The 229,165-nt window shown below is 67.3% G+C and carries 208 protein-coding genes, 4 tRNA genes and 3 pseudogenes (1 of these 215 running past the window's edge); 139 read left to right on the top strand and 76 right to left on the bottom strand.

What is annotated here, in order from left to right; all coding sequences use genetic code 11:
- Window positions 1-192: 192 nt before the first annotated feature.
- Window positions 193-1,962, bottom strand: coding sequence for an ABC transporter ATP-binding protein (locus ABD210_RS05390; RefSeq protein ID WP_344109426.1), 1,770 nt, complete (start codon window positions 1,960-1,962; stop codon window positions 193-195).
- Between the two features lie 250 nt (window positions 1,963-2,212).
- Between ABD210_RS05390 and ABD210_RS05395 the strand changes: the two genes are divergently transcribed.
- The 4 genes from ABD210_RS05395 to ABD210_RS05410 all read left to right on the top strand — a co-directional run bounded on the left by ABD210_RS05395 (window position 2,213) and on the right by ABD210_RS05410 (window position 5,136).
- Window positions 2,213-3,184 carry a sensor histidine kinase gene (locus tag ABD210_RS05395; protein WP_344109428.1) on the top strand — a complete coding sequence of 324 codons (972 nt, stop codon included), beginning with the start codon at window positions 2,213-2,215 and terminating at the stop codon, window positions 3,182-3,184.
- Complete coding sequence (locus ABD210_RS05400) at window positions 3,181-3,813, top strand: response regulator (protein ID WP_344109430.1); 633 nt, start codon at window positions 3,181-3,183, stop codon at window positions 3,811-3,813. Before ABD210_RS05395 ends, ABD210_RS05400 begins: the two co-directional genes overlap by 4 nt.
- A 166-nt stretch (window positions 3,814-3,979) precedes the next feature.
- The gene (locus ABD210_RS05405) at window positions 3,980-4,315 is read left to right on the top strand and encodes an ArsR/SmtB family transcription factor (protein WP_344109432.1); all 336 of its coding nucleotides are present in this window, start codon (window positions 3,980-3,982) and stop codon (window positions 4,313-4,315) included.
- Complete coding sequence (locus ABD210_RS05410; protein WP_344109434.1) at window positions 4,312-5,136, top strand: VOC family protein; 825 nt, start codon at window positions 4,312-4,314, stop codon at window positions 5,134-5,136. The genes ABD210_RS05405 and ABD210_RS05410 overlap by 4 nt, the downstream gene beginning before the upstream one ends.
- A gap of 478 nt (window positions 5,137-5,614) precedes the next feature.
- Here ABD210_RS05410 and ABD210_RS05415 read toward each other — a convergent pair whose 3' ends face one another.
- Window positions 5,615-6,010 carry a low affinity iron permease family protein gene (locus ABD210_RS05415; protein WP_344109436.1) on the bottom strand — a complete coding sequence of 132 codons (396 nt, stop codon included), beginning with the start codon at window positions 6,008-6,010 and terminating at the stop codon, window positions 5,615-5,617.
- 339 nt (window positions 6,011-6,349) lie between these two features.
- Here ABD210_RS05415 and ABD210_RS05420 point away from each other — a divergent pair, with 339 nt between their 5' ends.
- The 4 genes from ABD210_RS05420 to helR all read left to right on the top strand — a co-directional run bounded on the left by ABD210_RS05420 (window position 6,350) and on the right by helR (window position 11,737).
- Window positions 6,350-7,534, top strand: a complete 1,185-nt coding sequence (locus tag ABD210_RS05420; protein WP_344109438.1) for a hypothetical protein — start codon at window positions 6,350-6,352, stop codon at window positions 7,532-7,534.
- 109 nt (window positions 7,535-7,643) lie between these two features.
- Window positions 7,644-7,913, top strand: a complete 270-nt coding sequence (locus ABD210_RS05425) for a hypothetical protein (protein WP_344109440.1) — start codon at window positions 7,644-7,646, stop codon at window positions 7,911-7,913.
- 439 nt (window positions 7,914-8,352) lie between these two features.
- Window positions 8,353-9,558, top strand: a complete 1,206-nt coding sequence (locus tag ABD210_RS05430) for a glycosyltransferase (protein ID WP_344109442.1) — start codon at window positions 8,353-8,355, stop codon at window positions 9,556-9,558.
- A gap of 1 nt (window position 9,559) precedes the next feature.
- Window positions 9,560-11,737, top strand: coding sequence for an RNA polymerase recycling motor ATPase HelR (gene helR, locus ABD210_RS05435; protein WP_344109444.1), 2,178 nt, complete (start codon window positions 9,560-9,562; stop codon window positions 11,735-11,737).
- Between the two features lie 38 nt (window positions 11,738-11,775).
- Here the strand turns inward: helR and ABD210_RS05440 are convergent, their stop codons facing one another.
- From ABD210_RS05440 to ABD210_RS05455, 4 genes are all read right to left on the bottom strand, one after another.
- Window positions 11,776-12,489, bottom strand: a complete 714-nt coding sequence (locus ABD210_RS05440; RefSeq protein ID WP_344109446.1) for a DUF1345 domain-containing protein — start codon at window positions 12,487-12,489, stop codon at window positions 11,776-11,778.
- Window positions 12,486-13,706 (bottom strand): FAD-dependent oxidoreductase, encoded by a 1,221-nt coding sequence (locus ABD210_RS05445; RefSeq protein ID WP_344109448.1) that lies wholly within the window; start codon window positions 13,704-13,706, stop codon window positions 12,486-12,488. The genes ABD210_RS05440 and ABD210_RS05445 overlap by 4 nt, the downstream gene beginning before the upstream one ends.
- A gap of 88 nt (window positions 13,707-13,794) precedes the next feature.
- A complete protein-coding gene (locus ABD210_RS05450; protein ID WP_344109451.1) occupies window positions 13,795-16,560 on the bottom strand; it encodes an AAA family ATPase in 2,766 nt (921 codons plus the stop codon).
- Window positions 16,561-16,564: 4 nt separating this feature from the next.
- A complete protein-coding gene (locus ABD210_RS05455; protein ID WP_344109453.1) occupies window positions 16,565-17,434 on the bottom strand; it encodes a CPBP family intramembrane glutamic endopeptidase in 870 nt (289 codons plus the stop codon).
- Between the two features lie 952 nt (window positions 17,435-18,386).
- On the opposite strand from ABD210_RS05455, the pseudogene ABD210_RS05460 reads away from it, so the two are divergent.
- The 4 genes and pseudogenes from ABD210_RS05460 (at window position 18,387) to ABD210_RS05475 (ending at window position 22,178) form a co-directional block, all read left to right on the top strand.
- A pseudogene (locus tag ABD210_RS05460) lies at window positions 18,387-19,312 on the top strand (divalent metal cation transporter).
- A gap of 288 nt (window positions 19,313-19,600) precedes the next feature.
- The gene (locus ABD210_RS32400) at window positions 19,601-20,173 is read left to right on the top strand and encodes a DUF1345 domain-containing protein (RefSeq protein WP_425552629.1); all 573 of its coding nucleotides are present in this window, start codon (window positions 19,601-19,603) and stop codon (window positions 20,171-20,173) included.
- 374 nt (window positions 20,174-20,547) lie between these two features.
- Window positions 20,548-20,964, top strand: a complete 417-nt coding sequence (locus tag ABD210_RS05470; RefSeq protein ID WP_344109457.1) for a YciI family protein — start codon at window positions 20,548-20,550, stop codon at window positions 20,962-20,964.
- The gene (locus ABD210_RS05475) at window positions 20,964-22,178 is read left to right on the top strand and encodes an RNA polymerase sigma factor (RefSeq protein WP_344109459.1); all 1,215 of its coding nucleotides are present in this window, start codon (window positions 20,964-20,966) and stop codon (window positions 22,176-22,178) included. Before ABD210_RS05470 ends, ABD210_RS05475 begins: the two co-directional genes overlap by 1 nt.
- Before the next feature lie 174 nt (window positions 22,179-22,352).
- On the opposite strand, the gene ABD210_RS05480 is transcribed toward ABD210_RS05475, so the two are convergent.
- The 3 genes from ABD210_RS05480 to ABD210_RS05490 all read right to left on the bottom strand — a co-directional run bounded on the left by ABD210_RS05480 (window position 22,353) and on the right by ABD210_RS05490 (window position 25,265).
- Window positions 22,353-23,201, bottom strand: a complete 849-nt coding sequence (locus tag ABD210_RS05480) for an AAC(3) family N-acetyltransferase (protein WP_344109461.1) — start codon at window positions 23,199-23,201, stop codon at window positions 22,353-22,355.
- A gap of 262 nt (window positions 23,202-23,463) precedes the next feature.
- Entirely contained in the window at window positions 23,464-23,937 is a 474-nt protein-coding gene (locus ABD210_RS05485; RefSeq protein WP_344109463.1) for a universal stress protein, read from the bottom strand.
- A 536-nt stretch (window positions 23,938-24,473) separates the two neighbouring features.
- Window positions 24,474-25,265 carry a class I SAM-dependent methyltransferase gene (locus ABD210_RS05490; RefSeq protein WP_344109465.1) on the bottom strand — a complete coding sequence of 264 codons (792 nt, stop codon included), beginning with the start codon at window positions 25,263-25,265 and terminating at the stop codon, window positions 24,474-24,476.
- A gap of 414 nt (window positions 25,266-25,679) precedes the next feature.
- On the opposite strand from ABD210_RS05490, the gene ABD210_RS05495 reads away from it, so the two are divergent.
- The 3 genes from ABD210_RS05495 (at window position 25,680) to ABD210_RS05505 (ending at window position 27,936) form a co-directional block, all read left to right on the top strand.
- Window positions 25,680-26,378: a GAF and ANTAR domain-containing protein gene (locus ABD210_RS05495; protein WP_344109467.1), complete on the top strand. Its 699-nt coding sequence runs from the start codon at window positions 25,680-25,682 to the stop codon at window positions 26,376-26,378.
- Window positions 26,379-26,447: 69 nt separating this feature from the next.
- On the top strand, window positions 26,448-27,155 hold the full coding sequence (locus ABD210_RS05500; RefSeq protein WP_344109469.1) for a GAF and ANTAR domain-containing protein: 708 nt from the start codon (window positions 26,448-26,450) through the stop codon (window positions 27,153-27,155).
- A 46-nt stretch (window positions 27,156-27,201) separates the two neighbouring features.
- Complete coding sequence (locus ABD210_RS05505) at window positions 27,202-27,936, top strand: GAF and ANTAR domain-containing protein (protein WP_344109471.1); 735 nt, start codon at window positions 27,202-27,204, stop codon at window positions 27,934-27,936.
- Between the two features lie 78 nt (window positions 27,937-28,014).
- Here the strand turns inward: ABD210_RS05505 and ABD210_RS32405 are convergent, their stop codons facing one another.
- Window positions 28,015-28,368, bottom strand: a complete 354-nt coding sequence (locus tag ABD210_RS32405; protein WP_425552630.1) for a low temperature requirement protein A — start codon at window positions 28,366-28,368, stop codon at window positions 28,015-28,017.
- A 43-nt stretch (window positions 28,369-28,411) separates the two neighbouring features.
- Here ABD210_RS32405 and ABD210_RS05510 point away from each other — a divergent pair, with 43 nt between their 5' ends.
- The 8 genes from ABD210_RS05510 to ABD210_RS05545 all read left to right on the top strand — a co-directional run bounded on the left by ABD210_RS05510 (window position 28,412) and on the right by ABD210_RS05545 (window position 33,837).
- On the top strand, window positions 28,412-28,534 hold the full coding sequence (locus ABD210_RS05510) for a hypothetical protein (RefSeq protein ID WP_344109474.1): 123 nt from the start codon (window positions 28,412-28,414) through the stop codon (window positions 28,532-28,534).
- Between the two features lie 119 nt (window positions 28,535-28,653).
- The gene (locus ABD210_RS05515) at window positions 28,654-29,241 is read left to right on the top strand and encodes a dihydrofolate reductase family protein (RefSeq protein ID WP_344109477.1); all 588 of its coding nucleotides are present in this window, start codon (window positions 28,654-28,656) and stop codon (window positions 29,239-29,241) included.
- A 443-nt stretch (window positions 29,242-29,684) separates the two neighbouring features.
- Window positions 29,685-29,855, top strand: coding sequence for a hypothetical protein (locus ABD210_RS05520; protein ID WP_344109479.1), 171 nt, complete (start codon window positions 29,685-29,687; stop codon window positions 29,853-29,855).
- Between the two features lie 180 nt (window positions 29,856-30,035).
- Window positions 30,036-30,953 (top strand): cation diffusion facilitator family transporter, encoded by a 918-nt coding sequence (locus tag ABD210_RS05525; RefSeq protein ID WP_344109481.1) that lies wholly within the window; start codon window positions 30,036-30,038, stop codon window positions 30,951-30,953.
- A gap of 325 nt (window positions 30,954-31,278) precedes the next feature.
- Entirely contained in the window at window positions 31,279-32,349 is a 1,071-nt protein-coding gene (locus tag ABD210_RS05530; protein WP_344109484.1) for a sodium:calcium antiporter, read from the top strand.
- Between the two features lie 50 nt (window positions 32,350-32,399).
- Window positions 32,400-32,792 carry a vWA domain-containing protein gene (locus tag ABD210_RS05535; protein ID WP_344109486.1) on the top strand — a complete coding sequence of 131 codons (393 nt, stop codon included), beginning with the start codon at window positions 32,400-32,402 and terminating at the stop codon, window positions 32,790-32,792.
- Window positions 32,789-33,622, top strand: coding sequence for a phosphatase PAP2 family protein (locus ABD210_RS05540; protein ID WP_344109488.1), 834 nt, complete (start codon window positions 32,789-32,791; stop codon window positions 33,620-33,622). Before ABD210_RS05535 ends, ABD210_RS05540 begins: the two co-directional genes overlap by 4 nt.
- Window positions 33,622-33,837: a response regulator gene (locus ABD210_RS05545; protein WP_344109490.1), complete on the top strand. Its 216-nt coding sequence runs from the start codon at window positions 33,622-33,624 to the stop codon at window positions 33,835-33,837. Before ABD210_RS05540 ends, ABD210_RS05545 begins: the two co-directional genes overlap by 1 nt.
- 81 nt (window positions 33,838-33,918) lie before the next feature.
- Here ABD210_RS05545 and ABD210_RS05550 read toward each other — a convergent pair whose 3' ends face one another.
- Window positions 33,919-34,413: a winged helix-turn-helix transcriptional regulator gene (locus ABD210_RS05550; protein WP_344109492.1), complete on the bottom strand. Its 495-nt coding sequence runs from the start codon at window positions 34,411-34,413 to the stop codon at window positions 33,919-33,921.
- A 101-nt stretch (window positions 34,414-34,514) separates the two neighbouring features.
- Between ABD210_RS05550 and ABD210_RS05555 the strand changes: the two genes are divergently transcribed.
- The 3 genes from ABD210_RS05555 (at window position 34,515) to ABD210_RS05565 (ending at window position 36,866) form a co-directional block, all read left to right on the top strand.
- Window positions 34,515-35,078, top strand: coding sequence for a dihydrofolate reductase family protein (locus ABD210_RS05555; RefSeq protein ID WP_344109495.1), 564 nt, complete (start codon window positions 34,515-34,517; stop codon window positions 35,076-35,078).
- Complete coding sequence (locus ABD210_RS05560) at window positions 35,078-35,893, top strand: MBL fold metallo-hydrolase (protein ID WP_344109498.1); 816 nt, start codon at window positions 35,078-35,080, stop codon at window positions 35,891-35,893. Before ABD210_RS05555 ends, ABD210_RS05560 begins: the two co-directional genes overlap by 1 nt.
- 235 nt (window positions 35,894-36,128) lie before the next feature.
- Window positions 36,129-36,866, top strand: coding sequence for an alpha/beta fold hydrolase (locus ABD210_RS05565; RefSeq protein ID WP_344109500.1), 738 nt, complete (start codon window positions 36,129-36,131; stop codon window positions 36,864-36,866).
- A gap of 160 nt (window positions 36,867-37,026) precedes the next feature.
- Here ABD210_RS05565 and ABD210_RS05570 read toward each other — a convergent pair whose 3' ends face one another.
- Entirely contained in the window at window positions 37,027-37,632 is a 606-nt protein-coding gene (locus ABD210_RS05570) for a CGNR zinc finger domain-containing protein (protein WP_344109502.1), read from the bottom strand.
- 101 nt (window positions 37,633-37,733) lie between these two features.
- Here ABD210_RS05570 and ABD210_RS05575 point away from each other — a divergent pair, with 101 nt between their 5' ends.
- Together ABD210_RS05575 and ABD210_RS05580 are read left to right on the top strand one after the other, a co-directional pair.
- Window positions 37,734-39,104 carry an MFS transporter gene (locus ABD210_RS05575; RefSeq protein WP_344109504.1) on the top strand — a complete coding sequence of 457 codons (1,371 nt, stop codon included), beginning with the start codon at window positions 37,734-37,736 and terminating at the stop codon, window positions 39,102-39,104.
- A 33-nt stretch (window positions 39,105-39,137) separates the two neighbouring features.
- Entirely contained in the window at window positions 39,138-39,971 is an 834-nt protein-coding gene (locus ABD210_RS05580) for an alpha/beta fold hydrolase (protein WP_344109506.1), read from the top strand.
- A 726-nt stretch (window positions 39,972-40,697) separates the two neighbouring features.
- On the opposite strand, the gene ABD210_RS05585 is transcribed toward ABD210_RS05580, so the two are convergent.
- Complete coding sequence (locus ABD210_RS05585) at window positions 40,698-41,363, bottom strand: response regulator (RefSeq protein ID WP_344109902.1); 666 nt, start codon at window positions 41,361-41,363, stop codon at window positions 40,698-40,700.
- Window positions 41,363-42,544, bottom strand: coding sequence for a sensor histidine kinase (locus ABD210_RS05590; RefSeq protein ID WP_425552631.1), 1,182 nt, complete (start codon window positions 42,542-42,544; stop codon window positions 41,363-41,365). The genes ABD210_RS05585 and ABD210_RS05590 overlap by 1 nt, the downstream gene beginning before the upstream one ends.
- A 141-nt stretch (window positions 42,545-42,685) precedes the next feature.
- On the opposite strand from ABD210_RS05590, the gene ABD210_RS05595 reads away from it, so the two are divergent.
- From ABD210_RS05595 to ABD210_RS05605, 3 genes and pseudogenes are all read left to right on the top strand, one after another.
- Window positions 42,686-43,519, top strand: a complete 834-nt coding sequence (locus ABD210_RS05595) for a hypothetical protein (protein ID WP_344109512.1) — start codon at window positions 42,686-42,688, stop codon at window positions 43,517-43,519.
- Window positions 43,520-44,404: 885 nt separating this feature from the next.
- Window positions 44,405-44,836, top strand: a pseudogene (locus tag ABD210_RS05600) (integrase core domain-containing protein); the annotation flags it as partial.
- Between the two features lie 572 nt (window positions 44,837-45,408).
- Window positions 45,409-46,479, top strand: coding sequence for a sugar ABC transporter substrate-binding protein (locus ABD210_RS05605; protein WP_344109515.1), 1,071 nt, complete (start codon window positions 45,409-45,411; stop codon window positions 46,477-46,479).
- Window positions 46,480-46,542: 63 nt separating this feature from the next.
- On the opposite strand, the gene ABD210_RS05610 is transcribed toward ABD210_RS05605, so the two are convergent.
- Complete coding sequence (locus tag ABD210_RS05610; RefSeq protein WP_344109517.1) at window positions 46,543-48,471, bottom strand: sensor histidine kinase; 1,929 nt, start codon at window positions 48,469-48,471, stop codon at window positions 46,543-46,545.
- Window positions 48,472-48,602: 131 nt separating this feature from the next.
- Between ABD210_RS05610 and ABD210_RS05615 the strand changes: the two genes are divergently transcribed.
- Window positions 48,603-48,776 (top strand): LuxR C-terminal-related transcriptional regulator, encoded by a 174-nt coding sequence (locus ABD210_RS05615; RefSeq protein ID WP_344109519.1) that lies wholly within the window; start codon window positions 48,603-48,605, stop codon window positions 48,774-48,776.
- 722 nt (window positions 48,777-49,498) lie between these two features.
- Here the strand turns inward: ABD210_RS05615 and ABD210_RS05620 are convergent.
- Window positions 49,499-49,575 (bottom strand) — tRNA-Arg (locus tag ABD210_RS05620).
- Window positions 49,576-49,829: 254 nt separating this feature from the next.
- Between ABD210_RS05620 and ABD210_RS05625 the strand changes: the two genes are divergently transcribed.
- From ABD210_RS05625 to ABD210_RS05635, 3 genes are all read left to right on the top strand, one after another.
- Complete coding sequence (locus ABD210_RS05625) at window positions 49,830-51,422, top strand: PrsW family intramembrane metalloprotease (protein ID WP_344109521.1); 1,593 nt, start codon at window positions 49,830-49,832, stop codon at window positions 51,420-51,422.
- Window positions 51,423-51,512: 90 nt separating this feature from the next.
- Window positions 51,513-54,992 carry an AAA family ATPase gene (locus tag ABD210_RS05630; protein ID WP_344109523.1) on the top strand — a complete coding sequence of 1,160 codons (3,480 nt, stop codon included), beginning with the start codon at window positions 51,513-51,515 and terminating at the stop codon, window positions 54,990-54,992.
- Entirely contained in the window at window positions 54,989-56,668 is a 1,680-nt protein-coding gene (locus ABD210_RS05635; RefSeq protein ID WP_344109525.1) for a GTPase, read from the top strand. The genes ABD210_RS05630 and ABD210_RS05635 overlap by 4 nt, the downstream gene beginning before the upstream one ends.
- Window positions 56,669-56,674: 6 nt before the next feature.
- Here the strand turns inward: ABD210_RS05635 and ABD210_RS05640 are convergent, their stop codons facing one another.
- Window positions 56,675-57,292: an SRPBCC family protein gene (locus ABD210_RS05640; protein WP_344109527.1), complete on the bottom strand. Its 618-nt coding sequence runs from the start codon at window positions 57,290-57,292 to the stop codon at window positions 56,675-56,677.
- A 170-nt stretch (window positions 57,293-57,462) separates the two neighbouring features.
- Here ABD210_RS05640 and ABD210_RS05645 point away from each other — a divergent pair, with 170 nt between their 5' ends.
- Both ABD210_RS05645 and ettA read left to right on the top strand, forming a co-directional pair.
- Window positions 57,463-57,999, top strand: a complete 537-nt coding sequence (locus ABD210_RS05645) for a single-stranded DNA-binding protein (protein ID WP_344109529.1) — start codon at window positions 57,463-57,465, stop codon at window positions 57,997-57,999.
- A 185-nt stretch (window positions 58,000-58,184) separates the two neighbouring features.
- Window positions 58,185-59,867: an energy-dependent translational throttle protein EttA gene (ettA, locus tag ABD210_RS05650; RefSeq protein ID WP_344109532.1), complete on the top strand. Its 1,683-nt coding sequence runs from the start codon at window positions 58,185-58,187 to the stop codon at window positions 59,865-59,867.
- Window positions 59,868-60,103: 236 nt separating this feature from the next.
- Here the strand turns inward: ettA and ABD210_RS05655 are convergent, their stop codons facing one another.
- The 6 genes from ABD210_RS05655 to ABD210_RS05680 form a co-directional block, all read right to left on the bottom strand.
- Window positions 60,104-60,781, bottom strand: coding sequence for a response regulator (locus tag ABD210_RS05655; protein ID WP_344109534.1), 678 nt, complete (start codon window positions 60,779-60,781; stop codon window positions 60,104-60,106).
- Entirely contained in the window at window positions 60,778-62,136 is a 1,359-nt protein-coding gene (locus tag ABD210_RS05660; RefSeq protein WP_344109537.1) for a sensor histidine kinase, read from the bottom strand. The genes ABD210_RS05655 and ABD210_RS05660 overlap by 4 nt, the downstream gene beginning before the upstream one ends.
- Window positions 62,137-62,284: 148 nt before the next feature.
- Window positions 62,285-63,133 carry a hypothetical protein gene (locus ABD210_RS05665; RefSeq protein ID WP_344109540.1) on the bottom strand — a complete coding sequence of 283 codons (849 nt, stop codon included), beginning with the start codon at window positions 63,131-63,133 and terminating at the stop codon, window positions 62,285-62,287.
- A complete protein-coding gene (locus ABD210_RS05670) occupies window positions 63,130-64,062 on the bottom strand; it encodes an ABC transporter ATP-binding protein (RefSeq protein WP_344109542.1) in 933 nt (310 codons plus the stop codon). The genes ABD210_RS05665 and ABD210_RS05670 overlap by 4 nt, the downstream gene beginning before the upstream one ends.
- Window positions 64,063-64,214: 152 nt before the next feature.
- The gene (locus tag ABD210_RS05675; protein WP_344109903.1) at window positions 64,215-64,886 is read right to left on the bottom strand and encodes an SGNH/GDSL hydrolase family protein; all 672 of its coding nucleotides are present in this window, start codon (window positions 64,884-64,886) and stop codon (window positions 64,215-64,217) included.
- Entirely contained in the window at window positions 64,883-65,341 is a 459-nt protein-coding gene (locus ABD210_RS05680) for a MarR family winged helix-turn-helix transcriptional regulator (RefSeq protein WP_344109905.1), read from the bottom strand. The genes ABD210_RS05675 and ABD210_RS05680 overlap by 4 nt, the downstream gene beginning before the upstream one ends.
- 141 nt (window positions 65,342-65,482) lie before the next feature.
- On the opposite strand from ABD210_RS05680, the gene ABD210_RS05685 reads away from it, so the two are divergent.
- Window positions 65,483-66,040, top strand: coding sequence for a YceI family protein (locus ABD210_RS05685; protein WP_344109545.1), 558 nt, complete (start codon window positions 65,483-65,485; stop codon window positions 66,038-66,040).
- Between the two features lie 63 nt (window positions 66,041-66,103).
- Here the strand turns inward: ABD210_RS05685 and ABD210_RS05690 are convergent, their stop codons facing one another.
- Window positions 66,104-66,706, bottom strand: coding sequence for a TetR/AcrR family transcriptional regulator (locus ABD210_RS05690; protein WP_344109548.1), 603 nt, complete (start codon window positions 66,704-66,706; stop codon window positions 66,104-66,106).
- A gap of 82 nt (window positions 66,707-66,788) precedes the next feature.
- Here ABD210_RS05690 and ABD210_RS05695 point away from each other — a divergent pair, with 82 nt between their 5' ends.
- Genes ABD210_RS05695 through ABD210_RS05705 form a run of 3 tightly spaced genes read left to right on the top strand, consistent with a single transcriptional unit; the run spans window position 66,789 to window position 69,922 of the window.
- Complete coding sequence (locus tag ABD210_RS05695; RefSeq protein WP_344109550.1) at window positions 66,789-67,934, top strand: acyl-CoA dehydrogenase family protein; 1,146 nt, start codon at window positions 66,789-66,791, stop codon at window positions 67,932-67,934.
- 15 nt (window positions 67,935-67,949) lie between these two features.
- Entirely contained in the window at window positions 67,950-69,167 is a 1,218-nt protein-coding gene (locus tag ABD210_RS05700; protein ID WP_344109552.1) for an acetyl-CoA C-acetyltransferase, read from the top strand.
- Window positions 69,167-69,922: an SDR family oxidoreductase gene (locus ABD210_RS05705; protein ID WP_344109555.1), complete on the top strand. Its 756-nt coding sequence runs from the start codon at window positions 69,167-69,169 to the stop codon at window positions 69,920-69,922. The genes ABD210_RS05700 and ABD210_RS05705 overlap by 1 nt, the downstream gene beginning before the upstream one ends.
- 6 nt (window positions 69,923-69,928) lie before the next feature.
- Here ABD210_RS05705 and ABD210_RS05710 read toward each other — a convergent pair whose 3' ends face one another.
- From ABD210_RS05710 to ABD210_RS05735, 6 genes are all read right to left on the bottom strand, one after another.
- Entirely contained in the window at window positions 69,929-70,315 is a 387-nt protein-coding gene (locus tag ABD210_RS05710) for a VOC family protein (RefSeq protein ID WP_344109557.1), read from the bottom strand.
- A gap of 79 nt (window positions 70,316-70,394) precedes the next feature.
- Window positions 70,395-71,153: a hypothetical protein gene (locus tag ABD210_RS05715; RefSeq protein ID WP_344109559.1), complete on the bottom strand. Its 759-nt coding sequence runs from the start codon at window positions 71,151-71,153 to the stop codon at window positions 70,395-70,397.
- A 49-nt stretch (window positions 71,154-71,202) separates the two neighbouring features.
- Window positions 71,203-71,919, bottom strand: coding sequence for an ABC transporter permease (locus tag ABD210_RS05720; RefSeq protein WP_344109561.1), 717 nt, complete (start codon window positions 71,917-71,919; stop codon window positions 71,203-71,205).
- Window positions 71,919-72,833: an ABC transporter ATP-binding protein gene (locus tag ABD210_RS05725; protein ID WP_344109563.1), complete on the bottom strand. Its 915-nt coding sequence runs from the start codon at window positions 72,831-72,833 to the stop codon at window positions 71,919-71,921. The genes ABD210_RS05720 and ABD210_RS05725 overlap by 1 nt, the downstream gene beginning before the upstream one ends.
- Window positions 72,830-73,723, bottom strand: a complete 894-nt coding sequence (locus ABD210_RS05730; protein WP_344109565.1) for an ABC transporter permease — start codon at window positions 73,721-73,723, stop codon at window positions 72,830-72,832. The genes ABD210_RS05725 and ABD210_RS05730 overlap by 4 nt, the downstream gene beginning before the upstream one ends.
- A complete protein-coding gene (locus ABD210_RS05735) occupies window positions 73,716-74,615 on the bottom strand; it encodes an ABC transporter ATP-binding protein (RefSeq protein WP_344109567.1) in 900 nt (299 codons plus the stop codon). Before ABD210_RS05735 ends, ABD210_RS05730 begins: the two co-directional genes overlap by 8 nt.
- Window positions 74,616-74,786: 171 nt before the next feature.
- Here ABD210_RS05735 and ABD210_RS05740 point away from each other — a divergent pair, with 171 nt between their 5' ends.
- Together ABD210_RS05740 and ABD210_RS05745 are read left to right on the top strand one after the other, a co-directional pair.
- On the top strand, window positions 74,787-75,677 hold the full coding sequence (locus tag ABD210_RS05740) for a GNAT family N-acetyltransferase (protein ID WP_344109570.1): 891 nt from the start codon (window positions 74,787-74,789) through the stop codon (window positions 75,675-75,677).
- A gap of 94 nt (window positions 75,678-75,771) precedes the next feature.
- Entirely contained in the window at window positions 75,772-76,656 is an 885-nt protein-coding gene (locus ABD210_RS05745) for a GNAT family N-acetyltransferase (RefSeq protein WP_344109572.1), read from the top strand.
- 57 nt (window positions 76,657-76,713) lie between these two features.
- Here the strand turns inward: ABD210_RS05745 and ABD210_RS05750 are convergent, their stop codons facing one another.
- Window positions 76,714-77,169, bottom strand: coding sequence for a MaoC family dehydratase (locus tag ABD210_RS05750; protein WP_344109574.1), 456 nt, complete (start codon window positions 77,167-77,169; stop codon window positions 76,714-76,716).
- A gap of 70 nt (window positions 77,170-77,239) precedes the next feature.
- Window positions 77,240-77,998: a 3-oxoacyl-ACP reductase FabG gene (fabG, locus tag ABD210_RS05755; protein WP_344109576.1), complete on the bottom strand. Its 759-nt coding sequence runs from the start codon at window positions 77,996-77,998 to the stop codon at window positions 77,240-77,242.
- Between the two features lie 93 nt (window positions 77,999-78,091).
- On the opposite strand from fabG, the gene ABD210_RS05760 reads away from it, so the two are divergent.
- The 4 genes from ABD210_RS05760 to ABD210_RS05775 are packed head-to-tail and all read left to right on the top strand — an operon-like array spanning window position 78,092 to window position 79,882.
- Entirely contained in the window at window positions 78,092-78,574 is a 483-nt protein-coding gene (locus ABD210_RS05760; protein ID WP_344109579.1) for an acyl-CoA thioesterase, read from the top strand.
- Window positions 78,571-78,993: an acyl-CoA thioesterase gene (locus tag ABD210_RS05765; protein ID WP_344109581.1), complete on the top strand. Its 423-nt coding sequence runs from the start codon at window positions 78,571-78,573 to the stop codon at window positions 78,991-78,993. The genes ABD210_RS05760 and ABD210_RS05765 overlap by 4 nt, the downstream gene beginning before the upstream one ends.
- A gap of 14 nt (window positions 78,994-79,007) precedes the next feature.
- Window positions 79,008-79,427 carry a globin gene (locus ABD210_RS05770; RefSeq protein ID WP_344109583.1) on the top strand — a complete coding sequence of 140 codons (420 nt, stop codon included), beginning with the start codon at window positions 79,008-79,010 and terminating at the stop codon, window positions 79,425-79,427.
- 23 nt (window positions 79,428-79,450) lie between these two features.
- Window positions 79,451-79,882, top strand: a complete 432-nt coding sequence (locus tag ABD210_RS05775) for an OsmC family peroxiredoxin (RefSeq protein WP_344109585.1) — start codon at window positions 79,451-79,453, stop codon at window positions 79,880-79,882.
- Between the two features lie 66 nt (window positions 79,883-79,948).
- On the opposite strand, the gene ABD210_RS05780 is transcribed toward ABD210_RS05775, so the two are convergent.
- Window positions 79,949-80,731, bottom strand: coding sequence for a mechanosensitive ion channel family protein (locus ABD210_RS05780; protein WP_344109587.1), 783 nt, complete (start codon window positions 80,729-80,731; stop codon window positions 79,949-79,951).
- Between the two features lie 92 nt (window positions 80,732-80,823).
- Between ABD210_RS05780 and ABD210_RS05785 the strand changes: the two genes are divergently transcribed.
- The 4 genes from ABD210_RS05785 (at window position 80,824) to ABD210_RS05800 (ending at window position 85,429) form a co-directional block, all read left to right on the top strand.
- Window positions 80,824-81,873 carry a hypothetical protein gene (locus ABD210_RS05785; RefSeq protein ID WP_344109589.1) on the top strand — a complete coding sequence of 350 codons (1,050 nt, stop codon included), beginning with the start codon at window positions 80,824-80,826 and terminating at the stop codon, window positions 81,871-81,873.
- Window positions 81,874-81,924: 51 nt separating this feature from the next.
- The gene (malQ, locus tag ABD210_RS05790) at window positions 81,925-84,042 is read left to right on the top strand and encodes a 4-alpha-glucanotransferase (RefSeq protein ID WP_344109591.1); all 2,118 of its coding nucleotides are present in this window, start codon (window positions 81,925-81,927) and stop codon (window positions 84,040-84,042) included.
- A gap of 122 nt (window positions 84,043-84,164) precedes the next feature.
- Window positions 84,165-84,761, top strand: coding sequence for a lytic polysaccharide monooxygenase auxiliary activity family 9 protein (locus ABD210_RS05795; RefSeq protein ID WP_344109593.1), 597 nt, complete (start codon window positions 84,165-84,167; stop codon window positions 84,759-84,761).
- A gap of 164 nt (window positions 84,762-84,925) precedes the next feature.
- On the top strand, window positions 84,926-85,429 hold the full coding sequence (locus ABD210_RS05800; protein WP_344109595.1) for a hypothetical protein: 504 nt from the start codon (window positions 84,926-84,928) through the stop codon (window positions 85,427-85,429).
- Window positions 85,430-85,615: 186 nt separating this feature from the next.
- On the opposite strand, the gene ABD210_RS05805 is transcribed toward ABD210_RS05800, so the two are convergent.
- Complete coding sequence (locus tag ABD210_RS05805) at window positions 85,616-86,065, bottom strand: YybH family protein (protein WP_344109597.1); 450 nt, start codon at window positions 86,063-86,065, stop codon at window positions 85,616-85,618.
- 179 nt (window positions 86,066-86,244) lie between these two features.
- Here ABD210_RS05805 and ctaJ point away from each other — a divergent pair, with 179 nt between their 5' ends.
- The 3 genes from ctaJ (at window position 86,245) to ABD210_RS05820 (ending at window position 87,796) form a co-directional block, all read left to right on the top strand.
- Window positions 86,245-86,523: an aa3-type cytochrome oxidase subunit CtaJ gene (gene ctaJ / locus ABD210_RS05810; protein WP_344109600.1), complete on the top strand. Its 279-nt coding sequence runs from the start codon at window positions 86,245-86,247 to the stop codon at window positions 86,521-86,523.
- Window positions 86,510-86,908: a DUF5130 family protein gene (locus ABD210_RS05815; RefSeq protein WP_344109602.1), complete on the top strand. Its 399-nt coding sequence runs from the start codon at window positions 86,510-86,512 to the stop codon at window positions 86,906-86,908. The genes ctaJ and ABD210_RS05815 overlap by 14 nt, the downstream gene beginning before the upstream one ends.
- A 318-nt stretch (window positions 86,909-87,226) precedes the next feature.
- Window positions 87,227-87,796, top strand: a complete 570-nt coding sequence (locus ABD210_RS05820; protein WP_344109604.1) for a GNAT family N-acetyltransferase — start codon at window positions 87,227-87,229, stop codon at window positions 87,794-87,796.
- 9 nt (window positions 87,797-87,805) lie between these two features.
- Here ABD210_RS05820 and ABD210_RS05825 read toward each other — a convergent pair whose 3' ends face one another.
- From ABD210_RS05825 to pepN, 3 genes are all read right to left on the bottom strand, one after another.
- Entirely contained in the window at window positions 87,806-88,444 is a 639-nt protein-coding gene (locus ABD210_RS05825; RefSeq protein ID WP_344109606.1) for a hypothetical protein, read from the bottom strand.
- Window positions 88,445-88,753: 309 nt separating this feature from the next.
- Window positions 88,754-89,284 (bottom strand): hypothetical protein, encoded by a 531-nt coding sequence (locus ABD210_RS05830; RefSeq protein WP_344109608.1) that lies wholly within the window; start codon window positions 89,282-89,284, stop codon window positions 88,754-88,756.
- Window positions 89,285-89,289: 5 nt separating this feature from the next.
- Window positions 89,290-91,863 carry an aminopeptidase N gene (gene pepN, locus ABD210_RS05835; RefSeq protein WP_344109610.1) on the bottom strand — a complete coding sequence of 858 codons (2,574 nt, stop codon included), beginning with the start codon at window positions 91,861-91,863 and terminating at the stop codon, window positions 89,290-89,292.
- A 161-nt stretch (window positions 91,864-92,024) separates the two neighbouring features.
- Here pepN and ABD210_RS05840 point away from each other — a divergent pair, with 161 nt between their 5' ends.
- The 6 genes from ABD210_RS05840 (at window position 92,025) to ABD210_RS05865 (ending at window position 97,148) form a co-directional block, all read left to right on the top strand.
- Window positions 92,025-92,636, top strand: a complete 612-nt coding sequence (locus tag ABD210_RS05840) for a mycothiol-dependent nitroreductase Rv2466c family protein (protein ID WP_344109613.1) — start codon at window positions 92,025-92,027, stop codon at window positions 92,634-92,636.
- 125 nt (window positions 92,637-92,761) lie between these two features.
- A complete protein-coding gene (locus ABD210_RS05845; protein ID WP_344109615.1) occupies window positions 92,762-93,877 on the top strand; it encodes a hypothetical protein in 1,116 nt (371 codons plus the stop codon).
- A 20-nt stretch (window positions 93,878-93,897) separates the two neighbouring features.
- Window positions 93,898-94,368 carry a ribose-5-phosphate isomerase gene (locus tag ABD210_RS05850; RefSeq protein ID WP_344109617.1) on the top strand — a complete coding sequence of 157 codons (471 nt, stop codon included), beginning with the start codon at window positions 93,898-93,900 and terminating at the stop codon, window positions 94,366-94,368.
- Between the two features lie 144 nt (window positions 94,369-94,512).
- Window positions 94,513-95,343 carry an Fpg/Nei family DNA glycosylase gene (locus ABD210_RS05855; protein ID WP_344109619.1) on the top strand — a complete coding sequence of 277 codons (831 nt, stop codon included), beginning with the start codon at window positions 94,513-94,515 and terminating at the stop codon, window positions 95,341-95,343.
- Window positions 95,344-95,532: 189 nt separating this feature from the next.
- Entirely contained in the window at window positions 95,533-96,582 is a 1,050-nt protein-coding gene (locus ABD210_RS05860; protein WP_344109621.1) for a PP2C family protein-serine/threonine phosphatase, read from the top strand.
- 104 nt (window positions 96,583-96,686) lie between these two features.
- A complete protein-coding gene (locus tag ABD210_RS05865) occupies window positions 96,687-97,148 on the top strand; it encodes a hypothetical protein (RefSeq protein ID WP_344109623.1) in 462 nt (153 codons plus the stop codon).
- Window positions 97,149-97,178: 30 nt separating this feature from the next.
- Here the strand turns inward: ABD210_RS05865 and ABD210_RS05870 are convergent, their stop codons facing one another.
- On the bottom strand, window positions 97,179-97,646 hold the full coding sequence (locus tag ABD210_RS05870; protein ID WP_344109625.1) for a MarR family winged helix-turn-helix transcriptional regulator: 468 nt from the start codon (window positions 97,644-97,646) through the stop codon (window positions 97,179-97,181).
- A 79-nt stretch (window positions 97,647-97,725) separates the two neighbouring features.
- Between ABD210_RS05870 and ABD210_RS05875 the strand changes: the two genes are divergently transcribed.
- From ABD210_RS05875 to ABD210_RS05900, 6 genes are all read left to right on the top strand, one after another.
- The gene (locus tag ABD210_RS05875) at window positions 97,726-97,905 is read left to right on the top strand and encodes a hypothetical protein (protein ID WP_344109627.1); all 180 of its coding nucleotides are present in this window, start codon (window positions 97,726-97,728) and stop codon (window positions 97,903-97,905) included.
- A 56-nt stretch (window positions 97,906-97,961) separates the two neighbouring features.
- Complete coding sequence (locus ABD210_RS05880) at window positions 97,962-98,399, top strand: nitroreductase family deazaflavin-dependent oxidoreductase (protein WP_344109629.1); 438 nt, start codon at window positions 97,962-97,964, stop codon at window positions 98,397-98,399.
- A 42-nt stretch (window positions 98,400-98,441) separates the two neighbouring features.
- Window positions 98,442-98,879: a nitroreductase family deazaflavin-dependent oxidoreductase gene (locus tag ABD210_RS05885; protein ID WP_344109632.1), complete on the top strand. Its 438-nt coding sequence runs from the start codon at window positions 98,442-98,444 to the stop codon at window positions 98,877-98,879.
- A 125-nt stretch (window positions 98,880-99,004) separates the two neighbouring features.
- Window positions 99,005-99,736, top strand: coding sequence for a CDP-alcohol phosphatidyltransferase family protein (locus ABD210_RS05890; protein ID WP_344109634.1), 732 nt, complete (start codon window positions 99,005-99,007; stop codon window positions 99,734-99,736).
- The gene (locus tag ABD210_RS05895) at window positions 99,737-100,597 is read left to right on the top strand and encodes a DMT family protein (RefSeq protein ID WP_344109636.1); all 861 of its coding nucleotides are present in this window, start codon (window positions 99,737-99,739) and stop codon (window positions 100,595-100,597) included.
- Between the two features lie 200 nt (window positions 100,598-100,797).
- Entirely contained in the window at window positions 100,798-101,766 is a 969-nt protein-coding gene (locus ABD210_RS05900) for an SDR family NAD(P)-dependent oxidoreductase (RefSeq protein WP_344109639.1), read from the top strand.
- On the opposite strand, the gene ABD210_RS05905 is transcribed toward ABD210_RS05900, so the two are convergent.
- The 3 genes from ABD210_RS05905 to ABD210_RS05915 form a co-directional block, all read right to left on the bottom strand.
- Window positions 101,705-102,502 (bottom strand): helix-turn-helix transcriptional regulator, encoded by a 798-nt coding sequence (locus ABD210_RS05905; RefSeq protein WP_344109641.1) that lies wholly within the window; start codon window positions 102,500-102,502, stop codon window positions 101,705-101,707. The two genes, ABD210_RS05900 and ABD210_RS05905, sit on opposite strands and share 62 nt — an antisense overlap.
- Window positions 102,503-102,626: 124 nt before the next feature.
- Window positions 102,627-104,495, bottom strand: a complete 1,869-nt coding sequence (locus ABD210_RS05910) for an ABC transporter ATP-binding protein (RefSeq protein ID WP_344109643.1) — start codon at window positions 104,493-104,495, stop codon at window positions 102,627-102,629.
- On the bottom strand, window positions 104,492-106,156 hold the full coding sequence (locus ABD210_RS05915; RefSeq protein WP_344109645.1) for an ABC transporter ATP-binding protein: 1,665 nt from the start codon (window positions 106,154-106,156) through the stop codon (window positions 104,492-104,494). Before ABD210_RS05915 ends, ABD210_RS05910 begins: the two co-directional genes overlap by 4 nt.
- Before the next feature lie 663 nt (window positions 106,157-106,819).
- Between ABD210_RS05915 and ABD210_RS05920 the strand changes: the two genes are divergently transcribed.
- The 3 genes from ABD210_RS05920 (at window position 106,820) to ABD210_RS05930 (ending at window position 109,923) form a co-directional block, all read left to right on the top strand.
- Window positions 106,820-108,331 (top strand): MFS transporter, encoded by a 1,512-nt coding sequence (locus ABD210_RS05920; protein ID WP_344109647.1) that lies wholly within the window; start codon window positions 106,820-106,822, stop codon window positions 108,329-108,331.
- Between the two features lie 42 nt (window positions 108,332-108,373).
- Window positions 108,374-109,486, top strand: a complete 1,113-nt coding sequence (locus ABD210_RS05925; protein WP_344109649.1) for a mechanosensitive ion channel family protein — start codon at window positions 108,374-108,376, stop codon at window positions 109,484-109,486.
- 149 nt (window positions 109,487-109,635) lie between these two features.
- Window positions 109,636-109,923: a DUF1905 domain-containing protein gene (locus ABD210_RS05930; RefSeq protein ID WP_344109651.1), complete on the top strand. Its 288-nt coding sequence runs from the start codon at window positions 109,636-109,638 to the stop codon at window positions 109,921-109,923.
- 79 nt (window positions 109,924-110,002) lie between these two features.
- On the opposite strand, the gene ABD210_RS05935 is transcribed toward ABD210_RS05930, so the two are convergent.
- Together ABD210_RS05935 and ABD210_RS05940 are read right to left on the bottom strand one after the other, a co-directional pair.
- Window positions 110,003-110,908: a phosphotransferase enzyme family protein gene (locus tag ABD210_RS05935; RefSeq protein WP_344109653.1), complete on the bottom strand. Its 906-nt coding sequence runs from the start codon at window positions 110,906-110,908 to the stop codon at window positions 110,003-110,005.
- A gap of 666 nt (window positions 110,909-111,574) precedes the next feature.
- Window positions 111,575-111,648: transfer RNA gene (locus tag ABD210_RS05940), tRNA-Gly, on the bottom strand.
- A 157-nt stretch (window positions 111,649-111,805) separates the two neighbouring features.
- Between ABD210_RS05940 and ABD210_RS05945 the strand changes: the two genes are divergently transcribed.
- From ABD210_RS05945 to clpX, 5 genes are all read left to right on the top strand, one after another.
- Window positions 111,806-111,878: transfer RNA gene (locus tag ABD210_RS05945), tRNA-Pro, on the top strand.
- A gap of 78 nt (window positions 111,879-111,956) precedes the next feature.
- Window positions 111,957-113,402 carry a trigger factor gene (tig, locus tag ABD210_RS05950; RefSeq protein ID WP_344109655.1) on the top strand — a complete coding sequence of 482 codons (1,446 nt, stop codon included), beginning with the start codon at window positions 111,957-111,959 and terminating at the stop codon, window positions 113,400-113,402.
- A gap of 204 nt (window positions 113,403-113,606) precedes the next feature.
- A complete protein-coding gene (locus ABD210_RS05955; protein ID WP_344109657.1) occupies window positions 113,607-114,230 on the top strand; it encodes a ClpP family protease in 624 nt (207 codons plus the stop codon).
- 28 nt (window positions 114,231-114,258) lie between these two features.
- Window positions 114,259-114,870 (top strand): ATP-dependent Clp protease proteolytic subunit, encoded by a 612-nt coding sequence (locus tag ABD210_RS05960; protein WP_344109659.1) that lies wholly within the window; start codon window positions 114,259-114,261, stop codon window positions 114,868-114,870.
- A gap of 174 nt (window positions 114,871-115,044) precedes the next feature.
- Window positions 115,045-116,340, top strand: coding sequence for an ATP-dependent Clp protease ATP-binding subunit ClpX (gene clpX, locus ABD210_RS05965; RefSeq protein WP_344109661.1), 1,296 nt, complete (start codon window positions 115,045-115,047; stop codon window positions 116,338-116,340).
- A gap of 320 nt (window positions 116,341-116,660) precedes the next feature.
- Here the strand turns inward: clpX and ABD210_RS05970 are convergent, their stop codons facing one another.
- Together ABD210_RS05970 and valS are read right to left on the bottom strand one after the other, a co-directional pair.
- On the bottom strand, window positions 116,661-117,185 hold the full coding sequence (locus ABD210_RS05970; protein ID WP_344109663.1) for a hypothetical protein: 525 nt from the start codon (window positions 117,183-117,185) through the stop codon (window positions 116,661-116,663).
- Between the two features lie 1,327 nt (window positions 117,186-118,512).
- Window positions 118,513-121,053: a valine--tRNA ligase gene (gene valS, locus ABD210_RS05975; RefSeq protein WP_344109665.1), complete on the bottom strand. Its 2,541-nt coding sequence runs from the start codon at window positions 121,051-121,053 to the stop codon at window positions 118,513-118,515.
- A gap of 73 nt (window positions 121,054-121,126) precedes the next feature.
- On the opposite strand from valS, the gene ABD210_RS05980 reads away from it, so the two are divergent.
- From ABD210_RS05980 to ndk, 3 genes are read left to right on the top strand one after another with little or no spacing between them, the layout of a single operon-like run.
- A complete protein-coding gene (locus ABD210_RS05980; RefSeq protein WP_344109668.1) occupies window positions 121,127-122,494 on the top strand; it encodes a bifunctional folylpolyglutamate synthase/dihydrofolate synthase in 1,368 nt (455 codons plus the stop codon).
- On the top strand, window positions 122,491-122,826 hold the full coding sequence (locus tag ABD210_RS05985; RefSeq protein WP_344109671.1) for a DUF4233 domain-containing protein: 336 nt from the start codon (window positions 122,491-122,493) through the stop codon (window positions 122,824-122,826). The genes ABD210_RS05980 and ABD210_RS05985 overlap by 4 nt, the downstream gene beginning before the upstream one ends.
- 58 nt (window positions 122,827-122,884) lie before the next feature.
- Window positions 122,885-123,295: a nucleoside-diphosphate kinase gene (gene ndk, locus ABD210_RS05990; RefSeq protein WP_344109673.1), complete on the top strand. Its 411-nt coding sequence runs from the start codon at window positions 122,885-122,887 to the stop codon at window positions 123,293-123,295.
- Between the two features lie 36 nt (window positions 123,296-123,331).
- Here ndk and ABD210_RS05995 read toward each other — a convergent pair whose 3' ends face one another.
- A complete protein-coding gene (locus tag ABD210_RS05995) occupies window positions 123,332-126,097 on the bottom strand; it encodes an AfsR/SARP family transcriptional regulator (protein ID WP_344109675.1) in 2,766 nt (921 codons plus the stop codon).
- A 514-nt stretch (window positions 126,098-126,611) separates the two neighbouring features.
- On the opposite strand from ABD210_RS05995, the gene mreB reads away from it, so the two are divergent.
- The 8 genes from mreB (at window position 126,612) to ABD210_RS06035 (ending at window position 137,785) form a co-directional block, all read left to right on the top strand.
- Window positions 126,612-127,637 (top strand): rod shape-determining protein, encoded by a 1,026-nt coding sequence (gene mreB / locus ABD210_RS06000; RefSeq protein ID WP_344109677.1) that lies wholly within the window; start codon window positions 126,612-126,614, stop codon window positions 127,635-127,637.
- A gap of 18 nt (window positions 127,638-127,655) precedes the next feature.
- Window positions 127,656-128,576, top strand: a complete 921-nt coding sequence (gene mreC, locus ABD210_RS06005) for a rod shape-determining protein MreC (protein WP_344109680.1) — start codon at window positions 127,656-127,658, stop codon at window positions 128,574-128,576.
- 1 nt (window position 128,577) lies between these two features.
- Entirely contained in the window at window positions 128,578-129,111 is a 534-nt protein-coding gene (mreD, locus tag ABD210_RS06010; RefSeq protein WP_344109683.1) for a rod shape-determining protein MreD, read from the top strand.
- Window positions 129,112-129,124: 13 nt separating this feature from the next.
- Window positions 129,125-131,179 (top strand): penicillin-binding protein 2, encoded by a 2,055-nt coding sequence (mrdA, locus tag ABD210_RS06015; RefSeq protein ID WP_344109685.1) that lies wholly within the window; start codon window positions 129,125-129,127, stop codon window positions 131,177-131,179.
- Window positions 131,176-132,342 carry a rod shape-determining protein RodA gene (rodA, locus tag ABD210_RS06020; RefSeq protein ID WP_344109687.1) on the top strand — a complete coding sequence of 389 codons (1,167 nt, stop codon included), beginning with the start codon at window positions 131,176-131,178 and terminating at the stop codon, window positions 132,340-132,342. The genes mrdA and rodA overlap by 4 nt, the downstream gene beginning before the upstream one ends.
- Before the next feature lie 37 nt (window positions 132,343-132,379).
- A complete protein-coding gene (gene pcaD, locus ABD210_RS06025; RefSeq protein ID WP_344109690.1) occupies window positions 132,380-133,123 on the top strand; it encodes a 3-oxoadipate enol-lactonase in 744 nt (247 codons plus the stop codon).
- A gap of 92 nt (window positions 133,124-133,215) precedes the next feature.
- Window positions 133,216-135,690, top strand: coding sequence for a WD40/YVTN/BNR-like repeat-containing protein (locus tag ABD210_RS06030; protein ID WP_344109692.1), 2,475 nt, complete (start codon window positions 133,216-133,218; stop codon window positions 135,688-135,690).
- Between the two features lie 163 nt (window positions 135,691-135,853).
- Complete coding sequence (locus ABD210_RS06035; protein WP_344109694.1) at window positions 135,854-137,785, top strand: TIGR03960 family B12-binding radical SAM protein; 1,932 nt, start codon at window positions 135,854-135,856, stop codon at window positions 137,783-137,785.
- A 74-nt stretch (window positions 137,786-137,859) separates the two neighbouring features.
- Here ABD210_RS06035 and ABD210_RS06040 read toward each other — a convergent pair whose 3' ends face one another.
- Genes ABD210_RS06040 through ABD210_RS06050 form a run of 3 tightly spaced genes read right to left on the bottom strand, consistent with a single transcriptional unit; the run spans window position 137,860 to window position 141,903 of the window.
- Window positions 137,860-139,185, bottom strand: coding sequence for a M28 family metallopeptidase (locus tag ABD210_RS06040; RefSeq protein ID WP_344109697.1), 1,326 nt, complete (start codon window positions 139,183-139,185; stop codon window positions 137,860-137,862).
- Between the two features lies 1 nt (window position 139,186).
- Entirely contained in the window at window positions 139,187-139,468 is a 282-nt protein-coding gene (locus ABD210_RS06045; RefSeq protein ID WP_344109699.1) for a hypothetical protein, read from the bottom strand.
- Between the two features lie 11 nt (window positions 139,469-139,479).
- Complete coding sequence (locus tag ABD210_RS06050) at window positions 139,480-141,903, bottom strand: DUF8189 domain-containing protein (RefSeq protein ID WP_344109701.1); 2,424 nt, start codon at window positions 141,901-141,903, stop codon at window positions 139,480-139,482.
- A gap of 292 nt (window positions 141,904-142,195) precedes the next feature.
- On the opposite strand from ABD210_RS06050, the gene ABD210_RS06055 reads away from it, so the two are divergent.
- Window positions 142,196-142,744 carry a hypothetical protein gene (locus tag ABD210_RS06055; protein WP_344109703.1) on the top strand — a complete coding sequence of 183 codons (549 nt, stop codon included), beginning with the start codon at window positions 142,196-142,198 and terminating at the stop codon, window positions 142,742-142,744.
- A gap of 683 nt (window positions 142,745-143,427) precedes the next feature.
- Here ABD210_RS06055 and ABD210_RS06060 read toward each other — a convergent pair.
- The 3 genes from ABD210_RS06060 to ABD210_RS06070 form a co-directional block, all read right to left on the bottom strand.
- On the bottom strand, window positions 143,428-144,435 hold the full coding sequence (locus ABD210_RS06060; protein ID WP_344109705.1) for a GNAT family N-acetyltransferase: 1,008 nt from the start codon (window positions 144,433-144,435) through the stop codon (window positions 143,428-143,430).
- Between the two features lie 71 nt (window positions 144,436-144,506).
- Entirely contained in the window at window positions 144,507-145,385 is an 879-nt protein-coding gene (locus tag ABD210_RS06065; protein ID WP_344109707.1) for a prephenate dehydratase, read from the bottom strand.
- 39 nt (window positions 145,386-145,424) lie between these two features.
- On the bottom strand, window positions 145,425-146,228 hold the full coding sequence (locus ABD210_RS06070; RefSeq protein ID WP_344109709.1) for a lysophospholipid acyltransferase family protein: 804 nt from the start codon (window positions 146,226-146,228) through the stop codon (window positions 145,425-145,427).
- A gap of 84 nt (window positions 146,229-146,312) precedes the next feature.
- Here ABD210_RS06070 and ABD210_RS06075 point away from each other — a divergent pair, with 84 nt between their 5' ends.
- From ABD210_RS06075 to proB, 7 genes are all read left to right on the top strand, one after another.
- Window positions 146,313-146,807 (top strand): anthrone oxygenase family protein, encoded by a 495-nt coding sequence (locus ABD210_RS06075; RefSeq protein WP_344109711.1) that lies wholly within the window; start codon window positions 146,313-146,315, stop codon window positions 146,805-146,807.
- Window positions 146,808-146,958: 151 nt separating this feature from the next.
- Window positions 146,959-147,786 carry a TIGR03936 family radical SAM-associated protein gene (locus ABD210_RS06080; RefSeq protein WP_344109713.1) on the top strand — a complete coding sequence of 276 codons (828 nt, stop codon included), beginning with the start codon at window positions 146,959-146,961 and terminating at the stop codon, window positions 147,784-147,786.
- A gap of 144 nt (window positions 147,787-147,930) precedes the next feature.
- On the top strand, window positions 147,931-151,260 hold the full coding sequence (locus ABD210_RS06085) for an Rne/Rng family ribonuclease (protein ID WP_344109715.1): 3,330 nt from the start codon (window positions 147,931-147,933) through the stop codon (window positions 151,258-151,260).
- Window positions 151,261-151,386: 126 nt separating this feature from the next.
- On the top strand, window positions 151,387-151,728 hold the full coding sequence (gene rplU / locus ABD210_RS06090; RefSeq protein WP_344109906.1) for a 50S ribosomal protein L21: 342 nt from the start codon (window positions 151,387-151,389) through the stop codon (window positions 151,726-151,728).
- A 6-nt stretch (window positions 151,729-151,734) separates the two neighbouring features.
- Window positions 151,735-151,995 carry a 50S ribosomal protein L27 gene (rpmA, locus tag ABD210_RS06095; RefSeq protein WP_131349792.1) on the top strand — a complete coding sequence of 87 codons (261 nt, stop codon included), beginning with the start codon at window positions 151,735-151,737 and terminating at the stop codon, window positions 151,993-151,995.
- Between the two features lie 194 nt (window positions 151,996-152,189).
- Entirely contained in the window at window positions 152,190-153,827 is a 1,638-nt protein-coding gene (gene obgE, locus ABD210_RS06100; RefSeq protein ID WP_344109722.1) for a GTPase ObgE, read from the top strand.
- Window positions 153,828-153,840: 13 nt separating this feature from the next.
- Window positions 153,841-154,956, top strand: coding sequence for a glutamate 5-kinase (proB, locus tag ABD210_RS06105; protein WP_344109724.1), 1,116 nt, complete (start codon window positions 153,841-153,843; stop codon window positions 154,954-154,956).
- A gap of 101 nt (window positions 154,957-155,057) precedes the next feature.
- On the opposite strand, the gene ABD210_RS06110 is transcribed toward proB, so the two are convergent.
- The 4 genes and pseudogenes from ABD210_RS06110 to ABD210_RS32410 form a co-directional block, all read right to left on the bottom strand.
- Entirely contained in the window at window positions 155,058-155,453 is a 396-nt protein-coding gene (locus ABD210_RS06110) for a universal stress protein (protein WP_344109726.1), read from the bottom strand.
- Window positions 155,453-157,027 (bottom strand): tripartite tricarboxylate transporter permease, encoded by a 1,575-nt coding sequence (locus ABD210_RS06115; protein WP_344109728.1) that lies wholly within the window; start codon window positions 157,025-157,027, stop codon window positions 155,453-155,455. Before ABD210_RS06115 ends, ABD210_RS06110 begins: the two co-directional genes overlap by 1 nt.
- On the bottom strand, window positions 157,027-157,518 hold the full coding sequence (locus tag ABD210_RS06120; RefSeq protein ID WP_344109730.1) for a tripartite tricarboxylate transporter TctB family protein: 492 nt from the start codon (window positions 157,516-157,518) through the stop codon (window positions 157,027-157,029). Before ABD210_RS06120 ends, ABD210_RS06115 begins: the two co-directional genes overlap by 1 nt.
- Window positions 157,518-158,326: pseudogene (locus ABD210_RS32410) on the bottom strand (Bug family tripartite tricarboxylate transporter substrate binding protein). The gene ABD210_RS06120 and the pseudogene ABD210_RS32410 overlap by 1 nt, the downstream one beginning before the upstream one ends.
- 341 nt (window positions 158,327-158,667) lie before the next feature.
- On the opposite strand from ABD210_RS32410, the gene ABD210_RS06135 reads away from it, so the two are divergent.
- The 4 genes from ABD210_RS06135 (at window position 158,668) to ABD210_RS06150 (ending at window position 162,654) form a co-directional block, all read left to right on the top strand.
- Window positions 158,668-160,293, top strand: coding sequence for a sensor histidine kinase (locus tag ABD210_RS06135; protein ID WP_344109737.1), 1,626 nt, complete (start codon window positions 158,668-158,670; stop codon window positions 160,291-160,293).
- Window positions 160,290-160,970 carry a response regulator transcription factor gene (locus ABD210_RS06140; RefSeq protein ID WP_344109738.1) on the top strand — a complete coding sequence of 227 codons (681 nt, stop codon included), beginning with the start codon at window positions 160,290-160,292 and terminating at the stop codon, window positions 160,968-160,970. Before ABD210_RS06135 ends, ABD210_RS06140 begins: the two co-directional genes overlap by 4 nt.
- A 141-nt stretch (window positions 160,971-161,111) precedes the next feature.
- Window positions 161,112-161,348 carry an aldehyde dehydrogenase family protein gene (locus ABD210_RS06145; RefSeq protein ID WP_344109739.1) on the top strand — a complete coding sequence of 79 codons (237 nt, stop codon included), beginning with the start codon at window positions 161,112-161,114 and terminating at the stop codon, window positions 161,346-161,348.
- A gap of 43 nt (window positions 161,349-161,391) precedes the next feature.
- Complete coding sequence (locus ABD210_RS06150; protein WP_344109741.1) at window positions 161,392-162,654, top strand: glutamate-5-semialdehyde dehydrogenase; 1,263 nt, start codon at window positions 161,392-161,394, stop codon at window positions 162,652-162,654.
- Here ABD210_RS06150 and ABD210_RS06155 read toward each other — a convergent pair.
- Entirely contained in the window at window positions 162,626-163,330 is a 705-nt protein-coding gene (locus tag ABD210_RS06155; protein WP_344109742.1) for a 4'-phosphopantetheinyl transferase family protein, read from the bottom strand. The genes ABD210_RS06150 and ABD210_RS06155 overlap by 29 nt on opposite strands.
- Before the next feature lie 175 nt (window positions 163,331-163,505).
- A complete protein-coding gene (locus ABD210_RS06160; RefSeq protein ID WP_344109744.1) occupies window positions 163,506-163,955 on the bottom strand; it encodes an Lrp/AsnC family transcriptional regulator in 450 nt (149 codons plus the stop codon).
- A gap of 140 nt (window positions 163,956-164,095) precedes the next feature.
- Here ABD210_RS06160 and ABD210_RS06165 point away from each other — a divergent pair, with 140 nt between their 5' ends.
- The 6 genes from ABD210_RS06165 (at window position 164,096) to ABD210_RS06190 (ending at window position 166,293) form a co-directional block, all read left to right on the top strand.
- Window positions 164,096-164,224: a hypothetical protein gene (locus ABD210_RS06165; protein ID WP_344109748.1), complete on the top strand. Its 129-nt coding sequence runs from the start codon at window positions 164,096-164,098 to the stop codon at window positions 164,222-164,224.
- 79 nt (window positions 164,225-164,303) lie between these two features.
- Window positions 164,304-164,453, top strand: a complete 150-nt coding sequence (locus ABD210_RS06170) for a hypothetical protein (RefSeq protein ID WP_344109751.1) — start codon at window positions 164,304-164,306, stop codon at window positions 164,451-164,453.
- 14 nt (window positions 164,454-164,467) lie between these two features.
- On the top strand, window positions 164,468-165,091 hold the full coding sequence (gene nadD, locus ABD210_RS06175) for a nicotinate-nucleotide adenylyltransferase (protein WP_425552633.1): 624 nt from the start codon (window positions 164,468-164,470) through the stop codon (window positions 165,089-165,091).
- 9 nt (window positions 165,092-165,100) lie between these two features.
- Window positions 165,101-165,493 (top strand): ribosome silencing factor, encoded by a 393-nt coding sequence (gene rsfS, locus ABD210_RS06180; protein ID WP_344109756.1) that lies wholly within the window; start codon window positions 165,101-165,103, stop codon window positions 165,491-165,493.
- Entirely contained in the window at window positions 165,490-166,137 is a 648-nt protein-coding gene (locus ABD210_RS06185; RefSeq protein WP_344109759.1) for a histidine phosphatase family protein, read from the top strand. Before rsfS ends, ABD210_RS06185 begins: the two co-directional genes overlap by 4 nt.
- An 83-nt stretch (window positions 166,138-166,220) precedes the next feature.
- Window positions 166,221-166,293 (top strand) — tRNA-Ala (locus tag ABD210_RS06190).
- Between the two features lie 59 nt (window positions 166,294-166,352).
- Here ABD210_RS06190 and ABD210_RS06195 read toward each other — a convergent pair.
- Window positions 166,353-167,048, bottom strand: coding sequence for a site-specific integrase (locus ABD210_RS06195; RefSeq protein WP_344109908.1), 696 nt, complete (start codon window positions 167,046-167,048; stop codon window positions 166,353-166,355).
- A gap of 454 nt (window positions 167,049-167,502) precedes the next feature.
- On the opposite strand from ABD210_RS06195, the gene ABD210_RS06200 reads away from it, so the two are divergent.
- From ABD210_RS06200 to ABD210_RS06210, 3 genes are all read left to right on the top strand, one after another.
- Complete coding sequence (locus ABD210_RS06200) at window positions 167,503-167,985, top strand: Fic family protein (protein WP_344109761.1); 483 nt, start codon at window positions 167,503-167,505, stop codon at window positions 167,983-167,985.
- An 83-nt stretch (window positions 167,986-168,068) separates the two neighbouring features.
- Entirely contained in the window at window positions 168,069-168,674 is a 606-nt protein-coding gene (locus tag ABD210_RS06205) for a hypothetical protein (RefSeq protein WP_344109763.1), read from the top strand.
- A 94-nt stretch (window positions 168,675-168,768) separates the two neighbouring features.
- Complete coding sequence (locus ABD210_RS06210) at window positions 168,769-170,100, top strand: ISL3 family transposase (protein WP_344109765.1); 1,332 nt, start codon at window positions 168,769-168,771, stop codon at window positions 170,098-170,100.
- Window positions 170,101-170,275: 175 nt separating this feature from the next.
- Here ABD210_RS06210 and ABD210_RS06215 read toward each other — a convergent pair whose 3' ends face one another.
- On the bottom strand, window positions 170,276-170,668 hold the full coding sequence (locus ABD210_RS06215) for a hypothetical protein (RefSeq protein WP_344109767.1): 393 nt from the start codon (window positions 170,666-170,668) through the stop codon (window positions 170,276-170,278).
- A 551-nt stretch (window positions 170,669-171,219) separates the two neighbouring features.
- Here ABD210_RS06215 and ABD210_RS06220 point away from each other — a divergent pair.
- Both ABD210_RS06220 and ABD210_RS06225 read left to right on the top strand, forming a co-directional pair.
- Window positions 171,220-171,597, top strand: coding sequence for a hypothetical protein (locus ABD210_RS06220; protein ID WP_344109768.1), 378 nt, complete (start codon window positions 171,220-171,222; stop codon window positions 171,595-171,597).
- A gap of 354 nt (window positions 171,598-171,951) precedes the next feature.
- Window positions 171,952-173,373, top strand: coding sequence for a TIR domain-containing protein (locus ABD210_RS06225; protein ID WP_344109769.1), 1,422 nt, complete (start codon window positions 171,952-171,954; stop codon window positions 173,371-173,373).
- A 316-nt stretch (window positions 173,374-173,689) separates the two neighbouring features.
- Here the strand turns inward: ABD210_RS06225 and ABD210_RS06230 are convergent, their stop codons facing one another.
- The 3 genes from ABD210_RS06230 to ABD210_RS06240 form a co-directional block, all read right to left on the bottom strand.
- Window positions 173,690-174,094, bottom strand: coding sequence for a tyrosine-type recombinase/integrase (locus tag ABD210_RS06230; RefSeq protein ID WP_344109770.1), 405 nt, complete (start codon window positions 174,092-174,094; stop codon window positions 173,690-173,692).
- Window positions 174,095-174,431: 337 nt separating this feature from the next.
- Window positions 174,432-175,499 (bottom strand): aKG-HExxH-type peptide beta-hydroxylase, encoded by a 1,068-nt coding sequence (locus tag ABD210_RS06235; RefSeq protein ID WP_344109772.1) that lies wholly within the window; start codon window positions 175,497-175,499, stop codon window positions 174,432-174,434.
- Between the two features lie 32 nt (window positions 175,500-175,531).
- Window positions 175,532-175,807, bottom strand: a complete 276-nt coding sequence (locus tag ABD210_RS06240; protein WP_344109774.1) for a hypothetical protein — start codon at window positions 175,805-175,807, stop codon at window positions 175,532-175,534.
- A gap of 273 nt (window positions 175,808-176,080) precedes the next feature.
- On the opposite strand from ABD210_RS06240, the gene ABD210_RS06245 reads away from it, so the two are divergent.
- The 3 genes from ABD210_RS06245 to ABD210_RS06255 all read left to right on the top strand — a co-directional run bounded on the left by ABD210_RS06245 (window position 176,081) and on the right by ABD210_RS06255 (window position 178,914).
- Window positions 176,081-176,947 (top strand): GNAT family N-acetyltransferase, encoded by an 867-nt coding sequence (locus tag ABD210_RS06245; RefSeq protein WP_344109777.1) that lies wholly within the window; start codon window positions 176,081-176,083, stop codon window positions 176,945-176,947.
- A 390-nt stretch (window positions 176,948-177,337) separates the two neighbouring features.
- Complete coding sequence (locus tag ABD210_RS06250) at window positions 177,338-178,156, top strand: ABC transporter ATP-binding protein (protein ID WP_344109779.1); 819 nt, start codon at window positions 177,338-177,340, stop codon at window positions 178,154-178,156.
- Window positions 178,153-178,914, top strand: coding sequence for an ABC transporter permease (locus tag ABD210_RS06255; protein WP_344109781.1), 762 nt, complete (start codon window positions 178,153-178,155; stop codon window positions 178,912-178,914). Before ABD210_RS06250 ends, ABD210_RS06255 begins: the two co-directional genes overlap by 4 nt.
- A 160-nt stretch (window positions 178,915-179,074) precedes the next feature.
- On the opposite strand, the gene ABD210_RS06260 is transcribed toward ABD210_RS06255, so the two are convergent.
- The 3 genes from ABD210_RS06260 to ABD210_RS32415 form a co-directional block, all read right to left on the bottom strand.
- Window positions 179,075-182,209 carry an ATP-binding protein gene (locus tag ABD210_RS06260; protein WP_344109783.1) on the bottom strand — a complete coding sequence of 1,045 codons (3,135 nt, stop codon included), beginning with the start codon at window positions 182,207-182,209 and terminating at the stop codon, window positions 179,075-179,077.
- A 283-nt stretch (window positions 182,210-182,492) separates the two neighbouring features.
- Window positions 182,493-183,476, bottom strand: coding sequence for a PLL family lectin (locus ABD210_RS06265; protein ID WP_344109785.1), 984 nt, complete (start codon window positions 183,474-183,476; stop codon window positions 182,493-182,495).
- The gene (locus tag ABD210_RS32415) at window positions 183,476-183,802 is read right to left on the bottom strand and encodes a transposase (RefSeq protein ID WP_425552637.1); all 327 of its coding nucleotides are present in this window, start codon (window positions 183,800-183,802) and stop codon (window positions 183,476-183,478) included. The genes ABD210_RS06265 and ABD210_RS32415 overlap by 1 nt, the downstream gene beginning before the upstream one ends.
- Before the next feature lie 185 nt (window positions 183,803-183,987).
- Here ABD210_RS32415 and ABD210_RS06275 point away from each other — a divergent pair, with 185 nt between their 5' ends.
- Window positions 183,988-184,533, top strand: coding sequence for a hypothetical protein (locus ABD210_RS06275; protein ID WP_344109787.1), 546 nt, complete (start codon window positions 183,988-183,990; stop codon window positions 184,531-184,533).
- 82 nt (window positions 184,534-184,615) lie between these two features.
- Here the strand turns inward: ABD210_RS06275 and sigJ are convergent, their stop codons facing one another.
- The gene (gene sigJ / locus ABD210_RS06280) at window positions 184,616-185,551 is read right to left on the bottom strand and encodes an RNA polymerase sigma factor SigJ (RefSeq protein ID WP_344109790.1); all 936 of its coding nucleotides are present in this window, start codon (window positions 185,549-185,551) and stop codon (window positions 184,616-184,618) included.
- A 184-nt stretch (window positions 185,552-185,735) separates the two neighbouring features.
- On the opposite strand from sigJ, the gene ABD210_RS06285 reads away from it, so the two are divergent.
- From ABD210_RS06285 to katG, 4 genes are all read left to right on the top strand, one after another.
- Complete coding sequence (locus ABD210_RS06285; RefSeq protein WP_344109793.1) at window positions 185,736-186,116, top strand: DoxX family protein; 381 nt, start codon at window positions 185,736-185,738, stop codon at window positions 186,114-186,116.
- A gap of 42 nt (window positions 186,117-186,158) precedes the next feature.
- Entirely contained in the window at window positions 186,159-186,596 is a 438-nt protein-coding gene (locus ABD210_RS06290; RefSeq protein ID WP_344109795.1) for a nuclear transport factor 2 family protein, read from the top strand.
- 132 nt (window positions 186,597-186,728) lie between these two features.
- Window positions 186,729-187,160: a Fur family transcriptional regulator gene (locus tag ABD210_RS06295; protein WP_344109797.1), complete on the top strand. Its 432-nt coding sequence runs from the start codon at window positions 186,729-186,731 to the stop codon at window positions 187,158-187,160.
- A 41-nt stretch (window positions 187,161-187,201) separates the two neighbouring features.
- Window positions 187,202-189,427 carry a catalase/peroxidase HPI gene (katG, locus tag ABD210_RS06300; protein WP_344109799.1) on the top strand — a complete coding sequence of 742 codons (2,226 nt, stop codon included), beginning with the start codon at window positions 187,202-187,204 and terminating at the stop codon, window positions 189,425-189,427.
- A 110-nt stretch (window positions 189,428-189,537) separates the two neighbouring features.
- Here katG and ABD210_RS06305 read toward each other — a convergent pair whose 3' ends face one another.
- Window positions 189,538-189,957 carry an ester cyclase gene (locus ABD210_RS06305; RefSeq protein ID WP_344109802.1) on the bottom strand — a complete coding sequence of 140 codons (420 nt, stop codon included), beginning with the start codon at window positions 189,955-189,957 and terminating at the stop codon, window positions 189,538-189,540.
- 335 nt (window positions 189,958-190,292) lie between these two features.
- On the opposite strand from ABD210_RS06305, the gene ABD210_RS06310 reads away from it, so the two are divergent.
- Window positions 190,293-191,207: an aminoglycoside phosphotransferase family protein gene (locus ABD210_RS06310; protein ID WP_344109805.1), complete on the top strand. Its 915-nt coding sequence runs from the start codon at window positions 190,293-190,295 to the stop codon at window positions 191,205-191,207.
- Between the two features lie 336 nt (window positions 191,208-191,543).
- Here the strand turns inward: ABD210_RS06310 and ABD210_RS06315 are convergent, their stop codons facing one another.
- The 3 genes from ABD210_RS06315 to ABD210_RS06325 form a co-directional block, all read right to left on the bottom strand.
- Complete coding sequence (locus ABD210_RS06315) at window positions 191,544-192,830, bottom strand: sugar ABC transporter permease (protein WP_344109807.1); 1,287 nt, start codon at window positions 192,828-192,830, stop codon at window positions 191,544-191,546.
- Window positions 192,827-193,612 carry an ATP-binding cassette domain-containing protein gene (locus tag ABD210_RS06320; protein ID WP_344109810.1) on the bottom strand — a complete coding sequence of 262 codons (786 nt, stop codon included), beginning with the start codon at window positions 193,610-193,612 and terminating at the stop codon, window positions 192,827-192,829. The genes ABD210_RS06315 and ABD210_RS06320 overlap by 4 nt, the downstream gene beginning before the upstream one ends.
- 70 nt (window positions 193,613-193,682) lie before the next feature.
- Window positions 193,683-194,789, bottom strand: a complete 1,107-nt coding sequence (locus ABD210_RS06325; protein WP_344109812.1) for a sugar ABC transporter substrate-binding protein — start codon at window positions 194,787-194,789, stop codon at window positions 193,683-193,685.
- Between the two features lie 395 nt (window positions 194,790-195,184).
- Here ABD210_RS06325 and ABD210_RS06330 point away from each other — a divergent pair, with 395 nt between their 5' ends.
- The 3 genes from ABD210_RS06330 to ABD210_RS06340 all read left to right on the top strand — a co-directional run bounded on the left by ABD210_RS06330 (window position 195,185) and on the right by ABD210_RS06340 (window position 200,643).
- On the top strand, window positions 195,185-196,828 hold the full coding sequence (locus ABD210_RS06330; protein ID WP_344109814.1) for a phospholipase D-like domain-containing protein: 1,644 nt from the start codon (window positions 195,185-195,187) through the stop codon (window positions 196,826-196,828).
- A 171-nt stretch (window positions 196,829-196,999) separates the two neighbouring features.
- A complete protein-coding gene (locus tag ABD210_RS06335) occupies window positions 197,000-198,436 on the top strand; it encodes a GuaB1 family IMP dehydrogenase-related protein (RefSeq protein ID WP_344109815.1) in 1,437 nt (478 codons plus the stop codon).
- A 512-nt stretch (window positions 198,437-198,948) separates the two neighbouring features.
- Complete coding sequence (locus tag ABD210_RS06340) at window positions 198,949-200,643, top strand: galactose oxidase early set domain-containing protein (protein ID WP_344109817.1); 1,695 nt, start codon at window positions 198,949-198,951, stop codon at window positions 200,641-200,643.
- Here ABD210_RS06340 and ABD210_RS06345 read toward each other — a convergent pair.
- The 3 genes from ABD210_RS06345 to ABD210_RS06355 all read right to left on the bottom strand — a co-directional run bounded on the left by ABD210_RS06345 (window position 200,640) and on the right by ABD210_RS06355 (window position 203,143).
- Entirely contained in the window at window positions 200,640-201,401 is a 762-nt protein-coding gene (locus tag ABD210_RS06345; RefSeq protein WP_344109818.1) for a class I SAM-dependent methyltransferase, read from the bottom strand. The two genes, ABD210_RS06340 and ABD210_RS06345, sit on opposite strands and share 4 nt — an antisense overlap.
- A 226-nt stretch (window positions 201,402-201,627) precedes the next feature.
- The gene (locus ABD210_RS06350) at window positions 201,628-202,656 is read right to left on the bottom strand and encodes an NADPH:quinone reductase (RefSeq protein WP_344109819.1); all 1,029 of its coding nucleotides are present in this window, start codon (window positions 202,654-202,656) and stop codon (window positions 201,628-201,630) included.
- 139 nt (window positions 202,657-202,795) lie between these two features.
- On the bottom strand, window positions 202,796-203,143 hold the full coding sequence (locus ABD210_RS06355; RefSeq protein WP_344109821.1) for a winged helix-turn-helix transcriptional regulator: 348 nt from the start codon (window positions 203,141-203,143) through the stop codon (window positions 202,796-202,798).
- Between the two features lie 67 nt (window positions 203,144-203,210).
- Between ABD210_RS06355 and ABD210_RS06360 the strand changes: the two genes are divergently transcribed.
- Entirely contained in the window at window positions 203,211-204,104 is an 894-nt protein-coding gene (locus tag ABD210_RS06360; RefSeq protein WP_344109822.1) for an LLM class flavin-dependent oxidoreductase, read from the top strand.
- The gene (locus tag ABD210_RS06365; protein ID WP_344109824.1) at window positions 204,097-205,389 is read left to right on the top strand and encodes an FAD-binding oxidoreductase; all 1,293 of its coding nucleotides are present in this window, start codon (window positions 204,097-204,099) and stop codon (window positions 205,387-205,389) included. The genes ABD210_RS06360 and ABD210_RS06365 overlap by 8 nt, the downstream gene beginning before the upstream one ends.
- Window positions 205,390-205,399: 10 nt before the next feature.
- On the opposite strand, the gene ABD210_RS06370 is transcribed toward ABD210_RS06365, so the two are convergent.
- Window positions 205,400-205,618: a DUF6458 family protein gene (locus ABD210_RS06370; protein WP_344109825.1), complete on the bottom strand. Its 219-nt coding sequence runs from the start codon at window positions 205,616-205,618 to the stop codon at window positions 205,400-205,402.
- Window positions 205,619-205,988: 370 nt separating this feature from the next.
- Between ABD210_RS06370 and ABD210_RS06375 the strand changes: the two genes are divergently transcribed.
- Window positions 205,989-206,972, top strand: a complete 984-nt coding sequence (locus ABD210_RS06375; RefSeq protein ID WP_344109827.1) for a TerC/Alx family metal homeostasis membrane protein — start codon at window positions 205,989-205,991, stop codon at window positions 206,970-206,972.
- Here the strand turns inward: ABD210_RS06375 and ABD210_RS06380 are convergent.
- On the bottom strand, window positions 206,969-208,225 hold the full coding sequence (locus ABD210_RS06380) for an MFS transporter (RefSeq protein WP_344109828.1): 1,257 nt from the start codon (window positions 208,223-208,225) through the stop codon (window positions 206,969-206,971). The two genes, ABD210_RS06375 and ABD210_RS06380, sit on opposite strands and share 4 nt — an antisense overlap.
- A gap of 1,817 nt (window positions 208,226-210,042) precedes the next feature.
- On the opposite strand from ABD210_RS06380, the gene ABD210_RS06385 reads away from it, so the two are divergent.
- From ABD210_RS06385 to ABD210_RS06460, 16 genes are all read left to right on the top strand, one after another.
- Window positions 210,043-210,624: a GNAT family N-acetyltransferase gene (locus ABD210_RS06385; protein WP_344109829.1), complete on the top strand. Its 582-nt coding sequence runs from the start codon at window positions 210,043-210,045 to the stop codon at window positions 210,622-210,624.
- A gap of 650 nt (window positions 210,625-211,274) precedes the next feature.
- The gene (locus tag ABD210_RS06390; protein WP_344109830.1) at window positions 211,275-212,273 is read left to right on the top strand and encodes an ABC transporter permease; all 999 of its coding nucleotides are present in this window, start codon (window positions 211,275-211,277) and stop codon (window positions 212,271-212,273) included.
- Between the two features lie 28 nt (window positions 212,274-212,301).
- Window positions 212,302-213,249: a carbohydrate ABC transporter permease gene (locus ABD210_RS06395; RefSeq protein WP_344109831.1), complete on the top strand. Its 948-nt coding sequence runs from the start codon at window positions 212,302-212,304 to the stop codon at window positions 213,247-213,249.
- A gap of 27 nt (window positions 213,250-213,276) precedes the next feature.
- Window positions 213,277-214,944 (top strand): type 2 periplasmic-binding domain-containing protein, encoded by a 1,668-nt coding sequence (locus ABD210_RS06400; RefSeq protein WP_344109832.1) that lies wholly within the window; start codon window positions 213,277-213,279, stop codon window positions 214,942-214,944.
- A gap of 107 nt (window positions 214,945-215,051) precedes the next feature.
- The gene (locus tag ABD210_RS06405; protein ID WP_344109833.1) at window positions 215,052-217,334 is read left to right on the top strand and encodes a glycoside hydrolase family 95 protein; all 2,283 of its coding nucleotides are present in this window, start codon (window positions 215,052-215,054) and stop codon (window positions 217,332-217,334) included.
- 223 nt (window positions 217,335-217,557) lie between these two features.
- On the top strand, window positions 217,558-218,556 hold the full coding sequence (locus ABD210_RS06410) for an endonuclease/exonuclease/phosphatase family protein (RefSeq protein ID WP_344109834.1): 999 nt from the start codon (window positions 217,558-217,560) through the stop codon (window positions 218,554-218,556).
- Between the two features lie 201 nt (window positions 218,557-218,757).
- Window positions 218,758-220,437, top strand: a complete 1,680-nt coding sequence (locus ABD210_RS06415) for a sodium:solute symporter family protein (RefSeq protein WP_344109835.1) — start codon at window positions 218,758-218,760, stop codon at window positions 220,435-220,437.
- A 25-nt stretch (window positions 220,438-220,462) separates the two neighbouring features.
- A complete protein-coding gene (locus ABD210_RS06420) occupies window positions 220,463-220,708 on the top strand; it encodes a hypothetical protein (RefSeq protein ID WP_344109836.1) in 246 nt (81 codons plus the stop codon).
- A 96-nt stretch (window positions 220,709-220,804) separates the two neighbouring features.
- A complete protein-coding gene (locus ABD210_RS06425; RefSeq protein WP_344109837.1) occupies window positions 220,805-221,698 on the top strand; it encodes a hypothetical protein in 894 nt (297 codons plus the stop codon).
- Window positions 221,698-223,473, top strand: a complete 1,776-nt coding sequence (locus ABD210_RS06430; protein WP_344109839.1) for a GMC family oxidoreductase N-terminal domain-containing protein — start codon at window positions 221,698-221,700, stop codon at window positions 223,471-223,473. Before ABD210_RS06425 ends, ABD210_RS06430 begins: the two co-directional genes overlap by 1 nt.
- Window positions 223,474-223,577: 104 nt before the next feature.
- Complete coding sequence (locus tag ABD210_RS06435; protein ID WP_344109840.1) at window positions 223,578-224,345, top strand: phytanoyl-CoA dioxygenase family protein; 768 nt, start codon at window positions 223,578-223,580, stop codon at window positions 224,343-224,345.
- Window positions 224,342-225,238: a helix-turn-helix domain-containing protein gene (locus ABD210_RS06440; RefSeq protein ID WP_344109841.1), complete on the top strand. Its 897-nt coding sequence runs from the start codon at window positions 224,342-224,344 to the stop codon at window positions 225,236-225,238. Before ABD210_RS06435 ends, ABD210_RS06440 begins: the two co-directional genes overlap by 4 nt.
- Before the next feature lie 216 nt (window positions 225,239-225,454).
- Entirely contained in the window at window positions 225,455-226,783 is a 1,329-nt protein-coding gene (locus tag ABD210_RS06445) for a helix-turn-helix domain-containing protein (protein ID WP_344109842.1), read from the top strand.
- Entirely contained in the window at window positions 226,780-228,060 is a 1,281-nt protein-coding gene (locus ABD210_RS06450; protein ID WP_344109843.1) for an ABC transporter substrate-binding protein, read from the top strand. Before ABD210_RS06445 ends, ABD210_RS06450 begins: the two co-directional genes overlap by 4 nt.
- Before the next feature lie 145 nt (window positions 228,061-228,205).
- Window positions 228,206-229,036: a carbohydrate ABC transporter permease gene (locus ABD210_RS06455; RefSeq protein WP_344109844.1), complete on the top strand. Its 831-nt coding sequence runs from the start codon at window positions 228,206-228,208 to the stop codon at window positions 229,034-229,036.
- A protein-coding gene (locus ABD210_RS06460) for a carbohydrate ABC transporter permease (RefSeq protein WP_344109846.1) crosses the window boundary here: on the top strand, window positions 229,033-229,165 show its 5' portion. It continues 704 nt past the right edge of the window; only the first 133 of its 837 coding nucleotides appear in the window; its start codon is at window positions 229,033-229,035; its stop codon lies beyond the right edge, outside the window. The genes ABD210_RS06455 and ABD210_RS06460 overlap by 4 nt, the downstream gene beginning before the upstream one ends.

The raw sequence follows: 229,165 nt of genomic DNA on the forward strand, positions 1-229,165 counted from the left end.
TCTCTCGGCGGCCGACGATTGCCGGATATCAGCACTTGTTGCTGCGGCTCCTGCTGCGGCTACGGCTCCTGCTGTGGCCGCCGTGGCCGCCGTGACCGCCGTGGCCGCCGTGGTGCTTCTTGTGCCGCCGTTTGCGCCCGCCGTCGTCATGTCCGTCACGGTGCATGATCGGTTCGATCCGAGGCATGATGTTCACCCCCCTCCTCTTTTCTCCCTTTGTTTGAGATCTGCAGTGATCTCAGGTTTGCTGGCTCGCGCCGTGGACCCCGGGCGAGCGAGATTGACTACCCGGTCCGCGATGGCGGCCAGGTGCTGGTCATGGGTGACCAGGAGTACGGTGCGGTGTTGGGTGGCGGCCTGGATCGCCTTGACGACCGAGGCGGCGGATCGGGGATCGAGCGATGCGGTCGGCTCGTCCAGCAGTAGCATCGGTGCTGTCGAAACGGCAGCCCGGGCGATGGCGATCCGACGACGCTGACCGCCGGACAGCCGGACGCCGCCCTCCCCCAGCGAGGTGTCGTAGCCGTGGGGCAACCGGCCGATGAACTCGTCCACCTGAGCGGTCCGGCCGGCTTCGAGCACGTCGGCGCGGGTGGCCGCCGGGTTGCCGAAGGCAATGTTCTCCGCAACTGTTGCGTCAAGCAGCCACGGGTCCTGCGGCACATAGGCGAACCGGTTCCGCACGGTCTGCTGGGCGCAGTAGCGCACGTTCACCCCATCGATGAGCACCCGGCCGGTGTTGACCTCGTACAGCCGGAGCAGCAGATGGAGGACGGTGCTCTTGCCGATGCCGCTGGGGCCGATCAGGCAAACGGTCTCGCCCGCGGCGATCCGGAGGTTGAAGTCTTCGAGCACCGGTTGCCCCGGCTCGTAGCGGAACCCGACCTTCTCGAATCGGACGTCCTGGATGAGGGGTGGCGCCGTCCAGGCACCGGGGCGATCGGTGACTGCCTCGTCGCACTCCAGGACGTCCTGCACTCTGGTCGCGCTGGCGCCGGCCTTGGCCAGCACGGCTGACAGCCGGGTCAGCCCGCGGACCGGCGAGTAGAGATCGCGCAGATAGGCGGTCACCACCAGGAGTTGGCCGATGCTCATCGCGCCGGCCAGCACGTGCATCCCGCCGACCACCAGAACCAGTGCGGACCCGATCGCCAGCAGGACGTCGGCCACCGGCGTCCAGCGGGCGTCCACCCTGACCGCGCGCAGTTCGACGTCGAGCACGGCCTGGTTTTGTTTGCCGAACTCGCCGGTGGCGTGATCAGTCCGAGCGAATGCCTGCACGGCGCGGACGTTGCGCAACAAATCGGTCGTCGTACCGGCCAGCCGACCGGATTCGGCCCGGGCGTCCTGCTCCACAGCCCTGATGCGGGCGCGTTGGCGCACAGCCAGCCCGGCCAGCACCGGGACGACTGTCAGGCCGATCAGCAGCAGGCCGGGGTCGAAGGCCAGGAGTAGAACGAGAACGCCGACCAGCATTACCGCGTCGGGCAGGAAGGAGATCGTGATGGCGATGACGCCGTCCAGCACCCGGCCTACGTCAGTCGTGAACCGGGATACCAGTTCACCGCTGCGCATCCGGTCGTGCCACCGCAGTGATCGGGTCATCGCGCGCTCGAACATCGCGGCACGAAGTGATGCGCCGATCCGCTCGGCCGCGCCTTCGGCAGTGCGCACGGTAGCCATTTCGAGCAGGCCATCGACCGTCGTAAGCACGACTGTCGCCCCAGCCGCCAGAATCAGCAACTTCGCCGGTTCCACCCCGGCCAAGAACCCGAGGTGCCCTGACAGCGGCTTGCCTCCGAGTGCGTAGTCCACCGCCAGGGCCAACGGCCAGGGACGCAGCAATGCGACGCCGACCTGCACCACGACGAGGATCGCCCCAGCGGCCAGTGCCGGAGTGTGTGAACGGACACTGGGGCCCGCGACACTGAGACTCAACGGCACCTTCATGCGTTCAACCATTGCGGGGTCATCATTGTTGCGCTATTGCACATTTGGGCTACTACCTGCCCTCGCCCATTTGGGCTAGTACCCGCCGTTTCGGTCGCCGGCTGTGCGGTCAGCGCTACTGCGGATCGAGTTTCGCGCTATTGCGGATGCCCGACACGTCTGGAGTCTGCTTACCCGCGTAGTACAGGCCTATGATCCGAAGGAGGGGGCCACCGGGGGAGTGAAGATGGGGATTCTGGGGGAGTTGTGTCGTAGGGCGCCAGTGGGTCGTGGGTTTTCCGCGATCGCCAGCCTGCTGGTGCGCTTCGCGATCGCGTCACTGGTCGCGCTGACAGTGGCGGTCGCTCCGATCCCTCTGATCGCCCTGCGTGTCGGAGCGGTGGAAGCGGTCGAGGCGACGCGACAGCACACGTTCGCGGCGGTGCGGGCCGTGGTGGAGCCTCGGCTGGATGCCTGGGCTGTCACGGACGGAACCCGGGCCGTCCTGCACAGGTTGAAGGAGCCGTCCGTCGGGGCGCTGCTGGCCATCGAGTTGGCGATGATCCTGACGGCGTGGTGGGCGCTCAGACGGAGCCAGCGTCAGCAGTGCGAGCATGAGCGGTTGCGACGACATGCGGCGCAAGCATGCGACTTGGAACGGCGTCGGCTGGCCGGTGAGCTGCATGACGGAGTGGTGCAGGACCTAGCCGGGATCAATTACGCGCTGGAGCGGCTGCGGATCGGCACTGCGTCCGCTGATCAGCGCGATGAGGTGATCGCGGACAGCGCGTCCCGGCTGCGCGACTCCATCGGAGCACTGCGGACTCTGCTGTTCGACAACTATCCACCGGACCTTGACGAGCTGGGCATCAGTTGTGCGCTGGCAGGGTTGGCCGACGACCTCGAACGAGCCGGTATGGACGTGCAGCTCGAGACCGCGGAGGCAGAATGCTTGCCGCCGGCCGCGACGGCCCTCATTTTCCGAGCCGCCCAGGAGGCCGTCCGGAACGTGGCCACGCACAGTGGCGCCAGCGGCGTGGTCATCAAGGCAGGACGCCGGAACGGGCAAGCGACGCTTGTGGTGCAAGACAACGGGCGGGGGTTCGACGAAGCGCGGCTGCGGGAACGGATCAGCAAGGGGCACTTCGGCCTGCGGGCGACCGGCGACCTGATGTCGGCCTCCGGCGGCATGCTGCAGGTCCTTGCCGCTCCGGGCCGCGGCACCCGAGTGATGGTCGAGGTCCCGGTCGAATGATTCGGGTGCTCATCGTCGATGACCATGAGGTCGTCCGGACCGGGTTGTCGCAGTTGCTCGCCGAGACCGATGATCTCCAGCCGGTCGGGAGCGCGGAGAACGGCGAGCAGGCGGTGGCGATGGCGGCCGAGCTCCACCCGGACGTCGTCCTGATGGACCTCTCGATGCCAGGCACCGACGGAATCGCCGCCACCCGTCGCATCGTCGCGGACAACCCCCACACCCACGTGCTGGTGCTGACCTCGTTCAGCGACCGCTACCGCATCCTGGCCGCGCTGGAGGCCGGCGCCGAGGGATACCTGCTCAAGAACACCGCCACCGAGGCGATCTTCGGCGGCATCCGCCAGCTGGTCCTCGGCGGCTCGCCACTGGATCCGATGGCGGCTCGGATGTTGCTCAACAGCCGACGCGAGCAGCCGGAGGAGATCACCTTCACCACCCGTGAGCAGGAGGTGCTGGAGATGCTCGGTTCCGGCCTCCCCAACAGGGCGATCGCCCGCCGGCTCGGCATCAGCGAGCGTACGGTCAAGGCCCACCTGACCAGCGTCTTCCATCGCCTCGGTGTCGCCGACCGGACCCAGGCTGCCCTCTGGGCCCAACGCCACGATCTCGGCCATCCCAACCAATGATCCCCGCCCGGCTCCACCACATCGTCCAGGTGTAGCGCGCCCTCGGGCTGGCCGCCGATCGGGCCGCGCCGCTGACGCGACGTACGAGGTCACGCCCGTACTACGTGGGCGATTGTCCTGCTTCACGGGGTTGCCAATATTTAACCAGGGATGTAACTATTGGCGCATGGTGGACGACGAGGTGGATCGCTTCTTCGAGGTGCTGGCTGATCCGACCCGGCGGCAGGTGGTGCGGTTGCTGGGGGAGGGACCGCAGCGAGCCGGTCAGCTTGCTGTCGCGACTGGTTCGTCGGCGCCGGCGATGAGCCGGCACCTGCGAATCTTGTTGTCCGCCGAGGTGATCACCGATGAGCGAGTGCCGGACGACGCCAGGCTGCGGGTCTTCCGATTGCGCCAGGAGCCGGTCGTCGCCGTCCAGGCCTGGCTTGACCAGGTCCAGGCGCACTGGCAGGAGCAGTTGGGCGCCTTCAAGAAGCACGTCGAGCGGAAGGAGACATCGTGACCAAGCAGTCAGCGTCCGCATCCGTCGAGGTCGCCGCTGATCCGGCGACGGCGTTCCGGATCTTCACCGACGAGATCGACCTGTGGTGGGTCAGGGGGCCGATCAACTTCTTCGATGCCGCCCGGGCCGTGGGGATGCAGATCGAGCCGGGGGTGGGCGGCAGGATCCTGGAGGTCTACCGGCCCGGCAGCGACACGTCCGACGAGGATGTGCTCGAACTGGGCAAGATCACTGTCTGGGAGCCCGGATCGCGGCTGGCCTACCGCAGCTCGGTGGACGACACCGACACCGAGATCCGCTTCGAGCCCTTCGACGGCGGAACGCGGGTCAGCGTGGAGCAGGCCCTGGTGCAGGGCGGCAAGAAGGCGTTCTACTTCTGGCCGAATGTGATCCCGTGGTTTGCTGCCTGGGCCGCCCGTCGAGAGTCGGCGGAGCGGACACCGCGCGAGCTCGATCGGCTGAACGTCGCCTTGTACTACGAGGATCCCACCGCAGCGGCCCGCTGGCTGCATACGGTGTTCGGCCTGGATTCCTGGGACCGGATCCCCGCGGTCGGCGAACAGCCTTCCTGGATCGAGCTCCACGTAGGTATTTCGGCGATCCTGCTCTTCGAGCTGAAGGAGCGAGCCCCCGAGCCGCGGCCGGTCGACCACGGGGTCTGGATCTACGTCGACGACCTCGACGCGCACTTCGCCCGGAGTTCGGAGAACGGAGCCAAGATCGTCTCCGAGATCCGCCAGCACGGGTACCGCTGTTACGAGGCCGACGACCTCGAAGGACACCGCTGGACCTTCGCGCAGGCCAGACCCACGATGCAGTAAGTCCTGGCAGAGCCGGCGCCTTCCATGCGGCGGCATCTCCGCTCCGTGGAAGCCGCCGCCTGCAGCACGGCCAAGTAATGCAGTGCCTCGACGCAGAAAGACGCCTAGTACGACAGCCGGACTTTGTGATGTTGCAGGGACAGGCCCGGACTGCCAGCACTCACAACCTGCGGGTCCTGGTCGCGAGCAGGCCTACGCACGCTCGGCTGGAGGCTCAGCCGCGGTTGATGAGCGTTGGTGCTCCGGGGCTCACGAACCCGCCGAACCACACCGCCTTTGATCAGCACCCCGACTCGGTGGCCCGCTGCGGTCATGAAGTGGTGGCCTTGAACACCAAACAGGGACCGCGGACACGAAATAACGTGTTCAAGGTCCCGACGACGTGTCCCAGGTCCCCACTGTTGGTCAAGGCCGCACCCCCCAGCCCTCCGCGGCCAGACAGGTGGTCGCTGCCCAGGCCCGCCTCGTTCGCAGCATGTCAATGGCGCTCCTCCAGGCCGATGGCGTCGCGCAGCTTCTTGGTGGCTTCCTCGAGGTCGGGATCGGTGCGGGCCTGCGATGCCATCAGTTCGGCCAGCGCCTCGGCGATCACGTTGAGCTTCTCCTGGGAGGCCTCCTCGGTCCGGCGGGCGGCGTTCTCCAGCAGAACCAGCAGGAGCAGGGTGACGACGCTGGCCACTGTGTGAATCGCCACCTGCCACGCCTTCAGGTCCGCCCAGAGCGGCAGGCTGACCAGCCAGAGAACAACGATGCCGACGCAGAGGAAGAAGAACGGCGCCTGGCTGACCCGCAGGTAGGCCGTCTGCACAAACCGGTCGAACAGCGACCGCCGATCACCCTGGACGCGGGTCTCAGCCGCTTCGCTTCGCTCCATTGCCGGAGCCTAGTGCGGACCCCACCATCCGGACACCTCACGCGCCCGAGCCATCGCTGGCGCTCACGGACCCCCACACCGAGGACACCCGCAAGAGAATCCGCGCCCCGCCAGTTCTGCCCTCTAGCTGCATGCGAATCCTTGGGGTGCCGTAGGGCGAGGCAGCGGAATGACCCACTGCGACGGCCTCTCGCTCGCTCAGCATCTCCTCAGGCGGGCGAGCGGATCGTGGTGGAGCAGGACGCGCGCACCCACCGGTGGCTCCGACGTCCTGGACGGATCCTGTGGCACGACCATGGACGGGGTCGCCGAAATCGACCGCGGTAGGAGGTAGACATCATGAACCCACCGGCCTCGCCGCGCGGTGACGTCACCGCGGCAGCATCTCGCGGCGGCCCGGAGCACGCGGGCCCCCGCCGGCATCGGAAGCCCCGGTTCAAAGGACTGCGGCGGATCGTCGCGCTGCTCCTCGTCGTCGGCCTCATGTGGCTCGGCTGGTCGGTGGGCTCGGCGTTGAGGGCGCCAGGGAACGACAGCGTGGCGGCCAAGCTGGCGGGGTGGGGTCGTGACCACGCCCTCGGTGCCGTCGTGACGTGGTTCGAGGCGGCCCAGTACCAGGCAAGCCCACCGAAGGTCGGCGGAACACCTTCCGTGACGCTCGCGCCCCCCGCCAGCACGCCGAAGTCCCGGCGCACGCCGCTGCCGCCGCCGCTCGGCTCACCCGCGGGCACCCCGCTGAGAGGCGAGGGAGCCTGGCGCGTCCTGGAGCAGGTCCACGGCACTCCGGCGGTTCTCGGGGCCTTCCTGCGACCGGATCGGACGCACACGTCGTACCTCGCCGGGGTCGTCTCGATGAACACCCGCCTCCTGCGGTTCCAGCTGCATCCAGGTGAGAGTGACCCCGGCACCGGGAATTGGGGTACGGCGACGTCGGTCCTGCCGGGGGCACGCAAGGGCCTCATGGCGACCTTCAACGGCGGCTTCAAGATCAACGAGGCCGGCGGCGGGTTCTACCTGAACGGGGTCACTAAAGGCGTCCTCCAGCCGTCAGCCGCATCCTTGGTGTTCCACCGCGACGGTCAGGTGGCGATCGGCGCGTGGGGACGCGACGTCGCGATGGGTCCCGGAGTCGTGGGAGTCCGGCAGAACCTGCGACTGATCGTCGATCACGGCACCGTCCCCGCTGCCGTGGACACCAATGCCGGGAATTCCTGGGGGCGCACCCTCGGGGGAGGGTACTTCGTCTGGCGCTCCGGGGCGGGCCTGACCCGGGACGGGCGCCTGGTCTACGTCTACGGGCCCGCCCTGTCGGCGCGGACCCTCGCCGACCTCCTCCAGCGCGCGGGATGCGTCGAGGGGATGCAACTCGACATCAACCCGGCGTGGATGTCGTTCATGTACTACTCGGCGGGTCCCGACGCGGCCAACCCCGTCCCTCACAAGCTTCTGTCCAACCAGGAGCGGCCGGCCGGCCGCTACTTCAGCCCGTCCAGCCGTGACTTCGTCGCGGCCTTCGCCCGATGAACGAGCCTCTTCCGTCTGGATCTCTCCGGGTGAAGGCGTACGCCGGGGGTGGACGCCATCGCGATCGTTAGGTCCCGTGTGGGGGCGTGAGAGGCGTAACGAGCGGCTGGTGGCGAAGTACGCGCGGAAACGGGCGAAGTACAGCGCCCGGCGGCGTACCCCGCTGGACCAGCTCGACCCGCTGGTCCGCGAACTGGTCCGTATCGGTGCGGACGGTTTCCAGTTCAGCCTGCGCGCCAAGGAGATCGGTAAGCTGCTCGACCATCGCGGTGGCATCGCCGAGATGCGCGCCGCTCACGAGCAGGTGTCCAACTGGCACCCCGACCAGGCCCGAGCGCTGGAGCGGGCATGGGGCGGGATCGGCGACTGGCTGAGTTAGGTCCGGTTGCGCGAGGTTGTGCCTCACGTGCTTGACGCAGGGGTGTGGTCCCTGCAGCCGTACGTCGACAGGTCCTTGCCCCAGCCGGGATGCTTGAGCTCGCCCAGGGCCAACTGAGCCTTCCTGAGTCCTGCGCCTCGGCGACGAACTCCCTGAGAATGGCCGCGCTCTCGACGAGGTCGAAGGCGGACTTGCTGAACGTTCCGCGGCTGCATCCATAGGCCGATGGGAGATCCCCTGGGCCGACGGTCGCGCCGTACGTGGCGTGCCGCCGCTTCGCGAGGGGGTTGTCCATCAAGAGTGAACAAAAAAGGGAAAGGAGAGTATTTACCCCTTTCCACTCTCAACTTATAGCGCGCCGGGGGGCTTGCCGCAAGCCCCTGTTCGTGCCGCAGAATCGTCGGCCGAAGGCAGAACCTACGGGAACGGAAGTCACCAAATGCGTGTGCTGTTGACGACGTATGGGTCGCGCGGGGACGTCGAACCGCTGGTGGGACTCGCGGTGCGGTTGCGGGCACTCGGCGCGGAGGCGCGGGTGTGTGCGCCGCCGGACGAGGACTTCGCGGAACTGTTGGCCCGTGTCGGCGTGCCGCTGGTGCCGATCGGCCGGCCGATGCGCTCGATGGTGCGGCCGTCGTCGTCGGCGGACGTGTCCCGGCGCGTGACCGAGCTGATCGCCACGCAGTTCGACACGGTCGCCGAGGCAGCCGAGGGATGTGATGCGCTCTTGGCGACCGGCATGGCGCATTTCGCCTCGCGGTCGGTGGCCGAGAAGCTGGGCATCCACTATGTGTACGCGACCTTCTGCCCGTTCCTGCTGCCGTCGCCGCACCACGCGCCGCCGCCGGCGCTCCTGCCGGGCCGGCCGTTTCCACCAGAGATGACCGACAACCGGGTGCTGTGGGACCTGAACGCCCAGACCTTCAACGCGCTGCACGGCGAGGCGCTCAACACCCACCGGGCCTCGATCGGTCTGCCGTCGGTGGACGACGTCCGCAACTTCACCTTCACCGACCACCCGTGGCTAGCCACGGACCCGACCCTGGGTCCGTGGCAGGAGACCTCGGACCTCGACGTCGTGCACACCGGTGCGTGGGTCCTGCCGGACGAGCGCCCGCTGCCGGCCGACTTGGTGGCGTTCCTGGACGCCGGCGAACCACCGGTGTATGTCGGCTTCGGCAGCATGCACCGCGTCTCGGAGGACATCGCCCAGGTGGCCATCGAGGCGATCCGCGGGCAGGGCCGCCGCGCACTCGTCGGGCGCGGCTGGGCGGGCCTGGCCCTGATCGACGACCGGGACGACTGTCTCGTCGTCGGCGAGGTCAATCAGCAGCAGCTGTTCGGCCGGGTGGCCGCCGTCGTGCACCACGGCGGCGCGGGCACGACGACCACGGCTGCCCGGGCCGGCGCGCCTCAGGTGGTGGTACCCCAGGCGGGCGACCAGTCCTACTGGGCCACCCGGGTGGCCGACCTGGGCATCGGCGCGGCGCACGACGGTCCGACTCCGACCATCGAGTCCCTGTCAGTCGCGCTCAAGACGACCCTGACCCGCGAGACCCACGCACGAGCAACCGCCGTGGCCGGCACGATCCGAACCGACGGCGCGATGGTGGCAGCGAAGCTGCTGCTCGATCGGAGCCGCTGACGTGAACCCCCTGACTACCAGCGCGTTCGACCTTCCCGACCACCTCACCCCCAAGGCCGACCCGACGCAGATCGCCGGCGATGAGCGGCACTTCGCGGCCATCGCGGAAAGTCTTGAACAGTCGATCGGCGACCTGTCCGACCGTCTCGATGCGGCGCGCAAGGCACCTGGCGGCAGCGGCCAGGAGGCGATGGACCGGGACATGGAGATCCACCGGCTGGCCGCTCGCCTGCGCGCCCTGCGTCGCTTCGGTTTGGATCTGTGTCTCGGACACATCGTCAGCACAGACGACCCCGAGCCCCTGTATGTCGGACGACTTGGCCTCACGGACAGCGCGGGTCGTCGGTTGCTGATCGACTGGCGCTCCCCAGCGGCCGAGCCGTTCTTCGGAGCGACCCACGCCAACCCGATGGGTCTGGCAAGCCGTCGCAGGTATCGCTGGACCCGCGGCCGGATCAGCGACTACTGGGACGAGGTGTTCACCTCGGACGGGTTTGAAAGGCACGCAGCGCTCGACGACCAGTCCGCCTTCATCGCCAGCCTGGGCAGCAACCGGTCGTCCCGGATGCGAGACGTGCTCGGCACCATTCAGGCCGACCAGGACGCCATCATCCGCGCTGGTTCCCGAGGCGCTCTCGTCGTCGACGGCGGTCCGGGTACGGGAAAGACCGTCGTCGCTCTGCACCGCTCCGCCTATCTCCTCTACTCCGACCCTCGACTCGGTCACCGCCGGGGCGGCGTACTGTTCGTCGGTCCTCACCAGCCCTACCTGGCCTACGTCGCCGACGTCCTCCCCAGCCTCGGAGAGGAGGGCGTGCAAACCTGCACCCTGCGGGACCTCGTCCCCGGCGGAGCCGCGGCTCAGCTCGAGACCGACCAGGACGTGGCCCGTCTCAAGTCGTCCGCGGACATGGTGAAGGCGATCGAGCCGGCCGTCAGGCTCTACGAGGAGCCGCCCACCAAGCCGATGACGGTCGAGACCCACTGGTCCGACATCTGGCTCAGCGCCGCCGACTGGGCCGAGGCGTTCGGAGCAGCAGACTCCGGTACTCCGCACAACGAGGCGCGCGACCAGGTCTGGGAGGAATTGCTCACGATCCTGATGGACAAGCACGAAGACGAGTACGAAGACGACGACGTCTCGACCGACCTGCTGCGTAGATCACTGGAGCGGAACGAGGATCTGGTCAGCACTTTCAACAAGGCGTGGCCGCTGATCGAACCGGCAGACCTCGTCGGAGACCTGTGGTCAGTACCCGCCTACCTGCGCATGTGCGCTCCCTGGCTCGAACCCGATGAAATTCAGAAGCTGCAGCGCCGGGACGCCCAGGCCTGGACGGTGTCCGATCTGCCTCTCCTGGACGCGGCAAATCAGCGGCTCGGCGACCCGGGGGCGTCACGACGGAAGCGTCGGCAGAAGGCCGCCGCTGCCGCCGAACGCGAACGCATGGCCGATGTCATCGACAACCTGCTCCAGGCCGAGGACGACAACGAGGGCGCGATGATCCTGCTGCACGGGGAGGATCTGAAGGACGCCCTGGTCGACGAGACAGCACTGCCCAGCGCCGACCCGGACCTGCTCGCCGGCCCGTTCGCGCACATCGTCGTGGACGAGGCTCAGGAACTGACCGACGCGGAGTGGCAGATGTTGCTGCTCCGCTGCCCGTCCCGGAGCTTCACGATCGTCGGGGACCGTGCCCAGGCGAGGCACGGGTTCACGGAGTCGTGGCAGGAACGGCTCGAGCGGATCGGGCTCGACCGGATCAACCTCGCCTCTCTGAGCATCAACTACCGGACGCCGGAAGAGGTCATGGCGGAAGCCGAGCCGGTCATCCGGGCCGTGCTCCCGGACGCCAACGTGCCGACCTCCATCCGCAGCACCGACGTCCCGGTGGTCCACGGATCGACCTCGGAGCTGGGCTCGATCCTCGACACCTGGCTCGCCGCGCACGCCGACGGGATCGCCTGCGTCATAGGCGCCGATGGAATTAAGGACGGCACGTTCAGGGCGACCTCCCGCGTCCGATCGCTGACCCCGGAGCTGTCGAAGGGGCTCGAGTTCGACCTGGTCGTCCTCATCGACCCGGAGGCGTTCGGCGAGGGCATCGAAGGAGCGGTCGACCGCTATGTCGCGATGACCCGAGCGACCCAGCGACTCGTCATCCTCACGAGTTCCTGACGTCGGCCAAGACCTCTTCGAGGGGATGACGGGGGAGATCAACGGATGAGTCCGGCGACCAGGTTGATGGCACCCGCCACGATCACGACCCCGAATACGTACGACAGCACGGCGTGTGCGAGCACGGTCGGCCGTATGCGGCGGTTGCGGACGGTCGTGTCGGACACCTGGTAGGTCATCCCGATGGTGAACGCCACGTAGGCGAAGTCCCGGTAGTCGGGTGGACCTTCGTCGGAGTCGCCGAACACGATGCCGTCCGTGGCGGAGTCGAAGTGCAGGTGCGCGTACCGCAGCGTGTACACCGTGTTGATCACGGCCCAGGACAACACGACCGTGAGGATCGCGTCGGCGATCAGCGCCAGTCGCATTCCGCCGGTCTCGGTCCCGGCGCGTCCGAGGGCGAAACCGACGCCGAACAGGCTGGCCACGCTGGCGCTGAGCAGCAGCACCGGGGCGGAGCGGTGGGTCTCGTCGTCGCGGGTGGCGAAGTCCCGCGTAAGGGATCCTTCGGCACGCCGGATGATCGGCCAGACCGTCGACAGGAATGCGAGCGCGGCGGCGTTCCACCCAGTGGTCGCCGCCAGCTCCCATGGCATGAACGCGAGCATCGCCAGTGCGACCGCCAGGCCGATGCCTGTCACGATGAGGGCGCGCCGCATCGCGGGCGCATGCCAGCCCACGGACCGGTGATACAGAGAGGGCGCGGGGATGGCCGACATCGTCTGAGGCTCGCCGGTACGGGTTGCGGTCATTTCCACAGCCAGCCGATCTTTCTGGCGTTCTCCCTGACCTCCGCGTAGGAGGTGTGGACGCTCTTGGCCTGGCCGACCACGTTCACGCCGAGCGCCATCGTGACAGTTGAGCGCAGGGTGTTGAGCGGATTGTCGAACAGCACGCGTTCGCTGATCCAGGTGACTGCGTCGGACTCCGGTTTCCAGGCGGCGCTGTAACTGGCGGCGGCCTCGGTGAGATCGGTCCCGGCGAGGGCGCCGATGTGGGTGTCGAGCACGGTGGCCGACTCCATCGCGGCGTTGACACCCTGCCCGATCGGCGGGAACGGCGCGGCAGCGTCGCCGAGCAGGACCGCCTTGCCACCGTGCAACTGCGAGCAGGTGGTGCTCAGCCCGACGTGGTAGCTGTGCCGGTCCGCGAAGGCGGCGATCGACAGGTCGCTGGCAAGGTCAAGGATCGGCGGGCAGACCTTGGCTAGGTACTGCCGCGCCTGAGCCGGGGTGGCGAAGTCCGGTGCTTCCTTCGTGCCGACCGCGCAGAACCAGCGCGGGCTGCCCGGCCCGTCGTCGCCCGGCACAGCGCCGGCGACGCAGAAATGCCGGATCGACAGCGCCTGGAGGTACTCCTTGTCGAGCTGGTCGCCGACCTGGTCGAGCTCGATCATGGTCACGTAGTTGGGGATCGACCGGGATTCCACGGTGAAGCCCGCCACCTGCTGCTGCATCGCCTGCCGCACGACCGAACCGGCGCCGTCCGCGCCGATGATCAGGTCGAACCGCCGGGTCACCGGCGGACCATCCTCCTGTTCGGAGGTGAGCGTGCCGCCTTCGACGTCCAGCGCGGTCACCCGGGAACTGAACGCGAAGTCCACGTACTTCTGGTACTGCTCGGCGATCGGTGCCATCAGCGACCGGACGATGTCCCCCCGCGAACCTGTCCAACCCTGTTCCGGCCAGTCGTCCACGACCCGGCCCTGGTACTGGATGCCCTTGAACTGAAGCATCCGCGCGTCGAAGTACGGTGTGACGTCGAGGTGCCGCAGGGCGCGCAGGCCGTGGCCGGTGATGTCGATCGTGTAGGAGCGGTCGGGGTTGAAGCGGGGCGCGGCGTCCGGGTGCACGTCGCGCTCGAAGACGGTGGTCTGGATGCCGCGCCGGGCGAGCGCGATGGCGGCCACCAGGCCGGCCGGTCCGCCGCCGACGATCGCGATTCCTTCGGAGAGAGGTGTTGTCTGCATGGCCACCAGCCTCGCGTCGGGACCCGGCCGGCCGCATCAGCGAGCTCACTGGTGAGTGCCGGTTCCCTCGGGGTAAGTACGCCAGCGATCAATGCAGGTCGAGCGCGGCGAGTTCGGTCCGCGAGCTGACGCCCAGCTTTTGGAACACCTTGCGCAGGTGGTATTCCACGGTCCGGCGGCTGAGGAACAGCTGGGCGGCGATCGCCGGATTGCTGGCGCCCTGACCGGCGAAGCTGGCGATCTGCAGCTCCTGCGGGGTGAGTTCGCTGATAGCGGCGGTGCCGTCGGGCCGGCGGGTGGTCTCGCCGGTGGCACGCAGCTCGGTGCGGGCCCGGTCGGCCCACGGCGTAGTGCCGAGCCGCTCGAACGTCTCCAGCGCGGCGCGCAGGTGGCCCCGGGCCCGGCTGCGGTGGCGCTCCCGGCGCAGCCGCTCGCCGTACCCGAGCTCGATCCGGGCCCGCCAGAACGGCATCGCTCCCGGCGGGAAGAGGCCCAGCGCCTCGTCGAAAGCCGCGTATCCCTCGTCCGGGACTCCCTCCTCGGCGACAAGGCCCTCGCAGTACGCGAGCAGGCCGCGCTGGCCGGGGCCCGCGTGGCGGGACCGTTCGGCGAAGCCGGCAACCACCTCGGCCGCGACGTCCGGGCAACCGGCGCGGACGGCTGCCTCCACCAGGTCCGGTGTGCAGGTCAGGGCGATGAACGGATGGCCCGCGCCGGGTGCGGCCGACGCGATCGAGGTGAACCGTTCGAGCGCCTCGGCCGGCCGCCCGAGACCGAGGTCGAGCAGCGCCAGCGCCCGTGAGGACAGGGCGACAGTCAGGCCCAGCCGGCGCGGGACGGCCTGCGTCAGCGCCTCCTCGGCGTACGCCCGGCAGTCCTCCTCGCGTCCACGCAGCGCGGCGGCCGTGGCCAGGGCGGCCAGGAGGTTGGACGCCGACGGCTCCTGCCCGGTGTCGCGCGCCAGCCGCAGGCCCTCCGACGCCTGCACGACCGCCTCGGTGACGCGGCCGGCCATGGCGTTGCCGAGGGCGGCGAACTCGAGCGCGTAAGGCAGGACGCCGACGGCGCCGAGTTCCCGAGCGCGGGCCACCGCCCGGAGTACCAGCTGCTTGGAGTCGCCGCGTCCGGTGTACAGCCCGGTGGTGGCCGCCCACAGCAGGTAGGCCGGGTCGTCGAAGGTCACCGCAAGGGCGTCCGCCTCGTCGAGCAGTTCAGCTCCGCGCGCCATGTCACCGCGGAACACGCTAGACAGGCCGGTGAGGTAGCACACCGCGAAGCGGGCCCGTTCGTCGCGCTGCGGTGGCACCGCCGCCGCCCGCCGCGCGATGTCGATGAGCCGGCCCGGTTCGCCGGCGTAGGCGGCGGCGTCGGCCGCGGTCAGGAGCATCTCCAGCGCCCGGCCCGGGTCGTGGCCGACCGCGAGCGCCGCACCGCCGACGAGTGTGTCCACCGCCTCGGCGGGCACCCCGGTGCGGAGCTGCAGTTGCCCCCGTAGGTGGGCGATGAGGGCCTGTTCCGGTTCGCTGCGCGCGACCTGCGCGGCCCGCTCGACCAGTGCCTGCGCCCGCCTCGCCTGCCCGGCCAGCCAGGCGTTCTCGGCGGCGGCCGCCAGCCGTCGGCCGCGCGCGTCGTCGTGGGTGCTCAGCTCGGCCGCGCGTTCGAGCGCGGTCGCTGCCGCTGCGGTACCGGACCGGTCGCGGGCCCGGTCGGCCGCCTGTTCCAGCGCGGCTGCGGCTTCCTCGTCCGGCCCGGCACAGGCGGCGGCCCGGTGCCAGGCGCGGCGGTCGGCGACGTCCGGGTCGAGCGCGTCGGCGATCGCCCCGTGTACCGCGTGCCGCTGCAGGAAGCTCATACCCTGATACACCGCGGAGCGCATGAGCGGGTGGCGCAGTTCCACGCACCCGGCGTCGATGCGGGTCAGGTCCGCCTCCTGCGCCATGTCCAGCGACTCCGGGCCTGGCGCGCCGAGCGCCTCGGCCGCGCGCAGCACAGTCGCCAGGTCACCGGTGTCTTCGGCCGCGATCACCTCCAGCAGCACCTGGACAGATTCTGGAAGCCGGCGTACCCGTGCCAGGAACGCGCGCTCCATCCGCGCGCCGATCGGCAGCGCACTCGGCAGTGGAGCGGCGCCGACGAGCTGGTCGGGTTGCAGCGACAGGGTGATCTCCAGCAGCGCCAACGGGTTCCCGCCGGTGCGGCCGACCAGCTCGGCCACCACCTCCGGTGGCAACGGGCCGGAGCGCCGTTCGGCCAGCACCGCCGCGGCTGCATCGCGGTCGAGGCCGGCAAGGCGCAGCTCCGGCAATTCTGGCGCGGCGAACCCCGTCCCCGACGCGCTGTCGTCGTCCCGGGCGGCGAACACCAGCGCGACTCCCTCCGCCCCGAGCCGTCGGCCCACGAACAGCAGCGCGTCCGCCGAGGACTGGTCGACCCACTGCGCGTCGTCGATCAGGCAGACCACCGGCTGGTGCTCGGCGGCGTCGGCCAGCAGGGTGAGAGCGGCGACGGCGACGAGGAACCGGTGGTTGCCACCGGACATGGTTTCGGTGGGCGCCGGTGCCAGGCCGAACGCCGCGCGGACGGCCGTGGCCTGCGGACCTGGCAGTCCGTCCACGCCGTCGCGGACCGGCCACAGCAGTTGGTGCAGCGTGGCGAAGGCGAACTCGGCCTCGGATTCGACGCCGGCCGCCTGCAGCACCCGCATGCCGTTAGCGCGCTCGGCCGAGTAGGCGAGCAGAGCCGACTTCCCGATGCCGGCCTCACCCCGGATCACCAGCGCGTCGCTGTGCCGCTGGCGGACCCGGTCGAGCAGGCCGTCGAGAACCGCCAGCTCACCGGTCCGGCCGTGCAGCACATGGTCAGGATACTGCCGGCCGGGACCCCGGTTGCGATCGCGCCCGCGGCCGCTGTTGTGGCTCTTGCTTCCCGGTCTCCGACCGGGCGCGCACGGTCAGCAGCCAAGCCAGGACGATCACGGCGGCCAACGTGAACACACCGCTCTCGCCGGTGAGGTATGCCGTCCGCAGCGGGTCGACGCTGGCGGCCGCGCCGGCCAGGACGCCCAGGACAGCGTTGAACGTCCCGTGCGCCAGAACCGCCGGCCAGGTGCTGCCGGACCGGTCGCGGAGGTAGCCGTACAGCACGCCGGCACCGGTCAGCACCGCGAGGAACATCGGCACCACGATCAGGCGGTTGCCCACCGGGTTATACGCCGTGGTCAACAGCATGAGCGGCACGTGCCACACACCGTGGAGGAACCCGACGAGGGCCGGCGCGGCCCGGCGGTTGCCCGCGGCCAGCTTCGGCAGCAGATATCCCCGCCAACCGACCTCCTCGGTCAGCGCGAAGCCCGAGCCGATCACGATATTGATCGCGAGGTTGAGCAGCGTGTCGGAGGCGAAGTGCCACGACACCGCACCCACCAGGGTGGCCGCGGCGTAGGAGGCGCCGAGGATCGCGGCCGGCGCCAGCAGCGCCAGCGGCCAGTACCGCCATCCGGCGCGGTGCAAGGCGAGCTGCGCCCAGCCCGCCCGGCGGTACCCGTCGCGGGTGACCACCAGCAGCATCAGCAGCACGCCCGCGGTGGCAGTGAGCATGTTGAGGATCTGCAGCCGGTCGGCGTCGCCTGGCCCGCCCGTGGGGCCGAGCGTCGCCACCAGGATCGCCATGGTGAGGGTGAGCAGGTAGTAGGTCACGCCCTTCTGGCGCTCGGTGAGGGAACTGAACATGCCGACAGCCTCGCCGCCCGGCGCCCGGGCCCGCATCCGTGTGGTCACCTGTCTCGGCCGTCAGCGCGCTCCACCCCCGGCGACCTCGACGCGGGAGGAGACGCCGAGCTAGGACGTTCGAAATCCGGCGTGGTCATCTCGCCGCGGGCGGTTCCGCGAGTGCGGCCTGGTTGACGCTGAGATACCCCCGAAGCGTGAAGTGGCTCCGACGGCGGCCAGTACTCGGCGCATTCATGCACTAGCGCTGGGTACTTGGGCGGCATGTACCAACTGGTTTGGATCTGGCCGCGCGGATTGCTTGCCGGGTTAGGGACCGGGGCCCGCCCTGCTCGCCACCCGTGGTGGGCTGGTTAGCTTGCAAAGCGGGATCGCGGGCGAGCCATGTAGGTCGTGAGAGACCTAGGACGCGTGAGAGGTGCCCTCGGCAACGTCCGAACAACTATCGAGGGGCGTCGCGCTCCTGCGCGCCTCGGTTGCACTGGGGGACGGCTGACCGCGCCTCAGGAATGGTTGCCGTCGGCCACCGTATCGTCGCCGAGCTCTACACCACGCTCGCTCAGTGATCTCCGACTCGCCACGCTCATTCTGGGCGGCTGGCCGCGGTGAAACTTCAACAAAGACAAGACTGGGCACTAGATAGCGCGGCGTGCTGACCATTGGAGGTTGCCATGCGCCACGAGATGGACCGGCTCTTACTGGCCGTAAGTTGTTGCCTCCTACCCCTATCAGTAGCAGGGTGCGCGACGATCCGTCCGTTGCCAGACAGGCTCAAGCGGCACTCGACATGCTGGGGGAGAAGGCCTCGAGGATGAGCTCCTGAACAAGTACCTGCAGATCGCGCTGGGGTGTCATCGCGGCGTTAGGTGGCTTCGTCGACATCGGCGAACTGGTCTTCAACAGCCAGACCGGATCCCTCTTCGGCTACCGCACCCTGTGGGCGGTACCTATCGGCGTGATCGGCTTCACCGTGTTCGCAGAGCTCAGCGGCCGCGTGGCCATCGTGACCAAGAAGGCGAACTTCGACCTGGCGCGTGACCGATACCCGCGATGGTTGTCCACGACAACATTGGTCGCCGGACTGGCGGTATGTCTCATCACCCTGTCGGCCGAACTCGGTGGCCTCGGCCTGGTGATGCATTGCGTCCTTGGATGGAACGAAGGCTTCTTCACCCTCATCGGGCTGGCCCTGCTGGTGGCGGCGAGCTTGCTGCTGCACTTCGCGATGATCAAGAGGGTTTTCGGCTATCTGGGCCTTGGTCTGCTGGTCTACATCATTGCCGCATTGCACCACGGCCGGCTTGGCACGCGATCGGTACGGGGTTCATTCCTTCCGGCGGCAGCGCGCAGTACTGGTACTTCGTGGTCGGCATGATCGCCGCCGGGATGATGCCGTATGGGATCTACTCCTACTCCTCCGGCGGCATCGAGGAGGGCTGGACCGAGGAGCAGCTTCCAGTGAACCGGGCCAACGCCCTGCTCGGATTCCCGCTCGGCGGTCTCATCGCGGTCGCATTGACCGTCGTCGCGGCCCAGCAATTGCTGGCCCTGCAGGTGACTCCACAGCATCTCGGCACGGTTCTCCAGGAGGCGCTGCGCGAGCTCGGCCCGATCGGCTTCTACGCCGCCGTGATCGGTGCCTTCTGTGCCATCGGCGGCGCCACGCTCGACAGTGCCTTCTCCTGTGCCTACACCCTTGCCCAGCACCAGCGCTGGCCGTGGGGCAAGAAGAACGGCCTTCGCCAGGCCAAGCGGTGGACCGCTGCGGTGCTCGGTGCCTTCGGCATCGGCTACGCGATCGTTCAGACGCGCGTCAATCCCGTCGACCTGACCGAGTACGCGGTCATCGCCTCCGCGGTGGCGATGCCGCTGTCGTTCTGACCGATCATCCGCGTGTCCCAGGACCGGCAAATAATGGGCCGCCTTGTCAGCGGTGCCCTCTCCCGACCGCTGGCCTGGCTCTTCTTCGCGGTCATCTGCATAGTCGCGATCGCGGGCCCATCCCCATGCTCCTTACCCACCTGGGGGAGCTCAAATAGACCGGCGGATCCAGTTGGTTGACTGGCGCTATGACGAGAACAGCGAGTTCCGGGCGAGCGGCGAGCGGCGGGCGGCGATCCTGCGAGTAGCCGATGGATATCGGCGACCTCCCACACCAGGCTCGCGACCATGCTGATCACGGGTCTCTGTGCGGCTCTCGTGACGGGATTGGCCGGCGCCTGGGGTTATGCCCCGTTGGCAGGCTGGGATTGTGCGGCGCTCGTGTTCACCGGCTGGGTATGGCTGGCGATAGGTTCGATGGGTTCGTCGGCGACGGCCAGCCGTTCAACGCGGGAAGATCCGGGCCGGGCCGGCGCTGATCTGATCGTGCTGATCGCGGCGGTGGCGAGTCTGGGCGCGGTCGGTCTGGTGCTCATCGGCCAGCGCGGCGCGCCGATCGCTGGTCGCGATCGTGCGCGGCTTGCCGTTGTAGTGGGTAGTGATACCGCACGACGCCCGTGGCACCACCACGTTCGCGGCCAGCCCGGCCACCTCGGCCAGAAAGTCCTCGACTTTCGGTGTGCTCACCAGCAGCGTCTGGAAAGCAGTAAGGATTCCATCGGTGGCGACAGTCATCTCATCTGCACCCATCGGTGCTCCGTCCATGCATCCCGTCCCAATCGCAGGACATGCAGATTGGTCGAAAACCGAGGACGGTCATGCCTTGAGCGGCACAGCTCGAATAGCCGACGGCAATACTGACCGTACGCCGCTTGCCAGCCAGAGGGGGGCGTTCTCGCCTGTCGGCCTCCACTCCCGGACGGTTAGAGGGCTACCCCTACCTCGCCCGTCTTCAGCCAGGTAGCGGAAAGAAATTACTGGCCGCGTCCCGAATGCTTTTCCCAGATCCGTGTGAGCGTTGCCGCATTCCAAAGCGGCGACGTTAAGCTCTCTGATCAGCAAGGCGTCCGCGTCACCCATCGCTCAGGGGCCGGTCTGACGGGCGAAATGCGGGTCGGAGGGATCGGCTGTGTCGCGGCGAGAGATTTCTCAGGGGCCGTGTCGATCCGCAGGCCGCTCGTTCGACCTGTGGGTGCGAGGGTCGAGAGGCGGCCCCGCCGGATGAGGAGAACGCGATGCCGAAGTACATGCTGATCATGCGGGGCACCGATGAGACGAACGCGGCCATGATGGCTTCGATCGACGAGGCGATGGCCGCGACCGGGCGGTTCATCGAGGAGATGATCAAGGCCGGTGTTCTCCTCGCGGCCGAAGGGCTGGACGACCCGGGCCGGGGCGTCGTGGTCGACTTCAGCGGCGAGACCCCGGTGGTCACTGACGGGCCGTACGGAGAGACCAAGGAACTGTTCGGGGGCTACTTCCTGCTCGATGTCGCCTCGAAACAGGAGGCGGTCGAGTGGGCCAAGCGGGTCCCGGCGGTCCCCGGGTCCAAGATCGAGGTCCGACGGGTGGCCGGGAGCGACGAGCTCCCGCAGGACAACGAGCGGATCGTCAAGGAGCGGGCCGGGCGCGAGAGCAACGGCCAGAGCTGATGGATACGGCCGGCGTCGAGGCCGTCTGGCGGATCGAGTCGGCGCGGATCGTCGCCGCGCTGACCCGATTCACCGGCGATTTCGGGCTGGCCGAGGACGCGGCTCAGGAGGCGGTGGCCGAGGCGCTGGTGTCGTGGCCGCTTGCCCCTCCGGCCAATCCGGCCGGATGGCTGATGGCCACGGGCCGGCGGCGGGCGATCGACGCGATCCGCCGCCGGACCGCCCTCCAGGACCGATACGCCCTGCTGGCGGCCGAGCCGGCGGTCGACGAAGAAATCGACCCCGACAAGATCGACGACGATGTCCTGGCGCTGATGTTCGTCAGCTGCCACCCGGTGCTCTCCCCGGAGGCCCGGGTGGCGCTGACCCTGCGCGTGGTCGGCGGCCTGTCCAGCGAGGAGGTCGCCCGCGCGTTCCTCGTACCCGTGCCGACCGTGCAGGCCCGCATCACCCGGGGCAAGAAGACGATCGCGGCGGCCGGGGTGCCGTTCGAGGTGCCGGCGGCCGGCGAGCGCCGGGAACGGCTGGGCGGCGTGCTCAGCGTCCTTTACGTGATCTTCACCGAGGGGTCGACGGCCACGTCGGGCGACCGGCTGCTGCGCCCCGAGGTCGCGTACGAGGCGATCCGGCTGGCCCGCACGCTGGCCGCGCTGCAGCCGGACGAGCCCGAGGTGCACGGCCTGCTCGCGTTGTGCGAGCTGACGGCCGCGCGCTTCCCGGCCCGGACCGGCCCGGACGGTTCGCCGGTCCTGCTCGAGGACCAGGACCGGCGGCTGTGGGACTTCTCGGCGATCCGCCGTGGGTTGGCCGCGCTGGCCAAGGCATCGACTCGCGGCCTCGGCCCCTACGGTCTGCAGGCCGCGATCGCCGCCACCCACGCGTCGGCGCCCTCTGTCGACGCGACCGACTGGGACCGAGTCGTGGTGCTCTACGAAGCGCTCGGCCGGGTCGCGCCCTCGCCGGTGGTCGAACTCAACCGGGCCGTCGCCGTGGCCATGGCCTCGGGTCCGGCGCGAGCCCTGGCCATGGTGGACGAGCTGATCGCCTCGGACCGGCTGCCCGGTTCGCATTTGGTTGCGACTGTACGCGGTGAGCTGCTGGCCCGGCTCGGACGGCGACCGGAAGCTCGCGCCGAGCTGGAGCTGGCGGCCCGGCTGTGCGCCAACCAGCGCGAACGCTCAGTGCTGCTCCGCAAGGCCGCCGCGCTGGGCTAATACACCGCTCGCCGTGACAGCTGCCAGCAGATCAAGGCTGCCACGCGCAGTGACCCGCGAGGCCCGACCCTCGCCGATTGCGAACTTGCGGAGCAGGAATTGGTTCTCGAACTCCGCGCATTCCCCACGGTCGCCGGCCTCAGTTCCTGTCCCGCTTCAGGCCGCCGTCGCAGTTCAGCAGGGGAGGATGGCTAGCCGCTGTTGCAGTGCGGCTTCACACCGGCAGTCTTGGTCCCTGCACAGCATGGCTGCTGGGTCAGTCACGATGAGCCTGCTCGCGCATGCCAGCACATCTTCTACCGCGATCAGTCGAGCGCGACAGTCGCCGATGCGTAGCTCAGTCGTGACCGGCCTCAACTCGGGTTCGATCTCGTCGAACCTGTGGCTCTCGCCTGAGACATTTGGCAGCTCCATCCACGACCCAGGTGCCACCTTGGCGTACCGATAGAACCGCGACCGGCCCAACTGCTGCTCAGCAAGGTGAATCGTCGTATTCGACGTGTGGCCGACGCCGAGGAGCAGTACATGCCCGCGTAGCTCGGCAAGCGCTTCGATCGGTCCGAGCGGCCACTCGAGCCGTTGGGCCTCGATCAACCGTCGCGCATGAGTGCCGATCGCTAGGAAGGAGAACAGAGGGTGTGTACTGCGCTCGTGTGCGAAGCCCAGCCGCATAGTCTCGGCGACACGTCCTAGCCAGCGGTCGACTGGCAGGTCCGGCGTGAAGGGGACTGCGCTCCCAAGCGCCTCATCGAAGGCTGCCCAGGTCTCTGCGTTGAAGTAAGCGTTGTGCGGCCGGACCAGGCCGGGGGGTGCGGCGACCCCGGTGAGGTCCCAAGTGCCGGAGATCATCATCACCGTCCCGCATGTTCCGATCAGGGCCCGGCAGACGGCTTCAGCCCCTCCGTCGACTCGGCCGAATGACCGCAACGACGCGTGCACGAGCACCGACGAGGTCGAGTCCAGGCCCAGCCGAACAAGGCCCTCGGCGATCTCATCCTCTGTAACAACCCCACCCTCATCCATGGCACTGCGATAAGACCATTCCTAGGGATGCGCAGTCCACCACTTTGTCTCTGGCAGCCGAATATTGACCAGCGCGCGGTCAAGTTGGGTTCTAGTCATCGTTGCAACGTGGAGTGGCTCGGTGACGTCAGCCGCGCGTCGATTGCTTGCTAGGCCCGTGCATCATCTCTGGCCTGCGGCATACAGCCATCTATCTCCCCAGCGGCCAAGACGAAACGGTCTGCTCCACCGTCGTGTCCTCACCTGTATCTCAGGAGTACATCTAGCCGCGCAGTGGTTCGTGACCACGGACCACTGCGACAGGGCACGTTGCGTGAAAGACGCAATGCAGGCTGACCGAGCCGAGCAGAACCTCCTCCACGGCGCCATGTCCACGGTTCCCGACGACGAGCAGGTCTGCACGCCCGGAGGCCCTCTCCAGGACCGTCGCGGCGCGGCCCTCCACGACCTTGCACTGGACGGGCACTGGCGGCGTAGCACCGAGGACGGACTTCACGCTGTCCTCGAGAACTCGCTTTGCCTCGGCGCTGAAGTCGACCTCCATCCCCGCCGCTGGTGGAGTCATCCATCCGAACACCTGGGGTGGCTCCCAGGCGATGACGGCCTCCACATCCGAAGCTCTGAGCTCCGCTTCCGGGGTGGCCCAACGCAAGGCCCGCTTGGAGGATTCGGAGCCGTCCACCCCCACGATGATCAGTTCCCGCTCCGCGGCGGCCGGGTCATACGTTTCGCTCATCGGATCCTCGATCCCTCAGCGACAATCCCAAGATTTTACCCCGCTGCTCGGCGTATATCGGGCCTGCACCCGTGGTAGCGGATCGCCTGAACCGCTGCACCGGCCATCGCATCCACGGTTCCTCCTCAGGCCCGCTGCGAGTCGTGCAACGGCAGGTTCCCGAGTCCGGTGTCCTTGGCGCAGCCTCGGCTTTGTAGGCCTCCGACGCCAGGCGCAGTATGACCCGGGACTCGTGGTCGTTCAGGCGAGCATCGCGATTCGCTGCCCCTGGTTCGCCCTAAGACGCTATCCACAACGCAGCACTCGCCTGGCTCGACGCCCTTCCTCAGTGACCCTCTCCAGTCCCGCCAGCCAACGAAACAGAGCGGCAGGGACGGTGGTGCACACTGATGCCATGGGCAACTTGTCGCCCGAACTCGCCGCCGGTCCAGTTGGAGCTCGCCCGAGCAGTGGAACAGCTGCCCGGGCAGACCAGTGGCCTATCTTCGAATGACATTTCGTTGTTCAGGGCCGTCTCGGCCGGCGCCGCGGCTGGGTCAGCCTGGCTTGACCGCAAGCGTCGCAAAATAGTGCGACATGTATTGGCCGGATGCGTTGGATTGGTGCGGTGCTTCTGTGAAGCCGGTGAGGACGAACCCCGCCGCGAGTTGCCCACCGATCTGGTCTGCGAGGGTGTGACTATATTCGAGAGGGGCATCCGCGCCGAACTTCGTGGCGCGTTCCTCGGCGGAGTACTGCGTGACGTCGCTGTAGGGCAGCTTGTGCACGACGACCAGTTCGCCGCGCTCGTCAAGGGCCTCGTGGTCGAACAAGTACACATCAGGGTTGAGGAAGCCGACGAGCAGACTTCCGCCCGGTCGCAGGACGCGGAAGCACTCACGCCACACCGGTGCCAAGTCGGGTACAAATAAGTTCGAGACCGGGTGGAACACAACGTCGAATGATGCGTCGCCGAAGGCGCTGAGGTCGCGCATGTCACCCAGGACGGTGCGCAGCTCGAGTCCGTCGCGCGCCGCCACCATCTGGTCCTGGCCGAGCTGGCGGGGCGAGTTGTCGAACACGGTGACCCGCGCCCCTGCGGCGGCGAGGATCGGACCCTGCTGGCCACCGCCGGAGGCTGGGCACAACACGTTCTTGCCGGTCAGGTCCGCCGGCAGCCAGGAGCGGTCGACTGGCTCACGCCCGATGAGAACAATCGACCAGTCGCCCATGCGGGCGCGCTCGACATCCTCAGCACTCACCGGCCTCGACCACTCATTGCCCTCCTGGACATACTTGTCCCAGGCTGCCCGATTGTGGGCACCGGGGTCGACGACAATGTCCCGCACGTTTAACTCCCTGCTACAGCCAAGCGGACACCAGCGGTACTGACAGTTCGGTGCCGCTAGCCAACACGATCACAGGTGCGGGCTCAACGACCCGGTTGGTGCCTTCGGACGTGGCCGAAGTAGCCGCGTGCCGACCACGCTGCTCGGCCTGCTGAACGCCGCCCAGCTGGGCGTTCGACTTGCTTGTACAGCTGTGGACTTCGGTGGTGCTGTGGGTGCGGATTGGCAGTATGGTTCGAGGTGTCATACACCGCTGAATTTGGGGCGGTGTGTTCGGCTGCCCTAGACCCGGCGGCGCTCCAGCGGAGTGTTCATTTTGCAGGGAGTCGGGCCATGGTTCTCACACGTACTGGAGATCGCCAGCCGCCTGTGGTTGTCGGTTACCTCGGCGGTCCCCGTTCATCGGGGGTAGACATGGTGGCAGGGTTCGCGCAGTTGGCGGTGGAGCTGTACGACGCGTCAGGCATGGCTGAAACGGTGGCTCGGGTGCTGGAGTACGCGGTGGACGCCACCGGGTGCGATTGCGCGGGAGTTGTCCTGGTTCACCGCGAGAAGGGCCTGCAGACAGCCGGTGTCACGGACCAGCGGTTGGCGCACGCTGACAGGCTGCAGTTGCAGTACGGCGAGGGGCCATGTGTACCGGTGAGCAGGGATCACCCCAGTGTCTTGCTCTGCGACACCGTTGTCGACCAGCGGTGGCCACGGTGGAGCCCACGGATAGCCGAGTTCGGGCTGCGCAGCGTGCTCACAGTCCCGCTGTTCACTGCCCGGTCGACCCTGGGCGCGCTGAACCTGTATGCGAACCGCCCTGGCCAGTTCACCACCGTCGACGAGACCACCGCGTGTCTGTTGGCCCGGCACGCCTCGGTCGCGGTCGCAACCGTCCGGGACGCGTCAACTTTGGCGCACGCGGTAGAGGCCGGCACCCTCATCGGCCGGGCTCAGGGCCTGTTGATGGAGCGGTTCGGCATCGACGCCGACCAGGCGTTCGCGGTGCTGCGCCGCTATTCGCAAGACAACAACGTCAAGCTCCGCATCGTCGCCGGCGCGCTGGTCACCACCCGTCGGCTTCCGACCAGTCACCAGCCGGTCAAGCCGACGGATGACCGGTGAGCAGCTGATCGATGGTTTGGCCTCGGTTGGCGATGTGGAGTGGGTGGGCGGTCTGATCAGGTGTCATCGTTGCGGGTTCGGCAGATCCTGGCCGACGTCATGGCCGGCGACCGAGGCGCGCTCCCCGAGCGGCTGTGCCGCTCTTGTGCTGTGGCGATACCGGTCAGCGGAGTCGGATTGGCACTGATGACCCCGGCAGGTCACGGCGGCACCATCGCGGCCACAGACGGGGCAGCTGCGGTGATGGAAGACCTCCAGCAGGCTCTGGGTGAGGGGCCGTGTGTGGATGCCTCCCGGGACCGGCGGCCGGTGCTGCAGTCCGACCTTGCCGTGACAGGGGTTTCGCGGTGGCCGGGCTTCGCCGCCGGCGCACTCGAGGCGGGGATCGCGGCTGTTTTCGCGTTCCCGTTGCAGGTCGGGGCGATCCGGCTGGGAGTGCTCGATCTGTACCGCGACACGACCGGTTCGTTGGACAGGCTCCAGCTGCGCGAGGCGCTGGCATTCGCCGAGGCCGCGACCACGATCTTGTTGCACCTGCAGGACAAGGCCCCGCGGGGCCTGCCGCTGCACCCCCGGCTCGCGGAGACCGTCGAGAGCCGCCGTGAGATTCATGAGGCGACTGGGATGATCACGGTGCAGGCGGCGGTCGGCTTGACGGAGGCGCTCCTCCTACTCCAGGCCCACGCCTACAGCAGTGAACGTCCACTGATCGACGTGGCCAGGGACGTCGTCGCCCGACGGCTTCGCTTCCAGCCCGAAGACGATCATCATGAATAGGCAGCACCCGGTCACGGGTCAGGATTGCGTCAGAGAAGAGATTGCCATGAGCAGGGAGCAGCGGTTGGCTGGCGTGTTCGTCGAGCTCGCGGACACCCTCGTCACCGATTTCGACGTGATCGATTTCCTGCACACGCTGACCGAACGCAGCGTCGAGCTGCTGCAGGCCGACGCGGCCGGCCTGATCCTGGTCGACTCGCGAGGCCAGCTGCAGGTGCTGGCGTCTACCACCGACCAGGCTCGGGTGCTGGAGCTGTTCGAACTGCAGGCCTCCGAGGGGCCCTGTCTGGACTGCTTCGCCACCGGGCAGCCGGTGGTGAACATCGACCTGGCCGAGGTCGAGGCCCGCTGGCCGCGTTTCCAGGCCGCGACCACCGCGGCCGGTTTCCGGTCCGTGCACGCCCTGCCGCTGCGGCTGCGCGGTCAGGTCATCGGCGCGATGAACCTGTTCTGCCGGAACCAGTCCAGCCTCAGCGACGACGACCTCGCGGTGGGCCAGGCCCTGTCGGATGTCGCCACCATCGGGCTGCTGCAGGAACGCACCGTGCGCCACGGCGAGATCGTCGCCGAGCAACTCCAGGCTGCGCTGAACAGCCGCATCCTCATCGAACAGGCCAAAGGAGTACTGGCCGAGCGAACTGGCATCGACGTGGACGCGGCCTTCGCGATGCTGCGCGCCTACGCCCGCCACAACGGACGCAAGCTCAGTACTGTCGCCGCCGCAGTGATCGACGGCTCCCTGGACGCGGCTTTGTCCAAGACCCAGGGGCACGGCAAGTAGTGACGATCTGCTGAGTCTGCCGCCCCAGGCTGTTGTTGTGGCTACCCAGCTTGGACCGTGTCTGTCGTTCCGGATGAGTCAAGTTTGGGTCTGGTTCAGGCGGCGAGGCCTGCTCGGGTGAGGAGGTCGTCGATCGCGGCGTCGTAGGTTCGGCTGGCTGTGTGGATCTCGGATCGGGTGTACAGCCCAGCGCAGGGTCAGGAAGACGCCCACCGGGATGGCGACGGCGTAGCCGACTGCGAGTGGTGATGCCTTCAGATGGTGGCCGGTCTGCTCGACTGCGACCTCGAGGCCGGCGCCGAGGGCTGTCAGGGCCGCGAAGATGCCGTAGTGACCGTAGCCACACAGATAGGACCGGTTGCGGCGGTCGCTGAGAGCCTCGAGAAAAGTAGAGCCACCAGGGCGCGAACAGCACGACGAGGGACGAGACACTGACCCCGCTGATAGTGGCTACCGGCTGCAAGCCGACCTCGTCGTGAGCTGGCCAGAAGTCGAGCGTGAGACAGCCACCCGGATGCTCACGAAGGCAGCGGCGATCTGTCCCTATGCCAAGCTGACCCGCCAGGGCACCCCAACCACGATCAGCCTCGCGCCATAGCTCGGCCATTCGGCTGTCAAAGAGCGAGAAGTTCCTGCTTCGGTGTCGAAATGCCCATGTCATGTCCGACGTAGGGGTGACCCTCAACCACTCCCGACATCCTCCGAAGGAGTTCCACCATGTCGTTCCAGGCTCACCCCGACACCATCGAGAAGAAGACTGGCCAGAGCCCGCGCAAGGTAGTCGCCGGTTACTTCTTGTCTCTCGATGGAGTGGCTGAGGCTCCCGACCGGTTCATCACCGCTTGGGATGACGAAACGGATGCCAGCGGCGCCAATCTCATTGAAACCCAGGACGCGGTCATTCTCGGCCGCCGGAGTTACGACGAATGGGCTGCGTTCTGGCCAGGCAGCGAGATCCAGCCTTTCGCCTCCTTCATCAACGCCGTTCCCAAGTACGTCGCAACGTCGACGCGGCTCGAACGCGAGTGGACCAACTCGCGCGTGATCGACGGCGGGCTGGTCGATTTCGTGCGGGACCTGAAGGAACGGCCGGGCGGCGATATCGGCGTCCACGGCAGCATTTCGGTCACTCGGACGCTGCTTGCTGCCGACGTCGTCGACGAGCTCAGGCTCGTCATCGCGCCGACGATCGTCGGGAGCGGGCAACGACTGTTTGACGGGTTGCCACCCATACAGCTCGAGACGATCCGCAGCACTGCCTCAGCTACTGGCCACCTTCTAGTCGACTATCGCGTGGTCCGCTAGGCGCACTTCGAGCACAGAGGTACCCACTAGCCAGTGCACGCTCATCGGCACCAACCTCGGTGTCGCCCTGGCGCAGGGTTGCGGTAGAGATGCCCTCGTGTTCGACCAGGTCGTTGCCTTCGACACCGAAGGCCTCGGCGTTGCCGCGGCGACCGCGATCAGGCAGGCGTCGAAGGAGTCACCTTCATGCAGAGGTACTTGTCACAGAGCGCGCCTCGGTAACCAGGCCGTGATAGGTACAACTCGCGGCATCCGGAGGGGAGTGTCACCTTGGCTCCTCATCTCCATTCTGTTGTTTGCGTAAGTGACGAAATGAAGGCAGAATCGGACCTTCGAAAGAGAATCTCGTTCCGCGAGACCGCTGGCAGCCGGGGCACTCCATACGGGGCCTGTTGTCCCAGCAGTCCCATGAACCGGAGGGTTCGGAGATGAGCTTGTTCGGCATGTTGAAAGACAAGGCGTCGGAGCTGTTGCAGGGCGCCAGTGGCAAGGTGAGCGAGGTGACTGGTGTCGACCTGCCTCTTGGTGCTGTCGCCGACCTGGCCGGCCAGAGGGTCACTGACACTGCCGCCGGCAGCCTCGGCGAGGCCACCGGCCAGGAGTCTGAGCGGTGACCTGCGGCTAGCCCCGTGGGGACGTCATCTGGCTGCTCTCGCGGCGCAAGAATTCGGACCGGCAGATCGCCAGCGTCCCTTCGTCGGTTGGCCAGATTCCCTGCAACCAGTTGATTTTCGCCGGCTGGGCATCGACGGCCTGCGCCGCGGGAGTGAGCCTTGCCTTGAAGGAGACTGTTCATGCATCCGATAACTTCACCGGGCGCGCCTGATCGCAGGCTGTTCCGGCTGCTGTGGCTGTCGATCGCGGCGGCGCTGGCGACCATCGGCCTGAAGAGCACGGCGTACCTGCTGACCGGGTCGGTCGGTTTGTTGTCGGACGCCGCCGAGTCGCTGGTCAATCTCGTCGCTGCCGTCGTCGCGCTGGGTGCGCTGGCGTGGGCGAGCAAACCGGCCGATGAGGAGCACGCCTTCGGTCACACCAAGGCCGAGTATCTGTCTGCGGGTGCCGAAGGCATGATGATCTTCGTCGCGGCGATCAGCATCGCGGTCACCGCGATCGACCGGCTCATGCACCCGCAGCCGGTGGAGTCGGTGGGGTTCGGGCTGCTGCTGTCGACCGGTGCGTCCGTGATCAACCTCGTGGTCGGTCTGCTGCTGCTCCGCACCGGCCGCGCGCACCGGTCGATCATTCTGGAGGCTGACGGCAAGCACCTCATGACCGACGTGTGGACCTCGGTCGGTGTGATCGTCGGGGTCGCGGCAGTCGCCATCACCGGCTGGCAGCTGCTCGATCCTCTGATCGCATTGGCAGTGGCCGTCAATATCGTCTACACCGGAGTCGGCCTGCTGCGCCGCTCGATCGGCGGACTGATGGACCGCGCGCTACCCGAGCCCGAACAGGCGCAGATCCGCCAGGTGCTCCGGACGCGGGAGAACCCGAGCGTGCAGATCTACGACGTGCGCACCCGCCAGGCCGGCCAGCAGGCCTTCGTCACCGTTCACGCCCGCGTACCCGGCGACTGGACCATCCGGCGCGGGCACGAGCTGGTCCAGCAAATCGCGGCCGACCTACGCAAGGAGCTACCTCACGCGGTCGTCTCGACACACCTTGAGCCTCTCCAGGAGCCAGCTGACCAACACTCCGGCGCCCAGTGACAACATCGGTGGCCGACCGCGAGGCGGTCGGGCGCCGAGCCGCGTTGCTCATCGAGCGGTGGCACTGGCGAGGCTTTATTTCGTTAGTTGCGAAAGTGACGAAATGATGGCAGGCTGGGTGTCACCGAAGGGGAGTAGTCCACAAGCCCGCGCGTCGACACACTGAGGCCTCTGGTCTCCGGCCGCGGCACCCGCGCAGTAACTGCCGGGTGGGCGAGACCTTCGGCCCGTAGACGTCGCTATGCGTCGCGGGCCGAGGTCTGTTTTCAGGCTGCCTCGTCCCCGCGTCGCCTTGAGAGCTGGGGCGATCAATATGTGGCATTTCGTGTTGCTCATCGTGTGTGCGGTGGTCATCTATCTGGCGTGTGAGTGGTTCGTCAACGCGGTGGAATGGCTTGGGCTGCGACTGAAGGTCGGCAAGACCGCGGTCGGGACGATCCTGGCCGCATTCGGTACTGCGCTGCCGGAGTCGGTGGTGACCCTGGTCGCGGTGACCACCGGTGCTACCGCCGAGGCCAAGGACATCGGTGTGGGTGCCGCGATGGGCGGCCCGTTGGCGCTGGGCACGGTCGCGTACGGCGTGACCGGAGCGATGCTGGTCCTGCAACGCCGCAAGAAGCGGGCGATGGTGCTGGCCGCGGCCGGCGGAGGTTCTGCGGACCAGTCACCAGCCGACCAGTCACCGGTCGAGGAGGCATTGTGCAGCGCTGAGGTGACTGCCCGGCTGGCCAAGGACCAGCATTGGTTCCTGGCGATCTTCGTGGTCAAGGTCGCGCTCGGCCTGGTGGCGTTCGCGTTCAAGCCGGCCCTGGGGCTGCTGTTCTTCGCCGCCTACGCAGTGTATTTCTGGCGCGAGATGCGCGGTGGTCCGGACACCAACGAGGCCGGCGAGCACGATCAGGGCGAGGACCTGGCCCCGCTGAAGCTGCAGTCAAAGGCGACGTCGCCGGCGACCTGGGCGGTCGTGACGCAGACCGTGGCCGCGCTGGCAGTCATCTTCGCCGCGTCGCAACTGTTCGTGAAACAGCTCGAGGCCGTCGGCCCGATGATCGGGCTGTCATCAGCGGTGACGGCGTTGCTGCTCGCGCCGATCGCGACCGAACTGCCCGAGATCATGAACGCGATCATCTGGGTCCGCCAGGGCAAGACCGAACTCGCGCTGGCGAACATCTCCGGCGCCATGATGATCCAGGCCACCGTTCCCAGCGGCCTGGGTCTGCTGTTCACCAGCTGGCACTTCGACAACGCACTGCTGTGGTCCGGGCTGGTCACCATGGCGGCGATCGTCTACCTGCTCGCCACCATGCGGGCAGGCAAGCTCAGCGGCGTCCGCCTCGGCACCGCAGCCCTGTTCTACATCGTGTTCGCCATCGGCCTCGTCCCGCTGATCAACTAATGGACTTCGCCGCGCAGGGCCGTCACCTGCCGGGTTCCCGAGACGCCTGCTTGACGGCCCAGCAGCTAACCCATAGGCCCCTTGTCTATCTGGCGGGATTGCGCCGCCGGGCGCAGTACGCCGCTGAAGCGGCCAAGCAACAGAAGATGCCGGTCTACACGATCACCTTGGGGACCGACGCGGGCTCGTTCGAACTCGACGGGATCCGGCAACGGGTCCCGCCGAACCGCGCCGAGATGCGCGAACTGTCCCAGACCACCGGCGGCCAGGCCTACACCGCAGAGTCGGCCGGTGAGCTGAAGGACGTCTACAACGACATCGGCTCCTCGGTCGGCATCGAAACCGTCGACCGCGAGGTCACGGCACGGTTCGCCGGGATAGCGATGCTGCTCGCCGTCGCGGCCGCCGCGGCGACGGCCGCCCTGGGGGTGAGGATCCCGTGAGCGTCGCGGCGACCCGGATGGGCGCACCGACGCCAGCTGTGTCGTTGCCTGATCACCTCACCGGCCCCGTCGTGGTCACCGTGTGGGTCGGCGCTCTCTTCGCGCTGGCTGCTGTCGGCTTGGCTGTGCTGGCGGCTTTCCTGCGGCGCGGCGAGCAATCCTCCGGGCGCCTGGCGCCGGCGACCAATCAATCGGCCCAGACGATGACTCCGGCCTCGATGTGCGGCTGGGCGCCGATCGTCGCCAGCGGGATCATCTTCGCGGTCGTGACCGTTGACCTGGCCGCAGACGGTCCGCTGCGGCACTGGGACCGCGCCGTCATCGCAGCCACCGGCCCGGTCATGTCACCCCCTGACGTGCTGTGGCAAACGCTGGCCGACGGTGGCAGCCCCCCAACACTGGCCGCCGTGCTCATCGCCGCGATCGGCATCCACCTAGTGGGCCGACGGGGTACGCGGCCAGCTGTGCTCGCGGCCGGCTGGGTCGTCGTGGTAGCGGCCACGATCTGGTCGGCCAAGACGGTGATCGGACGCACCCCGCCCTGGAGCCGGGTAGATCTCCTCCACAGCGGTGGCATGTCGTATCCATCCGGCCACTCCACCTCAGCAGCCGCGCTGCTCCTCATCGCGGCGACCCTGGCCACCAGCCCCGGATCGCGGGCCGACCGGATCGTCAGCTGGAGCGCGCCCGTCCTGGCCGCGGTAGTGGCGATCGCCACCGTCCGCCTGCAGTACCACTGGCCCAGCGACGCCATCGCAGGCTGGGCCCTCGGACTCACCCTCGGCCTCGTGGCCCGCCGCTCCATACGTCGTACAACCCGATCGGTCTGATGGACCTGGCCATGCCGCACCTGGACGGGATCGAAGCGACCCGGCGACTGGTCCAGCTCCAGCCACAGATTCGCGTGGTGGCCTGGACGTCCGCGGCCGGCGGTCGACAGGCCGACGCCGCACTGACAGCCGGAGCCGTGTCGGTGATCTACAAGGACGCCGAGCTCGAATCGATCATCCAAGCCATCCGCGTCGCCATCGAGTCAGGCCGCTAACACAGACTGCGGTTCCAAGTAGCTGACCCAACTGCTGCTCGGGAGGGCGTCGCTGGGCAGGCCGTCCACCAAGCTGCCGGGTCACGGTGATGTCGGGTCGGATGCCGCGGCGTAGGCGGCGTCGAGGCGCTCGAGCGGGCCTGAGCCGTCGTGCGGCTTTGGCGGGGCGCCGAGGTGGCGGGCGCGGAGGTCGTCCATAAGCTCCTCGATGAACGCCGGACCCTCATCGCGCATGAGCTGCTGACGGGCCCGGAGCTCGGCGCTGCCCGAGCGCCAGTCGAGGCCCCAGTTGCCCAGGGCGTAGATGATCGGGAGAGTCTGGATGCCGGCTTCCGTGAGGCTGTAGCGAGCGCGTTGCCCCCGCGCTGCGGTGCCGCGGGTGAGGATCCCTGCGTCGACGAGCCGCACGAGGCGGTCGGCGAGGATGTTCGAAGCGATGCCCTCGACCGACCCGGTGAGCAGCGCCCGAAAGTAGCGGCGGTCGCCGAAGATGACATCGCGCAGCACGCGCAACGACCAGCGATCTCCGAGCACCTCGACAGCGGCGTTGATCGGACACCCGGACCGTGGTTCCACGACTCCTCCTTGACAGGTACTTCGCTCCAAATATAGTACTTGCAGAACGCAATCACTATTCGGAAGAGGAGACGATGGGCCACTTCGTATATTCGATGAACGTGTCCCTCGACCTGCGGATCGAGCAGGTTCCTGGGGACAACGGTGCTGGCGAGTGGCTGCGCATCGACGAAGAATTTCACCGCGAGGCCAACGCGCAAGCGCAGGCGCTCGCGCTGATGGTCCAGGGCCGGGTCGTCTACGAGGTCATGGAGGAGTACTGGCCACGAGCGCGCGCGGACGTGTCGCTGCCGGACTACATGCGTGAGTACGGCGAGATCTGGACTGCCAAGCCCAAGGTGCTTGTCTCCCGCACGCGCCGCAGCGCCGATCACAACACCCGGATCATCGGCGGAGACGACGCGATCGAGCAGCTCGCCGCCCTCCGTGCCCAGACCGACGGCACCATCAGTGTCGGTGGCGCGGCGCTCGCTACGCAGCTGCTCCGGGCGGGGCTTCTCGACGAGCTGCTGCTCTGCACCCACCCGGCCATCCTCGGCTTCGGCAGGCCGCTGTTCGACGAATACGACGTGCCGATCGACCTCGATCTGCTTGAGCAGCGATCGTTCGGATCAGGCGTCACGATGCGCCGCTACGCCATCCGCGATGTCAGCGAGGCAAGCTGATGCTGAGGCAGGTCGCGGACGGCGTGCTGATCCACGAGAGCGAGTTCTGCCAGAGCAACGCCGTTGTCGTGCAGGGCCAGGCTGGCGTGTTGCTCATCGACCCCGGGGTGCATGCCGACGAACTTGACTGCCTCGCCAGCGACCTGGCCGACTCCGGCCAGACTGTGGTGGCGGGCTTCTCGACGCATCCTCACTGGGATCACCTCCTCTGGCACTCCGGGCTCGGCTCGCCGCCCCGTCACGCCACCGCGCGCTGCGCGGCCACTGCCAGGGATCGGCTGGCAGGCGGGGTGGATGCGGTCGCAAAGGCCGCCGGCATCCCCGAGCAGGTGCCGCTCGACCTGCTCGGCCTCATCACCGGCCTTCCCGCTGAGACCGCGCGGATTCCGTGGGATGGCCCTCACGTCCGGATTGTCGAGCACCAGGCGCACGCCCCGGGCCATGCGGCGCTGGTGATCGAGGAGCGCGGGGTTCTCGTCGCCGGCGACATGCTTTCGGATGTACTGATCCCGATGCTCGACCTGAACGGCACCGCCGACCCGATCGAGGACTACCTCACCGCGCTGCGGTTGCTCGAGGGCGTGGCAGGCGATGTCGATGTCGTTGTCCCGGGCCACGGGTCCGTCGGCGGAACTGACCAGGTGCACGCACGGATCGACCAAGATCGGGCGTACGTGCGCGCCTTGCGTGACGGCCAGGATCTCAGCGACCCGCGGGTTGGTCCGTCGGCCAAGCGCGGCTGGGAATGGGTGAACAACGTGCACACAGGGCAACTACAACGCCTCGCCCAGCGAAATGATGGCGGAACGACATGAACAGCCTGAACGATCCGCGGTTGTCGCAGGCCCGGCATCGGGCCAGACCAGCCACACCCACCCATTCCGCGGGCTCGCCGGCACAGCTCATTGCCACGCTCGCAGCGATGGTGGCCACCACGAGGTCCGTAAGGGTGACTGCGACATACCAAATACGCTTGGATTGCCGTGGCCCCCGGCACCCCTCACAGGTCTACAGTCGCGACATAGGCAATCCGTCAACATTGGAGCTCTGATGAGAATGGCTGCTGAGTCCCCGACGATCGTCCTGGTCCACGGTGCATGGGCCGACGCGACCGGCTTCGACGCCGAAATCCGTGCCCTGCAGGACCGCGGGTATGCCACCATCGGGTTCGGCAACCCGCTTCGCGACCTTGCTGGCGACGCCGCCTACCTGGCCGAGTTCCTGCGGACCCTGAGCGGTCCGATCGTGCTCGTCGGCCACTCCTACGGCGGCAATGTGATCTCCACCGCCGCCATCGGCAACGAGCAGGTCCAGGCACTCGTCTACCTCAACGGCTGGATGTGCGACGTCGGCGAGAGCCAGCAGCAGCTCCTCGAAAGGTTCGCAGGCAGCCTTGTAGGTCCCTCGATCCGGCCTGTCCCGTTCACCAATCCCGACGGGAGCGAGGGCACCGACCTCTACCTCGCCCCCGAGGCCTTCCAAGAAGCCTTCGCCGCCGACGTCGATCCTGCGAAGGCCGCAGTGATGGCCGCGGCACAGCGGCCCTACGCCGCCGCGGCATTCGCAGCCACGCCGTCGGCCCCGCCAGCGTGGAAGACACTGCCGTGCTGGTATTTGCTCGGCACCGAGGACAAGGCCATCCCGCCGGAGCTGCAGCGATTCATGGCCGAGCGCGCCAACGCGACGATCGTGGAGGTCGCGGCTTCGCACGTCTCGTTCGTGTCCCAGCCCGAGGCCGCGACGCAACTCATCCTGCAGGCCGCCGAAGCGAGAGCCGTCGCCGGCTGACCAGCGCTCCTGCCGGGCCGCTGCGACGACCCGACGATGGCGGTCTCTCACCTCCACTCAAACCACAGCGCCTCACGGCGCACGAAAGCAGCGTTGAACGGCTTCGAGATCACGTTCGACGGACGCATGTCCGCCGGACGCAAGCAGAATCACAGATCAGTTACACCGTTTTCTTGACAGAACCCGCGCGTTTGCGTGCGCGGAATGCCGCGACGCTCTGGCGATGTGCGCAGGTCTGGGAGCAGTAGACCTTGGACGTGTTCTTGGACAGGTCGATGTAGACGGCGCGGCAGGAGTATGCGGTGCACGTGCCCAGCCTGCGTCCGCCGTACTCGCTCAGCATCGCCGCCACGCCAGTCAGTGTCGTGGCGGCCAGCCAGCTCGCGCAGTCCGGCCGGGTGGAGGTGAAGTACCGGTACGGCCACCCGTCCCGGTGGCTCATCCGTGGTGTCGCACCGCTCGCGATCAGGCCGGCGTCGAGGGCGGCGACGGCACGTGCCGGTTCGGTGGCGGCGAACTCGAAGATCACCCGCAGCGTGTCCCGCAGCTCCCTCGTTTCGCGCACCTGTGCCGCGTCCACGTGCCATCGCGCCGCGGGCTCGTCGGCGGCGGAGACGGCTTCGTCGTGAGCTCGCAGGAAGTCCCGCAGGTCCTCCGCGCGTTCCAGGGTGTCCTCGCCCGCCATGGGCAGGAGCGTGTTCGCGAGATCGACGGCAATGTTCAGCGAGAGCAAGGTGTAGTCGTCAAACGGCGTTTGACCTGTCACGCCATCCTCCTCTAATGTGTAATACGCAAAGCTAATTTAGCCTACTACGCCCCAAGTGAGGTCAGCGTATGTCGTGCAGCGCGTCGGAAGCCTCACCTGACATGACCGACCGACGTGCCGGCGCTGGTCCATCGGGGCGCAAGGCGGGATTTCTCTTCGGGTGCCAGGTGCTTCCGCAGTTCGTCGCGATGGGAGCTCCTTCGGTCGCGTTGCCCGCGGTGGGCAGATCGCTCGGACTGCCGTTCGGAGCGACGGCCTGGGTTCTCGCCGGATGGGCGCTGACCTCGGCGCTAGCGATGCCGCTAACCGGCAGGCTGGTGCCGAGGTGGGGCACTCGCCGAATTTTGCTGTTGATGACGGTGATGATGTCCGGTGGGTCGCTCATCGCGGCGTTCGCGCCGTCGTTGCTGATCCTGGTCGCGGGCCGGCTGATCGGCGGCTTCGGTGCAGGCGGCATGATGATCGCGACCTACAGCGCCCTCACCGGGCTTCTAGGGGGCAAAGAGCGGGACCGTGCGCTGGGCACCGTGGCCGCCTGCGGCGGAATGGCCTCGGCCTGCGGCACGATGGTCGGTGGTGTCCTGACGGCGTGGCTCGGCTGGCGCGCCGCGATGGCAGTGCCGGCGTTGGGTTTGCCGCTGCTCGTGTTCACCGCTCGGCTCGCCCCCGCGGGGCAACGGGACACGCCGCGGCAGAAGCTGGACTGGGGCGGCGCCGCGGCCCTTGCGGTGCTCGGCGGAGCGTTCGTGACTTTGCTGCAAGCACGATCCACCGGGCTGTCCCTGCCGGTGATCCTCGCTCTCGTCGTGGCCGCGGTGCTGTCCGCCGCGATCCTTGTGCGACGGTTACGTCGCAGGCCGGACGGGTTCGTTCCTCGCCGGGTGGTCGGCGCGCCGGGTTTCCTGACCAGCGCTGTCGCGGGCCTGGCGATCTTCGGTGGTTATTACGCGCTGTTGTTCGCGGCACCGGCCTTGATCGAAGGAAACACCGGGTGGGGAAGTCTCGAAGTGGGTGCGGTCCTGCTTCCGGCGGCGTTGTGCTCCCTGGTCGCCGCACGGCTGATCCGCCCGTTGACGTCACGGGTGCGTACCTGGCAGATCACCGCGGTGCTTGGCGTGCTGTCGATGACCGGCATGCTGCTGGGGGCGCTCGGCGATCCGGTTTTCGTCGTGGTGGCCCTGGCACTGGCGGTCTGCGGATTCACCGGCGCCCAAGCCGTCCTGTTCGGCCTGGTACCGAGGTTGGTGGCCGATAAGGACAGTGACACCGCTCAGGGCCTGTTCTCTTTCCTGGTCTACGGGGGCAGTTCGATCGGCACCGCGGTTGTCGGTGGCCTGGCTTCGGCCCTGTCGTTGTCCGCCGCGTTGGCCGTGGTCGCCATCCTGCCCGCGGCTGGTGTGGCCGTGAGTGTTCTCGGCCGCCCAGGGGAGGAAACGGTCCGTCAGGCGGAGGCTCGGTCGTCGACCGCCTGAGAACTCAGAGCACTCTTCGAAAAGGAGGAACCCATGGCAACCGCTGTAGTCAACGGCATTCGCATGCACTACCGGCGTATCGGGGAGGGTTCCCCGATTGTGCTGCTGCACGGCTGGCCGCAGACGGGGTACGCCTGGCGTCACGTCGCCGACGACCTGGCCGCCGACCACACCGTGATCGTGCCCGATCTGCGTGGTTACGGCCGCAGTGACAAGCCGGCCGGGGGGATGGACAAAGGCACGATGGCCGCCGACCTTTCCGCGTTGTTGCGCGAACTCGGTTTCGAGCGGATCGCCGTGGCGGGCCACGACCGTGGTGGGCGGGTAGCCCACCGCTGGGCACTCGACCATCCGGCGGAGGTATCCCGGTTGGCGCTGCTCGACATCGCTCCGAAACCCGCCCTCGCCCAGATGAACCGGGAAGACGCCGCACAGAGTTGGCACTGGTGGTTCCATCGTCAGCGGGATCTGCCCGAACTGCTGGTCGGCGCGGACATCCCGGCGTACCTGAACTTCTTCTACCAGAGCATGTCTCACAACCGCGACGCCATCACCCCTGATGCGGTCGACGAGTACGTCCGCGCCTTCTCCCGGCCAGGAGCGCTGCGGTGCGGCTTCGACGACTACCGCGCCGACGTGATCGACGATGTTCGTGACGAGGCGGACGCCGCTGCCGGCCGCAAGCCCGAGATGCCCATGCTCGTGCTGTGGGGAGAGCAGGGTGCCCTGGCCTCGTCCTCGTTACTGTCCAACTGGCAGCGCCACGCGCACGACGTGCGGGGCCAAGCAATCGCCGACAGTGGCCACTTTCTTCCGGAGGAAGCACCTGAAGGTGTCGCACGTGAGCTGCGAGCCTTCTTCGGCTGACTTGCGTCGTTGCAGAGAACTGAAAGGCGTGACCGCTCCGGGTCCTATCTGGATATCGAGTCGTTAGGCCCGGCGGCCGCAGGCACCGGGTGATCGAGGTCCTGCTGCTGCACCGAGTTCATCGGCCTGGACGGCGTCGGTGTCGGGAGGATGACGGCAAGGAGTCTTGTCGCACCTTGGTCCGACACGTACGGGTCATACCGGCTCCGAGAGGATTCGGTGCCGACAGTCTCGTGACGGAGCGGCATCGTTATCCAGGGCGGCTGACGCGATCGAAGCAACGGCCTCAAGCCTGAGGCGGGCGACGTGGGTCGACCGCCTCGCCGCGGTCGTTGGACCATGAGCGACCCGCGAACTAGCTGAACGTCGGTCCATCGGACTGCGCACAGTTCGCCGCGGCGGCAGCCGGTCACCATCACTAGCCCATGGAGAACACTTTAGGTGCATTCAGTCCCAAACCCAGTCCCGGAGGGGACGCGGTGCGGCGCCGAGTTTACGTTTCCCCAGGTCACAACTGGCGCCCCTGACCGAACATCTTGCGAACGTCCAATTTCGATCAGACCTGGACAGGTTGTTCGCCAAGGCTGCCCTTAGTTCGATGGACCGACCTGCGCGCGAGATCGCGGAGACGCGTACCTGCCCCTGGGGGCAGTATGTCTGTTGCCATGAGCAGGTTGGCGAGCGGCGCGGAGTGGACCGCCTCTGTGTACCCACTGGCGTCCCCGCTCACGAGCGACTTGCCGTGATTAGTCCGTGTTCGTATGCGGCGATCGCGGCTTGGGTACGGTCGCGCAGTTCAAGCTTGGCGAGTATTCGTACGACGTGTGTCTTCACCGTGGCCTCGGATACGAACAGCTCATTGGCGATTTCGCTGTTGCTCATGCCGCGTGCCACGACGCGGAGCACGTCCAGCTCGCGCGGCGTGAGCACTGACAAAGCATCCGGCACAGTATTGGGGGCTGGTGGGAGAGGAGCGGAGGCGAAGCGCTGGATCAGGCGTTGGGTGAGCTCCGAGGAGAGCATCGTCTCTCCGGCGTGGACCTCCCGGACTGCGATGGGCAGCAGGCGCGGCGGTGCGGTCTTGAGAAGGAACCCACTTGCTCCGAGACGCAGCGCGTCGAAGACGTACTGGTCCAAATCGAAGGTGGTCACCACAATGACCTTCACCGGCCAGGACGAAGTGGCGAGCAGGTGCCGAATCGCGGTGATGCCGTCCATCCCCGGCATCCGCACATCCATGATGACGACATCCGGGCGCAGGCTTCGAGCCGTGTCCAGGGCCTCCTGTCCGGTGCCGGCCTCTGCCACCACTGAGATATCCGGCTGGGCGTCCAGCATGAGCCGGAGGCCTTCTCGGACAAGGGCCTCGTCGTCGGCCAGCACAACGCGAATCACGAGACGGTCTCGGGGTCGATCGGCAACACGCTGCGGCCACTCGCGGGTGATGTTTCGGAGGCGAGGGGCAGCACCGCCAGCACCCGCCAGCCTGAGCCCACGCGTCCGGCCTGCAAGGTGCCGCCATACAGGCGCACCCGCTCCTGGAGGCCGTGAAGCCCGCGACCCGCTGTCGTCGTGGAATGAGGCCGGGCCGAGACGCCGCCCTCGTCGTCGACCACCACGGTCAGGACGCCAAGGTCTGCCCGGATCCTCACGACGACTGCCGAGCGGGAACCGTGCTTGAGAGCATTGGTCAGGCTTTCTTGCACGACCCGGTAGGCGGCCGTCTGCAGTCCAGGCGGGACGTCCTCGGCAACTGGGGGCGAGTCCAGTTCTGTGAGCAGGCCCGCGGCCCGGACCTCCGCGACGAGGCCGGGCAGGTCCGCCAGTCGCGGCTGGGGCCCGAGTTCAGGATGGTCGGCGCCCAACAGATCGAGCATGCGGCGCAGTTCCGCTGCTGACTGTTCGCCCGTGCGCTGAACAGCATCAAGCAGGGAGGACGCACGGTCTGGGGCAGTGTGGACCAGTTCCTGCGCAGCCCCTGCCTGGACGACCATCACCGCCACTCCATGAGCCACCACGTCGTGCAGTTCGCGGGCCAATCGGCTTCGCTCAACGGCTCGCGCATCAGCCTCCGCGACAGCACGTTCTGAAACCAGCCTGGTAGCCAGGTGCCGCATGATCCGCCCCGCCGCGGCCGCCGCCCCGAAGAGTGCGAGCCCCCAGACGATGTCTCCCGGCGGCTGCCCCGGCGGTGCGGGCACGAAGACGATCGAGACACACATCGACACCAGGACGGCCAACGTACCCAACCATGCCGTCCATCGGCCGCCGTAGGCGTTGACGGCGTGCACCGCGACGAGCCAGGCGATGAGAACCACGAGCCCGTCCGTCTCAACGGGAGGCTGCGAAACCAGCGGTAGCAGAAGCGCGCTCGCGGCACCGCCGACAGCGATGAGGGGCCTCACACGACGCCACGCCAGCGGTGCGGCTGACAGGATCGCCACCGCCGTGCCCATGCCCTGAGGCCCAGGGGCTGTTTGCGTTACCCACACTTCTGTCAGTGCGGCGACGAGCAGTCCGGCCGCGGCCAGCAGGTCGGCGGCAGGGGGTCGTTCAGCACCGCTGAACCGCATACCTGTGAGGGTAGACCTGCCTGCGGCGCTTGGGCGTCAACCTCGCGATGGATGCCGCCGTCCGGAAGGTCGACACCGGCGACCAGAGGTCAACCCCGCGTTCGATGTGACGGTGCTGCACTTACGCCTAGCGTCGCTGGCATGTCTATTTCTAAAGCTGTTCCCCGGACGGCGTCGCGCCGCCGAAAAATCGCCTTTCTCATCGCCGGCGGCCTGGTCGCGCTGGCTCTGCTCACCGCCTCTCCGAACGTTCTTGCCCCCTGGATGGTGGTGAACATCGAAGGCCAGGCGAACCCAGCGGACCTGCGCTGGGACCATGCCCTCGAGGGCGGCGTCGACGTCCTGGTAGTGGTGTGCCTCGTGGCATCGTTGGCTCGGCCAGCTCAGTCGGCGCTGCTGGTGCAATACCTGCTCTGCGCAACAGTGTTGGCAGCGGCGGTAATCGTGCCGTTCAGTGCGCTATTCCTTATTAATGTCGCGCTGCTCCTGCTCGTCCCACTGACCTATCCCTATCGACGTGAACTGTTCTCTCTCAAGTCGCGGCATGGACCGTCGGTCGCGATGCTCGCGGTGGCGGTGGTAGCTGCTGCCGTGCTTCTGCCGATCGCGGTGCAGGCTCTGCGGACCCAGGCGACCCTGCTCCGCGGGCAAGGATCGGACTTCAATGTGTTGGCCACCAACGCGGAGCACCTGATGCTGCTCGCTTTCGCCGGTCTACTAGCTGCGACCCGCCGGCCCGGCTGGCAGGTGATCGCATTCGGGGTGGCTGCGACCTACGCCTACCTCGCCGCCGCTTCGATGCTGCTGCCGAACCAGCCGCACAGCTGGGGCGTGGCCGGCGGTGTGGCGTCGCTCCTGGCAGCAGCAGCCTTCGGGATCGCCGTGACTGCGGCATCACGTCCTGTCGGCCCCGACGCTCACGGATCCCGGACAGGGAGCGCTGACGCGGGGCCGCCTGGCTGGGCACAGCCCTAGGTCGGGTGGCGCGCCCGACAGTGTGCTGGTTCACGACATCCCGGACTCCTGTCTCACGACATGCCGGACTGATGTCTCCAGAGATCCCGGAATGAAGTGCTGCCCGCGCTGAGCTTTGGCGGTCATGACATCGAACAGATTGCTGATCACCGCGATGGTGGTCGAGAACCGTCCTGTCGGTGCAGTCGCTGCCACTTACGGTGTGTCAACCTCGTGGCTCTATGAACTGCTGACCCGCTACCGCTGTGAAGGAGACGCGGTCTTCGAGCCCCGCTCCCGACGGCCCGCCTCCAACCCGAACGCGACGCCCGTAGAGGTTGTGGACCTTATCGCGCGGCTCCGCAAGGAACTGGCCGACCAAGGCCTGGACGCCGGACCGGAGACCATCGCCTGGCACCTGGCCCACCACCACGGCACCCGTGTCCCGGGCCACCGTGGCCCGACACCTCACCGCCCGCGGCATGGTCACCCCAGAACCGAAGAAGCGCCCGAAGTCGTCCTACATCCGGTTCGAAGCCGCGATGCCCAACGAGTGCTGGCAGTCCGACTTCACCCACTACCGACTCGCCCGACCCGACGGCCGACCCGGCGCCGACACCGAGATCCTGACCTGGCTCGACGACTGCTCCCGGTTCGCCCTGCAGACACCGCCCACCACCGGGTCACCGGCTCGATCGTGCTCATCGAGTTCCGCAGAACCGTTGCCACACACGGCATCCCGACCTCCACACTGACCGACAATGGGATGGTGTTCACCACCCGCCTGGCCGGCGGCAAAGGAGGCCGCAACCCGCTCGAGACCGAGCTGCGCCGACTGGGCGTGGACCAAAAAACGGCCGCCCCTGGCACCCCCAGACCCAGGGCAAGGTCGAACGATTCCAGCAGACCATGAAGAAGTGGCTCCGCGCCCAACTCGACCAGCCCGCGACCATAGCCGACCTCCAGACCCTGCTCGACCGCTTCACCCAGGACTACAACCAGCGACGGCCGCACAGATCCTTGGAGCATCGAGCCACGCCGGCCACGATCTACACCAGCCGACCCAAGACCACCCCCGGCGACCGCACCGACGACACCCACGACCGGACCCGCCACGACCGCATCGACAAGTCCGGCAAGATCACCCTGCGCCACGGCGGGACGCTCTACTCCATCGGCATCGGCCGAACCCACGCCCGAACCCGCGTCATCGTCCTAGCCCGAGACCGCGACATCCGCATCATCGACACCGCCACCGGAGAACTCCTCCGCGAACTGGCCCTCGACACAACCCAGCGCTACCAAGGAACCGGCCAACCACCCGGCCCCACCCGCTAAAACCAACGACGGCCGAACCCACATCTATGGGTTCGGCCGTCCGCGATGTCCTGAGACATCACACTGGCGCGCCCGGCAGGATTCGAACCTGCGACCAACGGATTAGAAGGTGGACGGACAGCGTTGGCACGCCTGATATCGCGGAACTCTGACCTACTCCATTGCGCTCGCTGTCGACTCTGGCTGACTTCTATGGCCACAACTGGAGAGAGATTCCCAGCGGTCGGTAGCTGGGCGCAGCTCGGCAATCGTTCCGAGCTGCGGCACGTTGCCCGATTCGGACAGCACATGGACCAAGCTCCTGGTCCGCAGGAACGACGCACCGTGGCGGCGGGAGCGGTCTCCTCCACCCCGCTACGCAGCAGCAGGTCGAACCGCTCCGTCGTCGTCGACCCGCCACAGTGCTGGTAGGCGTGACATCGACACCGTCCGCGTCCGGGACGATGCTGGATGGGATGTTGATAAGCGGACGTCGACGTCTCCCGGGCACCGTGCAGCCGGGGGTCTCGTCACACTGCAACCCCTGCCGAGCTCACTCAGCGGCCGACATGCCGATCGACAAGGAGTTCTCGGTGAATAGTGCAATGACCTTCGCGGTGGCCGCCGTTGCCTCGGTAGCTTTGCTCGCCGGGTGTGCGACGTCCCAGGAGAGCCGGACGAAGCAGTCTTCGAACACGTTGTCGACGCCGTCGACAACGCCGCCGCAGGGCAAGCGACCGGCGTTGAGCACGACGAAGCCCACCAAGCCAGTCAAGATCGCGATCATCGCGATCGAGAACAACCCGTTCTTCGGGCAGGTGAAGACCGGATATGACGCGGTCAAGCCCAAGATCGAAGCCGCCGGCGGTACAGTCGACTGGATCAACGCCGGTACCGAGGTGACGGTCGACAGCGTCGGTGACGCGATCAACGCCGCCGTCGCCGACGGCTACGATGCCATCGCCGCGCTGATGCCCGGTGACGGTATCTGTACCTACGTTCGGAAGGCGAACGCCGAGGGCGTGCTCTTAGCTGCATACAACGGCAATGCGTCCTGCGCCCAGAGCTCAGGTGCTCTCTTCTTCCACGGCCAGGATCTTCGCGCGGCCGGCATGCAGGCGGGGAAGCTGATGTGCACTGCCACGAAGGGCCTGGCCAGCGCGACCAAGCCCGGTGTCATCGGCGTCGAGACCGAGTCGTTCACATTCCAGGCGCTCGAAGAGCGCCGACTTGGGTTCCTTGACGGACTCAAGCAAAACTGCCCGTGGGTGACCCAGTCCGGTGGTGGCGTCGAGTACCAAGAGTCGACCGACCGGGTGGCGTCGGTGACGCGTGACTACATGACCTCCACTAAGAACCTCGTCGGGATCTACGTGACCGGCGGCAATCCTCAGGTCGCGGCCCAGACCGTGGCGTCGGCGGGCAAGACATCGACGGTCAAGGTGATCGGCTTCGACTTCACCGCGGAAAACGTGGCCCAGATCAAGGCCGGCAATATGTACGCAGCTATCGGCCAGGATCCGTACGGCCAGTCCTACGACACCATCGTCTGGCTGTACAACGCGCTGGTCGACAAGCAGAAGCCGTCGCCCGACTACTTCATCCCAACGGCGGCCGTTGTCGGGACCCAGGCCAACATCACCACGGTCTCGGCCGCGACGTAGCCCGTCGTGTCCATCGACACCCGGCTCGCGGTGCGTACCGCCGGCCTTGGCGCCAGCCCACGTTCAGCTCGCTGCTGTCCGGAGCCAGACCTGCAATGTCGTGCCCTCACCCGGTGGGCTGTGCACGGTGATCGTTCCGCCGAGCGCCTCGACCCGGTCGGTGAGCCCGGTCAGCCCGGAGCCGTTGGCCGGATCCGCGCCGCCGATGCCGTCGTCGTGCACGGTCAGCCGCAGGCGGCCGTCCACCACGTCGACCGCAACCCGTATGGCCGTGGGTCGCGCGTGTTTGGCGGCATTGGTCAGCGCCTCTGCGACAACGTAGTAGGCCGCGACCTCGACAGAGTCCGGGAGGCGGCCGTCGAGGGTGATGTCGAGTTCGACCGGGAGCGGCGAGCGGCGGACCAGCGCCTTGAGCGCTAGATCCAGGCCGCCTTTGGCAAGCAACGCCGGGTGAATGCCGCGGGAGATCTCCCGCAGGTCGTCCAGCGCCGCGACCATGCCGTCGGCGATGTTAGCCAGCTCAGTTCTCAGCTGGGACTGCGTGTCGGGGACGCTTGCCAGCGTGTTGCGCACGTCGAGCGCGAGTGAGACGAGCCACTGCTGGGTGCCGTCGTGCAGGTCGCGCTCGATGCGGCGGCGGATGTCGTCGGTGGCCGCCACCATGCGCGCCCGCGACGCCGTGAGGTCGGCCCGCGCCTGGGTGTTGGCGATGGCGGTGCCGACGAGGTCGGTGAAGTCGGCCAGCCGCAGCTCGATGCCCGAAGGCAGCGGCTTGTCCGCCTTGGAGAACGCAACCATCGCGCCCCAGAGCCGCCCCTCCACCGTGATCGGGGCTCCGACGGCCGAACGGACGCCGCTCTTGCGGGCGATCGTGGCGATAGACCCGGGAGCGTCTTCGTACTCGATGCGCGCCGGCCTGCCGCTGCTGCGCACCAGAGCTGCGATGTTCCGCCCATCCAGGGCGATCCTCGTGCCCGCCGGGACGATCGTCGGCTCACCCCAACTGGCCACGCTGGTCGCCGTCCCGTCGGCCTCGTACCGCATCAAGCGCGTGCCGTCGACGTCCAGCAGCCGGCCCACCTCCTCGTTGACCGCGCGGAAGATGTTCTCCGGCGGGGTGCCCTCGGCGACGAGGGTGGCGACCCGGCGCAGGGCGGCCTGCTCTTCAAGCAGATTGGCGAGCTCCGATTGGCTGCGCTGCTGCGCGCTCGCCATGGTGTTGAAAGACTTCTCGAGCACTCCGATCTCGGCGACTCCGGTCGTCGGCATGCGGGTCGACAGATCGCCGCTCGCGAGTCGGTGAGCCATCGCGGACGCCTGGCGGACTGGTCGTACGATCACCCGGCTCAGATAGGTGGCGAAGAAGCCGACCAGCACGCCGGTCCCGCCCAGCCCAGCGATCGCGGCGATCGTCGCCTGGTTGGCGTTTTCACGCGCGCGGTCATCGCGCTCCGCGGCGACTTGCTGCTCGGTCTGCTCCAGCGTGTTGCAGTCCGACCGGATATCGTCGAACTTCACCTTGCCTAACTGCGCCCTTTCCACACTGCGCGCGGCCGGATCGCCGCGTTCCGCCGCCGCTACGAGCGGCCGGAAATAGTCCCGGATGTATGCTTCGCCTTTGATTTTGATCGCCCGTGCTGTTCCTGACACGTGGATCGCAGTCAGCCTCGCGGGCGCCTCGTTCTGTTCCGGAATCGTGGTGAGGTCGACAAGCTCGCTGCTGGCCACTGCAAAACCGGCTTCGCCGGCGTGTGCCGGTTGCAGGAATTGGTCTTCGCCAGTCAGCAAGTAGCCGCGGGTTCCGGTTTCGATATCGACTAGGAGTCGCTCGACCCGATTTGAGGCGGCCAGCACCTCCTGGGAGTGTCGAGCCAACTGAGCCGAGCTCCGCTGATCACGGATCGCCAGCAGCAATACGGCGAATGCGGCGGTAGTCAGCAGCGTGAGCAGCCCGCTGGCGATGATCATGCGGCGAGTCAGGCCGCCGCGCACGGTGGCTTACCTCCTGAGCGGCGCGACATGTGACCACCCCACCGCATGCGGCCAACCGCTCTGTTTGCAGAGGGGCGGGATGCGGGACAGATAACGTGACTTAGCGCCGAGAGGGCCCCTCTGGGAGCCGGATGCGGGTCATCGTCGTGGACGATCATGCGCCCCTGGTGCACGAGCTTGTCTCGGCGCCCCGGGGCGATCCGCTGGCCGTTCTTAGCCCGCGGGAGCGGGAGGTACTTTCTTTGATGGCTGAGGGGCGCTCCAATACAGGCATCGGCCGCCAACTGTGGGTGACCGAGGGCTAACTCGAGAAGCACGTACACGGCATCCTCACCAAGCTGGCGCTGCCCGAGACTGTCGATGATCATCGACAGGTGCTCGCCGTGGTCACAATTCTTGAGGCGCGCTAGCGGCTACCACTGATCCCCAACATTGTCGCAGATCAAGGCATGGATAGCGCTGGCTGACAGAGACGACTTTGCCGGGAATCCGGCCGCTGGGCTGTCCGGGACGAGCTCTTCCACGTTTTCCCACGACTCCTCGGCGCGCACAATCCGCCCGCCACCACCGGCGGGTCACATCAGTACGCCAGCCGCGGCGAGGCTGTTCGGCCGGAGCGTCTCGGGCCCCGGAGCTTGCCGCCAGGGGCGGATTCCCGCCGTGCGCGATGAGTACGGCACGTACTGGTACAAGCAAGAGCACCTTGAGAGTGCGCCGAGCGTGGCTAATCGCGGACGCGAACGATCGAGGCCGAGGTTGTCGACCCCGCATGCCACTCGGTCCATAACCTGTGGCTTGGGTATGCCCGGCGGATCCGGCCTTCAGCGGTATTGAGCACTCGACCTTTCGTCGGGGTGCGCTAGCCAGCCTCACCCCGCGACGTGGTGTCATCCGGCCAGGTGCGCTGCTGACTCAATAGCGCTGATTGGCCCGGTTAGACCGCACTTCGCACCATGAATAGCCCCATGCGGGACCGAGACCTGAGGGGTCGACGAGTGTCGATGTGCGACTGACCTGGGCTTTTGGGTGGCGCGCCCGGCAGGATTCGAACCTGCGACCAACGGATTAGAAGTCCGACGCTCTATCCAGCTGAGCTACGGGCGCATTGCCGGGGGTGAGCCGCGGCACGGATCAGAGTCTCTCAGATGGTGGGCCGATCGCGCTCGTGGGTTCCTTGGTGGGTCGGGCGCGGGAGCGGCCGTCTGGGGCGCCGGCGGGGCGTCCGGAGTACGGAAAGATCGGGAAACCCGGTGTTGCGGGCCGCACGGGGAGTAAGAAGTACAGGGTTGTCGTTCCATCCCGGTAACGCTGCGTGGGCGGTCCTGTGACCGTGAAGGCTCTACAACTAGGCTTCGGGCATGAGTTACCCCTCAGGAGGCCCAGCGCAGTCGCCACAAGCGGCGGCCGGGTCGGCTTACCCGCCCGGTGGCCCGTACCCGCAACCGAACGCACTGGGGACCCATCCGGTCCCCGGGCAGCGACGGAACAAGGGCATCCTGATCGGCATCGTGATCGCGGTCGTGTTCGCGATCGCCGGGTTGCTGATCTTCGGGATCGTGGCGAAGTCGACCGGCTCCGGCGGCTTCGCCTGGGGACTCGTGTTCGCGTTCGTGCCAGTCATCCCTGTGATCGCGCTCTATCTCTGGCTGGACCGCTACGAGCCGGAGCCGGCCAAGTACATCCTCTTCGCGCTCTGCTGGGGTGCGTTCATCGCGACGCTGGCGGCCATCTTCATCAACACCGAGGTGGCGGACCTGCTCAAGGAGTCACAGGGCGGCGGCAACCGGTCCGCGGTGTTCGTGGCGCCGCCGGTGGAGGAGTTCGCGAAGGGCTCCGTGATCCTGCTGCTGGCGCTGGTCCGGCGCAAGGAGTTCGACGGGATCATCGACGGCCTTGTGTACGCCGGCATGGTGGGCGTCGGCTTCGCCTTCACCGAGAACATCCTGTACTACGGGCGCATCTTCCACGAGCTCTCCCAGGAGGCCGGCAGCGACGCGGGTCTGCGCGGCGCATTCGTGCTGTTCGTGATCCGCGGGTTGATCTCCCCGTTCGCCCATCCGCTGTTCACCTCCTTCACCGCGATCGGCATCGGGGTTGCGATCCGGCATCGGAACACGGCGGTTCGGTATCTGGCGCCGATCGTCGGGTACCTGGCTGCGGTGCTTGCGCATGGGCTCTGGAACGGTGGTGCCAGCTGGGCCGGTGGCGGCGGCTTCATCACCGTGTACCTCTTCCTGATGGTGCCGATCTTCATCGGCATGGTGGTCTTCGCCCTGGTGATGCGCTCCCGCGAGGGGCAGATGATCGCGTCCCGGCTGTACGACTACGTGCGCTTCGGCTGGCTGATCCCACAGGACGTGCCGCTGATCGCGACGCTGCGCGGCCGTAAGGCGCTCCGCCAGAACGCCAAGCGGTACGGCGTACAGGCCGAGACCGCGGCGAAGGCGTTCCAGCAGAACGCGACGGAACTTGCTTACCTGCGGGACAAGATCGTCCGCCAGGTGATCGGCCCGGAGGCGCTGGAGACCGAGAAGCGACTGCTCGACGAGCTCCGGGCGCGGCGGGCGAGTGTGCCGTTCCCGCCGATGCCGGCGTTCGCGCAGGCCGTTCCGCGGGTTCCTCCTTCGGTGTACGGCGGTCCTGTCGGTCCGGTGGGCCCGGGTGCTCCCGGTCCGATGCCGGGCGGGCCTGCTCCCATGCCGGGTCCGGGTGGTGCGCCGATCCCGGGTGCGCCGATGCCGGGTGGGCCGATGCCGGGCGGTCCGGTTCAGGGTCCGGGTGGGCCCGTGCCGGGGGGATATCCGCCCGGACAGGGTGGGTACCCGCCGCCCCAGCCTGGGTATCCGTCGGGGCAACCCGGCTACCCAGCGGGCCAGCCCGGTTACCCGCCGGGACCCCCTGGTCCGCAAGGATCGCCGGGAGGATACGGTCCCTATCCACCGTCGCAGTGACATACCGCCCGTCCACGCCGCCAAACGGGATGATGATGACTTTGCTTCAGCGCTGTCCGACCGGGCACTCTGTGCTCGTGGGCGGAAGCCGTGGCTGACACCAGGTCAGCAGCTGGTGAGGGTTCGGAACGCTCCGATGAGCGCAGGGTTCCGGCCCAGGATCAGCCTGCCCAGGAGCTGGCGAAGTTGATTGGCGATTCCGATGCCAAGGGCAAGGGTTTCTGGCGCCGCTTGCGTAAGTCGAAGACAGCAGACCCCAGTACTACGTCTGCCGCGCCCAGTACTACGTCAGCCGAGCCCGCGGCCAAGTCGTCCGAGCCTGCTGAAGAAGCTGCCGAGGGCAAGCAGACGGAGTCCGTTGAGACCACAGCTGCGGCGACGCCGGCTGAGGCGGCGCCGGCCGACGGAGACAAGGTTGCCTCCGAGGACAGGAAGTCGGCTGACGACGAGAGTGTCGCTGCTGCCGACAAGCAGGCCGAGTCGAAGACAACCGACGGCGAAGGTGAACTCGGCAAGGCAGAAGCAAGCAAGTCGACAGATGTCGGGCCGTCAGCCGCCGAGTCTGGGGGCGCCGGGGATGAAACAACTCAGGCTCCCACCGCTGAAGCGGACGCCGGTACGGCTGAGACTGCAGACGAGCCGGGCTCTGAAGAGTCGAGTGCTGACGGTTCGGTTGCGGACGATGCGGCCGAGGTAGAGGCCCAGGGCAACGATGGTGACGTCCAGGTAGAGGCGCAGGGCAACGATGTCGAGTCCGAGGGAGAGCAGCCTGGGGGCGTGGAGGCCGTTGCCGCGGAGGCCGTTGCGGATCAGGCCGCCCCAGGAGAAGAGCCTGCCGCTGCTGAGACTCCGGAGTCCGCTGACGAATCTGCGGGGGAGCCCACCGCCGAACCGGTGCAAGAACATCGCCCGACGGTCGGCGTGGTCTACGAACCCGATGAGTCGACGGACGCTTTCCCGATGGAATACGGCGACATCATCATCGGTCTGCCCAAGCCGCCGGACCCCGACAAGCGCACCAAGCGCGCGCCTGAAACAGCCTCAACCACGGACCCTGCGAACGACCCCGAGTCCGCCGCAGACCGCGGTGAATCGTCCGTGTCCGCCGAGCCGGAGCCCGAGCCGCCCGCAGACGCTGAGCATGCCGCCTCCGAGCATGGCGACTCTGAGCATGCCGGCTCTGAGCATGACGTCTTCGAGCACCCCGCTGAGGCCGAGGCGACGGCGGAAGCTGAACACGCCCCCGAGACCTCCGCTCAGTCAGAGGCCGGGGAGCTCTCCGAGCCCGTCACCGACCAGGGTGTCGAGGCTGCCGGCGACGTTCCCGCGGACCCTGCCGCAGAGGACTCGGTCGACCCGGAAGACGATCAGCCCACCGACGCTGCAACCGAGGGCGCCAACCAGCCCGTCGCCGACCAGAGCGGCGAGTCGACCGGAGACGGTCCGGCCGACACTGTTGCCGAGGATCCCGCAGAGCCGCAAGCCGAAGAAGACGCAGAGCCTGTGGGAGACGCTCCTGCCACCGAGGAAGCTGGCGAGGCTGCTGAGTTGGTTGCGGGCGAGGCTGGCACCGCGGCCGACGAAGGTGCGGAACCCGCTGCCGACGAAGCCCAGTCCGCTGGTGAGGACGACGCCGAGCCAAGTGCAGACGAAGCCGGGCCAAGTGTTGACGCCGCCGAGTCCGGGGCTGAGGAAGCTGCCGAGGCTGGCGCTGGTGCAGCGGCTGTGGCTGGTGCCGCGGACCCGCTTGCTGCGGACGACGCGCAGTCGGATGCTGCGGAACGCGTCAAGGCGGGTACCGGGGAAGGCGTGGAGGGCGCGGACGTAGTACTGACTGAGAGTGAGGCGGCGGAGCAGGCTGCTACTGAGCAGGCTGCCATGGCGCTGATCACCGCGCTGATGCGGCTTCGGGGTGCGCTTGCGAGCAGCAAGTTGCCGATTGATGTCGTGGGTGCCGACGAGGCGCGACAGCAGCAGAAGGAGATGCTCGACCAGCTCGACGACTACATCCTGCCGCGGCTGGTGCAGCTCGAGGCGCCGGTGCTCGCTGTCGTCGGTGGTTCGACCGGCGCCGGCAAGTCCACCCTGGTCAACTCGCTGATCGGGCAGGTCGTCAGCGAGCCCGGCGTACTCCGGCCGACCACCCGGTCGCCGGTACTGATCCACAACCCGGTCGACGCCGAGTGGTTCACCGGCGATCGCGTACTACCCGGCATGGCCCGTTCCAGCGGCGACAAGCCGGGTGGGACGGAGGATCCGGGGCAGATCCGTTTGGTTGCCGCTGACACCGTTCCGCAGGGCCTCGCGATCCTCGATGCGCCGGACATCGATTCGGTCGTCGAGGCGAACCGCGAGCTCGCGACCCAGTTGCTGGCAGCTGCCGACCTCTGGTTGTTCGTGACGACAGCTGCCCGGTACGCCGATGCCGTCCCGTGGGACTTCCTGCAGAGCGCGTCAGACCGCAGTACTGCGGTCGCGGTGGTGCTGGACCGCGCGCCGGCGGACACGATCGACGACATCACCGGGCACCTGGCGCAGATGCTGCTCGAGCGCGGCCTGGGTGATTCGCCGTTGTTCAGCATCAAGGAGACCGTTGTCGACGGCAACGGCATGTTGCCGCCCGAGATAGTTGCCTCGATCAAGGACTGGCTGATCGACCTGGCGGCTGACGCCGAGGCCCGCACGGCCGTAGTACGGCGTACTCTGCACGGCGCCGTCACCGCTATGACGAAGAAGACGCCCGCCTTCGTAACCGCAGTACGGGCCCAGGCCGACACCATCGTGGAACTGAGGTCGAACGCGGAGGCGGCGTACGACCGTGCGGTCAAGGATGTCGCCAAGGCCACGCAGGACGGGACGATGCTGCGCGGCGAGGTTCTCGCGCGCTGGCAGGAGTTCGTCGGCACTGGCGAGCTGCTGAAAGGCCTGCAGACCAACGTCGGGCGCGTCCGTGACAAGGTCAAGGCCGCGGTTGTTGGCAAACCGCCGCCGACCCGGGATCTCAACGATGCCGTCGAGTCCGGCCTCGAGTCGCTGTTGCGCGAGCACGCCGAGGAAGCGGCGGAGCGGGCCGAGGAGTCGTGGCAGTCGTTGGCCGCGGGTCGGCAGTTGCTGGCTTCCGGCGACCGTGACATGGGGCGCATGTCGAAGGAGTTCCCTGCCGCCGCTGCGAAGGCTGTGCGCGACTGGCAGGGCAACGTGCTCGACCTGGTACGCAAGGAAGGCGCAGAGAAGCGGTCCACCGCCCGGATCCTTGCCTACGGCGTCAATGGGCTTGGCCTGGCGCTGATGATCGTCATCTTCGCCAGTACTGCGGGCATCACCGGCGCCGAGGTCGGTGTCGGTGCCGGGACCGCGGTGGTCGGCCAGAAGTTGCTCGAAGCTGTCTTCGGCGACCAGGCGGTCCGCAGCCTGGCACGCAAGGCGCGCGAGGACCTTGACGGTAGGGTTCACGCGTTGATGGATGCCGAATTCGCCCGCTACCTGGCAGTGCTCGACCAGCATCCGGTCGATCCCGACGCACCCAGGCGACTGACGGAGGCCGCGCGCGCGGTGGAGGACTGCACGTGACGGGAATCGTGGATACGGTCAAGGGTCTGGTGAGGGGCTCGACCGATGTCCTGACCAAGATCGAGGCGCTCGAGGATGCCACCGAGGCAGGCCAAGGCCGGCTGGACCCGGTGGTGCTGAGTGAGGCTTCGCAGATCGTGGACCGGGCCGGTCAGCGGCTCAGGATGTCCGGCGACCTGACAGTGGTGGCTCTGGCCGGTGCGACCGGCTCGGGGAAGTCATCGCTGTTCAACGCACTCACCGGTCTCGACCTGGCGGCTATCGGTACGCGCCGCCCGACCAGCTCGATGCCGCTGGCCTGCGTGTGGGGCGAGGAGCCCGCCGGTGAGCTGCTGAACTGGCTGGGGATCCCGCGCCGTCACCAGGTCGCGCACCGAAGCTCGCTGGAAGATGCGCAGTCGGAGGACCTCGACGGGCTCGTCCTGCTCGACCTGCCGGACCACGACTCGACCGAGGTGGAGCACCGGCTGATCGTGGACCGCCTGGTCGAGCTGGTGGATCTGCTGGTGTGGGTGGTGGACCCGCAGAAGTACGCGGATGCCGCATTGCACAACCGCTACATCAAGCCGTTCGCGTCGCACTCGTCCGTGATGGTGTTCGCACTGAACCACGCGGACAAGCTGTCCGAGGAACAGCGCGACAGCTGCGTAGCGGACCTCACCCGCCTGCTGAAGTCGGACGGCCTGAAGTCGCCAACGATTGTGGCCACCTCGGCGGTGAGTGGCGCCGGCCTCAATGACCTGCGCGGCCTGCTGGTCAACCGAGTGAACGCCAAGCGAGCCGCTCGCGAGCGCCTTGCCGCCGACGTGGACCGCGTGGCTGACCGGATGGCAAGCCAATGCGGCAACGCGAAGACGCCAGAGATCGCCAAGTCAGACATCACCGAGCTGGTGGACGCCTTGGCAGACGCCAGCGGAGTCCCTGTCGTCGTGGAGGCCGTACGGCGGTCCTACCTGCAGCGTGCTCGTGCAGCGACGGGCTGGCCCGTCACCAAGTGGCTCGGGCGGTTCAAGCCGGATCCACTGCGGCGGCTGCACCTGGACCAGTTACCCAAGCAACAGAGCAAGGCATTGCGGAAGTCCGCCTCCAACGAGGTGTCGATCGCACGCTCATCGTTGCCCGCGGCAACACCTGTGCAGCGGGCACGGATGGACACAGCGGTCCGGAACATCACCAACAAGGCAGCAGCAGGCTTGTCCCGGCCGTGGGCTGACTCCGTCCGTACGGCGATCCGCCGTCGCGAGGAGACTCTCGGCGATGAGCTGGACCAGGCAGTAGCGCGTACTGACCTCGGCGCGAACACCAACCCGGGTTGGTGGGGCGTGGCTCGCTTCCTGCAGTGGCTGCTTTTCCTTGTAGCGCTGGGCGGAGCGGTGTGGCTCGCAGTCCTTGCGGTGCTTGGCTATCTGCAGCTCAACGATCCGCCGCTGCCCAAGTGGCAGGGGATCCCGATCGCGACGCTCATGCTGATCAGCGGCGCCTTGCTGGGCGTCGTTGTGTCCATCGCCTGCAGGCTGTTCGCGAGCAGCGGAGCCAACCGCCGCGCCCGACTGGTCGCGAAGGCGCTGCGCTCCGAACTGGAGAAGGTGGCCGAGAGCCACGTAGTCGCCCCGGCCCGCGAAGAGCTGGAGGCGTACACCATCTGCCGCGACAAACTAGCGATCGCCCGCCGCTAGCCCGTACTACAGGACGCCGCCGGGGGCGAACTGGGCCAAGGAGGCCTGGGCGGCCGCCATGATCTCCTCCTCCGTGGCTGCGCCTGATTCGCGGACGACCTGGAGCCAGGCGCGGACCGACTGCTCGGAGAACTTCAGCGCCTCGGGGGAGTTCGCCAGCTCCTGCGGGTCGTGTCCCTCTTCGATCTCACCCGCCAGGTAGATGGCGAGGCCGAGCAAGGCGCCGTCCCAGCCGGGACCGACATAGAGGGCGCCGACGGCTCCGCCGGCCATGTCGGCGCTGACGGAGTGCTCCAGCTCGAACTCGGTCGTCTGGTCCGGGCCCGGCGTCAGGCGGACCTCGACCAGGCTGGTCGGCCCACCGAAGGTCACCTTGAAACGCTTCGGCTGCTCGCATTCGAGGATGTCGCCGCCTGCGTTGCCCTCCAGCTGGAAGCTGCCGCCGACCTTCAGTTCGCCGCTGACGGGCAGGAACCACCGACGCAATCGCTCCGGATCGGTGAGCGCGTCCCACACCTCCTCCGGCTCTGCGGGGTAGGTGCGTCGCATCAGCACAATGACCTCCTCGCCGGTCTGGTTGACCTGGCGATGGATCGCGTTGATCTGCTCCAGGATGTCGATCACTGGTCTTCCTCTCGTCGCTGGCTTCGGCCCTAGACTGCCGTCCTTCGCTTATATAAGTCAAGGCTGAGATAGTTATCCCCAGCCCCAGAAGTCGTCCGACGGATCAGCGCGCGCGGCGTGCATCTTCTCTGGTGACAGCACTTCTGCGACTGAAGGGAAGGTGAACGGACATGAGCGTCGGTGAGACCTATCTGACCGTGCAGGGCCGGGTCGGCGGCGACGTCAAGTTCAAGGAGGTGTCGGGCAAGGTGGCCCTGGCCTCCTTCCGCCTCGGCACGACGCCGCGGCAGTTCGACAGGGCCACGGGGGGCTGGACCGACCGGCCGACCGCTTGGTTCACGGTCGAGTGCTGGCGAACGCTCGCCGAGAACGTGAACGACTCCTTGCGGCGAGGGCAGCCGGTGGTGGTGACCGGCCGCCTGAAAACCACGGAGTGGGTCGAGGAGGGAGAGAAGAAGAGCAGGACGGTGATCGACGCGTTCTCGGTCGGCCACGACCTGGCCAGGGGGACGACGACGTTCACCAAGAACCCGCCTCGGCCGCAGTCGGTGGATGGGACGTCGCTGGACGACGAGATGCGGGAGCTGTCCGGCGATGCGGAGACCGGCGATCCGGCTGCCGAGGACAGCCCGTTCACGGCAGAGGAGGTCGCCGCGATGCACGGCGGTGGGTCCGAGCAGCAAGCGCCCGAACGGCAAGCCGCCTGACCCGGCCGGGACCATCTCGCCGATCAGAGGTCCGCACGGTCCCGCTGACTCCTGCCGGGTTCTCAACTCCTCGGTCCACCTCCTTGCCTACATCGCCTTGGCGGCGGTCGCGGCGAGAACCGGCGCCTCTGTCGGGTGAGGCTCCGGTTGGGAGTCGGTGGGGCTCACCGCATAGGCTCTAGGTCATGGCGGAATTCATCTACACCCTTCGCAACGTCCGGAAAGCACACGGCGACAAGGTCGTTCTCGACAACGTCACGCTGAACTTCCTGACCGGCGCGAAGATCGGCGTGGTCGGGCCCAACGGCACCGGTAAGTCCTCGCTGTTCAAGATCATGGCGGGGCTGGACCAGCCCTCGAACGGTGAGGGCCGGCTGGCCGAGGGCGCGACAGTAGGGATCCTGCTGCAGGAGCCCCCGCTGACCGAAGGCAAGACAGTGCTCGAGAACGTCGAGGAAGGGGTCGGTGACACCAAGGCGAAGCTGAACCGCTTCAACGAGATCTCCGCCGAGCTCGCGGACCCCGACGCCGACTACGACACGTTGCTGGCCGAGATGGGTGACCTGCAGACCGAGCTGGATCACCGCAACGCGTGGGATGTCGACGCGCAGCTCGAGCAGGCGATGGACGCGTTGCGCTGCCCGCCGGCCGACGCGCTGGTGGACAACCTGTCCGGTGGTGAGCGCCGGCGGGTGGCACTGTGCAAGCTCCTCCTGCAGCAGCCCGACCTGCTGCTCCTCGACGAGCCCACCAACCACCTGGACGCGGAGTCTGTGCTCTGGCTGGAGCAGCACCTGCAGAAGTACCCGGGTGCCGTCCTGGCGATCACCCACGACCGGTACTTCCTGGACAACGTGGCCGAGTGGATCCTGGAGCTCGACCGCGGGCGCACCTACGGGTATGAGGGCAACTACTCGAAGTACCTGGAGACCAAGCAGGAGCGGCTGGTCGTCGAGGGCCGCAAGGACGCGAAGCGGCAGAAGATCCTGGAGCGTGAGCTCGAGTGGGTCCGGTCCAACGCGAAGGCTCGCCAGACCAAGAGCAAGTCCCGGCTCGCCCGGTACGAGGAGCTCGCGGCCGAGGCCGAGCGCTCGAGGAAGTTGGACATCGACGAGATCAACATCCCGCCGGGCCCGCGACTGGGCAGCACGGTTCTCGAGGTCGACAAGCTCGAGAAGGGCTTCGGTGATCGCAAGCTGATCGACGGCCTGAGTTTCTCGCTGCCGCGAGCCGGCATTGTCGGCGTGGTCGGCCCGAACGGGGTCGGCAAGTCGACCCTGTTCCGGATGATCGTCGGCGAGGAGACTCCCGACAAGGGCACCTTGCGACTCGGCGATACGGTCCGGATCTCGTACGTCGACCAGTCGCGCGGCGGGCTGGACCCGAAGAAGACCGTCTGGCAGATGGTGTCCGACGAGCTCGACTACATCAAGGTCGCGAACTTCGAGATGCCGAGCCGCGCGTACGTGGCGTCGTTCGGGTTCAAGGGACCGGACCAGCAGAAGCCGACCGGCGTGCTGTCCGGTGGTGAGCGGAACCGGCTGAACCTGGCCCTGACGCTGAAGATGGGCGGCAACCTGCTGCTGCTCGACGAGCCGACCAACGACCTGGACGTCGAGACGCTGCAGTCACTGGAAGATGCGCTGCTGGAGTTCCCGGGCTGTGCAGTGGTGATCTCCCACGACCGGTGGTTCCTGGATCGCGTCGCCACCCACATCTTGGCGTGGGAGGGGACCGACGAGGATCCCTCCAAGTGGTTCTGGTTCGAGGGCAACTTCGCTTCCTACGAGGCGAACAAGATCGAGCGCCTCGGCGCCGAAGCCGCCCGCCCCCACCGAGTCACCTACCGCAAACTGACCCGCGACTGATCCACCCCCACACTGATCCACCCGCACACCCCACGGCCACGAGCTGGGTCAGCAGCCTGATCATTGGCCCGGCCAGGGAGAACGGTCAAGCCCGGTCAGCGGCCCGGTCAGCAGCCTGGTCAGTGGCCCGGCCAGGAGAACGGTCAGCACCCCGGTCAGTGGCCGGTCAGTCTCCTGGTCAACCGGCCAGGAGAACGGTCAAGAGCCTGATCACTGGCCCGGTCAGCGGGGTTGGGTCAGCTGGTGGGCGTTGGGTTGGGGTGGGTCAGTTCCAGGTCGTAGGCGAGGATGACCGCTTGGATTCGGTCGCGGGCTCCGATTTTGGAGAGGACCCGGCCTACGTGGGTTTTGACGGTCGACTCCGACAAGGTCAGGCGTTCGGCGATCTCGGCGTTGGTCCAGCCTCGGCCGACGGCGACCAGGATCTCGCGTTCGCGGTCCGTGAGGGTGCTCAGCTTCGGGTTGTCTTGCGGGTGCTGGCTACGGCTGGGGAGATGGTGGACGTAGGCGTCCAGGAGGCGGCGGGTCAGGGCGGGCGCGATGATGGCGTCTCCGGCGGCGACCGCGCGAATTCCGCCGAGGAGCTCTTCGGGGCGGGCGTCCTTGAGCAGGAAGCCGCTGGCTCCGGCGCGTAGTGCGGCGTGGGCGTATTCGTCGAGGTCGAACGTGGTCAAAACGAGCACGCGGGAGCGACCACCGTTCGCGACGATCTGGCGGGTCGCCTCGATGCCGTCCATGCCGGGCATCCGCACATCCATGAGGACCACGTCCGGGCGCAGCTCGGCCGCCTGCCGGACGGCCTCGGAGCCGGTCGCGGCCTCACCAGCCACCTGGGTGTCGGGGACCGACTCGAGCAGCATGCGGAACCCGAACCGCTGCAACGGTTGGTCGTCCACGATGAGCACGGTCGTCACGAAAGACCTCCGAGCGAGCTAGGCAGGGGAGTGAGGCCGGCTGCAGGCGTCGTGAAAGCACCGTCGCGGGAGGGGTGCAGTGCGGTGAGCTCCAGTCCTGTTTGGACTGTCCAGCCGCCGCCGGGGCGGGGGCCTGCCGTAACGGTTCCGCCGTACAGGGCTGCGCGTTCTTTCATGCCGATGATTCCGTGACCGTCCTCAGTTGGTGGTTCCGGCGGGCCGAAGGAGCGTGGGCCCGTGTCCTGGATGCGGATGTCCAGGGTGTGGCCGGCGACGTTCAGGGACACGAGTGCGTCGGTGTCGGGGCCGGCGTGCTTGAGGGAGTTGGTGAGGGCCTCTTGCACGATGCGGTAGGCCGCGAGTTGTACGCCGCGGTCGAGGGTGTCGACGTCGCCGGCCGTGCGATAGGTGATGCTCGGGCCGGCGGCACGGATGCGGCTGCAGAGGGCGTCGATGTCGGCGATGCCTGGCTGCGGGCTGAGTTGAGGCGCGTCGGTGTGCTCGCGTAGCGCGCCCAGCGTGCGCCGGAGTTCGCTCATCGCCTCGCGACCGGTCTCGCTGATCAGCTTGAGAGCTTCGGCGCCTCGGTCGGGGGTGACGCCGGCTGCGTACGCGCCGCCGTCGGCGAGAGTGATCATGACAGACAAGTTGTGGCCGACGATGTCGTGCATCTCTCGTGCGACCCGGGTGCGTTCGCTGGCCGCGGCCAGCCTGCTCCGCTGGTCGCGCTCGATCTCCAGCCGGGCCGCGTGCTCCCGCAGAGCCGCTAGCTGTGAGCGCCTGATGCGTACGACCAGCCCTAGAGCGATGGCTGCCGTCGCGGCGCTGACCAGGAAGAACATCGCCTCTGTCACCGATGCCACGTCGGAGATCCGTACGCCGACCAGACTCAGCGCGCCCACGGTGATGGCGCTGGCGGTGAGGAGTTGGCGCAGCCGTCCATGCAAGGTCAGGCTGTAGAGCGCGACGAGCAGGGCGATGTCCGCGCGCAGGAAAGCCTCCTGCGACCACTGCAGCACGAACACAGTGGCGATGGCGACGAATGCAACGAACGGAGCCCGCCGCCGCAAGATGAGGGGCAGCACCAGGCCGACCTGCAAGGCGAGCGTCTCGGGTAGCGGCAACTGCGCGAAGACGTTGGTCAGCTCGCGCCGATCGCCGCCGTGGACGAGGTCCGGCACGCAGAACAGCAGGAAGACGACCAGTACTACCGCGGTGTCCAGCACCCACGGCCTGGTCCGGTCCGCCTGCCGCAGCCGCTGACCGATCCGGCCGAAGCGGAGGACCAGGGGGTGCGTCCACAGGGGATCCGCGGCGGGCGGATGGCTGGGAAGGCTGACGGTCACAGTGGTCACCTTTCCATTGTGTGCCGCAGCGCCAGCGCGGTACCTGAGTGAGCTAAGTACCGCGCTGGCGGCCAGGAGGGACGGCAGTCTGTGTCAGGTGCTGAGCATCCGACGTCAGGCCGCGCGTCAGGTGCTGAGCATCCGACGCCAGCCTGAGTCAGGCGTCGCTGCGTACCAGTCGCCACGCGGCCGCGCCCACGGCCAGCGCGGTCCAGGCGGCGAAGACCAGGAAGCCGGGCCCAGCCGACAACGTGTGCGCGCCCTGGTGCAGAGCGAACATCGACTCACCGGCGACGCTCGGCAGGTACGGCTGGATGGCGTTGTGCCACGAAGCGGGCAGCAGCGAGATCAGCCCAGGAACCAGCATCAGCGAGGCAACCAGAACCGAGATACCACCCGCCACCGAGCGCAGCAGAGAACCCAAAGCAGCGCCGATCACGCCCACCATGCCGAGGTAGAGAGCCGCGCCCAGCAAGCTACGAACGACCCCGGAGCTAGAGATCGTCAGGGCAGCGGGAGTGCCGGTCAGGATCCCGCTGCCGATCAGGAAGGTCACGAATACACCGACCGCGGCAATCACCAGCGCGACCACACCGAACACCGCCGTCTTGGACCACAGCACCGGCAGCCGGCGCGGTACGGCGGCCAGCGTCGACCGGATCATCCCGGTGGAGTACTCGCCGGCAGTGACCAGCACACCGAGGACGCCCAGCGCCAACTGCGCAAGCGAAACACCGAACAGCGACAGGCTGAGTGCAGTGGCATCGGCGAAATCCGGATCCAGCTGCCGGCCCGACGTGACGCTGGACTTGTACCGCATGGCCGCGATGATGCCGAAGGCAACCAGGAACAACAGGCCCAACCCGAGCGTGATCCAGGTCGAGCGCAGGGACCACAGCTTCGACCACTCCGAGCGCAGCACCCGCCGCCCGGTCACCTTGTACTCCGGACGTGGCACGGCCGGAGTACTGCTCGACGGGGTCCGGGGAGAGGTGAGAACGCTCATGCGGCCGCCCTCCCGGATACCTCGGTGCTGCCGTGATACTCGACCGAATCCCTGGTCAGGTCCATGAACGCTTCCTCCAGTGAGACCGTCTTGGCGGTCAGCTCGAACAGGGCGATCCCGGCCTCGGCGGCCTTCAGCCCGATCGCGCGGGTTGTCAGGCCACTCACCTGCAGCTCCTCCGAGCCGGCCCGACCGATGATCTCGACCCCGGGACCGGCCAGCACCTCGCGCAGCCGGGCCGGGTCGTTGGTTGCCACCGTCACGCTGTCGCCGTTGGCCTGCCGGACCAACTCCTCGACGGTGGTGTCAGCCAGCAGCCGGCCGCGCCCGACGATGATCAGGTGGTCGGCGACCAGCGCCATCTCGCTCATCAGGTGCGACGAGACGAACACGGTCCGCCCGTCGTCAGCCAGACTCGTGAGCAGGTTCCGGATCCACAGCACGCCTTCCGGGTCCAGCCCGTTCACCGGCTCGTCCAGCATCAGGGTGGCCGGGTCGCCCAGCAGTGCGGCCGCGATCCCCAGACGCTGGCCCATGCCGAGGGAGAACGCGCCGGCGCGCTTCTTCGCCACCGACTGCAGACCCGTCAGCTCGATCACCTCCTCCACCCGGCGGCGCGGGATGCCATGGGTGTAGGCCTGCGCCATCAGGTGGTCGAAGGCGGAGCGTCCGGGGTGGATCGACTTCGCCTCCAGCAGTGCGCCGACCTCCTGCAGCGGCGCGGTGTGCTCGGCGTACGGGCGCCCGTTGACGGTGACCGTGCCACTGGTGGGCGCGTCCAGGCCGATGATCATTCGCATAGTGGTGGACTTGCCCGCGCCGTTGGGGCCGAGGAACCCCGTCACGGTGCCCGGTTTGACTGTGAAGTCCAGCCGGTCGACCGCTGTGGTCTCCCCGTAGCGCTTCGTCAGTTGGTGTGCCTCGATCATGCGTCGTCCCTCTATCACGGGAGCCGGGCTTCCCGGCCGCCTCACCAATCCACGCTAGGAACGCCGAAAGCCTCGATCGTGGTACCGCGGACTGATTTGTGCGGCGGTCAGTGGTACCGCGGTACCACCCGTACTACGGAACGCGCGCGGCGTCAGCTGACGGGCGACGTGGACACCGCTTCGATCCACGCGTCGGCAAGGACCCGCTGGCCGGCGTACGTCGGGTGGATGCCGTCCCAGATCCAGTGCGAGGCGGGAGCGCGGCCGGCGGCAGCATCGAGGGCCCGCTGACAGGGGACGAGCGTTGCGTCATGGGCGTCGGCGAGCTCCCGCACTACAGCGGCATAGGTCGCGACTCGGGTGGCCCAGAGCTCCCGGAGAGCAGGCTTGGGACTCGTCGGCAGGTAGAAGGGCTCGCCCAGCACGAGCCGGACCTCAGGCAGTTCGGCCCGCGTCCGCTTCAGCAGTTGGTCATACCCGGACCGAAAGTCCTGCCCGGTCGCATCGCCGGATCTGCCCTCCATCACCTCGGCAACGTCGTTGACCCCGACGAGGATGCTCAGTACGTCGGGTTGGTGGTCCAGCGCATCCCGCTCCCAGCGGGCGGCCAGCTTCGGCACCGTGTCACCGCTGATCCCGCGGTTCACGAACCGCCAGCCGCGCTGTGGATGCCGCGCGGCTGCCTCGGCCGCGATCAGGAACGGGTACGAGTGGCCGAGGATGTGGTTCGGGTCCTCGGTGGGTCCGCGCCCGCCGTGCGTGATCGAGTCGCCCTGGAAAACGACGAGGGTTCCCGCCGGGAACAGGGCGTCGCTGATGCTCAGCGCTGGCCGATGTGCTCGGAGACGGTGTCGAAGACCCGGCCGATGGCGGCGAAGTCCTCGGGGGAGGCCAGGTCGACAAAGTTCTCCCGGACACCCGCGACGTGGAACGGGGCCGCCTGCTGGAGCAGGGTGTAGCCGGCCTCGGTGAGTTCTGCCCAGACCCCGCGCTTGTCGCTCTTGCAGGAGGTACGGCGCACCAGTTCCGCGGCCTCGAGTCGTCCGACCGTGTGGGTCAGGCGGGAGCGGCTCTGGTGCAACCGGTCGGCGATCTCGGCCATCCGGAGTCGCCGGTCGGGCGCCTCGGAGAGCCGGACCAGGATCTCGTAGTCGTTGATACCCAGGCCGAACTGGCGCAGGTCGTCGTCCAGTTTCGCCATCAGGCGCGCAGTGCCCAGCAGGTACGCGCGCCACGCCACCTGCTGCTCGGCGTCCAGCCACCGGGTCCCAGTCGTCATCGTCACGCGTACAGTGTACCGGGAATGTAGTTGACTTTTAAACTGTTCTCTCCTACTGTCATGGTCCTCGGTTGAAATGTTAACTAACTTCTCGCCGATGACTGCGTCGCCCCCACAGAAAAAGCTTGAGAGGACCCCCAGATGAGCGCCACCGCAACGACCACCATTCCCGGCCTGGTCGCCGGCACCTACACCCTTGATGCAGCCCACACCGAGATCGGCTTCACCGTCCGGCACCTGATGACCAAGGTCCGCGGCACCTTCAAGGAGTTCAGCGGCGAGATCGTCGTGACGGACTCGCTGGAGGAGTCCACCGCCACCGTGACCGTCGAGCTGTCGTCGGTCGACACCCGCAGTGAGCAGCGTGACGGCCACCTGCGCTCCGGCGACTTCTTCCATGTGGAGCAGAGCCCGAAGATGACCTTCGCGAGCACCGCGCTCCGGTCCGAGGGCGACGCCTACGTGCTGGTCGGCGACCTGACCATCAAGGACGTCACCAAGCCGATCGAGTTCGCCGTCGAGTTCCTCGGCGTGGACCAGAACGCGTACGGCCAGACCATCATCGGCTTCGAGGCGACCGCCTCGATCAGCCGCAAGGACTGGGGCATCGACTTCAACGTGCCGCTCGAGGGTGGCAAGCTGCTCGTCGGTGACAAGGTCGACATCAGCCTCGACATCCAGGCCGCACTGCAGGCCTGACCGCTTCCGCAGAACGGCCCCGCGCCTCCCGTCAATCGGGATGCGCGGGGCCTTTCGGCATAGCTAGGCGGCGACCATTCGAAGGGCCAGATCCGCATACAACTGGCCGAGCTCCCTGGGCGCGGCCCGTCGTACGGGGTCGTACCAGCGGGCCACATCGATCGACAGCGACAGTACGGCGAGCGTCGTACCGTGCAGGTCGTCTACGGCGAAGGTGCCGTCGCTGACTCCATCGCCCAGCACGTTCTCGACCTTCGCGGAGATCGCCCGCCGGATCGTCGCCACCTCGGCCAGGTGCTCGGGGCTCAGCGCGGCCAGCTCGTACTGAACCACGCGCGCGATCGTGTGGTGCTCGGCGTGCCACGCGGTGAAGGCGGACACCATCCCCCGCAGCCTGTCCGCGGGGGAGTCGCCTGCATCGGCCTCGCTCAGGATCTCCAGTGCCGCGCGGTGCCCGTACAGGCTGATCTCGAACAGCAGGCGTTCCTTCGACGGGTAGTGCACGTAGAGCGCGGCCGGGCTCATCCCGGCGCGCGAGGCGATGTCGCGGGTGGTGGTCGCCTGAAAGCCCCGTTCGGCGAACGCGTCGATGGCGCCGGTGAGCAGCCGGCGGGCGGCGGCCGGCTGGACGTGCTCCCAAACCAGGGGACTGGTGATCGCGGACACGTTGACACCCTGCCCTAGATTGGCCAAGCTAAGCAAGCGCTTAGTGATCTGTCTCAGCGTCGATCAACTCGGAGGGCCAGCGATGCAGCGAATCATCTTCGGCGAGGACCACGACGCGTTCCGGGCCAGCGCCAAGGAGTACGCGGACCGCTCCCTGGTGCCGCGGATGGAGCAGTTTCTCGAGGAGAAGACAATCGACCGGGCCGCCTGGCTGGAGGCCGGCAAGCAGGGCTTCCTCGGTCTGGACGTCCCGGAGGAGTACGGCGGGTCGAGCGTCGGGGACTACCGGTTCAACGCGGTGTTCGCCGAGGAGGTCTCCAAGGTGTCCGCCTCGCTGTCGAGCTGTTTCGGCATCCACTACGACTGCTCCGCGCCGTACCTGGTCGATCTGGGCACCGAGGAGCAGAAGCAGCGGTGGCTGCCGAAGTTCTGCTCCGGCGAGTTGGTCGCCGCGATCGGGATGACCGAGCCGTCCGGCGGCTCCGACCTGGCGGCGCTGAAGACGACCGCGAAGAAGGCCGACGGCGGCTGGGTGGTGAACGGGTCGAAGACCTTCATCACCAACGGCGACATGGCCGATCTCGTCATCACCGCGGCCCGGACCGATCCGTCCAAGGGCGCGAAGGGCATCACCCTGTTCGCGATCGAGGAGGGTATGGAGGGCTTCGCCCGCGGCCGCAAGCTGGACAAGGTCGGTCAGACCGAGTCAGGTACGTCGGAACTGTTCTTCGAAGATGTGTTCGTCCCCGACGAGAACGTGCTGGGCGAGGTCGACCGCGGCTTCATTCACATGATGGAGCGGCTGGCCCAGGAGCGGGTCGGCGCGGCGGTCTCGAACGTCGCGCACGCGGTACAGATCCTGGACGAGACGATCGAGTACGTGAAGCAGCGCAAGGCTTTCGGCCAGCCGGTCGGCTCGTTCCAGTACAACAAGTTCCTGATCGCCGAGCTGGTGACCAAGGCCGAGGTGACCCAGGCGTACGTCGACAACGCGATCGTCGCGCACGACGAGGACCGGTTGTCCGCGGTCGACGCGGCGAAGGCGAAGTGGTGGAGCGCGCACGTGCAGAACGAGATCCTGGACGCGTGCGTCCAGCTGCACGGCGGCTACGGCTACATGAACGAGTACCGGGTGGCGCGTGCCTGGCGGGACGCCCGGGTGACGAAGATCTGGGCCGGTTCGAACGAGATCATGAAGGAACTCATCGGCCGCGATCTGGGCCTGTAGAAGGGGAAGAGCGCAATGCCTGAAGCAGTCATCGTCTCCACCGCGCGGTCGCCGATCGGCCGGGCCTACAAGGGTTCGCTGAAGGACATCCGGCCGGACGACCTGGCCGTCCAGATGATCAAGGCCGCCGTCGAGAAGGCGGGCCTGACCGGGGACCAGATCGAAGACCTCGCGGTCGGGTGTGCCGAGCCGCACGACGAGCACGGCGGCAACCTGGCCCGCCGGATCGCGGTCCAGCTCGGCTGGGACAACACGCCCGCCACCACGGTCAACCGGTTCTGCGCGTCCTCGACGCAGACCGCCCGGATGGCGTTCCACGCGATCAAGGCCGGCGAGGGCGACATCTTCGTCAGCGCGGGCGTCGAGTGCGTCTCGCGGTACAAGAACTTCGACTCCGCCGGGGTCGACGGCAGCTCGGTCAACCCGCTCTTCGCGGACGCGCAGCAGCGCACGCTGAAGTACGCCGAGACCAACGAGACGTGGCACGACCCGCGCGAGGACGGGCTGGTTCCGGACGTCTACATCGCGATGGGCCAGACCGCCGAGAACGTCGCCACCTCGCGCGGGATCAGCCGCGCCGACCAGGACGCGTTCGGCGTACGGTCGCAGAACCTGGCCGAGAAGGCGATCAACAACGGCTTCTTCGCGCGTGAGATCACCCCGGTGACGCTGCCCGACGGCACGGTCGTCAGCAAGGACGACGGCCCGCGCGCCGGTACCACGCTGGAGAAGGTCAGCCAGCTGCAGCCGGTGTTCCGGCCGGACGGCACGGTGACGGCCGGCAACTGCTGCCCGCTGAACGACGGTGCCGCGGCCGTGGTGATCATGAGCGACACCAAGGCCCGCGAGCTCGGCCTCACCCCGCTGGCGCGCATCGTCTCCACCGGTGTCAGCGGCCTGTCGCCGGAGATCATGGGCCTCGGTCCGGTCGAGGCGACCAAGCAGGCCCTGGCCCGCGCCGGGATGAGCATCAACGACATCGACCTGGTCGAGATCAACGAGGCGTTCGCGGTCCAGGTGATCGGCTCGGCCCGCGAGCTCGGCATCGCCGAGGACCGGCTGAACGTGCACGGCGGCGCGATCGCGCTCGGCCACCCGTTCGGTTCCACCGGCGCGCGGATCATGACCACGCTGGTGAACGGCCTGCAGTTCGAGGACAAGCAGTTCGGGCTCGAGACCATGTGCGTCGGCGGTGGCCAGGGCATGGCCGTCATCCTGGAGCGCCTCAGCTGATGAGCGTCAAAGACCGTACGGCGATCGTCACCGGCGCCTCCCGTGGCATCGGCCTGGCGATCGCCCAGCGTCTGGTGGCCGATGGCGCGCGCGTGGTGATCACCGGGCGCACGCAGGAGACCCTGGACCAGGCAGTGGAGTCGCTGGGCGGTCGGGAGAACGCCCTGGCCGTTGTGGGCAAGGCGGCGGACCCCGAGCACCGCACTAGCGTTGTCGCCGCGGCCGTAGCGACGTACGGGTCCATCGACCTGCTGGTGAACAACACGGGCATCAACCCGATCTACGGTTCGCTACTGGACGTCGACCCGGCCGTTGCCGCGAAGATGGTCGACACGAACGTGCTGGCGACCATTGCCTGGGTGAAGGCCTGCCGGGACGCCTGGATGGGCGGGCACGGTGGTGCCGTGGTCAACCTGTCGTCCGTCGCGGGCCTCGCGCCGTCACCCGGCATCGGCTGGTACGGCGCGACGAAGGCGATGCTGTCGCGGGTCACCAGTGAGCTGGCGGTGGAGCTGGCACCGACGATCCGGGTCAACGCGGTCGCACCCGCCGTGGTGAAGACCAAGTTCGCCGGTGCCCTGTACGAAGGCCGCGAGGACAAGGTGGCAGCGTCGTACCCGCTGAAGCGGCTCGGCCGGCCCGAGGACGTCGCGTCGCTCGTCTGGTTCCTGCTGTCCGACGAGGCCTCCTGGATCACCGGCCAGACCATCACCATCGACGGCGGGCTCACTCTCAACGGCGGCATCGCGGGCTGACCGCCTCTAGTCTTCCCCGGCTCCGTAGGGGCGGGTGATGATCTCGAGCATGTGGCCGTCCGGGTCCTCGAAGTACACGCCGCGGCCGCCGTCGTTGTGGTTGATCTGGTCGGGCTGCTGCTTGAACGGGTCGGCCCAGTGCGGCAGTTCGCGGGACGTGATCCGGCCGAAGATCTCGTCGAACTCCGGCTCGCTGATCAGGAACGCGTAGTGCTGCCAGGCGATCTTGCCGTCCCGCTGCTGGAAGTCGAGGCTTACGCCGTTGGAGGTCTGGACCACCTGGAAGGGGCCGTAGACCTCCGGCGCCGGCAGGCCGAGGACCTCCGACAAGAAGGTGGCCGACGCCAGCGGGTCGCGGGCAGCGACGATCGTGTGGTTGAGCTCGGCAGGCATGGTGATTCCGATGCTAACTCCGGGCCGCCGATGACAGCCAGCTGTCAATGGCCGGATCGGCTGTCTCCGGATCGGCTGTCTATGGCCGCCCAGGTACCGCTCGTGCCCGGTCAAGGTGAGGAAGCAAAGCAGCGCCGCCTACTCCCGCGCCCCAGAGCACGGCCGCCCACGACCAGGCCGTGCTGAAGCCGCCTGCCGTCCCTTGGTGTGCGGCGGAAACGATGCCCAGGTACATCGCCGCCACCGCCACTCCGCCCGCGCCGAGCAAGAACTGCCGCGGCCACCACGCGGCGAGGGCGGTCAGGGCGACCAGTGCCAGCGCCAGCGCACCCTGGATCGAGTAGTGGTCGACGCCATTGGTGATGTCGCTGTCCGGGCGGTTCTCGCGATCCGCTGCGAACATCTCGAAGGCGTACGCGATCCATGGTCCGAAGCCCAGCACAGCGAGCACCGTGAGTGGAACGGAGCGTCGTGGCGGTCCGAGTCCGCTCCAGGAGCGCGCCGAGCGAGCGAGCACGATGGACGCGATCTGGACGGCAAGGACGGCTGCGTGAGCTGCTGCCTGCCAGTTCAGTGACAGCGCGGCCGCAATGGCGACCAGGAGGCAGACGACAGTCAGTTGCAGAATCGCGGGGGTGCTGTCAGGGGTGCGGGCCAGGGCGACGAACGGCGCAGCGACGAGGGCGCCGAACAGCAGGCCCCAGCCGGCTTCCAGCATCACCGGCCAGGACGAACTCCAGGTGACTGTCAGGTCGATGATGGCGAAGCCCGGCAGCAGCCATAGCAGCGCATAGAAGATGGCGAGCGAGCGCGCAATGGTTTGGCGACTGTTGCTCACGTCCCCCAGCATGCGTACTCGCCGACCACCCGGCAAGAGTCGGCAGACCCTACTCGGCTGAGGAGAGGGTGAGGGTGCGAAGGCGGGTGATGGCGAGGGTCAGGCCGACCGCGGTGACCGCGACCAGGAGGATGAGGCCGATGGGGAGCTTGACCGCGGACTCCACGTGCGGCGCGTTCGACAGCTTCTCGATCAGGGCCAGCGTCCACTGCTGAACCGACAGCACCCGGGCACCGTCGACGTACTGGCCTATCACGCCTTCCCAGAGCAAGGCGTAGAAGAGGCCGATCGTGACCGCGTTCCCGGAGATCACCGAGAGGGCGATGAAGATCGCGCTGTAGGCGATCCCGGCCACCAACGAACCGATGCCGAAGGCAACAGCCGTGCCCGGGTCGGAGTGGTCGAGCACCAGCCCGGACAACACCATCGGAACCGCGCCGAGGACGAGGATCACGCCGATCGCGACTGCCGCCTTGGTCAGGATGATCGCGGACCTCTTGATCGGTTTGCTGAGCAGATAGACGATCGAGCCGTCGTCGATCTCGGTCGCGATCGCCCCGGTCGCGGCAATCAGTGACACCAGCGGCACGATCACCGCGAGGCCGAACTGCTGCAGCAATGCCGCACTGAAGTCGGACGTGTCGTCAACGGTCAAGGCCAGCAGCACGCACAACGCGAACAGCACGGCCGGCAGGATGAAGAGCAGCAATCCGCGCCGATGCCCGAAGAGCGTGGCCAGCGTCAGCCTGGCGATCGTGCGTACCATCAGCGCCTCCCGACGAGGTAGGAGAAGACGCTCTCGAGGGACTCGTCGGTCGGTGCGACCTCCAGCAGCCGGATCCCGAGCTCACGGGCCAAGGAAGGAACCAGCCGGCTGAAGCGTTCGAAGTCGATCACCTGCACCTGCAGAGCGGACCCGTCGAGGTCGACGCCCGAAGTACAGGGGTCTGAGATCAGGGCGGAAGCCAGTCGGCGGTCGTCGCTGGAGCGCAGCCGGTAGAGCACCGGGCGGTCGGTCATCAGCGTGCGGATCGCGCGGTAGTCGCCCGAGGCGGCGTGCCGGCCGGACACCACCACCTCGATGTGGGTCGCGACCTGCTGCACCTCCTCCAGGATGTGCGAGCTGAACAGCACGGTCCGGCCGTCCGCGCCCATCTTCCGGAGCAGGTCCATCAGGTGCAGCCGCTGTCGCGGGTCCATCCCGTTGAACGGCTCGTCCAGCAGCAGCACCGACGGCTCATGCACGAGCGCCGCGGCCATCTTGATCCGCTGCTTCATGCCTTTGGAGTACGTCGAGATGCGGCGCCCGGCTGATTCCTCCATCGCGACGGTGGCGATCGCGGCCGCCGCGGCGTGTCCTGGGCTCGGCAGTCCTTGCAGTTCTGCGTTCGCCACCACGAACTGGCGGCCGGTCAACGTGTCGTACACGGCTTCCGTCTCCGGGACCAGCCCGATCTGCCGGTAGGCGCCCTCGTTGCGCCAGACCGGGACCCCGTCGAGCGTGACGGCTCCGACCGAGGGCGGCAGGAATCCGGCCATCATCGTGATCAGGGTGGACTTGCCGGCTCCGTTCGGGCCGAGGAGACCGGTGACACCCGGGCCGATCGTCATCGAGACGTCGTTGACCGCGACCACGTTGCCGTACCAGCGGGAGACCTTCTCGATCCGGATCACGCTCATCCGCGCGCCACCTTCGCGTAGCGCGCGTTGACGCCCCAGACGCAGACCGCGACGAGGAGAACGTAGACCGCGGCGAACACCAGCCCCTGCTGGGTCGTAGGCGTCCAGTCGCCGCCACTGTGCAGCAGGAACCGCTGCAGCACGTCCACGAGAGTGAACGGTGAGCCGAGGTTGGCATAGCGGGCGGCGGTGCTGGTCATGGTCTGGTTGCTGTCCAGGATCGCGACAGTGGTGACCACAGCGGTGAAGGACACGATCAGTACTGCGATGATCGCGGCGACGGCGAATCCCCGGCGCGGGGTGGCCGCGGCGATCAACCCGCCGATGGCGGCCAGCAGGATCGCCAGCAGCAGGGCGGCTGCCAACCCGGTGAGGAACTGTTTGCTCATGGCAACGAAGTTGTACTTCGCCAGCAGCGCCCCGACATACAGGATGAACAGCGGTACGCCGGTCAGGATCATCAGGGCGCCGACCAGCGCGGTGAGCTTCGCCAGCGCATAGTCGGTCCGCCGCGGTGGCCGCGCGAGGTAGAGCACGATCGAGCGGTAGCGCAGGTCGCGGGAGAACAGTTGCGGCGCCTGCGAGGCGAGGTACAGCGCGATCACCGGCTGCAGCAGGAAGAGGTATTCGACCGGCTTGATCGGTGGTTTGTCGAACTGCATGGCGGTCTCGATGCCGACGATGACCGCCACCGGGACGACCATCACCGCCAGCAGCAGGATCGGCATCACCTTCGACTTGCCGGACCGGCCGAGGCCGTAGGCGTGCCGCAGGCTGCTCGCCATCAGCGCCCGGGTGATCGCGAACCGGCCGAGCCGGGGCCCGTCGTAGTGCCGGTAACCGATGTCGTGGATGACACCTGCGCCGGGCGGGCGCAACTGGTCAGACACTGAAGACCTCTTCCAGCCGGTGTCGGTGCGGCTCCACCCGGACCAGCCCGAGCCCGAGCTCGGCAACGGTGTCGCGGACCAGGTCATAGGTCTCGTCGCCGGTGATCTCGACCAGCACCAGCGGCCCGTCGGGTCTGGCTCTCGCGCCCGACCGGGTCAGTGCAGCGCCCAGCCGGTCGCGTCCGCTCAGGTCGCGGACCTCGACGGCCAGTACGCCGGTCTCGCCTGTCAGCGCCGCCTTCGACTCCGAACGGAGCAGACGTCCGCCGTCCAGCACGACGATGTGGTCGCAGACGTGTTCCAGCTCGCCCAGCAGGTGCGAGGTGATCAGGACGGGGATGCCGAACTCGGTGCCGATCCGGCGGACCAGCGCGAGCATCTCGTCACGGCCGGCGGGATCCAGACCATTCGTCGGCTCGTCCAGGAGAACCAGCTTCGGGTCGTGCGTCAGTGCCTGGGCCAGCTTGACCCGCTGCTTCATGCCGGTGGAGTAGCCGCCCATCGGGCGGTAGCGAGCTTCGTCCAGGCCGACGTGCCGCAGTACGTCGGCGGCTCGTTCGCGGGCCGCGGTCGCGGGCAGTCCCGACATCTGGCCGAGGTGCACGACGAACTCGGTCGCGGACACGTCGGGCGGCAGACAATCGTGCTCGGGCATGTAGCCGACGAGGGCCCGGACCGCCTCGCCGCCGGTGACCACGTCGTGTCCCAGCACGATGGCACTTCCGGCGGTCGGGGCGATCAGTCCGAGCAAGATCTTCAGCAGGGTCGACTTGCCGGCACCATTGGCTCCGACCAGTCCGGTCACGCCGGACCCCACCTCGACGGTCAGCTCGTCCAGGGCCGTCACACGCGGGTATCGCTTCGTCAGCGATGCGGTCGCGATCACGGGCACCGGCCAACCTTAAGGCCCACCAGCCTCCCGACAGAATCACAGCGACCGCACAGCTGTTGCGATCACGTCCCAACTCTCGGCCCGGCTTCTTTCATGGCGACTTCCGCACACTTTCAACCGCGCGGATTATTGCGTGGCGACGGCGGTCGGCCGGCCGTTATCGTCCGCAGCATGGAGATCAGGCCGGCGGTACCCGATGACGCCGAGGCCGTCGCCGCCGTGCGCCGCGAGACCTTCCGCTACAAGGTGCTCTCGCCTGCGGCCGCCCGGTACATGATCAGCGTGCACTCCCCGGGAGAGCGGTTCCTCGGGCTGGTTGCGGAGGATGACGGCAAGGTTGTCGGCTGGGGATCGGCCGGTCTGAACGTGTGGACCAGTGATCAGGGGCAGGCCGGCATCTCGCTCTACGTGCACCCCGAGCATCGCCGGCGGGGCATCGGGGGAGCGCTCTCCGATCGGTTGCACCAGCGCCTGCAGGAGATCGGCGCCGTCCGGGTGCGGACCTTCGTTCAGCCCGAGGGGCTCGACTTCGCCAAGCGCCGTGGGTACGACGGGTCGCGGCTGATGCACTACTCGGGACTGGACCCGCGGGTGCTCCCGGACCAGCCGGCCACGCCCGAGGGAATCGAGCTGGTCACGCTGGACCAGCTGCAACCACGCCAGCTCTATCTCGCCGACTCGGTGGCGTCGCTGGACGAGCCGAGTGACTCGCCGCTGGACGCGATGGACTACGACGAGTGGTTGCAGGAGATCTGGAACGCGCCGGGACCCGACAGGTCACTCGGTGTCGCCGGGATGGCCGGGGACGAGGTCGCGTGTTTCACCGCGATCGAGACCGACGGCGACCGCGCGTGGTCCGGGATGACCGGAACGATCCCCGCGTACCGCGGCAGAGGCCTCGCCAAGCTGGTGAAATCCGTGGCTCTGCGGCGCTGCGCGGAGGCCGGCATCACCAGCGCGTTCACGTCGAACGATGATGAGAACGGTCCGATGCTTGCCGTCAACAACTGGCTCGGTTACCGCCGCGTCCAGACCGAGACGGGCCTCTTGCGCACGTTGTGAGGGGCTGGCCCGGAGCCACACCGATGTGGTCAGCTTGACCTGACATTGCCCCTGGCAAGGGTTATGTTCCCCAGAACTCGGTGAAGGAGTTCCCATGGAGATCAGGCCTGCCGACCTGAACGATGCCGAGGGCGCTGTCGCCCTGTACGACGGCGTCGCGCCGTACCTCGTCGTCACCACCACTCAACTACGCAGCCGTCTGGGCACAGCCGCCAAACCGGGCGAAGGCACCTTCGCCGCGGTCGATAACGGCGAGGTGGTCGGCTGGGCCAGCGCCGGGCTGATCCCGGGCTCCGATCCGCTCGACGGCCAGTTCCGGGTGCTCGTGCACCCGGACCACCGGGGCAAGGGCATCGGGACGAAGTTGCTGGAAGCCGTCCACGAGGACCTGCGGTCGGCGGGAGCGACCAGCGCGCGAGTCTTCGCCGAACCCTCCACTGCCGACTGGGCGGCGCGGTGGGGTTACGTCCAGACCCGGCTGGTGCACTACGCGGGGATCGACCCGAGCCGGGCGCCCGCGATTCCTCCGGTGCCGCACTGGCTTCGGCTCGTACCGCTGGACGAGCTGGATCCGCGAGCCGTCTACGCCGCGGACGACGTTGCCCAGCGCACCAAACCGGGCGACGCCAAGATCACCTCACGGCCCTACGAGGACTGGCTCTCCGGCGTCTGGGAGTCGCCCGGTCTGGTGCTGGACCTGAGCGTCGCGGCCGTGGACGACGACCGGGTGGTCGGGTTCACGCTGGGTAACGGGGACCACCACAAGATCTGGTCGCAGATGACCGCGACGATGCCGGAACACCGCGGCCGCGGTATCGCCAAGCTGGTGAAATGCGCCGCCCTGCACCTGGCCGCGGACGCCGGGGTGAAGGGCGCGTACACCGCGAACTACGACGGCAACGAGCCGATGCTCGCCGTCAACACCTGGCTCGGCTATCACCGCACCGCCACCCACGCCGTACTCATCTGCCCGCTCTGAACGCTTACGTCCGAGGAACCGGGGGTCCTGCCCAACGGTTGTTCGGACGCAAGGGGATCAACGCACCAGCAGTACTACGGTTTCGGCTACGCAGGCGGGTTTGGTGGAGTTCTCGAGCTCGATGACCCACTGGAGGGAGACCTGGACGCCGGCCGGGGTTTCCTGGGCGCCGGCGATCGACGCGCCGGCACGGACCCGGCTGCCCACCGGGACCGGGGCGGGGAAGCGGACCTTGTTGACGCCGTAGTTCAGCTTCGCCGTGACGCCGTTCACCGAGAACAGCTCCTCGCCGAACCGGGCGATCAGGCTCAGCGTGAGGTAGCCGTGCGCGATCGTCCCGCCGTACGGGCCTTTGGTCGCGCGGTCGACGTCGACGTGGATCCACTGGTGGTCCCCGGTCGCCTCGGCGAACTGGTTCACCTGCTCCTGGGTGATCTCGAGCCACTCGGTCTCACCCAGCTGGGTGCCGACCGCATGGACGACCTCGTCGACCCCGGTGAAGGTTTGCGCCATGTCTCCTCTTGAAGAGTTGTTGCGTCCGAACACCCGCGGGGCAGGCCCCGCACCTCTTCGGACGCAAGGGTCAGTTGCGGGGGCCGCCGGCGACGTACAGGACCTGGCCGGAGACGAAGCCGGCCTCCTCGCTGCAGAAGAACGACGCGGCGGCGGCGATGTCCGCCGGCTTGCCGGTGCGGTTGACCGGGATGGTCGCGGCGGTGGCCTTCTTGAACTCCTCGAAGTCGACGCCGACCCGGGCCGCGGTGGCCGCCGTCATGTCGGTCTCGATGAAACCCGGCGCGATCGCGTTCGAGGTGACGCCGAACTTGCCCAGCTCGATCGCCAGCGTCTTGGCCAGGCCCTGCAGACCGGCCTTCGCGGAGGCGTAGTTGGCCTGGCCCCGGTTGCCCAGCGCCGAGGTGGACGACATGAACACCAGTCGCCCGTAGCCCGCGTCGACCATGTGCGCCTGGCAGGCCTTCGACATCAGGAAGCTGCCGCGCAGGTGCACCGACATCACGGTGTCCCAGTCGTCCTCGGACATCTTGAAGAGCAGGTTGTCGCGCAGTACGCCGGCGTTGTTGACCAGGATCGTCGGCGCGCCGAGCTCGGCGACCACCCGCTCGACCGCGGCGGCGACCTGGTCGGACTTGCTCACGTCGCAACCGACCGCGACAGCCTTGCCGCCCGCGGCGGCGATCGCCTCGACGGTGCCCGCGCAGGCCGCCTCGTCCAGGTCGAGGACCGCGACCGCGTTCCCGTCGGCGGCCAGCCGCTGCGCCACGGCCGCGCCGATTCCCCGGGCTGCCCCGGTCACGATCGCCACCCGCTGCTGGTCGCTCATCCGCCGAACTCCTTCACTAGCTGTCATGGTCCGGGATGCACATTACCCACGCCTGCCCCGCCGGCGCTGTGGCCCGGATGGGATGATCGCCGTGTGCATGATCACAGCGATGATCCCAGCGCTGATCCCAGCGATGATCACCGGGAGACTCGCCGGGAGGCTCACAACCGACACGTCTATCACTGCCCGCTCCGCTGGGGTGACATGGACGCGCTCGGTCACGTGAACAACGGCCGGTACGTCGACTACCTGCAGGACGCCCGGGTGGATTTCCTGTTCCGGACCGCCAAGGAGTTGGGCGCGGACGACCTGGAGACGGGCCTGCTCGTCGCCCGGCACGAGGTGCAGTACCGCGCGCCGCTGGTCTTCCGGCCCGAGCCGGTCCGGATCGAGCTGTGGATCAGTGAGATCAGGGCGGCGTCGTTCACCGTCGACTACGAGATCCTCGACATCGAACCGCGCCGCACGTACGTCGAGGCGCGGACCCGGCTGGTTCCGTTCGACTTCGCCGCCGACCGGTTGCGCCGGATCAGCCCGGTCGAGCGCGAGGCGCTGTCGAAGTTGGTGGGATCGTGACCTTCACCCATCCCGTGCTCGTCCGCTGGTCGGACATCGACTCCTACGACCACGTGAACAACGTCCGGTACTTCGACTACCTGCAGGAGGCCCGGATCCTGTTCCTGACCGAGGTGGTCGGCACCGAGTCTCGCGACTACTTCAGCGACTTCCCTTGCGTGCTGGTCAGCCAGACCGTGGACTACCTGCGCCCGATCCTGCTGCGGCATCCCCCGTACGACGTCGACGTCTGGGTCGAGGCGGTCGGCACCACCTCGTACACGCTGGGTTCGCGCATCGTCGATCGCGGCGGCGACGCCGATATCGTCTACGCGAAGGCGGTGTCCGTGATCGTCGCGGTGGACGGCGAGACACAGGCCAAGCGGCCGCTGAGCCAGACCGAGCGGGATGCCCTCGTCCGGCACGTTTCGGCGACTTGAGAGACTGGTGAGCGATGAGTGAGCCACAGAGTTTCTACGACGCCGTAGGCGGGGCCGAGACGTTCCACCGGCTGATCGCGGCGTTCTACCGCGGCGTGGCCGCCGACCCGGAACTGCGCGCGCTGTACCCCGAGGAGGATCTCGGGCCGGCCGAGGTGCGCTTCCGGATGTTCCTCGAGCAGTACTGGGGCGGCCCGCGGACCTATTCGGAGCAGCGCGGTCACCCGAGGCTGCGGATGCGCCACATGCCGTTTGCCGTCACTCCGCGCGCACGGGACCGCTGGCTGGGACACATGCGCGACGCACTGGACGAGATCAAGCTGGACCCCGACCGGGACCAGGAGATCTGGACGTACATGGTCGCGGCCGCGCACAGCATGGTCAACACCGATGAACCGCAGTACCCGGGCGCGATCGACGTGTCCGGCAACTGAACTCACAGGGAGACACAACGAGCATGGCCGCTATCCGTACTGCCAAGGCCCACTGGGAAGGTTCACTGCTGGAGGGGGCCGGTCAGGTCAACCTCGAATCGTCGGGCCTCGGCACCTTCGACGTGACCTGGGCTGCGCGCTCCCAGGACAAAGCCAACGGCAAGACCAGCCCGGAGGAGCTGATCGCGGCCGCTCACTCGACCTGCTTCTCGATGGCGTTGTCGAACGCGCTGGCCGGCGCCGACCACGCGCCGGAGGCGATCGACACCACCGCCGACGTGACGTTCGTGCCGGGTCAGGGCATCACCGGCATCAAGCTGTCGGTGACCGGCAAGGTCCCCGGCCTGACCGCGGACGAGTTCGCCCAGTTCGCCGAGGACGCCAAGAAGAACTGTCCGGTGTCCCAGGCCCTGACCGGCACCACGATCACCCTGGACGTCAACTTCACCGCCTGACAGCGTCCCGCAGTACTGCGAACCGGCGCCGGCCTCCTCCCACAGCGGGGGAGTCCGGCGCCTTCGTCATTCCTTGCGGCCCTGGCCCTCGGCGGCGTGGTCCTGCTCGGCGGCCTCGGTGGCGCTGCCGACGCCGCTGGACGACGAAACGGGGGCTGCGGGGTCGCGGGTGGTGAGGTTGCCGATGCGGAGCACCTCGCCGTTGCGGACGTACCAGGTGGTGCCGTCCTCGCCGCGCAGCTGGGTGACCCGCAGGCCGACCGCCTCGACCACGCCGGTGGCCTTCTCCATGTCGATCAGGTCGCCAACGCCGTACTGGTCCTCGAAGATCATGAAGATCCCGGCCAGGAAGTCCTTCACCAGCGTCTGGGCGCCGAAGCCGAGCGCCACGCCGATGATGCTCGCCGAGGCGATCACCGGCAGGATGTTGAAGCCGAGTTCGGCCAGCACCATCACCACGAGGACGGCGGACAGGATGATCGTGACCGTGCTGGACAACAGCGAGGCGATGGTCTCCGCGCGCTGGGTCCGGCGCTCGCTCATCAGTGTCTGCTCGACGAACTCCTGACCGCGCTTCGACCTCGACAGCACGCTGGACTTCGCCAGCACGCCGGCCACGGCGCCGTTGCCGGTGCGGCGGGCGAACCGGCGGATCGCCTTGTGCAGCAGCCAGCGGAGCACAAAGAATGCGACCACCAGCCCGAGGATCCGGGCCGGGACCACAATGATCTGGTCGGTCACCTCCAGCTTGCCGTCATTGCCGATCCGGAAGAACGTCGGGAGGCCCTGCGACACGAAAAACGGGGGGTGACTGATCAAGGACACGGGGTAACTGAGCAGAATAGGCATCTCGCCGTCCTACTGTAGTGAACGCCACCGAACTCATCACCGCCAGGATGGGCGCAGTCTTGACCCGCGTCGTTGGAGGAGGAGAGACGGTCATGCCGAGCCGGCTGGATGACGAGCTGCGCAGGCTGGTGAGCGCGGGAGTGCTTCGCCAGTACCAGGCCGACGCCCTGCGCTCCGCCGCCGCTGCCGACGCCGCTCAGCCCACGCCGACTCCGTACGGCTCCTCTCCCTACGGCTCCCCTCAGCACGGCTCGGGCGCCCCTGCACCGGCCGTGACCGAGCCGCCCGGTCCGAAAACGCCGCGGACGCCGCCGACCGCGACTCATTCCTCGGCGTTGATGGAGGTGCTCGGCTACATCGGCGGCGCACTCCTGCTGGGCGCCGTGGCGCTTCTCACAATCGCGAACTGGGGCGAGATGGGCAGGGCTGCCCGGATCACCACCGGTGGAAGTGCGGCCGTCATCCTGCTCGGCGCCGCGGTGGTCCTCGCGCTGCTGCGCCGCCAGGAACAGCTGAGCTCGGCGCTGGCCTCGCTCGGCTGCTGCGTCGCCGGTTTCGCCACGTACGTCGCTGTCGAGGGCATAGCAGGTCGGGTGGCCGGGGTGGGGGTAGCGCTGGTTCTGGCGATCCTCGGTGTGTGGTGGCTGGCGGGATCATCGTTGCTAGTGGCAACGTTCGCGATCCTGGCCGTCGGCGTCCTGGTGCTCACCGCGGACGTGCTCACACCCGAGGACGGCACCGCTACGAACACCGCCGGACTGGCAGCGACCGGGTTCATCCTGGTGGCGTTCGTGATGGCGATGCTGGGGTTGGTCCGCGATCAGGTGACCGCCTGGTCACTCGCCGGCGCCGCCATGTTCAGCTCGTCCATCTGCTGGCTCGTGCAGGAGCGCGGCGAGGTGATGGCGCTCGCCGTCGGTACTGCGGGGCCGGCCGCGCTGCTGGTCGCCTACAGCCGCCGCCACCACTCGGCGTACGCGGTGGTCGGTTGCTCGATCCTGCTCGTCATCTGGCCCATCGCCCTCTATCAGCTGACCGACAACCTGGCCGGTGTGGCGATCGGCCTGGTCACAGCCAGCGCGGCTCTGCTGCTGGCCGTTCTCCTGCTGGGTCGCCGCCAGCGGCGAACCACTGAGGCCTGAGACGCGCGCGGCATTGGGCTGGTTGGCCCTGGATGCGGCAGACTCGCTCGCGTGACTGCTCCCACTGCGGCCCTTGTCGAGCTAGCCGTTGCGCATGGAGTGGCGACCGAGTACTGGGACTGGCAGGGCAAGCACGTGCAGGTCTCCAGCGAGGTGGTGGCCGCTGTCCTCGCCGCGCTCGGGGTCGACGCCTCCACGCCCGCCCGGGCCGCCGATGCCCTGGCGGAGCACCGCCAGGCCCGCTGGCGCCGGGTGCTCCCTGCCACTGTCGTCATGCGCGCGGGCTGGACGCCGTGGTTCGCAGTACACCTGCCGCACGGTTCCGCTGCCGAGGTCTGGCTGGATCTGGAGGATGGCGGCCAGCGCCGGGACATCCCGCAGCAGAACAAGTGGGTCGAGCCCGAGTGGATCGACGGCATACAGGTCGGTGAGGCGACTTACCAACTGCCAGGGGACCTGCCGCTGGGCTATCACCGGCTGTGTGCGCGGATCGGCACCAACCCGGAGATCTCCGTCGGCACGGTGATCGTCACCCCGCAGAAGCTGGAGCCGCAGAACCTGCGGCGGACCTGGGGCTGGGTCCTGCAGCTGTACTCCGTTCGCTCGCGCCGCTCCTGGGGGATCGGCGACCTGCACGACCTTGCGGATCTGGCCGCCTGGTCCGCCAATGACCTCGGCGCCGGGTTCGTCCTGGTGAACCCGCTGCACGCCGCGGAGACCGCCGGGCGGATGGAACCCTCGCCGTACCTGCCGGCTTCTCGTCGTTTCGGGAACCCGCTGTACCTGCGGATCGAGGACATCGAGGAGTACGGCGACCTCGCCCCGGCCGAGCGTGATCGGGTGCGAACGCTGTCCCTGCAGACCCGGGCATTGAGCGAGGACGCGACCGCGCTGGACCGGGACACCGTGTGGGCCGCCAAGCGGGAGGCCCTGCAGTTGCTCTTCGGCGTCCGCCCGTCCATCGGACGGATCGCGGAGTACGGCGCGTACTGCGACCGCGAGGGGCAGGGGCTGACCGACTTCGCCACCTGGGCGGCGATCTCCGACCTGCACGGTCCAGAGTGGAGCAAGTGGCCCGAAGAGCTGCGCGACCCCTCATCCGGGCCGGTTGTTGCCTTCCGCAACGAAAACCCGGACGCGGTGGAGTTCCACTGCTGGCTGCAGTGGCAGCTCGACGAGCAGTTGGCGCGGACCCAGGCGCGGGCCAAGAGCGCGGGCATGTCGCTGGGCATCCTGCATGACCTCGCGGTCGGGGTGCACCCGGACGGCGCGGACGCCTGGGCGCTGCAGCGGGTGCTGGCCGCCGGGATCCACGTGGGTGCGCCGCCGGATGCGTTCAACCAGCAGGGGCAGGACTGGTCCCAGCCACCGTGGCGGCCGGATGCGTTGGCCGATGCCGGCTACGCGCCGTGGCGTGACCTCGTGCGCGGGGTGATCCGGCACGGCGGAGGGCTGCGGATCGACCACATCCTGGGGATGTTCCGGCTCTGGTGGGTGACCTCCACGGAGTCCCCGACCGAGGGCACGTATGTCCGGTACGACCATGAGGCGCTGATCGGCATCCTCGTGCTCGAGGCAACCCGCGCCGGCATCGTCGTGGTGGGGGAGGACCTGGGCACGGTCGAGCCGTGGGTGCGGGACTACCTCAAGGAGCGCGGCGTGCTCGGCACTTCGGTGCTCTGGTTCGAGCGCGACGCCGACGGCAGGCCGCTGCCACCCGAGAGATGGCGGGAGCTCTGCCTGGCCACGGTGACGACGCACGACCTGCCTCCGACCGCGGGATACCTGGCGGGCGACCACGTGGACCTGCGGGATCGCCTGGGCCTGCTGACCCGGCCAGTGGCTGAGGAACTCGCTGTCGATGAAGCAGAGCGGGATTCCTGGCTCAACGCGCTGCGTGAGCGACACCTGTTGGGCAACGCCGACGGGGATGTCGAGCGCATCGTCGAAGCCCTGCACCGCTATGTGGCACACACCCCGGCGAAGCTGGTCGGAGTCGCCTTGACCGACGCGGTGGGCGAACGTCGTACCCAGAACCAGCCCGGGACCACCGACGAATATCCGAACTGGCGGATCCCGCTCGGCGGACCGGACGGCCTGCCGATCCTGATCGAGGATCTGCCGAACAACCAACGCCTTCGAAGGCTCATCGGCACGCTCTCGATCTAGCTTTCTGTAAACATCTGCTCACAACCGGTTGACAATAGATTCGAACGGTTGTTATCTATTGCACGAAGGTGCCTTCCTTTCCCCACCGCCCCCCTTGTCCGGGAATCAGAAGGAGTGTCCGCATGGTGCGAGCACGCAAGTTCAGCATGGCCGGAATCGCCGTCGGTGCACTCGCGCTGACGGTCTCGACCTCGATCCCGCTGGCCTACGGTCACGGGTACACGACCGCGTCGATCAGTCGCGCCAAGCACTGCGCGAACGGCACCGTGCAGAACTGTGGCCAGATCCAGTGGGAGCCGCAGAGCACCGAGGGCCCGAAGGGGTTCCCTGGTGCCGGCCCGGCCGACGGCAAGCTTTGTTCTGCCGGCCTGTCCCAGTTCGCCCAGTTGGACGACCAACGCGGCGGCGCCTGGCCGACCACGCAGTTGACCTCCGGCGCGAACTACACGTTCAGCTGGCACTTGACCGCGGCGCACGCGACTACGGACTTCAAGTACTACATCACCAAGCAGGGCTGGAATCAGAACGCCCCGCTGACCCGCTCGGCGCTCGAGTTGACGCCGTTCCTGACCGTGCCGATGAACGGCGGCCGCCCCGCCGGCGACATCTCCCACACCGGTCGCGTTCCGACCCGGACTGGGCGGCACATGATCCTAGCCGTCTGGACCATCGCGGACACGGCGAACGCCTTCTACCAATGCTCGGACGTGCGTTTCTGATTCCAGTGCGCACCGACCGAGCATTCGTGGTCGGGGAGCCGGGCCGACTGCCCTCGGCCCGGCTCCCGTAGTTCTTTTTCTCCCTCAGTGCACGTTTCGTCAATAACTTCCCTGGGAATGGCACTTCTTGAAACCTTCCGCCCCGAGTTTCAAGGAGTGTCCCCATGAAATCTCTTGTCCGCCGCGTCGCCGTCCCGCTGGTCGCCGTGATCGTCGGGTTGCTGCCCGGCGTGATCGCGGTCGAGCAGGCGTCCGCCGTCACCAAGATGACCCACTCGCAGGCGACCGCGATCTTCCAGGCGGCCGGCATCACCTGGTCGTCCAGCGGCAACTGCTCCGACTGGAACGTCTCCACCTGCACGTCGTTCACCAACATCAACGACAGCACCGTGTACGGCGTACGGACCCTCAAGCAGGCGAGCGGTTGCGCCGTGAACATCACCGGCGGCACCGAGGTGGGTCACGCCAGCGGCACTTACAGCCATCGCAACGGCTACAAGGTCGACATCTCGAAGTACACCTGCGTCGGCAACTACATCCACAACAACTTCACCCGCATCGCCAACCGCGGCGACGGAGCGGCCCAGTGGCAGGCCGCCTCCGGCAACATCTACGCCGACGAAGGCAGCCACTGGGACATCACCTACTACAACTGCGGCGGCTGCTGACCCAACCGCTCACCGCGCCCGCCCCGGGACCAGTTCCTGGGGCGGGCGCGGTACGTGCGGCCAGCCGCGCGCTCCTCGGGTCTTTCGGGGAGGGCCTCTAACCAGCTCCAACCACGAACTCGCTACCGAGGGAGAACCCGCCAGCGGACCGAGGTACCGACTACCGGCCCGGATCCCGGGCGTACGTCAGTTGGCAGGCAGGGCGTCTCGGGCAGCGCCGGTTGTGCTGCGGAAGTCCTCGGGCGGCGAGTCGCCGTGGCGGTGGACTATGCGCCAGACGCCGTCCTCGCGGCGATACACGTGGGTGACCCGCAGAGAGTACGTTCTGGGGACACCTTCCACGGAGGCGGTCGTATGCTCGAAGCCGACCGTGTAGGCGAGGTCGCCACTAACCCCCGCAGCGACGAGCTCGAACTCGTAGGACGTGCAGTGGGAGAACCATGACGCGACCATGCCGAACGTGCGCTCAAGGTCGGGCCAGCCGGTTTCGCAGGGCACCACGGCTCCGAACAGGCTCACCGGATCATTGCGGGACCACAGGGCCAGCCTCGGTGCGACATCGCCGTCGTGGATAGCCCTCTCCGCCGCGACCTGTGACGGCAACATCTGATCCAGGAACAGCTCCAGTTCGGTCATGACGAGCTCCTTCCACCACTACGGTCTTCGCCAGTGTGCGCGTCGTGGCGTCCCGGAGAGATGGAACCGGTACCCGTGGTCGCCGGGAAACTGCCCGGGACGAACGGGAAGACCTGCTGCCGACCGGAATGCAGGGGACCGCGACTGGGCTCGTCGGCGTACCGGATAGGCTTCGGATCGTGATCTCTCAGCTCTCCGGCCACACCTTGCTGGTGTTCGTCGGCATCCCCGCTCTGGTTGTCGCGGTGGTGGCGCTGCTCGTCTTCGCGTCCTCGATCGCGAGCGGCCCGCGCTATCGTCCGGGCCTGTCCTGGTGGGCTCCGCCGGTCTGGATCGGCGGCCCGAGCAACACCAAGCCGGACCCGGCCAAGCTGCCCGAGCTCCCGGCCGGCAAGACCCCCGCGACCGCCGGCACCGGCGTCGCCCGCACGACCGGAGGCGCAAGTGCCAGCTGGTGACGCATTCACCCCCGACCAGCTCTACGACATCGAGAAAGCGGTCCGGCACGCCGAAGAAGCATCCGGCCTGCACTTCTCGGTGTACGTCGGTGGCGCTGACGAGGAGACCCGCCCCTTCGCGCTCGAGTTGCTGAACGAGCTGGACGACCCGGACCACAGTGTCCTCGTGTACGTCGACCCGGCCGGCCGCCGCCTGGAGATCGTCACCGGCGCAGACGCCAGGCGCCAGCTCACGGACACGGCCGCAGGTCTCGCCGCCCTCACCATGCAGACGTCCTTCGCGGCAGGCGACCTCACCGGCGGTCTCGTCACCGGCGTCCAGCAACTAGGCGAGCACGCCCACCAGGCCCCCCTTCTCCACGCCAACGAACCCCACAAGCAGTAAGTCGCCCCGCCTTCGCCCACCCACGCCGGGCTCGCCTTGGGCTGCGCCAGGCCGAGCTTGCGGACGGGCTACCCACTGAGATTGCGGGTTGCCGCATCAAACTCGTGGGGGGCAACCCACCATTTCAGTGCGTAACCCCCTGCCTGCCGCTGCCGCAACGCGATGGACCGCGAGTACGGCGGAACCGGGCGGATGAGCTGAGGAGGATCCAGGGGGCCGCGGCCACCTGCAGCCGGCGTATGGGCGTACCGCGCGTACCGGCGTACGGAGAGGCGGTAGAAATGCGCGGGGGAGTGTCGGTGTGGGAGGTGCAGGGGCGTGAGGTTGGAGCCTGCGCGGGTTGAGGTCGACGAACTCGTGTTGCGGCCGTTCGTCGCGGAGGATGAAGCCGCGGTGGCGGTGGCGATGGGGGATCCGGACGTTCTGCGGTGGACCGCGGGCAATGCCGTCATCCGGACGCCGGCGGAGAAGCGGGCGTCGAAGTGGCTCGAGTCTCGGATCGACGGGTGGGCCCGTGGGAACGCGGTGTTCGCTGTCGCGGATGCCGCCACGGATCAGGTGCTCGGGTCGGTGACGCTTCGCGACGTGAACCGGGTGCCGGATCAGGCGGTGGTCGGGTACTGGGTCAGTCCGGCGGCGCGAGGGCGGGGGGTTGCTGCTCGCGCGCTGGATGCAACGGCGCGATGGGCGTTCACGCCGACGGCCCAAGGTGGACTCGGGCTGCACAGGTTGTCGCTGGATCATGCCTTGGTGAACGAGGCGTCATGCCGGGTCGCGACGCGGGCCGGGTTCCTGCTGGAAGGGACCATGCGGGACTACTTCGTCGAACTCGACGGCGGGCGGCACGACTCGCATCTGCACGCGAGGCTCGCGAGCGACAGGCCGTAGAACTCAACCTCAGGCGCGGGCCGTGGCGGGCTCGTAGGTGGGGCAGACCGGTTGGCGGCCGTAGGCCTTCTGGGTCTTGGGGGACGAGCACACGTCGATGGCCGCGGCTGACGACGAGGTCGGGCCGAGGTACACGATCCAGGTGGCGAGGATCGGTTCGAGGCTGCTGTTCGCCAACCCGGGGTACTGCCCGTTCGCCAGCATCGCCTTCGCGGGAACGCCCGCGGCGATCAGCTTGGCGGCCAGGTTCTTGGCGAGTACGCCGGCATCCATGCCCACGTCCGCCGGGTAGGTGTCGAGCACGGCGATCCACTGGCCGCGCCGGAAGGTGGGCGACTCGGGTCCGGTGTTCGGCGTCGCCGGTGTGGCCGGCTTGGCGGCATTCGGGTTGCGGTCGGCTTTGCTCGCATCGACCGACGGCGCGGGGTTCTCGCTCGGGGCCACCGACGGCGTGGTCACCTGCGGCAAGCCTTCGGTGCGCAGGCGGTCGTCGGTCGTCGGGGTCGAGTTGCCGTTGGTGAGGATGAACGCGAAGGCGGCCACCATCGCGGCGCTCGCGACGACGGCGGCACCGATGGCGCTGTGCGATCTGTTGGGTTTCTTCCTGGCGGCCCGGCCGGGCGGCTTCCGGTGATCCAGGTGTGTCACGACAAAGGCCCTCCCCGGCTTCCCTTTGGCATCGATATCCCGGTCAGCTTAATGCCCGTCAAGCGAATAAGTGAGTACTCCTCAGGCGCCAGAAATCTCCTTGCCAGGCAGGGATAGCGGGACGCAGCCGGGCCAATACGGTACGCCGTGGAACAGTCGTTTGAATATCGCCGACAGCGTTCGTGGTGGCACTGTGCGGCGATGGTGCTGATTTCCCGTTATTAAAACAATTCAGCCACTACTTCACGGCGGCGAGGAGAATCGAGAATCTGGACTGCGCGATCGCGACGTACGAGGCGCTGCTGTCGGTCAGGTGCCGGAGGGGATGCCGTCCGCGGCCGGCTGCGGGCGGGTGTCGAGGGCATCGTCGAGCCAGGAGGCGACGTCGACCTCGGCGTTCAGGATGTGATTCACGTACGACGCCCGCTCGTGGCTGAGGACTTCCAGCTCCCAGATACAGGGCGCCGCGCCGATCGGAGCCGGGCGGAGGTCGTCCACGTCGAAGCCGCTGAAAATGCTCAGCCGCGACTGGAAGTCCTTCGCCCAGCTCTGCACGACCAGGTACACCCCGTCGTCGCCGAGGTGCAGCACCACGACGCCTAGGCCGACCCCGCCCATCGCGTCGTCGAACTCGAGCTGCCGGCTCGCGGCGCTCCGGGCCAGCGCGACCATGCCGTCGTCCCAGGCCCGCCCGCGGGCGGTGATCACATACGGCTTCACCAAGCGGTTCGAATAACGCCACGGCATCAACGGCGTGATCGGCCGAGGCCGGTAAGCCTCAGCCAATCCCGTCAACGCGACAGCGGCGGCACCAGCCAGTGCGGGGTCAGGGGAAGCCACCCGCACTAGCTTGCAGCGTCGCGTCGCTGTGCGTCCAGTGCACGGATCAGGTCGGCGCGCGCTTCTCCGACATAGCGGAGGGTGGGGGCGTCGACCGACTCGGCCTCAGTGTCGAGCCAGCCGGTGAGGGCTTCCAGGGTGGAGTCCTCCGGCAGGTTGCGCGGTGAGAGGTAGACGAGCACGTTCTCACCCATCGAGGAACCGAGCCGCGTGTAGACGTCCTTGGCCGCGTTCAGGTACTTGCCGACGTACGGGCGGAGCAGATCCTCCTGGCCCGGCTGCTGGAAGCCGATGATGGTGCGGAACTGCGTCTCGTTCGGGGTGTCGTCGGACTCCACCGCGATCCGCCAGGCCTCGGCCTTCGCCTCGGCGCTCGGCCGGGCGGCGCGCGCCTGGGCGGCCCGCTCCTGTCCGGTGATGGTGGTGTCGCGGGTCAGCTCGTCCTCGATCTCGTCGGCGTCGATCCGGCCGAGCCGCGCGAGCGCCACGATCAGCGTCCAGCGCAGGTCGGTGTCGACCACCAGCCCGGGCGGCAGGTCCTCGCCGTCCAGCCACTTGGCCAGCCGGTCGGCGCCGGCGGCGGAGAAGACGCCGGCGATGTAGGCCCGTGCGAACGCGAGCTGGTGGTCGCTACCGGGCTCGGCGTCGGCGAGGAGCTCGGCCAGCGTCTGCTCGTACTGCGCCCGCAGCTCGGCGCGATGCTCCGGAGCCGCGTAGCTGTTGATCGCGGTGGTCGCCTGGCCGAGCAACGAGCGGACACCCGTCAGGTCGGTCTCGGCGCGGATGCCCTTCAGCACGATCCCGACGTACTGGCTGGCCGGCATCTCGGCATCCCGGGTCATGTCCCAGGCCGCACCCCAGACGAGGGCCCTGGGCAACGATTCCTTCAGCTGGTCGATCGAGTCGACCAGGGTGGCGAGGGACCGCTCGTCGAGCCGGATCTTGGCGTAGGTGAGGTCGTCGTCGTTCAGCAGCACCAGGTCGGGCTGCCCGGCGCCGACCAGCTCGGCCAGCTCGGTACGCGGGCCGTCGATGTCCACCTCGAACCGCTCGGTGCGGACCAGGCCCTCGTCGGTCTTGCGGTACAGCCCGACGGCCAGCCGGTGCGGCCGGAGCGTCGGGAAGGCGGCGGCCGCGGTCTGCTCGATCGCGAACGTCTTGAACGCGCCGGCCTCGTCGACGGTGAAGTCGGCGCGGAGCGTGTTCACCCCGGCCGTGCGCAACCAGCGCTCGGTCCAGTCGTCCAGGTCCCGCCCGGATGCCTTCTCCAGCGGCTTTAGCAGGTCCACCAGCTCGGTGTTGCCGAACGCGTGGTCGGCGAAGTACTCCTTCAACGCGCTGATGAAGGTGTCCTCACCGACGAACGCGACCAGCTGGCGCAGGGTGGACGCGCCCTTGGCGTAGGTGATGCCGTCGAAGTTCACCTCGACCGCGTGGAAGTCGACCATGTCCGCGGCGATCGGGTGGGTCGAGGGCAGCTGGTCCTGCCGGTAGGCCCACGTCTTGCGGGCGTTGCAGAAGGTGGTCCAGGCGTCGGCGTACTTGGTCGTCGCGACTGCCTGCGCCCAGTGGCTGGCCCACTCGGCGAACGACTCGTTCAGCCAAAGGTCGTCCCACCACCTCATCGTCACCAGGTCGCCGAACCACATGTGCGCGAGCTCGTGCAACACGGTGTTCGCGCGGCTCTCCAGCTCCGCGTGGGTGGTGCGGCTGCGGAAGATGTACTCGTCCCGCAGCGTGACGCAGGCCGCGTTCTCCATCGCGCCCATGTTGTACTCCGGCACGAAGGCCTGGTCGTACTTGTGGAACGGGTACGGCGTACCGAAGGCCTTCTCGAAGAGCTCGAAGCCCTGCTTGGTCACCTCGAACAGGTCGTCGGCGTCCAGCGCGTCCTTGAGCGACGGGCGGCACAGCAGCGACAGCGGGTAGCTCCCGTTCGGACCCTCGTAGGTGTCGGTGACGACGTGGTACGGCCCCGCGACGACGGCGGTGATGTAGGTCGATATCGGCTCGGTCGGCGCGAACTCCCAGCGGGCCAGGTCCTCGCCGTTCTCACCCTTGTACGGCGTGGGCTCGGGCGTCGGCGCGTTCGAGATCACCACCCAGCGGGCGGGTGCGAACACGGTGAAGGTGAACGGTGCCTTGAGGTCCGGCTGCTCGAAGGTGGTGAAGACCCGGCGGGCGTCCGGGACCTCGAACTGGGTGTAGAGGTAGGTCTCCTTGTCGGCCGGGTCGACCGACCGGTGCAGTCCCTCGCCGGTGCGCGAGTAGATGCAGTCGGCGACCACCCGCAGCTCGTTGCGCTCGGCCAGGTCCTCCAGCTGGATCCGCGCCCCGTCGTACACGGTGTCCGGATCGAGCGACCGGCCGTTCAGGGTCACCTCACGCACGGTCGCCGCGATCAGGTCGGCGAAGGTGCTCGCGCCCGGCTCGGCGCCGAAGGTGGCAGTGGTGGTCGACGCGAAGGTCGCGGCGCCGGCGGCGGCTGTGGTCAGGTCGAGCTCGATCGCGTAGCTCACGTCACTGATCAGGCCGGCACGGGTACGCGCCTCGTCGCGCGTGAGGTTGGTTCCAGGCATGTCGGCATCCTATGCACCTGAGCGTTCGCTTGCCCGAGGGTTTCCCCGCGACTTGGGCAACGGTTGCGAAAGCGTTTCCATCGCCTGGCGGCCGATCTCGTAGCGTGAGAAGGAAACGCCCGGCCGTGACCGAGTTGGTTGTATTTTGTACGATCGAACCCATGACCGCCACTGCAGATTTCTGGTTCGATCCGGCCTGCCCCTGGGCCTGGATGACGTCTCGCTGGATGCTCGAGGTCGAGCAGGTGCGCGACGTGAAGACGACCTGGCATGTGATGAGCCTCGCCGTCCTGAACGCCGGCCGGGACGAGCTCTCGGACGAGTACAAGGCGGCCCTGAAGAAGTTGTGGGGTCCCGTCCGGGTGCTGATCGCCGCCGAGCAGGCGCACGGCAACGAGGTGCTGCTCCCGCTCTACACCGCGCTCGGCAAGCGCATCCACGTCGAGGGCCGCGGTATCGGCGACGGCGACGAGGTGATCGCCGAGGCGCTCGAGGAGGTCGGCCTGCCCGCAGCGCTGATCGAGGCGGCGCACAGCGACAGGTACGACGACGCCCTGAAGAAGTCCCACCACGCGGGGATGGACCAGGTCGGCATGGAGGTCGGTACGCCGGTCATCTCCGTCGAGGGCGTCGCCTTCTTCGGCCCGGTGGTGACTCCGGCACCGAAGGGCGAGGCGGCCGGCAAGCTGTGGGACGGGGTCCGGCTGGTGGCCGGCACCGAGGGCTTCTTCGAGCTGAAGCGGACCCGCGATCGCGGGCCGGCCTTCGACTGATCAATTGAGCGACTGATCAATCGAGAGACTGATCTTTCGAGCTGTCGTACAGGGGTTGAACGTTCCAGCACCTCGCGTGAAGGTTACTCACCAAGTCATCCCTCTCTCGGTGAGTAGGTTCCAGCGTGAAGCTTCTGCGTAGTGGTCTGTCCGCGGTTCTGGCCGGTTCGAGCGTGATCTGGTTGACGGCGGCGGTCAGTCCGACCGGGTCTGCGGCAACGACGACGGCGGCGGCCGACGCAGTGGTCGTTCCGCCCGGGGTGACTGCGGGCGTCGCGGTGTTCGACCGGCAGACGGGTCAGTTCACCGAGCAGCTGAATCCGGATCTGCAGTTCCGGTCCGCGTCCGTGGTGAAGCTGCTGATCGTGCTGGACTTCCTCTGGAACCGCGGGCCGTCATACGAGATCCCCGCGGCCGACAAGACTCGGCTGGATGTGATGCTGCGCAGCAGCGACGACGACGCGGCGAGCTATTACTGGGAGCAGCTCGGTGGAGGCAAGATCATCGACCGAATGGTGCCGCGGCTCGGCCTGACGCACACCGCTCGTCCACCGGCGACCCATCCAGGCTTCTGGGGATACGTCGCACTGACTGCGGGCGACACCGTCCGGATCTACCGTTACCTGCTGGACCAAGCCCCGGCGCCGGTCCGCGACTACGTGCTGGGCAATCTGCATCAGGCGACCCGCTACGGCACCGACGGGTTCGACCAGTACTTCGGGATCGCGTCGGTGTTCGACCCGGCTTTCAGCATCAAGCAGGGCTGGTCCGGCTTCAGCAGTTCGACCTCGGCGCGAGCCAAGCCGAAGACGGATGCGGTGGACCTCACCAGCGAGGCGCTGCACACCACCGGCACCGTCGGCGCGGGTGACCGCACCATCGTCGCCGTGTACACCTTGCACCCGGACGGTACGGCGTACGGGAAGGCCTACACCGACCTGACCCGGCTGACCCGAACCCTGACTGTTCCCGGTGGTGCGCGCACTCCCGGCAGTTGGCTGACGACCAGTGGCTCGGGCGTTCGCGTACGGACTGGGCCGACCACAGCCGGCGCAGTACTGGGCACGCTGCCCTCTGGAGTTGACGTACTGGTCAGCTGCCAGAAGAAGGGGCAGCTCATCGATGCACCGCCCCGGTCCAGCGATTGGTGGGCCTACCTGCCGAAGTACGGCGGCTACGTCACCAACGTGTATGTCGGGTCTGGTGCACCAAAGCTCCCCGGCGTCCCCGACTGTCAGTAGTTAGTGACAGACTTCAGGCCATGCGAGTGCACATCGGCTCCGACCACGCCGGCTTCGAACTGAAGAATCATCTGGTCCAGCACCTGAAGGCTGCCGGGCACGACATCGTCGACCACGGCCCGGCCGTCTACGATGCGGTCGACGACTACCCGCCGTACTGCCTGCGGACGGCGGTGGCCGTCGTGCAGGACAAGGGCAGTCTCGGCATCGTGATCGGTGGGTCCGGCAACGGCGAGCAGATCGCCGCGAACAAGGTCAAGGGAGTCCGGGCCGCGCTGGCCTGGAGCACCGAGACCGCCGAGCTCAGCCGTCTGCACAACGACGCGAACGTGGTCAGCATCGGCGCGCGGATGCACAGCGAGGACGAGGCGGTCGGGTTCGTGGACACGTTCCTGGCCACTGAGTACTCGGGCGAGGAACGACACACCCGCCGGATCGAGATGCTGGCGGCCTACGAGGCCACCGGCGAGCTGCCGCCCTTACCGTCCTGAGCTTTCTTCTTGGCCGCCTCGATATTCTCCGGGCGCGGCCTCGAGACGTCCCTGGCGCGCATGGACCGGCCGATGCCGACAACCGCCGGGGTCGGCGGGCCGCCCCTGCCTTTAGCTCCTGAAGTCACACCCATAAGAGGAATCATGCCCGAAGGTCACACCCTGCACCGATTGGCGAACGACGTCTGGGACGCCTTCGGCGGTCGTCCGGTACAGGCGTCGAGCCCGCAGGGCCGGTTCGTCGAAGGCGCCGCGTTGCTGAACGGGCATGTGCTGCGCCAGACCGAGGCGCACGGCAAACACTTCCTCGCCGACTTCGAGGGCGCCGGGTGGTTGCACATCCACCTCGGCCTGATCGGCAAGGTCGACTTCGGTGAAGCACCTGCGCCCGAGCCCGTCGGCCAGGTGCGACTCCGCCTGCAGAACGCCACGGCGTACGCCGAGCTGCGCGGGGCCACCGTCTGCGAGGTGCTGACGGACGGCGAGCGCGAGGCGTTGATCGCGCGACTCGGGCCGGATCCGTTGCGCGACGACGCCGATCCGGAGCTCGCCTGGAAGCGGATCCACCGCAGCAAGCTGCCGATCGGGCAGTTGCTGATGGACCAGGAGGTGCTCAGCGGCGTCGGCAACGTGTACCGCGCCGAGGTGCTCTTCCGGGCCAAGCTGCACCCGATGACGCCCGGCAACCTGGTGAAGAAGCGCGAGTGGCAAGGCATGTGGAGCGACCTGCTCGAGCTGATGAAGTACGGCGTCGAAACAGGCCGGATCGACACGGTCACCGACGATCACACTCCCGAGGCGATGGGACGAGATCCGCGCCAGGATGACCACGGCGGCGAGGTCTACGTCTATCGTCGACAGGGGCAGCGGTGTCACGTCTGCAACTCGGTGATCCGGACCGAGATCCTGGCGGGACGGAACCTGTTCTGGTGCCCCAGATGCCAACGGACCGGACTGACCCGAAAGAAGTTGTGACAAGTTGATGCGCGGACCGGGTGGTGCCGTTATCTTCGACTCACCATGAGGAGCGGCGGGGATTTCGCTGGCTTGCGACGGGCTCGCCGATCGGCGCGCTCGGCGGTTCGGCACGCGCGCAGATCCCACCGGCTGACCTTCGTCGGTCTGCTGGCTCTGATATTCACTCTGGGTGCCGCCGCGAGGGCGATGCCCTCCGTCATACCCACCGCGGCCCTGATTATTCCTCTGCTCATCGGCGGACTGCTGCTGAGGTTCCGCCCATTGGTCGCGCTCACGGTGATCACCCTGCTGACCGGCTCGTACGTCGTGTCCGACTGGAACACGGAACGACCGGCGACAGGGTTCGTGGTGGCGCTGGGCGCTGCGGCGTGGATCGTGCTCGCCGGCGCGAAGGTGCGCAGCAGCCTGGGAGTGCAGGGCACTCGCGGTGAGACGATGCTGATCGAGCTGCGCACCACCCTCACCGCCCAGGGCGAGCTGCCCAGGTTGCCGAGCGGCTGGAGGGCGGAGATGGCGATCAGGCCCGCTGGCGGAGCGTCGTTCTCCGGCGACTTCGTGGTGTCGACGACCCGAGGCGATGAGGTTCTCGAGGTCGCACTGGTCGATGTGTCAGGCAAGGGAATCGATGCCGGAACGCGCGCGCTGCTGCTCTCCGGTGCCTTCGGCGGGTTGCTCGGGGTGGTGCCGATCGAGGAGTTCCTGCCGGCCGCCAACCACTATCTGCGCAGGCAGGACTGGGACGACGATTTCGCGACCGTCGTGCATGTCGCGGTCAACCTCACCACCGGGGATTTCGAAGTACGCACCGCTGGGCATCCGCCCGCGATCCTGTTCGACTCCTGGTCCGGGCGCTGGCAGACACGTGACGCCGATGGGCCGCTGCTGGGGCTGATGGAGGCGCCTGAGTTCGAGGTGAATCGCGGGCTGTTGAAGCAGGGCGACGCGCTGTTCCTCTACAGCGACGGCATGGTCGAGACCCCGCGCCGCGACATCGGACTCGGCACGGACCGGCTGGCCGGGCACGCAGAACGCCTTGTGGCACAGGGATTCAAGGGCGCGGCCGATGAGCTCGTGGAGGAGATCGGCGGGCCGGGCGACGACTCCGCCATCGTGCTGATCCACCGCCAGATGCACCCCTCCGAGCTGGTCGTTCCCAGCTGTCAGGCTCAGCCCACCCACCGCCGCCTCCGGTCGGCGCTGATGCGCTCGCTCGGAACGGCCGGCCACGCTCATTGAGCCGCGCGGCTGATCAGCCTGATCCGCTGCTTCACCCGCTTCGGCCGCGCGTCGGAGCCGGCTGTCCGGCGAGTCGGACCGTGGCTGGCGTAGCGTGCTCGGTCGTGACGATCGATGGGGTGGACGAGTCCGACCGCAGTGCGCCTGATGTCTCCTTCGAAGAGTTGCTGGCGATGATGCCGGCGGCGCTGCGGGACGTCTTTCCCCAGACCCGCTGGCAGCTCGGCAAGCTCTGGGCGCTGGACCTGCGGGTCGAACCGGTTGAGGTCGTCGATCTGCTCTGGATGTTCGACCTGCCCCTGTGGCAGCTGAACGGCGAGCGCTTCAAGGTGACACCGAACCAGGTCGCGGCCACCCCGATGAACTTCCGCCCGCACTACGAGCGGGTGATGCGAGCCGACCTCGACTTCCCGATCCACCTGGTCGCCTACCGCGGCCGCCTCGTCGTCCTCGACGGCATCCACCGCTTGCTCAAGGCCCACTTCCTGCGCCGCCGCTGGATCGAAGCCAAGATCGCCACCGCAGCCCAACTCCGACAATGCGCCGCCCCGACCAGCCTGAACTGACCGTCAGCTCGGACGATGAAGAACTTCAGGTCATCGGGATCGCTGGTCTGGCGAGGTCGTTGCGGCGGCTATGACGCTGGTGAGGTTCTTGTGGAGGGTTTCCAGCTCGGGGAGGGTCATGCCGAGGCGGTCGATGATGGCAGGTGGGATCTTCAGGGCCTCGGTTCGCAGGGACTGGCCGGCTTCGGTGAGGGTGACGGCCAGGGAGCGTTCGTCGTGGGGGTCGCGGCGGCGGGTGACGTAGCCGCTGGACTCCAGGCGCTTGAGCAAGGGGGAGAGGGTGCCGGGGTCGAGCTGGAGCAGGCCGCTGAGCTGCTTCACCGACAGGGGTGATTCCTCCCACAGCGCCAGCATCACCAGATACTGCGGATGGGTGAGCCCCAGCGGCTCCAGCAGCGGTCGGTACAGCGCGATCACGCTGCGGGATGCGACCGCCAGCGCGAAGCAGACCTGGCGGTCCAGCGCCAGCAGGTCCACGTCTTCGGACGGTCCGGGCATTTTCTCCTTCGGTCGGCGTTGACTAGAGTATCAATTGGTACACAAATCATTGCCATACCAAACGTCTTGAGAGGGCGCGATGAGCAAGAAGAATGACGGACTCGGTCTGCTGTATCGGATCAAGTGGCGCATGACCTGGCTGCTGCTGCACGTCGCCGGCCCCGCCGACCTGCCGGACCATGCGGATCCCCGCCGTCGGATGGAACGCGAGCGCGCCGCCCGGGTAGCTCGCGCCAACGCCCGCAAGACCGCCGCCTGATCCACCCGACACGCGGGAGCTGGCTTGAGATGACGTGTCAACCTATACTTGGTGACATGTCATCAGAAACGGAGTACGCCCCCAGTCCGATGTCATTCGTGGCGGACATGGTGGAGAAGATCGAACAAGCCGGAACGACCTCGGTCATCGAGCAGGGCAAGGGTGTCGTGCTCCTGACCATGCGAGGGGCCAAGAGCGGCAAGATCCGCAAGGTGCCGTTGATGCGCGTCGAGCACGACGGCGTGTACGCCGTGGTGGCGTCGCTCGGCGGCGCTCCCAAGCACCCGGTGTGGTACTACAACCTCAAGGCCGACCCGCGCCTGCAACTGCAGGACGGCGACGTCACCGGGGACTTCGTCGCCCGCGAACTCGAGGGTGACGAGCGCAAGCTGTGGTGGGACCGCTCGGTCGAGGCCTGGCCTGACTATGCGGAGTACCAGACCAAGACGGAACGCGTGCTTCCCGTCTTCGTACTGGAACCGGTCAGCAACTGAGCCGGGCTGCCTTGATGACATGTCACCGGTAGGCTTGGTGACATGTCATCTGATAACGACTACGCCCCGAGTCCGACCGAGTGGGTCCGCAACGCGGTGGAGAAGATCGGTAGCTCCGGTACAACCGAGGTGGCCGGCTGGAACGGCATGGGTGTTGTGCTCATGACCATGCGCGGTGCCAAGTCCGGCAAGATCCGGAAGGTCCCGGTGATGCGCGTCGAGCACGACGGCGTGTACGCCGCGGTTGCCTCGCTCGGCGGCGCGCCGAAGAACCCGGTCTGGTACTACAACCTCAAGGCCGACCCCACGGTCCAACTGCAGGACGGCGAGACCACCCGCGAGTACGTCGCCCGCGAGATCGAGGGCGAGGAGTACGAGCTGTGGTGGAAGCGGTCTGTCGCGGCGTACCCGGACTACGCGGACTACCAGAAGAAGACCGACCGGGTGATCCCGATCTTCCTCCTCGAGCCGGCTCGGTAAGAGCGTCTTCAAACAACGGCAGGTGGTGGCAGGAGGCGCACCAGGTTTGTGAGACGCTGGCGGCGGTTAGTCCGACGCGTTGCGTCGACCGAGTTCTGGGAGTCCTCCTGACCACACACGACGCGGTGCGGGAACCGTTCGTCGGGTCGACGCGGCTGCGTCTGGCCGGACTTGCACTGCATGCCTATACCGCGAGCGGAACGGTGCTCGCGCTGCTGATCGTGATCGCGGCCATCGACGGCAACGCCGTCCGGGCGCTCTGGCTCGGCCTGGCCGCGCTGGTGATCGACGGCACCGACGGGATGCTCGCGCGCCGGCTGCGGGTGAAGGAAACCATCCCGTGGTTCGACGGGGCGATGCTCGACAACATCGTCGACTACCTGACCTACGCGTTCGCGCCGATCGTGCTGCTGTGGACCGGCGACTACCTGCCGCACGGCGCGTACGGCGCAGTACTGGCCGCGTTGCCGTTGCTTGCTTCCAGCTACCAGTTCTGCCGGGTCGACGCGAAGACCGACGACCACTTCTTCCTGGGCTTCCCGAGCTACTGGAACGTGGTCGCCTTCTACGTCGTGGTGCTCAGTCTCAGCCCGACGGCGACCGGCATCATCCTCTTGGTCTGCTCGATCCTGGTGTTCGTGCCAGTGAAGTACGTGTACCCGTCGCGGACCAAGGCGTTCCGGTCGATGAACCTGCTGACCACCGCGATCTGGCTCGCGGCGTACGCCGTGCTGCTGGCCCAGATGCCGCACCCGAACCCGCTTGTCGTCGCGGTCTCGCTGGCCTACCTCGTGTACTACGGCGGGCTGAGCCTCTACCTCACGTTCTGGGTGCCTCGGCGAGTGAAGGCAGTCTGAGTGGTACTAGGTCTAGGTGCGGCGCTCGGGGCCGCGGTGCTCTTCGGCATCGCCGCGATCCTGCAGGCGGTCGGCTCCCGCAAAGTGCCGACCGGTTCGGAGCTCGACCTGCGGCGGCTGGTCAGCTTCGTCGGCGCACTACTCCACCAGCCCGCGTTCCTGGGTGCACTGGTGCTCAACCTCGCCGGGTTCGGGCTGCACTTCGTCGCGTTGAGGTTGCTGCCGCTCTACCTGGCGCAGGCCGGGATCGCCGCCAGCCTGGTCGTCACCGCCCTGCTGGCCACGCGGCTCATGAGTGACCAGTTGAGCGCGATCGAGTGGTCGGCGGTGATCGGCGTCTGCGTCGGGCTCGGGTTGCTCGCGATCTCGGCCGGTGACGCCGGAAACAGCACGGTGCACCACGGACTGACGGTCGGCCTGATCATCGGACTGATCTGCATCGCTGTCCTCGGCGGGCTCGCGAGCCGTTCGAAGCACCCGATGGCGACCGCGCTGCTCGGCGTGCTGGCCGGACTCGGGTACGCCGGGGTCGCGATCTCGGCCAGGTTGCTGCAGGACGGCTCGATCGGCGAGCTCCTCGGCAGCCCCACGACCTACACGTTGCCCGTCAGCGGTGCGCTCGCCTTCATCCTCTACTCGCTCGCGTTGCAGCGTGGCTCGGTGACGCTGGCAACCACCCCGATGATCGCCCTGCAGACGGTCACGCCGGCCGCGGTCGGAGTACTGGTCCTCGGCGACGAAGTACGACCAGGCTGGTACGCCGGGGCGCTCGGTGGGTTCGTGCTGACCGCGATCGGCGCGCTGATCCTGGTCCGCTTCGAATCCGTGAAGGACGAGTCCGAACCGGCGAACGCCGCCTAGTGCGTGTACGGCGTGAGCACGGCCAGCTGGTGACAACGACCAATAGTTCTCGATGGTCAACGCCGTCAACCTGCCAGCCAACGTACCGGCCCCTTCCGACAAACCTCAGCCGGCGGCCTTCAGGTAGCTGACTGGTCCTCCCGGTCCCAGTGTCAGCGGGGTTCTGGCTGGGCAGAGCCCCAGATGGAAGCGTGGCCGCCATGGACATCACCCCCTTTGGCTTCACCTCAACGACTGCCGACGTACTGAAGGGTGTCGACCTCAGCGGCAAGCGCGCACTCGTCACGGGAGCCGGCAACGGTCTGGGTGCGGAGACTGCTCGGGCGTTGGCGAGCGCCGGTGCCGAGGTCACCCTGGCGGTACGGCGCCCCGAGGCCGGGGCAGCCGTCGTACGGTCGATCCGGGAGTCGACCGGCAACGACGCCGTCCACCTGACTGCGCTCGATCTCGCCGACCAGGCGTCGGTCCGGGCGCTGGTGGACGGCTGGACCGGGCCGCTGCACGTCCTGGTCAACAACGCCGGGATCATGGCGGTCCCCGAGCTGCAGCGCACTCCTGAAGGCTGGGAGCTGCAGTTCGCCACCAACTTCCTCGGGCACTACGCGCTGACTGTCGGCCTGCATGACGCACTGGCGAGCGCGGGCGGCGCGAGGATCGTCTCGGTCAGCTCGATCGGCCACCAGATGTCACCCGTGGTCTTCGACGATCTGCACTATCGGTTCCGCCCGTACGACTCGTGGACCGCCTACGGCCAGTCTAAGACGGCCGACGTACTCCTCGCGGTCGAAGCCACCCGCCGGTGGTCCGGGGACAAGATCGTCGCCAACTCGCTCAACCCCGGCGCGATCGCCACCGGCCTGCAGAAGCACACCGGCGGGCTGCGGACCCCCGAGGAGTTCCGCAAGACCGTCGAGCAGGGCGCGGCGACCTCCGTCCTGCTCGCCGCTTCTCCTTTCGTCGAAGGAATCGGAGGCCGGTACTTCGAGAACTGCAACGAGTCAGACGTGGTTCAGGAACGCACCACGACTCTCGGCAGCGCCGGCGGAGTCGCGCCCTATGCCCTCGATGAGGCCAACGCTCGACGCCTGTGGGAAGTCGCCGCAGAACTCATTGGACGGCAAGCTTCCGCAGGGCGTCCTCGGAGCCAGGTTCGGGCTGAAACACGATGAGGCGTTGACCGCCGCGCCCGTCGACCTGGAACTTCTCGTACGACAGGTCCAGGCGGCCCACTGTCGGATGGTTGAGCTGGACCACGTCGTGCCCCTGCGGATGAACGTCGTGGCGTTGCCACAGTTCGACGAACTCGGGGCTCTGCTCGGTCAGCTCGCTGACGAGTTCAGCGACCCGAGGATCGTCCGGGCTGGTCGCGGCCCGGACACCGGCGACGACGCGCTCCGCCATCGACCGCCAGTCGACATACAGGTCGCGCAGCGATAGGTCGAGGAATGCCGCCCGCAGCCCGTTGGTGCCAGGTGTGTAGACGTGGGAGATCGCCAGCGCGACAGCGTTCGAGGCGAGCACCGTCATGTCTGGCGCCTGCACGTGGGCGGGATTCGCCGACCAGGACTCGATCAGCCGCTGCAGACTTGGCGAGACTTCGTCGTACTGCGGTGCGCGGGCCGGGCGCATCGGAGGATAGGCGAGCTGGTGGAGGTATGTCGTCCCGGCCTCGTCGAGCCGGAGCGCCCGCGCCAAGGCGTCGAGGATCTCGGGGGAGGGGTGGCTGTCGCGACCCTGCTCGAGCCGCAGGTAGTAGTCGGCGCTGATTCGGGCGAGCAGTGCGAGCTCCTCCCGCCGAAGGCCAGGAACCCGGCGGAAGGCGGTCGAGGTCAGGCCCACCTCCTGCGGAGTGATCAGGCCGCGACGTGCCCGGAGAAAGGCGCCCAGCGCATTCTTCTCGCTCACACGGATCATCCTACGGACGCCAAGTCAGGCGGCCCCGGAAAAGACAGGCTCTCGGGACAGGCGGCGCCGGAACAGACAGCCGCCCGAGATCAGGAGATCCCGGGCGGCCGTTCGGTACTGCGGATCAGGCGAGCGAGTCCTCCCAGGCCTGGTGGAGGTCGGCGTAGTTGCCGCCGCTGGTGATGAGGTCGCTGGGGGCGCCGTCCTCGATCACCTGGCCGTACTCCAGCACGATCACCCGGTCCGCGGTCTCCACCGTGGACAGACGGTGGGCGATCACGATGGCGGTCCGGTCGTCCAGGATGGTCCGCAGCGCGCGCTGGATCAGCCGCTCGCTGGGGATGTCGAGGCTCGAGGTCGCCTCGTCCAGGATCAGCACGGCCGGGTCCGCCAGGAAGGCCCGGGCGAACGCGACCAGTTGCCGCTGCCCCGCGGACAACCGGCTGCCGCGCTTCTCGACGGAGGTCTCGTACCCGTTCGGCAGGGCGATGATGAAGTCGTGCGCGCCGATCACCTTGGCCGCTTCCACGATCTCGTCCATGGTGGCGTCCGGCTTGCCGAACCGGATGTTGTCGGCCACCGTGCCGGTGAAGAGGAAGTTCTCCTGCGTCACCATGACCACCCGCTCGCGCAGGTCGTCCTCGGTCAGGTCGCGCAGGTCGATCCCGTCCAGCAGCAGGTGCCCGCCGGTCGGGTCGTAGAACCTCGCCACCAGTTTGGCGATGGTCGTCTTGCCGGCCCCGGTCGTCCCGACCAGGGCCAGCGTCTGCCCGGCCGGTACGTCGAGATCCAGCCCAGGCAGGACGGGCACGCCGTCGACGTACTGGAACTGCACATTGCGCAGCTCGAGGTGTCCCCGCGCCTTGGCAGGCCGGGCCGGCTCGATCGGCTCGGCGACATCGGGCTTCTCGTTCAGCACGCCGGAGAGCTTCTCCAGCGCGGCACTCGCGGACAGGAAGGTGTTGTAGAACTGCGAGATGTCCTGCAGCGGCTCGAAGAACTGCCGCAGGTAGAGCAGGAACGCCGTCAGCACGCCCACCGTGACGTGCCCGTGGTAGGCCTGCCAGCCGCCGTACGCCAGGATCGCGACGATGGTGATGTTGCCGACGCCCTTGATCGACGGCATGAAGATCGCGTTGATCCGGAACGACTCGAGGTTGGCCTCGCGGTACTTGTCGTTGACGCCGTGGAAGATCTCCTCGTTGCGCGGCTCCCGGCGGAACGCCTGGACGGCGCGGATGCCGGTCATCGACTCGACGAAGTGCACGATCACCAGTACTACGGCCTCGCGCGTCCGCCGGTAGACGACCGCCGACCGGCGACGAAACCAGGCCGTCAGCAGGAACAGCGCCGGGAACGACACCAGGGCCAGCAGGCCGAGCTTGACGTCCAGCGTCAGCAGCAGGATCGCCGTACCGAACAGCGTGAGCATGGCCGTCACCAGGCCGTCGAAGCCGGTCTCCAGCATCTCGTCGATGACGTCGACGTCCGACGTCAGCCGGGAGATCACGCGCCCCGACGTGTACTTGTCGTGGAACGACGGGCTGAGCCGCTGGAAGTGGTCGAACACCCGTCGGCGCAGGCCCAGCAGGATCGTCTGACCGAGCCGCCCGGAACGCATCAGAAAGATCTGCCGCGCTCCCGCCTGGATCAGCGCCGAGGCGAGCACTATCAGGACAATGGTGACGAGGGTCTTGCTGCCCTCACCCGCGAGGATCGGCGGGATGCCCTTGTCGATGCCGAGGTGGACCAGGTACGGCACCGACAACCGGGCCGCGTTCTCCACCACGACGATCACGACGAGCAGCCAGATCATCTTCTTGTAGGGCCGCAGCAGTTCGCCGAGCAACTTGCGCGACTGGTCCTTCAGCCGCAGCGTCGTTGCCCTCGACAACTCGTCGTTGCCTTCCTCGGCGTAACCGCGCCAGGAATCCTCCTGCCGGTCGGATCGCTCGGCCGGGGACTGTTGAGGTGTCTGCTGGGTCGTCGTCATGCGTGCACCTCCTCCTCTTCAGCCGCGAGCAACTGCCGGTACGCCGGGACGGTGGCGAGTAGTTCCGTGTGCGTCCCGACCGCGATGATCGTGCCGTCCTGCAGCAGGGCGACCTGATCGGCCAGCATCACCGTCGACGCCCGGTGGGCCACCACGATGCCGGTGGTCTCGGCGAGCACGTTGCGCAGCGCCTCCTCGACCAGAGCCTCGGTGTGGACGTCGAGCGCGGACAGGGTGTCGTCGAGCACCAGGACGGCCGGCCTGGCCAGCACCGCACGGGCCAGTGCCAGTCGTTGCCGCTGGCCGCCGGACAGCGACATCCCCTGTTCGCCGACCCGGGTGTCCAGACCCCACGGCAGATCGTTCGCGAAGGTCGCCTGGGCAATCTGCAGGGCCTGCTGCACGTCCGCCTCGGACGCGTCGGGCCGGCCCAGCGTGATGTTCTCCCGGGCACTCATCGAGAACAAGGTGGGGTCGTCGAACGCCGACGCCACCGCGCTGCGTAGCGACCGGAGGGTGAGATCCCGGACGTCGTGCCCGTCGATCGTGATCCGCCCACCGGTCACGTCGTACAGCCGGGGGACCAACGAGGTGAGCGTGGTCTTGCCCGACCCGGTGGCCCCGACCAGGGCCAGCGTCGTGCCGGGTGCCAGGTCGAGGTTGATGTCGCGCAGGACGTCCGCCGAGTCCGGGCTGAACCGGAAGCTGACGTGCTCGAACCGCAGGTGCCCCTGCGGCCTGACCAGCTCGTCCGGACCGTCGGTGATGGTGGACTCGGTGTCGAGGATCTCGCTGATCCGGTCCGCCGACGTCATCGCTTCCTGCGCCATCGCGAGGATGGCGCCGAGCGACTCCACCGGCCAGATGAGTGACAGCATCAGCGTGATGAACGCGACCAGCGTGCCGAGCGAGATGGCGTCCCGGCCGACGGCGAGCGCGCCGAGCAGCAGCACGATCACCAGCGTCAGGTTCGGGATCACCTCCAGGAAGGTCCAGAACCGCGACGCCAGCCGGACCTTGTCCACCGACGTCTCGTAGAGCTTCACCGCGCCGTCGTCGAACTGCTTCTTCACGTGCTCGCGGCGACCGAACGCCTTGATCACCCGGAAGCCGACCGCCGACTCCTCGATCCGGGTGGCCAGGTCGCCCTGCTGGTCCTGTACGCGGCGGGAGATCGCCAGGTACTTCCTCTCGAACTTCAGCGACACCACGATGATCGGTGCCGCGGCCACCACGACGACGATGCCGAGTGGCCAGTAGAGCCGGAGGAGCAAGGTGGTGACGACCACCAGTTGCAACACGTTGATCACCAGGAACAGCAGGCCGAAGCCCATGAACCGGCGGATGGTGGACAGGTCGGCGGTGACCCTGGAAAGCAGCTGACCACTCTGCCAGCGGCTGTGAAACTCCATCGGCAGCGCCTGCAACCGGACGTACAGGTCGTGACGGAGGGTGGCTTCGAGGTCGCTGACGGCTCGTGACTGGGCCCAGCGGCGGATCCAGACGAGCAGGACCTCACTGATGCTGAGGCCGAGGGCCAGCAGGCCCAGCGGGAGGAGCAGATCGATCTCGCGACGGGTGACCGGTCCATCGATGATCGCTCGGGTGACGAGGGGAACGGTGAGGCTGACGCCGACGCCGAGGACGGCGCTGGTGAACATCGTCAGCAGTCGCCAGCGGTGTGGGCGGAGGTACGGGCGGAGTCGCCAGAGATTCTGGCTCCGCCGGTGGTCACGTCTGGAAGGGGCAGCAATCGACGGCGCTTGGACAGGTTGCTCTGAGGGCATCTGGAGGGGCGCACTTCCCAACATGCTCGGCACGGGATTGGGTTGCGACCGGAAAACGGCGCACTTTCCAGTATCGCTCAGTAGGTAAGCGCTTGTCGTCCGATTTCCATTCCCCGGTGCTGAATTACCACTTCTTGCAATGGCTGTACGGCCCTGTCGCGCGGTGACCGGGGTCACGTCCATCACGAGTCGTAATAAGTACTACGACGGCGATCGGCCGACGAAATCCGGATGACCGGGCCGCCCGACGTACGCCACCTCCTCGCCTCTGCGGAACCTCCGCACAACCACCTGTTTGCGGGATGTTCGCGAGACCACCGGTTGCGAGGCTTGGGCAACCGTCGCTTCCCGTTGTGGGAGCCGGAGGCAGCCAGGCCGATGCGGTGACCTCACCTGGCTGAAACGGGAGACCGACCATGGCCGTCGGCGGTCTCGGCGACAAGCTGCGCCCAGGTGGAGGCGGGCAGTTCTCGTGAGCCTTCGGATGGAGCGATTGCGGTGACCACATCGGGAGGGGTCAGGCCGATACGGTCCACAGTGCCTGCTCGGCTCGATCGGCTGCCGTGGAGTGGATTCCACTGGAAAGTGGTCATCGCGCTCGGCATCACCTGGGTGCTTGACGGCGTGGAGATCACGGTCGCCGGCACGATCGCCGATCGGCTCCGCGACCAGGCGATGCTGGGGCTGAGCTCGTCGGAGGTGGGCCTCGGCGCGAGCCTGTATCTGCTGGGTGAGGTGGCAGGTGCCCTCTCCTTCGGCCGGCTGACCGACAAGGTCGGCCGACGGAAGCTCTTCCTGCTGACGCTGGGCGTGTACCTCATCGGCAACGCGCTGACCGCGTTCTCGATGAACTTCGTGTTCTTCGCGGTGACCCGGTTCATCGCCGGCACCGGCATCGGCGGTGAGTACACCGCGATCAACTCCGCGATCGACGAACTCATCCCCGCGTCGTACCGCGGCCGCACGGATCTCGCCATCAACGGCACGTACTGGCTGGGCGCGATGATCGGCGCGGGCGCGAACTTCCTCTTCCTGAACGAGGCCTACTTCGGTGCCGACCTCGGCTGGCGCATCGCTTTGATGATCGGGCCCGTGATCGGCATCCTGATCTGGCCGCTGCGGCGGCACCTCCCGGAGAGCCCGAGGTGGCTGCTCACCCACGGCCGTGCTGAAGAGGCGGATCGCATCGTCGCCGAGATCGAGCGGGACGTCGCATCGAAGGGCGTCGCGCTGGAGCCCGTCGGCGACGACCACGCGATCGAGCTCAGCCCGCGCGGCACGATTCCGTACCGTGAGATCCTCGCCGTGGTACTGCGGGACTACCGCCGGCGCTCGCTGGTCGGCTTCAGCCTGATGGCGACGCAGGCCTTCCTCTACAACGCGATCTTCTTCACCTATGCGCTGATCCTGGCCGACTTCTACGGCATCCCGGCGGACAAGGTGCCGTACTTCATCTTCCCGTTCGCCGTCGGCAACCTGCTCGGCCCGCTGCTGCTCGGTCGGTACTTCGACACGATCGGCCGGCGGATCATGGTCGGCAGCACCTACTCCCTGTCCGCGGTGCTGCTCTTCGTGACCGGCTGGCTGTTCAACGAAGACGCCCTGACCGCCACTACCCAGACCATCCTGTGGTGCGTCATCTTCTTCTTCGCCTCGGCCGCCGCGTCCTCGGCGTACCTCACTGTCAGCGAGATCTTCCCGGTCGAGATCCGGGCCCAGGCGATCGCACTCTTCTTCGCCCTGTCGGTGCTCGCAGGCGGCGTGATCGCGCCTTGGCTGTTCGCGACCCTGATCGGCGACGGCAGCGACCGCGGCCGCGTCTTCCTCGGCTATGCGGTGGGCTCGAGCCTGATGTTGATCGGCGGCCTCCTCGAGTTCGCCTGGGGCGTCAATGCCGAACGCCAATCGCTGGAGGCCATCGCCACACCTTTGTCCGTCCGCGCGGTGATAGCCGGCGCGGAGAGCGGCCTCACCGGCGGCCTGACGGCACACGTACGCCGTGGGCTGCCGCCTGGCGAGCGCGTATCGGGACAGGCACGCCGGGAGTGACCTCACGAAAGCCCAACTGAAACCCGCACCGAGGGGTGGAGTATGCAGCGATTCGTCCAGCCGGCGCTGTCCATTGTCATCGCGGTCGCCGTCGCCTGGCTGGTCGCCTTCACGGTCGAAATCCTGGTCCGCCGAGAGCAGGCCCGTTCCACCCCGCCCGTGTGGGTGTCCCTGCAGCGGCGGTGCAGGGCCTCCTTCCGGACCACTCTCACCCTTGCCGCGATCCTGATCGCCTTGCCTTCCGCGGGATTCAACGGCCCGGTCGTGGAGGTCATCCGCGAGGTTCTGGTCCTCGCCCTGATCGCCGCGATCGTGTGGCTGCTCGTTCAGCTGATCCGTGTGGGCGAGGACGTAGCCCTCTCGCGCATCAACGTCGATGTCAGTGACAACCGGCGGGCCCGCAAGATCCGGACCCAGGTCGTGCTACTCCGCCGGGTGATGGCCGTGGTCCTGGTGCTCATCGGCGCGGCCGCGGCAGCGATGACGATCCCTTCGGTGCGGGCCTTCGGCGCGAGCTTCCTTGTCTCGGCCGGCGTGCTCAGTGTGGTGGTAGGTCTGGCCGCGCAGGCGACGCTGTCCAACCTGCTGGCCGGGATCCAGATCGCCTTCACCGACCCGATCCGGATCGACGACGTCGTCGTGGTCAACGACGAATGGGGTCATATCGACGAGATCACCCTGACGTACGTCGTGGTCCGCACCTGGGACAACCGTCGGCTCATCCTGCCGATCTCGTGGTTCACCACCAACGTCTTCCAGAACTGGACCCGCCACGAGGCCAGGGTGCTCGGCAGCGTCATCCTGCACGTCGACTTCACCGTGCCGATCGACGAACTCCGCGCCGAGATGTACCGCCTCGTGCAGGAATCACCACTGTGGGACGGCCGCGACTGGGTGCTGCAGGTAGTGGACACCACGCCGACGACGATGGTCCTCCGCGGCCTGGTCAGCTCGGCCGACGCCCCCAGCAACTGGGACCTGCGCTGCGACATCCGCGAAAAGCTCCTGATCTACCTCCGAGAGCATTACCCCCACACCCTCCCCAAGCTCCGAGCAGACCTCTCAGACGGCCACCAGCCGAGGCAATTCGGCGACAACAGCTCCGCCCCCGACGGAACGCCCCGGTCAACCACCCCGTCCCGCCCAGCCGAGTGACGCTCTCTCAAGGCCGCAGTCTTGCTGAGACCGCGATCGCGTCCAGGTCCTCCCATTCCTGGACGCGCAACTGGAAGGGCGTCCGGGGCTCACTCACCCGCCCGAGATTATCCAGTCGCCAGGAACTGGTTGGCTTCTATCCTGAGCGGATGGACTTGGAGTTCAGCGGCGAGGTGTGGTTCTGGAAGGGTCCGGCTCCCTGGTACTTCGTGACCGTGCCGGAGGACGAGTGCGGTGAGCTGGAGGCCACTTCCGCCTTCGTCTCCTACGGCTGGGGCATGATCCCGGTCGCCGCGCAGATCGGCGAAACCGAGTGGACGACCTCGCTCTTCCCGAAAGACGGTCAGTACATCGTCCCGGTCAAGGCATGGGTCCGAAAGGCCGAAGGCCTCGACGTAGGCGACACCGTGAGAGTCCGCCTAGCCGTCGATAGCTGAGCCGTCACTGCTGACGACGAGGAGGAGAACCCGTTGAGTCGGCAGACGGGTCACCGATCAGGGGGCCGGGTCTCGCCGGTCAACCGGACCCGCTAGCCAGCCAGGCCCGTGCTCGGGAGGCATGGTGATCGAGGTATTCGCGGGGGAGTGGGCCTTCCGCGGTCGCTAGCGAGAGGTTCAGCTGGTGTAGACCCCTTGCGACGATGAGACCTCTCATGACCGCTTGCGGAACATCTGGCCAGGTGCGGACCTCCGAATACCCGTCTCGGAATGATTGCGTCAGGCCGTCGCGGTCGTGGTGCCGACCGAAGGAGGCGAGGGCGAAGGAGATGTCTTGCTCCGCGAAGCCGACGACCATGTCTTGAAAGTCGATCGGCACCGGCCCTACGCCCGGGGCTTCGATGACGTTGGCCGGCGTGAGGTCGCCGTGTAGTAGATGCGGCGAGCCCGCAGGCCGGCGCCGCCAGAGATCATCGATCACCAGCTGGACGCTGTCTCTCGCCTCGATGAGGACCTTGCCGTGCTCGGGAACGTCTCCCAACTGGTCGGGCAGCCGCCAGTAGAGCACCCTGTCTGCGCGCAGTACCCCGTCAGCGCGACGAGCAGCGGCGTGCTCGTGTAGGCGTGCCATCAGTTGCCCCAGCTTGCGGGCCCGGGGCGGAGCTAGTCGCGTACGCATCGAGCGGCCGCGTATCCAGGTGAACAGCACGCAGGTGCGCGCTCGGCCTTCGGGATCGTCTACGAGAACCATCGGTTCACCCAACGAGGTCTCTACGACCTCAGGCACCGCCAGCCCGTCGTTGTACAAGCTGCGCTGCCACGCCGCCTCGGCCTGAGCCGTGCCGGTGGCGTGTATCTGCAGCGGCGGGCCAATGCGGAGGGCATAGGTGCCATCCGCTCCTTCAATGCGGTAGACCGTATTGAAGGAGCGCGCCACTCGGGTGACCCGTCGCGCTTCGACGGGGAAGAACCGCAACGCGATCATCGCGAGCTTCCGCTCCTCGGTGAGGCTTGCCTCAAACAGAACGCCCAGCCCCCTCAACGTGTTTCGTCGGCATGTGCGGACGAATGGCCCTGCCCATAGTTCCCTAGGTCTGGGTCGCGATCGTGCGAAAGAGGCACCAGGTCGGAGGATGTTGAACCTGATCGGGGCTTTGCTGCGTGAGCGGGTGACGAGAATCGAAAGCACGAGGCCAGTTGGAAGATCGGTTCACAGCCAACCCTGCGGGTCCTGGTCGCGAGCTGGCCTACGCACGCTCGGCTGGAGGCAATCAGTCGCGGTTGATGAGCGTTGGCGATGCGGGGCTCACGAACCCGCCGAAACCACGCGGCCATTGATCAGCACCCGACTCGGTGGCGCGCAGCGGTCATGAAGTGGTGGCCTTGAACACCAAACAGGGACCGCGGACAGGAAATAACGTGTTCAAGGCCCCGACTACCTGTCCCAGGACCCCACTCTTGGTCAGGGCCGCACCCACCCAGCCCTCCGCGGCCCCCTGCCGAAAGGCATCATCACGAACTACGGCTGCCGTACTAGCGTCGAAGAGTGGTGCCTCGACTCGCGAGCCAATTGCACGCGGCCTGATCGGCGGTGGGAAGGCGAAAGGCCCAGGTCGAGGGTAAGGTGCCTCTGACCTGGGCCTTTGTGGTGTGGAGCGGGTGACGAGAATCGAACTCGCGTAGCCAGTTTGGAAGACTGGGGCTCTACCATTGAGCTACACCCGCAGGTGCTGTCGAGCAGCGCCGCACATGATTCCACATCGGTGGTGCCGGGTGCCAACTCGGTTCCGCAGATGAGCGCCGCTGCGGCCTCCCCCGGAGTGGGCGGGGTGGGTCGGGGCGCGAGCACTGGTCTGCGTCCACTAGACTCATGCGGTCACTGCGGGGCGTAGCGTAGTGGCTAGCGCGCCTGCTTTGGGAGCAGGAGACCGCAGGTTCGAGTCCTGTCGCCCCGACAAACCCCTGCAGCACATTGCAGCGTGGCCCTGTGCGGTCACGGCTGTGAACGTCACCGATCAAGGAGAACCGCCACCGTGAAGAGCACCGTCGAGTCCGTGAGCCCGACCAAGGTCCGGCTCATCGTCGAGGTGCCGTTCGAGGAGCTCAAGCCGAGCCTCGACGCGGCGTACCAGAGCATTGCCTCGCAGATCGTCGTCCCGGGCTTCCGCAAGGGCAAGGTTCCCCCGCAGGTCATCGACCAGCGGGTCGGTCGCGGCCCGGTTCTCGAAGAGGCCATCAACGACGCGCTGCCCAAGCTGTACTCGCAGGCCGTCCAGGACAACAAGGTCAAGGCGATCGGCCGGCCCGAGGTCGACGTGACCGAGTTCAACGACAAGGAGAGCCTGCAGTTCTCCGCCGAGGTCGAGGTGCGTCCCGAGATCACGCTGCCTGACCTGGAAGGCATCGAGGCCGCCGTCGAGGACATCGCGATCAGCGACGACGAGGTGACCGAGCAGATCGAGGCGCTGCGGCAGCGGTTCGGTTCGCTGAACCCGGTCGAGCGCGCTGTGCAGGACAAGGACTTCATCACCATCGACCTGTCCGCGACCAAGGACGGCGAGAAGATCGAGGAGGCGCAGGCCACCGGCCTGTCGTACCAGGTCGGCAGCGGGCAACTGCTGGACGGACTGGACGAGGCCGTGATCGGCCTGTCCGCCGACGAGTCCGCCACCTTCACCACTCAGCTGGTGGGTGGCGAGCTCCAGGGCCAGGACGTCCAGGTCGAGGTCAAGGTGACCGCGGTCAAGGAGCAGGAACTGCCGGAGTACGACGACGACTTCGCGCAGACGGCGTCGGAGTTCGACACGGCCGAGGAGCTCACCGCCGACGTGCGGAGCCGGCTGGAGCGCGGCAAGCGCCTCGAGCAGGCCGGTGACGCCCGCGACGCGGTGCTCGAGAAGATCCTGACCATGGTCGACGTGCCGGTGCCCGAGGGCCTGCTGACCGATGAGTTGGCCGCCCGCCGGGAGAACCTCGAGCAGCAGCTCGGCTACTCCGGGATGACCTTCGCGCAGTACCTCGAGGGCGACGAGTCGACCGAAGAAGAGTTCGACGAGGACCTGAGGAAGCGTTCCGAGGACGCGATCAAGGCCCAGTTCGTGCTCGACCTGGTCGCCGAGCAGCAGGAACTGAGCGTCAACGACCAGGAGCTGACCGAGCACATCGTCCGGCACGCGCAGCGCTCGGGCGTCAGCCCGGACCAGTTCGCCCAGCACGCGGTCGAGAACAACCTGGTGCCGAGCCTGGTGTCCGAGGTCGTCCGCGGCAAGGCGCTCGCGCACCTGGTCGAGAATGCCAGGGTCACCGACGCCTCCGGCAACGAGGTCGAGCTGAAGACCCTGCAGCCGGACGGCACCTACGCCGACCCCGAGGCCGCTGAGGCTGAGGCTGACGCCCAGAGCCCGGCCACCGCCGACGAGACCCCGGCCGACGAGGCCCAGGCCGACGAGGCCCAGGCCGACGAGCCCGCGAAGGCCTGACCACGAAGCACCGCCGACGGCCCGGATCCCAGCGGATCCGGGCCGTCGCCGTGTCCCGGCAGGTCAGTTCGCTGCCAGTTGAAGCGGGGCAGTGAGATTCGCGGGGCTGTCCGGTCATTCGCTGACAGCAGACACAGTGCGCCGTGAGCGAACACCTGCCCACCGGCCTTAGGTCTGTCGCCGCCGACCAGTAATGTCGGCTTCGTGAACGAGACACTTGCAGCCAGCCCCACCGCCGCGGGCGGCAACGGATCCGGCGGACTCGACGACCACATCTACCAGCGCCTGCTGAGCAACCGGATCATCTTCTTGGGGTCCGAGGTTCGCGACGACAACGCGAATGCGATCTGCGCTCAGATGCTGCTCCTCAACGCCGAGGACCCCAACAAGGACATCTGGCTGTACATCAACTCGCCGGGTGGTTCGGTTGACTCGGGCATGGCGATCTACGACACCATGCAGTGGATCTCCAACGACGTCGCCACCGTCGGGATGGGCCTCGCCGCATCGATGGGGCAGTTCCTGCTCTGCGCCGGCGCGAAGGACAAGCGGTTCGCCCTCCCGCACGCGCGCATCATGATGCACCAGCCCTCCGGCGGCATGGGTGGAACGGCTTCCGACATCAAGATCCAGGCCGAGCAGTCGCTGCACATCAAGGCGCAGCTCTTCCGCCTGATCGCCGAGCACACCGGTCAGCCGCTCGAGCAGGTCGAGAACGACGCCGACCGCGACCGCTGGTTCACCGCGGAGCAGGCGAAGGACTACGGCTTCATCGACCACGTGGTGGCCAGCGCGGCTCAGCTGAGCAGCGGCAGCCCCAACTCCTGATCTCCCACTCCGTAGTAAGGAAACGAGCATGAACTACTTCATCCCGCAGTGGGAGGAGCGCACGTCTTACGGCATGCGCCGGATCGACCCCTACACGAAGTTGTTCGAGGACCGGATCATCTTCCTCGGCACCCCGATCACGGACGAGATCGCGAACGCCGTGATGGCGCAGTTGCTGTGCCTGCAGGCGATGGACTCCGACCGTGATATCAGCATCTACATCAACTCGCCCGGTGGTTCGTTCACAGCGCTGACCGCGATCTACGACACCATCCGCTACATCAAGCCGGACGTGCAGACCGTTTGCCTGGGCCAGGCAGCCTCGGCCGCCGCTGTCCTGCTGGCAGCCGGTACGCCGGGCAAGCGGCTGGCGCTCCCGAACAGCCGGATCATCATCCACCAGCCGGCCACCGAGGGCACCTACGGTCAGTCCAGCGACATCGAGATCCAGGCGAACGAGATCCTGCGGCTCCGCGCGCTGCTGGAGCAGATGATCGCCGAGGCCAGCGGCAAGCCGCTCGAGGAGGTCTCCCGTGACATCGAGCGGGACAAGTTCCTCACCTCCGAGCAGGCGATCGAGTACGGCTTGATCGACGACATTCTGCAGAGCCTCAAGACCCCGGTTCCGGCCGGCGTCTGACCGCTCCATCCGTTTCGGCGGTGCTGTCAAGGGGGTCCGGCGTTCGCCACCGGCGTAGTCACAACGCGGCGGTGAGCGCAGCGTTTCGGCCCTCGGCGCGGTACCGTCGAAACGGCAGCGGGGCCCTGGCGGCCCACGGTCCGGTTCGACTGCTCAGAGAAGGGATCTGTCCCGGTGGCACGCATAGGTGACGGCGGTGACCTGCTCAAATGCTCGTTCTGCGGTAAGAGCCAGAAGCAGGTCAAGAAGCTCATCGCCGGTCCCGGCGTCTACATCTGCGACGAATGCATCGATCTCTGCAACGAGATCATCGAGGAGGAGCTGAACGAGGGCTCCGAGGTCGGACTCACGGAGCTGCCCAAGCCCCGCGAGATCTACGACTTCCTCAATGCCTACGTCGTCGGACAGGACGTGGCGAAGAAGGCGCTCGCGGTTGCGGTCTACAACCACTACAAGCGGGTCCGCGACGGTCAGGCCTCCTCGAGCGCCGGCCGGCACGCCAAGGACGAGGCAGTCGAGTTGGCGAAGTCCAACATCCTGCTGATCGGCCCGACGGGCTGCGGCAAGACGTACTTGGCCCAGACGCTCGCCCGGATGCTGAACGTACCGTTCGCGATCGCCGACGCCACCGCGCTCACCGAGGCGGGTTATGTCGGTGAGGACGTCGAGAACATCCTGCTGAAGCTGATCCAGGCCGCGGACTACGACGTCAAGAAGGCCGAGACGGGCATCATCTACATCGACGAGGTCGACAAGATCGCCCGCAAGAGCGAGAACCCGTCGATCACCCGCGACGTCTCCGGCGAGGGCGTTCAGCAAGCCCTGTTGAAGATCCTGGAAGGTACGACGGCCAGCGTCCCGCCGCAGGGCGGCCGCAAGCACCCGCACCAGGAGTTCATCCAGATCGACACCACCAACGTGCTCTTCATCGTCGGTGGCGCGTTCGCCGGGCTGGACCACATGGTCGAGCAGCGCGTCGGCAAGAAGACGCTCGGCTTCAACGCCAAGCGAGAGACGGAGAAGCCGCGCGAGGTCGGCGGCTACTCCGACGTGATGCCGGAGGACCTGCTCAAGTTCGGCCTGATCCCCGAGTTCATCGGTCGGCTCCCGGTCATCACCACCGTGTCCCCGCTGGACCGGGACGCGCTGATCAAGATCCTGTCGGAGCCGAAGAACGCGCTGGTCAAGCAGTACAGGCGGCTTTTCGAGATCGACAACGTCGAGCTGGAGTTCAGCGACGACGCGATCGAGGCGATCGCAGACCAGGCGCTGCTGCGCGGCACCGGTGCCCGCGGGCTGCGGGCCATCATGGAGGAGGTGCTCCTCAACGTGATGTACGAGGTGCCCAGCCGTGAAGACGTCGCCAAGGTCGTCGTCACCGGCGAGGTCGTGCTGGAGAACGTGAACCCGACGCTGATCCCGCGCGACCAGATGGAGCGCAAGCGCGAAAGGCGCGAGAAGACCGCCTGACTCACTCTTCCGAGGAGGCCGGTGTCCGCTGCAAGGCGGAACACCGGCCTCCTTCTCTGTGGCAAAGGGACAGGCCGGCGCGCCGCGACCGTTGCCGCTGGCAAGCTCGCCAACCGATTGTGGAATGGAGCCGGCGCAAGGAGGAGTACACGTCACTCGGAAGCAGCCTGCAGCCCTGCATGGAGGCGCGACAGACCGGCCGCCCGCTTGCGTATCCCGGGTACGCCCATGCTCGTGTTCGGCACCAAGCACGACCCGGCGACGCCGTACCAGGCAACCCGCCTGCGCCTGTCGGCTCCGCCCGCATAGTGCGGTGTGGGCTACTTCATCGCGTCGAAAGCCTGGTCGGAGACTGGGCCGACCTCTTGGACGCTGACGCCGACGTTGGCCGCCTGGGCGATCACTGTCAGAGTGTTGGAGCTGCGATAGCACTGGGTCTGCTGCTTGTCCGTCGAGGCGACGCAGGTGGACTTGCCGACGGTTTTGACCTGATCCGGTGTCGCGCCGGAGTCCTTGATCGTCTTGTTGATGTCGACCTTGCCGCGCAGGGCGATCAGGACGAACATCCGCTTGCCGTCGATATTTCCGTAGGCCTCGACCGTCGCCTGCTTGCCGTTGTTGATCCGGCTCAGCGCATCACGCGTCTGGTCGAGTTCCAGCTGACTGCGAATAGCCGGATCCGTGATCCGATCGAGTCCCGCCAACTTCGCCGGCGGCGTGATCCCACGAGCCGTATTCAACCGATTCATCGGCCCGAGCCCCGCGAAATACCCAAGGCCGGCCAACACCAACAACACCACCACAACGGCCCCCACCGTCACCCACGGATTTCTCCGCAAGCTCACCCTCTTCTTCTTCCCTGCCGGCCCCGTCCCAGTGCCCACCCCAACTCCACCACCCGGACCTGCCGGCGGACCCGCCGCTGTGCCTGCACCCGGACCTTCCGGCGTACCCGCCGCTGTGCCCGCGCCTGCACCTACGCCGCGACCTGCCGCTAGACCCGCCGCTGTGCCCGCGCCCGCACCTACGCCGCGACCCGCCGCTTTGCCCGCGCCCGCTCCTACGCCTGAACCTCCCGGGGTCGACGCTGCAGCACCTGCTGCCGAGCCGCCAGCCGCTGCCTTCCCAACTGGGCCGAGGCCGGTGATCGGAGCGGTCGGCGTAGTGGGGGTGGTTGGGTCAAGTGGACCGGTGCCAGCGCCACCAGCAGGCGGAGTGCCTCCCACGGCTGGGCGGTCACCCGTGGCCGGCTTAGCCCCGCCAGCGGGTGTGCTGCCGCCAGCGGGCGTGCTGCCGCCACGGGCTGACGTCGGGCCGGTTGTTGGCCAGGTGTGTCCAGTCGCCTTGGGGCTTGCCGCACGCGGAGCCGTCGGGCCGGTTGTTGGCCAGGTGTGTCCCGTCGCCCTGGGGCTTGCCGCACTGGGAGCCGTGGGACTGCCAGGGGTCGGTTGACTGCTGGGTGCAGTTTCGCCGGGCGTTTCCGACGCGGGCGCCGACGCAGGCGGTGTTGCTGGAGTGGTGCCGCTACCCGTGGCCGCGCTCGAAGGCTCTTTGCCACCGGCTGCTGAACTGCCGGTGGGTGAGTTCCCCGCAGCTTGGCTACCGCTGGCCGAAGAAGACGCAGGCGAGCTGGGCGTCGAGGCCTCAGGTCCAGCGGAGGCTTGGGCCGGACGGACGGGGGTTTGAGGGGGGAGTGGGGTTTGCGCGGGTAGCGGTGTCTGCTTTGGCATCGGGGTCTGTGCGGGCAGCGAGGTGGACTTGGCCGGGGCGGTGATGGGCTCCGGCTTGTCCGACTCTTCCGTCGCGCCCGTGGAAGGACCAACCTCCGCAGACCCCAGGTCGCCGGAGGCCGGGCCTGAAGCGGTGTCCTCGGGGGCGGGGGTGGCTTTGGTGGGGCCGCCGCGGGGGGTTTTGGGGCCGGGGGTGTCCGCTGGGGCGACCTCCGGGGTGGCGTCGGTCGCCGGGGTGGGGCGGTCCGCCGGGTCCGGGGTGGTGGGGTCGCTCATCAGGCATGCTCCTCGGGACAGAGTCACGTTCTCGCCGGGGTTGCTCCGATCGTTCCACATCGGGACAACCGGTTCCGCAGCGTAGCCGCTCGCTTCGTAGCAGTAGCGCCCGCCTCCGAAGAAGAAGCGAGCGCTACCAGTCTCTACAGCGGCACGAGCCGGACGGTCAGAGGGTCGCGCTGACCGAGACCTCGCCGGACTCGTCGGGAGTCCAGACAATGCCGCCCACGATCCGGCCTGCCGCGCGCAGGTCGCCCTCGGCTTGCTCGGCCAGGGCCAACCGGGCCGCCGGGCCGGTGACCTCGACCTTGGAGACTTCGGTCTTCATCGAGACCTGTTCCTTCGACTTGGCGCCGCGGATCCCCGCGAGGACCTCGGCGACCGCGTCGAGAACCCCGGGGTCATGCTCCGTGGAGGCGACATCGACCTCGGCGACCGGCCAGCTGGTCAGGTGGATCGAGCCCTCCTGCCACCAGGACCAGACCTCTTCGGTCGCGAACGGCAGGTACGGCGCGAGCAGGCGCAGCTGGACCGACAGGGCGACGGCCAGGGCGGCCTTCGCCGAGGTGGCACCCGCCTCGCCATGGCCGCCGTACGCGCGCTCCTTCACCAGCTCCACGTAGTCGTCGCAGAACGTCCAGAAGAACCGCTCGACGTTCTCCAGCGCACCGGTGTAGTCGTAGCGCTCGAAGGCCGCGGTGGCGTCGCCGATGACGGACCGGAGCTGCTGCAGCATCGCGAGGTCGACGGCCTCGGTCACAGCCGAGGCGTCAACGGTCGTCGCGCCGAAGCTCAGCACGAACTTGGACGCGTTCAGCACCTTGATCGCCAACCGCCGGCCGACCTTCATCTGCGACTCGTCGAACGGCGAGTCCAGCCCTGGCCGGGCCATAGCGGCGCGCCAGCGCACCGCGTCGGAGCCGAACTTGTTCAGGATGTCGTCGGGTAGCGCCGCGTTGCCCTTGGACTTGCTGAACTTCTTCCGGTCGGGGTCGACGACGAATCCCGAGATCATCGAGCGCTCCCACGGCAGCGTGCCGTGCTCGAAATACGAGCGGACGACCCGGGAGAACAGCCAGGTCCGGATGATGTCGTGCGCGTGCGTGTTCAGGTCCATCGGGAACGTCCGGGCGAACAGGTCCGGGTCACGCTCCCAGCCGGTGACGATCTGCGGCGTGAGCGAGGAGGTGGCCCAGGTGTCCATCACGTCCGGGTCGGCCTGGAAGCCGCCCGGCTTGCCGCGCTGCGACTCGTCGTACCCGCTGGGGACCTGCGAGGTCGGGTCGATCGGCAGCTCTTCCTCGCGCGGCATCAACGGGTGCTCGTAGTCCGGCTCGCCGTCCTCGCCGATCGGATACCAGACCGGGAAGGGCACGCCGAAGAAGCGCTGCCGGGAGATCAGCCAGTCGCCGTTCAGCCCTTCGACCCAGTTCTGGTAGCGGTGCCGCATGTGCTCCGGCACCCACTTCTCTTCCTTGCCCAGCTCGACGAAGGTGTTCCGGAGCTCCTCGTCGCGGCCGCCGTTCTTGATGTACCACTGCCGGGTGGAGACGATCTCGAGCGGCTTGTCGCCCTTCTCGTAGAAGTTCGCCATCCGCTGGGTCGGCCTCGGCTCGCCGTCGAGGTCGCCGCTCTCGCGCAGCTTCTGAACGATCAACTCGCGTGCGCTGAAGACGGTCTTGCCCGCCAGGTCGGCGTACAGCTCCGAGCCTTCGAGCCACTCGGGGGTGTCGCGGAGCATCCGGCCGTCGCGGCCGATCACCGTGCGGACCGGCAGTTGCAGCTCGCGCCACCAGATCACGTCGGTGAGGTCGCCGAAGGTGCAGACCATCGCGATACCCGTGCCCTTGTCCGGCTCTGCCAGCGAGTGTGCGAGAACCGGCACCTCGACGTCGAACAGCGGCGTGCGGACCGTAGTACCGAACAGGGCCTGGTAGCGCTCGTCGTCCGGATGGGCGATCAGCGCGACGCACGCGGGGATCAGCTCGGGCCGGGTGGTCTCGATGTAGATCGGGCCGTCGGCGCCGTGGAAGGCGATCCGGTGGAAGGCACCGGGGTAGTCACGGGCCTCCAGCTCGGCCTGCGCGACCGCGGTCTGGAAGGTGACGTCCCAAAGGGTCGGCGCCTCCGACAGATAGGCCTCGCCACGGGCGAAGTTGCGCAGGAAGGCGCGCTGCGAGGTGCGGCGCGAGTCCTCGGAAATGGTCGTGTAGAGGTAGTTCCAGTCCACGCTGAGGCCGACCTGGCGCCACATCCGCTCGAAGGCCTGCTCGTCGATGTGGGTGAGCTCGCCGCACAGCTCGACGAAGTTCTGCCGGCTGATCGGGATCTGCTTCTTCGGGTCCGGCTTCTCCGGAGGCGTGAAGTCAGGGTCGTACGGCAGCGTCGGGTCGCAGCGGACGCCGTAGTAGTTCTGCACCCGCCGCTCGGTGGGCAGACCATTGTCGTCCCAGCCGATCGGGTAGAAGACCTTCTTGCCCCGCATCCGCTGGAACCGCGCGATCAGGTCCGTGTGGGTGTAGCTGAAGATGTGGCCGACGTGGAGCTTGCCCGACACCGTCGGCGGCGGGGTGTCGATCGAGTAGACATCAGCCCGCTCGGCCGTCCGGTCGAACGCATACGTGTCCTGCTCCTTCCATACCGCAGCCCACTTCTCCTCGAGACCTTCGAGGGTGGGCTTGTCAGGAACACGGGACGTTTCGTTCATGCGTTCAATCCTAGTGGTTGTCAAGGGGTGCTTCCGACCGGTTATCCACACCCCTCTCTAGACTGAGGTCCTGATGAGCGACCTCTCCTATGCCGAGGTATCGGCGCGGCTCCAGGCAAGATGGCCTGAGCACAAGATCTCACCCACGCTGGATCGGGTCCGGCGGCTGGTCGAGCTGCTCGGCGATCCGCAGAAGGCCTATCCGGTCATCCACCTGACCGGGACCAACGGCAAGACCTCGACGGCCCGGATGGTCGACTCATTGCTGCGCGAGGCCGGTCTTCGCACCGGCAGGTTCACCAGCCCGCACCTGGAGACCGTCCGCGAGCGGATCACCCTGAACGGCGAGCCGATCAGCGAGGAGCGCTTCACCGAGGCGTACGCCGAGATCGAGCCCTACCTCGACGTGGTGGATGCCGAGAACGAGCATCCGCTGTCGTTCTTCGAGGTGATGACCGGGATGGCGTTCGCGGTGTTCGCCGACGCCCCGGTCGACGTGGCCGTGATCGAGGTGGGGCTCGGCGGCACCTGGGACTCCACGAACGTCGCCGACGGCACGGTCTCGGTGATCACCCCGGTCGCGGTCGACCACGCGCACATCCTCGGCGCCGATCCGGTCACGATCGCCCGGGACAAGGCGGGAATCATCAAGCCGGGCGGCATCGCGGTGATGTCCCAGCAGAGCGTCGAGGTCTTCGACGTGCTGCAGCGCCGGGCCGCCGAGGTGGTGGCGCAGGTCGCCCGCGAGGGGATCGAGTTCGGCATCACCAGCAGGTCGGTCGCGGTCGGCGGTCAGCTGATCTCGCTCCAGGGCCTCGGCGGTCAGTACGACGAGATCTTCCTGCCGTTGCACGGTGAATACCAGGCGCACAATGCGGCCACGGCGCTCGCGGCAGTCGAAGCCCTCCTCGGCGCCACCGCGCAGACCGAGGGTCAACGGGTCACCAGGGAGCTTGTCGAGGCCGGATTCGCCGAGGTCACCAGCCCCGGCCGGATGGAGGTGGTGCGGACCAGCCCGACCATCATCGTCGACGCCGCGCACAACCCGCACGGCGCCGAGGCGACTGCCGCCACCGTGACCGAGGCGTTCGCCTTCAACCCGCTGATCGGCGTACTCGGGTGCATGAAGGACAAGGACGTGTACGGCGTACTCGAGGCGTACGAGCCGATCATGGAGACGGTCGTCTGCACCCGCAACTCCTTCGAGCGGTCGATGCCGGCCGAGGAGCTCGGCGAGATCGCGGCCGAGATCTTCGGCGAGGACCGGGTGCTGGTCCGGCCCAAGCTGATCGACGCGATCGACGACGCGATCCGGCTGGCCGAGGAGAACGCGATCGCGATGGGCACCGGCGGCGTCCTCATCACCGGCAGCGTGATCACCGCCGGCGAGGCCCGCACCCTGCTGGTCCGGCGGCCGCGGGCGGACGAGGGCACCAAATGAGATCCCTCGCATCCATCGTGCTCGGCTTCGAGGCGCTCGTGCTGGCCCTCGTCACCCCGGTGATGATCTCGGTGGCAGGAGTCAAAGCCAGTACTGCGGTGCCGCTGTGCCTCGGCCTCGCCGTGCTCAGCGTCGTAGCGGCCGGACTCCTGCGGAACCAGGTCGGCTACATCCTCGGCTGGGTCATCCAGGTCGCTGCCGTCGGCCTCGGCTTCGTCGTACCGGCGATGTTCGTCCTCGGCCTCGCCTTCGCCGCGTTCTGGGTGATGGCCTACGTCCTCGGCAGGCGGATCGACGAAGCCAAGGCAGCACAGCAACCCCAGGCCGGTTAGGCTCAGCGGCCCAGAGTCGAACAGAGCCGAACAGAGTCGAAACAGAGAGAGTAGAGATATGTCGCAGCGCACCCTCGTCCTGCTGAAGCCCGACACGGTACGCCGTGGCCTGATCGGCGAGGTCCTCGCCCGCTTCGAGGTCAAGGGGCTCAGCATCGTCGCGATGGACCTGCGCACGATCGACGCTGAACTGGCCGACCAGCACTACGCCGAGCACGTCGAGAAGGCGTTCTACCCGCCGCTGCGCGAGTTCGTCACCAGCGGCCCGCTCGTGGCGCTGGTGCTCGAGGGTGACGAGGCGGTCGAGGTGGTCCGCGCCCTGAACGGCGCGACCGACGGTCGCAAGGCGGCGCCCGGCACGATCCGCGGCGACCTCTCCCTGTCCAATCGCGAGAACCTCGTGCACGGCTCCGACTCGCCGGAGTCCGCCTCCCGCGAGATCAAGATCTGGTTCCCCGACCTGCCGTAGGGCCCGTCGCGCCGTGGCGCCCTCGGGCGGAGGGCGTCACGAGCCGATCGAGCGGAGTTTGTCGTCGAGGGTTTCGGCGTCGGGGTGGTTCAGCTCCAGGAGCAGGTCCAGTGATGCCTGCCAGTAGCCGCCGGCCGCTTCCTGGTCGCCTAGCTCGTGCTCGACATCGCCGAGGCTCTGCAGCATCAGCGCCTGGTAGTAGAGGTCGTTGAGCTCCTGGTAGAGCGACAGCGCCTCCCGATAGCAGCGAGCCGCCTCGGCATGGTCGCCGAGGCCCCGGTTGGCGTAGCCCAAGTGGTCCCAGGTCGCGGCCTCACCCAGCTTGTGGTCGACCTCCTGGTACAGCTGCTGCGCCTGCAGGCAGTACGCCACTGCCTGGTCGTATTCCCCGAACGTCGAAGCGTGCAGCCATCCCAGCGAGTTCAGTGCGAGCGCCTGGCCGGTCCGATGCCCGCTGGCCTTGAACAACTCCGAGGCGATCAGGTCGTGCTCGTACGACTCCTTCAGCCGCTCCTGGTGAGCCAGCACGAACGCCACGACCCGCTGACACCACGCCTGCGCCACCTGATCACCTGCCTGTACTGCGAGGTCCAGAGCCGTCTGTGACTCCACCAGAGCCTCGTCGAGCCGACTCTGCCGAGTCAGGGCGTGTGCGCGGTATCGGTGAGCCATCACCTGGCCCGGCATGTCCCCGGACCGCTCGCAGCACTCCACGGCCGTCTGCATCACGTCCACCCAGGTGTTCCACAGCCCACGCCGCTCGAAGAACCCGGTGATCGTCCGTGCGAGGTGGGTTGCGTGCCCGTCGAAGCCGTTCCGCGCGGCGTGCTCGATCAGCACCACCAGATTCGGGTGCTCCACCTCGAACCAGTCGAACGCCTCCTGGTAACCCCCGAAGCTCTGCACGTTGGTCGTACCGCAGAGTTCAGGCAGTACGTCGGGGTCGCGATGCGGGCGCAACCACTGGTCGCCCGCGTCCGCAGTACGGAGGTAGTGGTCGAGCAATCGCCACAGGGCGAGGCGGCATTCGTCTTCCTTGTCGACGGCTCTGGCTAGTTCTGCGGCGTAGACGCGCAGGAGATCGTGCGAGGTGTACCGCTCGGGTGCGAGCTGGTTGACCAGGTGCGCTCGTTCCAGCTCGGCAAGAGCGGGCCTGACACGATCGGGCGTAGTACCGGCCAGGGCAGCAGCTGCAGCGACGGGCAGGTCGGGCCCTGGGTGTAGGCCGGACAGCCGGAAGACCCTGGCGGAGGAGCTCGTCGCCAACTGGTAGGACCACGAGAACACACCCCGCAGGTCTGTCAGCTGGTCCTCACCGGCGAACGCATCCAAGCCCTGTCTGGTACGGCGCAGGTCCAGCGCCACGGCCTCGAGTGACCACGCGGGATGCGCCGCCGCGTGGGCTGCCACCAGCGACAGCGCGAGTGGTAGCCGAGCCGCGAGCGACACGAGCTCCTCGGCCGCCGCAGGTTCGGCCTCGAGCCGTCCGGCACCAAGGGCGCCGACCAGCAGCGAGTAAGCCTGGTCCCAGTCCATCAGGTCGAGCGACACCGGATGGGCGCCCTCTCCGGCCAGCAACCCCGGCAGCCTGCTCCTACTGGTCACCAGTACGCGACAGCCGCCACCCCCGGGCAGCAGGGGCCGGACCTGCGCCGCACTGCGGGCGTTGTCGAGCACGATCAGGGCGCGCCGCTCCGCCAGCAGCGTTCGGTAGAGCGCAGCCTGAGCCGCAACCCCGAACGGAACCCGCCCGGGCGCTGTCTGCAATGCATCCAGGAACCCCCGTACTGCGTCCTCGGGCGCGACCAAGTCACCCGATGGGTCAAAGCCGCGCAGGTTCACATACAGCTGACCGTCGGGGAACTCGGCAGCAACCCGCTCGCCCCAAGCCACTGCCAGCGCGGTCTTGCCCACCCCGGCGGTCCCCGAGATCACAGCGATCGACGCGGTAGGGCCGATCGACCCCAGCAGGACCTGATCGAGCTCGGCAAGCTCCTTCGTCCGCCCGACGAAGCTCCGCCCTCCAGTGGGCAGCTGGTGAGGGATCACCTCGCGTGAGGTTCGTACTGCGGCTGCGCGGGCGTCCGTGGCCAGTACTGCCTGATGCAGTCGACGTAGAGCGGGCCCGGGATCGAGGCCTAGCTCATCAGCCAGCCGCCGGGAGGCTTCGCTGTAGGTGGCAAGTGCATCTGCGGGACGTCCGGCCCGGATCTGCGCCTGCATCAGCAATGCCCAGAGCGGCTCCCGCAGTGGATGCCGCCTGGTCAGGCCGCTGAGCTCGGACGTCACCTGGGCGTGCTCGCCGAGTTCGATCCGCGACGCGAGCAGTAGCTCCGTCGCGTGCAGGCGTTCCTCGGCCAGCACCGGTACAGCGTCACGGATCAGGGCCCCACCCGTCAGACCCGCCAACGGCTCACCCCGCCACAGGCCGAGGGCTTCACTCAGCAGTCGTGCACGTTCCGAGGGCTCGGTGACCGCCATGCTCGACGAGACCAACGCACGGAACCGGGTCAGATCGACCTGCTCGGGGGCGACGGTGATGACATAGCCCGCGGGCTCGGTGCTGATGATCGCCTGGCCGAGCAGGCTCCGCAGTCGGGAGACATAGGTCTGCAGCGTGGATCGGGGCCGAGCGGGGAGGTCGGCCTCCCACAGGGTGTCGACCAGTTCCTGGGCCGCGACCGGGCGGTTGGGCCGCAGCAGGAGAGCGGCCAGCAGGACCCGCAGCCTGTTCGCGGCCAGGTCGATCCGCCGGTCGGAGTCACCGCGGACCTCGACCGGGCCGAGCAGCCGGAATTCCATGCTCGCCATTGTGGCGGTGATCGGGCCGCAGCGGTGGGGATCGGGCAAAACTCGCAGAGCCGGTAGGGGGCCGGTGAAAGGGCCGTGAAAGCGGTCTGAAGGCGCCTGCAGTCATGCTCGGGCGGCGGGCACCTCACCAGCCCGCCGCACCTTCGGGGAGGGGCGCTCGCCCGTCGGAGGGAGGGGCGAGATCTGGGGGCGGGTGGTGCCGCCGGCGTCAAACCCCGGCGGCACCACCCGAACCAGACGGTTCACTCAGCCGGCCGCGGCAACAGGCAGCCGCCGGTGGTCTGGTACTGCGGGTATCGGTTGAACCACGCGAGCCTGGAAGCGAACGCACCACCGGCGTGTCCGGATGCCGGATGGTCGGCAGGGGTGAGCGCGTCGGATGGTGATCGGACAGATACGATGCGTGCCGGGCGGCGGTGGTGGTTCGGACGTGTCGGTCCCGGAGCGGCGGACCTCGCCCGCTTAGCCTGAGAACTCCGGACGCGAGCAGCGGGAGGCCGCCGAAATGGCGAACAGCATGCTCGGCCGCGACATGGCGGTCGACCTGGGCACGGCCAACACTCTCGTCTACGTCCGCGGTCGCGGTGTGGTCCTGAACGAGCCCTCGGTCGTCGCGACCAGGACCGACGAACCGCGCGAGGCCGTTGCCTTCGGCCACGAGGCGAAGAAGATGATCGGCCGGACGCCGGGCAACATCACCGCGATCCGGCCGCTCAAGGACGGCGTGATCGCCGACTTCGACGCCGCCGAGCAGATGCTGCGGTACTTCATCCAGCGGGTGCACCGCCGCCGGTACTTCGCGAAGCCGCGGATCGTCGTCTGCGTGCCGTCCGGGATCACCGCGGTCGAGCAGCGCGCGGTCCGCGACGCCGGCTACATGGCCGGGGCCCGCAAGGTCTACATCATCGAGGAGCCGATGGCCGCCGCGCTCGGCTCGAACCTCGAGGTCCGCGACGCCACCGGCAACATGGTGGTCGACATCGGCGGTGGCACCACCGAGGTGGCGGTGATCTCGTTCGGCGGCATCGTCACCAGCCAGTCGATCCGGGTGGCCGGCGACGCGATCGACAAGGCCGTCGTGAACTACTGCAAGAAGGAGTACTCGCTGATGCTCGGCGAGGCCACCTCCGAGCAGATCAAGATGACCATCGGCTCGGCCTTCCCGACCACGGACGGGCCCGACTCCGAGATCCGCGGCCGGGACATGGTTTCCGGCCTGCCGCGGACCGTGAAGGTGTCCTCGTCGAGCATTCGGCAGGCGATCGAGGAGCCGATCACCGCGATCGTGGACGCGGTCAAGGCGACCCTGGACAAGACGCCGCCCGAGCTGGCCGGCGACATCGTCGACCGTGGCATCGTGCTGACCGGCGGCGGCGCGCTGTTGAAGGGCATGGACGAGCGGCTCCGGCACGAGACCGGCATCCCGATCCACGTCGCCGACAACCCGCTGGACGCGGTCGTGCTCGGCGCCGGCAAGTGCGTCGACAACATCGAGACGCTGAACCGCATCCTCGTCACCGACCGCCGCTGAACCTGGCTCGGGAGACCCATGCTCAAAGACCTCGGTACCCCCGCCAAGGGCCTGGTCCGCTCCGCCGGAATGCCGCCGCAGATCCGCCGCCGCCGGGCCATCCTTGCGCTGGTGATCCTGGCCTCGTTCACGCTGATCGTGCTCGACGCGCGCCGCTCGGCCGGCTCTCCGGTCGAGCCGTTGCGGCAGGCGGCCGCGTCGGTGTTCGGCCCGCTCGAGTCGGGCGCGACCTCGGCCCGGCAGCCTGTGGACAACCTCCGGGACCGCTTCGCCGTAGTGGATAAGCTCAAGGCCGAGAACGAGAAACTCAAAGCAGAGAACGAAAAACTCAACAATGAGCTCCAGACCACGGACTACGCCCGCAACCGTGCGGCCGAGCTGGACGGGCTGCTGAAGGTCGCCCCTGCCTACAAGGTCACCCCGGCCCGGGTGATCGGGATCGGCAGTGCGCAGAGCTTCAACCAGACGGTCACGATCGACGCCGGCACGGCCGACGGCGTCCGGCCGGACATGACCGTGCTGAACGGCGACGGCCTGCTCGGCCGGGTGGTCCGGGCGACCGAGGCGACCGCGACCGTGCTGCTGATCGGCGACCGGAACTCGACGGTCGGTGGCCGCCTCAACTCCACGATGGCGCTCGGGTTCGTCTCCGGCCGGGGCGAGGTCGCCGGCACCCTCGACTACAAGCTGGTCGATCTCAAGGCCCGGCCGAAGCCGGGGGACCGGATCGTCACCTGGGGATCGTCGGGCAACGCGCCCTACGTGCCCGGGGTCCCGATCGGTGTGGTCACCTCCGTCACGCCCAACCAGGGCACCCTGGGCTCGACCGCCGTGGTGAAACCGTTCGTCGACCCCAGCAGGATCGACACGGTCGGGGTGGTGACGGGTCCGCCCGCGCGGGCGCCACGGACCACGGTCTCACCGGAGAAGGGACGCTGACATGCCCGCGCTTCGGATCGGTCTGGCCGCGCTGTTCCTGATGATCGCCGTCACCGTGCAGACGTCGATGCTGCCGCAGCTGGCGGTCGCCGGGGTGACGTGCGACCTGGTGATGATCGTGGTGGTCGCACTCGCGCTGTCCCGCGGCCCGGAGTGGGGAGCGATCGCGGGATTCGGCGGAGGCCTGTTGCTCGATGTGGTTCCGCCCGCGGATCACACCGCGGGTCGATGGGCTCTCGCGCTGGCTCTGGCCGGCTATGTCGCCGGCCTGATCAGGCGCGAGACCTCAGCCGGTCCGCTGGGACCACTCGGGGTCGCGCTCACCGTCGTGCTGTCTGCTGCGCTGTCACTGCTCGTGTACTCCGCCACGGGGTCGCTGCTGCACGATCCCGCCGTCGACTGGGGCGAGTTCGGCGTCCGCCTCGGCATCGCCGCCGGGTACGACGTGGTCGGCGCGATCGTGGTGATCCCCTTGGTGATGTGGGTGATGCGCCGGGTGGTTCCGGCCCGTGAGCGGCGGCGGGTGCTGCCTTGAGGCGGGTGCTGCGATGAGCTTCGACAGCTTCAACCCGGCTCCGCTGAAGCCGCGATTGCGCCTGTTCGTGATCCAGGTGCTGGTCTTCTCGCTGATGTTCACCCTGCTGGCCCGCCTGTGGTACATGCAGGTGATGTCGTCCGACGACTACTCGCAGGCAGCGACCCAGAACCACACCCGCGAGGTGCTCGTCCCGGCGCCGCGCGGCACGATCGTCGACTCGGCAGGCCGGACACTCGTGGGGAACAGGGTGTCCCTGGTGATCACCGTCGACCGGTCGGTGCTGGCCAAGCTCCCGGACGATCAGCAGAAGGCGGTGCTCGCCCGGCTTGCGAAGGTGCTCGGCCAGAAACCGGCCGACCTGACCGCCCGCACCATGCTCTGCGGTGAACCCGGGGCGTCGAAACCACCCGCCTGCTGGAACGGCACGCCGTACCAGCCGATCCCGGTCGCGAAGGACGTCAGCGAGCAGATCGCGATCGAGGTGATGGAGCGCCGCGAGGACTTCCCGGGCGTGGCGGCGGAATCCACCCCGCTCCGCGCCTACCCCGCGCCGTACGGGGTGAACGCCGCGCACATCCTCGGCTACCTGTCGCCGATCACCACGGGCGAGCTGGACGCTCTCGACAAGGCCGGGCAGGACTCGGTCCCGCACCGATCGGACCTGGTCGGCCGGGCCGGGGTCGAGCGGACGTACGACGCGATGCTGCGTGGGACGCCCGGCGTCAAGAACGTCATCGTGGACGCGGTCGGGTACACCACCGGCCTCCAGAAGCAGACCGCGCCGGTGCCGGGATCGACCCTGATGACGAGCATCGACGCGCGGATCCAGGCCTCGGTGGAGCAGCAGTTGCGCGGGGCAATCATGACCGCCCGCAAGCAGTACGACAAGATCACCCGGCGCAACTACGTCGCAGACTCCGGTGCGGCCGTGGTGATGGACACCAAGACCGGCCAGATCGTCGCGATGGCGAGCTACCCCAGCTACGACCCGGGCGTCTGGGTCGGTGGCATCTCGCAACGCGAACTGGACGCGCTCTACTCACCCCAGTCCGGTACTCCGCTGCTGTCGCGGGCGTTGCAGGCCCAGCTGGCGCCCGGTTCGACGTTCAAGCCGATCACCACCGCGGCCGCGATGGCCAACGGCTACAGCACGAAGACCCGACTGGACTGCTCGCCGAACTTCGTGGTCGGCAACCGCAAGTTCAAGAACTACGAGTCCGCCTCCTACGGGATGATCGGCTTCGACCAGGCGCTCGCGCTGTCCTGCGACACCTTCTTCTACCGGATCGCGTACGACCTGTGGCTCAAGGAGGGCGGCAACTCCGGCGATCTCAACGCCCGCGACCCGCTGGTGGAGATGGCGCAGAAGTTCGGCCTCGGCCGGCCGACCGGGATCGACCTGCCCGGCGAGACCGGCGGCCGGATCGCCGACCGGAAGTGGAAGAAGGAGTACTACGACGCGCAGAAGGACTACTACTGCAAGCTCGCGGACAGCCCGCCGGCCGGAACGTCGAGCTTCCTCAAGCAGTTCTCCCGCGAGTTCTGCGCCGACGGCTACCGCTACCGCGCGGGTGACGCGGTCAACTTCGCGATCGGCCAGGGCGACACCACGCTGACTCCGTTGCAGCTGGCAACGGTCTACTCGGCGCTGTCGAACGGCGGCATCCTCTGGGAGCCCCACGTGGCGAAGAAGGTGATCGGGCCGAACGGCAAGGCGAAGGCGGTCCCGGCCAAGATCTCCGCCCGGCTGCCGGTGCCCCCGAGCACCCTGAAGTACATCGACAAGTCGCTGAAGGAGACCACCAGAACCGGTACTGCGGCCTGGAAGTTCGTGGGCTTCCCCCTTGACCAGGTGCCGGTGCGCGCCAAGACGGGAACCGCCGAGGTCTACGGCAAGCAGACGACGTCCTGGCTCGCGTCGTACACGGATCGGTATGCCGTGGTGATGATGATCAGCCAGGCCGGCACGGGTTCGGGCGCCTCCGGAACGGCCGTGCGGCACATCTACGAGACGCTCTACAACATCAAGCCCCCCGCACCGCCGGCGAAGAAGGCCAAACCATGAGCCTCCTGACCCCGATCCGCCCGTCCTGGTCTCGCGTCGACCGCAGATCTGCTTTGTGGCAGGCGGACTGGGTCCTGGTCTTCGGCGTGCTCGCCCTGTCGGCGATCGGCGCGCTGCTGATCTGGTCAGCGACCTACCGGCGGACCTCACTCACCGACGGCAACCAGCACGCGTTCATGGTCAGGCACGCACTGAACTTCGCCATCGGCCTGGTGCTCGCGATCGGCGCCGCCGTCACCGACCACCGCCGCGTGCGCCTCCTCGCCCCCTTCCTGTATGTCGCGTCGGTGCTCGGGTTGGTCCTCGTGCTGGTGCCAGGGGTCGGCGCGGTGATCAATGGGTCGCGCTCGTGGATCCAGCTGCCCTGGATGTCGATCCAGCCCAGCGAGTTCGCCAAGCTCGCGGTGATCGTCGGGATGGCGTTGCTGATCGCCGAGAAGGGCGAGACGAACCACCGCGACGTTCGCACGATCGACATCGCCCAGGCGATCGCGGTGGCCGCAGTACCGGTTGTGCTGGTGATGCTGCAGCCGGACCTCGGCACGGTGATGGTGCTCGGCTCGATCGTGTTCGGCATCATCGCGGTCTCGGGCGTACCGAAGCGCTGGATGCTCGGCATCGTCACCGCCGCCACCGTGATCGCGGTGCTGGCGATCCAGCTGAACGTGCTGAAGAAGTATCAGCTGGCCCGATTCACCGCCTTCGCCGATCCGTCGCAGGACCCGCAGGGCATCGGCTACAACGTGAACCAGGCCCGGATCGCGATCGGCAACGGCGGCGTCTTCGGCCAGGGGTTGTTCCACGGGTCGCAGACGCAGAACGCGTTCGTGCCCGAGCAGCACACCGACTTCGTCTTCACCGTGGCGGGCGAGGAGCTCGGCCTGATCGGGGCCGGCGCGATCATCTGCCTGTTCATGCTGATCCTCTGGCGCGGCCTCCGCATCGCGGTCAACGCGCGCGACGCGTTCGGCCGGCTGATCGCCACCGGAATCGTCTGCTGGTTCGGGTTCCAGGCCTTCGAGAACATCGGCATGACGCTCGGCATCATGCCCGTCACCGGCCTCCCGCTGCCCTTCGTCTCCTACGGCGGCTCCTCCATGTTCGCCGGCCTGCTGGCAGTCGGCCTGCTCCAGAACATCCACCTCCGCTCGCACCGGATGTGACTCCGCTCGGGCTGACAACCTCCGTAGGGTGGGCTTCATGCGACTCGATTACCAGATGACCGGTCCTGAGGATGCGCCTGTCGTGCTGCTCGGCTCGTCCCTCGGTACGACGCGTGAGATGTGGGCGCCCCAGCTTGAACCGCTGTCCGAACGGTTCCGGGTGATTGCCTTCGACCATCGTGGCCATGGCGGTTCGGAGGTCCCGCCCGGGCCCTACTCGATCGAAGACCTCGGCGGGGATGTCGTGGAGCTGCTCAACTCGCTGTTGGTTGAGCGGGCGTCGTACGTCGGGATCTCGCTGGGCGGAGCGGTCGGTCTCTGGCTGGCGGAGAACGCGCCGGACCGCTTCCACCGGTTCGTCCTGATGTGCCCACCGGCCTATCCCGCGGCGGGCGCGCAGGTGTGGACCGATCGTGCCGCGCAAGTCCGTGCCGAAGGCACCCAATCGATCGTCGACGCCACCCTCGGCCGGTGGTTCCTGCCGGAGTTCAAGGACATCGAGCCGGTTCGCGAGCAACTCCTCAACACCTCCGACGAGGGCTACGCCTCCTGTTGCGAGGCGCTCGGCGCGATGGACCTGCGCGACGAACTCGCCGAGATCACGGCGCCCGTGCTGCTGATCACGGCCGAATCCGACACGTCGATCCCGCCGGAGACCGTGGTGCCACTGGCCTCGCAGATCCCGGGCGCGCAGCTCGAAATCATCGAGAACGCCGCTCACCTCGTCAGCTACTCCCACCCCGAGGTGATAAACCACCTGCTGCTGGCCCATCTGAGTTAATCGTTTCCGCTCGCGCAGCCGGGGGTAGAAGCAGACCTGGGCGTGAGGCACCGGGGGTTCTGCCTGCCCATCTCATCGGTTGACGAGCGGAGATGGTGGTCGTGATGGGGCTGAGCGAGCGAGCGGCTCGACGGGCGCGGATCATCGGTGCGGGCGCCTTGGTAGTGGTGCTGGCGGCGGCGGGACTGGTTGGCGCCAGTGCGCGGGACAACTGCGGGATGGCCCAGACGCCCTCTGTGGGTGCAAGAGCAGAGGCCAGCTGGGAGCGGGTGGAGCACAAGCTCTCGGGCGAGCCTGCCGAGACCGAGACCGCCGGGATGCCGGCGATCTGTGCTGCGCACTTCGAGCTGCAGGAGCGGGCAGGGGCCGGCGCCACCGGGCCGGCGGACTACCTGACCACAAAGTTCTCCTCGGGCAAGGACATCAGCCTCGACCAGATTCGGCAGGCTCGCACCCAGGCCGCCAAGATCCCGGACGATGCGGGCAAGAAGAGCTGGAGCTACGTCGGCCCGTCGAACATCGGCGGCCGGATCGTCGGCCTGGTGGTGGATCCGACCCAGCCGGACACCGTGTACGTCGCGGCGTCGGGCGGAGGCGTGTGGCGCAGTACAGATGCGGCCAAGACCTTCACGCCCGCCTGGCCGGCCAGCCAGAACCAGACGATGGGCGCGTTGGAGCGCGGCTCGGACGGCACACTCTGGGCGGGTACCGGCGAAGCCAACCCGCCCGGCGGTGGCCTGACCTTCTTCGGCGACGGCGTCTACTCCTCGACCGACGGTGGCAAGAGTTGGCGCAACCGGGGCCTCGGGGACAGCGCCGCGATCGGCCGCATCGCCGTGGACCCCACCAACCCGCGCCGCATCTTCGTGGCGGCCTCCGGCTCGCCGTACAAGCCGGTGTCCCAGCGCGGCCTCTACCGCAGCGAGGACGGCGGCAAGTCCTGGCAGCAGGTGCTTGCGCCGCCTAACGACACCACCGGCGCCATCGACCTCGTGATCGACCCCGTCAACCCGAAGCGGATGCTGGCGGCGTTGTGGGACCACCATCGCACCGCAGGCACGCGCACGTACGGAGGGGTCGGCTCCGGCTTGTTCCGCAGCGGGGACGGCGGCACCACCTGGACCCGCGTCCAGAACATCACCAAGCTGTCCGATGGCGACGCGTCCGGGCTGACCTCCGACGCGAGTCTCGGCCGGATCGGCCTGGGGATCGCGCCGAGCCGACCCGATCGCGTCTACGTCATCACCGGCACGCAGTACGGCGCTGAGAAGGGCTTCTACGTCTCCGACGACTTCGGCACGTCCTTCGCGGCGGGTGGCAAAGCCGGCGGCAACAGCCGGTACCAGTGGTGGTTCGCGAAGCTCTGGGTCGACCCGGCGAACCCGGACCACCTGTTCAGCGCCGACCTCAACATGCGGGCCTCCAACGACGGCGGCAAGACCTGGGCCGCGCTGTCGGGCCTGCACGCCGATCAGCACGCGCTCGCGTGGGACCCGAAGGTGCCGAACCGCCTGTACGTCGGCAACGACGGCGGCGTCTACCGCTCCGACCAGAACGGCGCGACGAACTCCTTCATCCATGCCGAGGTGGAGCCGTTCAACCAGTCGTACCACCTGGCTGTCGCGCAGGACGATCCAACGAGGCTAGCCACCGGGCTGCAGGACAACGGCAGCGTGCGGTCCTGGACCGCGGCGAGTCCGCCCAGCGACCTGACCCAGTTCAACGCCTTCGGCGGCGGCGACGGTCACTGGGTGCTGATCGACCCGACCGACCACAACACGTACTACGAGTGCCTGCAGCAGGGCACCTGCCACGGTCACCAGGACGTGAACGGCACCGAGACGAGCTGGAACTTCGGCAGCCGCCACAGCGAGCGGATCACCACGGACGCACCGATGGCATTCGACCCGAACGACCCGTCGATCATGTACTTCGGCGGCAACGTGCTCGACCGCTCCACCGATCGCGCCCACACGTTCACCGCGATCTCGCCCACGGGTGCCGCCGACCTGGCCGGCGGTCCGCCCACCGGGGAGGAGCCCGACCCGGTCTACACGAACAGCTACCACACCATCAGCGCGATCGGTGTCGGCCGTGATTCCAAGACCCTGTACGTCGGGACGGACAACGGCTTGCTCTGGCGCAGTGACGACCTCGGCGCGAACTGGACCAAGCTGGCGGGCGTGCCGCAGCGCTGGGTCAACGCGATCGTGGTCGATCCGCGATCGAAGGACCACGTCTGGGTCGCCCTGTCCGGCTTCCGGGAGGGCTCAGCGGCCTCCTCGGTTTTCGAGACCCGCAACGGCGGCCGCACCTGGACCGACGCGAGCGGGAACCTGCCGAACGCCCCGGTGGAGATGTTGACCTACGACCCGGTCCGCAACCGCCTCTACGCCGCCACGGACTTCGGCGCCTACACAGTCAGGTCCGGCCGGCGCGACTGGACCCGCATCGCCAAGGGCCTGCCCCAGACCTCGGTGCTCGACATCAAGGTCAGCGGCGACGGCGCCACCGTCTACGCCGCCACCTTCGGCCGCAGCATCTGGAAAGCCCCCGCACCCCGCTGAGCCCTCGGGGTGACAACCGTCGTCAGCCACCTGGAGTTCATCTGGGACGCAGATTGGCGCTCGTTCCTCGCCTCCCGCAGCCTGGTTCGGACCTGAAGGCCGGTTGATCCGGCGCTCGGCGTTAGGCTGGTAGGCGCTCTGTCCTCTGACCGGAAGTTCTGTGATGACTGTTGAATCTCTGTTTCCGCGCCTGGAACCGCTGCTGCCGGGTGTGCAGAAGCCGATCCAGTATGTGGGCGGTGAGCTCAACTCGGTCAGTAAGGACTGGGATTCGGTCAGCGTCCGCTGGGCGCTGATGTATCCGGACGCGTACGAGGTCGGCCTGCCGAACCAGGGTGTCCAGATCCTGTACGAGGTGCTGAACGAGCGCGAGCACACCCTCGCGGAGCGCACGTATGCCGTCTGGCCGGACATGGAAAAGGTCATGCGGGACAACAAGATCCCGCAGTTCACCTTGGACAGCCATCGGCCGGTGCGCGCGTTCGACGTGTTCGGGATCTCCTTCTCCACCGAGCTCGGCTACACCAACATGCTGACCGCGCTCGACCTGGCCGGCATCCCGCTGTACGCCGTGGATCGGACCGACGAGGACCCGATCGTGCTTGCGGGCGGGCATGCCGCGTTCAACCCGGAGCCGATCGCGGACTTCATCGACGCCGCCGTGCTCGGCGACGGCGAGGAGATCGTGCTCGCCATCTCCGAGGTGATCCGGGAGTGGAAGGACGAAGGGTCCCCGGGTGGTCGCGACGAGGTGCTGATGCGGCTCGCGGCGTCAGGTGGCGTCTACATCCCCAAGTTCTTCTCTTTCGACTACCTCGAAGACGGCCGGATCAAGCGCGTCGCGCCGAACAAGCCGGGGGTCCCGTGGCGGACCGCCAAGCACACGGTGATGGACCTCGACGCCTGGCCGTACCCGAAGAAGCCACTGGTCCCGCTGGCCGAGACCGTGCACGAGCGGTACTCCGTGGAGATCTTCCGCGGCTGCACGCGGGGTTGCCGCTTCTGCCAGGCCGGGATGATCACCCGCCCGGTGCGCGAACGCAGCATCACCACCATCGGCGACATGGTCGAGAACGGGCTGAAGCAGTCCGGCTTCGAGGAGGTCGGCCTGCTGTCGCTGTCATCGGCGGACCACAGCGAGATCGCCGAGGTCGCCAAGGGCCTGGGCGATCGGTACGAGGGCAGCAACGTGTCCCTGTCGTTGCCTTCGACAAGGGTTGACGCGTTCAACATCACGCTGGCCAACGAGTTCTCCCGCAACGGCCGTCGCAGTGGTCTGACCTTCGCCCCCGAGGGCGGTTCGGACCGGATGCGCAAGGTGATCAACAAGATGGTCAGCGAGGAGGACCTGATCCGCACGGTCGCGGCGGCGTACAGCCACGGCTGGCGGCAGGTGAAGCTCTACTTCATGTGCGGCCTGCCGACCGAGACCGACGAGGACGTGCTCGCGATCGCCGACCTGGCCAAGCGGGTGATCGCCACCGGTCGCGAGGTATCCGGCCGGCGGGACATCCGCTGCACGGTGTCGATCGGCGGATTCGTGCCGAAGCCGCACACGCCGTTCCAGTGGGCCGAGCAGCTCGGCGTGGAGGAGACCGACGCCCGGCTGGCCAAGCTCGGCGCCGCGATCCGTTCGGACAAGAACTACGCGAAGGCGATCGGCTTCCGGTACCACGACGGCAAGCCGGGCATCATCGAGGGCCTGCTGTCCCGCGGCGACCGCCGGGTCGGCCGGATCATCGAGCAGGTGTGGCGCGACGGCGGCCGGTTCGACGGCTGGAGCGAGCACTTCTCCTACGAGCGCTGGATCGAGGCGGCCGACCAGGCACTGGCCGACGAGCCGGTGGACCTGGCCTGGTACACCACCCGCGAACGCGAGTACGCCGAGGTGCTGCCCTGGGACCACCTCGACTCCGGGCTCGACCGCGAGTGGCTGTGGGAGGACTGGCAGGACGCGCTCGAGGAGGACGGCGCGATCGAGGTCGAGGACTGCCGCTGGACCCCGTGCTTCGACTGCGGCGTCTGCCCGCAGATGGGCACGGAAATCCAGATCGGCCCGACCGGCAAAAAGCTGCTACCTCTCTCCGTGGTCTGAGCGTCCCTGCGTCCGAAGAAGTGGTGGGCTGGACCTCCAGTTCTTCGGACGCAAGCACTGAGCTGGAGGGGCGGTTAGCCGAGGACGCCTCCCAGAGCCTCGAAGTCCGACCAGTTCTCGCCGTCAAACGACTTGTGGTGCAGCGCTCGGTCCGCGCCGACGACGAAGACGTCGAGGCGACCCGGGCCCCACGAGACCACCGAGCCCGCTGGTCTGGGTCGAACGGCGGCCGGCGCACCGAGCCAGCCGGCCAGGGCGGCGGCGTTCATCCGCAGGATCTCCGCGGCCAGCGACCAGTCGATGAAGTTGAGCGTGTCGTTGGCCGAGTGGATGTGCCCGTTCGCGCTGTCCGCGCCCTCGATCGTCAGCACCGCCGGGATCGCCGCATTGATGAACGGCACGTGATCGCTCGCGAACGGGTTGAGCGAGGTCTCCACCTTCAATCCGGTGTACGTCGCAGCCGCCGTCGCCAGGTCCGCGATCTGCTGTGACGACACTGTGGCGCCTTCCAGCAGCACGGTCGGTATCGCGGTGTTGGACGTCGCGATCATGTCCATGTTCAGGACGGCGCGGATCCTCGCCCGCTCGGCGGCCGGCAGCGCCGCGACGTACTGCTTGCTGCCGAACAGCCCCTCCTCCTCACCACCGAACAGGATCAGCCGTACGTCGTGCTGCCACGGGCGGCTGGCGATCAACCGCCCGAGCTCGAGTACTCCGGCCGATCCGCTCGCGTTGTCGTCCGCACCAGGCGCGTTCGCGCTGGGACCGCCGGCGAGGTTGATCGAGTCAAGGTGCGCGGTGATCACCACGAGCCCCCTTGGCTCGGGCCCCGCGCCAGGCCGATCCCCGATCAGGTTCTCGGAATGACTGGCGCCCACGGTGATCGGCGTACGGGTCACGCTGTAGCCGAGGGCAACCATCCGGGCGGTGGCGAAATCCACCGCGGTGGTGAAGGAGGTACTGAGCGAATGCCGCGTCGGCAGACTCGCGAACCACGTCAGATCGGCCTGGTACGACGTGGGCGACAACTGGCTGAGCAGACTCGCCACCGCGGGATCGACGCGTGCCGCTGAGACTGCGGGGACATCCACGATCAGACCGGGCCGCAGCGGTTCCACCCGCCAGCACTGAGTCGACTTGCGGCGTGGTTTGTCCGCGGCGGAGATCACCAGCTGGCGACCGTGGTCCAGCAGCGGCGTCACGTCGGGGTGTTCGTCCTGGAAGGTCCGCCCGACCTGGGTGACGACCAGCAGGCCGGGTGCGGTCCGGGACGCCCGGCCGAGCCGCTCACCGGCCGGGACCCAGAGAATCGTCTGCTCGCCGAAGCGCGCCGAGTCGGCACCGGTAGCGACGTTGACGGTCGGTACGACCAGATAGCGAACAGGTGAAGGCGTAGTCATGTCACTCCTGCCAAGCGAGTTCGAGGCGATCAGGTGTGGCGGTGACGACCCGCACCGAGCCTGGCATGCCGCCGGCGCGGGTGATCACTCCCGACGGGTCCCACCTCCCGGTTTTTGCTTCCGGCGCGTCACCGCGGCCGATGACCCACTCGATGAAGGTCCCGTCCGGGCGGAACTCCACCCCCCGCCGGCCACGGGCCGGCGGGAAGGCGAAGTCGTCGCGGCGATAGACACGCAGTCCGTCGTGGTCCTCCTCGAAGGAATGCGTCCACCGGCCGAGCAACGTGTCGGTGTTCAGCTCCGCACCGGTTCCCCGAGCGTTGCCGACGGGATGTCCGCGGGCGAGTCGGGCACGGTCATCCTGAAGTCGGTGACGAGGCCGCCCAGTGACTCGTAGCCGGTGACGGACGGTCCCCAGCCGGATCCGTCGTACCACTTGTGGTAGAGCGCGGAGTCGGTGCCGATGACGAACACGTCCAACCGGTCCGGCCCCCACGACGAGACCCGCGGCTCCTCGGTGCAGACGCCGCCCATGTACTCCCAATCCGTGACGGACGGTCCCCAGCCGGATCCGTCGTACCACTTGTGGTACAGCGCGGAGTCGGTGCTGAGGACGAACACGTCGAGCCGGTCCGGGCCCCACGAGACGACCGTCGGAGCGGTGGCACACAGGCCGCCCATGTACTCCCAGTCCGTCGACCACGAGGAACCGTCGAACCACTTGTGGTAAAGGGCGTAGTCGATGCCGATGACGAACAGGTCGAGCCGGTTCGGCCCCCATGCGACAGCCCGAGGGGCGGAGGTGCAGTAGCCGCCGAGGTACTCGAAGTCGGTCGACCAGGCAGACCCGTCCCACCACTTGTGGTAGACCGCGTTGTCGGTGCCGAGCACGAACACGTCCAGCCGATCGGGGCCCCAGGCAACTACCTCGGGCTGGCTCATGCAGACTCCACCGAGGGATTCGAAGTCGGTCGGCGAAGGTCCCCAGCCGGTGCCGTCGTACCACTTGTGATACAGCGCCCGGTCGGTCCCGATCACGAACGCATCCAGCCGGTCCGGACCCCAGGAGGCTACCCGCGGCGGACTCATACAGACGCCGCCGAGGGATTCGTACCCGGTCGTCGAGGGTCCCCAGCCGGTGCCGTCGTACCACTTGTGATACAGCGCGTGGTCGGTTCCGAGGACGAACGCGTCCAGCCGGTTCGGTCCCCAGGACGCCACTTCAGGAGCACTCATACAGACACCACCCATGTATTCGTAACCGCTGACGGTCGGTCCCCAGCCCGTTCCGTCGTACCACTTGTGATACATCGCGTGATCCGTGCTGAGGACGAACGCGTCCAGCCTGTTCTCGCCCCACGACACCACCGGTCCGGCCGGCTCCGGCGTACGGGTTGCCGCCCCGGAGCCCTGGTTGAGGTTCGTCCGGACCGTGTCCAGGCAGGCCTGCATCCGGGCGCCCTGGTCTTTGGTGAACATCACCATGCCGCGATCGTCGGTGTAATCCATGTAGTTGACGAACAGGTCGCCGTTCGGCCCGTTGCTGCACGACGTCTTCGGGAACGTCGGTACGCCGAAGTTGGGGCCGCCCTGGTTCGGCGTGTCCGCGACCTCGTCACTGCCGCTGCACCCGGTGCCGTCATCGCCCCAGATGTGGAACAGGTTCAGGTAGTGCCCGATCTCGTGGGTGGCGGTCCGGCCCAGGTCGAACGGCGCGGCCGCAGTGCCGTTGGTGCCGAAACCGCTGTGCAGGATGACCACACCGTCGGTGTCCGCCGGTCCGCCGGGGAACTGCGCGTACCCGAGCAGGCCGCCGCCGAGTTGGCAGACCCACATGTTCAGGTATCTGTCCGCCGGCCACGGGTCGATGCCGCCGGTCGCCGACGACTTCACCCTGTCGTCCGTGCTGAAGGACGCGGTCGACGTCTGGGTCCGGGTGACACCCGTGGTCGGGTTTCCGTTCGGGTCCTCGTCGGCCAGGTAGAACTCGATCCGCGAATCCGCGACCAGCCCGCTGAACGGCGCCGGGACGAACCCGAGGTCGGTGTTGGCGGCGCGGAAGTCGCGGTTCAGTACGTCGATCTGGCTGTCGATCTGCGCCTGCGAGATGTTCTGGGTGGCGTTGTTCCAGACCACGTGGACGACGACCGGAATCCTGGCGACGCCGGCAAAACGTTGCTGGCGGGCCACGTATTGCATCGTCGCGTTCTCGATCGCGGACCGGGCCGCGGCGTACTCCGGTGAGGTCGACAGCAGCCGGCGGTGCACGTCCATCACGCCACACTGCCGCCGCGTCGGCTGCGGCTCCCCGCCGGAACCACCCATCCCGCCGGAACCGCCCATCCTGCCGGATCCGCCCATCCTGCCGGATCCGCCCATCCTGCCGGATCCGCCCATCCTGCCGGATCCGCCCATGCTGCCGGATCCGCCCATCCCGCCGGATCCGCCCATGCTGCCGGAACCACCCATGCCGCCGGATCCGCCCATGCTGCCGGAACCGCCGCCTGGCATTCCGGATCCGCCCGGGCCTCCCGAACCCGTGGAGCCGCTCATGCCCATCGCTCGTCCGGTCGAGCCGGACCGCGTCCCGTTGGCGGCCGTGCCCCTCGAGGGCGTCCCGTTCGCCGATGATGCGTCGCCGGTCGGCATGCCGCCGCCCGGCATCTCGTCGCGGGCCCGGTTGGTCTTCTCCGTTCGGCCGTTGGCCTTTCTCGGCATTGCTCCCCCTTGCTGCTGTGCGGGGTCGATGAGCAGGACGGAACCTGCCGCGGCGATGTCGATCACGCGTGCCAACAGTTCCGGACCGGGACGCTTCCCAGATCCCCCAGACCCACGACCCAGCCGAAGACGGCGCTTGCCGCCTTCCCCCACTGAACAGGTTGCCCCCAAGGTCACTGCTCGCCTAACACCTTCCTCCCGTCACCGCCGGTGCACAACCCCATAGGCTTGGGTAGTCAGTTCCGCTGACCCCCTTGGCAGGCGTTGGAGAATTGCGTGACGAGGAGGACACATGCGGCGAGAGTTGTCGGTTCCGTTCGAGGTACGCGGCCAGCGCGGCCTGATCAATGTCCGAGTGCTGCCGAACGACGACCCCTGGGCCTCAGGCCACCAACTCGTAGTACCGGATCTCGACGCCGAGGCCTACCGCGGTTTCCCGATCTGTACTGCGACGCTTCGCTACCACGGGCAGGGCATCAACGCGATCATGGGCTGGGTCCAGCTCATCACCCGCGAGTTCGACGGCGACGTCTCGGTCGACGCGCTGCCGATGCTGGCCGAGGCCGGACCGCTCTACGCCTACGGCCATCTGCCCACGTTCTTCGACGCTCCCGCCAACCCGGGCCACCCAGACGGCGAATGGCGCGCGGACACCTTCCTGGTGATCGCGCCCGACGTCGTCCGCACCCGGGCCCTCGAGCCGGTGGCCGCCTTCTCGTGGGGCTACCGCATCACGGGCGGCTACCCCGACGTCCTCGACCCCGTACGCCGCGACGCGTCCGACTGGTCCGGCCACCGCACCGTCCTCGCCACCAGCTACCCGGACTGGTCTTTCCTCTAGCCTGGCTGGCCGCGCCGGGGCCGATTCGCGAAGGGCTGACCCCTGAGGTGGAGGGTTGCCACCTCATATTCTCGGGGGCCCCTCCCCACCATTTCAGGGGGCAACCCACCACATCGGGGGGCAACCCACCACATCGCCGGCCAACCCACCACATCGGCGGCCAACCCACCACATCGGGGGGCAACCCACCATTTCGGGGGGCAACCCACCACATCGGCGGCCAACAGCCACCACGTCGGGGGCCAACCTTTGGCCGGGGGCGGTCTTGCCGGTATCGGGTCGGCCGGACTGGGCCGGGTGGGTGGTAGAGGGCACGGGCGGGGCCGTTTGCTGTACCGACCGACAGGAAGTGGTCGCCCGGTCGGGTGATCGCGCCGGTGCTCCAGGCGGTAGGCCGGCCCCAGTCGGGGACTACTTCCTGTCGGTCGGTACAGCCGAGCCCCGAACCGGACCCTGGACCCCCCGGAACCCCGGAACCCGGCCCCTGAATGCCGGCCCCTGAATGCCGGCCCCTGAATGCCGGCCCCTGAATGCCGGCCCCTGAATGCGGGCCCCTGAATGCGGCCCCTGGACCGCGACCTTGTGCACGGCTCGACCATTTCCGGGCGCCGGAAACGGCTGAACCGTGCACAAGGTCGCCGATTCCCTCGGGGCTGAGCCGAACGTGCCACCCCGCCGGGGCGTCAGACGGCGAGCTGGTTTACCCAGACGTGTTGGTGTTCTACCGGGCGGAAGCCGAGGTGGTTGTTGACGGCGATCATCGGCGAGTTGGCTTCGGCGTTCCAGGTGTGGATGGTGGCCGGGGCTTGGGTCCGGGCTTGGAGGGCCTGGAGATTGGTGATCTTGAGGGCCAGGCCGAGGCGGTGGCCGCGGTGCTCGGGGCGGACGAGGGTGTCGCGCTGGTCGAGCCGACCGGAGCGCTGGGGGGATCCCGTCAGCTCGGTGTACCCGGCGAGGGATCCGCCCGGCGCTACGGCGACCGTCGTACTGGCGAAGCGCCCTTGGGTACGCCGGTGTGCCTCGACTGAGCGGAGTCGTTCGGGCGTCCAGCGCTTCGGTTCGATCTCCAGTTCGTCGAGCGGGACCTCCTCGTCGACGAGGCTGAGCATCCCGCAGAAGTCCTCGACGTACTCCGCCGGGCACTCCCCGTGCCAGGTGACGAAGGTGTAGTCGCGGTGGTGAGGTGCAACCTCCAAAGCTTTCTCGGACAACCCGGCGACGGGGTAGTCAAGCACCTGATGCAGAGCGGCGTACTGCGAGATGAATCCCCGCGCGGCCGCGAACGCCGAGCCCGGGCCCACCTCAGCGCCGTACGGGCTGAACGTCTCCCCGAGCAGCACGCTCCGTCCGCCTTTCACACCCTCGGCCCGGACGGCATCCAGCAGAGCAGATCCAGCACCAAGACGGCGATGCGCAGCGTCAACCGCGATGTCGGCCACGAGCAGGTGCTGGTTCTCGGCGAGCGACCAGGTCAGCCAGGCTGCTCCGATCACCTCGTCGCCCTCGACGCACGACAAACAGCTGAACCGGTACTGCGGGGGCGGGGACGTCAGCAATACCAACGCCTCATCGCCCGGCATCAGCGTCGGAAACTCCCGCTCGGCCGCGACCTGTTCCAGCACCACGAACGCACTCGGGGAATCGCCGGCCTCTACAACGCGAACCTCCACAGCCAACTCTCCAAGTCGCATCCGAAGTACCTAAGTGCTCCGGACCCAACCAGCAAAGAGGGTCAGCGCGCAGGGTCAGCCAACCGAAGAGGTCAGTGGTGGGGGCGGAGGGCCCGGTTGGCGGCGGGTTCGGCGATCTGGGCGCGGAACGGGTGCGCCGGGTAGACGCCGAGCAGGCGGACCTCTACCGAGAAGAAGGCGAGCTCCTCCAGGGCGAGCGCCACCTTCGGCTCGTCCGGATGGCCTTCGACGTCGGCGTAGAACTGGGTCGCGAAGAAGGTCCCGCCGAGTTGGTAGCTCTCCAGCTTCGTCATGTTGACGCCGTTGGTCGCGAAACCGCCCAGTGCCTTGTAGAGCGCGGCCGACACGTTGCGGACCCGATAGACGAAGCTGGTGATGACCGGCCCCGACCCGACCGGCGGTACTTCGGGCTCCCGCGACAGAACAAGGAAGCGAGTGGTGTTGTGGTGCTCGTCCTCGACGTCGTTCGCCAGCGTGTGCAGGCCGTAGAGCTCTGCCGCGGCCCGCGGGGACAGGGCTGCCACGGACGGGTCGCCCAGCTCGGCGACCTCGCGAGCGGCCCCGGCGGTGTCGTCGGCGACCACCGTGGACCAGCTGTGCTCCCGGATGATCTTGCGACACTGCCCGAGTGCGTGCACGTGGCTGCGCACCGTCTGGATGGACGCCATGGTCGCGCCCGGTACGCCGAGCAGCTGGAAGTGGATCGGCAGGAAGTGCTCGCCGACGATGTGTAGCCCGGACTCCGGCAGCAGGTGGTGGATGTCGGCCACCCGGCCGGCGATCGAGTTGTCGACCGGGATCATGGCGAGCCCGGCGGAACCCTTGCTGACCGCCTCGAGCGCGTCCTCGAACGTCGTACAGGGCAGCTGTTCGCGTTCCGGGAACATCTCGGTACACGCCATCGCCGAGTTGGCGCCTGGCTCACCCTGATAAGCGATCGGTCCGTCCACGATCACCCAGCCTAGCCCCGCGACATCTCACGCTCTGGATCAGGTGTCCGTCTTGCGGACCTTCTTGGGTGCGCCGGTGGTCGCGCGGCCCTCCAGCGTCTTGGCCTTGGTGGCGTACATGTCGATGTACTCCTGGCCGGACAGCTCCATGATCTTGTACATGATCTCATCGGTGACGGCCCTGAGGATCAGCCGGTCCTTCTCCATCCCGTCGTAGCGGGAGAAGTCCAGCGGCTCGCCGAACTTGATCGTGGGGGCGGCGAGCGAGGCGACGATCTTGCCGGGCGGCGCGACCACGTCGGTGCCGATCACTCCGCACGGGATCACCGGGACCTTCGCCTCCAGCGCCAGCCGGGCCACACCGGTCCGGCCCTTGTAGAGCCTGCCGTCGTGCGAGCGGGTGCCTTCGGGGTAGATACCGAACAGTTCGCCGCGCTCCAGCACCTTCATCCCGGCCCGGATCGCGCCCTCGGACGCCGAACCGCCGGAGCGGTCGATCGGCACCTGGCCGGTGCCCTTGAAGAAGCCGCGCTGGAAGCGGCCCTTGAGGCCGGCCCCGGTGAAGTAGTCGGACTTGGCCACGAAGGTGACCCGGCGGCGCACCACCAGCGGCATGAAGATCCAGTCGGCGTAGGACAGGTGGTTGCTGGCGATGATCGCCGGCCCCACGTCCGGGATGTGCTCGGCGCCTTCCACCTTCGGCCGGAACAGGCGTTTGACCGGCGGGCCGACGACCACGTTCTTCAGCAGCCAGTAGATGCCCTTGCCATCACCGTCACCGGCGTTGTCGACCGGGTCCACCCGGTCCGGCTCCTGCCTCGGCGGCTGCGCCGGTTCCGTCATCGATGTCCTTTCCTCACGTTCCCCGAGCCCTCATGATGCCGTACGAAGCCCAGTCGTGGCTCGAGAGCGTTTCGAAGGGATGAGATGAACGGATTGCGGGTGGCTTCGCTGATCGCGGCCACGATGACCACGGGACTGGTGGCCGGGGTGTACGCGATCTATGCGAACGCCTTCATGCCCGGTCTCGCCAAGACCGACGACAAGACGTTCGTCAGCGCGTTCCAGGCGATCGACCGGGCGATCATCAACCCGGTGTTCCTGGGCCTCGGATTCGTCGGCGCGCTGTTCTTCACCCTGCTCGCTGCGCTGTTGCAGTTGAGGGAGGACGCGCTGCCGTGGATCGCGGTCGCGTTCGCGCTCTACCTGATCACCATGATCATCACGATCGCCGTGAACGTGCCGCTGAATGACGCGCTCAAGGCTGCGGGCGATCCGAAGACGATCGACGTGGCGGCCGTCCGCGCCGCCTTCGACGAGAGCCGCTGGCGCGCGTTCAACCTGATCCGGGTGGTGCTGAGCATCCTCGCCTTCGGCCTGCTGGCCTACGCGCTCGTGCTGACCGGCAAGTCCAGCGCCTAGCCCTTGACCGCACGCTGAGGCCGGACCGCCAGCAAGAGCGCATCCGCAACAGCCTTGCGGGCAAGGGGAATCAGCCCCGACGCAGTCGGACTGCCGCTGGTGGCGAGGCGGGATGGTGAGCGGGACGGGGAGAACTGCCAGAATGGCGGACGTGGCACCAGTTCAGGCACCTCCGTCCCAGCAGCTTCCCGCGGTACAGAAGCTGCGGATCCGCTTCGCCAAGCGGGGACGGCTGCGGTTCACCTCGCACCGCGACTTCCAGCGCGCGTTCGAGCGGGCCGTACGGCGCGCCAACCTGCCGGTGGCCTTCTCGCACGGCTTCAGCCCGCACCCGAAGATCTCGTACGCCGGGGCCGCGCCGACCGGGGCCGCCTCGGAGGCCGAGTATCTGGAGATCTCGCTCACACAGGAGCGGGATCCTGAGAAGGTCAAGGCTGACCTGGACGAGGCCCTGCCGCCGGGGCTGGACATCGTCGAGGTGGTTGTTGCCTCGGCAGGGTCTTTGGCGGACCAGCTCGAGGCGAGCGAGTGGCTGATCGCGTTGCCGGGCGTGGATCCGGCCGAGGCGGAGCAGGCGGTCCAGGCCTTCCTCGCCCAGGACGAGATTCTGGTCGAACGCATGACCAAACGGGGACTTCGCTCGTTCGACTGTCGGAACGCCGTTCTCCGACTCGCTGTCGGCAGTGAACCGGCGCCGGTTGAGACGTGTGCGATACTGCAAGTGGTGTTACGGCACGGAACCCCGGCCGTGAGACCCGACGACGTTCTCGCCGGCGTGCTCGAAGTAGCGACGCTTCCGGTGACGGGCCCGGCTCTTCTGACCAGGCTCGCCCAGGGCCCGCTCATCGCGGCAACCGGCACTGTGGACGATCCGCTCGCTCGTGACCGCGACGCCACCCAGGCGACCGCGACCGGCCAGGCGGTCGACCACCAGACGCATGTAGCGGAGGGCGACGCCGCCGCTCCATCTGTGCCCTGACGAGCGCGGGGGAGCGGATCCAGAAGGCTTCCGCCGGACCGGCCACAGGTCGGGAACGGCGAGACCGAGACCGCTTTCTGGCAGCGCCGGACCCGTGACAGGGGTCGCAGGATGCGCCGGAAGGCCTGAGGAGACCCGCACTGCATGCTCGAAAACGAGCCGACTACCACCGAGACAGCCGAAACGGCTGTCACCGCCACCGAGCAGCCCGCCAAGAAGGCGGCTGCCAAGAAGACGACCCGCAAGCGCCCGGCCAAGAAGGCCGCCGCCGCGAAGGCCGCCCCCGCTGACACCGCTCCCGACACCGCCGCCGTCGCGCCGGTCGAGGCTGCCGTCAGCACCCAGTCCGATGCGGAGGCCGCCGATCCGGCGCCCGCACCGGTCAAGAAGGCAGCCGCCAAGCGGACTGTGAAGAAGACCGCGGCCAAGCGCCCGGCGAAGAAGGCCGCCGCCGCGCCGCAGGACACTCTGCCCGAGGCTGACGAGCCCGCAGTCGCTGCGCCTGCTGCTGAGGCCTCCGCCGCCAACGAGGCTGCCCCGGCCGCGCGGACGGCCAGGAAGACCACCCGCAAGCGCACGTCCAAGAACGCCGCGGCCGCGCCGCAGCCGGATCTGGTGACTCCGGACACCGCCGTCACCGATGGCCCGGTCGCCTCGGCTGACGTCGCCGAGGACGAAGCAGACGCGAACGACGCGAACGCCGCGAACACCGAGGCGGGCCAGGCGCGGGCCGACTCCGCTCAGGCTCCCGCCGGCCAGGCTGAGGCAGCACCCGCGGATGGGAGCCAGCGTCGTACGCGTCGCCGGGCGCCTGCCGCAGCGGCGGTGCTGTTCCAGGCGCCGGTCGACGTGCCGGCCCAGGCCGCTGCCACCAGCCCGGTCGAGGCCACGCCGGAAGAAGCGCCTGCCGCCGAGGTCGCGGTCGAGGAAGAGCAGCCGACCACGAGCCGCCGTCGCCGGAGCCGTCGCGGCCGGGACGCCGAGGAGGTCGCGGTCGAGCGTGCCGAGCCGGTCCTCGAGGAGGCCAAGCAGGTCCAGCCGGAGGAGGCCACGGACAGCGACGCCGAGACCGATGAGGCCGACGGTGAGGAGGGCGAGGGGACCCGGCGCCGTCGCCGCCGCCGCGGTGGCCGTCGCCGCCGCAAGGCCGGTGACGCCGACGGCTCCGACGACAGCGCCGACGAGCACGACGACGACGCGGACGACGAGAGTTCCGACCAGTCGGACAACGACGACACCGACGAGCAAGATCAGGCCGGCGAGCCCGACTCCGACGACGAGGCCGAGGGCTCCGGCGCCTCGTCCCGCCGCCGGCGCAGGCGTCGTCGCCGCAAGGGCGAGGACGCTGCCTCGGCTCCGGACGACCCGGACGAGATCGTCGTACGGGTGCGTGAGCCGCGCAGCAAGAACACCGCGAACGAGATCACCGCGGTCGAGGGTTCGACCCGGCTGGAGGCGAAGAAGCAGCGCCGCCGCGAGGGCCGCGCCGCCGGTCGCCGCCGCGCACCGATCGTGACCGAGGCCGAGTTCCTGGCCCGCCGCGAGTCGGTCGAGCGGACCATGGTGATCCGCGCCCGCGGCGACCTGACCCAGATCGCCGTCTCCGAGGACAACGTCCTGGTCGAGCACTACGTCGCCCAGGAGGAGCAGGTCTCGCTGATCGGCAATGTGTACCTCGGCCGGGTGCAGAACGTGCTGCCCAGCATGGAGGCCGCGTTCATCGACATCGGCAAGGGCCGCAACGCCGTGCTGTACGCCGGTGAGGTCGACTGGAACACGCTCGGCGCCGGCAACGGCCCGCGCAAGATCGAGTCGGTGCTCAAGTCCGGTCAGGCGGTCCTGGTCCAGGTGACCAAGGACCCGATCGGTCACAAGGGCGCCCGGCTGACCAACCAGATCAGCCTGCCCGGCCGGTACGTCGTGTACGTGCCTCGCGGGGGCAACGGCGGCATCAGCCGCAAGCTGCCCGACACCGAGCGGAACCGCCTGAAGGTCATCCTCAAGGACATCGTCCCGGACGAGGCGGGCGTGATCGTGCGCACCGCGGCCGAAGGGGCGACCGAGGAGGAGCTGACCCGCGACGTCAGCCGGCTGCAGTCGTACTGGGAGGACATCGAGAAGAAGTCGAAGTCCGGCCAGGCGCCGCAGTTGCTGCACGGCGAGCCGGATCTGCTGATCCGCGTGGTCCGCGACCTGTTCACCGAGGACTTCACCAAGCTCGTCATCTCCGGCGACGACGCCTACGACCAGGTCAAGGACTACGTCTCGTACGTCGCTCCGCACCTGGCCGACCGCGTCGAGAAGTGGACCCAGCAGACCGACGTCTTCGCCAACTTCCGGATCGACGAGCAGATCAAGAAGGCGCTGGACCGCAAGGTCTGGCTGCCCTCTGGCGGTTCGCTGATCATCGACCGGACCGAGGCGATGACAGTCGTCGACGTCAACACCGGCAAGTTCACCGGCTCCGGGGGCAACCTCGAGGAGACGGTCACCAAGAACAACCTGGAAGCGGCCGAGGAGATCGTCCGGCAGCTGCGGCTGCGCGACATCGGCGGCATCATCGTGATCGACTTCATCGACATGGTGCTGGAGCTCAACCGCGACCTCGTACTGCGCCGGCTGGTGGAGTGCCTGGGCCGGGACCGGACCAAGCACCAGGTCGCCGAGGTCACCTCGCTGGGCCTGGTCCAGATGACCCGGAAGCGGATCGGTACCGGGCTGCTCGAGGCGTTCAGCGAGAACTGCGACCACTGCGGTGGGCGCGGCATCATCCTGCACGACGAGCCGAAGGAGTCCCGGCGCAGGTCGGACGACGGCCGCAACCGCGGCGGCTCCGGCAACTCCGGCTCCGGGAACGGCAGCAACGATGGTTCCCGGCAGGCGGCTTCGGGCAACGACGCCGGGAACGGCGGCTCGGGCGACGGTGATGGCGCCAAGAAGAGCTCCCGCAACCGGGGGCGTGGCAGGGGTCGCGGTCGTGGCGAGGGTGGCGACGAGCAGTCTGAGTCGACCGAGACCCAGAACAACGACGCAGCCCAGAAGCTGGCCCAGATCGCCGCAGCCTCCGCGCTGACCACCGTTGAAGCCACCACTGAAACCAAGGCAGCCGAGTCGGCCGACGCTGGTGACGCGCACGGCGCCCAGCACCAGTCGGAACAGCGCCACGCTGAGCAGCCCAACGCCAATCAGTCCGACGCCACGCAGGGTAGCCATCAGGGCGAGCCTGCCGACGCCGAGCAGAGCGGCAGTCCCAGGGCTGAGCAGGGGGAGCAGGGCGGCGCTGAGCACGACAGCGCTGAGCACGACAGCGCTGGGCACGACAAGGCTGAGCAGAACGGCTCGGCGCGGAACGGGAGCACCCGCCGTCGGCGGAGCAGCCGGAACCGCGCGGGGAGCAACAAGGACAGTGACGCAGGCAACAGCGGGGCCGACCAGTCGGCCGACGCCTCGAAGCTGGCGTCGACCCCGGTTTGACCCACTCGTGACGCGCGCCGTATTCTTGTCATTCGGCGCGCGTCTCGCGTGCCTCCTTTGTGTGGGCCGCAGTAGGTCTGTGCAGGCCCGGTAAGACTTCCGAACAAACAGAGAGTGAGATCCACGGTGTACGCGATCGTGCGCAGTGGCGGCACCCAGCAGAAGGTCGCCGTCGGCGATGTCATCGAGATCGACAGCTTGACGGACCAGGTCGGCGACACGGTTTCGCTGCCCGCAGTCCTCGTCGTCGATGGCGACACCGTGACGACCGATGCCGCCGCTTTGGCCAAGGTGGCCGTGTCAGCTGAGGTCCTCGGCCGCACCAAGGGCCCGAAGATCAACATCCTCAAGTACAAGAACAAGACCGGTTACCGCAAGCGCCAGGGGCACCGTCAGCACTACACCCAGGTCAAGGTCACCGCGATCGACTCGAAGAAACTGTCGTCTTCTGAGAAGAAGGGGAGCTGATCAGATATGGCACACAAGAAGGGCGCGGCGTCCACCCGTAACGGTCGCGACTCCAACGCGCAGCGCCTCGGCGTGAAGCGGTTCGGTGGCCAGCTGGTCAACGCCGGCGAGATCATCGTTCGCCAGCGTGGCACCCACTTCCACCCGGGCAACCTGGTCGGCCGTGGCGGCGACGACACGCTGTTCGCGCTGGCCGAGGGCAAGGTCGAGTTCGGCACCCGTCGCGGGCGCCGGGTCGTCAACATCGTTCCGGCCCCGGCGGAGTAACACCGCCACCCGGAGTATCAGAGCCTTTGCAGTAGTTGTCGAAAGGGCGGGTCGCGGAATAGCGCGACCCGCCCTTCGGCTATGTAGGAGGGCACCTTTTCGGCGACGGCCTGTCGCCGGGGCGCCGACAGCACCATCCGGCAGCAAATGCCGGCGGCAACAACCAGCATTCACCCAGCAGGAAGCAGAAACCGATGGCGATCCCCAGCTTTGTCGACCGTGTCACGGTGCACGTCACCGGTGGCAACGGCGGAAACGGCTGCGCCTCGGTGCACCGGGAGAAGTTCAAGCCGCTCGGCGGCCCCGATGGGGGCAACGGCGGTGACGGCGGCAGCGTGATCGTGCGCGTCGACACCGACCTGACCACGCTCGTCGACTACCACCGCTCCGCCCACCGCGCCGCCACCAGCGGTGCCCAGGGCAAGGGTGACCACCAGGCCGGCAGCAAGGGCGGCGACGTCATCCTGCCGGTCCCGGACGGCACAGTCATCAGTACGCCGGAAGGCGAGGTGCTGGCGGATCTCGTCGGCCCGGGCGCGGAGTTCGTCGCGGCCCAGGGCGGCAAGGGTGGTCTCGGCAACGCCGCGCTGGCCAGCTCCAGCCGCAAGGCCCCCGGATTCGCCCTGCTCGGTGAGGACGGCGAGGAACGCACGATCGTCCTCGAGCTCAAGGTGGTCGCCGACATCGGGCTGGTCGGATTCCCGAGCGCGGGCAAGTCGTCGCTGGTCGCCTCGATCAGCCGCGCCCGGCCGAAGATCGCCGACTACCCGTTCACCACGCTGATCCCGAACCTCGGCGTCGTCGTGGCCGGTGACACCACCTTCACCGTGGCCGACGTACCGGGCCTGATCGAGGGTGCGAGCGAGGGACGCGGGCTCGGACACGACTTCCTGCGGCACGTGGAGCGGTGTGCGGCTCTGGTGCACGTGATCGACACTGCGACGTACGAGCCCGGGCGCGATCCGCTGAGTGATCTCGACACCATAGAGGCCGAGCTCGCCGCTCATGGCGGCCTGGAGGACCGGCCGCGGCTGGTCGCCCTGAACAAGGTCGACGTGCCGGATGCCAAGGAGATCGCCGAGATGGTGACGGCTGAGCTCGAGCAGCGCGGCCTGAAGGTCTTCTCGATCTCGACCGCGAGCCACGAGGGCCTGGACGGGCTGAAGTTCGCGATGGCGGAGATCGTCACGAAGCGCCGGGAAGAGGCCGCGAAGCCGGACACGACCCGGATCATCATCCGCCCGCAGGTGACGGGTGGACCCGAGTTCAAGGTCAAGAAGACGCCCGACGGTGCCTGGCTTGTCCAGGGCGAGAAGCCCGAGCGCTGGGTCCGGCAGACCGACTTCGGCAATGCCGAGGCGACCGGGTACCTGGCGGACAGGCTGAACCGGCTCGGCGTCGAGCGCGAGCTGTTGCAGCTCGGTGCCGTCGAGGGCGATGCCGTGATGATCGGCGACGGCCCGAACGCGGTCGTCTTCGACTTCGCGCCCGAGGTCCAGGCCGGCGCCGAGATCCTGGCCCGCCGCGGTGAGGATCACCGGCTGGAGGAGCCGCGCCCGGCCGTCCAGCGTCGCCGGGACAAGGACGAGGAGTACCACGCGTTCCGGTCCGGCGAGATGGACCGCCCGGCCGACCTCTCGGAGTACGGCAAGGGCTGGATCGAAGACGAGGTCGACCTGTCCCCGGCCGAGACCAAGGCGGCCCAGAAGGCGGCCGAGAAGCTGGCTCGCAAGGAGGCTCGCGAGCTTGCCGCGGCCCGGGAGCTGGGCAACGACGACAGCCTCGAGACCGACGAAAGCTCCGCGGAAGAAAGCAGCAATCAGGACGCATGATGCGGCGGATCCCATGAAGCAGCGCGCGGAGGTCGTCAAGGCTTCGCGGATCGTGGTCAAGGTCGGTTCGTCGTCGCTGACGCAGCGCGGCCGGATCGACCTCGAACGCCTCCGCCTGCTCGTCGACGCGATCGCCGCCCGCCGGGTCGAAGGCACCGAGGTCGTGCTGGTCTCGTCCGGTGCGATCGCCGCCGGCCTCGCGCCCATGGGCCTCCGCTCGCGTCCGCGCGACCTCGCCACGCAGCAAGCGGCCGCTTCAGTCGGCCAGGGCCTGCTGATGGCTCGGTACAGCGACGCCTTCGCCGCCCACGGACTGCGCGTGGGCCAGGTGTTGCTGACCGTCGACGACGTGACCCGGCGCAGCCACTATCGCAACGCCTACAGGACTTTCGCACGGTTGCTGGAGCTCGGCGTCGTCCCGATCGTGAACGAGAACGACACGGTAGCGACCACCGAGATCCGCTTCGGCGACAACGATCGACTGGCCGCGTTGACGAGCCACCTCGTCCACACCGACCTGCTGCTCCTGCTGTCCGACGTGGACGGCCTGTACGACGGGGATCCGCGCAAGCCTGGCACCACGATGCTGTCCGACGTCTATGGACCGGCAGACCTGGAACGCCTGAAGATCGGCCGCACTGGTTCGTCCGGCGTAGGCACTGGCGGGATGCAGACGAAGGTGGAGGCGGCCGCAATCGCCACAGAGGCAGGGATTCCGGTGATTCTGACGTCGGCGGGACACGTCGGCGAGGCCCTCCGAGGTGACGCCGTCGGCACGCTCTTCCACCCGACCGGTCGTCGTCGCAAGACCCGCTTGCTCTGGCTGGAGCACGCCACCTCGGGCCAAGGTCGCCTCCAGTTGGACGAAGGCGCAGTACGAGCAGTCACTGAACGTCGTACGTCGCTGCTGCCCGCGGGGATCAGCGGAGTCGAAGGCACTTTCTCCGCAGGGGATCCGGTGGATCTGGTGTCGCCGGAAGGCGTGGTGGTCGCGCGCGGTCTGGTGAACTACGACGCCAGCGAACTGCCCGAGCTCCTCGGCCGCTCCACCCGGGACCTGGCCCGCGAACTCGGAGCGGCCTACGAACGCGAGGTCGTCCACCGAGACGACCTCGTCGTCCTCCGCTGACGAAGCCGCAAACCGCCTGCCGCCTGCCGCCTGCCGCCTGCGTCCGAAGGACCGTGGGCTACGCCCTACGGTTCTTCGGACGCTGCGTTTGTGGGGGGACCTCAGCGGCGGTCTTTTACTGCGAGAACGGGGCATTCGGCCTGGAGCAGGATGGTTTGGGCCTGGCTGCCCATGATCAGCTTGCCGACCGGGGTCCGGCGGCGCAGGCCTATCACGATCAGTTCGGCGTTCAACTCGTTGGCCAGCTTGAGGATCTGTTCGGCCGCGTCCCGGCTCTCGACGAGCTGGGTGAGCTCGTGCTCCACCCCGGAGTCGGCCAAGCGCTGGTCCACCGATTCCCACTCGGCGTCGCTGGCGAACCGCGGATCGACAAGCGACTCACCGCGGCTGGAGTTCACCACGACCAGCCGCTGCCCGCGCCGCTGCGCCTCCTCGATCGCGCTGTCCAGGGCGGCATGCCCCTCCGCGGTCGGTACATACCCGACGACGATCGCCACTATCGATCTCCCGCCTGCTCAGAGTGCTGGGGTACCTCAGAGTGCTGGGATACCTCGGAATCCTGCGGCAGCTGCTGCGGTCCTCGCGGCCCGCGGCGGTCCCGGAGCGCCTTCACCAGTGGGGGAACCACCAGCACCAGCAGGATCACGACGTACACGATCTTCGAGAACCAGGTGTTGACCAGGCCGCTGACGTGGCCGTCGCTGATCTGCAGCGCCCGGCGCAGTTGCTCCTCCGCTGTAGGCCCGAGGATGATGCCGATGATCGCCGGTACGACGGGCAGCCCGAAGCGGCGCATCCCGAACCCGAGGGCACCGAGGAGCAGCAGCAACCACAGGTCGAAGGTCGACGTGTTGGCCGCATAAGCGCCGATGCTCGCGAAGAAGAGGATGCCGGCGTAGAGGTAGGGCCGGGGGATCCGCAGCAGCTTGGCCCACATCGGTGCTAGCGGCAGGTTCAGGGCGAGCAGGATCGCGTTCCCGATGAACAGGCTGGCCACGAGTCCCCAGACCAGCTCGGGTTGCGTCTGCAGCAGCCGCGGACCCGGCTGGATGCCGTAGCCCTGGAAGGCGCCGAGCATCACCGCTGCGGTCGCGGTCGTCGGGATCCCCAGGGTCAGCAAGGGAACCAGACCCCCCGCGGCCGACGCGTTGTTCGTCGCCTCGGGACCGGCGACGCCCTCGATGGCACCCTTGCCGAACTCCTCGGGGTGCTTGCTCAGCCGCTTCTCCGCGACGTACGAGAGGAAGGTCGGGATCTCGGCGCCGCCGGCGGGGATCGCGCCGAAGGGGAAGCCGATCGCAGTACCGCGAAGCCAGGGCTTCCACGATCGACGCCAGTCCTCCCGGGTCATCCGGGCCGCGCCGACGGTGATGATCTGGGCCGGTGTACGACGCAGGTGCGCGGCGATCCACAGAGCCTCGCCGACCGCGAACAGCCCGACGGCGACCACGACCACATCGATGCCGTCGGCAAGTTCTGGCAGACCGAGGGTGAGCCGCTGCTGGCCGGAGGTCGGGTCGATCCCGATCAGGCCGATCAGCAGACCGATCGCGAGCGCGGCGAGGCCGCGGACCTTCGACGAGCCGAGCACCGTGGTGACGGCGATGAAGGCCAGCACCATCACGGCGAAGTAGTCCGGCGAGCCCATCTTCACGGCCAGCTTGACGATCGCGGGCGCCAGCAACGCCAGGCCGAGCGTGCCGATCGTGCCGGCGATGAACGACCCGATGGCCGCGGTGGCCAGGGCGGCGGCCGCTCGGCCTTTTCGGGCCATCTTGTTGCCTTCGATCGCTGTCACCACCGAGGCGCTCTCGCCTGGAGTGTTCAGCAGGATCGACGTGGTCGAACCGCCGTACATGCCGCCGTAGTAGATGCCCGCGAACATGATGAAGGCCTGCGTCGGGCCCAGCGTGTACGTCAGCGGCAGCAACAGCGCGATCGTCATCGCCGGACCGATGCCGGGCAGTACGCCGATAGCGGTGCCGAGCAGGACTCCCAGGAAGGCGTAGAGCAGGTTCGTGGGATGCGCGGCCGTGGCGAAGCCGTTGAGCAGTTCGGAGAGCCCGTCCATCAGAGGATTCCCTTGAGGATGCCGACCGGCAGCGCGATGCCCAGGCCGAGGTTGAACAGGTACCAGGTGCCGACCGACAGGGCGACCGAGATGATCGCGTTGCGGATCAGGTGCCGGCCGCCCAGCGCGAACGTGGTGCCGAAGAAGAGCACCGCTCCCGAGACGGGCCAGCCGAGCCGCTCGATCAGCAGGATGTTCGCGACGAAGGCGATCACCAGCAGACCGAGGGTCTTCCAGTCGCTGCCGTGCTCGAGGTCGACGTCCTCACCGGCTTCCTGCTCGCCTCGGCCACCCCGCAGGATGTTGACGGCAAGCAGGACCGCGGTGACGACGAGCAGAATTCCGACCGCGACCGGGACCGTCTTCGGCCCGACCGGCCCCCGGGTCTGAAGCTCCGGGAGCCGCAGGGCATCGGTGATCGCCCAGGCACCGAGCAGTAGGAGCAGGAGGGCCACTCCGAGTTCGGAGCGGCCCTGCTTCACGACCTTCATCAGGCGACGAGGCCGAGTTCCCGCAGAACGCCGGCGACCCGGTCGTTCTCCGACGTGAGGAAGGTCTTGAACTGGTCACCGGTCTGGAAGGCGTCCGTCCAGCCCTGGTCGGCCAGCGTCTTCTTCCACTGCTCGGAGTCGTGCATCTTGGTGAGCAGGTCGGTGAACTGCTGCTGCTTCTCGGCCGACAGTTCGGGAGGCGCCACGATGCCACGCCAGTTGGTGAACACCAGGTCGACGTTCATGCTCTTCAGCGTCGGTGCGTCGATCCCGGCGACCGGCTGCTCGCTGGTGACCGCGAGGATCTTCACGTCACCCGCCTTGGCCTGCTCCGCGACCTCGCCGATGCCGGTGGCGGCGAAGGACACCTTCTTGCCGAGGATCGCGGTCAGCAGTTCGCCGCCGCCGTCGTACGGGACGTAGTTGACGTCCTTCGGCTGCACGCCGACCGCCTTCGCCAGCAGCATCGGCGTCAGGTGGTCAGGACCGCCGGCGTTCGAGGCGCCGCCGACCGGCACCTTGCCCGGTTCGCCTTCCAGGCCGCGACGAGTTGGTCGAGGGTCGTGTACGGCGAGCCCTTCGGTACGACGATCGCCTCGGCCTCCTCGACCATCTTCGCGATCGGCACCGTGTCCTGCAGGGTGGCCTTCGACTTGTTCGTGAAGACGGCCCCGACGACGCCGAGACCCATCTGCATCAGGATGTCTTCTTTGCCCTTCTCGTTCACCAGCCGCTGCAGGCCGACCGTGCCACCGGCGCCGGCGGTGTTGAACACCTCGACCGTGTCGGTCAGCTTGGCGTCCTGCATCGCCTTCGCCGCGGCTCGGGCGGTCGTGTCGTAGCCGCTGCCGGGGGAGTTGGGGACGAGGATGCGCAGACCCTTGACCGGGCCGGAACTTGATCCGCCGGAAGCGTTGTCATCGGCGCTGACGCCGCAGCCGGTCGCCGCCACGGCGACAGCCAGTACTGCGGTGATGCTGGTGAACCAGGTCCGTGCTTTCACGGCGGACTCCTTCTTCGGTGGTGCGGTCGCCGCCAGCGTGCCGTGGCCGCCCCAAGGGTGTCACCGTTACGAACGCAAACTCAGTTGTGTTCATTGTGCTCACCGAAAGGTTGGCGCGATCCGGCCGTGCCAAGCACAATCAAGCCGTGACAGCGAGGTGGCGAGCACTCCGAGGGCGGCGTCGGTGGACGCTCGCCGGCCGGATGCTCGCCATGCAACTGCTCATTGTGCTCATCGTGTTGGTCGGCGTGGCCGCAGTGTCGCTGGCCCAGTCGAACGCACGGTTCCGGGACACCGAGACCAGACGGGCGCTAGCCATCGCCGAACGGCTGGCCGTCACCGCGGGCGTTCGGGAGGCAGCGGCCGCGAACGGTGGCCGTGCCTATATCGGGCAGGCACAGTCCGTGGTCGAGTCCGGCCGCACCTTCTCCGGTTCGACCTATGTGGTCGTCGCGGTCCAGGATCGGCGCATCATCGCGTCCACCGACCCGCTACCCCAGAACTCCGTGCTGCGGGTCCAGGAGACCGACGCGTTCCTCGGCCGCGCCTGGATGGGGCAGGACGAGGTCACCGGCGCGGCGCTGGCGATGGCGCCGATCATCAACGTGAACACCCGGGAGACCGACGGCGTGGTCGCGGTCGGACGCCAGTACCCGTCCCTGATGGCCAACCTCGCGGACGCGAGGCCGAACCTGCTCACCTATCTCGGCATCGCCAGCCTGCTCGGCGTGCTCGGGTCGTTGCTGCTGGCAAGGACCGTGAAACGCCAGACGCTGGGGCTGGAGCCGCGGGAGATCACCGGTCTGGTCGAGCAGCGGGAGGCGTTGCTGCACGGCATCAAGGAGGGTGTGCTCGCGGTCGATCTGGAGCGACGGATCACCATGGTCAACGACGAGGCGGCCCACCTGCTGGGCATCCCCCTGGCCTCGGCGGGTCGTGCGTTGTCGGCAGTCGACGACACCGGCCGGCTGCTGGAGATCTTCGACGGCCCGGACGCAGCCACCGACCGGATCCTGCCGCTGCACGGTCGGGTGCTCACGCTGAACCGGATGCCCGTCCGCAGCCATGGCCGCCACATCGGCTGGGTCGCGACCTTCCGCGATCGGACCGAGTTGCTCGAGCTGCAGCGCGAGCTCGACCTGACTCGCAACACCACCGACACCCTTCGCGCGCAGGCCCACGAGTTCAGCAACCGGATGCATATCGTCAGCGGCCTGATCGAGCTGGGGGAGTACGACGACGTCCGCCGCTACATCCAGCGGATCGCTGCGGACCAGACCGAGCTCACGGCGGGAGTCACCGCTCGGGTGGCCGACCCGGCCGTTGCCGCCTTGCTGATCGCGAAATCCAGCCAGGCTGCCGAGCGCGGAGTCAGCTTCGTGGTCGAGCCGGCAACCTGGCTTCCGCGACTCGACGAGCGACTGGCGACCGATGTGTCGACGGTGCTGGGTAACCTGGTCGACAACGCGCTCGATGCAGCCGCCGGCGCCCCGGATCCGTTCGTCGCAGTCGAGGTACTCGAACGCGCGGGCGCAGTACGGATCCAGGTTCGTGACTCGGGACCCGGAGTGGACAGCGCGATGCAGCATCGGGTCTTCACACACGGCTACAGCACGAAGGTGACCGAGCCGGGCGATGACGACCACGGGATCGGGCTGGCCCTGGTACGGGTGATCTGCCGGAAGCGCGGCGGTGACGTGGCGGTCCACAACGATGCGGGTGCGGTGTTCGTGGCGACCCTGCCGGTGCTCACCGCGGCGGCGCACCCATGATCCAGGTGCTCGTCGTGGACGACGACTTCATGGTGGCGCGGCTGCACTCGAGTGTGGTCTCGCAGCAGCCGGGGTTCGAGGTCGTCGGAGCCGCGCGTACCGGGACGGAAGCACTGGCAGCCGTCCGGACGCTGCGGCCGGATCTCGTCCTGCTGGACATCTACCTGCCGGACATGAGCGGTCTCGAGGTGTTGCGCCGCTTTCGTGAGTCGTCGGCGGACTACCCGGTCGACGTGATCGTCATCAGCGCGGCCCGCGACCTCGACACCTTGCGTACCGCGCTGCGCGGCGGCGTCTTCCAGTACCTGGTCAAGCCGTTCGAGATCGAGTCGCTCCGCGCCCGGCTGGAGGACTACGCCACCCACCGGGCCGAGTTGCACCGCCTCACCGAGGTCGACCAGAAGGAGGTCGACCGTGTCTTCCGCACCCAGAGCGGACGGATCGCGGCGGCGCCGAAGGGCATCAGTCCGGAGACAACAGACCTCGTACTGCGTGCCCTGGGTGAAGCTCCGGCGGACGGGCTATCCGCCGGCGACTGCGCCGAGGTGACAGGCTTGTCCCGCAGCAGCACCCGCCGCTACCTCGAACACCTCGTCACGGTCGGCCGCGCCGAGATGCGCCCCCGTTACGGCGTAGCCGGCCGTCCCGAACGCCGCTACCGCCTCCTCACCCGCTGACGCTGGCTTTGTCGTCACCCGTCAGGGCAGGCGTTCGCCGATTGCTGCGAGGGCTGTGTCGCGGGCTCCCGGCACGTGGGATTCGGCCAGCTCACGGGCCTTGACGGCATCCCCGGCCATGAGTGCCTCGAGGATGGCTTCGTGTTCGTGCAGAGCCGTAGTTCGGCGCTGCTGCGACTGGTTGGTGAAGGCCCGGTGACGCGCGGCGTGGAGGTGGCGCGGCGGATCACTTCGGGAGCGGCGTTCGTGAACGCGGTCGTGGCGTCCGATCCGCGGGTGCCTTTCGGTGGTACGACGCGCAGCGGTTACCGGCGTGAACTGGCCGCTGCCGGAACCTGTGAGTTCACCAATGCGAGGACCTACTGCGTGCGAGGCTGAGACTCCTGGGCACGGGAGCGGGGGATCGCCCTACGATGAAGGCGTGAGCGAGATCATCGAGTTGTGCCGTCGGGCCCGGGAAGCCTCGTACGCGTTGTCCGCGGCCTCCCGCGCGACCAAGGACGCCGCGCTGCACGCCATGGCCGCGGCGCTGCGCGACAACACCGAGCAGATCGTCACGGCGAACGCGAAGGACGTCGCCGCCGCGCGAGAAGCCGGTACGCCGGAGTCGACCGTGGACCGGCTGGCTCTCGATCCGGCCCGGGTGGACGCGATGGCCGCCGGGCTCGAGCAGCTCGCCGGCCTGGTGGACCCGGTCGGCGAGGTCGTCCGCGGGTACACGCTGCCCAACGGCCTGGAGCTCCGCCAGGTGCGCGTGCCGTTCGGCGTGGTCGGCATCATCTACGAAGCCCGCCCGAACGTGACAGCCGACGCGGCGGGCATCTGCCTGAAGTCCGGCAACGCGGTGCTCCTGCGCGGTTCGTCCTCGGCGGCCGAGTCGAACGCCGCGATCGTCGAGGTACTCCGCGCCGCCGCGGCGGCGACCGGTCTGCCGGCCGACGTGATCCAGGGCGTGCCGGGGGACCGCGCCGCCGTCAAGGAATTGATGCAGGCACGCGGCCTGGTCGACGTACTGATCCCGCGTGGTGGGGCCGGGCTCATCCAGACAGTGGTGTCGGAATCCACCGTGCCGGTGATCGAGACGGGCGTCGGCAACTGCCACGTCTATGTCGATTCCGCTGCCGATCTGGATCTCGCGCTCACCATTCTGCTCAACGCCAAGACCCAGCGGCCGAGTGTCTGCAACGCCGCCGAGTCGCTGCTGGTGCACGCCGAGGTCGCGTCCGAGTTCCTGGCGAAGGCTTTGCCCGCTTTGGTGGACGCTGGCGTCACTGTGCACGGCGATGCCGAGGTTGTTGCTGCGGGCAAGGACATTGAGTCGGCTGCTGACGTTGTGCCGGCGACCGAGGAGGACTACGGCAAGGAGTACTCCTCGCTGGATCTCTCGGCCGCTGTGGTGCCGTCGCTCGAGGCCGCGGTGGAGCACATCCGCCGGTACAGCTCGAGTCACACGGACGCGATCATCACCCGGTCGCAGGCGGCCGCCCGGCAGTTCGTCCAGGCGGTGGACTCGGCCGCGGTGGTGGTGAACGCGAGCACGCGGTTCACCGACGGTGGCGAGTTCGGGTTCGGCGCCGAGATCGGGATCTCCACCCAGAAGCTGCATGCACGCGGGCCGATGGGACTGCCGGAGATGACGTCGACGAAGTACATCGTCATCGGCGATGGGCAGATCCGGAACTGAGCAGCGGGGCCGCGTCGATCGAGTGCACGGTCAGATCCCCGGCCGCCAGGACCGCCAGCGCGGCCGCGTAGTCCGACCCGGCCTCGAGGTCGACCAGTTGGACCGGCCCGTCGTACCCGTGCCACTCCTGCACCTCGGCCGGCTGGTCGGGCGCGCTGACGATGACCTTGCGCAGATCCGCCCGCATCCCGTGGCCCGTCGCCTTCACGACCGCTTCCTTGCGAGTCCAGTACGCCGTGAACGCGCGCGCCCGGGCGGCTGGTTCGTACCTCGCGAGCTCCTTCGTCTCCACCTCGGCCAGGCTCACCGTGGCGAGGGAGTCCGCGTCGATCTTCGGGTCGATCACCTCGACGTCGAGGCCGACCGGCGTACTGGGGTGGAAGGCCACGGCCACAAGATCGCCCGAGTGCGATACGGACAGCTGCATCCCCTCGGTGCGAACCTTTCCGTGCGGGCGGCCGCAGTCGGGACAGGTCCGATCGAGCTTCACCTGGTCGGGCGGCAGCAGGAGATGTACGCCGAGGACTCGGCGCGCGACGGCGCAACCAAGGAGGAAGCGGGCCTTGTCCTCGTCGCGGGCATAGGCGACGAGACGGCCGTGCTCGGCGCCATCAAGCTCGTCGGCCAACTCGGGTCGCGCGTCGCTGACCCGCGCCCACCAGACCTCGACGTTCACCGGCCAGCCTCGGCAGTCTCGACGGCCCAGGTGATCGCCTCGGCGCTGGGTTGATTGACCTTCATCGGGATTCCATCACGTTTGATCCGGCCTCGAGAGGAATTGAGCCTACCCCGCTGATCGACGTCGCGAGGGGATCGCGCCGTCGGCTCACCCGGGCACGTCGCTAGCCGGCTCATTCCGAGATGGGAGCGGGGCGCGCTTCCCAGCGGGTCGACAGGATCACGGTCGTCCGGGTCCTGACCACGCCGTTCACGCGGCGCAGGTTGCCGACGACCTCCTCGAGCTCGGTCACGTCCGCGACCCGGACCTTCACCACCAGCTCCTGGTCGCCGGCGACGAACCAGCAGTCCTCGACGGCCGCGATCTCCCGGACGCCTTCGACGATGTCGTCCGTCTCCACGTCGTCGCGCTGGAACAACCCGATCAGCGCGCTCGTCCCGAGCCCGACCTGTTCCGGCGCGACCACGGCCCGGTAGCCGAGCAGTACGCCGCGGTCCTCCAGGCGCTTCACCCGCTCCTGGACACTCGGCCCGGACAGGCCCACCACCCGGCCGAGCTCCGCCCAGCTGGACCGTCCGTTCGCCCGCAGCGCCTCGATCAGCTGCCGATCGATCGCGTCCATGGAGCTCCTCCGTTGCCGCAGATTCGTAGGCAGATCGCTGGGTCTGCCTTTAATTCGTTTGTGTAGAGACCTTCTCTATCGTACAATTTCCTGTGTCGGGCCGCCCGTTCCGACATCCGCCTCAACCTTGCGAAGGAATCATGATCACCCCCGAAGTTGCCCGTGCCCACATCGACGAGCTGCACCGTGTCGCTGCCATGCACCAGCGTGCGCACGCCTTGCCGTCCGCCTGGCGCCGGCTGCTGACCCGCTACATCCGCCACAGCTGACCCACCCCTCCCGCGCGACCGGCCGGCCTCAGGCCACCGGTCGCGCTTGTGCAGGGCGGCAAGAGATAGGCTCTGCCCCATGGTTTCCCAACTTCTGCCGCAGCTCGGAGCAGCCGCCGCTGAGGCGTCAGTCATCTCGCCCTGGTGGTTCGGCGGGTTCGCCTTGTTCGTGCTGATTCTGCTGCTCGCCATCACCGTGATCATGGGCAAGGGCCGGCCGCACAGCTGAGGCGGCTGAACAAGATGGTGGATTCCCCCGAGCGGGTGCGACCCGGCCGCAGGCTGGGCGTGATGGGTGGCACGTTCGACCCGATCCACCACGGCCACCTGGTGGCAGCCAGCGAAGTACAGTCGTACTTCGATCTGGACGAGGTGATCTTCGTCCCGACGGGTCAACCGTGGCAGAAGCTGGACCGCGAGGTCTCGCCCGCCGAGGACCGGTACCTGATGACGGTGATCGCCACCGCCTCGAACCCCCGGTTCTCCGTCAGCCGGGTCGACATCGACCGCCCCGGCCCGACGTACACGATCGACACCCTGCGGGACCTGGCCGGGCTGTATCCCGACGCGGAACTGTTCTTCATCACCGGTGCCGACGCGCTGGCCCAGATCCTCACCTGGCGCGACGTGGACGAGATGTTCAAGCTGGCCCAGTTCGTCGGGTGTACCCGGCCGGGGACCGAGTCGCTCGAGCTACCGCTCGACAAGCTCCCGATGGACCGGATCACCCTCCTCGAAGTACCGGCGCTGGCCATCTCGTCGACCGAGTGCCGCCAGCGGGTCGCGAAGGGCAACCCGACCTGGTATCTCGTCCCCGACGGGATCGTCCAGTACATAGCCAAGCGCCAGCTCTACACCAACCACTAGAAGGAACACATGCCTGCCACCGAACGCGTCGTCGAGCTGCTCACCGCGGCAGCCGAGGCGGCCCACGACAAGAAGGCCGAGAACGTTCTCGCGTTCGATGTCTCCGAGCAGCTCGCCATCACCGATGCCTTCCTGGTCGCCTCCGCGTCCAACGACCGCCAGGTGCGCGCGATCGTGGACGCGATCGAGGAGAAGCTGCGGGTCGACTTCGACGCCAAGCCGGTACGCCGGGAAGGCGCGCGCGAGGGCCGCTGGGTGCTGCTCGACTACCTCGAGGTGGTCATCCACGTGCAGCACGACGAGGAGCGCAACTTCTACTCCCTCGAACGGCTCTGGCGCGACTGCCCGATCATCCCGCTGCCGTCGCCGGTGCCGGGCGCTCCTTCCGCTTCGGCCGAATGAGCGCGGGACGGCTGATCGTCTGGCGGCACGGCCGGACCGAGTGGAACCTGCAGGACAAGATCCAGGGCCAAGCGGACATCCCGCTGGACTCCGTCGGTATCTCCCAGGCCCGGGCCGCTGCCGCACGCCTCGCCTCCCTCGCCCCGACCAGGCTCTTTTCCAGCGACCTCCAGCGCGCCGCGGCCACCGCCGGTGAACTGGCAGCCCTGACCGGCCTCAAGGTCGAGTACGACGAGGCGTTGCGCGAGATCAACGTCGACGACTGGGCCGGCATGACCATGGAAGAGCTGGCCGCGATCCACCCGGAAGCAGCCGCCCGCATCCGCTCCGGCGAACCCCAGCGCCGCGGTACCGCCGGCGAAACCGTCGAGGAAGTCGCCGAGCGCTTCGCCCCAGCCCTGGAGCGCGCAGTCGAGCACGCCGAGCCGTCGGACACGGTCGTCGTAGCCACCCACGGCCTGGCCGCGCGCGTCGGCATCTGCCTGTTCCTAGGCATCCCCAAGGACCACTGGCCCGCCTTCGGAGGCTTGTCGAACTGCAACTGGGTCTCCCTCCTCCCCAGCCGCCACGGCCGCTGGCGCATCGAAGAATGGAACGCCGGCTCCCTCCCAGAACCAGTAATGAGCGACGACCCGCAACGGTGATCCAGTCGTGATCCGGCACCCCTGACCCCGATTTTTCCTTCGGGCAGGGTGTCGGTTAGACTTTCGCAGTCGCAAGACAGCAAGGGGCTTTGGCGCAGTTGGTAGCGCGCTTCCATGGCATGGAAGAGGTCAGGGGTTCGAATCCCCTAAGCTCCACCGCAGGTCAGAGGCCCTTTCCCGGTCGGGAAAGGGCCTCTGATATTTGACCCGGGAGGCTACGGCTTCGCGTTCGCCTTGCCGCCTTGGCCAGGGAAGATCTCGTCCATCTTCGTAGCGCCTTCCGTGAGCACCGGTCGCAGCTCGTGTCGGTAGACCTTCTCCGTCACGTTCGTGCTGGCTTGCCCGACCAACCGCGAGATGTCCTCGATCGGAACACCCTTGCTCGACAGCAGCGAGACGAAGCTGTGCCGCAGTTCGCGAGGCGTCCACATCGTTGGGTCGAGTCCGGCCGCCTTGACAACCTTCCGAAACGCACGGCGCACGTTGGCGGCATCGAGCTGTGTGCCGATCTCGGAGGTGAAGACCAGGCTGAGGTTCTGCCAGCGGCGTCCTACTGCCTGCCGCCGTACCTCCTGGCGCTCCCTGTGCTCCTCCAGCGCTTCCACGCAACGCACGGCCAGCTCCAGCGTTCGCCGGGACTTACATGTCTTCGTGTCGCCGTGAGACCGGACCGAGCGCCAAACCTGGATCGATGGTGGTACGACAGGATGTGCCTTCGACTTCCCGACAAGGTCTAGGTTCGTCCAGGTCAAGGCTCGCACTTCTTCGGTTCGGGCGCCTGTCAGCAGCGACACGACGATGTAGGCGTGCATCGTTGAGGATTCGGCGGCTCTCAGAAGCGCTTGGGCCCGCTGCACCGAGAGCGATTTCGACGGGCGCCCGCCATTGCCAGTCGGGATCTCGCACAGCATCACCACGTTGCGGTGCACCTTCTCCCTCGCCTGTGCCCGCACGATCGACCGACGCAGAATCAGCCTGGCTCGCCTCGCTAGCCGTACTCCGGTACGCCGGGGTTCTTGTGGTCGATCCACCCGACGTCGACAGGCTCGGCACCGTCTCTGAACCCGGTGAGCTCCGGCACCGGCGACATGCTCGCGGAGAGCTTTCGGTGGGAGTGGGTACTCGGTCAGTTCGAGCTGCCCGACCTGCATTCGGGCGCTCATGGAACCGAAGAGGGCGAGAGTTCGTGAGTGACCTGTCGATCCTTGACGCCACGCCGTACTCGCTGCCAAGCGAGCGGCTGGATCCTTGGAGGAGTTGCGGGCGCGGCTCCGTGCGGCCCGATACAACCTCCGTGCTGCGATCGAGCAGGCGCGGAGGATTGGGCTTGTCCGGGAGATGGATCGTGCTCACGGCTACTCGTCCGTGTTCGAGAGCAACAGCATCGAATTTGAGGGACCTGATTTGGCTGGGACTGTGGAGGCGATCGAGTCCGACACAGGACAGAAGGTTCTGCGGGATCTAAACGTTCACCTCCTGCCTGAAGTTCTTCGGCGTGACGAACGTGCATTCGCGGCGATCGGGCTTGAAACCGCTCGTGTGCTCGCCTTGCGCTACATCGGCGGTGGAATGCGTGGCCTGTCGCACTCCGATGTTCGCTCATTGCATTCGGTCGTAATGTCCGGCTCGTGGTTCGCGGGTCAGTATCGAAGCTTCGATGCTCGTATTTCGGGTGCGGATCACGTGCCGTTTCCGACGTACGAGATCGCCTTTGCGATGTCGGAGCTCGCCGACTGGAGTCAGCAGACGGTCGATGATGACTTCGCAGTCTTGCGTGCAGCGATTGGGCACGCTTGGTTCACACATGTTCACCCATTCCAGGGCGGGAATGGTCGCTGGCCCGGCTGATTGCAAATGTGATGCTCGGTCAGGATGGTCTGCCGCCTGCAATCGTGAAAGCACGGTCCCAGAGGAGCCAGTACATTGCAGCCTTGGCGCACAGTGATGAGGGCGGCGACATCATGCCACTTGCGGGGCTATTTCTGGAGACGATCGAGCGCTATGTGACCGAGCTTCAGCGACCGAAGACCTTCAAGAAAATGTTCGACCAGTTGGTCGCGCGTCGCGGTGACAACTACTTCGAATGGTATCGCAATTGCCTGCGCGACTTCATGGATCGGCTTCGCTCCGAGTTGAAGCTTTCCGGCCTCCACCTGACCATGCTGGATGAGCTTTCTCAGGATGTATTCGATCAACTGCGGGAGGGTTATCAGTTCAACGTCCGTAGTGCGGTGATCGCCGACGACCTTGGCCAGGAAATTATGCTCTACCACAGGCACCCATCGACCGCGTCTCGCAACCGATTTGCAAAGGACGACATCGTCCCGACGATCGCGTTCGCGTTACCCAATCGGCGGTGGAACCTTGATCCTTACCGGCGCGCCTCCCGATTTGATCTTGAAGGTCTGTCCGACTTGTGGATCCAGCCGGATCGGCCCGTGCGCGTGTACGTGGATGACAAGACCGGAGTGAGCGCGTGCACTGTGACCGACGCTGCGTCTCGGCTGGCGGACCGTTTGAGGGCTCTTCGCAGTTGAGGGTGTACCGGGGGTCGGCGCGTCGGTCGGCAGATAAGGGTCGAGGTCTCCCGAGGATGGAAGTTCTCACACTGCCCATCCGGAAGACCTCGACGTGCACGACGCTACCCCTGAAACGGGCTTCACCTGCCCTGATGTGACCACATTCGTTCGTGTCGACGAGCTCGGCCTGGAAGTCACCGGGCAGCGACTCGACCCGGGCCGTGCGGTTCTGGCGTGTCGGGTCGTCGATCCCGACGATGGATCCGCGGGATGGTGTCGCCGCTGTGGCTGTGAAGGTGTCCCGCGGGACACCGTGACCCGCCGGCTGGCGCACGAGCCACTCGGGTGGCGCCCCACCACCCTGGTCCTCACGATCCGCCGCTACCGGTGCACCGGCTGCGGGCACGTGTGGCGCCAGGACACGTCCAGGGCCGCCGAGCCGCGCGCGAAACTGTCCCGGCGCGGTCTGCGGTGGGCGCTGGAGGGGATCGTGGTCCAGCACCTCACCGTCGCCCGGGTCGCCGAGGGACTCGGGGTGTCGTGGAACACCGCCAACGACGCGGTTCTTGCCGAAGGCAAGCGCGTCCTCATCGACGATCCCGCCCGGTTCGACGGCGTGCGCGTGATCGGCGTCGATGAGCACGTGTGGCGTCACACCCGCCGTGGCGACAAGTACGTCACCGTGATCATCGACCTGACAGGGATCCACGACGGCACCGGCCAAGCCCGGCTGCTCGACATGGTCGAGGGCCGCTCCAAGCAAGCCTTCAAGACCTGGCTCACCGAACGACCCGATGCCTGGCGCGACGCCGTCGAAGTGGTGGCGATGGACGGGTTCACCGGCTTCAAGACCGCCACCACCGAGGAACTGCCCGACGCGGTCACGGTCATGGATCCCTTCCACGTGGTCCGCCTCGCCGGTGATGCCCTCGACCGTTGCCGACGCCGCGTCCAACAAGCCATCCACGGCCACCGTGGCCGCAACGGCGACCCGCTCTACTCCGCTCGCCGAACGCTGCACACCGGCGCTGACCTCCTGACCGACAAGCACAAGGACCGCCTGAACGCCCTGTTCGCGGCCGACGAGCACGTCGAGGTCGAGGCCAGCTGGAGGATCTACCAGCGGATGATCGCGGCCTACCGGGAGCCAGACCGGGCCCGCGGCAAGAAGTTGATGACCCAGCTGATCGACTCGGTCAGCAAGGGTGTTCCCGCCGCGCTGAGCGAGATCATCACGCTCGGCCGGACACTGAAGAAGCGGGCCGACGACGTGCTGGCCTACTTCGACCGTCCCGGCACCAGCAACGGGCCGACCGAGGCGATCAACGGCCGCCTCGAACACCTCCGCGGCTCAGCCCTCGGATTCCGCAACCTCACCAACTACATCGCCAGATCCCTACTCGAGAGCGGCGGGTTCAGGCCGCTGCTACACCCTCGATCGTGAAGAGCCCGTTTGAGGCGTGGGTTCCCTCGACGCTTCGCGATCCCGAACGATGCGTACGGACTGCTCGGTGGCTGCCGAGAATCCACGGCGGTCCTGGATAGTCGTGCGCGCTGAGCGTTGGCTGAATGAGCGCGCCTGCCGTCGCGCGTAGGTGCGCTGGTGGGCACCTTGTTGCCTACAAGGCGGCAACGTATGCGTTGAAGTCTCGTGCAAACTGCCGTGCATCTGACTCCTTCTTGTTCTTGACGTGCTCACTCAAGACAAACCCGTCTCCCTCAATCACAAGGAACACATCCTTGTCTGAGGTCTTCTTCTTGAAGGCAAGGGCAAAGACTCCTAGGGCAAGGATGCGAGTAGCGGTGAACCTGTCTCTAATCTCTCCCTCTGTCTGGACTGAGGCTTTGGCTCCCTTCATGGAACCCCCGGAATTCTTCTTCATGAACTCGTGTACCTCATCGTCCTTGATTTTCAGGCTGAAGCCGGTTGCCTTGAGACTCAAGAGAGATAGCTGAGCCTTCCTCTGCCTCTCTGCCTGCTTTGCCCTTCGTTCTCCCTTGTCACCGAACATCTTTGTTCCCCTCCTGGTCTTCGTACTGCATCTGTAGGTACCAGTAAACGTCTGCGTCAGTTGGTCCAGTTAGATGATACTCCTCTAGTTGTTCGAACATCTGTTAATCCTTCTCCCTTATTTATTCTCTAAGTGCGGGGCCGTAGGCCCGCGCGCAAGCTTCGCTGCGCAATCAATCTCTCTCTTACAATGGAGAAGTAGTCACTCAGCTTGTTACATGTTCACTGTTACCTGAATGACTACCTCTCCAGAACTTGTTGCCTGGTTTTGGGTAGGCGTATCCATCAGGAGGCAAGCCCTGAGGTTCAAAGCCTGAGGTTCAACCGGTCTCAATAGTGCGGCGCGCTCTCCCACATTAAGTCAGGCCCTTTGCGAGCTAGGGCGCGCTGGATCGCATCGCGACGATCAAGACGTGTGAGACGAGTGGGACACTGTTTCAGGCTGTATGAGAGCTGGTTCGAGTACACATGAGTGTGCTGAGACGGCGTCAGGGCTACTCATAACCCGGCGGTCGCGTCCTCATCCCGCGTGGCCGGCGCTAGCCTAAGTTGGTGAGTACCGATGATCAGTGGATTGGAAATCTGGGCCATCTGGCTCTTGCGGACGCCATGCTCGGTGCGTTGTTGATCGACATGCTGACGATCCTCGCGCACGCCCGATATCCCGATCAGCCAGGATCAGTTGACCTCGTCGCGACCACAAAGCAGGCAGCTCGGGAGTTGCAGAAGGTCCTGGAGGCTGACCCTGCCCTGTTCGGAGAGACCGCCGGACCTTGGTTAGCGGATGTCGTTGCAGCAACCGACGCCCGCAACGAGCTCCTCCACGCCGTCGCGCTGAACCAGTGTGACGTTTGTGGCGCGGCGAGCAGGTTCATGATCCCCGCTCGGGCAACGAGGTCGACCGATCTGACGAGGCCGTGCAGGAACTGACGGCCCAGCTCTGGACCTTTCGTGCAGACGGCAGGGCTGTCGCAGGCCAGATCGCCGAACTGGTGAATGCACGTATCGTGGCGTTCGCAAACGAATCGCCAACGCAACCGAGCAGATCCAGAACCCGCCACAGGTCAGCCCTCAGCACGTGACTCGGAAGTGTGCGAGTTGTGACGGCAACGGAAGAGGCAGCGCCAACCACACCCTGGGGATCGCAATTGAGGTGTGGCCGGACCGCCTGAAAGACGTTCGGACCAAGGCGTCCGGAGCGTAGGGGAACCCACGTACGCCGGGCGGCCGCCGATCGATCAACCGTGTAGGTGTCGACTGACATAGCCGGGTTAGGCTCTCTTCATGTTATATGACGCGTTCATCTGTCACGCGAGCGAAGACAAGGAAGAATTTGTCCGACCCTTGGCAGAGCGGTTACGCGCTGAACATGTCGAAGTCTGGTACGACGAGTTCAGTCTCACGGTCGGGGACAGCCTCCGTAGGTCGATCGACCGCGGCCTCAGCCAGTCGCGGTTCGGTGTTGTTGTATTGAGTCAAGCCTTCTTCAGAAAACGGTGGACTCAGCGCGAATTGGATGGCCTCGTCGCCCGCGAAATGTCCGGGGATGACCGCGTCATTCTACCGATATGGCGGGGGGTTGGGCCATCCGACATACTTGAGTACTCGCCACCGCTGGCCGACACGCTGGCAATCTCCGCCGATAGAGGCTTGGATGAGGTGGTGCACCAGCTCGTTGCCAAAATTAAGCCTCAAGGTTCCACGCTCATCAATGCACGGGACCATCTCCTCGACCTCGGATTTGTTCCGCCCGTGATCAGTGATGATTGGTGGCTCGACATTGCCGCAGCTTCGGAATCCAATGACATGGAAGGTGGATTTCAGGAGTCGATGGGGTGGGGTAGGTGGGGATTTCCCTTGCCGCCGCCATCGAAGGATCCTGCTGAGCGTGGATTCCGTATGGCTTGGGCGGCATTGCAGATGACCTGGCAGCGCGAGGCTGAATCTCGGCCTATCACGCAGGCAACCCCGCCGGAAGTCGTCCTGGAGTTCATCGATTCCCAAGTTGGTCTGGCAGACGCGTGTAGCCGCTTCCCTCGCTACTTAATTAGCTACGCCCCGCAGTTGGTTATCCCGGGATTTGGCGGAAGGTTCGAGGAAGCCATTGAGGCGTTATACCGCCGTTCGCGTGCGGTTGCGGAGGAGTCCATCGCCCGTGGGTCAATTTCTGGTACAGCCCTTACAGTTGACGGTCGGCCTCCGAGATGTGACGACGAGTATGTCCTTCGCGATCCAGAGTACGGGGGCTACCGTCCTGCACATGTCGCGTGCGGATATGTGCAGGGCAACTACGTTGCAAACGGTCCACCGGTTAAGTTCTACAGCCATATCGACTATCTCGCCTGGCTACTCTCGGACGGCAGTCAGTGGCTCCCTGCTGAAACACGCGACCTCCTCACTCGGGGCATGGCCGAGTGGGACGTGTGGATCTGGGATACCCGCGACCGCGCCGCAGAAGAGCAGTACGGGTTCGAAGAGATCGACTGTTCAGGGGCACTTGGTGAAGCGCTAAGTGAGGCGACCGTGCAGCGCGATTTCAAACAGGACGCGAACGTTCGTGCAGACCTAGCGCACCGACTCGACCTAAGCTCGCAACTGCTGAGCCTCCCCGAGAACGGTGAGGAGCTGGCGGCGCGGGTCTTGAGTCCGGAGTTCCTCCGTCTTTACTTCGCGGCAAAGTCAGCGAGGGGGGATCGATTGGAGTAGAAGCCGCTGGGTTTTGTCAGTTCTGTCAGGCGGACTCGCGTCGCGGCCTCAGTGAGGGGGGAGTAGTCCTGACCAACGCTCCGCACACGTGAGATGCCCCTCCTGGAGTTTCTGTACCCCTCGCCCTCGAGCCGCAGGATGCGATCACTCCGCCCGCCGGCCCGCTGGATGTGCGGCCCTAGGGAGGGGCATCTCCTCGTGGTTCCCGGGAGGCTACGACCCTGCATCCGCCCGGACGTCACCGGACGTCCGTGGACTCAGAGGCGTGCAGGCCAAGGCGTCCGCAGCACAGGGGAACTCCATGGCATGGAAGAGGTCAGGGGTTCGAATCCCCTAAGCTCCACCGCAGGTCGTCCGTCTGCTTGAGGATCTGATCCATCGTCGCGGCTCCTCTCGTCATCAGCGGCCGCAACTCATGCCGGTAGACCTTCTCGGTGGCGTTGGTGCTCACGTGGCCGACCAGGCGCGATATGTCCTCGATCGGTACTCCGCTGCTGGACAGCAGCGACACAAAGCTGTGCCGCAACTCGCGAGGCGTCCAATCCGCTGCGACCAAGCCGGCGCCCCTGACTACGGCTCGGAACCATCGCCGGACGTTGGCAGCTCCAACGGTGTACCAAGTTCGGACGCGAACACGAGGGTCGAGATGGGTCCATAGCCTCTCGGCGGCCTCGCGGCGGATGTTCTGGCGTTCCTGCCTTCGCCTTAGCGGCGAGCACATTCGTCTACCTCGTCCGCGCTCAGGTCGCGCAGCTTCCGCGCGCCGAGTGACGCGATGACGTGGTTGTTGGCCAGCGTTCGGAGGGTCTCTCTGGTCGTCGGGTTACGGGTGTGCAGGCCGTAGGTGAGCTCGGCCGCGATCAGCGGCCAGTCCTGCTCGATTGCGGCCAGGTCAGCGGGGGTCGGGTAAGGCTTGCGCCTGACGGGGACATCGGAGTGGACTTCACCACAGGTCCAAGGCCGCGCGGTAGACGGCCAATTCGTCGTTGATCTCGGACCTTGTCGATCACTTTGACCTTGAAAGTCCTCTATGTCTGTCAGGGCACGGCGGCCGCTGCCTAAGTCACCCGCAGCAGGGCCAGCATCCCGCCCATCCAGGTGACGAACTCCCGTCCGGCGGGAGAGAGATGGTCGAGGTAGTCCTGAGCGGCTGTGAACAACCACGTCGCCCTCGTCGCGCACCGGTCGGCACGCGCCACACAGTCGTCCGGAGCGTGGAAGTCGTCTCCGCGGCGCTCGGCGGCCAGACCGAAGAACACCGCGAGGGACAGGTAGACCTGCATGGACGTCAGCAACCTGTCGAGCGGCCATCCGCCGTACCGTTCATCGTCCTGGTGCCAGTCCGGGGTGATCCGTGGCGAGCTGTAGGGCCTGAAACCGACGGGGAACAGCGCGTGGACGTACTCGATGTCCAGGAACTTGAGGTGGATCGACTCGTGCACGAGTGTCTCGGCCACCGCAGCGCGATCTGACAAGGCATGGGGAGACAGGAAGACGACGCCGGAGAGGCCAGGTGCAGTGAGTGCGTTGATCGGCGGGCCCGCTCCCTCGAAGTCGCCGACGACCACGGTGCGGAGGTGCGACAGCGCGCTTCGGGCGAGACTTGGCGTGACCTGGAGGGCCAGGTGCACTCCCTCATCGAGCAGCTGAACCTGCTCGTCGGTCGGTACCTCGATTCCGAACCCAGGCAGCCGTTTGAGCACCTCCTCGACGAAACGGCGCCCCGGCACGGTGGCCGGCCGATCATCGGCCCAGACGAAGGAATGACCAGGCGCTGAGCCCAGGGGAACGCACCTCGCGGTGGCGTCGAGCATCGACCTCTCCCCTGCCTCGGCATGCGCTGCCGCGCAGAGAAGCACCTCGCTCAGCGTCGCCGCGTCGATCGCATCCAGACCACGGAGAAGGGTTAACACACCGTCCTCAAGAGTGCGCCTGACCAGCGGGTCCTGGAACAGAGGCTCAGCACCCTCGCGGCCCTCGATAGCGGCTAACAGCGTTTGGGCCCCCGGGGACTGCTCGGCGATCAGCGCGAGCAGCCTGACGTACTCAGCCGAGGTGTTTCGCGAGAGGTAGTCGTAGCTCCCGAACGGTGTGCCGTCGGACAACTCGGACTCAGTGGCCGCCAAACTCGCGGTCCCCACGGACCCGAAGGGCACGCTCACGTCGTCGCTTCGACTCGCGCACTCTCGGTGACCGCTTCGGTCACTGCGGGGAAGTGGAGGTACAGCAGCGGACAGAACGTGCCCGGCTGGGCGTAGAGGAGGGTGCAGACCGTGTTCGGGAAGGCTTTGAGCTCCCCTTCGTCTTGGGTCGGCGTCCCCTCCGGGCTGGAGAAGACCCGCTTCGCCGCCTCTAGGTGACGGATGAGCAGGTCGATCGACTCGGCGCCTTGCGCCTCACCGGCTCCCTGATCGGTGGCGTTGTAGACCGTCATCGAACGCTCCCTTCCAAGGCGACACTGACAGCTTCGTTCCTTTGAACCACTCACCAGATCCCCTGTCAATACCGGACTAGCTCGCAAGCGTCTCGGGTCACCTGCGAGGTCTGGGGCTCGGCGCTGATGGCCGCGTGGTGTCGGTGTCTGCGCTCAGGGTAGGGACCGGCGAACGCGCTGGCCTACAACCTTCGGGAGACCGGCCTCTCGCATGACCCGGGAGGCTACGTTAATCGGTTGCACGCCACCGAGGCGGAGTATCAGATTCCGGCTATGACGATTGTGCTGAGTACGCCGACGGCCGACGGGGTGCGAGAGGCTATGGCGGCGCTGCGGGAGTGGCAGCACGACGAAGCGCCGATGCAGCTGCATCCCGGGGACATCGGCTGGAACTACCGGTTCGGAACGGCCGAGACGGCCGCGGTGGTCCGGACCTGGAGCCGGGACGGACGGATCCTCGCTGTCGGGATGCTGGATTCGCCGACGGTGGTGCGGATGACGGTCGCTTCCGACGCTTTCCAGGACGAGGACTTGGCGCGGCGGCTCGTCGAGGACTTCTCGCTGCCAGAGCGCGGCGTGCTGCCGGAAGGAGCGGTGTCCATCGAGGCGCCGCAGGGCCTGCTGCTCCACGAGCTGTTGACCAAGGAGGGCTGGGGTGTCGACGAGCCGTGGACGCCGCTCTTCCGCGACCTCGCCGAAGCGGTGGAGGACCCCGGCGTGTGGATCAAGGCGATCGGCCTGGAGCAGGCACAGGACTTCGCCGACGTCCTGCGGTCCGCGTTCAACACCACGAGGCCCACGCGCGAGTACCGGCACGAGATGTCGGCGGCACCGTTCTACGCCGACGCCCGATGCCTGGGTGCTTACGACGACCAGGGCAACCCCGCGGCGGTGGTGACGGTCTGGTCGGCCGGCCCGGGGAAGCCGGGACTGGTCGAGCCGATGGGCGTCCATGCGGACCACCGCGGCCGCGGCTATGGCCGGGCGATCACCGTCGCCGGGGCGGCCGCACTGCGGGAGATGGGCTCGTCGAGCGTGCGCGTGTGCACGCCGAGCTCTAACGTCGGCGGCGTCGCAACGTACAAGGCTGCTGGGTTCTCGGCGAGGCCGGAGATCGCCGACCGGATCCGGAAGGTCTGACCTGCTGTTCAGAAGAAGGGCAAGGCGGAGATCTGTTGGGAAAATGAGCGCCGTTCTGCGTAAGCCAGGAATGCGACCCCCGCCAATGGCATGGAAGCGTTCAGGGGTTCTAATCCCCTAGTACGACAGCCGTGGTTCGTGATGATGCCCTCCGGCAGGGGGCCCGCGGAGGGCTGGGTGGGCGGCCCTGACCAAGAGTGGGGTCCTGGGACAGGTAGTCGGGGCCTTGAACACGTTATTTCGTGTCCGCGGTCCCTGGTTGGTGTTCAAAGCCGCCGCTTCTTGACCGCTGGCCTGATCTAGAGAAGTCACGGTGACGCATGCCCTGCGTCAGTGGTCGTGTCAGGGGCGTGTCAGGCGGGTGTCAGGCCAGGCGCCGACGGTAGTCGCATGACAAGTACAGCAAATGCAGCATCAGAGCTGCGGCACCGCGAGCCCAGGATCCGCGTGCAGAGCATAGAAAAGTCCTACAAGGAGTTGCACGTACTGCGTGGCGTGACCTTCGACGTGGCACCGGGCAGCATCTTCGCCCTTCTCGGCTCGAACGGGGCAGGAAAGACCACGATCGTGAGAATCCTGTCCACGCTGCTGAGATCGGACGGCGGCACAGCCACTGTCAATGGCTTCGACGTCGCGACGGACCCGCTCCGCGTTCGAGAGTCCATCAGTTTGACCGGGCAGTTCGCCGCGGTCGATGAGATCCTCTCCGGTCGAGAGAACCTGGTGCTGGTTGCCAAGCTGCGGCATCTGAAAGCCTCCGGCCAGGTCGCCGATGATCTTCTCGCACGCTTCAACCTCGCCGATGCAGGTTCGCGGAAGGTGTCGACGTATTCGGGGGGCATGCGCCGTCGCCTTGACATCGCCATGAGCCTGATCGGGCAGCCGGAGGTGATCTTCCTCGATGAGCCGACCACGGGGCTCGACCCCGAAGCACGCATCGAGGTGTGGCAGGTCATTCAGGAGCTCGCCAAGCAGGGGACCACCGTTCTGCTCACCACGCAGTATCTCGACGAGGCTGAGCAACTCGCAGATCGGATCGCGATCCTTCACGAGGGCCGGATCATCGCGAACGGCACCCTCGCCGAGCTGAAGCAACTCCTCCCACCAGCGACGGTCGAGTACGTCGAAAAGCAGCCGACCCTGGAAGACATCTTCCTCGCGCTCGTTGGGAACAACGGCAAAGACGAGACGGGTAAGGACCAGTCATGACGACACACTTCTTCGGAGACACGGCCGTTTTGCTGGGCCGCTCGATGCGTCACATCTTCCGGAGCGTGGACACGATCATCACGACCGCGATCACGCCGATCGCCATGATGCTGCTGTTCGTCTACGTTCTCGGCGGGGCAATCGAGACAGGAACCGACAACTACGTCAACTACCTGCTGCCGGGAATCATGCTGATCGCGATCGCCTCGGGCATCGCGTATACCGCCGTTCGGTTGTTCACCGATATGAAGAGCGGCATTTTCGAGCGTTTCCACTCCATGCCGATCGCACGATCGTCCGTGCTGTGGGCACATGTTCTGACCTCGCTGGTAGCCAACGGGCTCTCGGTCGTGATCATCGTGCTCGTAGGCCTGGTGATGGGATTCCGCACATCAGCAGGCCCACTGGCGTGGCTCGCTGTCGCCGGAATCCTGGCACTGTTCACCCTGGCACTCACCTGGATCGCAGTCCTCGCCGGCCTATCAGCGAAGTCCGTGGACGGTTCCGCCGGATTCTCCTACCCGCTGATCTTCCTGCCCTTCATCAGTTCCGCTTTCGTCCCCACGGCCACCATGCCGGGTCCCGTGCGCGCCTTCGCCGAGAATCAGCCGGTCACGTCGATCGTCAATACGATCCAGGATCTGTTCGCACAGCGACCGGTAGACAGCGATATCTGGATCGCTCTCGCCTGGTGCCTGGGCATCCTCGTTCTCGGCTACGTCCTCGCCATTCGCACCTACCGGCGCAAGATCAGCTGAGGGCCACTCGGACAAGCTCGCCTTCCGCCCACCAACACCTCACGCAGGCACAACTTCGTTTCCTCGCAGGGCGAGCCGGGCCCGTCCGACGCCAAGGTCTCGGTCCACGCCCGTACCCGGCACGGCGACATCACCCTTCAACGCGCGGCAAGCTGACCCCTCACGACGCGAGCGTGTCCTCGATCAGCTGAGACCAGCTCGTCTGCCTACCCTCCCGCGTCACCTCGGCGAACCGTGCTTCGCCGAGGTGACGTCGCGCGTCCAGCTCGATCCTGGCCGCGTCTGATTGCGACAGATCCGCCAGCCCGCGGACGCTGACGCTGGCCGCGAGCAACCGCGCTGCCTGTTCGTACTGGTCGAGGCGAACTGCCAGATCCGCGAACCCGACAAGTATCGGGGCCATCACGAACGCGTGTCCCAGCTCTGACGCCGCCTGCCAGGCAGCCACGCGGTGGGTACGGGCCTCCCCGGCATCGTCGGCCAGGTAGCCGTGCAGGTTGTGTATCTGTGCGCGAATGTTCGCCTGTTCCGCGGCATCGCCCAAGAGGGTGGTCGCGAGGCCGAGCTGACGGCGGGCCTCCTCGGCGTCGCCGCCCAGGCGAGCTAGCCCCGCCTTGGCGAGCGCCAAGGCGACCAGAGCGTACGGCCAGGTGACACCTTCGGCGCTCCGCTCGGCCTCGGCGATGGAGGCAGCGCTCGCGTCGCGATCGCCGTCAAGCCAGTACAGCATGGCCTGCTGGGTCCGCACCTCGATGACATCCTCGACGGCGCCGACCTCGGTGAGGACCGCGATCGCCTGTTCGTAGTACTCGCAGGCACCGGCGAATTCACCCCGCCGGGCAAGTTGGCCCGCCAGCTCGGACAGGGCCAACGAAATCCCGAACCGCTCGCCGAGCGTCCGGAACTCCGCGAGCGCCAGCTCCAACTGGGCCTCCACCTCCCGGCCGCCCCGGCCGAGCATGGTGCGCATCTTGCCGACCTGCCACCGAGCCATGGCGCGCACCCAGGGGTCGCCGCTGTCCAGCAACGACTCGAACGCGGTCACTGCTTCCTCCGGTGCCTGCAGCAGACGTTCCAGCGGAATCGCGAATGCCAGCAGCGGGTTGTCGTGCCGGCTGAGCTGGCTGAACCGATACGCCTTGTGGATCCATTCCGCGCCCAGGTATTCGTCGCCTTGCCCGGAGGTCACGTAGAGCACCACCAGCCCGTACGTCATGGCGCGGACGTCATCGCTCACCTCGCCCGGGAGGTTGGCGGCCGCGATCAGCAGCTCAAGGCCTTCGGTCCGGCGCCCGCCGAGCCACCAGTACCAACCAGCGGCGGCCGCGAGCCGCATCCCCGCCGGTGCGTCACCGGCCGCGATCGCCCCCCGCAGCGCGGCGCTGAGGTTGTCATGGTCGGCCTCGAGCGTAGCGAGCCATTCCAGTTGCTCGGCGCGGCGCAGATGTGGCTCTGCGGTCAGGGCGAGCTCGGTGAAGTAGGCGAGGTGCGCCAGCCGGGTCTGCTCTGATTCTCCCGCTTCGGCGAGCCGATCCGCGGCGTACTCCTTGATTGTGGTGAGCATCCGATAGCGCGGGGCACCGTCGCCGGCGGTGACCAGCAGCGACTTCTCGGCCAGCGAGGTGAGCAACTCCAGCACTTGATCTCGCTCGACGGCATCACCGAGGCAGACGCGCTCGGCTGCCTCCAGGCCCGCCCCGCCCGAGAACACCGACAGCCTGCGCAGCACCGTCCGCTCGGCATCGGTGAGCAACTCCCAGCTCCAGTCGACCACTGCGCGCAGCGTCTTGTGCCGCGGCAATGCGGTGCGGCTCCCGCTGGTCAGCAGGCGGAACCGGTCATCGAGCCGGTTGGCGAGTTGCTCGATGGTCATGGTCCGCAACCGGGCGGCAGCCAGCTCGATCGCCAGCGGCATCCCGTCCAGCGCCCGGCAGATCCGCACCATCGTCGACAAGGTGTGGTCGTCGACCCCGAGATCCTTCCGTACTGCGCCGGCTCGGTCGCGCAGCAGCCGGACGGCTGGAGAGGATTCGATCTCGCCAGAGCTGGCGTCGGTTGGCATGGCCAACGGATCGACCAGCCACAGCGCCTCACCGGTAATACCGAGTGGTTCCCTGCTCGTCGCCAGAATCCGCAGCCGTCGGCACTCCCCGAGCACCCGATCTGCGAACTTCGCCGCCGCCTCGATCACATGCTCACAGTTGTCCAGGATCAGCAGCGCCTCCCGATCGCGGATCGCGGCGATGAGTCCGTCCACCGGGTCCGCGCTCGGCGCCGTGCCGAGCAGGGCATCCCGGAGCCCGAGCCCGGTGACTGCTGCCTGGGTCACGTCACCGTCGGCGCCGCTGGCGGCGAGTTCCACCAACCAGACTCCGTCCGGCAGGTCGCCGATCAGCGTGCGCGCGGTTTCCGTGGCCAACCTGGTCTTCCCCGCGCCGCCCGGCCCGATCAGGGTGGTGAGCCGATGTTCGGCGATGAGCTCCCGGACCACGGCCACATCAGCGTCCCTGCCGAGGAAACTCGTCAGCTCGGCACGGATGTTGGTCCTCCGGATCTCCTCCCGCTGTCCCAGCTCACCCCGCAGCAACGCGACGTGCAACGCCGACAACTCCGGCGAGGGGTCGACGCCCAGCGCGTCGGCCAGGGCTTGTCTCGTACGCTCGTAGGTGAGTAGGGCCTCGGAGTCGCGGCCGGCTGCCACCAGGGCACGCATCAGCGCAGCCACCAGCGGTTCCCGCAGCGGATGCGCGGTCACCGCGTCGGTCAGTTCCGGGACCAGTTCCGCACCGTGGCCGAGACTGACTTCCGCTCCGAACCGATCCTCCATCGCCGTCAGGCGTAGCCCCTCGAGCCGAGTCACCGCCGCGTCGAACGCCGCGCTGTCCTCCAAACCGACATCCTGCAGGGCCGCACCACGCCACAAGGCGAGGGCCTCGCGCAACAGCCGAACCCGCCGCGGATCCTCCTCGTTGCGGGCCTGACCGACGAGGCGTTCGAACCGCAGGGCATCGACAGCGCCGGGTTCCACCGTCAACCGGTAGCCGCCCGGCTGCCCCTCGACCACACCTCCGGGCAGCGCCTTCCGCAGTCGGGAAGCCAAGCGTTGCAGGGCATTCGACGCGTCGGCGGGCGGGTGCTCACCCCAGATCCAGTCGATCAGCGTCGCCTTCGGGACCACGCGGCCTGGTTCGAGGGCGAGGGCGATCAACAGCCCGCGCAGCCGAGCGCCCGGCACGTCGGCGAGGACGCCGTCGTCCGTTCGAACCTCGAATGATCCAAGCATCCCGATCTGCACCTGGCTGATACTACGTACGCCCAGGCGCCTACCGCGCTCGCCTGCTGCCTGGTGCTCGCCCAACGCACTGACGCAACGCGCAGGCAGTCGTAGCGTTCGTCGGGACTTCCGCTTCTTGGCGACGCCACCCTCCCGCACCGAGCGCCATTTCTCGATCGACAACAGCTGGGGGGCGGATCGAATACGGTGCGTCATCCAGGTCCACCTGATCCCCGGTTAGCAGCGAAACCACGATCTAGCCCGGATCTTTCACGGCCGAGCCGCGAAAGATCCGGGCTAGGAGCTAGCTAGAGTAGACCTGCTTGTAATAGACGTTACCGTCCTGTCCGGTGAGGATCGCATACATGATGTTGCGAACTACCGAGAGTCCGACCGAGTAGATGGTCTGCCAGCCGGTAGCGTCCTGGCTCCACCCGCCAGTGGGGGCCCCGTACTGACCGTATGTCCGCCAATTGGGACGGTATGTTGAGTCCACATAACTCACCAGCATCTGATCAGTCTGGCCACTGGCGGCGATTGTGGGCGGGCGGGTGGTACTGCCGCCTTGTGGCGTCCAGTCGCCCCATTGGTTCCCGTTGTTGTCTGAATAGCTCATCCAGATTCCGTTGTCTTCGCCTCGGGCCGCGGCCCAAAGTCCCGATCCAGGGTTATAGGCCAGGCTAGGAGCCGAAGGCGAAGTTCCCCCGGCTATGGTTTGGGTACCACCCCAGCTGCTTCCGTTCCATCGCGTGCCCCAGATCTCGTCATCATTCGCTGCTCGGTATACCATGTACAGCTGATTTGAACCTGTGCCAAGCTGCGCGACGGCCACGGTGTTGTTACTGGCCTGATATGGAACGGCAGTCCACGACCCACTCCACGTGCCCGCAACGGTGTTGACTTGGGTGTAGTAGATGAGACCGTTCGTGCCGGTATGGAAGACCATGAAGGAGTCTGTTCCGTAGGGAACCACCGTAGGGCTGACATAGGTCGCTGTCGACGTTCCGTCGGGATTAGTCAGCTGGAACGGATCATTACCATCGTAGGCCAGCCATACTATGTTATTGGTTTCCCCCCTCCATACCTGAAGAAGGTCTCCATTCGTGTTTCTGGCTTCGCTCACGGTGTTCCGCGCCGAGAGTTCCTGGCTGCCTACATGTTCGGCGAGCCAGTTGTCGGACTCGCCCGGCTCCGCAGCGAACGCCTCGCCAGTGAATGTTACCGACACTGCGAGGGCGGTTAGCACGGCAATGAGCGGCAGTCGCCATCGCTTCCACGAAATTTGCATCAGAACTCCTCTTTTTTGCCCCGTGGCTGAAGGTCTCTTACACGATCCGCGCAGGTGAGCGCGCCGTCGTCCTTGCCAGCAGCCGTTTCATCCCCCCTGCTGGCCGTACCACCAAATTCCTGCTGGCCGTAACCGGCTCTTCGGAATTGCGCATGGGTGGGTGTTCGTCGTAGGGGCGGGTTCCGTCGGCCGCGAGCAGGTTGGGTAGGCGGTAGACGGTGTGCGTTGCGGAAGCCGTGTGCGAGTCGTCTGGTTTTCTCGATGACGCCGTTGATGGCTTCGGTCCCGCCGTTGTTGACGCCGCCGGTGGTGAAGTAGGCCAGGATCTGCTAGCGCCACTAGATGTAGGGTCCGGTCGAGCCTGGCGATCTCCGGGATGGGGCAGGTGTGGAGGACCTTGATGAGATGTTCGGCGAGCCGGCGTCCGGCCTGCGCAGAGGTGGCGTGGTAGATCGCGCAGAGTCGTTGGCATCCTGACCAACATCCGTGCCGTTCCTTTGCGATGGCTTGAATGTCAGGAGAACAGACACGGCACCGGCGGTCCGAACGCAATGCGGCCACTCAGCGCGAGATTCTCGACGCGGCTTGGCAGCTTGTCCGCGAGGAGCCGTTCGCCGCGCTGGCGATGCGTGGCGTCCATGGTCATGGCGGTGGCTACCATCTCCAGCACTTCCAGGCAGAGCTGTTGGCGAGGGACGTGCGGCTGATCGCGCCGGACCAGCGAGGTGTACTGCGGTCGGACCCGGTGGCGCCGGGTGATCGGCTCGACCTGGATTTGTTGTTGGAGGACTTCGAGTCGAACGACCGCTACGGGCTGCCCCTCTTCGCGCGGCCAGCCCAGCCTGCTGATCGAGGTATCGACGATCTCGCGACCGACCCCCTCTCGGTCGATGCCTACCGCAACAATGTGCCGCCCGGCCAGGTAGTCACCTTCGAGGTCCCGCCACTTCCCGCAGTTCGAAGAAGCCGCCCGCTACGCCGAGCTGGTTCGTCAATCAGCACGCCCGCTCGACCTGACTCGCCCCATCTTCAGCTCCACCGATGGAAGACCTGCTAGCGGAGGGCATCGCGCCCTCCAGGGCCCAAAGGCGCGCCGCCATCGGGGCCCTGGCAGCGGATCGATGGTACGGAGACGCGCGTCAGGTCCTTGTCCAGGGGCGGAGCTTCTCGGGGTTTCGTACTGCCCAGATGTGCTTGATCCGGTCGCCTTCGATGTTGAAGGCGAACACCGCCACGGTCACGCCGTCTTGCTGGGCCACCAGGCCCGGCTGACCGTTGACCGTGCGCTCCAGGATCGTCATGTCGGGTGCGTTGCTTGCGATCTCGACGACGTTGCGCGCGATCTGCTCGGCTCCTTCGACCGGGTGGAGTTGGGCGGTGACGAGGCCGCCGCCGTCGCCGATCGCAGTGGCGTCTGGATCGAGGAGGCCGATGAGGGCGTCGATGTCCTTGGCTTCCCAGGCCTGTTTGAAGTCCCTGACGATGTCGGCCTGTTGGGCTGTCGGAGTCGCGGGAACCTGCGACGCGCGAAGGCGACGGCGGGCCGACGAGGCCAGCTGGCGACACGCCGCCGGAGTACGGCCGACGATGTCTGCGACTTCGGCGAAGGAGTAGCGGAAGACGTCGTGAAGGATGAAGGCGACGCGCTCGGCCGGGGTCATCGCTTCGAGCACGACCAGGAAGGCCATGTTGATCGACTCGTCGAGGGTGACTCGGTCGGCTGGGTCGACCGTGGCGCCGCCCGACCGCACGCTGATCCACTCGGTGCGATCGGGCAGCGGTTCGGGGATCCATTCGCCCACGTAGCTCTCCCGCCGGGCCCGCGCCGAGCCGAGCAGGTCGAGGCAGATGCGACTGGCGACCTTCGTCAGCCAGGCGCCGGGGGAGTCGATTGCCGCCCGCTGCTGTTGAGACATGGCGTACCAGCGGGCGTACGTCTCCTGTACGACGTCCTCAGCATCGGCCAGCGAGCCGAGGAGTCGGTACGCGAGATTGATCAGCTGACGCCGCTCGCTCATGATCGCGCGCAGGCTCGGATCAAGCGAGCCGTCTCCTGGCTCGGATCGGGTGGTCATCGCGTCGCCGGCTCCCTTGGTCGCAGCTGCCCTCAGCAGTCCGACGAAACATCGCACCGAAATGTGAGGTTGGGCCGTCGCCTCACATTCCGCCGGCTTGTGTCGTCGTACTGCTGAGACGCACACCATCTCGCGAACAGGAGCTCAACGACATCATGACCGACCACCCTGCAAGGAGACCCTCATGAACATTGCTCTGTGGATTGTCGCGGGCCTGATGGCCGTAGCCTTCCTGGCCAGCGGCGCCACGAAGCTGGCCCAGCCCAAGGAGAAGCTGGCCGCCTCCGGCATGCCAGTCGTCGAAGACTTCAGCGCCGGCGCTGTCAAGGCCATCGGCATCCTCGAGGTCCTGGCCGCGGTGGGACTGATCCTGCCCGCCGCGCTCGACATCGCGCCGGTTCTAGTGCCGCTGGCCGCGGTCGGTCTGGTGTTGCTGATGGTCGGCGCGATCATCACGCACCTCCGCCGTCACGAGGCCCAGGCAATCGTGGTGAACCTGGCCCTGCTCGCCCTCGCCGTTCTCGTCGCGTGGGGCCGCTTCGGTCCCCAGTCCTTCACCGGCTGACCCAGCCCAGCGTCTGACCACCCACGACCAAGGAGGAAGCCTATGAGCAACTTTCAGGACATCGCTGATCGCGTCGAGATCGAGGCGCTGCGCGGCGAGTTCACTGACGCGGTGATGATGCGTGACTACGACCGGTTGGCGTCGCTGTTCACACCGGACGGCGTGGTGCGGATTCCCGGCATCAATGCCGAGACCGTCAGCCGGGAGGGCATCCGCGCCGGGGTCGAGCGGCTCCAGGGTCTGTGGCAGTACTTCGTGCAGAACACACACCCCGGCGCCACCAAGCTCGAGGGCGATACCGCGGTCGGCCGCGCCTACATGTCAGAGTTCGGCCGACTTCGCGACGGCAGCTCGCACCTGAACTACGCCATCTACCACGACCGCTACCAGCGCACTCCGGACGGCTGGAAATTCGCGGAGCGCGTCTATGAGGTCAGATACCTCGACTCCACCCCACTGGCGGGCTCGGCACCCGAGTGACCTCCTTGCCTCTGGCATCAACCCGTACGCCATGCGTCCTGGCTGTTAGGTAGCCAGTGAGCCGGAGGTCGTAGGCTGCCCCCCCGGGGCCGCAATCTTGACTGATTCCAGAAAACAGGCGAGACTTCGGGCGTGCCCACGACCTTGGAGTTGCAGGAGCTGCTGCGCGGGGCCGCCTTGCGGGTGACGCGTCCCCGGGTGGCGGTGCTGACCGCAGTACACGCGCTTCCGCATGCCGACACGGACTCGATCATCGGTGCCGTGCGCAGGGAGCTTCCTGACGTGTCGCACCAGGCCGTGTACGACTGTCTGCATGCGCTCACCGCTGCGCGTCTGGTGCGACGCATCCAGCCGTCCGGATCCGTGGCCCGCTACGAGTCGCGGGTCGGGGACAACCATCACCACGTCATCTGCCGGTCGTGCGGCCTCATCGCCGATGTCGACTGCGCGATCGGTCACGCGCCCTGCCTGACCGCGTCCGACGACCACGGTTTCGTGGTCGACGAGGCCGAGGTCATCTACTGGGGCCTCTGCGCCGACTGTTCCACCGCACGTAGTTCCTGACTTTCCCCCCGACCTGCCAGTCCCGGAAGGATTCCAACCCGATGTCTGAGAACCACCAGCCAGTCCCTGGAGAGTCGAGCACCGAGAGCCGAGGGGGCTGCCCGGTCGCACACGATCGCGCGCCGCACCCGACCTCCGGCGGCGGAAACCGGGGCTGGTGGCCGAACCAGCTGAACCTGAAGATCCTCGCCAAGAACCCCGCGGTGAGGAATCCCCTGGGCGAGACGTTCGACTACGCCAAGGAGTTCAAGACCCTCGACCTCGCCGCCGTGAAGCAGGACATCGCGGAGGTGCTGACGACCTCGCAGGACTGGTGGCCGGCCGACTTCGGCAACTACGGCCCGTTCATGATCCGGATGGCGTGGCACAGCTCGGGCACCTACCGGATCAGCGACGGCCGGGGTGGCGCCGGGGCCGGCCAGCAACGGTTCGCGCCGCTCAACAGCTGGCCGGACAACGGAAACCTCGACAAGGCTCGCCGGCTGCTGTGGCCGGTCAAGAAGAAGTACGGCCAGAAGTTGTCGTGGGCAGACCTGATGGTGCTCACCGGCAACGTGGCGCTGGAGTCGATGGGCTTCCAAACGTTCGGATTCGCCGGTGGTCGTCCGGACGTGTGGGAGCCGGACGAGGATGTCTACTGGGGCCCCGAGACCACGTGGCTCGGCGACGAGCGCTACAGCGGTGACCGGGAGCTCGAGAACCCCTTGGGCGCGGTCCAGATGGGCCTCATCTACGTCAACCCGGAGGGCCCGAACGGCAACCCGGACCCGATGGCCGCGGCCCGGGACATCCGGGAGACCTTCCGCCGGATGGCGATGAACGACGAGGAGACCGTCGCGCTGATCGCCGGTGGGCACACGTTCGGCAAGACCCACGGTGCGGCCGACCCGGAGCAGTACGTCGGCGCCGAGCCCGAGGGGGCTCCGCTCGAGGAGCAGGGCCTCGGCTGGAAGAACACCTTCGGCACCGGCAAGGGCCGGGACACGATCACGAGCGGCCTCGAGGTCACCTGGACGGCCACGCCGACGACGTGGAGCAACAGCTTCTTCGAGAACCTGTTCGGCTACGAGTGGGAGCTGACAAAGAGCCCCGCGGGGGCGAACCAGTGGCAGCCGAAGGACGGCGCCGGCGCCAACACCGTGCCGGACCCGGAGGACGGCTCGCTGACCCGACCCCCGACGATGCTGACCACCGACCTGTCGCTGCGCGTCGACCCGATCTACGAGCAGATCTCGCGGCGCTTCCTCGAGAACCCGGCGGAGTTCGCGGACGCCTTCGCCCGGGCCTGGTTCAAACTGACGCACCGTGACATGGGTCCGGTCGTGCGCTACCTCGGACCGGAGGTGCCGACCGAGACGCTGATCTGGCAGGACCCCCTGCCCGCCGCGACGGGTGAGCCCCTCGGTGCCGACGACATCGCCGCCCTCAAGGCGCAGGTCCTCGCCTCGGGGCTGACCGTTTCGCAGCTCGTCTCCACCGCATGGGCGGCAGCCTCGTCGTTCCGCGGCAGCGACAAGCGGGGTGGCGCCAACGGTGCTCGGATCCGTCTCGAGCCGCAGAACGGCTGGGAGGTCAACAACCCCGACGAGCTCGCGACCGTACTGCGGACGCTCGAAGGGATCCAGGAGTCCTTCAACGCGGGCGGCAAGCACGTCTCCCTCGCCGACCTGATCGTCCTCGCGGGTTCCGCGGCCGTCGAGTCGGCTGCCAAGACTGCCGGGTACGACGTCGAGGTGCCCTTCACACCCGGTCGCGTGGACGCGTCGCAGGAGCAGACGGACGTCGAGTCGTTCGCCGCGCTCGAGCCAACCGTGGACGGGTTCCGCAACTACCTCGGGAAGGGCAACCGGCTGCCGGCCGAGTACCTCCTGCTGGACAAGGCGAACCTGCTGACCCTGAGTGCGCCCGAGCTGACAGTCCTCGTCGGCGGCCTCCGGGTTCTGGGTGCGAACTACCAGCAGTCCCCGATCGGCGTTTTCACCGAGACGCCCGGGTCGCTGACCAACGACTTCTTCGTGAACCTGCTCGACCTCGGCACCGGCTGGACGCCGACGTCCGGGGACGCGGAGACCTTCGAGGGCCGCGACCTCGCCTCCGGTGAGGTGAAGTGGACCGGCAGCCGAGTCGACCTGGTCTTCGGTTCGAACTCCGAGCTTCGTGCGCTCGCCGAGGTCTACGCGAGCGACGACGCGAAGGAGAAGTTCGTGAACGACTTCGTCGCAGCGTGGACGAAGGTCATGGAGCTCGACCGCTTCGACCTCGCCTGATCCTCACGTCCCTTCAGCTCCACCAGCAACACCCCAGGAAGGCCGGTCTCCCGCTCGGAGGCCGGCTTTCCTGCTTGCTTTGGGTACTACGGACCCACGCCGTTCCCGGGTCACGCGTGAACGGCGGCTGCATCCCTCAACTGCTGGACCAGAGCCGTGATCGGGAAGTAGGCGCGGAGTGCCCTGATCTTGCCGTCGGAGATGTCATAGGACATCGCGTACGGGAGTCGGACGGCTGCGCGGGTAGCGGGGATCCCCGCGAACTCGGCGATGTGTGTGCCGGCGAACACCGCTTCTAGCGCCGCGACACCGTCGGCCAGGGTCACGTTCACCAGCTCAGGCGACGCATCGAAGTACTGGGTGTGAAGCCCGAGGATGAAGTCCCTCACCGCCTCACGACCATGGATCTGGTCACCGGTCTCCATCGTGGTCCACAAGACATCATCGGCGAAGAACGAGGCGAAGTCGCCTCCTCCCAGCAGGACATCCACGTACTCACGAACCGTCCGTTCGGTTTCTTCGAGGGACATGGCCGCTCTCCTCAGCTCAAAGTGCTACGACTGCCCGCTGCAACAGGGCCTCGGAGCCGCCCGCGGACTGCACGCGAGTTCGGGCCCTCCGGCCAGTAGAGCACCGTGCAGCCGCTCTGGCTCGGGGCGAAAGTCCCCTATCGCGATGCCAAATGAATCCGGCGAAAACCCGTCCGCCGTCAGCTGCCGAGTGACTAATTGACTGGCTGTTGTCGCGGAGGTCCTTTAGCGTGAGCGCTCGCGGACAAGTTTGTGGCAGCCATGAGCAACTCGTGTTCTTGAACCGCGAATTCGATGCCTGGCCCGCGCGGCCGTCGAGAGGACCTGGGGTCTAGGTGAGCATCTACAGCGATGCCGGGGAGGCTGTGCCAGCGGAGTTTCGCGCGGGTGTGGAGACGCAGCATGGTGACTTCGGTCGGCACTGGATCGACCGTCTGCCTGGTCTGCTGGAGTCGGTGTGCCGGAACTGGCACCTGGTGCTGGTGGACGTTGTTCCTCGGCATGGTTACCTTTCGGTGGTCTGGCAGGTGGAGCAGGCCGCACAGTCGTACGCGCTGAAGCTGACCGTTCCGTCGGAGACCTTCCAGCTCGAGACGGCTGCCCTGCTGGCCTGGGACGGCCGAGCGATGGTCCGTCTCGTCCAGTGCGATGCGGAGCGGGGAGCAGCACTCCTTCAGTGGCTCGACGCGAGTGTTTCGTTGGAGGATGTACCACTCGACCAGGCTGTCGCTGTGGCCGGCGAGATGCTGACCGCGGCGCCGCAGATTGACCGTAGTACGACGAATTGGTTCAGCGATGCTCGCGCTGAGGTCGAGCAATGGCGCAAGGCCTGGCCGAGTCGCAACACGTCGCTGGGGCGTCCGTTCTCTGCCGCGATGCTCCAGGCAGCAGAGGCCGCAGTGGTCGGCATCATGGGCCGCCCGGAAGCGGAACAACCGGCACTCGTGAACCATGACCTGCACTACGCAAACGTCATCCGCGACTGGAACGGCCACTGGGTTTGCGTCGACCCCAAGCCGCTGATCGGTCCTCCGGAGTACGGCCTGGCTCCGTTGATCTGGCGGCGGTACAGCGGTGCGGAGAACTCGCTCGAACGAGTCAAGAGCTTGTGCCGCATCGCGGGGCTCGATCGGGAGCTTGCTCGCGACTGGCTGCTGGTTCGGACCGTCGACTATGCACTGTGGGCGCTGGAGGCCGGCCTGACAACTGACCCCGCGAACTGCTGTGAGCTGGTCGACCGACTTGGCTAGTTCCGCAGTGGCTGACGCGCATTTCGTCGGCCGACGCCTTGCAGGCCGCTATCGGTCGAAGAACCGGGCAGCGGCCGGGCGCCCCCGCAACCTGCCGGCCCGCTACCGCTGGCGGTCGACTATGAGCACCTCGCGATACGAGCACCGGTGCACAGGACCCCGTCGGTCGCGAGCCGCGACGTAGGAGCGGCGAGCAGGGGAGGGAGGAAGCAGCGACGCAGGAGCGGCGCGGGGCTGGTCCGCAGTACCAGACACAGGCTCTGTGTTGGCGTGGAGATGACGACACCGCATTTCCGCACGCATGGCTTTTCTTTCTCTGCTTGGCGGTTCGGCCGGTCAGGTGGCTCGGCCGCGGCGTACCACGGCGTCGAAGCCTGCGGCGAGGAGGAGGACTGCGCCGGTGACGACCCATTCGTAGCCTGCCGAGTTCGCACCCTGGATGAGGTCGCTCATGCCGTTGGTGATGACGGCGACGACCAGGCCGCCGAGAACGGCGTCGATGATGCGGCCGCGACCGCCGAAGAGCGAGGTGCCGCCGATGACCGCTGCGCCGACGGCCAGCAAGAGCGTGTTGCCTGCGCCGGCGTTCGACTGGACGGACTGAAGCAACGACGCCGCGACCATGCCGGAGATCGCCGCCATGCCGGAGCAGATGGCGAACACCGAGATCCGGATGCGGGACACGACAATGCCTGCGCGTCGGGATGCTTCCTCGTTGCCGCCGACGGCGTACACGTGTCGGCCGTACCGTGTGCGGCTCAGGATGAAGTGCCAGACGGCGTACAGGATCACCAGCAGGACGACGACCCAGGGCATGCCCTGCGCCTTGTTGTTGAAGAAGGCGTTGGTCGAGAGGTTGCGGTTGACGCCCATCTCGTACGTGAACACGGCACCGAGTGCAGCCAGTACTGCGACCTTGGCCGCGATCACGGTGAACGGGGCGTGGGAGAGTCCTGAGCGGCGGCGTCCGAGCGCGTCGTTCACCTTGATCGCGGCGTATCCGAGGACGAACAGCACCAGCAACGTCCACCCGAGCCACAGCGGCACGAAGCCGTTCTCCAGCTTGATCAGCGGCGAGGTGTCGGGAATGATCAGCGAACCTTGCCCACCCACGAGGATGAGCGTGACGCCCTGGAACGCCAGGAACGTCGCGAGCGTGATGACGAACGAGGGGATGCCGACCCGGGCACGCAGATAGCCCATTCCCAAACCGATGGCGACACCGGCAACCAGGGCGAGGATCAGGGCGAGCCACCACGACTGCCCGTGCCGCAGCATCAGGACGGCCATGATTGCGGAGCACAGGCCTCCGGTGGTCCCGGCGGAGAGGTCGATCTCACCGAGCAGCAGGACGAAGATCAGGCCCATCGCCATCACGATGATCGGCGCCGCCTGGATCACCAGCGCCTCGACGTTGTAGGCGCTCAGGAAGCCCTGGTGCACGACGGCGAAGACGGCGGTGATGACGACGAGTCCCGCCATGGCGGGAATGGAGCCCAGTTCGCCGCCGCGTACCCGGGCCAGATAGTCCTTGGTGTAGGCCCCCAGCGCGCCAAGTCCTTCGACTGGCTCGTGGTCTCCCGGCTCGTCGTGGTGGACAATCGCGTTGGTCTGTGCGCTCATACAGCCGCTCCGGAGGACTCGGCCGATGACAGCCCCAGCTCACCCGAGCGGCCGGCGGTGATCAGCTCGACGACTTGGGTCTGGGTCACGTCCTTGCGTTTGACCTGCGCGGCCATCCGGCCCAGGAAGAGCACTCCGATGGAGTCGGCGACCTTCATGACGTCGTTCATGTTGTGCGACACCAGGATCACGGCGACGCCCTGCTCGGCGAGCCGGCGTACGAGGTCGAGAACCTGCTCGGTCTGGGCGACGCCGAGGGCGGCCGTCGGCTCGTCGAGGATGACGACCTTCGACTTCCAGAGCACCGACTTGGCGATCGCCACGGTCTGGCGCTGGCCGCCGGAAAGGCTCGCGACACGCTGGCGTACCGAGTGGACCGTGCGCACCGACAACGAATCCAGCGCCTGTCGCGCCAGCTTCTCCATCGAGTTCTCGTCGAGCGTGCGGAGCCGGGTGATCTCCTCGCGGCCGAGGAACATGTTCTCGACGATGTCGAGGTTGTCGCAGAGCGCGAGATCCTGGTACACGATCTCGACGCCGAGCAGCGCGGCGTCGCGCGGGCCCTGGACGGTCCGCGGCGTACCGTCGAAGATCAGCTCGCCCGCGTCGACGCGATGGATGCCGCCGATGCACTTGACCAAGGTCGTCTTGCCCGCCCCATTGTCGCCGACCAGGGCGGTCACCTCACCGGCGTTCGCGGTGAAGTTCACCGACGACAACACATGGACCGGACCGAACGACTTGTCGACGCCCCGCAGCTCCAGCGTGGGATGGGTGGTCATGTCATATCACCTGTTCTGTTGGGAGTGGGGTTGGCGCCGACGAGGCGCCACCCCCACGGCTGATGCGCGGCTACGGGGTCTTGATGCCGTTGGCCGCGCACAGCGTCTGGAGGGCGGCGGTGGGGCAGACTGCCGCGGCGGTCAGATAGCCGTCGGTCACCGGCAGGGCCACGTTCGCCTTGGTGATGACCGTCGGGCTGGCCAGGTACGACGGGACCTCGCGGCCGGTCGTCGGGTCCTTGGTCGTCGTCGGTGCGGTGGGCTTCTGGCCCGCGAGGATCTGGGCGGCCAGTTTGATCGCCACGTCCGCTTCACCGGCGACCGGCTTGTAGATGGTGAACGCCTGGGTGCCGGACATGATGTTGTCGAGTCCGCCGGCGGTCGCGTCCTGCCCGGACACCGCGACCTTGCCGGCGAGGCCCTGGGACTTCAGCACGTTGATGACCGATTGCGCCATGGTGTCGTTGGCAACCATCACGGCGTTGATGTTGGGGTGCTGGCCGAGCATCGTGGTGAACACGGTCTGCGCGGTGGCCGCGTCCCAGTTGCCGGTCTGGTCGGCCAGCAGGTTCCAGCCGGGCTGCTTCGACAGCACGGACGTGTAGCCCTGCTTGAACTGGGTGGCGTTGTTGTCGGTAGGCGCCCCGTCGATCTCGACGTAGTTGACCGCGGTCTTGCCCTTCACCTGCGATGCCTGGGTCAACGCTGTGCCCTGGTCCTCGCCGACCTTCACGTTGTTGTACGACACGTAGTACGACGCGGTGCCGCCGGCGGTCAGCCGGTCGTAGTCGATCGTGACGACGTTGTGCTGCTGGGCGAGGGCCTCGATCGCCTTGCCGGACCCCGAATCCAGGTTGACCACCAGGAGCACCCCGACGCCGGCGTTGATCAGGGCCTGCGCCTGCGACTGCTGAGTCGTCGCGCTGCCGTTGGCGTTGTCGATGGAGCAGGTGAGTCCGTTGGCGGCGCACTGCTTCTTGAGTTCGTTGGGGTCAGCCGAAACCCAGCGCGGCGAGGACGCCGTGTCGGGAAGCAGAATGCCCACCTTGGTGTTGGCGGGCGGCGCGGAGGTTGAGGAGCTACTGCTACTGCTGCTGGAGGTACAGGCGGTCAGCCCAGCCACCAGCGCCGCGACGACCCCGGCCAGTGCCAGGGCCCTTCGGGGTGATGTTCGCATCGATGCGTCCTTCCTAGTCGCTGCAGGGGGACACCGCACGCGTCGGAGGTCCCGCCCGCGCCACAGTCCTCACGTCCACTTCCGCGACCGAACCCGGGTACGTCGCGCCGCGGGGAATCCCACCTGGTAAGCCCAAAAGAGCGTTTCTACTGGGACAGACTCCGCTCAGCCGCGTCGCAAGTCGTCCCGGCAGGCGCCTATCTGCGATACCCGCTAGCGGGAATCACGCGATCCGAAGCGAGCTGCGACGTCGATGGGGATTCGCTCGCGGCGACGGAGATCGGTCGTAGTACGGGTGGAGTCGAAGGCTCGCTTAGTGGGATGGGGCGCAGTACGGTCTGGGTGGGTGGTGACTCGCAGTGCGCGTGCGGGTCGTTTGGGGAATGGGGGACAGGATGCGGAGTCGTGCGGGCAATGCCGGTGGTTTGCGGGTGCACGCGATTGCGGGCACCTATGTCGTGCTGCTGGGGCTCGATATTCCCAAGGCGCGGACCAAAGGGCTGTTGGGGTTCGCTATTGAGCGGTGGGATCCGCTGGAGGACGAGCGGTACTGGCTGCGCGGGATGAAGGTCTTCCAGGAGACCTCGAACGGGATTCCTGCGGGCACCTCCGTCAGCTTGAGGGATCATCCGGTGCAGTCATTTCTCTGGGGCGACTACACGGCTAAGCCGGGGCGGGATTACGAGTATCGGGTGGTCGGCCTCTATGGGAAGCCGAAGAACCTGGAGATCCGCCAGGACGTGACCGTCGCTGTGGCCACGGAGTCGGTCGACACGGGTACGCACGCCATTCACTTCAACCGAGGCGTGGCCGGGAGCCAGGCCTATCTGCAGAAGTTCGGCCGGCCACCGCGCGACAACGACCGCAGCGATCCGGCGTACGACTGGTTGTCGAGGGGGCTGGAGGAGGCTCTGCTCGGGTTCATCGAGTCAGCCACAGGGGCCGGATTCGCCTTGCGGGGTGCGGTTTACGAGTTCGCCTATCCACCGGTGCTCGACGCTCTCGCCGCGGCGGCCGACCGTGGCGTCGACGTACAGATCGTCTATGACCGGCGGGGTAAACCGAGCGATGATCCGGACCGCAAGAAGGTCTGGCAGTCGAGCGAGCCGGCCATCGAGGCCGCGGGGCTCGAGCAGTCGATGATCCCTAGGAAGACCAACAGTGCGATAGCGCACAACAAGTTCCTGGTGCTGCTCCACAATGACGAGCCGCAGCAGGTTTGGACCGGATCCACCAACATCACCTGGGGTGGTCTGTTCGGTCAGTCCAACGTCGGGCACCTCGTTCGCGACCCCGCCATCGCCGCGCAGTACGTCGAATACTGGAAACGGCTGGCGGTCGATCCCGAGTACGACAGGCTCCGGCCGGCCGACACCGAGGCCACGCCGACGCCTGCGATTCCGCCGCCGGCAGGGGTGGCTCCGATCTTCAGCCCGCGCACGAGTCTGGACCTGGTCGACTGGTACGCCGGGGAGGCGGCGAAGGCGAAGAAGTCCTTCTTCATGACCGCCGCGTTCGGCGTGCACGAGAAGATCGCCACGGCCATCCAGCCCGAGTCCGACGTCATGCGCTATCTGATTCTCGAGAAACCACCAGGCAGCGACGATGTGCGATTCGAGACCGACCATGACGTGAAGGTTGCCGTCGGCTCCTTTTTGCGTACTGCGATCCTGGACCGTTGGACGAAGGAACAACTCACCGGTCTCAACCCGAGGGTCAAGTACACCCACACCAAGTACATGCTCATCGATCCGCTCGGCGATCAGCCGCTCGTCGTCACGGGTTCGGGGAACTTCAGTGATCCGTCGGTGAAGGAGAACGACGAGAACATGCTGGTGATCCAGGGGGATCCCCGCGTGGCCGACATCTACCTCGGCGAGTTCATGCGGGTCTTCAACCACTTCTACTTCCGCTATCTCTGGCAGAAGTTGCACCACGAGGACGGCATGGCCACGTACCTGAGTCCCGACGACAGCTGGATCGGCCGGTACTACGACAAGACGACCCCGAGCTACCGCCAGAGACTCCTCTTCCGTTAACCGTCCGACACCGAAGGTAACGGGCTGCCACTCTGAGCGATGACCCGAGCCTCGGCGGCAAGAGAGGCGTTGCTTTCGGCAATCGCTGCTCTAGAAGCGGGGGAGTGGGTACCGTTTGGGCAGCGGTGGTTGCCGGCTCCGGTGGCCGTCTGGTCCTTCGAGGGAGTTGACGTGCGCTTTCATCATGACCGGGTTCCTGAGCAGGACCTCACCTTCAGCGACGTGTTCCTGGTGCCCAACCGTTCAGCGGTCGCGTCGCGCCTGGATGTCGACCTGTCGACCGGTGACGGCACTGGTGCCTCCATCCCGATCGTCGCGGCGAACATGACCGCGGTGTCCGGGAGACGGATGGCCGAGACGATCGCTCGGTGCGGTGGGCTGGCGGTGATCCCGCAGGACATTCCGGTCGAGGTGGTGGCCGAGGTGGTCTCCTGGATCAAGGATCGGCACACGATCTACGACACGCCGCTCACCATGACCCCGAGCAGCACGGTCGGCGAGGCGTTGAACCTCTTGCCGAAGCGCGGCCACGGCGCCGTGATCGTCGTCGACGGGGGTCGTGCGGTCGGGGTGGTCACCGATGCCGACTGCGAGGGAGTCGACCGCTACACCCAGCTCGAAGGGATCATGTCCCGCGAGCTGCTGACCTTGCCGGCCGGGATCGCGGCCGAGGAGGCATTCGACCAGCTGCACGACGGCCGCCACCGGTTGGCGCCCGTCGTCGACGGCGACGGCCGCATCGTCGGGATCCTCACGCGGCAGCGCGCACTCCGCGCAACGCTCTATGAACCCGCTGTCGATGCCCACGGGAAGCTCCGGGTCGCGGCGGCCATCGGTATCAACGGCGACGCCGAGCAGAAGGCGAAGGCCCTGCTGGACGCCGGCATCGACGTACTGGTCATCGATACCGCGCACGGTCACCAGGAGCGGATGCTCGAAGTACTGCGTGTCGTCCGCGGCCTCTCGCCCCACGTGCCGGTGGTCGCCGGCAACGTCGTCACCGCCGAAGGGGTCACCGATCTGATCGAGGCCGGCGCGGACATCGTGAAGGTCGGTGTCGGGCCGGGCGCGATGTGCACGACCCGGATGCAGACCGCTGTCGGACGGCCGCAGTTCTCCGCCGTCCTCGAATGCGCCACCAGGGCACGCGAACTCGGCAAGCACGTCTGGGCTGACGGCGGCGTCCGGCACCCCCGCGACGTGGCGCTCGCACTGGCCGCGGGAGCGTCCAGCGTGATGATCGGCTCATGGTTCGCGGGCACCTATGAGTCACCGGGCGACCCGCATCGCGACAGCAACGGCCGCACCTACAAGGAGAGCTTCGGTATGGCGTCGGCGCGGGCGGTGGCACTCCGTACTGCGGACGACACCCCGTTCCAGCGTGCTCGGAAGGGATTCTTCGGCGAGGGGATCTCGACTGCCCGGATGTACCTGGACCCCGAACGGCCGAGCGTCGAGGACGTGCTCGACTCCATCGTGTCCGGCATCCGCAGCTCCTGCACGTACGTCGGTGCCACCAACCTCGCGGAGTTCCACGACCGAGCCGTGGTCGGCATCCAGACCGCCGCCGGCTACACCGAAGGGCAACCGGTCGACACCAGCTGGTGACGCCGGCCTCGTTCGCGGTGCGCCGGTCGGCCTGGTGCCGGATCTGGCCGCGCCGGCCAGAACCTCACTCTCGCGGGTGTAACAGTCGCGGAGCGTAGCGCGGAAGAATACCTGGCCGAGCGCCTGCATTAATCTCGCTGTAACGCTTTTTCCCCGGCTCCGATACACAGGTGAGCAGTTGCGCTGTTCTGCGCGCTGCCACTGGGGCTGGGGGGCCTTCGGATGAATAACGCGAAATTCACTGCTGCCTGTCTCTTTGTAGGCGAGCTCGAAATCCTGAGCTCATTGTGACGGGCCGACTACGCGCACGGAACAGTTTCCTCGCAATCACGTTGGTTGTTGTCATTGCTGTAGTCATCTCACTACTCAACGCAGCTACAGCCAGCTCGGCTCAGACCGCTGGTTCGGCGCAGACCGCCAGTTCGCCTGTCGCGCCGGCGCCCGCGGTGACCCAGAAAGGCGTCACCTGCAACACGGTGCCTGCTGCGGAACTCAACAACTGCATCAGTCTGATGCTGTCGGACCCTAACGGTGCGTACTCGCCTGATCACGTTTACACCAACGCCGAGAAGCAACCGGTTTATGCACCGCGGCAACTCGCTGCGGCCGCTGCTCCCGTGAATCCCGGGTCCTGGTCGGTCGTCGCCACCTGCACGGTCAACAACTACAACGTGAACGCGATCCATGCCAGCGTGACGAAGTCCGGCAAAGTGCTGATGACGGCTGGATCCGGCTATAGCAGGGCTAATTTCGCTCAGAAGGTCTTCAAGACGTGGCTGTGGGATCCCAAGTCACCCCCCGGGTCGTGTCCCCGGGAGATCCCGATGCCGGCTGACGTCGACCTGTTCTGTTCCGGTCACACGCACCTGCCCGATGGTCGGGTGCTGTTCTTCGGCGGCACCGCCCACTACGGGGACGGCAGCCTGGGCTACACCGGCATTCGCGAATCCTTCGCGTTCGACGACGCCACTGAGACGTACACGCCGTTAGGCCTGATGAACGTCGCACGCTGGTATCCGAACGGTCCGGTCAACGCTGTCGGCAATCCCATCATCGTGGGCGGCTTCGATGCTGCGGGCAAGTTGACCACCACCAACGAGAGCTTCAACCCGGCCACGGGGCAGTTCACGAAGCTCCCCGGCACCCGGCTTTTCCCCCTGTACGCCGGCATGGTGTTGAGGAAGAACGGCACCCTCTGCTACTCCGGCGCCAACATGGGCGGACGCGCAGGTACTTCACCGGGATGCTGGAACTGGACGAACAACGCCTGGTATCCGATCCCCGGCCTGCTCTACCCGGACTGCCGGGACCAGGCCAACACGTTGCTGCTCTACCCCGCGCAGGCCCAGAAGTTCATGGTGATCGGCGGTGGATGCGGAACCGGTACCACCGGAACCACGGCGACCGTCGACCTGAACGCGGCGTCGCACAAGTTCACCACGGGACCGTACGTGGGATTCGCGGCGATGCACAGTTGCGCGACGATCCTGCCTGACAAGTCCGCCTTCGTTGCCGGCGGCGCGGATCACAACAAGAACCCGCGCCTCCAGGCGGCTGTCCTGCAGGCCGGTGGAACGGCCTGGCAGCAGGTGGCCAGTCCGACGGTGCCCCGCATGTACCACAGTTCATGCCTGCTGCTGCCTGATGGATCTGTCGTCACCCTGGGCACGACTGCCGGCGAACAAATCGTCGAGAACAGGTTCGAGGTCTACAAGCCCTGGTATATGCAGCCCGGGTCACCAGACCGCCCGGCGATCACAAGTGTCGCGACAACGATGAAGCTCGGTGGCACTTACCCGGTGGCCTACAGCGGCCCGGCTTCGGTGGCCGGCGCTGGGTTGACCCGGCTCGGGTCCGTGACCCACTCGTCTGATCCGAACCAGCGCTCGGTCGACGTGCCGGTGACGACTGTCAGCATCAGCCCGCCGAAGAGTGTCAACATCAAGATCGAAGCCGACCGAGGGATTCTCCCGCCCGGGTTCTACATGTTGACCCTCCGGGACTGGCGCAACATCCCGTCGCAGGCGCAGATTGTGCGCATAGTCGAGAACACCGCCGCCGTCGCCGGCGCCGGATCAACGTCAGCCGCTGCACCAGCTGCAGGCGCACCGGCCGCCGGCCCAGTGCCGACAGCCGGACCTCAGCCGCCGGGCGGAGTCTCGTCGGCCGCCGCGGACTGCTGCTGCTGCGGAAGCGGTTGTTGCTAGCTGCACGTCGCGGCGGTCACCAGGACGGTGTGTGCGCGGATCCGATAGTTGCCCTCAGCATCGATAGTCGGCTGCACGAACTCCCGTACTGCGGACTGCTCCGCGGGCGTGAGGGGTTCGAGGGTCAGGGTGGCGAGGTAGTCGAGGATCGGCTCGACCGCCGGGACCTCGAGGTCGGACGGATACCGCTCGACGGTGACGTCGTCGAAGAAGCGGCTGAACATCTCGGCCGCGTTCTCCGCGACCAGTTCGTTGACCACCAGACCGCGGAGCAGCTCGGGCCGACCGACCGCGGGCCCGATCGCGCGGAGCTCCTCGAGGTGGTCGCGCCCGTTCAGCGCGGCGGCCAGCCGCCCACCGGACCGGAGTACGCGGGAGAACTCACGCAACGCGACTGTCGGGTCGTCGAGGTGGTAGAGCATGTGGTTCGCGATCAGGCTGTCGAAACTGGCGTCGCCGAAGGGCAGTTCCGTCGCGTCACACTGCCGCACTCGCGCGCCCGGAACCGACCGCAACTGCTCACACATCGCCGCCGAGAAGTCCGTCAAGGTCAACCGCAACCCGCGCGGGTCGACCTCACTCCACAACTTCCCGGTCCCGGCGCCAACCTCGAGCACCTCACCGTCCAACGGCAGCCGGTCGGCCAACCACGCGAACCAGCCCTGCGGATTGTTGCTGAACCCATGCAACGCGATCCGTCCCGTGAGGTTCCCGGTAGTCCCGCCGTACTGCGAAACAGCATGCACCGAAGGCTTCATCCAGAGATCGTAATCACGGCCCTCTGAAGTCGACCAATGGACGCAGTCCCGTACCGGCCGAAGCGGAACCTCACGGTGATCACCCTCGACGACCCGGCGATCCTGTCCGGCCACGGGGACTCAGACGTTGTCGAGGCCCTCCGGCGGCACCGCGGCAGGCTGGGGGGCGCCGAGTCGTGGATCGGTGTCGTGCGCGGAGCCGGAGTTGTCCGGCAGGAACGATGGCTTACAGCTGGGCGATGTCGATGAGCACCTTGCCGGTGATGCCTGATTCGACGGCTTGGTGGGCCTCGGCGGTCTGGTCGAGGGTGAAGTGGTGCAGGGGTAGGCCTGCGTCCTCGCCCACAGGCAGGGCGCCGGCTGCGATCGCGGCGTTGATGTCTTCCGCGGCCGCGGTGAGGAGCTCCCACCCGACGGTGTAGAGCAGGACGAACTGATACCGGGTGTTCAGCCCCATGTTCCGGCGGACATCGACGGTGAAGGGCTTGTCACCGTTGTTGGCGTAGATCGAGATGGTGCCGCGCGGCCGCAGTACTTCGAGATCCAGCTCGGCGTTGGCGCCGATCGCCACCTCGACCACGACATCGACCCCGTCAGATGCGAAACCGCGGATCTGCGCGGCCGCATCCGCGTCCTGGTAGTTCACGACGTGATGTGCGCCGGCAGCGGTCGGATAGGCGGCCTTCGCGGGACTGCTGACGGTCGCAATGACCGTGGCTCCGGCCCAGCGCGCCAGCTGGATCGCCGCGTGGCCTACGGCGCCGGCCCCGCCGGCGACGAGAATGACCTTCCCCTCCAGCGCCCCGGGGGCAAGGCGTGCGGGGCCGCCCTCAGCGACAGTGAGAGCCCGGTGCGCGGTGATCGCGGGAACGCCCACGCTCGCCCCGAGCGCGAAGTCGGCGTTGTCCGGCAACGGAAAGACCCGATTGGCGGGAACGACCGTGTACTCCTGGGCGGTCCCGCCGGCGGGCCGTTCGTGGGCGGCCAGCGTCACCCAGACCCGGTCCCCGACCGCGATGCCGTCGACGTCGGGACCGACGGCGTCGACGACTCCGGCGCCGTCCTGGTTGGGCACGGACTCGACCGGCTCTCCGCCGCCGTAGGCGCCGCTGCGGGCCTTCCAGTCCGTCGGGTTGACGCCCGACACCGCTACCCGAATCCGCACCTCGCTGCTGCCAGGCTCGGGGACCTCGCGGTCTGCCAGGCGAAGGACGGACTCGGCGGGCCCGTGCTGGTCATGGACGATTGCCTTCATCAGGACTCCCAGGAAGTTCGGTCGCGTATTCCGGCTATAGCTGGCGCCGCACCGCCCATATTCCTGGAAGCCCAGCTTGACCTGTGAACCGGCCCCGGCGACCAGCTCCGGGTCCGCCGGACCGGATCCTCGGGTTCGGTCAGTCGGTGCGGCTCTCGAGGCCCCAGTCGATCAGAGGTTGGAGGACGGTCATGAGGTCCTGGCCGCGGTCGGTGAGGCCGTAGAGGATCTGGACCGGGGTGCTCGGCACGACTGTGCGGACGACGATGCCCTCGGCCTCGAGTTCCTTGAGGCGCTGGGACAGGAGGCGGTCCGAGAGGCCGTCGACCAAGGCGAGGATCTCGCCGAAGCGGCTGGCGCCGAACGACAGCGCGAGGACGATCGCGCCGCTCCAGCGCCGGCCGACGAGCTCCATCGTTTCCTGGAAACTCCGGCAGGCCTCCTCGTTGTGGATCGACGGGAGCGGACGGCGGGTGGTGGCACTCATACTTACGAATAGTAAGTAGCTAATATCGTGTTTGCAAGGGCAGTCCACCCCTGCCCACCATGGATGAGTGGACTACGGACATTCCCCCAGCTTCGGCATCAACATCGATCCTGACGCCCAGGATTTCGCCTCGTCGCTCGCATTGGCCCAGCAGGCCGATCGCAGTGGGCTCGACTACTTCGGCGTGCAGGATCACCCCTACCAGCCCGGCTACCTCGACGTCTGGACGATGCTCACGTATCTCCTGGCCAAGACCGACCGGATCTCGGGCGTCCCCGACGTCATCGACCTCCAGCTCCGCCCGCCGACCCTGGTCGCCAAGGCGGCCGCCTCGCTCGCGGCGATGGCCGGCGGCCGGGTTCAGCTCGGCGTCGGCGGTGGCGCCAGCGCTCAAGAGGTCGCCGCGATGGGCGGCGTACCTCGCAGCGGATCCGACATGGTCGCCTTCACGGACGAGGCGATCCAGGTCATCCGGCGCGCGCTACGTGGGGGAGCGGTCCAGCTGGACACTGTCCATCACCAAATCGCCGGCTACCAGGCCGGTCCGGTGCCGGCCGAGCCGATCGAGGTCTGGGTCGGCAGCATGGGCCCGAAAATGCTCGCCGTCACCGGCCGGTCGAGCGACGGCTGGGTCTGCCCGCTCAACCTCTACGTACCTCCTGGCGAAGTCGCCGGACGACAGGCCCTGATCGACGAAGCCGCCCGTACTGCGGGACGCGACCCGCGGGAGATCCGCCGGATCTACAACGTTCTCGGCGCGATCGGCGATCACCGAGGTGGTCGCGGCCTGATCGGCTCCGCCCAGACCTGGATCGATTCCTTGACTGAGTGGACCGTGGAGCTCGGCTTCGACACCTTCATCTTCTGGCCCACCACCGATCCTGCCGGACAGCTGGAGATCTTCGCGAACGAGGTCATGCCCGCCGTCCGCGCGAACGTCGACGAGGCCCGGAATGCCTGACCTGCCAGAGCTCCCCGAGGTGTTGAGCGATCGCGCCGTCGGGCCGGGCGACCGGCGCTACCCGCGGCTGCGCTCGACGTACACGAAGGTTCATTCGCCGGAGCTGATCCTGATGCCGCGGACGGCTTCGGAAGTCGCGGCCGCGGTGGTGTTCGCCGGAGCGAGTGAGATGCCGCTGTCGGTGCGAAGTGGTGGACATGGTCTGTCCGGCCGGTCGTCGAACGACGGCGGCATCGTCATCGACCTGTCCGAGCTGGACCAGATCGAGGTGATCGACCGCGACGCACGGATCGTCCGGATCGGTCCGGGAGCGCGCTGGGCGACAGTGGCCGATGCGCTCGCGCCGTACGGATGGGCGATCAGCTCGGGTGACCACGGCAACGTCGGGGTCGGTGGGCTCGCGACCGCGGGCGGGATCGGGTGGTTCGCCAGGTCCTACGGGCTGACCATCGACCACATTCGCGCCGTCGACGTCGTACTGGCTGACGGCCGGCAAGTTCGTGCGGACGCTGACAACGAGCCGGACCTGTTCTGGGCGATGCGGGGCGCGGGTGACAGCGTCGGGATCGCCGTCGCCTTCGAGATCGAAGCGGTGCCCCTCCCGGACGTCGGGGTCGCCCAGCTTCTGCTCGAGGCGGATCGCAACGGCGACACGTTGCGTCGGTGGTCGGAGCACCTCGCGGACGCACCGCTCGAACTCACGACGAACGGCATCATGTTCTCGCGGGGTGGTTCATTCCTGCTCCAGCTGACGGCAGTAGTTGCTGACGGCAACCTCAAGCTCGCGAAGCCGCTCGGCAAACTGGGGCTGCGGCTGGTCGACCAGCACGCGCAACTGGCGCCATACTCGGCACTGGTCCCGACCGGGCATCTGCATCCGAACATGGGCCAGCAGCGGTCCATCTCGACGAGCGGCCTGCTGCCGACCCTCACCCGCGGGAGTGCCCGTGCGCTGATGGATGTGTCAGCTCATCCCACCGGCCCGCTGTTGCAACTCCGATCAGTAGGTGGCGCGATCAACGCGGTCGATCGCGAGGCGACCGCGTACCCGCACCGGCATCAGCAGGTGCTCGCGATCCTCAGCGAGTTCCCGCCGTCTGGCGGGGCCGAACTCGACGCAGCCTGGCGCGCCGTCGTCCCGTATGTCGACGGCGCCTACCGCAACTTCGAGAGCCGCCCGACCGAGAGGACGTTCCGCCAGGCCTTTCCTGGAGTCGCCGGCGACCGGGTGTCGAAGTTGCGCGACCACTTCGACCCCGCCGGAGTACTCCGGCGACAAACCTGAACTGCTTGAATCACAGTCGCGGGTCGCGATCGCGGCGTTCCTCGACAACCGTGTGGGACGTGCGCGTGCGCTGGCCGTTGATGATCACGGCAAGGATCAGGCCCAGGGCGCCCGCACCCATCAAGATGTAGCCGACCATGGTCAGGTCCACGCCGCTGATGCGGTCGGTCACGGCAAAGGCCAGGACACCGCCGACCGCGATCAGGAAGATTCCCGCACCGATACCCATCGAACTCCTCCTCAGTTGGGTCACAGCCGGAGTCACGGCCGCAGTCACAGTCGGTCGCCCCAGCGGACCTCCGGTGCCCGGCCGCTACCCCGGGCAAACGCGAGGGGTGGCCTTGGAGTCTGTATGCGGTATACGATGCTGCGCAGGACGGGTCGGCCTGTGACCTGGTGCACGGCGATCGGTGCCGGTTCCGGGTAGGGTAGGCCCGTTTGTGGAGGGGAGTATTCCTTCGCGGCAGCGTCGTCATCACGGAAGACCGGTCCTGACGGGCCGCTCGACCCGGTGCTGTCGGTCCGAGAACCTGTCGGGCGGAAGAGACCTCCGGACCCGCCCATGCCGCTCGTCCGGAGGTACCTCAATGGTCTCTGTCATGTCCCCGTCCGTGTGGATCATCACGATCGTCGGACTGCTCGCGATCGTCGCCTTCGATCTGATCGTGATCGCCCGCCGCAAGCACACCGTGACGATCAAGGACGCGACCCGCTGGGTGCTGTTCTACATCGGCCTGGCGGGCCTGTTCGCGGTCGGCCTGTTCCTCTTCAGCCCGGGTGCGTCCGGCGGCGAGTTCGTGGCCGGCTACATCACGGAGTACAGCCTCAGCGTCGACAATCTCTTCGTCTTCGTCATCATCATGGCCAGGTTCGCGGTGCCGTCGCTGGCGCAGGACAAGGTGCTCTACATCGGCATCGTGGTCTCGATGCTGCTCCGCGCGGTCTTCATCCTGGCCGGCGCAGCGGCGATCGCGGCGGCGAGCTGGGTGTTCTACATCTTCGGCGCGTTCCTGGTCTACACCGCGGTCCGGCTGGCACTCGAGGGCGAGAACGACGAGGACGACTTCCAGGAGAACGCCGTCATCCGTGGGATGCGCCGGATCCTCCCGCTGCAGCACGACTACGACGGCGCGAAGCTGGTCACCAGGGTCGACGGGCGCCGGATGCTCACCCCGCTGGTGATCGTGATCGCCGCGATCGGGATGGCGAACGTGATCTTCGCGCTCGACTCGATCCCGGCCATCTTCGGGCTCACCCAGGACGCCTACATCGTGCTGACCGCCAACGCCTTCGCCCTGATGGGTCTGCGCCAGCTGTACTTCCTGATCGGCGGTCTGCTGGAGCGGGTCATCTACTTGAACGTCGGCCTGTCGGTGATCCTGGCGTTCATCGGCATCAAGCTGATCATCGAGGCACTGCACGGCTCGCACATCGACGACATCGGCGCGATCCACCTGCCGCACATCGGCATCGCCACCTCACTCGGCTTCATCGCCGGCACCCTGCTCGTGACGACGGTCGCAAGCCTGATCAAGTCCGGCTACGACCGCCGCCGCGTCGAGGTCGAGGTCGAGGCCGACTAGACCGTTTCCACCGGTACTACGGTCCGGGCTGGCCTGAGCCGCAGATAGAGCAGCGGGATCGGGGTCAGGATCAGCCCGGACACGACCAGCGCAGTACGAAGCGAGGTGCGTCCGGCCAGGGCGCCGAGTGGTGGTCCGCCGACGACCTGGCCGATGGCGTTCGACTGGGCCACCATCGAGATCACCGTGGCCCGGGAGCGGGACTCGACATTGCGGTTCAGCCAGGCCGATTCGACCGGGTAGGCGATCGTCCCCGCCACCTGGTTGAGCCACATCGCGGCCAGCGCGAGCCAGAGGTGACCGGCCAGCGCGAAGCCGACGATACCGGCCACCTGGAGTGCGCCGAAGAGCGCGAGCAGGCCTTTCGGGTGCAGGGCGTTGACCCGTTCGGGCGACACCTTGTTGACCACCAGGGAGGCGCCCAGCGACAGGAAGGTGCCGGCCAGCGCGAGCACTGTGAACCAAACCGCCGGGTCGGAGGTCCCGAACAACTCCGGGAAGCTGAAGTCGGTGAGGATCTTCACCGACCAGAGCCGGTCAAACGCCTCGCTGGACAGCCCGGAGATCAAGCTCATGAGCACCAGCGTCCGCACCACCGGGCGCTGTCGCGCAACCGCCAGACCGTGCTTGAACGTATCGACCATCTGCCGGAAGTTCTCCCGCTCGGCTTTCGGGGTGGGGTGGAAGTTCTCCTCCCGCATGAAGACCAGTAGTGCGAGCGCGAGCAGGACCATCCCGGCACCGGACAGCGTCATCGGCAGCGGCAGGCTCACCAGGCCGAGTGTGCCTGCGGTGACAGTGCCGACGATCGTGCAGCTCAGGTTGAGCTGCTGCTCGCGCACGAAGACCCGCGAGACCTGGTCCTCGCCGATCTCGTCGGTGATCCAGGCCTGGTCGGCTCCCGAGGTGAAGGTGTAGCCGATACCCCACAGCACCTGGGCGGCGAGCACGGCCAGGAATGTCGGCACCAAGCCCTGCAGCAGGAATCCCGCACCGATCAGGCCGAACCCGATGATGATGGACAGCCTGCGGCTGTAGAGATCGGCCACGATGCCGGTCGGCACCTCGAACAGGAAGCAGGCGACCTCCAGGGTGGTCCCGACCAGGACCATCTGCAGCGGGCTCAGGCCCACTTCCTTGACGTAGTAGACCATGCTGAGCGTGAAGGTCAGCGCGGAGAGAAAGGCCCACGCGCCGTTGAACGCGTAGTACGTTCGGGCCGGATCAGCGGCCCGGTAGGCAGGCAAAGACATCGTCGATCGCTCCTGAAAGCATCGCGTGTGCGGGCATGACGAAGCGCGACCGTTCCTCGGCGACGGTCAAGCGCTCGGACGTGACGCACGACGGCACATCTCAGGAAGGCATCAGGGCCTGCCAGGTGAAGGCGGTGGTGCGCTTTCAGGAACTACGTTGCATTTTCGCAGGATAGAGGACTCTGGCCCGTGCTGCCTGTGGGTTTCCGGCGACCGGCTGGAGCACCTCTTTTGTTCGCTCTGGTGGTTTTGACTACGGGGCGTAAGTTGTCGATTGCGCACCGGAATCGCTGGGCGAATATGAGCCCGCGCGACTGGCATCTCACCCACGATGACGGGGAAATCGTGCGGCGCCAGGTTCAGCGCCACGAACGGTACTGACTACACGTGGGTGTACAAGGCGCCGAATACCTGCGAGGTTCACACCCAGGCCATGCGGGCGGCAACACCGGGGACATCATCGGTCTGAACCGGTGCTGATCTGAGGATCAGTAGCTCTGGGTAACTGAAGATCGGGGTGTGGAGTGGGGTCACAGGGCCTCATTCCGCAGCCCTTGCCATTACTGTCGTCAGTTCAGCACAAACCATGCGAGACCTGTTGAGCGCCACGTCCCTCGTGGAAGCCGATGGATCCGCGGTTGTAGGTGGCTCAACTGGTACTCAGCGAGCCGACCGGCGTCAAGTAGTCCGCTGACCGCGGCAGCAGCGAAAAGCGGGGCCGGCTTCTCGGTTTGAGGGGCTACGCGCGGGTACTATCGAGATAGCCCGGCCCGGCCGTTCCCCCGTGATGGTCGGGTCGGGTCTTTCCTTTCTTCGGCGATCGCCGGCTAGCTGGTCCTAGGGGCTGTCAGAACGCTTTGCGATAGCGCGGCTGCCGCATGAAGATCCGGTAGCCGCGCTTCTCATGCAGCGCGACGGGTCAAGTTGTCTTGAACCGTCCACAACTTCGCGGTCCGTACGCCGCGATCCCGCAGGCTCCGGTGATTCGCCAGCAACAGCGCGGAGGCAAGACCACGGGCCAGTGGGTAGTTCCACTGGCCCGTGCTCGGTCAGCTCCATCGCCATCTGCACCCTGGTAAAGGCCACTTTGTAGCCAGCGGCAACCAGTAGATCCCGGACCTCATGCTGCGACTCCTGCACGTACGCGCCGAACATCGCAGTACCGGCTGGCGGGTTGCTCGCGACGTGCTCGCCGGCCTGCTGTTCTTGCCACGCAAGGATTGCGCGACCGTATCCACGTGCGCGGACCGATGGGTCGCCGTGGTGGGTCCGGACACCACCTCGGGTCCTCGGACAAGAAATACCCTGACCAAAGGTCCCCGGTAGGTGTCCGAGCTCCCTAGATCTGGCCGACCGGTCCGCGAACCGGCCCTCGGCCTGCAGATCTGGCCCACAAGTCCCGCCGGCGGGTCTGGCCCCAAGTCCCGCCGGCGGGTCCTGGTCCGGGCGAGGAAACCGTCTGAGCGACCCAGCTGCTCGCTGCCCTCGTACGCCGTACCGCCGGCTCGCGCGGTTCCTCACCCGGGCGTCGGCTCCGCCGACACAGCGCGATCCCGGCCATCGGTAACGGCATCTTCGACCGGTAGCGCCCTATTTGCCGCCAGCGTCCGAACAACCCGGCAGCCGACCCCACCGGGCACCCTCCCGGGCACCCCCACCGGGCACCCCCACCGGGCACCCCACCGGGCACCCCACCGGGCACCCCACCGGGCACCCCGCCGGGGCACCCTTCCGGGCTGAGGATCGAGCGGTTTCGATCTGCTGATGATCGAACGCGAGTTGCGACTGACCGGGACGCCCAACCGTAGGATCGCGGCGTGCCCCTACTTGTCGAACCGGCCTTGCCCAGCGGAACTCTGCGTGGGCTCCAGCAGCCCCGCCTGCAGGTCGATGCGGAGTTGGTACTGCGGCCCTGGCGTTCCGGGGATGCGGGGGCGGTGAAGGTGGCGTTCGACTGTGCGGAGATCCAGCGGTGGCACGTGCGGCGCATTGACGACGAGGACGAGGCTCGCGAGTGGACGGCTCAGTGGGTTGAGCGCTGGAACGCCGAGAACGCGGCCAGTTGGGCAGTGGTCGACGGTGCGGACGAGGTCTTGGGGCAGGTCGGGCTGCGCAACATCTCACTGGCAGAGGGATCGGCCGGGCTGTCCTACTGGGTGACGCCGGCAGCCCGTGGCGAGGGCGTCGCCGCGAGGGCCGTGCAGGCGTTGACGGGCTGGGCCTTCTGCACCATCGGGTTCAACAGGCTCGGCATCCAGCACTCGACCGCGAACGTGGCGTCGTGCAGGGTCGCCGCCAGAACCGGGTTCTTGCTCGAAGGAACGCTGCGCCAGGCGATCAAACACGCGGACGGCTGGCACGACTGGCACGTCCACGGCCGCCTCCGCGGCGACACCTAGAGCGGGTGGCCGGATCGACGTCGCGATTCCCCACAGAATGGGCCGTCGAGTGTGATGCGTCTGCGGGCGAGTGTGCGCACCACGCTGCCGGTAAGCGTTTGCCGACAACCGGGTCCGCACACTCGCTCCGCAGGCCGGGTGGACGGCGCGGAGGGCAGCGGAGGCTGCACGGCAACGTACACAGCGTCGCGATGATCGACGCGGCGGTCCGCTCCGCAGCCGAACGGCGTCGGTTGTTCTGGCCGATATCCTCGGATTCACGTCTTGACATACGTGGCGCAGGGCAGTTGACTGCATATAGTTCACAAAGGAAAGAAATCCGGTTCGGTCCGGAAGTCGGCCGCTCAGAACGACTTTCGCCCCCAGACCTTCCCGGACGCTGACGGCCGCCCAGATCCCGTGGTGATCCACGGGATCTTTCGGCGGTGCGGTCCAGCTTCGTTGCCCTAGGCAACTTCGTAATGTCCTTCTGGGTAACGGACTCTGTGGGTTCGGTCAAGGTCAGGTATCGACCGGCGGCGCGCCCCTTCCACTCTCCGGCGTTCTGTGTCATTCTCCCGGAATGGAAGCCGAAATCCTATCGGATATCGGTTTGGGTCCAGGTAGTGACGGCCCGTCACAGCTCGTGCGGGATCACGAAGGGAAGCGGTGTGAGCGGAACGATCGAGGTGAAACCGGCGCCGCCGGCACCAGTGGTCAAACAGGCGGCGCAGGCCGCCAGGATCAAGCGGACCGGACGCTGGACCGAGGCCAGGCGCAGCTTCCGGCGGCACTGGCAGCTCTACCTGCTGATCCTCGTCCCACTCGCGTACTTCGTGATCTTCAAGTACATCCCGATCTCCAACGCGGTGATCGCGTTCAAGAACTACAGCCCGATCAAGGGGCCGTGGGGCAGCGAATGGATCGGCTTCAAGAACTTCGAGCTGTTCTTCCAGAACCCGGTGTTCTGGACGCTGGTGAAGAACACCTTCATCCTCGCCGCCTACACGGTGCTGGCCAGCTTCCCGATCCCGATCATCCTGGCGATCGCGCTGAACGAGATCCGGCAGGGTTTCTTCAAGAAGACCGTCCAGCTGGTCACCTACGCGCCGTACTTCATCTCCACGGTCGTGGTCGTCTCGATGACGATTCTGGTGCTGTCGCCGCGGATCGGCTTCGTGAACGACGCGATCGGCCTGTTCGGCATCCCACAGATCGACTTCCTGGGCGATCCGAACTACTTCCGCCATATCTATGTCTGGTCCGACGTCTGGCAGACCACCGGCTACTCGGCCGTCATCTACCTGGCCGCGCTGTCCGGTATCGACCCGGCACTGCACGAGTCGGCCAAGATCGACGGCGCCAGCCGGCTGCAGCGGATCCGCAACGTGGACCTGCCCGGCATCATGCCGACCGCGGTGATCATCCTCGTGCTGGGCGTCGGCAACATCATGTCCATCGGGTTCGAGAAGGTCTTCCTGTTCCAGAACCCGCTGAACCTGGCGCAGTCGGAGATCATCGCCACCTACGTCTACAAGACCGGCCTGCTGAACGCGGACTTCAGCATGGCCACCGCGGTCGGTCTGTTCAACTCCGTGGTCAACCTGGTCCTGCTGGTCGTGGTCAACTTCGTCGCCAAGCGGATCACCGGGAACGGACTGTGGTCATGATCGCGAGCCATCTGTCGGAGGAGAACCGATGAGCGTCACGCTGCAGCCGTTCCGGTCGCGGTTGAACAAGGCCGGCGGCCAGGTGGAGAAGTCCACCATCGCCGAGACCCGGGGAGACCGGATCTTCCTGTTCGGCGTCAAGACGATGCTGTGGATCGCCCTGATCCTGGTGCTGATCCCGCTGATCTACGTGGTCGCCAACTCGTTCAGCAGCGCGAGCGCGGTGAGCGCGGGCCGGGTATTCCTCTGGCCGGTCGAGCCCAGCCTGCGCGCGTACCAGCAGGCCCTCAGCGATCCGCAGATCTTGCAGGGTTACTACAACTCGCTGATCTACGCCATCGGCGGCACCTTCATCAGCGTCACCCTGACCATCGCGATCGCCTATCCGTTGTCGCGCAGGACGTTCTTCGGCCGCAACGTGATCATGAGCCTGCTGCTGTTCACCATGCTGTTCTCCGGCGGCCTGATCCCGACGTACCTGGTGGTCCAGGACATGGGCCTGCTGAACACCCGCTGGGCGATGGTGATCCCGAGTGCGATCGGTGTCTGGCAGGTGATCATCGCGCGGACCTTCTTCCGCAGCACCATTCCGGACGAGCTGTACGAGGCGGCAGTGCTCGACGGCGCCAGCGACCTGCGCTTCCTGTGGTCGGTCGTGCTGCCGCTGTCCAAGCCGGTGATCGCGGTGATCGCACTGATGTACGCGATCTTCCAGTGGAACACCTACTTCGACGCGCTGATCTACCTGAAGGACCCCGGTCTCTACCCGTTGCAGATCGTGCTGCGGAACGTGCTCATCCTGAACTCTGCCACCGGCTCCTCCAACGACCTGGCCCAGCAGCTCGAACAGCAACAGCTGGCCAACGTCTTGAAGTACGCGCTCATCGTCATCTCGAGTCTGCCCGTACTGCTCATTTACCCGTTCATCGCCCGCCACTTCACCAAGGGCGTGATGGTCGGCGCCGTCAAGGGCTAGCAGTAAATCCAGAAAGGAAACATCGCAATGCGCTCAACTACGAGCAAGGTGGCCGCGCTGGCGGTCGCCATCGTGCTCGCAGCAGTCGGCTGCAGCTCGAACAACTCCACAGACGGCGTGAAGGCCGAGACGTCGGCCGACGGCAAGGTGATCATCGACACCTTCACCCCGGCCGACCCGAACACCAACATGGACACCAACGCGGTGACCAAGATCATGAGCGACAAGTTCAAGATCCAGTTCCGCTGGCAGACCACGACGTTCGACTCCGGGCCGGCCAAGGAGAAGCGCCAGATCTCTTTGGCCAGCGGCGACTACCCTGACCTGTTCTTCCTGATCCCGTGGATCGACGCCTTCACGCAGGCCGAGGTGCTCAAGCTCGGCCAGCAGGGGGTGGCGGTGCCGCTGGAGCAGCTGATCAAGGACAACGCGCCGAACATCCAGAAGGCGCTGGACTCCAACAAGACCTACAAGGAGATGTCGACCGCACCGGACGGCCACATCTACGCACTGCCGCAGTGGGCTGACTGCTACCACTGCACCTACCCGGACAAGCTCTGGATCAACAGCACGTGGCTGAAGAAGCTCGGCCTGCAGGTGCCGAAGACCACCGAGGACCTGCGCAACGTGCTGCGGGCCTTCAAGACCAAGGACCCGAACGGCAACGGCAAGGCCGACGAGATCCCGATGACCACCGACCCGCAGGACAGCAGCCTGATCGCGTACCTGATGAACGCGTTCGCCTATGACCCGGTCGGCGCCAACAACGGTGTCCGCTCGCTGATCACGCTGAACGGCGACAAGGTCGTCACGCCGGTCAACAGCCCGCAGTGGAAGGAAGGCCTGAAGTACATCAACTCGTTGTACAAGGAAGGCCTGATCGACCAGGCAGCCTTCACCCAGAATGCCGCCGCACTGCAAGCCCAGGGCAACAACCCGAAGGCCATCACGCTCGGCTCGGTGCCGGTGCTGTGGCCGGGCATCTTCGTGCAGCTCGGTTCGAAGGACGGCCGCGACAAGCAGTACGACTCCGTCCCGCCGCTGACCGGTCCGGAGGGCAAGAGCTACACCGGTTACAACAACCCGACCTCCACCGGCTACACCTTCATGCTGACCAACAAGTCCAGCAAGGAGGCGCAGGTCGCCGCGATCAAGATGCTCGACTACATCTACACCGACGAGGGTCAGCGGATCGGCAACATGGGTCCGGAGGGTGTCGGCTGGACCAAGCCGGGCCCCACTGACGTCGCCCTCGACCAGAGCGTGAAGCCGCAGTACAAGCCGAAGCCGAGCGCCACGACGCCGAAGAACCTCTCCTGGGGCGCGCTCGCGCAGTACAACAACACGCTGGCGTTCCGCAACGCTCAGGCCGTGCCGACCGACATCTACTCCGAGGCAGGCCTCGAGCGACGGTTGTTCGACGCAACCAAGCAGTACGACGGGCACGCGGACAAGGCGCAGGTGTTCCCGGCGACCTCCGTTTGGCCGGACCCGAGCCTGAGCTCCGAACTGGCCACGCTGCAGACGAACCTGAACAGCTACGTCACGCAGAACCAGCTCGCCTTCATCACGGGATCGAAGAACATCGACACCGGTTGGGACGCCTATGTGAAGGGTCTCGACAGCACCGGCATGACCCGCTACCTGCAGATCCAGCAGCAGGCGTACGACAAGTACAAGTCCGGTAGCAAGTAAACGCGAGTAAGCCCCACCACGGCCGTCCCCTCCGGCTGTGACACCCCGGCCGCGCCGGGAGCCACCGTCCTGGCTCTCGGCGCGGCCGCTCCCACGGAAAGCTCACCATGTCGCACGAACTGTGGTTCCGTACCCCTGCCCCCGACTGGTTCGAGGCGCTCCCGGTCGGCAACGGCCATCTCGGCGCGAAGGTCTTCGGCCGGGTCGGGAATGAGCGGGTCGCCCTCAATCTCGACGACGTGTGGTCGGGCGACGGTCCCCGCAAACTGGAGGTCGAGGATGGCCCGCGGGTGCTGGCCGACGTCCGCCGATTGCTGCTGGACGAAGGCGATCAGCTCGCCGCCACTGAGCGGACCCGCGCGTTGCAGGGCCCGCTGGTGGAGTCATACCAGCCGCTCGGCGACCTGCTGATCACCGAAGCCGAGGGCGTGGAGGACTACCGGCGCTCGCTGGACCTCCGGACCGGCATCGTCGCCGTCGACTACACCCGTGAGGGCGTGCGCTACCACCGGGAGACCTACGTCTCGACACCGGATCAGGTCATGGTTTGGTCGATCACGGCCGACTCGCCGGGCGCAGTCACCCTCGACATCAGCCTGTCCAGCGAGCATCCCGTGCAGGCGTCAATTCTCGACGGTACGACGGTCGCTGTCGCCGGCCACGCGCCTTCAGAGCTGACCATCGAGTACCGGACGAGCCCCGACCCCATCCAGTACCGCGAGGGCCACGGCGTCGGCTTCGGCGTCGTACTGCGCTCCTTCAACTCGGGTGGGTCGGTCGGAGTCACCGAGTCCGGCATCAGCGTGGAAGGCGCGGACAGCGCCACGCTGGTGTTGTCGGCGGCAAGCACCTTCTCCGGCTGGAACGTCAAGCCTGGATCGGATCCGGCCGAAGCGTTGCGGGAGGCGACGGCCTTGGTGGATGCGGTCGACCTGAGCAAGGTGCGCCGGCGCCACCTGGACGATCACGTCGCGCTCTACGATCGCGCCGAGCTCAGCCTCGGCGTACCGGTCGAGCTGCCCACGGACGAGCGGGTGAAGGCGGTCGCTGCCGGAGGCAACGATCCTGATCTGGCCGCGCTGGCCTTCGCGTTCGGCAGGTACCTGCTGATGGCATCGTCTCGCCCGGGCACTCAGGCGGCCAACCTGCAGGGCATCTGGAACGAGGACCGCCGTCCGATGTGGGCGAGCGACTGGACCAACAACATCAACACCCAGATGAACTACTGGCCGGCCGACGTCACCGGGCTGGGGGAGTGCTTCGAGCCACTCGTCGGCCTGCTGGAAGGCTTGGCCGAGTCCGGCCGGGAAACCGCCCGGATCCTGTACGACGCCCCGGGGTGGGTGTCACACCACAACGCCGACCTCTGGTGTGTGACCTGGCCCGTCGGCGAGGGTGGAGACGACCCGGTCTGGTCGATGGCGGCCACCTGCGGGATCTGGTTGTCGGCGCATCTGATGGAGCACTACCGCTTCGGCTTGGACCTGGATTACCTGCGGGACAAGGCCTATCCGTTGCTGGCCGGCGCGGCAGAGTTCGCGTTGTCCATGCTGGTGGAGGATCGCGAGGGGCGACTGCAGTTCATCCCGTCGACGGCTCCGGAGCATCATTTCGTGCTTCCGTCCGGCGAGAAGGCGTCGGTCGACCTGACCACGACGTACGACCTCTGGGTGCTGCGCGAGCTCTTCGCCAACGTCCTGGAGGCAGAGGAAGCGCTCGGGCTGGACACCGACCTTGCCGCGCGCGCGAAGGCCGCCGTCGTCCGGCTGCCGGAGATCCCGATCGCTACTGACGGCCGGCTGATGGAGTGGCCGACCGACTGGCAGCCCTCCGAGCCGGACCACCGCCACCAGTCCCACCTGTACGGCCTCTACCCGGGCGCGGAGATCGACCCGGCCCGTACACCGGAGTGGGCTGCCGCGGCGCGCGCGTCGCTCGGCGTACGCACCTCTGGGAGTGCTCCCGGGGGCTGGACCAGCGCTTGGCTGGTCGCCTTGTGGGCAAGGCTTGGCGAATCCGAGAAGGCCGCGGGGGTGATCCGGCACTACCTGAGCACGCTGGTGGCGGGCAACCTCATCAACTGCGGCTCCGGCATCTTCCAGATCGACGCGAACTTCGGCATGACCGGTGCCATCGCGGAACTCCTGATCCAGAGCCACACGGATGTGATCCGTGTGCTGCCGGCAGTCCCGGCGGAATGGCCCGACGGATCGTTCCGCGGACTGCGGGCGCGTGGTGGCCTCTCCTTCGACGTGGACTGGTCCGGCGGCGAGCTGACCAGTGCGACGGTGACCTCCGACCATGGCGGCACCTTCGCCGTCAGCCTGGCCGGCGGCGAGCAGTTCCCGGTCACCCTGGATGCGGGCGAGACGCTCGAACTGACGGCTTAGAAGGTCCGACAACCCGGGTCAGGTCTTTCTAACCCGGGTTCTTGTAGTCTCAATCATCGACTTCGTTCGGAGAAGGGGACTTCCTCACATCGGTCGAAGCGTCGTCCCAACGGATGAGCACACGCCGGACTGAGGGATGAAATCCGCCAGCCGGCACGCCTATGGGTGTCCGCTGGCCGCGTCCAGACTTTGGTACGGACCCGGAGTCGTGAACAATCGGGGCATGTCCGACCGCCAGACAGCTGTTGCGAGCCTGAAGCCGAAGCCGCGTGCCGCCTCCCGGCGCCGGAGCCGCGCCGGCAAATGGCGTCGTGGCTGGGTGATCGCGGCGCTCGCCGTGCTGTCCGCGTTCCCGCTGCTGTTCCACCGTTACGTGCCGAACTCGATCGGCAATCTCGGCAGTCTGCTCGAGACTTTCCTGCCCTGGGTGGGCGTCGCCATCCCCATCCTCGGGGGCGCAGCACTGGTACGACGGTCCGCGACGGCCGGGGTGGCTCTGCTGATACCGGCGCTGGTCTGGGGCCTTATGTTCGGGCACCTGCTGATCCCGAACAGAGGCGGCGGGGGGCCTTCAGACCTGCGGGTGTTGTCGCACAACGTCGACGCGGCGAACCCCGATCCGGTCAAGACCGCGCAGGAACTCCTCGCCGCGGATGCGGACGTGGTCGCGCTGGAAGAGATCACCACAGCTGATCTGAAGATCTACAAGGCTCAGTTCGCCAAGGCATACCCTCATGTCGTCTCGCGCGGCACGGTGGCTCTTTGGTCGAAGTACCCGGTGGAGGAGAGCAAGTCCGTCGATGTCGGGTTCTCGTGGACCCGGGCGTTGCGGGCCGAGGTGAGTACGCCGCAAGGCAAGGTCGCGTTCTACGTCGCGCACTTGGCGTCGGTGCGGATCGGCACGAGTGGCTTCACCTCGAACCAGCGCAACGACACGATCAAGCAGCTCGGCGAGCAGATCGCGGCGGAGAAGCTGGCGGGCGTCGTGGTGATGGGTGACTTCAACGGCACCGCGAACGACCGCAGCCTGGCGCCGATCACGTCGGGCCTACGGTCGGCCCAGGGAGCCGCCGGGACCGGCTTCGGGTTCACCTGGCCGGCGAAGTTCCCGATGGCACGGATCGACCACATCCTGGTGCGCGGCGTCGTGCCGACCAAGGCGTGGGTGATGAGTCCGACCGGCAGTGACCACCGTCCGGTGGTTGCGGAGCTCCGGATCTAGCCTGCCGGTTCGACGGGCGGGACCTCGGGTTTCCTCATAACGCCGAAGTTAGGTCCGGCGGAGGTCGCGCGGGAGCCAACCGTAGGTGGGGACAAGGGCGGAGAAACCGTCGGCGCGGCTCGACACGATTGTGCGGGTCGTCAGGAGTAACGTTCCTGACCGGTAACACCACCTTGCGTCTTACGACGATGCGGAGGGCCGATGCTCGCACAAGATTCGATCCTGCGGCTTGATGCCAAGGCAATCGACTACATCATCATCGCTTTGTATTTCACGTTCGTGCTCGGGATCGGCTATCTCGCCAAACGCGCGGTCTCGAACAGCCTCGACTTCTTCCTGTCCGGCCGATCGCTCCCGGCCTGGGTGACGGGCCTGGCCTTCATCTCGGCGAACCTGGGTGCGATCGAGATCATGGGCATGTCGGCCAACGGCGCGCAGTACGGCATGCCGACGGTGCACTACTTCTGGATCGGCGCGATCCCAGCGATGCTGTTCCTCGGCGTCGTGATGATGCCGTTCTACTACGGCTCCAAGGTGCGTAGCGTGCCGGAGTTCATGCTGCGCCGGTTCGGCAAGCCCGCGCACCTGGTGAACGCGATCAGCTTCGCGGTCGCCCAGGTGCTGATCGCGGGCGTCAACCTGTTCCTGCTCGCGACCATCGTGAACGTGCTGCTCGGCTGGCCGATCTGGGTGTCGGTGATCGTCGCCGCGGCCATCGTGCTCAGCTACATCACGCTGGGCGGGTTGTCGGCCGCGATCTACAACGAGGTGCTGCAGTTCTTCGTGATCGTCGCGGCTTTGTTGCCGCTGACAATCGTCGGCCTGCACAAGGTCGGCGGCTGGCAGGGCCTGGTCGACAAGGTGACCGCCTCGCCGGGCGGCAGCGAGCAGATCCATGCCTGGCCCGGCAACAACCTGAGCGGCTTCAGCTCGGACTTCCTGTCCGTGATCGGGCTGGTGTTCGGCCTCGGCTTCGTGCTCTCCTTCGGCTACTGGACCACCAACTTCGTCGAGGTCCAGCGCGCGATGGCGAGCAAGAACATGTCCGCCGCCCGCCGGACCCCGATCATCGGGTCGTTCCCGAAGATGTTCGTGCCCTTCATCGTGATCATCCCCGGCATGATCGCCGCGGTCGCGGTGCCGGAGATCCAGCAGTTCAAGGCGACCGGGAGCGGACCGGTGGACTACAACGACGCCTTGCTGGCGCTGATGCGCGACCTGCTGCCCAACGGCATGCTCGGTCTGGCGATCACCGGTCTGCTCGCCTCCTTCATGGCCGGTATGGCGGCCAACCTGAGCTCGTTCAACACCGTCATGACCTATGACCTGATCGAGCGGTACATCCTCAAGGACCGCGACGACGCGTTCTACCTGCGGACCGGCCGCTGGCTGACCGTCGCCGGCACGATCATCGCGATCGGCACCGCGGCGATCGCGTCCGGTTACGCCAACCTGATGGACTACCTCCAGCAGTTGTTCTCCTTCTTCAACGCGCCGCTGTTCGCGACCTTCATCCTCGGCATGTTCTGGAAGCGGATGACCGCCACGGCCGGCTGGGTCGGCCTGGTCAGCGGTACGGCGACCGCGGTCGTGGTCTTCGTGCTCTCCGAGAACGGCGTGATCAACCTGCCCGGTCAGGGCGCGAGCTTCGTCGGCGCGGGTGCGGCCTTCGTCGTCGATGTCCTGCTCAGCGTGATCATCAGCCTCGTCACGACGCCGAAACGCGACGAGGAGCTGAAGGGGCTGGTGTACTCACTGACCCCGAAGTCGGCCCGGACCGAGGCTACGCAGGAAGGCGACCACGGCTGGTACCGCAAGCCCACCTTGCTGGCCGGAATCTCGCTCGCGATGGTCATCGTCCTCAACATCGTCTTCGGCTGACCCACCCGGAAAGGAGCAACTCGAGATGGCAGAGCAACAGCAGAAGAAGAAGGCCGGCGCGTTCGACATCCGGGTGGTGATCGCGCTGCTGATCGCGATCTACGGCCTGGTGCTGACGATCCTCGGCATCATCGCGAACCCGGCGGAGGTGGACAAGGCGGACGGGATCAACATCAACCTCTGGGGCGGCATCGCGATGCTCGTCTTCGCCGCCCTGTTCGTCCTCTGGGCCCGCCTCCGCCCGATCGTCGTACCCGTCCAGGAGCAGTGACCAAAGGCACCACTGGTCGTTGTAAGACCAGTGGTGCCGGTGGTTCCTCGTGGTGGGACGCCGGCCCGGCCCCCGTTCCACTGCGAAGGACATCGCATGCCTGCTGCAGTTCCCTTGGCCCGCCGGGCGTTCCTCGCCCGGATCGGCGTCCTCGGTGCGGCGCTCGGAGGAGGCGGGCTGCTGGCCCGCAGCCTGCTCGCGCCGGCCGACGCCGCCACCAACCCCCTCCTCCCGTCGGCCGTCGACCTGATCCGGCCGGTGCTGGCCGAACTGGCCAGAGACACCCTGAACGGCCTGACAGCCTTCGCCCTGCCGGGACCCGATGCCTACTCCCGCACCCAAGGCACCTCCAGTCGTACTCCGGGGGCGCTCGACGCGGGCGCCACCGACTTCATGATCAACGCGCTGGACAACTTCGTTCCCTTCCCCGACGCGCTCGCCCAGCCGATCGGGGCCGCCCTGGTGACCGGCCTCGCCGACTCGGGCTTCGCGCTGCCCGGCCTCGAAGTACTGCCGGTCCAGCTTCGGAGCGTGGACCAGGCGCTGGCCGCCTACCTGCAAAGTGACGAGGCGTTGCCGCTGTCGTTCCCGATCGCGGGGCTGCTCAACCTGATGGCGACGCAGGTGAACCCGCTCGCCGTGAACGGGCCGCATCTGTCGCCGTTCGCCCGGTTGACCTACGCCGAGAAGGCCAGGGCGTTCGAGTTGATCGAGAAGACCGATTCCGACCTGGTCGCTCTCCTGGATGTGCACTTCCCCGAGCCGCTCAAGGGCTCAGTGTCCGGCCTGCTCGAGTTCGTCGGGGGTGCCTTGATCGAGTTCGCCACCTTCGGTGCGTACGGCGAGTTCGACGTCTTGGACCCGGCCACCCGACAACTGCGCAAACGCCCGGTCGGCTGGGAACTCAGCGGCTACCAGCCGGACGGTCCGGTCGAGGGCTGGGACGACTTCATCGGCTACTACCAGGGGCGTACGGAGGTGCACGACTGATGCGCGACGTGATCGTGATCGGGGCCGGCGGTGGCGGCCCGGTGGTCGCCAAGGAGCTCGCCGCGAAGGGCCTCGACGTACTGCTGCTCGAGGCGGGACCGCGGCACGCGAAACCGCGGGACGAGTGGTCCACCTTCGAGAACGACGCGAACAACCCGCTGACCGGATACTTCCGGCTCGGCCCGACGGACCGGTCCAAGCCCGCCTGGTACCGGGAGTGGCCGCAGAACTCGTTCGTGTGGCAGCTCTCCGGGGTCGGCGGAACCACGCAGCACTTCTACGGCAACTATCCGCGGGCGTATCCGGGCGTCTTCAAGGGGTACGACGGCGCCGACCGGAGCCAGTACGACGTGCACCACCGGTTCCCGTTGACGTACAGCGAGCTGGTGCCGTACTTCGAATGGGTCGAGGCGATCATGCCGGTCCAGACCGCGGCGATGGGCCACAAGGAGCAGACCTTCTTCAAGGGGGCGGAAACCCTCGGCCTGCCGGTGCAGACCACCAAGACCACGCGCGGACCGTCGTACCGGCCGCAGGAGAACGCGATCCTGCAGCCGGGCGGGACGGCGGGAAAGACGTCGGACCGGAACCTGCTGAACTACCCGCAGGCGACGGGCTGCACCTTCTGCGGGTATTGCTTCCAGGGGTGTATGCGACCGAACGGTGCCCCGCGCAACCAGTTCGCCAAACGGTCGACGGACAACAGCTACGTGCCGATGGCGTTGACGGCCGACGTGTGGACCAAGGGTGGGCGGCCGGTCGAGCTGATCGCCGACGCGTATGTGACCCGGGTGCACACGGAGTCGCGGCACGGAGTACTGACTGCTTCTGGCGTGACGTGGCGGGACAACGTGTCGGGGGAGGAACACCGCGAGGATGCTCGGGTGGTGGTGATGTCCGGAGGCTGTACGGAGAACCCGCGGCTGTGGTTCAACAGTGGGCTGCCGAACCCGAACGGCTGGGTCGGACGTGGCTACACCGACCACTTCTTCGACTGGATGATCGGGTCCTTCGACGACTACACCGGCAACCCGAAGGGCGTCGGATCCAGCGCGCGGCTGGACTACCCGCCATACGGAGGGCTCGAGAACGTCGGCCTGCCGCCGGCGTTGAGCGCGTTCGCGGGGACCTTGTCGGACAGCGGGATCCGCGGGCAGTACAAGAACGGCCGCGGCAGGACCGGGCCCTGGGACGGGCCGGCCGGGCGGGTGATGGGACCGGAGCTGAAGGAGCTGATGGCCGGTGGCATCGACAAGCTGCTGACCGTACTGGTGATCACCGACGACGACGTCGAGGCGCAGAACCGGGTGACGCTGTCGGCGCTTCCGGCCGACGAGAACGGGCCGATTCCCAAGGTCACCTTCAAGCAGCGCAAGCGGACAGCCCGGACGTTGAAGAACCGGGAGTTCATGGCCCGCAAGGCGGCCGAACTGCTGCGGGGTGCCGGCGCGAAGAAGGTGTACCGGGTCGACTGGGCGCCACTCATCCTGCACGTCCAGTCGTCGATGCGGATGGGGGAGTCGGAGCAGAATTCGGTGCTCGACGCCCGCGGCGAGACCCGCGCGGTGAAGCGGTTGTTCATCGCCGACAACTCCGCGCTGTCGAACGGCCTCGGCGGCCCGAACCCGACCCTGACCAGCCAGGCGCTCGCGACCCGGACCGCCGAGAAGATCTTCCAGACGTACTTCGGCGGCGACCCGTGGGTGCACTCGGAGTCGCCGGTCGTCTCCACGGATCCCCGGATCAGCGTGCGACTGGGGCAGTTGGGGCTGTAGCTCCAGCTCATGTCCGTTTCACGAACATCGGCGTCCGGTGCGGTCCTGCCGCCCGGGCGCCGATCTTCCTAGGCTCGGGAGTACCCGACCAGGAGGAACTGGAGATGACGATCACCGAGAGCCGGACGGACCTGCCCGCGCTGGCTACGCAGTACGCGGAGAACGGCTTCGTGCTGGTGAAAGGCCTGCTCAGCAAGCAGGAGGCAGCGTCGTACCGGGAGACCAGCCACCGGCTGCTGGCCCGGCTCAACCGCGACGACGACCCGACCTGGCAGTCCGCGATGGGCATGTCGGAGGGCAAGACCCGGCTGCAGCACCTGCACGACGCGCAGTTCTACGACGCCGCCTTCTCGCGGCTGCTGGTGGACCCGCGGTTCACCGACGTGGCCGCCGCGGTGATGGGTGTTGAGGATGTGCAGCTGCACCACACGAAGCTGTTCGTGAAGCCGCCGGAGAACGGTTCGCCGTTCCCGCTGCACCAGGACTACCCGTTCTTCCCGCACAAGTACCACCGGGTCGGAGCGGCGATCTTCCACTTCGACGACGCGCCTGAGGAGAAGGGCTGCGTGCGGGTTCTGCCAGGGAGCCACCTGGGTGGACCGCGCGAGCACGACCCGTCAGGCAGCTTCCACCTGCCCGAAGTACCGTTCGATGACGCGGTACCGCAGCCCGCCGAGGCCGGGGACGTTCTGTTCTTCACGTACCTGACCGTGCACGGCTCGGGGGTGAACATCAGCGACGAGGCCCGGACCACCTGGCTGGTGCAGTACCGCGATCCGTCCGACCCGCCCACGGTGAAGACCCACGACCACTCGCTCGGTCAAGGCATGATGCTGAGGGGAGTGGACCCGACCGGCAGGAGTGGCGTTTGACCCTCGCTTCGGTAGCTGCAGCGGAGCGGTTCGTCGATCTCGCGGGACTGCTGGAGTCCTGCGAGATCGGCGGCTTCCGTGCGGACTTCGTGAGCTGGGGGCACTACCGCCCGGAGTACTGGCGCAACTACTGGCACAGCCACTCGTTCCACGAGGTCTGCCTCGCCTATGCCGGCGCGGGCCGCTTCAACTCCGGTACGACGCAGTACGACGTCGGCGCGGGTGACGTCTTCCTGGCCCGGCCGGGTGACGTCCATGAGATCGAGTCGAGCCGGTCCGAGCCGCTGGGGATCGCCTTCTGGGGCTTCACCTTCCGGCCGGTGTCGGGCGGCTCCGGCTCAGGGTGGTGGTCGGGCTTGACGCGGTCCGACGGTCCGGTGGTGTCCCGGCGTCTCGGCGGATTGCCGGCTGCGGTAGCCGCGCTCGCGGCCGAGGCTGCTGCCCCTCGGTCGGGCTATCGGGAGTCACTCGCGTCGTTCGGGGCCGCGCTGGTCCTGGACACTGCTCGGGCGTTCGCACAGGACGAGGACCTGTCGGTGGAGCCGATCGTCCGCGATCGGGGTCCTGTCGTGGTCGAGGCGATGCAGCGGCACCTCCTGGACAACTTGGCCCGGCCCGTGACGGTTAGGGAAGTTGCCGCGGCTGTGCACCTGTCGGAGCGTCATGCCGAGCGCCTCTTCCGCCAGGGCACAGGTGCCTCCATGATGTCGACCCTTCGGCGCCTCCGGCTGGAGCTGGCCGCGCAGTTGCTGCTGGATCCCGCAGCGACAGTGACCGAGGTCGCCCGCGCCTGCGGCTACTCCGACGTACGGCCGTTCAGCACGGCTTTCCGCCGTCATCACGGCAAGCCGCCCACGGCCTTCCGCCAGACCGGCGGCACGTCCTTCCTCTGACCGCGCTGGCGTGCCGAAGTACTTCGCCGGTAGCCAGAGAATGTTTCGGCGAATTACGACCAAATTACGAACATTCACTCCGCGCACGGAAAGAGCGGGATTCGGCGGAAAAATCCCTGCAATTGCTTGTGATCAGCCGATTTGTGGGTCTAGCCTCGGTCAAGTTGCGGCTAAACAGGCTATTTATGAACATCCCGCGGATCGATGGAGCAGCGAATGACGGTCAGGCTTGGGTTGGTGGTCCCGGTCGAGTCGCGCACCATCTTCGAGCGTGCCGTGCGGGACGTAGCCGGCGTGCAGGTCAACTGGGCGTTGTACGCGGACGAGGACTCGATCCCGTCCCTGGTGCAGGAGGTCGCCCCCGGCCAGGAGGTGCTGTGCTTCGCAGGACCGCTGCCGCTGGAACGGGCTCGTGCGGTGATCCCGCCGAACGTCTCCGTCGTCGACGTCCGTCCGAGCCGGGTCGATCTCGCGGTGAGCTTCCTGCAGGCGAGGAACTTCGGCATCGACCTGACCCCGGTCAGCATCGACAGTCTGCCGCGAAAGATGGTCGACGACCTGCTGGTCGAACTGGGACTGGACAGCGAGACGGTTGCGGTGATGCCGTTCGACAAGACGGCCTCACCGGACGACATCGTCAGGTTTCATCGCGAGCAGAATGCCCTGTTGGGTACGCGGTATGTGATCACCGGCCGGAACAGCGTCTTCAGACTGCTGGACGGGACTTTCGGGGCTCCGGTGGTGCGGGTGGTGCCGACGGCCGCAACCATCGCCAACACGATTCGCGGTGTGACCCTCGAGGCGCTCTCAGCCCGCAAGGAAGATCTCCGGCTCTGCGCCGCCGTGTTCAAGGCGGTCGCAGCCGGCGACGGGGACGTGGATGCGGCCGGATCGGTGGAGGTGATTCGCAGGATCCTCGCGGAGGACCTCGAGTGGGGCAATGCCTGGATCGAGGCCACTCGGGAATCAGAAGTTCTGGTCCTGGGCCACAAGAAGCTCATGGAGGACAAGACTCAGGGGTGGAGATTCCTCGGCGTCCTGGAGGAGATGAGCGCGAAGACCGAGGCCCGGGTCGTGGCCGGGATCGGTCTGGGCAGTTCGGCCCAGGGCAGCATCGACTGCGCACACCAGGCCCTCGAACTGGCCACCCAGAGGGGTGGGGGATGCGCCTACTTGATCACCGACGCCGGCGAGATCACCGGGCCCATGGTCGACCACGAAACGCGGGCCCCGAACTACCTGTTCAAGTCCGATGACGTCGCTCTGGAAAACATCGTGCAAGCGGTCGGCCTCGGCCTGACCACTGTGACCCGGCTGATCGACCTGGAAAGGCAACTCGGCGGTGCCGCCACCTCGGCGGAAGAGGTCGGCCGGAACCTCAACGTCACGCCGCCGAGCGCACGCAGAATCCTCCGCGTTCTCAGGGGGGCCGGACTCGCACACCCGGTGGGCTCTTCGCAGGCCACCGGACGCGGACGGCCGACGCGGCTCTACCGCATAGACATCGCCCAGATGTTGTACAACCAGGAAGGGCTAAGACGATGACATCCCTGAGAACCAAGCGGATGATCGCGCTGATTTTGAGCGTGGTAGCAGCTGCTGGGTTGAGCGCCTGCTCCGTTGGGCAAGCCTCGGGTGGCGGCTCCTCGAAGAACATCGACTTCTGGACCATCAACCTGAAGGAGGGCTACACCCCGTACATCACCACCTTGATGAAGAACTACGAGACGGCGCACCCCGGCGTCACGATCAACTGGGTCGACATCCCGGATCTGACCCAGGCGCAGACCAGGCTGACCGCCGCGTTGTCCAGCGGCAAATCTCCGGACGTGGTCAATGTGACCCCGTTCATCCTGCCGCAGCTCGCCAAGTCCGGAGCGGTGCTCCCGCTCTCGAAGATCACCGGCGACACCGCGGCGATCGGGTCGAAGTACACCAAGGGGTTCTGGGACGCCGGCGTACTGAACGGCGAGGCCTACGCGATCCCGTACTACGGAAGCGCGAGCGCCCTGCTCTACAACAAGGCCATTTTCCAGAAGGCGGGCCTGAATCCGGCCAAGCCGCCGCAGACCTGGGCGGAGGTCTTCGCAGATTCCAAGATCATCTACGCGAAGACAGGCATCCCCGGATTCGTTCAGACGCTGGACGACTTCGACGATGCCGGCAACCCCGCGGACATCATCGCCAGTCAGGCCGGTGTTCCACTCCTCAATGCCGACGGCACAAAGAGCGTTTTCAACACGCCGACCGCGGTCTCGTACTTCCAGAACTACGTGGACGGCGTGAAGGCGGGCTGGATCAGCAAGACCAGCGTGAACGGCGTGGTCCTCGACGGCGCGGGCGAGTTGGCCAAGGGAAAGGTGGCGATGACCTTCCTGGGTCCCTGGTCGCTGCGATGGACGAAGGCGAACTCCTCGGCCGACGTCTACAAGAACATCGTGCTGGCGCCGCACATCAAGAGTCCCACCGGGTACTCCAACGCGTTCCTCCAGCAGTTCGCGATTCCCTCGGGGTCCAAGAATCCCGCCCAGGCGTTGGATTTCGCCAGGTATGTGAGCGGCACTGTCGTCACGCTCGCGAGCCAGGCGCCTGTTCTGCCCACGCTGACAGCAGACGTGACGAGCCCGAAGTACCTGTCTCTCTTCGGAGCAAAGGTTCTCACCGCGGAACCGATCAAGTTCTTCTGGCCGCAGGATCCGAACGTCGCTCAACTCATCGCAAGCCTGCGCGAAAACATGCAGGCCGCGCTCCTGGGGTCCAAGTCCACACAGCAGGCGCTCGACGACGCTGTCCAAACCTGGGATTCGCTGCTCACCAAATAGGTGTCGCTGCCCGCATGCGTGAGAAGAAGGTCGCGTCTTGTCTGTGAACGTCAGGAACTCTGTGAGGAACGTCAGGAGCTCGGCAGCTCGAAGTCAGTCTCGTTCGGCTTTCCGCCTCCGGCGGGGAGAACGACGGTGGGCCGGCGTGTTCGTGCTACCGGTGGTAGTGATCGTCGGTGTCTTCGTCCTGTATCCGATCGTGGACACGTTCGGCATCAGCTTCACCGACTACTACGGCTTCGGGGCGAAGACCTTCGTGGGCACGGCGAACTATGCGCACCTGGTGACGAAGCCGAATGTGGTCCAGGCGCTGGGGAACTCTGCTCTCATCGCTGTGGTCGTCACTGTCGTTCTCACGGTGCTCCCGCTGCCGATCTCCTACTGGATCCACCGGGGGATTCCACTGCGTCGCTTCTTTCGCGCGGTGTACTACATCCCGGTGGTGCTGCCGATCGTCGTGTCGTCGGTGGCGTGGAAGTTCCTCTTCGATGCGCATGGCCTGCTCAACTACCTGCTGGACCTGGTCGGACTGAAGCCGGTCGGCTGGTTGTCAGATCCGAAGGTCGCGATCTGGTCGATCATGATCGTCATCGTCTGGCGTTCGGTGGGCATCTACATGCTGATCTACCTGGCGAACTTCCTCTACATCTCCGAGGACCTGTTCGAAGCGGCTGCTCTGGACGGCGCGGGAGGGGTGCGGAGCTTCTTCTCGATCGCGGTTCCGATGATGAAACCATCCATTCTGCTGTGCTCCGTGGTTTCGTTCGCCGGCGCGATCAAGGCATTCGACGAGGTCTTCATCATCACCAACGGGGGCCCGGTCGGGTCGACGACGAACGCTTCCTACCTGATCTGGCAGACGGCGTTCAAGTACGGCAGCTTCGGCTCGGCCAGTGCGATGGCGATGGTCCTGCTGGCGATCGTGGTCGTCTTTGCCGGGGGCGTCTTGTTCGTTGCGCGAAGGAGAAGCGAATGAAGCAGGCATTCAGCGTCCCGGGCAGAGTGCTCATTCTGATCTGCCTGTTCGTGGGCAGCGTGGCAGCGTTGTTCCCACTGGTCTGGCTGTTGTCCACGAGCTTGAAGAAGAGCAGCGACGTGTTCGCCG

Source organism: Kribbella alba (assembly GCF_039529635.1).
Lineage (GTDB): Bacteria > Actinomycetota > Actinomycetes > Propionibacteriales > Kribbellaceae > Kribbella > Kribbella alba.

What these genes read in the sequence shown, in the direction of transcription:
- ABD210_RS06170 (WP_344109751.1), top strand. Translation starts at nt 164,304, where the DNA reads ATGGTTTCCCAACTTCTGCCGCAGCTCGGAGCAGCCGCCGCTGAGGCG.
- ABD210_RS05495 (WP_344109467.1), top strand. Translation starts at nt 25,680, where the DNA reads ATGGTGGCAGGGTTCGCGCAGTTGGCGGTGGAGCTGTACGACGCGTCA.
- ABD210_RS05885 (WP_344109632.1), top strand. Translation starts at nt 98,442, where the DNA reads ATGTCATCTGATAACGACTACGCCCCGAGTCCGACCGAGTGGGTCCGC.
- ABD210_RS05575 (WP_344109504.1), top strand. Translation starts at nt 37,734, where the DNA reads ATGACCGACCGACGTGCCGGCGCTGGTCCATCGGGGCGCAAGGCGGGA.
- mreC (WP_344109680.1), top strand. Translation starts at nt 127,656, where the DNA reads ATGCTCAAAGACCTCGGTACCCCCGCCAAGGGCCTGGTCCGCTCCGCC.
- ABD210_RS05455 (WP_344109453.1), bottom strand. Translation starts at nt 17,434, where the DNA reads ATGTTCAGTTCCCTCACCGAGCGCCAGAAGGGCGTGACCTACTACCTG.
- ABD210_RS05770 (WP_344109583.1), top strand. Translation starts at nt 79,008, where the DNA reads ATGAGTGAGCCACAGAGTTTCTACGACGCCGTAGGCGGGGCCGAGACG.
- ABD210_RS06405 (WP_344109833.1), top strand. Translation starts at nt 215,052, where the DNA reads ATGTCGCACGAACTGTGGTTCCGTACCCCTGCCCCCGACTGGTTCGAG.
- mreB (WP_344109677.1), top strand. Translation starts at nt 126,612, where the DNA reads ATGGCGAACAGCATGCTCGGCCGCGACATGGCGGTCGACCTGGGCACG.
- ABD210_RS06230 (WP_344109770.1), bottom strand. Translation starts at nt 174,094, where the DNA reads ATGTGCTCGCCGCTAAGGCGAAGGCAGGAACGCCAGAACATCCGCCGC.
- ABD210_RS05670 (WP_344109542.1), bottom strand. Translation starts at nt 64,062, where the DNA reads ATGATCGAGGCACACCAACTGACGAAGCGCTACGGGGAGACCACAGCG.
- ABD210_RS06345 (WP_344109818.1), bottom strand. Translation starts at nt 201,401, where the DNA reads ATGAAGCCTTCGGTGCATGCTGTTTCGCAGTACGGCGGGACTACCGGG.
- rsfS (WP_344109756.1), top strand. Translation starts at nt 165,101, where the DNA reads ATGCCTGCCACCGAACGCGTCGTCGAGCTGCTCACCGCGGCAGCCGAG.
- mreD (WP_344109683.1), top strand. Translation starts at nt 128,578, where the DNA reads ATGCCCGCGCTTCGGATCGGTCTGGCCGCGCTGTTCCTGATGATCGCC.
- ABD210_RS06225 (WP_344109769.1), top strand. Translation starts at nt 171,952, where the DNA reads ATGTTATATGACGCGTTCATCTGTCACGCGAGCGAAGACAAGGAAGAA.
- ABD210_RS05700 (WP_344109552.1), top strand. Translation starts at nt 67,950, where the DNA reads ATGCCTGAAGCAGTCATCGTCTCCACCGCGCGGTCGCCGATCGGCCGG.
- ABD210_RS05850 (WP_344109617.1), top strand. Translation starts at nt 93,898, where the DNA reads ATGCGAGTGCACATCGGCTCCGACCACGCCGGCTTCGAACTGAAGAAT.
- ABD210_RS05415 (WP_344109436.1), bottom strand. Translation starts at nt 6,010, where the DNA reads ATGGAGCGAAGCGAAGCGGCTGAGACCCGCGTCCAGGGTGATCGGCGG.
- ABD210_RS06285 (WP_344109793.1), top strand. Translation starts at nt 185,736, where the DNA reads ATGAACATTGCTCTGTGGATTGTCGCGGGCCTGATGGCCGTAGCCTTC.
- ABD210_RS05800 (WP_344109595.1), top strand. Translation starts at nt 84,926, where the DNA reads ATGAAATCTCTTGTCCGCCGCGTCGCCGTCCCGCTGGTCGCCGTGATC.
- ABD210_RS05580 (WP_344109506.1), top strand. Translation starts at nt 39,138, where the DNA reads ATGGCAACCGCTGTAGTCAACGGCATTCGCATGCACTACCGGCGTATC.
- ABD210_RS05520 (WP_344109479.1), top strand. Translation starts at nt 29,685, where the DNA reads ATGTTGAAAGACAAGGCGTCGGAGCTGTTGCAGGGCGCCAGTGGCAAG.
- ABD210_RS05545 (WP_344109490.1), top strand. Translation starts at nt 33,622, where the DNA reads ATGGACCTGGCCATGCCGCACCTGGACGGGATCGAAGCGACCCGGCGA.
- ABD210_RS05565 (WP_344109500.1), top strand. Translation starts at nt 36,129, where the DNA reads ATGAGAATGGCTGCTGAGTCCCCGACGATCGTCCTGGTCCACGGTGCA.
- ABD210_RS06395 (WP_344109831.1), top strand. Translation starts at nt 212,302, where the DNA reads ATGAGCGTCACGCTGCAGCCGTTCCGGTCGCGGTTGAACAAGGCCGGC.
- ABD210_RS05710 (WP_344109557.1), bottom strand. Translation starts at nt 70,315, where the DNA reads ATGCCTGCCGAGCTCAACCACACGATCGTCGCTGCCCGCGACCCGCTG.
- ABD210_RS06185 (WP_344109759.1), top strand. Translation starts at nt 165,490, where the DNA reads ATGAGCGCGGGACGGCTGATCGTCTGGCGGCACGGCCGGACCGAGTGG.
- ABD210_RS05745 (WP_344109572.1), top strand. Translation starts at nt 75,772, where the DNA reads ATGGAGATCAGGCCTGCCGACCTGAACGATGCCGAGGGCGCTGTCGCC.
- ABD210_RS05560 (WP_344109498.1), top strand. Translation starts at nt 35,078, where the DNA reads ATGCTGAGGCAGGTCGCGGACGGCGTGCTGATCCACGAGAGCGAGTTC.
- proB (WP_344109724.1), top strand. Translation starts at nt 153,841, where the DNA reads ATGAAGCAGCGCGCGGAGGTCGTCAAGGCTTCGCGGATCGTGGTCAAG.
- ABD210_RS05875 (WP_344109627.1), top strand. Translation starts at nt 97,726, where the DNA reads ATGAGCAAGAAGAATGACGGACTCGGTCTGCTGTATCGGATCAAGTGG.
- ABD210_RS06425 (WP_344109837.1), top strand. Translation starts at nt 220,805, where the DNA reads ATGCCTGCTGCAGTTCCCTTGGCCCGCCGGGCGTTCCTCGCCCGGATC.
- ABD210_RS06120 (WP_344109730.1), bottom strand. Translation starts at nt 157,518, where the DNA reads ATGAAGGTCGTGAAGCAGGGCCGCTCCGAACTCGGAGTGGCCCTCCTG.
- ABD210_RS05475 (WP_344109459.1), top strand. Translation starts at nt 20,964, where the DNA reads ATGGATACGGCCGGCGTCGAGGCCGTCTGGCGGATCGAGTCGGCGCGG.
- ABD210_RS05935 (WP_344109653.1), bottom strand. Translation starts at nt 110,908, where the DNA reads ATGATCGCGTTGCGGTTCTTCCCCGTCGAAGCGCGACGGGTCACCCGA.
- ABD210_RS06140 (WP_344109738.1), top strand. Translation starts at nt 160,290, where the DNA reads ATGATCCAGGTGCTCGTCGTGGACGACGACTTCATGGTGGCGCGGCTG.
- ABD210_RS06320 (WP_344109810.1), bottom strand. Translation starts at nt 193,612, where the DNA reads ATGACCACCCATCCCACGCTGGAGCTGCGGGGCGTCGACAAGTCGTTC.
- ABD210_RS06305 (WP_344109802.1), bottom strand. Translation starts at nt 189,957, where the DNA reads ATGTCCCTCGAAGAAACCGAACGGACGGTTCGTGAGTACGTGGATGTC.
- ABD210_RS05590 (WP_425552631.1), bottom strand. Translation starts at nt 42,544, where the DNA reads ATGCGGTTCAGCGGTGCTGAACGACCCCCTGCCGCCGACCTGCTGGCC.
- ABD210_RS06215 (WP_344109767.1), bottom strand. Translation starts at nt 170,668, where the DNA reads ATGTTCGGTGACAAGGGAGAACGAAGGGCAAAGCAGGCAGAGAGGCAG.
- ABD210_RS06315 (WP_344109807.1), bottom strand. Translation starts at nt 192,830, where the DNA reads ATGAGCGCACAGACCAACGCGATTGTCCACCACGACGAGCCGGGAGAC.
- ABD210_RS05665 (WP_344109540.1), bottom strand. Translation starts at nt 63,133, where the DNA reads ATGAGCGTTCTCACCTCTCCCCGGACCCCGTCGAGCAGTACTCCGGCC.
- ABD210_RS06255 (WP_344109781.1), top strand. Translation starts at nt 178,153, where the DNA reads ATGACGACACACTTCTTCGGAGACACGGCCGTTTTGCTGGGCCGCTCG.
- ABD210_RS05995 (WP_344109675.1), bottom strand. Translation starts at nt 126,097, where the DNA reads ATGGAATTCCGGCTGCTCGGCCCGGTCGAGGTCCGCGGTGACTCCGAC.
- ABD210_RS06240 (WP_344109774.1), bottom strand. Translation starts at nt 175,807, where the DNA reads ATGACGGTCTACAACGCCACCGATCAGGGAGCCGGTGAGGCGCAAGGC.
- ettA (WP_344109532.1), top strand. Translation starts at nt 58,185, where the DNA reads ATGGCGGAATTCATCTACACCCTTCGCAACGTCCGGAAAGCACACGGC.
- valS (WP_344109665.1), bottom strand. Translation starts at nt 121,053, where the DNA reads ATGAACGAAACGTCCCGTGTTCCTGACAAGCCCACCCTCGAAGGTCTC.
- ABD210_RS05960 (WP_344109659.1), top strand. Translation starts at nt 114,259, where the DNA reads ATGAACTACTTCATCCCGCAGTGGGAGGAGCGCACGTCTTACGGCATG.
- ABD210_RS05440 (WP_344109446.1), bottom strand. Translation starts at nt 12,489, where the DNA reads ATGACCGCAACCCGTACCGGCGAGCCTCAGACGATGTCGGCCATCCCC.
- ABD210_RS06055 (WP_344109703.1), top strand. Translation starts at nt 142,196, where the DNA reads ATGCGGCGAGAGTTGTCGGTTCCGTTCGAGGTACGCGGCCAGCGCGGC.
- mrdA (WP_344109685.1), top strand. Translation starts at nt 129,125, where the DNA reads ATGAGCTTCGACAGCTTCAACCCGGCTCCGCTGAAGCCGCGATTGCGC.
- obgE (WP_344109722.1), top strand. Translation starts at nt 152,190, where the DNA reads ATGGCGATCCCCAGCTTTGTCGACCGTGTCACGGTGCACGTCACCGGT.
- ABD210_RS05930 (WP_344109651.1), top strand. Translation starts at nt 109,636, where the DNA reads ATGGACTTGGAGTTCAGCGGCGAGGTGTGGTTCTGGAAGGGTCCGGCT.
- ABD210_RS05680 (WP_344109905.1), bottom strand. Translation starts at nt 65,341, where the DNA reads ATGACGACTGGGACCCGGTGGCTGGACGCCGAGCAGCAGGTGGCGTGG.
- ABD210_RS06415 (WP_344109835.1), top strand. Translation starts at nt 218,758, where the DNA reads ATGCTCGCACAAGATTCGATCCTGCGGCTTGATGCCAAGGCAATCGAC.
- ABD210_RS06445 (WP_344109842.1), top strand. Translation starts at nt 225,455, where the DNA reads ATGACGGTCAGGCTTGGGTTGGTGGTCCCGGTCGAGTCGCGCACCATC.
- ABD210_RS05480 (WP_344109461.1), bottom strand. Translation starts at nt 23,201, where the DNA reads ATGGATGAGGGTGGGGTTGTTACAGAGGATGAGATCGCCGAGGGCCTT.
- ABD210_RS06245 (WP_344109777.1), top strand. Translation starts at nt 176,081, where the DNA reads ATGACGATTGTGCTGAGTACGCCGACGGCCGACGGGGTGCGAGAGGCT.
- ABD210_RS06420 (WP_344109836.1), top strand. Translation starts at nt 220,463, where the DNA reads ATGGCAGAGCAACAGCAGAAGAAGAAGGCCGGCGCGTTCGACATCCGG.
- ABD210_RS06275 (WP_344109787.1), top strand. Translation starts at nt 183,988, where the DNA reads ATGTCAGGAGAACAGACACGGCACCGGCGGTCCGAACGCAATGCGGCC.
- ABD210_RS05785 (WP_344109589.1), top strand. Translation starts at nt 80,824, where the DNA reads ATGCCGAGCCGGCTGGATGACGAGCTGCGCAGGCTGGTGAGCGCGGGA.
- ABD210_RS05525 (WP_344109481.1), top strand. Translation starts at nt 30,036, where the DNA reads ATGCATCCGATAACTTCACCGGGCGCGCCTGATCGCAGGCTGTTCCGG.
- ABD210_RS06340 (WP_344109817.1), top strand. Translation starts at nt 198,949, where the DNA reads ATGCTGTCGGACCCTAACGGTGCGTACTCGCCTGATCACGTTTACACC.
- ABD210_RS06450 (WP_344109843.1), top strand. Translation starts at nt 226,780, where the DNA reads ATGACATCCCTGAGAACCAAGCGGATGATCGCGCTGATTTTGAGCGTG.
- ABD210_RS06365 (WP_344109824.1), top strand. Translation starts at nt 204,097, where the DNA reads ATGCCTGACCTGCCAGAGCTCCCCGAGGTGTTGAGCGATCGCGCCGTC.
- ABD210_RS06290 (WP_344109795.1), top strand. Translation starts at nt 186,159, where the DNA reads ATGAGCAACTTTCAGGACATCGCTGATCGCGTCGAGATCGAGGCGCTG.
- nadD (WP_425552633.1), top strand. Translation starts at nt 164,468, where the DNA reads ATGGTGGATTCCCCCGAGCGGGTGCGACCCGGCCGCAGGCTGGGCGTG.
- ABD210_RS05430 (WP_344109442.1), top strand. Translation starts at nt 8,353, where the DNA reads ATGCGTGTGCTGTTGACGACGTATGGGTCGCGCGGGGACGTCGAACCG.
- ABD210_RS05985 (WP_344109671.1), top strand. Translation starts at nt 122,491, where the DNA reads ATGAGATCCCTCGCATCCATCGTGCTCGGCTTCGAGGCGCTCGTGCTG.
- ABD210_RS05855 (WP_344109619.1), top strand. Translation starts at nt 94,513, where the DNA reads ATGCCCGAAGGTCACACCCTGCACCGATTGGCGAACGACGTCTGGGAC.
- pcaD (WP_344109690.1), top strand. Translation starts at nt 132,380, where the DNA reads ATGCGACTCGATTACCAGATGACCGGTCCTGAGGATGCGCCTGTCGTG.
- ABD210_RS05595 (WP_344109512.1), top strand. Translation starts at nt 42,686, where the DNA reads ATGTCTATTTCTAAAGCTGTTCCCCGGACGGCGTCGCGCCGCCGAAAA.
- ABD210_RS05720 (WP_344109561.1), bottom strand. Translation starts at nt 71,919, where the DNA reads ATGGTACGCACGATCGCCAGGCTGACGCTGGCCACGCTCTTCGGGCAT.
- ABD210_RS05925 (WP_344109649.1), top strand. Translation starts at nt 108,374, where the DNA reads ATGCAGCGATTCGTCCAGCCGGCGCTGTCCATTGTCATCGCGGTCGCC.
- ABD210_RS05405 (WP_344109432.1), top strand. Translation starts at nt 3,980, where the DNA reads ATGGTGGACGACGAGGTGGATCGCTTCTTCGAGGTGCTGGCTGATCCG.
- ABD210_RS06430 (WP_344109839.1), top strand. Translation starts at nt 221,698, where the DNA reads ATGCGCGACGTGATCGTGATCGGGGCCGGCGGTGGCGGCCCGGTGGTC.
- ABD210_RS06370 (WP_344109825.1), bottom strand. Translation starts at nt 205,618, where the DNA reads ATGGGTATCGGTGCGGGAATCTTCCTGATCGCGGTCGGCGGTGTCCTG.
- ABD210_RS05860 (WP_344109621.1), top strand. Translation starts at nt 95,533, where the DNA reads ATGCCCTCCGTCATACCCACCGCGGCCCTGATTATTCCTCTGCTCATC.
- ABD210_RS05725 (WP_344109563.1), bottom strand. Translation starts at nt 72,833, where the DNA reads ATGAGCGTGATCCGGATCGAGAAGGTCTCCCGCTGGTACGGCAACGTG.
- ABD210_RS06380 (WP_344109828.1), bottom strand. Translation starts at nt 208,225, where the DNA reads ATGTCTTTGCCTGCCTACCGGGCCGCTGATCCGGCCCGAACGTACTAC.
- ABD210_RS05615 (WP_344109519.1), top strand. Translation starts at nt 48,603, where the DNA reads ATGCGGGTCATCGTCGTGGACGATCATGCGCCCCTGGTGCACGAGCTT.
- sigJ (WP_344109790.1), bottom strand. Translation starts at nt 185,551, where the DNA reads ATGACCACCCGATCCGAGCCAGGAGACGGCTCGCTTGATCCGAGCCTG.
- ABD210_RS05775 (WP_344109585.1), top strand. Translation starts at nt 79,451, where the DNA reads ATGGCCGCTATCCGTACTGCCAAGGCCCACTGGGAAGGTTCACTGCTG.
- ABD210_RS06075 (WP_344109711.1), top strand. Translation starts at nt 146,313, where the DNA reads ATGAACGGATTGCGGGTGGCTTCGCTGATCGCGGCCACGATGACCACG.
- ABD210_RS05390 (WP_344109426.1), bottom strand. Translation starts at nt 1,962, where the DNA reads ATGGTTGAACGCATGAAGGTGCCGTTGAGTCTCAGTGTCGCGGGCCCC.
- ABD210_RS05705 (WP_344109555.1), top strand. Translation starts at nt 69,167, where the DNA reads ATGAGCGTCAAAGACCGTACGGCGATCGTCACCGGCGCCTCCCGTGGC.
- ABD210_RS05470 (WP_344109457.1), top strand. Translation starts at nt 20,548, where the DNA reads ATGCCGAAGTACATGCTGATCATGCGGGGCACCGATGAGACGAACGCG.
- ABD210_RS05740 (WP_344109570.1), top strand. Translation starts at nt 74,787, where the DNA reads ATGGAGATCAGGCCGGCGGTACCCGATGACGCCGAGGCCGTCGCCGCC.
- ABD210_RS06030 (WP_344109692.1), top strand. Translation starts at nt 133,216, where the DNA reads ATGGTGGTCGTGATGGGGCTGAGCGAGCGAGCGGCTCGACGGGCGCGG.
- ABD210_RS05780 (WP_344109587.1), bottom strand. Translation starts at nt 80,731, where the DNA reads ATGCCTATTCTGCTCAGTTACCCCGTGTCCTTGATCAGTCACCCCCCG.
- ABD210_RS05980 (WP_344109668.1), top strand. Translation starts at nt 121,127, where the DNA reads ATGAGCGACCTCTCCTATGCCGAGGTATCGGCGCGGCTCCAGGCAAGA.
- ABD210_RS05880 (WP_344109629.1), top strand. Translation starts at nt 97,962, where the DNA reads ATGTCATCAGAAACGGAGTACGCCCCCAGTCCGATGTCATTCGTGGCG.
- ABD210_RS05840 (WP_344109613.1), top strand. Translation starts at nt 92,025, where the DNA reads ATGACCGCCACTGCAGATTTCTGGTTCGATCCGGCCTGCCCCTGGGCC.
- ABD210_RS32400 (WP_425552629.1), top strand. Translation starts at nt 19,601, where the DNA reads ATGCTGATCACGGGTCTCTGTGCGGCTCTCGTGACGGGATTGGCCGGC.
- ABD210_RS06115 (WP_344109728.1), bottom strand. Translation starts at nt 157,027, where the DNA reads ATGGACGGGCTCTCCGAACTGCTCAACGGCTTCGCCACGGCCGCGCAT.
- ABD210_RS05515 (WP_344109477.1), top strand. Translation starts at nt 28,654, where the DNA reads ATGTCGTTCCAGGCTCACCCCGACACCATCGAGAAGAAGACTGGCCAG.
- ABD210_RS06265 (WP_344109785.1), bottom strand. Translation starts at nt 183,476, where the DNA reads ATGCAAATTTCGTGGAAGCGATGGCGACTGCCGCTCATTGCCGTGCTA.
- ABD210_RS05645 (WP_344109529.1), top strand. Translation starts at nt 57,463, where the DNA reads ATGAGCGTCGGTGAGACCTATCTGACCGTGCAGGGCCGGGTCGGCGGC.
- fabG (WP_344109576.1), bottom strand. Translation starts at nt 77,998, where the DNA reads ATGAGCGACCAGCAGCGGGTGGCGATCGTGACCGGGGCAGCCCGGGGA.
- ABD210_RS06035 (WP_344109694.1), top strand. Translation starts at nt 135,854, where the DNA reads ATGACTGTTGAATCTCTGTTTCCGCGCCTGGAACCGCTGCTGCCGGGT.
- ABD210_RS05900 (WP_344109639.1), top strand. Translation starts at nt 100,798, where the DNA reads ATGGACATCACCCCCTTTGGCTTCACCTCAACGACTGCCGACGTACTG.
- ABD210_RS06350 (WP_344109819.1), bottom strand. Translation starts at nt 202,656, where the DNA reads ATGAAGGCAATCGTCCATGACCAGCACGGGCCCGCCGAGTCCGTCCTT.
- ABD210_RS05870 (WP_344109625.1), bottom strand. Translation starts at nt 97,646, where the DNA reads ATGCCCGGACCGTCCGAAGACGTGGACCTGCTGGCGCTGGACCGCCAG.
- rodA (WP_344109687.1), top strand. Translation starts at nt 131,176, where the DNA reads ATGAGCCTCCTGACCCCGATCCGCCCGTCCTGGTCTCGCGTCGACCGC.
- ABD210_RS05695 (WP_344109550.1), top strand. Translation starts at nt 66,789, where the DNA reads ATGCAGCGAATCATCTTCGGCGAGGACCACGACGCGTTCCGGGCCAGC.
- ABD210_RS06195 (WP_344109908.1), bottom strand. Translation starts at nt 167,048, where the DNA reads ATGCTGTGCGAGATCCCGACTGGCAATGGCGGGCGCCCGTCGAAATCG.
- katG (WP_344109799.1), top strand. Translation starts at nt 187,202, where the DNA reads ATGTCTGAGAACCACCAGCCAGTCCCTGGAGAGTCGAGCACCGAGAGC.
- ABD210_RS05910 (WP_344109643.1), bottom strand. Translation starts at nt 104,495, where the DNA reads ATGACGACGACCCAGCAGACACCTCAACAGTCCCCGGCCGAGCGATCC.
- ABD210_RS06355 (WP_344109821.1), bottom strand. Translation starts at nt 203,143, where the DNA reads ATGAGTGCCACCACCCGCCGTCCGCTCCCGTCGATCCACAACGAGGAG.
- ABD210_RS05420 (WP_344109438.1), top strand. Translation starts at nt 6,350, where the DNA reads ATGAACCCACCGGCCTCGCCGCGCGGTGACGTCACCGCGGCAGCATCT.
- ABD210_RS06400 (WP_344109832.1), top strand. Translation starts at nt 213,277, where the DNA reads ATGCGCTCAACTACGAGCAAGGTGGCCGCGCTGGCGGTCGCCATCGTG.
- ABD210_RS06060 (WP_344109705.1), bottom strand. Translation starts at nt 144,435, where the DNA reads ATGCGACTTGGAGAGTTGGCTGTGGAGGTTCGCGTTGTAGAGGCCGGC.
- ABD210_RS06330 (WP_344109814.1), top strand. Translation starts at nt 195,185, where the DNA reads ATGCGGAGTCGTGCGGGCAATGCCGGTGGTTTGCGGGTGCACGCGATT.
- ABD210_RS05485 (WP_344109463.1), bottom strand. Translation starts at nt 23,937, where the DNA reads ATGAGCGAAACGTATGACCCGGCCGCCGCGGAGCGGGAACTGATCATC.
- pepN (WP_344109610.1), bottom strand. Translation starts at nt 91,863, where the DNA reads ATGCCTGGAACCAACCTCACGCGCGACGAGGCGCGTACCCGTGCCGGC.
- ndk (WP_344109673.1), top strand. Translation starts at nt 122,885, where the DNA reads ATGTCGCAGCGCACCCTCGTCCTGCTGAAGCCCGACACGGTACGCCGT.
- ABD210_RS06040 (WP_344109697.1), bottom strand. Translation starts at nt 139,185, where the DNA reads ATGACTACGCCTTCACCTGTTCGCTATCTGGTCGTACCGACCGTCAAC.
- ABD210_RS05795 (WP_344109593.1), top strand. Translation starts at nt 84,165, where the DNA reads ATGGTGCGAGCACGCAAGTTCAGCATGGCCGGAATCGCCGTCGGTGCA.
- ABD210_RS06050 (WP_344109701.1), bottom strand. Translation starts at nt 141,903, where the DNA reads ATGCCGAGAAAGGCCAACGGCCGAACGGAGAAGACCAACCGGGCCCGC.
- ABD210_RS06165 (WP_344109748.1), top strand. Translation starts at nt 164,096, where the DNA reads ATGATCACCCCCGAAGTTGCCCGTGCCCACATCGACGAGCTGCACCGT.
- ABD210_RS06435 (WP_344109840.1), top strand. Translation starts at nt 223,578, where the DNA reads ATGACGATCACCGAGAGCCGGACGGACCTGCCCGCGCTGGCTACGCAG.
- ABD210_RS06085 (WP_344109715.1), top strand. Translation starts at nt 147,931, where the DNA reads ATGCTCGAAAACGAGCCGACTACCACCGAGACAGCCGAAACGGCTGTC.
- ABD210_RS05685 (WP_344109545.1), top strand. Translation starts at nt 65,483, where the DNA reads ATGAGCGCCACCGCAACGACCACCATTCCCGGCCTGGTCGCCGGCACC.
- ABD210_RS06325 (WP_344109812.1), bottom strand. Translation starts at nt 194,789, where the DNA reads ATGCGAACATCACCCCGAAGGGCCCTGGCACTGGCCGGGGTCGTCGCG.
- ABD210_RS05750 (WP_344109574.1), bottom strand. Translation starts at nt 77,169, where the DNA reads ATGGCGCAAACCTTCACCGGGGTCGACGAGGTCGTCCATGCGGTCGGC.
- ABD210_RS06375 (WP_344109827.1), top strand. Translation starts at nt 205,989, where the DNA reads ATGTCCCCGTCCGTGTGGATCATCACGATCGTCGGACTGCTCGCGATC.
- ABD210_RS05400 (WP_344109430.1), top strand. Translation starts at nt 3,181, where the DNA reads ATGATTCGGGTGCTCATCGTCGATGACCATGAGGTCGTCCGGACCGGG.
- ABD210_RS06410 (WP_344109834.1), top strand. Translation starts at nt 217,558, where the DNA reads ATGTCCGACCGCCAGACAGCTGTTGCGAGCCTGAAGCCGAAGCCGCGT.
- ABD210_RS05915 (WP_344109645.1), bottom strand. Translation starts at nt 106,156, where the DNA reads ATGTTCACCAGCGCCGTCCTCGGCGTCGGCGTCAGCCTCACCGTTCCC.
- rpmA (WP_131349792.1), top strand. Translation starts at nt 151,735, where the DNA reads ATGGCACACAAGAAGGGCGCGGCGTCCACCCGTAACGGTCGCGACTCC.
- ABD210_RS06250 (WP_344109779.1), top strand. Translation starts at nt 177,338, where the DNA reads ATGACAAGTACAGCAAATGCAGCATCAGAGCTGCGGCACCGCGAGCCC.
- ABD210_RS05625 (WP_344109521.1), top strand. Translation starts at nt 49,830, where the DNA reads ATGAGTTACCCCTCAGGAGGCCCAGCGCAGTCGCCACAAGCGGCGGCC.
- ABD210_RS06070 (WP_344109709.1), bottom strand. Translation starts at nt 146,228, where the DNA reads ATGACGGAACCGGCGCAGCCGCCGAGGCAGGAGCCGGACCGGGTGGAC.
- ABD210_RS06160 (WP_344109744.1), bottom strand. Translation starts at nt 163,955, where the DNA reads ATGGACGCGATCGATCGGCAGCTGATCGAGGCGCTGCGGGCGAACGGA.
- ABD210_RS05805 (WP_344109597.1), bottom strand. Translation starts at nt 86,065, where the DNA reads ATGACCGAACTGGAGCTGTTCCTGGATCAGATGTTGCCGTCACAGGTC.
- ABD210_RS05505 (WP_344109471.1), top strand. Translation starts at nt 27,202, where the DNA reads ATGAGCAGGGAGCAGCGGTTGGCTGGCGTGTTCGTCGAGCTCGCGGAC.
- ABD210_RS05445 (WP_344109448.1), bottom strand. Translation starts at nt 13,706, where the DNA reads ATGCAGACAACACCTCTCTCCGAAGGAATCGCGATCGTCGGCGGCGGA.